Source organism: Phytomonospora endophytica (assembly GCF_014202425.1).
In the GTDB taxonomy this organism is placed as follows: domain Bacteria; phylum Actinomycetota; class Actinomycetes; order Mycobacteriales; family Micromonosporaceae; genus Phytomonospora; species Phytomonospora endophytica.
This window is the reverse complement of the sequence record NZ_JACHGT010000003.1, coordinates 57672-284123: the sequence shown is the minus strand read 5'-3', so window position 1 is coordinate 284123 and position 226452 is coordinate 57672. Positions and strand designations below refer to the sequence as shown.

The following is a 226452-nucleotide window of genomic DNA, read 5'->3' as shown; positions in this document are numbered from 1 at the left end:
GCCCGGCTGAGGGCACGTTCACGCTGACCACCGACGACGGTATCCACCTCGACGCGGTGCACCTGCATGCCCGCCACCCGTCGGAGCTGGTGATCGTCGTGGCGCACGGGTTCACCGGTACGTGGCGCAGCGCCCGCTTCGGCAACATCATGGAGATCCTGCGCGGCTACGGGGCCGTGCTGAGCTTCCAGTTCCGCGGGCACGGGCGTTCCGGCGGCGGCTCCACACTCGGCGACCGGGAGGTCCTCGACGTCGACGCGGCCGTCGCGCACGCCCGCGAGCTGGGCTACCGGCAGGTGGCGCTGCTCGGCTTCTCGATGGGTTCGGCCGTGGTGGTGCGCCACGCCGGCCTGTACGGGGACGTGTCGGCGGTCGCCGCGGTCAGCGGGCCGAGCCGCTGGTACTACAAGGGGACCGCGTCGATGCGCTGGGTCCACCGGGCGGTGGAGTGGCCGATGGGACGCCTGGTGAGCCGTTCACTGCTGCGCACCCGCATCGCCGACGGAGGCTGGACGGAGGAGCCGGTGCCGCCGTGGCGGGCGGCGGCGATGATCTCACCGATCCCGTTCCTGATCGTGCACGGCGACCGCGACAGGTACTTCCCACTGCGGCACGCCTACGAGCTGTACCACGCGGCGGGCGAGCCGAAGGAGCTGTGGATCGAGAAGGGCGTGGGGCACGCCGAGGCGGGCATGACGCCGCCGATCGTGCACCGGATCGGGCGCTGGCTGGGCGAGCACGCGAAAGGTTAGGCCGTGGGCCGCGTCACGCCCGCGGCCGTCGTCGCAGCGCGGCTCCCGGGAACGGTCGCGCACCACTCGTACACTCGGTTGCAATGGACACCACCGTCACCGACCCGCTGATCGGAGCAGCCCTCGAAGGGCGCTACCGAGTGACCGAACGCGTCGCCACCGGCGGCATGGCGACGGTGTACCGGGCCGTCGACGAGCGCCTCGACCGCGTCGTCGCCGTCAAGATCATCCAGCGTTCCCAGGCCGACGACCCGGGCTTCCTCGCGCGCTTCGAGCGCGAGGCGAAGATCATCGCGCGTCTGTCGCACGCCAACGTCGTCGGCGTGTACGACACCGGCAGCCACGACGGGCTGCCGTACCTGGTGATGGAGTTCGTGGCCGGGCGCACTCTGCGCGACGTCCTCAACGAGCACGAGCGGCTCCCGGTGCGGCACTCGGTGCGCATCGCCGCGAGGCTGCTGGAGGCCCTGTCGGCGGCGCACCGGATCGGGCTCGTCCACCGCGACGTGAAGCCGGAGAACGTGCTGCTCGCCGAGACCGGCGCGGTGAAGGTCGCCGACTTCGGGCTGGCCCGGATCGTGGAGGCCGAGAGCGACCCCGAGGAGGATGGCGGTCAGCTGCTGGCCACCGTCGCCTACGTTCCGCCGGAGCTGGTCGCCGACGGCCTCGCCGACGCGCGTTCCGACGTGTACTCCGCCGGGATCGTGCTCTTCGAGCTGCTGACCGGCGTGGTGCCCTTCGACGGGCCCGACGCCGCCGAGGTCGCCGGGCGGCACGTCCACGAGGACGTCCCCGCGCCGTCCACACTCGTCGACGGGATCCCGCCGGAGCTGGACGCGCTCGTGGTCGCCGCGACCCGCCGCGACCGCGCGGCCCGGCCCGCCGACGCCACCGAGTTCGCCGCGCGCCTGGCCGAACTGCCCGAGCCGGCGGCAGCGCCCGTCGCGCGCAAGCCCCAGCGCAAGACGACCATCCTGCCGACCGAGCCGGTGTTCCAGGGTCGCAGCGCCACACCCGCACCCCCGGCTCCCCGCGCCCCGTCGCGGGTGCTGACCAGGCTGCGCAACGTCCCGCGCCGGACCCTCCTGGCCCTCGGCGCGGTGGCGCTGGCCATGCTGCTCGTCGGCGTGACCGCCTGGTGGTTCTCCGCCGGCCGATACGAGCAGACACCGTCCCTGCTGTCCATGACCGCCGACGAGGCCGAGACCCTCGCCGCCGACAAGGGCTTCACGGTCCGCTTCGACGGCGGCGGCTTCTCCGAGAACATCCCGAAGGACACCGTCCTCGGCCAGAACCCGATGCCCGGGGAGAAGATCCTCGACGGCGAGCCCATCACCCTGACCCTCTCGCTGGGACCCGAGCGCTACGTCATCCCCGCGCTCGCCGGCACCGAGGGCGTGGCCGCGGTCGACCAGCTGTCCGGAATGCACCTCCAGGTGGGGGTGGTCAACGGGTACGACGACACGGTCCCGGAGGGACAGGTCGTGTCGGTGACGCCGGCGCCGGGCACCGAGGTCCGCCGCGACTCGAAGGTCGAACTCGTGGTGAGCATGGGTCCCGCCCCGGTGAAGGTGCCGAAGGTGCTCGGACTCAAGGCCGACGACGGGCGCGCCCAGATCGAGGCGCTCGGTCTGACGGTGACGATCGTCGAGACCTACGACGACCACGTCCAGCCCGGTGAGATCTTCGCCCAGGACCCCGCGCCGGACGCCGGTGTCGGCACGAACACGATGGTGACCTTGACGGTCAGCAAGGGACCGGAGCCGGTGGCGCTCCCGGACGTGACCGGAAAGCCCTTCGAGGAGGCCCGCAGCGAGCTCCAGCGGCTCGGTTTCGAGGTCGACCGCTTCGACCTGCCCCTGGGCGACGACACGGTGTGGGACATGAGCCCCGACGGGAACTCGACCCAGCCGAAGGGCGCGACCATCACGCTCTACACGTACTGACCGGCCGAGAGATCCGCCCGGATGTGATCCGTACCGATCTCGTGCCCACCGTACGCATATGGCACCGCATATCCGCGCTCGGGCTCATTGACTTCCCCTGGGGCAGATGCGAGATTCTCCCTTGTCGATCAAGGAATCCGATCCGACGAGGGGAACGTCATGATTCGTCTGGTGAGCAAACTCAGCGACCGTTTACTGAACCGTCTCGTTCCGGCCGGGGACGCGACGGCCTGCGCCGTCACCTGCGGGAAGGAACGCTGTTCGGGAGGACTGCGGACCGGCCGCTGTGAGAGAACCTGCTGCTACGACTGTCACGGCACGCAGCTCGGCTGCGACGAGTGCGTCTGCTGACGAACCGCCCCGCCACACCCAACCTCACAACGGAGGAAAGCCCGTGATCAAGGCCGTCAAGCGCGTCTCCGACCGGATGCTCGCCAAGTTCGTCCCCGCCACCGACGCGCACGCCTGCGCCACGGTGTGCGTGGAGAAGGTCATCGACGGGCGCTACTGCTACTGCGCCTCGCCGTGCCAGAAGACCTGCTCGTTCTGATCCGAGACGCTCAAGGGCCCCCGAAGCGATGCTTCGGGGGCCCTTGGCCGGTGCGCGTCTAGTCGCCCTTCGGCGGCTCGATCAGGGCCTGGAGGTAGAGCTGCTCACCGAGTTTCTCGATGAGGTCGAGCTGGGTCTCCAGGTAGTCGATGTGCTGCTCCTCGTCGGCCAGGATCGACTCGAAGAGCTTCGCGGAGGTCACGTCGCCGACCTCGCGCATGTGCACGATCCCCTTGCGCAGGCGGTCGACGGCCTCGGCCTCGATCTTCATGTCGCAGCGGAACTGCTCGCCGACGTTCTCGCCGATGCGCAGCGGGAAGAGCCGCTGGTAGTTCGGCATGCCCTCAAGGAAGAGGATCCGGTCGGTCAGGACCTCGGCGTGGCGCATCTCGTCGACCGACTCGGCCCGGGTGTGGGCGGCGAGTTTGGTGTAGCCCCAGTTCTCCTGCATCTTGGCGTGCAGGAAGTACTGGTTGATCGCGGTCAGCTCGGCGGTGAGCTGCTCGTTGAGGAACTCGATGACCTTCTTGTCACCTTGCATGTGCCTGCCTCCCGGGGTTTCAACTGGCGCTTGCTCCAGAGCGTATTACCGGGAGATATCGGACACTAAGCCAGGAACGCCTAATTTAGGTCAGGCTGTGCTCGCTAAGGCGACCCTGAGCCGGCGGTCAGACCAGCGCCCGGACCGGTGACTCGGCTTCGATCATCTCGCAGATCCGGTCGAGGCAGGTGCCGCATCCCGTACCGGCCTCGCAGGCGTCGCCGACGGCCTCCTCGGTGCGCGCGCCGGCCCGGATGGAGTCGCGAACCTCGCATTCGCGCACACGGTGGCAGATACAGACGTACAACGGTCCTCCAAGCAAGCCTCACCTAACGAAGGCTTGCCTAACATAACCGACCGTTCGGCGCACCGCCATAGTCCGTGCTGTCAGCTTTCGGCGGCGGCCGTACCCCCGCTGAGCAGCGAGGTGAGGACTTTCACCGCCTGCTCGGTGCCCGCGTCGTCGACGTCCATGTGCGTCACCAGACGCACCAGCCGCGGCCCGAGAACCGACACCAGGACGCCCTCTTCCCGTGCGGCCGCGCCGAGTGCGGCGGCGTCGGGGACCGTGAGGACCACGATGTTGGACTGGACGCCCCCGGCGTCGCACACACCGAAAGGCGCGAGCGCGGCGGCGAGGCGCTTGGCGTGGGCGTGGTCCTCGGCGAGCCGTGTGATGTGGTGGCGCAGGGCGTGGCGGCCGGCCTCGGCGAGGATGCCGGCCTGCCGCATGCCGCCGCCGAGACGCTTGCGGATGACGCGGGCGGCCGCGACGCGCTCGCGGGTCGAGATCATCAGGGAACCGACGGGCGCGCCGAGTCCTTTCGACAGGCACACCGAGACGGTGTCGAAGAGTTCGCCGTACTCGTGCAGTGGTACGCCGTCGGCGACGTGGGCGTTCCAGATGCGGGCGCCGTCGAGATGCAGGGCGACGGCCCGTTCGTCGGCGAGTTCCCGCAACCTGCGCAGCTTCGCGATCGGGATGACGCGGCCGCCGCCGAGGTTGTGGGTGTTCTCGACGGCCACGGCGACGGTGGGCACGGCGTAGCCGCCGCCGGGGCGGATGAACGCCGCGACGGTGTCGACGTCGAGGTGGCCGGCGCGGGTGGGCCAGGTGCGGGTGGAGACCCCGCCATAGGCCGCCGCGGCGCCGCCTTCGAAGGTCACGACGTGGGCGTCGGAGTCGCAGAGGAGTTCCCCGCCCGGGCCGGCGAGGGTCTGCACGGCGATCTGGTTGGCCATGCTGCCCGAGGGGCAGAAGAGCGCGGCCTCGTGGCCGAACAGCTCGGCGGCCTCGTGTTCGAGGGCGTTGACGGTGGGGTCCTCGCCGTAGACGTCGTCACCGACTTCGGCGCGCGCCATGGCCTCGCGCATCGCGGTGGTCGGCCTGGTGACGGTGTCGCTGCGCAGATCGACGGGCATGCGGCTCAGCTTAGTGAGCGGCGCATGCCCGTCGATGATCGGCTCGGTCGGTCTAGTGGCGTAGCATCTCCGCGACGAGGAAGGCCAGCTCCAGCGACTGCTGCGTGTTCAGCCGCGGGTCGCAGGCGGTCTCGTAGCGGGTCGACAGGTCGGAGTCCTCGATGGCCTGGGCGCCGCCCAGGCATTCGGTGACGTCCTCGCCGGTCAGCTCGATGTGGATGCCGCCCGGGTGCGTGCCGAGGCCGCGGTGGACCTCGAAGAAGCCGAGGACCTCGTCGACGACCCGGTCGAAGTGGCGGGTCTTGTAGCCGCTGGGCGACTCGTGGGTGTTGCCGTGCATCGGGTCGCACTGCCAGATGACCTTGTGCCCGGCGGCGTTGACCTTGTCCACGATGTCCGGGAGGACGTCGCGGATCTTCTGGTTGCCCATGCGGCTGATCAGCGTCAGGCGCCCGGGGACGTTGTCCGGGTTGAGCTTCTCGCACGCCTCGATGGCCCACTCCGGGCTCGTGCCCGGGCCGATCTTGATCCCGATCGGGTTGGCGATTCGGGAGATGAAGTCGATGTGGGCGCCGTCGAGACGGCGGGTGCGCTCGCCGATCCACAGGAAGTGGCCGGACAGGCCGTAGGCCTCCTCGCCGACGACGCGGGTCAGCGCCCGGTCGTATTCGAGGGCGAGCGCCTCGTGGCTGGCGTAGACGGTGACGGTGTGGAGGGCCTCGTCGTCGACGCCGCACGCGGCCATGAAGGCGAGCGCGCGGTCGATCTCGCGGCCGATGTCGTCGTAGCGCTCGCCGGCCGGGGACCGTTTGACGAAGTCCTTGTTCCAGTCGTGGACGGCGCGCAGGTCGGCGATGCCGCCGGTGAGGAACGCGCGGAGCATGTTCATCGCGGCGGCGGCGTTGGCGTAGGCGCGGACCATGCGCTGGGGGTCGGCGACGCGGGCCTCCGCGGTCGCCTCCAGCGAGTTGATCATGTCGCCGCGGTAGACGGGCAGGCCGAGGGCGTCGGTCGCGGCCGAGCGGGGCTTGGTGTACTGCCCGGCGACGCGGCCGACCTTGATGACGGGGACGCTGGCGCCGTAGGTGAGGACGACGGCCATCTGGAGCAGGGTCCGGGCGTTGGCCAGCAGGTGCGATTCGGTGTTGTCGTCGAAGGTCTCGGCGCAGTCGCCGCCCTGGAGGAGGAAGGCCTTGCCCTCACAGACGAGGGCGAGGCGCTCGCGGAGCTGGTCGACCTCGTGGGGGGCGACGATGGGCGGGACGTTGGCGAGCGTCGCGCAGACCGCGTCGACCTCGGCATAGTCGTTCCACGGTGGCATCTGGTCGCGCGGAAAGTCGCGCCAACGGTCCAGTCCGAGCGTGGTCGCGTCGACGACGGGGCCGTCGGTGGACTGGGCTGGGTTGCGGAGATGCTGCCACTGGAGTGTCACGGGGAAATCTTACGGTCGTCGCCGGACGTCTCAGATGGCAGGTGGCCGATCTCAACAGATGAAAGGGGTCACAGTCGTTTCGCGGCGTGCGGCGGCCCGGCCCCTCCCCCACCTCGCCCCCTTCGACCCCAAGCGCGAAAAGCGTCCCTTCTGGCAACTACACGACACTCACGCACCGCATCCACCCGTACGGTCGGCACAGGGAGTGAACAAACGACCATGCCATGAATTGGAGGTGCGGCATGCGGAGAGTTGCGTTGATTCTCGGCGCCGTCCTCACAGTCCTCGCCATCTCATCGCCCGCTCAGGCTTACGCCCATGACAGGGTGGCCAATCCGGCCCTGCACACTGTCCTGGACGTTCTCACCCTGGCGATCGTGACGGCGCCGCTGTGGACGGCTTATTTCTGGGGGAAGGAACGCAGGGCGCTCATGATCGCCCTGATCGGGGTCGTGCAGATCCCGGCGGCGGTTTTCGCGTTCGTGCCGATCCCCGACCCGGTATTGCACGTCGTGGCCCTCGTCGCCGGTCTCACCGTGACGGCGACCTCGCTCTGGTACGTCCGCGCGGCCGCGCGGTCGGCCGAAACGGTCGGCGCCGCGGAGCGTTGACCACCGACGGGGCGGCGTCGCCGACGACGTGACCCCTCCTAGACCCTGCCGAAGCGCTGCCGTCGGCCCCGGTGTGTGGTGGCACCCGGGCCGGCGGCAGTCGCACGTCCGGGCCGGTCTAGACCCCGGCGTGGGCGTAGCGGGCGGGGCCCGGTTCGCCGCCATCGCTGCCGTTGATCAGCAGGTAGCGGGGCTCGGCCTCGCCGACGCGCACCGAGAATCCGATGACGATCTGGCCGCGGCGGTGGACGCGGACCTCCGGGCAGTCGTGGTGGGGGCCTTCCCAGCCTCCGCCGGGGAGGTGGAGCGCGCTGGCGCGGCAGTGGCTCTCGCCGACGTAGCCCCAGGCGCGGAAGACCTCGCGGTCGTCGAACGTGTACACCCCTACCGAGGCGGTCCGGCCGTCCTCTTCCTCTTTGCGGTAGAACCAGCCGTCGAGCCCCGGGACCGCCACTCCTTCGAAGTCGATGTTCTCCACGACCTTGTTCAGGACGAAACCGGCCAGATCCGGCAAAGCGGTGTTCACACGACGTACAACGAGCCGGGCACGCTTTGGTCGCGTACCCGGCTCGTATAAAGCATCACCCGAGTGGATGTTCATCCATTCGGCTCAGCCGAAGAAGACCTCGGCCTCCTGGTAACGCTCCAGCGGGACGGTCTTGAGCTCGCGGGTGGCGTCTTCGAGCGGGACGCGCACGATGTCGGTGCCCTGGAGCGCGACCATCTTGCCCCAGTCGCCGTCGCTGACCGCGTCGATCGCGTGCAGGCCGAAGCGGGTCGCGAGGACCCGGTCGAAGGCCGTCGGGGTGCCGCCGCGCTGCACGTGCCCGAGCACGACCGCGCGGGCCTCCTTGCCGGTCTGCTTCTCGATCTGACCGGCGAGCCAGTTGCCGATCCCGCCGAGGCGGACGTGCCCGAAGGCGTCCAGTTCGCCGGTCTGGGTGACCATGTCGCCCTCGGCCGGCATGGCGCCCTCGGCGACGACGATGATCGGCGAGTAGTCGATCTCGAAGCGCGAGCGCACATGCGCGACGACCTCGTCGAGGTCGAAGCGGCGTTCGGGCAGCAGGATCACGTTCGCGCCGCCTGCCAGGCCGGAGTGCAGGGCGATCCAGCCCGCGTGGCGGCCCATGACCTCCACGACGACGGCCCGGTGGTGGCTCTCGGCGGTGGTGTGAAGGCGGTCGATGGCCTCCATGGCAATGTTCACCGAGGTGTCGAAGCCGAAGGTGTAGTCGGTGGCGCCGAGGTCGTTGTCGATCGTCTTCGGCACGCCGACGACGTGCACGTCGAGGTCGGCGAGCTTCTTGGCGACACCGAGGGTGTCCTCGCCGCCGATGGCGACCAGCGCGTCGATCCCGGTGGCGGCCAGGTTCTCCTTGATGCGCTCGACGCCGCCCTCGATCTTGAAGGGGTTCGTGCGCGACGACCGCAGGATGGTCCCGCCGCGAGGCAGGATTCCGCGGACCTCCTTGATGCCCAGGGGCATCGTGACGTTCTCCAGCGGCCCGCGCCAGCCGTCCCGGAAGCCGACGAACTCGTGGCCGTAGGTGGACACGCCCTTGCGGACGACGGCGCGGATGACCGCGTTGAGACCGGGGCAGTCGCCCCCGCCGGTGAGCACGCCAACGCGCATGTGCTCTCACTCCCTGTGTTTTGTGCGGGCCTGTCTGCCTCGGACACCGGTCATTCGCGACCTGCGGCCTCATTGCCGGTCCGGGCGTGCCGCCACGTGCTGCACTTTAGCCGCTCCGCCCCGCGGGGCTCGGCAGGACCGCCGCGATGATCAGGCCGTGGGATCGGGCCGCATCACGTTCCAGCGCGCCAGGTTGTGGCGGGCGTCGGCGAGCGCGTCGTGCTGGCTGCCCTCGATACTGGGCAGGGTGGGCCGGCCGAGGTCGTCCCACATCTGCTTGAGGTCCTTGGTCATGCGGGGCAACGCGCGCGGCAGCGCCGGCATGGCGCCCCACAGCTGGGCGAGCGCGACATGGTCGTAGGCGCCGTACCAGGCCCACAGTTCCATGCGCACCTGCGAGCGTCCGCGCAGGGGCGCGACGAGGAACTCGTAGAGGTCGTCGCGGATGCGGTCGCGGCCGCGCCAGGCGGGGTCGGCCGGTGAGGGGAGTTTGTCGAGGACGTTGCGGCGGACCCACGGGATCGCCTTGTCGGGGTCGAACTCGGTGGACACCGCATAGAACTCACGGCCGTTCTCGTCCACCACGCCGATCGACACCAGGTCGATGGTGACGCCGTCCTCGATGAATTCGCAGTCGTAGAAGTACCGGTAGGTCATCCGCGCCGTCGACCTTCCGCGCCTTGGCCGTTCAACAGGTGCCCGCCCTCTCTGCGGAGTCGACCGTCCGTTCTCGGACGGGGGTCTCCGCCCCAGACCGGTCGGTCCCACCCGCCCCCGGTCGCGGCCTCCACCCGTACCTGACGGTACGCGACCGCACCACCCGACTACCGGCCGACCGGCGGGGACCGAACAGGGTCTGGCGCCAATGCGGACACTAGGGTATAAAGCTCTCATGGATCCTTACCGAGCGTCGCCGGAAACGATCTCAGGCGTGCGCCGAACGCGTGCGGTGAGGACGTCGACAACACCGGACAGACGATTGCGGGGCTGTACAAGCGAGGTAATTCCAGCCATGATCGGGGGTGCCCGTGGAGACGGTCCTCCCGGTAGGGGGTGTGCAGGTGGACAACCGTTCGTCCGATGATCCGCTCGCCGGTGTGGCGATGTTCTCCGGCCTGGAGCCGGAGGCGCGCAAGCGCATCGCGTCGGTTTCCGTGCCGCGCCAGTACCGCCGCGGACAGCTCGTGTTCGTCGAGGGCGACCCCGGCGAGTCGCTCATCATGATCCGCTCCGGCGCGGTGTCGGTGTTCCGCACCGCCCCGACGGGCGAGCGCGCGATGCTCAACGTCATGCGTCCACCGGACGTGCTCGGCGAGGTGTCCCTCCTCGACGGTTCGCCGCGCTCGGCGTCCGCCGAGGCGATAGAGGACACCTCGGCGCTCGCGCTGTCCCGTGTGGCCTTCATCGACCTAGTCCACGCCAACCCGAGGATGGTCGACGTCGTGCTGCGCGCCATGGGCGTGCTCGTGCGGCGGCTCACCGACCAGAACGCCGACCACGTGTTCCTCGACCTGCCGGGGCGTGTCGCCAAGACGCTCGTACGGCTCGCCGGGAACTCCACGGCGGCGATGGTCACCATCGAGCTCAACCAGAGTCAGCTGGCCGAGATGGCCGGCGGTTCGCGGCAGAGCGTCAACCAGGCGATCGGTTCCTTCGCCGGACGCGGCTGGCTGCGCACCGAGGGGCGCCGCATCGTCGTGACCGACGTACCGGCGCTGCGACGACGGGCGGGGCTCGAAGACAAATAGTTCGGCGGCGGCGACCATCGGCGAATGCATGGGATCGGCACCGCGGCTCTGCCGCGGTGCCGAGGACCAGACGGTGCCGGGCCCCTCGACGAGGTCCGGCACCTCTTCACCCGCTCAAGCGGCCTTGACGAGGTCCGGCGCCGGAGCTCCGCGCCCGCAATGGCGGCAGACTCCACGCCTGCGCAGGTGGTAGGCCAGGGTCGCCGCGCCGAGGGCGAGGCCCCACAGGATCCAGAACATCGCCGGGCCGGTGGTCCCCCACAGCCCCTCCTGCGGCATCTGCTGCAGCGCCATGCGTCCGCCCGGGATCAGCGCGACCGCGACGACGCCGGCGGGAATGATCGCGGTCGCCGGGTGGATCCGCCGTCCGGCCTTGAACCAGACCCAGCGCGGCCACACCTCGCCCCAGCGGGCCACCAGACCGTGCGAGAGGACACTGCCGACGGCGGAGGCGACGCCCAGGCCGAGACCGACCTCCAGCATCCCGGGTGTCGCCCGCATCTCGGCGAGGAACTCCTCGGTGATGCCCAGCGGCCAGCCGAAGTACCAGGCGAGCCGGGTGATGTCGTAGGGCAGCGTCGCCGCGAAGGCGATCCACACCGCCCACTTCCCCCAGCGCCGGGCGGCCTCCGGGGAGGTCCAGCGCGCGGCGGGCCGGTCGTCGCGGCCGCAGCGCACGCAGGCGTGCCGGCTCCGGCGCTGGTAGGCGAGCGCGGCGAGGGTCCACAGCAGGCCGCCGACGAAGATGATGATCAGGTTTCCCCGGTGCCAGTAGATGATGTCGCCGACGCCACCCTGGTCCCCCGGCACGCCGGTGAAGGCGAAGATCAGCAGGGCCGGGGAGAACGCGACCAGCGCGATGATCGTGTAGTCGGGGATCAGCAGGGTGAAGGCGACCGCCTGCAGCCACCCGAGCCCGAGGAGCACCAGGCGGGAAACGCCGTGCCCACGGCGGCGGGCCATGAGGATCCCGGTGACGACTCCCAGCGCCCCTGTCGCCGCGATGAACGGCCCGACCACCTCGGCCCGGCTCGGTTCCAGGAACGACGACGCCGTCAGGTCCTCATCGACCTTCGCGAAGGGGTACGCGGCCCCGCCGAGTGTCCAGTACAGCCCGGCAAGGCCGTACAGCAGCGACCAGGCGGCCGCTGCGTAGGCCGACCAGTCCGGCCAGCGGTGCGGGAAACGCAGAACCATGACGGCTCCTTCTCACGAGACTCTGCACGAGACGACGTGCCTGTCGCCTCTCATCCTCGAAGGACGGCGGTCGTGAGCGAAGATGCCGAAAAGCACCGGTGGGGCCGCGCGGGCCCCACCGGATGTGCCGTTCGGCCTATGAGGCCGCCGGGGTCTCCTTCTGCGGGGACTCCGCGGCGGCGGCGTTGCGGAACTTGGCGGCGTAGGTGTCGATGTACTCCTGGCCGGACAGATCCATCAGCTCGTACATGATCTCGTCGGTGATGGCCCGCTCGACGAGCCGGTCGCCGGCCAGGCCCGAGTAGCGCGAGAAATCGATCGGTTCACCGATCTTGATGTGCACCCGGCCGATCTTCGGCAGCTTCTTCCCGATCGGCTGGAGCTCGCCGGTGTTCATCATCGCCGCCGGGATCACCCGCGCACCCGACTCCAGCGCCAGGCGCGCCACTCCGGTCTTGCCGCGGTAGAGCTTCCCGTCGGGCGAGCGCGTGCCCTCGGGGTAGATGCCGAACAGCTCCCCCTCGGCGAGGACCCGTTTGCCCGTCTCCAGTGCCCCGGCGGCCGCGCGGCCACCGCTCCGGTCGACCGGGATCGCGCCGACGCCGGTGAAGAAGAACCGGCTGAACAGGCCCTTCACGCCGCTGCCGGTGAAGTACTCGGCCTTGGCGATGAAGGTGATCTTTCGCGGGACGACCAGGGGCAGGAAGATCGAGTCGGAGAACGACAGGTGGTTGCTGGCCACGATCGCCGGTCCCGTCTTGGGGATGTTCGACAGGCCCTCCACCTTCGGGCGGTAGATCAGGCGCAGCCACCAACCGACGAAGACATACTTCAACCACCAGTAGAGCACCGGCACCTCCGCAGCATGAGCCCGGTCACGTTGTCGTCTAAGTATTGCGTCAAGGCGCAGGGCTTCGCATCTCGGCACCGGGCAGTCCGGGACCGCCGTGCCATTCCGTCCGGCGCGTGCCAGGATTACGGGGTATCGCTGTCCCCCTTTGGGAGGTGTCCGGTGCCCGTCCTTCCCGGTGCCCAACCTTTCCTTCTCGACGCCGGAGCCGACGCCCCGGCCACCGTGCTGCTCTCGCACGGCTTCACCGGTTCGCCGCAGACCGTGCGCCCATGGGGCGAGGCGATGCACGCCGCCGGCTACACCGCCATCGGTCCGAGGCTTCCCGGCCACGGCACGCGCTGGCAGGATCTCGCCGCCACCAGATGGCAGGACTGGTACGGCGAGCTCGAACGGGCCTTCGACGAGGCCCTCGGACGCGGGAAACCCGTCTTCGCGATGGGCATCTCCATGGGCGGGACGCTCGTGTTGCGCCTGGCTCAGCAGCGCGGGGCCGAACTCGCCGGGCTGGTGCTGTCGAACCCGTCGGTCCTGTCGCAGCGTTTCGCGGTCAACCATCTGCTGCCGTACCTGGCGCGGGTGAAGCGGACCGCGGCGGGCATCGCCAGCGACATCGCCAAGCCCGGCTCGACCGAGGTCGCCTACGACAAGGTGCCACTGGCGGCGCTGCGTTCGCTGACGGAGTTGTGGCGCCTCACTCGCGAGGACCTCGCCAGCGTGACCGTGCCGCTGCGGGTTTACCGTAGCGCCGTCGACCACGTGGTCGAACCGGCCAACGCGAAGGTGGTGCTGGCCGGGGTCGCCAGTACGGATGTCGCCGAATACGTGATGGAGAACAGCTACCACGTGATGACCCTCGACAACGACGCACCGGAGCTCTTCGAGGGCAGCGCGGCCTTCGTCGCCGAACGGCTGGCGGCGCTCGGCGCCGCCGGGGCGGGGCCGGTCCGATGACCACCGACCGCCCCGAAGAGGAACCGGACCACAAGTCCGAGGACGGTCTGTCCGACGCCGACCTGAGCGGCGACAACCTGGAGCGCCGCTTCTCCGAGCTCATCGCGGGTCTCGACTCGCCGAAGTGGCCCGAGGAGGAACCCGACCCCGCGCCGGCGCCGGTGGCCCCTAAGAAGGAGGAGCCGACGCTCCTCGAACTGTGGGACGCCGACCTCCCCGAGGACGAGGAGGAGGCCGCCGCCCAGTATGACCCGCCGCCTCCCCCGCCGGTGCCGAAGCCTTCGCGCCCGGCGATCTTCGGGCTCGTGCTGATCGTGGCCGGTGTCGTGCTGTTCCTGCAGCCGACGTTGCTGGGGCTCGGCTCCGACGTCGGGATCCTGCTCGGCGCCGCGACGGTCCTGGCCGGGGTGGGCGTGCTGATCTGGCGTCTGCGTCCCGGGGACGAGGAGGACCCGTACGACCCCGACGACGGGGCCGTGGTCTAGCCGGCGGCTCCCGGTGAGGCCTTCACGGTGTCCCCAACACCGCGTCGAGTACGGGACAGGTCGTCGCCTGAGAACCCAGGACACGCCGAAGGCCGCCCGCGGGCGGCCTTCGGCGTCGTACGCGTCTACTCCCCGACGACCGTGCCGTCGAGCCAGTCCAGGATCGCGTCGAGGGGTTCCCGCCAGGCGGCGGCCAGCATCATCTCGTGCCCCGCGCCCTGGAAGAACAGCGGCGCCACGCCGTAGTGGGCGGCGGCCTTCTCCAGCATCTGCCGGGGCGCGCGCTTGTCGTCGGGGTCGCCGACGACGAGGGTGGGCGGCGCTCCGGCGGGCGTCGGCGGCACCAGGCGACCCAGTCGGGGCGCGACGAAGACCGCCGCGCGTGCCGGGTAGCGCGCGAGGGCCTCGGCGAGGATCTGGGCGCCTTTGGAGTGCCCGATGATGACCGGCCGCGCCGGCAGCGAGGCGGCGGTCTGGGCGACGTCGCTGGCCCAGGCCCGCAGGTCGCCTTTGACCTCGGCGGCCCTGCCCTGGCCGCGCACGCTCAGCGCGTAGGCGGGGAAACCTCGCCCGGCGGCGTGCCCGAGCCAGTGTTCGGCGAAGATCCCGGCGCCGCGCCGGTCGCCGCCGACGAACAGCAGCGCGGGCTTGCCGGCCGGTTCGTCGGGCTCGCTGGTGATCACCTCGCGGGCCGCGTGCGGTACCGGTTCGCGCCGGTCGCCGAGGCGGAGCAGGTCGAGCCGACTCATTTCACACCGTCCAGTTCCTCGATCATCTGCCCGAGCGCCTTGAGGTACACCTCGTAGGAGACCTCCAGGCGGTGGCGGGGGGTGTCGTTGAGCTTCCCGTGCACGTACCGGCGCCCGGCCTCGGGCACCGCGTTCGCCCAGAACCGCGCGGCGGCCTCCGGGTCCTTCTGGCGCAGCCGGAGCCATTTCGCGATCGCGATCGTCTGCCAGTGCACCAGTGGGAAGATCCCGCCGTCGGCCTGGAGGAGACCGGCGACGGCCAGGGTCGGCGTGCGCGGGGTGAACATGTGCCCGATCAGCCTCGGCGAACCGTCGTCGCCGCCTTCCATGCCGAGCAGTTCGGGGTCGCAGAAGCCGAAGGTCGTGCGGTAGCCGGTGGCCATGATGACCAGCTGCGGTTTGACGCTGGTGCCGTCGGTGAAGTGGACCTCGTCGGCGGTGAAGTGGTCGATGTCGGGCTTCGGGGTGATCGTGCCGTGCCCGATGTGGTGCAGCAGGTGGCTGTTGACGATCGGGTGGGAGGCGAACAGCGCGTGCTCCGGGCGTTGCAGGCCGAATCGGCGGGGGTCGCCGACGACGCGGCGGATCGCGAACTGCGAGACCTTCTGCCGCAGCCCGAAGGGCATCCACGACATGCGCGCCATCGTCTGGTCCCCGGGACGCCCGAACATGTACTTGGGGACGAACCAGTACCCGCGGCGGGTCGAGTGCCAGCACTTGTCGGCGTTGACCGCGATCTCGCCGGCGATGTCGCAACCGGAGTTGCCCGCGCCGACGACCAGGACCTTGCGGCCACGGACCCGCGCGGGCTCCTTGTAGGCCGAGGAGTGCAGGATCTCGCCGCGGAACTCCTCCTGGCCCTTGTAGGAGGGCAGTCGCGGATCCCAGTTGTGGCCGTTGGCGATCACGACCGCCGAGTAGCGCAGGCGCCGGGCGGCGTTGCCGCTGACCGGCTTGACGATCACGTCCCAGCGACCGTCACCGGTCGGTTCGATGCGGGAGATCTCGCTGCCGAACCAGATGTGCTCGCGCAGGCCGAAGTGGTCGGTGTAGCGCTCCAGGTAGGCCAGGATCTGGCTGTGGTGCGGGTAGTCCGGCCAGTCGTCGGGCATCGGGAAGTCGGGGAACTCGGTGTGCGTCCGCGAGGAGACCAGGTGGGTGCTCGAATACACCGGGCTGCGGTCGTGTCTCCAGTTCCAGGAGCCGCCGACGGCGGTCTCCCGCTCGTAGCAGTCGACGGTGAACCCCTGCTCGCGCAGGTTCTTCACCGCCAGGAGCCCGGCCATGCCCGCGCCGATGACGCAGACGGCCTCCCCCCGGTCGTATGCGGCGTCCACGCCGTACGCGTCGAACTGGCCCTCGGACACGTGACTCTCCGTCCCTGCTGGCGGGTGCCCGTCGGACACTCGCCGTTTCAGTGATCCCGGCAGCGGTCATGCTATTGAAAGAACCGTGCACGATAAAGTCGTGGCGCCCGCCAGAGAGTGCGAGGATAGCGAGACCTCGCCGTGCGGTCTTCTTCGCCCACAACGGATCCCGGGAGACCCTCCGACATGATCAAACACCCGACCGCGACCGTGTACGTTCTGCATCGGTTCGATGACTCTGAATGGAAGGTCGGGCTCGTCGAACACCCGCTGTGGGGCAAATGGGTACCGGCGGGCGGGCATGTCGAGAACGACGAGAACGCCGCCGAGGCCGCCTTGCGGGAAGCCGCCGAGGAGACCGGCCTTCGAGGCTTGCGACTTCTCGCTCCGGAAGGCCCCGAAATCCCCGCCGACTACCCCTCAGTGGATCACGAGGACTATTCAGGTCATGTTCCACTCCCTTGGTGGGTGATCGAATTCGATGTCGCCCGCGGAGATCGCGCACTCGCCGAACGACATGTGCACGTCGACCATCAGTTCGTCGCGGTGACCGACGAACCGGAGCCCGCGACGAAAGGGGCTCACCCGTTCGGGTGGTACTCGGCCGCCGAACTGGCCACGATTCCGGTGTTCACGGACGTGGTGGCGACGGCGAGTCACCTGCTGGAGCGGGCCTCGCGGCTGGTCAGCGCACGGACACCCCCCGTATCCCCGGCCGTTCAATAGAATCCGCCGCAACACGCCGAAGAATTACCGACCCGCGCTCTTCCGTATCCAAGGACGGGGTCGTAAGCTTCGCTCACCTCGCCGATTCCGGCGGCTCTCATCTGCGCATTCTCTAGGAGCGTCGGTGTACGTCAATGTTCTTCCGGCCGAGCGTGCTGCTCACCTAAAGGCCGCTTACACGGTCCGACACGTGGACCTCAGCCAGGAGTACACACTCATCGAGGACGCGATCCCCGGACGGGGAGATCTCGTCGTCGCCAAGGTGACGGCCTTGGGGCATCACACGTGGGTCGAGCTGCCCAGCGGCCGCCGCGCGACGCTGTACGTCGGCGACGAGCTCCTGCTCGCGTACGGCGCCCGGTACGCGCCCGACCAGTTCGAGGCCGAACTGCCCGAGGATCTCGGGCCGGCCGATCTCGTCGCCGCCGGCGGCGTCCTGGGCAAGGTCCACAGTCGGCACACCGCGGTCGGCGCCCCGACCAGGCTCGACCCGGTCGGCCTCCTCGGCGACGCCGAGGGCCGCGTGCTGAACCTGCGCGACTTCCGCCTCCCGGAACCGCCGACCGCGCTGCGGCCGCCGACGACGATCGTGGTCGTCGGGACCTCCATGAACTCGGGCAAGACCACGACGGTCGCCGCGATCGTGCGCGGCCTGACCCTCGCCGGCCTGCGCGTGGGCACGGCGAAGCTCACCGGCACGGGCGCCGGAGGCGACCCGTGGCTGTTCCGCGACGCCGGCGCGGTCGCCGCCTACGACTTCACCGACGCGGGCTACCCGACCACCTTCCGCGTCCCGCTCGACGACCTCGTCGAAAGCTCCCAGCTCCTGCACGGGCACCTCGCCGCGCAGGCCGTCGACGCGGTGATCCTGGAGATCGCCGACGGCGTCCTCCAGGCCGAGACCGCCGCACTGCTCGACCGGCCCGAGATGCGCCGCCTCGTCGACGGCATGGTCTTCGCCTCGGGCGAGGCCGCCGGAGCACTGTTCGGCGTCGCGCGGCTCCAGTCGCTCGGCCTGCCCGTGCTCGCCGTCAGCGGTCTGCTCACCTGCTCGCCGCTGGCGATGCGAGAGGCCGCGGCCGGGCTGTCGGTTCCGGTGTACACACCGGCCGACCTGTGCTCGCCGATCCTGGCGACCTCGCTGCTCGACCGGGTCGGCGGGGCCCTGCCCGGCGCGACCGGCGACTCGATGCTCGCCTGACCGCCTCACCCGAACCGGTAGTCCCGGCTCTGTAATCACCTCGAAATGCCCCCACGGTGGCCGTCATCATCGGTGACGGCTACCGTCCTTTGAGTGTGGATCAGCGCCGATCCACGCGCATCACCGCAGCAGGAGGCATTTTCCGTGAAGCACACCGAGACAGTCGAGGTCCGGGGACACATCCTCGACTCCGGCGTTTTCGCCCGGATCCTCGACGACGTGCTCGAATACGGCGGGGACTACCGCATCGACAAGCTCGACGTCGGCCGGACCCACACCGACGAGAGCTACGCACAGCTCACCATCGGCGCCGAAGACGCCGAGCAGCTGGCGCGGATCCTGATGCGGCTCCAGACGCACGGCACGAACCAGCTCGACCCGGGCGAAGTGCTGCTGCGACCGGCCCCCGCGGACGGTGTGTTCCCCGACGACTTCTACTCCACCACAAACCTGCCGACGCAGGTGCGCCTCAACAGCGCCTGGATCGACGTCGCCAACCCCGAGATGGACTGCGGCATCATCATCGTCGACGGGCACGCGCGCACCATCGCCGTCTCCGACATCCGCCGCGACGACGAGGTCGTGTGCGGTGCCAGCGGCGTCAAGGTCAAGCCCCTCCCGGCGCCGGTGCGCGCCGACCCGGGCAGCTCGAACTTCGAGTTCATGTCCAGCGAGGTCTCCAGTGAGAAGCCGCAGGCGCTGCTGGTCCGGCGCATCGCCGAGCAGATGCGCGAGGTCAAGGCCGAAGGCGGCAAGATCCTCTGGGTCGGCGGTCCCGCGATCGTCCACACCGGCGCCGCGCCGGCGATGGTCGCCCTCGTCGAGGATGGTTACGTCGACGTCCTCTTCGCCGGCAACGCCCTGGCCACGCACGACATCGAGGCCTCCCTGTTCGGTACCTCCCTCGGTGTCGACCTCTCGCAGGGGCACGGCGTCCCGCACGGCCACGAACACCACATCCGCGCCATCAACACGATCCGCCGCTGCGGCTCGATCGGTGAGGCCGTCGAACAGGGCGTCCTGACCAGCGGCGTCATGCACTCGATGGTCACCAACGGCAAGGAGTTCGTCCTCGTCGGCTCGGTCCGCGACGACGGCCCCCTCCCCGACGTCTACACCGACGTGATCGCCGGGCAGCGCGCGATGCGCGCCGCCCTTCCCGGGGTCGGCTTCGCCATCATGGTCGCGACGATGCTGCACTCCATCGCGACCGGCAACCTCCTGCCCGCCACGACACCGCTGGTGTCGGTCGACATCAACCCGGCGACGGTCACCAAGCTCGCCGACCGCGGCAGCGCGCAGGCCACCGGCGTCATCACCGACATCGGGCTGTTCCTGGAGCAGCTGGCGACCGAACTGGTCGTCGGCTACAAGCGCGACTAGCCCACCACCGTCTCGACGGCCCCGGTCCCACGTGGACCGGGGCCGTCGGCCGTCAACCCGGCGAAGACCTCGCGGATGCGCTCGCGCAGCCACGCGTGCGCGGGATCGACGTCGAACCTCGCATGCCAGGCCTGGGCGATCTCCAGGCCGGGGAGCACCAGCGGCGTCTCGACCGTGGTCAGCCCGAGCCGCTCGACGAGCGGACGGTGCATACGCGCGGCGGCACGGCCGACGAGGTCGCTGCCGGCGACCATCAGCAGCGCGATCGTCGCCGTCGGGACCGAGGCGACGACCTCCCTGGTGAGGCCGCGCTCGCCGAGGAACGCGTCGATCGGGCCGTGCAGGATGCCCCGGCGCGAGACGGTGACGTGCTCGGCGGCCGCGTAGCGGGCCAGCGTCACCGGCCCGCCGGTGGTGAGCGGATGCCCGCGACGCACCACGACGACGCTCTCTTCGGCGGCGAGCGTCTCGACGCGGGTCTCCGGCGTCGGGGAGTCGACGACACCGATCTCCAGGTCAGCGGTGCCGTCGCGCAGGGGCGAGGTGTTGTCGCGCGGCCCCTCGCCGAGGAAGCGCAGGGAAACGCCGGGCGCCTCGGCCCTCATCCGTGTCAGGAGCCGCGCGCCGACCACGGCGAAGGTCGAGTCGTCGGCCTGGACGGTGAAGGTGCGCTCCAAGGTCGACAGGTCCAGCGGCCGCGGCCGTTCGAAGAGCGCGGTCGTGCGGGAGACGAGCTCGCGGACCTCCGCACGGATCGCCTCGGCGTGCGGGGTGCGGACCATCGCGCGACCGGAGCGCACCAGCACCGGGTCGCCGAGGGCCTTGCGGACGCGGCCGAGCGCGCGGCTCATCGCGGGACCCGACAGGTGCAGGCGCGCGGCGGCGCCGTTGACGCTGCCCTCATCGAGCAGCGCGTCCAGCGCGACGAGGAGATTCAGGTCGAGACTGGAGTGCATGGCGTGCACTCTACCTCTGCGGAACCTGCAGTTGCCGTTAGCTCCGAGGGCTTCTAGCGTTGGGCTCACGCACCGGCGCCGTGGCCCGGGTACCCCGCCGGTGCGATCCCGTTCCCCCACACAGAGGTTCTCCATGTCTGTTCACGCCGCCCTGAAACCGCCGGAGACGGGCCATCCCCGGCGCACCACGATCCTCGCGCTGATGTCGGCCTGCACGGTCGTGACCATCGCACTGGTCGCCGCGATCAACCTGGCGCTGCCGAGTCTGGCCGCCGACGCGCTCCGGCCGTCGAGCAGCGGACTGCTGTGGATCGTCGACGCCTACGTCATCGTCTTCGCGTGCCTGCTCATCCCCGCCGGGGCCTTCGGCGACCGCTTCGGCCGCAAAGGCACGCTGATCGGCGGGCTCGCCGTCTTCGCGCTCGGCTGCGTGCTCGCCGCCGTCGCACCGACCGTTCCGGTACTCATCGCCGGCCGCGCCCTCTCCGGCGCCGGAGCCGCGCTGATCATGCCGGCGACCTTGTCGATCGTCGTGCACGCCTTCCCGTCGGACCGTCGCGGGCAGGCCATCGCGACCTGGACGGCGGCGACCGGCGCGGCCGGCGTCGTCGGCAACGTCGGTGGCGGGCTGGTGCTCCAGTACCTGTCCTGGCGCGGGCTCTTCTGGCTCGTGGCGCCCGCCGCGATCGTCCTGCTGACGCTGACCGCGCGGCTCGCGCCGAGGATCGAGCGGCACGAAACGCCCCTCGACCTGCCGGGTTCGGGACTGCTGATCGCGGCCTTCCTCGGCCTGCTCTACGGAGTCATCGAAGGCCCCGAGAAGGGCTGGGCGTCGGCGGAGGTGCTCGCCGGGTTCGCCGTGGCAGCCGTGCTCACGGCCGTCTTCACCGTCTACGCCCTGCGCGCGAAGAACCCGGTGGTCGACCCGCGCTACTTCCGCGACCCCCGACTTCGCGCCGGAGCCCTCGGCGTGACCGCGACCTTCCTCGGGCTGTTCGGCGTCTTCTTCGTCAACGCGCAGTACCTCCAGTACGTCAAGGACTACTCCCCCGTCGTCACCGGCATCGCGATCGGGCCCATGGCGATCGCCATGATCGCGGTGTCGCGACGGGCCGGCGCGATCGCCGCCCGCGTCGGACAGGCCCGCGTCATCGTCGGCGGAATGCTCACCATCGCCGTCGGTCTCAGCCTGCTCTCCCTCGTCGACGCCACGACGCCGTATCCCCTCTACGCCGTCTACCTCGTCGTCATGGCCGTCGGACTGGGACTGTGTCTGCCCGCCCTCTCGACCGCCATCGTCGCCGCCGTCCCCCACCACCGCGCCGGCCTGGGGTCGGGACTCAACAGCGCCACCCGCGAAGTCGGCAGCGCCCTCGGCGTCGCCGTCGTCGGAACGATCATGACGACGACGTTCACCTCGGGACTCCCCACCGGCGTCCGCGACCAGGCGACCTCGGTGGCAGCGGCCCTCGCCGCCGGCGGCGACAAGAGGGCCGTGCTCGACGCCTTCACCGACGCGATGGCCTCGGGCTACCGCGTCACGGCGGTGGTCCTGGCTGCCTGCGCCCTCGCGGTGGGGCGCTGGCTGCGGCGGGGGTGAGACGAACTTCGGCGAGCCCGGGGCCGGGCTCGCCGAAGTGAAGCTCTCGCGGGCCTACTCCCCCGTACCCACCGGCCGGGACGGGTCGGCGACCCAGTTACTCCACGATCCGATGTAGACCGCGGGCGTGGGAAGACCGGCCGCGGTCATGGCCAGGGCCGTACGGGTCGCGGTGATGCCGGAGCCGCAGTAGGCACCGATGGGGAGGTCGGGGTCCTCGGCGCCCAGGGGGGTGTAGCGGGCGTGGAGTTCGGCGGTCGTGCGATAGCCGCCGTCCTCGGCGAGGTTGGGGCCGTCGGGGACGTTCACGGCTCCGGGGATGTGACCGGCGACCGGGTCGATCGGCTCGGTCTCGCCGCGGAAGCGCTCGGGGGCGCGCACGTCGATGAGCAACCCTTCCGAGGCGAGGCGGGCGGCGCCTTCGGCGTCGAGGAGCGGCATCCCGCCGGCCCGGACGGTGATGTCGCCAAGGGCGGGTTCGGGTGTCGCCGTCGACAGGGCTCCATCGGCGGCGAGCCATCGGGCCATGCCGCCGTCGAGGACCAGCACGTCGGCGTGCCCGGCCCAGCGCAGGGTCCACCAGGCGCGCGAGGCGGCGAGGTTGTCCCCTGCGTCGTAGACGACGACGGTCGAGTCCTCCCTGACTCCCGCCGAACGCAGGACTTCCTGCAGGGCGTCCGGTTCCGGGAGCGGGTGGCGGCCGGCGGACCCGGCGGGTCCGCAGAGGTCGGCGTCGATGTCGAGGTACACGGCGCCGGGCAGGTGTCCCAGCAGGTAGCCGTCGCGTCCGGGCGGGCCGTTGAGCGACCAGCGCACGTCGAGGATGACCGGGGGCGGTTCCTCCGACAGCGCCTGCGACAACTGAGCGGCGGTGATCAGCGGGTTCGACATGTGATCAGTTTCCCCTACTCGTCGAAGAGATGCACATTGGCCGCGCGCGCCTCGGCCTCCAGCCCGGCGAGCTTGACGACCTCGACGCCCGCCGCGCGCAGGACCTCGACGCCTTTGCCCGGCACGAACAGCGAGGGCTCGTCCCAGGCGTAGACGACGCGGCGGACGCCCGCGGCGATGATGAGCCGCGCGCAGGTCAGTGGCCGGGAGGCGCGTTCCCCGCAGGGTTCCAGCGAGCTGTAGACGGTGGCCCCGGCGAGGTCTCGCGGCGCGTGCCGGAGCGCGACCTCCTCGGCATGGTCGTGCGGCTCTTCCTGCCTGGAGTACCCACGGGACAGGACGGGCCCACCTGGTGTGGCGATGACGGCGCCGACACTGAACGCGGTCGCCGACGGCGGGCACGCGTAGGCGAGCCGGACGGCCTCACGCAGGTGGTCCTCGTCGCTCATGTCCCGTCCTCGCGGAGGTGGTATCGAAGGATCGCCATGTCGTCGAGCTGCCGGACCTCGCTGAGGCGCATCCGGCGGTCCTTGCCGAAAGGAAACTCGCCGGGCCCGACGAAGCGCGGTGCCGCGCCTCCGCCGACGAAGAAGGGCGCGACGGCGAGCTGGATCTCGTCGACGAGTCCGGCGGTCAGGAGCTGGGTGTGGACGGTCCCGCCGCCTTCGACCATCAGGCGCACGACTCCGCGCCGGCGCAGGTCGGCGAGGATTCCCGGCCAGGAGAGGGGTGTTCCGCCGTCGACGACGGAGGCCAGCCCGTCGAGGCGTCTGCGGGTCTCCGCCAGCGCGGGGGTGGCGGCGTACACGATCCGTTCGGCCGATCCGACGGTGAAGAAGCGCGCGCTCGGGTCGAGGTCGCCGGTGCCGGTCACGGTGACCTTCACGGGCTGGCGCCCGCCTTCTCCGGAGGTGAGCCCCGGGTCGTCGCGGCGGATGGTGGAGGCGCCGACGAGGATCGCGTCGCTTCCGGCCCGGACCTCGCGCACGCGGTCGAGGTCGGCGGGGGTCGACAGGATCAGCCGCTTCGGCGAGGCGTCGTCGAGGTACCCGTCCAAGGACACCGCCGCCGACAGCAGAACGTACGGGCGCTCGGTCGGCATGGGGTGATCATAAGCCGCGCCGGCCGTCGACGTACTGGGCCCAGGTCACGGTCCCGCCGGCGTGGGCGGGGGTGGTGCAGTGCCCGGCGGCGATCGCCGCGCCGACCTTGCCGGGGAACCAGGTCGACACGACCGGGCGGTGCGAACCGCGGCGGCGCATCTCGTCGCGTACGACGCGGGCCAGGCTGAAGATCTGCGGGCCGCCAAGGTCGTCGACGCGGCCGGCCGGGTCGGCGAGCGCGAGGGTGGCCAGGCGTGTGGCGACGTCGTCGACGTCGACGGGCTGGCAGGTGCCGCGTGGGACGGCGAGCAGTGGTACGGGCAGTTTGGCGACGCGGTCGACGAGGACGGGGATGAACTGGTGGAACTGCGTGGTGCGCAGGGTCGTCCAGGGCAGCCCCGATTCGCGGATCATGCGCTCGCAGCAGCGCTTGTCGCGGTAGTAGCGGTAGGGGATGTCGTCGATGCCGACGATGGAGATGTAGACGATGTGCGGGTTTCCCGCCTCGGCGGCGGCGTCGATGAGGGTGCGGGTCGATTCGACGTCGGCGCCGGGGATCTCGGGTTCGGAGGCGCAGTGGACGACGACGTCGGCGCCGTCGAGGGCTTCGGGGAGACCGACGCCGGTGTGCAGGTCACTGACGTGCCAGGTGACGCCGTCGGTGTTCTCCCGTGCCTGACGGCTCAGTGCGCGCAGTTCGGTTCCGGGCGCACTGAGCCGTTCCAGCAGGGAGCGGCCGAGCAGGCCGGTCGCGCCGGTCACCAGGATGGTGGTCATCGCAAGTGCCTCCGGGCACGTCGGGACGATGTGTCAACCCACTGTCCTACTCCTCCGCAAGCCCCGGCGGCAACAGTCGCGGGCGAGTCTGTGACAGGGGGAACTCAGTGGCTCTGCGTGACGCAGAATTCGTTGCCGTCGGGGTCGCGCAGAGTGGTCCAGCTGATACCGGGGGCTTCTCTTTCGGCGACGAGTTCGGCGCCGAGTTCGCGCATGCGGGCCACCTCGGCGGGGAGGTCTTCGGTGGCGAGGTCGAGGTGCAGCAGGGTGCCGCCGCCGGGGCGTTCGTCGACGCGCTGGAAGGCCAGGCCGATCGCGCCGGCGTCGGTGAAGATGAAGTCGCCGAAGTCCCGGGTGATCTTGCCGTCCACGATCTTCGTCCACCAGTCCGCGAGGGCGCGGGGGTCGGTGGTGTTGATGGTCAGGTTCACGATGCGCGCGGTCATGCGCGGGAGGGTAGCGAGGGGGTGCGACAGGTTCGCGGGGTTTGCCGGTCCGGCGCGTCCGGGTCTATGCTTAGCCAAGCTAAGTTAGTCAAGCTAAGTATCTGCCCCGGGAGTCCCGATGACCGCCGAAACGCCCGCCGTCCTCGCCGGCGCGGTCAACCAGCTCATGCGCGACATGGTGCTGCTGCTGCGCCGGGTGAGCTCCGAGCTGCCGGTCACCGCGCCCCAGCTGGCCGTACTCGGCTCGCTCCTGACCGGCAGCCGCCGGATGAGCGACCTGTCGGCCGAGCACGGCGTGCGGATGCCGACCATGACCGCGCAGGTCAACCGGCTCGAACGTGACGGCCTGGCCATCCGCGGCCGCGACTCCTCCGACGCGCGGGTGGTCACCGTCGCGCTCACCGACGCCGGCCGCGAGGCCCTCGCCACCGGGCGCGCCCACCGGCTCGACTACCTCACCGAGCGCCTCTCCGGCCTCACCCCGGAAGACCGCGAGGCCATCGCGGCCGCGATCCCGGCACTGTCCCGCATGACCAAAGGAGCCCCCTCCGATGAGTAGCCACGCCCCCGAAGGTGCGGCTGTGAGAACAGCACCCTCCATCCTGAAACAACCCGCCGCCGTGTGGGCCACCGCCTTCGCCGCGGTCATCGCCTTCATGGGCATCGGCCTGGTCGACCCGATCCTCCCCTCGATAGCCAAGGGCCTCGACGCCACACCCAGCCAGGTGTCGCTGCTGTTCACCAGCTACTTCCTGGTCACCGCGGTGGCGATGCTGCTGACCGGCTGGGTGTCGAGCCGGATCGGCCCGAAGAGGACCCTCCTGGCCGGCCTCGCGCTCGTCGTGCTCTTCGCGTCCCTGTCGGGGACCTCGGAATCGGTCGCGCAGCTCGTCGGCTTCCGCGCCGGCTGGGGCCTCGGCAACGCCATGTTCGTCGCCACCGCGCTCGCCGTCATCGTCGGCGCGGCCAGCGGCGGCGCCGAATCGGCGATCCTGCTCTACGAGGCCGCGCTCGGCCTCGGCATCTCCGCCGGGCCGCTGATCGGCGCGCTCCTCGGCGACTGGCACTGGCGCTATCCCTTCTTCGGCACGGCCGCGCTCATGGCCGTCGGGTTCGTCCTCATCGCGACGCTCCTGCGCGGGAACGGCAAGCCCAAGGTCAAGGCCCGGCTGAGCGACCCGCTGCGGGCACTGGCGCACAAGGGCCTGTCGACGACGGCGATCACCGCGCTGTTCTACAACTTCGCGTTCTTCACGGTCTTGTCCTTCACCCCCTTCATCCTCGGGATGAGCGCCTACGGCATCGGCGCGGTCTTCTTCGGCTGGGGCGTGCTCGTCGCGGTCAGCTCGGTCTTCGCCGCTCCCTTCCTGCAGCGCAGGCTCGGTTCGGTGCGGACGATGTACGTGTCACTGGCGTTCCTGATCGCCTGCCAGGTCGGCATCGCCCTGTCCGGGCACGGCGGGATCATCGTGTTCACGATCCTGACCGGCATCGGCATCGGCGTGAACAACACGGTGTTCACCGAGGCCGCGATGGAGGTCAGCGACTCCCCGCGCGCGATCGCCTCGGCCGGGTACAACTTCGTCCGGTGGCTCGGGGCTGCCCTCGCGCCCTACATCGCCAGCAAACTCGGCGAGGAGATCGACGTCAGCGTCCCCTACTACCTGGGCGCGCTCTGCTGCGCCGTGGCCATCGCCGTGCTGTACCTGCGCCGCCACCACCTCCAGAGCCTCGAAGCGGTCGACACCGACCACGAACGCCTCGACGCGGTGCCGGCCTGAGCGGCCCGGCCCCTTGGGTAGCCTCGGTCGGCATGAGCCCTGACCTCATCACGCGACTGCTCGACCGAGGCATCACCGACCGGGTCTTCCCCGGCGCGGTGTGGGGCGTCGGGGACGCCTCCGGGCTCATCGACGGCGGCACCCGAGGGGTCCTCGACCCCGACGAACCGGACGAACCGATGCTGCCCGACACGATCTTCGACATGGCCAGCCTGACCAAGGTCCTCGTCGTGTGGACCGCGGTCGGGCGGCTGTGGGAGCGGGGCCTGATCGCCCTCGACGACCGCGTCGACGCGCATCTGCCGGAGACCGCCGGGCGGCCGCTAGGGCCGGTGACCCTGCGCCAGCTGCTCGGCCACATCGCCGGCATGCCGCACCACGCCGGTTTCCGGGCCAACTACGGCACCGACCCGGCCGCGATCGTGGCCGGGGTCTTGAGCGCCGACCTGCACTGCCCGCCCGGGACGGTCGTGAAGTACACCGACCGGGCCTCCTTCATCCTCGGCGTCCTCGCCGAGCGCCTCACCGGCGAGTCCCTCACCGACATGAGCCGCCGGTGGGTGTGGGACGCGCTCGGTATGCGCGAGACCTGGTTCGGGCCCGTGCCCGAGGCCCTGCACCGGCGCTGCGCGCCCACCGAGTTCGACGAGGACAGCGGGATCCGCAGACGCGGCCTCGTCCACGACTTCTCCACCCGGCTGTTCGGCGGCGCCTGCGGCATCTCCGGCGTGTTCTCCACCCTCGGCGACCTCGGCCTCTTCCTCCGCCATCTCCTGCGTCCCGACGAGCGCACCGGCTTCGGCGCCGCCTGGATCACCGAGTCCCTCCAGGTCCACACCGGCGCGCTCGAACCCGCCCGGGGACTGTTCTGGTTCCCCGCGCCCGACACCGCGATCGAAGACGACGTGTGGATGCACCTCGGGTTCACCGGCACCGGGATGTGGATCTCGCCCAAGCGCCAGCGCTGGGCGGTGCTGCTGACCAACCGCGTCGTCCACGGCCGCGAGAAACCGCCGATCAAGGCCGTGCGCGACGAGTTCCGGGCGATCGTGTTCGACTAGCGCTCTAGAGTCGGCGGATGGATCTCAGCGAAACCTTCGACTGGAAGGGCCGCCGGATCGCCTGCGGCCGGAGCGGTTCGGGTCCCGCGGTCGTCTTCTGCCACGGGACGCCCTGGTCGTCGCACCTGTGGCGGCCGTTCGCCGAGGCCCTCGCCGCCGACTACACCGTCCACCTGTGGGACATGCCCGGCTACGGCCGCTCCTCCAAGGACGCGGGCCACGCCGTCGACTTCGGTGTCCAGGCCGAGGCCTTCACGGCGCTCCTGGAGCACTGGGGCCTCGACCGGCCGCACGTCGTCGCCCACGACTACGGCGGCGCGGTCTCCCTGCGCGCCCACCTCGTGCACGAGGTCGCGTTCGCGTCACTGCTGATGACCGACGTCGTGGCCGTCCCACCGGCCGGATCGCCGTTCTTCCGGCTCGTCGCCGAACATCCCGACGTCTTGACCCGCCTGCCCCCGTACATCCACGAAGCGGTCATGCGGGCCTACATCGGCGACGCCGCCCACCGCGAACTCCGCGAAGACGAACTCACCGCCCTCGTCGCCCCATGGCTCGGCGAGGAGGGCCAGGCGGCCTTCTACCGCCAGATCGCCGCCTACGACGAGGCCTACCTCGCCGAGAACGAGGCGCTGCTCGGCCGCGTCGCCGTCCCGGTCTCGATCCTGTGGGGCCGCGAGGACGGCTGGATCCCACCGGCCACCGGCGAGCGCCTGGCGGCGGGGATCCCCGGTGCGGCGTTCCGGCTCGTCGACGAGGCCGGTCATCTGATCCAGCTCGACGCGCCCGTCGCCCTCGCCACGGCGCTGCGAACCTGGCTCGACCGGGTCTCGGCGTGAAGAACGCCCCTCCGGCGGACCGGAGGGGCGTCGGCGGTGCCTAGATGTCGCGGAAGATCTCGATCTGCGCGCCCAGCTGGTTGAGCCGGTTGGCGAGGTCTTCGTATCCGCGGTTGATGACGTAGACGTTGCGCAGCACCGAGGTGCCCTTCGCCGCGAGCATCGCGATGAGGATGACCACGGCCGGGCGCAGCGCGGGCGGGCAGATGACCTCGGCGGCCGACCAGCGCGTCGGGCCTTCGACGTACACGCGGTGGGGGTCGGCGAGCTGGACGCGCGCGCCGAGCTTGGTGAGCTCGGTGAGGTAGATGGCGCGCTTGTCGTAGACCCAGTCGTGGATCATCGTGGCGCCTTGCGCGGAGGCCGCGATGGCCGCGAAGAACGGCAGGTTGTCGATGTTGAGGCCGGGGAACGGCATCGGGTGGATCTTGTCGATCGGCGAGTGCAGCACCGACGGGCGCACGGTGATGTCGACCAGGCGGGTGTGGCCGTTGGCGGCCGGGTACTCCTCGGTGCGGCTGTAGTCGAGGCCCATCTCCTCCAGCAGCGCCAGTTCGATCTCCAGGAACTCGATCGGGGCGCGGCGGACGGTGATCTCCGAGCCGGTCACGATCGCCGCGGTCAGCAGGCTCATGGCCTCGATCGGGTCCTCGGATGGCGCGTAGTCGACGTCGGCGGAGATGTCGGTGCGGCCGTGGACGGTCAGCGTGGTGGTGCCGATCCCGTCGATGCGCACGCCGAGGCGGGTGAGGAAGACGCAGAGGTCCTGGACCATGTAGTTGGGGCTGGCGTTGCGGATGACCGTGACGCCGTCGGCGCCGGCGGCGGCGAGCAGGGCGTTTTCGGTGACGGTGTCACCGCGTTCGGTGAGCACGAGGGGGCGGACCGGGGCGGTGCGGCTCTCGACGGTGGCGTGGTAGCTGCCGGCGGTCGCCTTGACGGCCAGACCGAAAGGCCGCAGGGCGATCATGTGCGGCTCGACGGTGCGGGCGCCGAGGTCGCAGCCGCCGGCGTAGGGCAGTTCGAACACGTCCTCGGAATGCATCAGCGGGCCGAGGAACATCAGCACGCTGCGAGTGCGGCGGGCGGCGACCTCATCGATGGACCCGAGGTCGAGGATCTCGGGGCGCAGGATCTCCAGGTCGTTGTCGGCGTTGAGCCAGCGGGTCTTGACGCCGATGCTGTTCAGGACTTCGAGGATGCGGTTGACCTCCTCGATGCGCGCGACCTTGCGCAGCACGGTCCGGCCCCGGTTGAGGAGGCTGGCACACAGGAGGGCGACACCGGCGTTCTTGCTGGACTTGACGTCGATGGAGCCGGAGAGGGGGTGGCCGCCGACGACGCGCAGGTGCATCGGCCCGGACGTGCCGAGGGAGACGATCTCACTGTCGAGGGCCTCGCCGATGCGGGCGAGCATCTCCAGGCTGAGATTCTGCTGCCCGCGTTCCATGCGGTTGACGGCGCTCTGGCTGGTGCCGAGCGCGTCGGCCAGCTGGGTCTGGGTCCAGCCTCGGTGCTGCCGGGAGTCCCGGATGAGTTTGCCGATCCGTCGGCGGTAATCGTCAGTCACGCGCCGACGCTATCTCACATGTGATGTACCGACAATCGACTTCGGGTGTGTTCATTGTCCGTCAACGAGTCCAGAGCGAGGTGCAACCGACTCCTTGTCGAGACCGTTTGGTGATGGACATTATCTTGAACGCCATGGTCTTATTGGGTGTCACAAGGCGGCTGGGAGGGTGGAATGCCAACGGGGACAACGGGTAACACCATGGCTCCGGTCAGTTCTCAGCAGTCAGGAACGTCCACTGTGGATATACCGCGGCAACGCGGCGGGTCACCGGTGGTCGCGCCGGGCGCGAAACGTGAACACCTGCTCGGCCGCGGACGCAACACTCCGGGCCGCCTCACCCTCCTCATGGCCGTCCTCGCCTTCCTCGCGCTCGCCTCCGGCGTCGCGGGTGTGGCCGACGTGGTCGGACGCGACGACCTCATCGACGGTGTCTCCGACGGCAGCGGCAGGCTCGGCGTGGCCGCCCTGGAGGTCTACCAGTCGCTCTCGGACGCCGACGCGACCGCCACGAGCGCCTTCCTGGCCGGCGGGGTCGAGTCGCCCGAGCTGCGCGACCGCTACGACGAGGACATCAACCACGCCTCGATCCAGCTGGCCACCGCCGCCGCGAGCATCTCCACGCAGGAAGGCGCCGACGCCGTCGCGCGCCTGTCGGCGGACCTGCCGGTCTACACCGGGCTGATCGAGAACGCGCGCACCTACAACCAGCAGGGACTCCCGGTCGGCGCGGCCTATCTCCGCGAAGCCTCGGGCCTGATGCAGGACCGGCTGCTCCCCGCGGCGCAGGAGCTCCAGGACAACGCGGGCGCACAGCTCGCCGAGACGCAGGACTCAGCGGCGACGCTCCCCTGGATCGCGCTCGCCTTCATCCTGCTGACCCTCGGCGTCCTCGCGTTCACGCAGATCGACCTGTCGAAGCGCACCAACCGGACCTTCAACGTCGGTCTGCTCGCCGGGACGATCGCGATGGTCCTCGTCCTGGGCTGGCTGGGCGTGGCCTCCTTCCTCGCCGCCGGGCACATCGACTCCGGCCGCGACCGCGGCAGCGCCCAGATCGAGCGCCTCGCCGAGGCCCGCATCGCCGCCCTCCAGGCGCGCTCGGCCGAGTCGGTCACGCTCATCGCCCGCGGCGGCAAGAGCGCCGCCGACTACGAGGCCTCCTTCGTGCAGCAGATGAACCTGCTCCTCGACACCGCCAACGGCCCACTCGCCAAGGCGAAGGCCGCCAACACCGACCCGGCGCTCACCCCGATCCTCGACCAGGCGCTTGCCACGGCGCAGGCATGGAACGAAACCCACGCGACCCTGCGCGGGGACGACCAGCGCGGCGAGTACACCAAGGCCGTGGAACTGGCCTTGAGCACCGAGGACGGCGGCGCGGCGAAACTGTCCCGCCAGCTCGACGACCTGCTCGCCCAGGCCATCGGGTCGGCCGGCGACCACTTCCGGTCCCAGACCAGCGCCGCGTCGAACTCCCTGACCGGCGCCGGGATCGGAGTCGGCCTCCTGGCCGTCGTCTGTCTCGCCGGTGCCGCCAACGGACTGCAGCGACGGATTGCGGAGTACCGATGAAGACCCCCCAGCGCGCTTTCCGGCGATCCAGTCGGCGCCTCCTCGCCGTCGCCGTGGCCTGCGGCGTGCTCGCCACGATGGCCGCGTGCGGCTCCGACATGGCTCCCAAACTCCCCGATGACGCGGCCTCGCCACCGATGCCGGTCGGCGTCCAGGACCCGGCCCAGCTGCCCGACGTCACCACCGACGACAGCTGCGGCGACGCCACGGCAAGCTACGCACCGAGCAACGGCCTCAACATCGGCTCAGGCTCGACGATGGCCCAGATCAAGGCCAACGGCGTGCTGAAGGTCGGCGTCGACCAGAACACCTACCTGTTCGGGTACCGCGACCCCAGCACCAACGACCTGTCCGGCTTCGACGTGGCCATCGCCCGCGAGATCGCCCGCGCGATCTTCGGGGACCCGTCGAAGATCCAGTACAAGGCCATCAGCTCCGACCAGCGCGTGCCGTTCGTACAGCAGGGCGAGGTGGACATGGTCGTGCGGACCATGACCATGAACTGCGCCCGCTGGAAGGACGTGGCGTTCTCCTCGGAGTACTTCCGGGCCCACCAGCAGATCGCCGTCTACGGCGCCCACAAGGTCGTCGAGACGCTCGAAGAGCTCAAGGGCGAGCGTGTCTGCGCGGCGACGGGCTCGACGTCGATCCGCAAGATCGCCGACTCCGCGGCCACGCCCGTCGCGGTCCCGGAGTGGACCGACTGCCTGGTGATGCTGCAGCAGGGCACGGTCGACGCGATCTCCACCGACAACGCGATCCTCGCCGGCTTCGCCGCGCAGGACGACCAGGTCAAGCTGAGCACGACCTCACTGAGCGAGGAGCCCTACGGGATCGCGATCAGCCTGGAGCACCGCGACCTCGTGGAGTACGTCAACGCGGTCCTCGAAGACCTCCGCGGCAACGGCACCTGGGCCGCGCTGTACGCCAAGGCCGACGACTCGGGCAACTCGCTGAAGAGCCTGCTGGGACCGGCCTCCCCGCCGGCCGCCGTGTACAAGTAACCGTGAACGGCGGCCCGGCCATGACGCCAGAGGAGATCGACACCGAACTGCGGCAGCACGACCTGACCCACCGCAGATTCGCCGAGGAGCTCTACGCCCTCGACAACGCCGGCGCGCACTCCTACCTCCGCGACGGCGAACTGACCGGCCTGACCGGGAAGGCCGCCGCCGAGAGCGGCACGCGCCTGTCCGCCCTGTGGTCACAGTTCGGCGCGCTCGGCACGGTCGTCGACCGCGCCAAGGAACTCCGGTCCCGGCGCACGCGCCTGGCCGAACCCGAGCACAGCGAACTGACCATGCTCCTGCGCGAGGACGTCGTGTCCCTCGGCGCCGACGGGCTGCGCCCCGGCGACTCCGGCGGCGAGGTCACCGAACGCGTCTCCCTGCCCGACCTCACCAAACGCATGAACGGCTCCGTGACGGCCCTCAAGGACCTCTACGCCGAGGTCGACGCCGCCTGCGCCCGCGTCGCCGAGCGCCTCTCCTCGCTGACCGCCGCCGTCGACGACGCCGAACGCCTCACCGAACTGCTCGACCTCACCACCGATACCACCGACCCCGACGGCCTCGCCGCCCTGGAACGCGAACTGACCGTCCTGCGCGGCGCCGCCCTCGCCGACCCGCTCGACCCGGCCGTCACCGGCCGCCTCGACGGCTTCGCCGCACGCGTCACCCCCGTCCTGGCGTCCCTCGCCGCGCTCGACACCCTCCGCACCGGCCTGCCCGAGCGGCTCCTGCTGCGACGCTCGGCCATCGCCGAACTCGCCGCCGCCGAGAAGGAGGCCGCCGAGATCACCGCCGTCGTCGAGGTCAAGATCGCCCAGGTTCGCATCCCCGCGCTCAGCCCGCAGGCCTCTCCCCTGCGCCAGCGCCTCGGCGACCTGCGCCGCCTCGCCGCCGCCGGACGCTGGCGGCTGCTCGCCGAACGGCTCGAACAGATCGACCGCGACGTGACCGCCGCCCGGGAGGCCGCCGCCACGGTCAACGAGACCGCCACGGCGCTGATGGACCGGCGCGCCGAACTGCGCGGCCGCCTCAAGGCGTACCAGATGAAGGCGGGCCGCACCGGCGCCGCCGAGAGCGCCGAGATCACCAGCCAGTACGAGATCGCCCGTGCCCTGTTGTGGACGGCGCCGTGTGACCTGCGCGCGGCGACCCGGGCGGTCCGGGACTTCCAGCAGGCGCTGCTCGCGACGGAGGAGTCGGGATGAACCCATGCGTCCACCCAGGTTGCCGTGGTGCCTATGAGGCCGACGGCTACTGCAACGAGTGCGGCCGGGCCAGACCCGGCGGTGGCGCGCCGTCCGCCGTTCCACAGAGCAGCTACGCGGCCGCGGCCGCCGAAGCCGCCGCGAACGCCCCCACCTCGGCCACCCCCGCGCCCGCGCGCACCGTCTCGCCGTTCAGCTCCGCCCTCACCGGTGCCATGACCGGCGCGATGACCGGGTCCATGAGCACCCGCACCCGCGGGACCCGCAGCACCCGCTCGGGCAGCCGCGAGATCGAGATCCCGTGGGTGGCCCCCCGCAACCCCTCCGACGTCATTCCCGACAGTCCGGTCGTGCCCGAGGCCCACCGCTACTGCCACCAATGCGAGAAACCCGTCGGCCGCACCCGCGACAACCGGCAGGGCCGCACCGAGGGCTTCTGCCCGAACTGCCGCACACCCTTCTCCTTCGTCCCGAGCCTGCGCTCCGGCGACGTCGTCAACGACCGCTACGAGGTCCTCGGCGCCCTCGCCCACGGCGGGCTCGGCTGGATCTACCTGGCCCGCGACCGGCACGTCAGTGACGACGTCTCCGACCGCTGGGTCGTGCTCAAAGGCCTCATCAACACCACCGACCCCGAAGCCATGGCCGTCGCCATCGCCGAGAAGCGCTTCCTCGTCGGCATCGACCACGCCGCCATCGTCGAGATCTTCGACTTCACCCGGCACGCCGACCCGGTCACCGGCGACCCCCTCAACTACATCGTCATGGAGTACGCCGCCGGGCAGTCCCTGCGCGACCTGCGCCGCGACTACCGCAACGAACACGGCCAGCACGTGCCGCTGCCCCTGTCACAGGTCCTCGCCTACGGCGCCGAGATCCTCCCCGCCCTGGGCTACCTCCACGACGCGGGACTGCTCTACTGCGACTTCAAACCCGACAACGTCATCCACGTCGGCCAGCAGCTCAAACTCATCGACCTCGGCGCCGTCCGCCGCATCGACGACGCCGACAGCCCCATCTACGGCACCCCCGGCTACCACGCGCCCGAGATCGGCGAACGCGGTCCCTCGATCGCCAGCGACCTCTACACCGTCGCGCGCTCCCTGGCCGTCCTCGCCTTCGACTTCCACGGGTTCACCAAGCACTTCCGGCACTCCCTGCCCGACGCGTCCGAGGTCCGCCTGTTCACCGAGCACGAGTCCTTCCACCGGCTCCTGCTGCGCGCCACCGCCGCCGACCCCTACGCGCGTTTCGCCTCCGCCGAGGACATGCGCGAACAGCTCCTCGGCGTCCTCCGCGAGACCAAGGCCGCCGAGACCCGCAACCCGCAGCCTTCACTGTCGACGTGGTTCACACCGACCCGACGGAGTTTCGGCGTCGAGATCGGCCGCGTCGCCAACGTGGAGTCCAGCGCGGTGACCCCCAGCGGGCCCGGCGCCCCCGTCGACTTCACGCAGGTCGTCCCGGCCCTGCCCATCCCGCAGGTCGACTCCACCGACCCCGGCGCGGGGTTCCTCGCCACGCTGACCGCCACCACCCCCGAGGAGCGCATCGCCGCACTCGGCGCGGCACCGGTCCGCAGCCCCGAGGTCCGCCTCCGCCTCATCCTCGAAATGATCGAGGCCGGCCGGGTCCAGTCCGCCCGCCAGGAACTCGACTCCTACGCCCGCGACGAACAAGACGACTGGCGCACCGACTGGTACCGCGGCATGAACGCCCTGCGCGACCGCAACCCCAACGCCGCCCGGGAGTCCTTCGACAAGGTCTACAGCGAACTCCCCGGCGAACTCTCCCCGAAACTCGCGCTGGCCGCCGCCGCCGAATGGGCCGGCGACCTCGGCACCGCCGAACGCCTCTACGGCACCGTCTGGCGCACCGACCACGCCTACGTCTCGGCCGCCTTCGGCCTCGCCCGGCTCCTCACCCGCCGCGACCAGCGCGACGCCGCCGTCACCGTCCTCGACGGCGTCCCCCACAGCTCCGCACAGCACACCACCGCCCAGGTCGCCGCGATCCGCATCCTCCTGTCGGCACCGGCCCACCAGCGCAACATCGAGAAACTCCGCGCCGCCGCCGGCCGGCTCGAAGGCCTCGACCTCGACGAACGACGCGCCGTCGTCGCCGCCGAGATCCTGCACAGCGCCCTCGAATACGTCAAGACCGCCGGGCAGCACGGCCCGGGCACGGAGTTGCTAGGTTGGCCCGTCGACGAACGCGGCCTGCGCTTCGGCCTGGAACACTCCTACCGAGACCAGGCGCGAACCTGCGCCGACCAGAACCAGCGCATCGCCCTGGTCGACCGTGCCAACCGAATCCGACCGAGGACCTGGACGTGACAGCGACGATGATGCACTGCCCGGCCTGCGACCTGACCGCCGAGGACGCCGCCCAGTGGTGCGAACGATGCGGCGAGGCACTCGAAGCCGTACCCGCCCGGGAAGCCGCGCTCGACGCCGCGCCGGCCCCGATGTGGCGTTCGACGGCCGCGCAGCTGACCGCCTGCCTCCAGTGCGGACGCCCCGAGCACACCGCCGACGGCTTCTGCGTCCACTGCGGACAGCGACGCTCCCCCAACTCCATCCGCTCGGCCATCGACCTCGGCCCCGTCGCCGGATGCACCGACCGCGGCCCACGCCGTAAACGCAACGAGGACGCCCTCGCCGTCGGCCGCTACGGCCTCACCACCGTCGCCGTCATCTGCGACGGCGTCGCCTCCGCCACCCAGTCCGACGACGCCGCCCTCGCCGCCGTCGAGACCGGCATCCGCGTCGTCCTCGACGAACTCGCCTCCGGCAAACCCGCCGGTTCCGCCGCCCACACCGGCCTCACCGAGGCCGCCGCGGCCGCCGCCGCCGTCGGCGTCAACTACGACTCCAACCCACCCGCCTGCACCTACGTCTCGGCCATCGTCACCGGCAACGAGGTCACCATCAGCTGGGTCGGCGACTCCCGCATCTACTGGTGGGGACCCGAATCCATCGGCTGCCTCACCGTCGACGACTGCCTCGCCGGACGACTCGCCGCCCAAGGCGTCCCCGCCGACGACCCCCGCTACCAGGCCAAACACGCCTACGCCCTCGATCACTGGCTCGGCGCCGACTCCCCCACCCTCGACGCCCACGTCGAGACCTTCACACCCCCCGGCCCCGGCCTCATCATCGTCTGCAGCGACGGCCTCTCCCGCTACCTCCCCCAGCCCGCCGACCTCGCCGCCACGCCCATGGGCACCCCCGCCGCCACCGCCCAAGCGCTCACCCAGCGCGCCATCGACGCCGGCGGCGTCGACAACGTCAGCGTCGCCGTACTGGCATATCCCCCCATCGAGGACGGAGCACGATGATGAACCAGGCACCGAACTTCCAGCTCGAAGTGGACTACAACCACTTCCTGGCGGCCGGTGCCCGCGTCGTCGACGCGATCGTCACCGTCTCCACCACCGAAGGCGAACCCGGAGCACCCGGCACACCGGCCACCCCACCCGCTACGAGCATGGCCCAGGTCATCATGCTCGACTGCTCCGGCTCCATGATCGGCCAGAAGATCATTGAAGCCCGCCGCGCCGTCGTCACCGCCATCGACACCCTCCGCGACGGAACGCCCTTCGCCGTCATCGCCGGAACCGACAAAGCCTGGATGGCCTACCCCCAGAACATCGGCACCGTCACCGCCTCGGCGCAGACCAGAGCCGCCGCCAAGGCCGCCGTCGGACGTCTCGAAGCCTTCGGCGGCACCGCCATCGGCTCCTGGCTCCGCCTCGCCAACCAGGTCCTCGACACCGTCGAAGCCGAGGTCAAACACGCCATCCTCCTCACCGACGGCGACGACCTCCACGAGACACCTCAGGAACTCACCGACATCCTCGCCGCCTGCGCCACCCGCTTCACCTGCGACTGCCGCGGCGTCGGCCGGGAATGGAAACACGAGGTCCTCCTCAAGATCTCCTCCGCCATGCTCGGCACCGTCGAAGGACTCGTCGACCCCACCGCACTCGCCACCGACTTCCGCGCCATGACCGAAAACGCCATGGGCAAGACCGTCGGCAACGCCTCCCTGCGCGTCTGGTCCCCCGCCGGATCCAAGGTCAAACTCGTCAAACAGGTCAACCCCACGATCGAAGACCTCACCGAACGCGCCACCGAGGTCAACGCCCGCACCGCCGACTACCCGATCGGCGCCTGGGGACCCGGCGAAAGCCGCGACTTCCACGTCTGCCTCGACATCCCCACCGGCGAGATCGGCGAAGCACCCCGGCTCGCCACCCGCATCAAGATCGTCACCGGCGACACCGACCTCGCCGAACACGCCGTCACCGTCGAATGGACCGAGGAGAGCACGCTCTTCACCGAGATCAACGCCCGTGTCGCGCACTACACCGGGCAGGAAGAGCTCGCCACCGCGATCCTCCAGGGCGTCGCCGCCTTCAAGAACGACGAACGCGAGCTCGCCACCGAGAAGCTCGGCCGCGCCGTCGCGCTGGCCACCGAGTCGGAGCACACGCAGGCCCTTTCGGCGCTGGGGGCGCTCGTCGAGATCGACGACGCGTCGACGGGTACCGTACGGCTCAAATCCGACGCCAAGAGCATCGACGCCGAGATCGCCGGTGTTCGTTCCACCACGACCGTCGCGCTGCGCAGGCGTGCCGAGGACGAGGGCGGGACGAAGACCGAGGCCTCGGCCGACCCCGACGTGTGACCGCAGCGAGCCGGGAGTATCCGCACATGCCGACCTGCCCCGCAGGACACAACTCGAACACCGTCGACTTCTGCGACGAGTGTGGCGCTCCCATGAACGCCACCACGCAGTTCTCGGTGCTGCCGCAGCCACCGGCCGGCGGACCCCCGCAGCAGCAGGCGGGCTGGTTCGCGCCGGAGGCGCAGCCGTGTCCCGAATGCGGGGAACCGCTGCTCGACCGCTTCTGCGAGGCGTGCGGGTGGGGTCCGGGAGTGGCGCCGGCGGTTCCGCCGAACGCCGCCGGAGCGCCGCATCAGCCCTTCGACCCCTTCGCGCAGGGCGGCGGGGCTCCGCCCCCGGCCCAGCCGGGGCCCGTGCCGGCGCCGTTCCCGCCGCCGGATGCGCAGCAGTACCCACCGCAGCCCTCGCAACAGTTCCCGCCGCCTCCGCAACCCGCCGAGGCCCCCGCGCCTTTCGCGACGCCGTCGGCCCAGCCCGCCGACCCTTTCGCCGCGGCCTTCCCCGCACCACAGCAGGCGCCGCAGCCCATGCACGCCCCGGCCCCTGCCCCGCAGCAGCCCGCGCCGCCGGTGTCGGCCCCCCCGATGCACGCCCCCGGGCCATGGCAACTGGTCGCCGACGCCGACCGCGCCTACTTCGAACGCATCTGCCGCCTCAACGACCTCGACCCGAACACCATGCAGTTCCCGGCCTACGTGCCCCAGCGCTTCTTCCGGCTGCACGGGCCGCAGCTCCTGCTCGGCCGCAGAAGCGCCTCGAAGGGCATCAACCCCGACATCGACCTGTCCGGCCCGCCGACCGACGCGGCCGTCTCCCACGCCCACGCCCTCTTCATCGCCCAGCCCGACGGGTCCTGGGCCCTGGTCGACGTCGGCTCGTCAAACGGGACTTTCGTCAACGAGTCACAGCAGGCGCTGGTCCGGCACCAGCCCTTGCAGCTCAACGTCGGCGACCGGGTGCACGTCGGCTTGTGGACGACGTTGACGGTCACCACGGGGATGTAGGGGCCGACGGCGCCGCTGCAAGACGGCTCAGAGGGTTTGTGCGCGCTCCGAGAGGAAACGGCTTCCCCGGGTGCCCGGACGGTCTCAGAGCATCCGCAACGGCAGCCGAGTTCAGCACCGGCGCTTACCTCGTCGGGCAGTGCCGATTCCCGGTCTTACACCTAGAGTGTCGTTGGAGTTCGCTGCGAAGTTGTCAGGAGCCCGGTGGTGCCGGGCCGACACAGGGGCTGGTGATGTGCGGATGGATTTCTTACGTGCTCGGATGGACGGGAAGTCCGCCGATCGGACCGCGAGAGCGGTGTGGGTGCTGTACGGGCTGATCGCCGCCGTCTCCTGCACGCTGGTGCTGCTGCGCACTGACCGCTTGTCCGACCTGCACATCTACTACGGCGCGGTGCGCACCGTCCAGTCAGGTGCGCCGCTGTACGACTACGTCGCCGCCAACGGCGGCCCCTTCACGTACCCGCCGTTCGCCGCGCTGGTGATGTGGCCGATGACCGGCCTGCCCGAACCGGTGCTGCGACTACTGTGGCTGGCACTGACCTGCGCCGCCGTGGCGGGGCTGGCGCTGTCGGTGGGCCGGGCGCTGCACGTGCCCCCGCACCGTCGCGCCCTGGCGGTCGCGGTCGTCGCCTGCGCCGTGCTGCTGTCCGCCCCGGCCCAGAGCAACATGCGCTTCGGTCAGGTCAGCGTGTTCATCGTGCTGCTGGCATTGGTCGACGCGGCGGGGCTGACTCCGGCCCGCTGGCGTGGAGTACTGGTGGGCGTCGCCGCCGCGATCAAGCTGACACCGCTGTTGTTCGTGGTGTTCTTCCTGCTCTCGCGCCGGTGGCGCGACGCCGCCCGGGCCGTCATCGCGTTCGCCGCGTGCGCCGTGGTCGGGGCGATTCTGCTACCCGCCGACAGCTGGACGTACTGGTCGGAAACGGTCATGCAGACCTCACGGATCGGCGATCTGTCGTCGCTGGGCAACCAGTCGGTGCACGGGATGCTGCTACGGATCGGGGTGCCGCTTCAAACGCTGCCGCTGGTGTGGATGGGTCTGGCCGCCCTCGTCTGCGGGACCGCGCTGGTGCGCGCCCGGCGCTTGCAGCTCGACGGCGAGCCGGTGCGCGCCACGGTGATCGTCGGCTGCGCGACGGTCGCGGCATCCCCGGTCTCGTGGACACACCACCAGCTGTGGACGGTGCTCGCGGCGATGCTGCTGGTCGCGGCCGAGGGCACTCTGCGGCGGGTCGCGGGGGTCGTGCTGGCGGTGGCGATGACGCTGTCGCTGGGAGTACTGCTCAGCGACGTTTCGGTGTATCCGGGAGTGCAGTTCCTGCTGGAGAACGCCCGCACCATCGGCGTGGTCGCCACGTGCCTGGCGGGGCTCGGAGGCGCTGCGACGCTCGCGGTGACCACCGCGCGACGCGGCGGGCGGGTGTGGCTGCGCGCGGCGACGGCGACGCTGGCGGTACTCGCTTGCTTCGCCGTGCTGCCCTTGCCGGCGGGCGCGGACCCGACGTTCAAGGCCTACGCCCAGAGCGACACCGCCAATCCGCGCTACTTCTACTTCTGCCGTACCGAGCCGGCCTGCTCCGACGCGGCCCAGGACATGGTGTCGCAGGGAGCGGTGATGCGCTTCGATGTGGTCTTCGAGGAGACGAAAGTACGCGTCAACGGCGTGGTCGACGCGTTGGTGGCCCGGCTGGAGTACCGCTCGGCCCCCGGCGGCGCCCCGCGCGGGGTGCCGATCGTGGCGATGTTCGGTGAGCGCGGCTTCTCGTTTCGCAGCGCGAACCTGACCGCGGGCGAGCTGACCGCCTACGCCGCCGACGGCACGCTGCTCGCCGCGTACTCCGCCGAACTCGACCCGGAGGCGTAGCCGAAAGAGCGGCGGGCCGCCGATCCGAGAGGATCGGCGGCCCGCCGTCGTTCAATGCGGCTAGCTGCAGCCGGAGGTCGAGCCGCAGCCCTCGCACACGTAGCAGCTACCGGCCGGACGCATCTTCGTCCCGCAGGTCATGCACAGCGGAGCGTCCGCGGCCTTGCCGAGCGACCTCTCCAGGACCTCCATGGAGGAACCGACCTGACGCTGCGGTGCGTCCTGGACGAGCTTCTCCACGACCTTCTCGATCGGCGCCGAAGCGGCCAGCGCGGCGAAGTCGACCTCGTCCTCTTCGGGACGCGAGACCGAGGCGGGATCTTCCCCGTTGACCTCGGCGATGCGCTCGGCCGAGGTCAGGATCCCCAGCTCCGCGCGGGTCTCGTAGGGCAGGAAGTCCAGCGCCAGGCGGCGGAACAGGTAGTCCACGACCGAGGTCGACATGCGGATGTCCGGGTCGTCGGTCATGCCGGCCGGCTCGAAGCGCATGTTGGTGAACTTCTCGACGTACTTCTCCAGTGGGACGCCGTACTGGAGCGCGATGGAGATCGCGACCGAGAAGGCGTCCATGATCCCGGCCAGGGTCGAGCCCTGCTTCGACATCTTGAAGAAGACCTCGCCCAGACCGTTGTCGGGGTAGCTCGACGCGGTCAGGTAACCCTCGGCACCGCCGACGGAGAAGGACACGGTCTCGCCGAGGCGCTTCTTCGGGAGCCGCTTGCGGACGGGCCGGTACTCGACGACCCGCTCGACCTCGGCCTTGGCCGTGGTGTCGGCCTCGGCGGTGTCCTTCTTCTTGGCCGAGAGGGGCTGGCCGACCTTCGAGTTCTCCCGGTAGACGGCGAGTGCCTTCAGTCCGAGCTTCCAGCCCTGGAAGTAGATCTGCTCGAAGTCGGCGACCGTGGCCGACTCGGGCACGTTCACGGTCTTCGAGATCGCGCCCGACAGGTGCGGCTGGACGGCGGCCATCATGCGGACGTGGCCCATGGGCGCGATGGAGCGGTCGCCCATGGCGCAGTCGAAGACCGCGTAGTGCTCGGGCTTGAGGCCGGGGGCGTCGACGACGTGGCCGTTCTCGGCGATGAACTCGACGATGGCCTCGATCTGCTCCTCCTGGTAACCCAGGTTGCGCAGGGCCCGCGACACGGTGCCGTTGACGATCTGCATGGAGCCGCCGCCGACGAGCTTCTTGAACTTGACCAGCGCCAGGTCCGGCTCGATGCCGGTGGTGTCGCAGTCCATCATGAAGCCGATGGTGCCGGTCGGCGCCAGCAGCGAGGCCTGCGCGTTGCGCCAGCCGTTCTTCTCACCGGTGGCGAGGGCCGACTTCCACTGCGCGACGGCCTCCTTGACGAGGGCCTTGTCGCTGAGGTGGTGCGTCTGGATCTCGTCGACGGCGGAGGCGTGCTTGCGCATGACCCGGGTGTGGGCGTCGGCGTTGCGCGCGTAGCCCTCGTACGGGCCGACGACTCCGGCGAGTTCGGCGGAGCGGCGGTAGGACACGGCGTTCATCAGCGCGGTGATGGCGGCGGCGTAGGCGCGGCCGTCCTCGGAGTCGTAGGCCATGCCGGAGGCCATGAGGAGGGCCCCGAGGTTGGCGTAGCCGATGCCGAGCTGGCGGTAGTCGCGGGTCGTCTCGCCGATCTTCTCGGTGGGGAAGTCGGCGAAGGAGATCGAGATCTCCATGGCGGTGATGACGAACTCGACGGCCTTGGTGAACTTCGCGACGTCGAAGGTGTCGTCGTCGCGGAGGAACTTCATGAGGTTCAGCGAGGCGAGGTTGCACGAGGAGTTGTCCAGCGACATGTACTCCGAGCAGGGGTTGGACGCGGTGATGCGGCCGGTCTCGGGGTTGGTGTGCCAGTCGTTGATGGTGCCGTCGTACTGGATGCCGGGGTCGGCGCACTCCCAGGCGGCGGTGGCCAGCTTCTCGAAGAGGTCCTTGGCGTCGATCCGCTCGATCTCGGCGCCGTCGAGGCGGCCGCGGAGGGCGAAGTCGGTGCCGTTCTCGACGGCGTTCATGAACTCGTCGCTGACGCGGACGGAGTTGTTGGCGTTCTGGTACTGGACGCTGACGATGTCGGCGCCGCCGAGGTCCATGTCGAAGCCGGCGTCGCGGAGGGCGCGGATCTTGTCCTCTTCGCGGGCCTTGGTCTCGATGAACTCGGCGATGTCGGGGTGGTCGACGTCGAGGACGACCATCTTGGCGGCGCGGCGGGTGGCGCCGCCCGACTTGATGGTTCCGGCGGAGGCGTCGGCGCCGCGCATGAAGCTGACGGGGCCGGAGGCGTTGCCGCCGGAGGAGAGCAGCTCCTTGGAGGCCCGGATGCGCGACAGGTTCACGCCGGCGCCGGAGCCGCCCTTGAAGATGAGGCCCTCTTCCTTGTACCAGTCGAGGATGGAGTCCATGGAGTCGTCGACGGCGAGGATGAAGCAGGCGCTGACCTGCTGCGGCGAGGCCGTGCCGACGTTGAACCAGACCGGCGAGTTGAAGCTGAAGTACTGGTGCAGGAGCAGCCAGGTGAGTTCTTCCTCGAAGACCTGGGCGTCGTGCTCGGTGGCGAAGTAGCCGTTGGCCTCGCCGCCGGCGCGGTAGGTCTTGGCGACGCGGTCGATGAGCTGGCGGAGGCTCCATTCGCGGGCGTCGGTGCCGACGGCGCCGCGGAAGTACTTGGAGGTGACGATGTTGGTGGCGTTGATGCTCCAGAACTCGGGGAACTCGACGCCGCGCTGCTCAAAGTTGATCGAACCGTCGCGCCAGTTCGTCATGACGACGTCGCGGCGCTCCCAGTTGACCTCGTCGTACGGGTGCGCACCCTCCGTCGTCCACACGCGTTCGACGGTCAGGCCCTTGCCCTTTTTCCTGCCGTTGACGGCGTTGCCACCGCGGCGGGCCTTCCCCGGGCCCGACGTGGTGCTGACTGCCTCGGTCATGGTTCTCCTTAGAGTGGTCCGCGCGGTGTGCGGCCGCGCCTTGTATAGCGACAAATGACACGTCGGTTATTTCCGGCATCGCCGGTTCGACCGTTTCCCGCTCGCGGCGGGCGCCGGGTCAGGCGTTGTCGGGCGCGGGCGTCCCGACGGGGAGCTTCTCGCCGGCGGGGGCGGGCTCGGCTTCGCCGGGCTCGTCCGGTGGACCGGCGTCGCGGAGGCCGTCGCGCAGCATGGAGATCTCGCGTTCGAAGTCCGCGAGGGACTCGAAGGAGCGGTAGACGCTCGCGAAGCGCAGGTAGGCGACCTCGTCGAGGTCCCGCAGCGGTTCGAGGATGGCGAGGCCGACCTCGTTGCTGGGCACCTCGGCGGCGCCCCGGGCGCGGATGGCGTCTTCCACCTTCTGCGCGAGGAGGGCGACGGCGTCGTCGTCGACGGGCCGTCCCTGGAGGGCCTTGCGGACTCCGGTGACGACCTTGTCGCGACTGAAGGGTTCGGTCACGCCGCTGCGTTTGACGACGGCGAGAATGGACTCCTCGACGGTGGTGAAGCGTTTCCCGCAGCTCTGACAGGAACGCCGGCGGCGGATGATGAGTCCGTCTTCGGCTTCCCGCGAATCGACCACGCGCGAGTCCGAGTGCCGACAGTATGGGCACCGCACGTCACTCGCCTCCTTCGTAGCCCCCGCTGGCAGTCAGTGACGGCCCCGGTGGGCGGGGCGTTGTGGACGGGCTGTGGATGGCCTGTGGAAGACCTACCCCAACCTGTGGACAACTCACATGACTGTAACCACTAGATGTTGTGCCTCCGACGGTATGCCTTTCGACGCGGCGATGCAAGTCGAACCGCCGAATCCCCCGGTGTCGCGTCAATCTCATCCGTTTCGGTGACCCCACCCGTCACGCAATGTGCGGCGCGGACTTCCGACACGGGCCGCCGGAATCGAACGGATGTTTGCCTTCCCCGACACAACCGACTAATGTCACCACCAGCGGCGATCACCCATGAGGAGGACCCAGGTGGCCATCAATCCGGCCAAGCCCGAACAGAGCGTCGATTCGGGCGATTCGGCAGCGGAGAAGGTCGTACTGACCGAACGGCAACGCCGCATTCTCGCCTACATCCGTGAATCGGTCGACGTCAGGGGGTATCCCCCGAGCGTTCGCGAGATCGGCGAGGCGGTCGGTCTGGCGTCGGCGTCGAGTGTGGCATACCAGCTCGGCGTGCTTCAGCGGAAGGGGTTCCTTCGCAAGGCGCCCAACCGTCCGCGCGCCGTCGACGTGCGCCCGATCGAGAACAACGAGCCCGTGCGGCGCCCGACGCCCACCTTCGTGCCGGTGCTCGGTGAGATCGCCGCGGGTACCCCGATCCTGGCCGAGCAGAACGCCGAGGAGGTGTTCCCGCTGCCCCGCGAACTGGTCGGCGAGGGCGCGCACTTCCTGCTGCGCGTCAAGGGCGACTCGATGATCAACGCCGCCATCCAGGACGGCGACTGGGTCGTGGTCCGTCAGCAGAACGACGCGACCAACGGCGACATCGTCGCCGCGCTGCTTGACGACGAGGCGACGGTCAAGACGCTGCGCCGCCAGGGCAACACCGTCGAGCTGGTGCCGCAGAACCCGCTCTACGACCCGATCCCCGCCGAGCACGCCAGCGTGCTGGGCCGCGTGGTGGCGGTCCTGCGCCGGATCTAGGCCGGCTCCCGAACATTTCGAAGAGCCCGGGCTCGGATCGATCCGAGCCCGGGCTCTCACCTGCGTTTGGCGTCAGTAGCCGCGCGGGTCGTCGCGCTGGATGCCGAAGTCGGGATGGGGATCCTCACGGCCGTACTCGTCGCGGCGGCCGCCACCGCCGTAGACGGCGCCGCCACCACGGTCGGGACGGGGAGCCGGGCCGCCGTCGTAACGCGCGCCGGAGTCGTCGCGGTATCCGGCGCCGGCGGAAGGGGGCGGGGCGTAGCGGTCGTCCTGAGCGGGCGCGTCCCGGTATTCGGGGCGGTAGGCACGGTCGTCGTACCCGGCGGGCCCGTCCGGCCGGTGGCCGCGGTCGTAGGGGTCTTCGCGGCGGCCGTAACGATCATCGCGGGGGTCACGGTCGTAACCGCGCGGGTCGTCGTAGCCGTCACGCGGGTCGTAGATCTCCTCGCGGCGGTCGTACCCGGACGGGGCGGGCGGCGACGCGTACCGCGAGCGCGGGTCGTCATCGTCGTCCGGGTCGTCGTCACCGGACTCGGCGTCGCCGTCGCCGTCGCCGTCGCCTTCGAGGCGCCGGCGTTTGCGTGCCTTGACGATCACGATGACGCCGACGGCGGCGAGGATGAGTCCGAGCGCGCCGACGCTGCCGCCGGCGAGGAGGATCAGCTGGTCGAGGGTGAGGTCGCTGAAGAGCCCGCCGCCGTCGGCTTCCTCGGTGGCGGTGTCCTCCGGGGCCGGGGGCACGGTCGGCGTGTAGGTATAGAGGGTCGCGCCGTCCTCACCGTTGGATTCGGTGCCGGTGACGTACTTGCCGTCGGCACCGAAGGTGATGGCCTCGCCCTGGGGCTCCTCGGGGAGGGCCGTGCGACGGGGGGCCGTGCCGCCGGTGATGGTCTTGGCGACGTCACCGTCGGCGACGTCCCACTCGTAGGCGTCGGTGTAGGAGCGGATGACGGCCTTGGCACCGTCGGAGGAGACGGCTCCGCCCGTGGCGACGAGCTGACCGGGCGGGCCGACGGGGCCGCCGGGGGTGTTGGTCTGCGCGAAGGCGAACTCGCCGACCTGTTCCAGCTCGGTGGTCTGCTCGTTTTCGAGTTCGCCCTTGGGTTTGAAGACGAGGGCGGTGGTGGCGTCCTTGGTGACGACGACGGGGGTGCCGTCGGGCTGGAGGAGGAGCGCCTCGGCGTCGTGGGGGCCGTCGGGGAAGGACAGGCGGTAGAGCTCGGCGCTGTTGGGCTCGCTCGGGTCGACCCGCCACAGCGCGATGGTGTCGCGGACCTTGTCGTTGTCGCCGAAGTCGGCGACCCACAGACGGCCCTTCTCGTCGATGCCGAGGTCTTCGGGGTCGTTGGCGTCGGCGGGCTGGCCGTCGGACTTCTTGTACGGCAGGACCGACTCAAGGATGTTGCACTCGGCGTCGAGTTTGAAGATCTCCAGTTGCGCGGTTTCGAGCGTTCCGTCGGGAACGGCCCAGTAGTCGTCGCCGTCGGCGACGAGGCCGGAGAGCTCGGCCAGACGCTCGTCGGAGACGGTGCAGAGCTCTTCGCCCTTGACCGGCTCCGCCGGGGGGTCGGAGGGATCGGCTACCGCGGGAGCCGTCACCGCCCCCACCAGCCCGCACACCAGCGCACCCACCGCCATGGCGCGCGGCGCCATCCCACCAGTTCGCAGCTTCAGTCGACGCACCGGGACAGTGTGCCAGAGCCATTCACGTTCAACGCGCTGGCCGGATCATAGTTCCGTAACGGATGCGAGTGCCGAACAGACGATAACCGTCGTCTCGTCCGATTCGACACGGGGTTAGGGGGTGGGGACGAAGGGGTGAACGGGACTGGAGATCGTGTGGTTCTCGCCCGGCCGCGTGCGGAACGGCGGCGGGCGCCGGCGTTGCCGGGCCGCACGTCCACCGCCGCCACCTCTCTTCCGATGTGGCCTGCGGGGTGGGGTCCCACCTTCAGCGGAAGTCCGCCGCGTGGTCCGCGGCCCACCTCCGGAAGGTTCTCGCAGGGGTGCCCGTGATGCGCTCGACCTCGTCGTTGACCGGTTCGGGGTCGGCCAGCAGCCGGGCCTGGGCCGGGACGACGGCGTCCACCAACTCCGGCGGGTAGCCCGCGGCCTTCATCTCCTCCATGGCCTCGTCCTGGGTGATCTCCTCGAAGCGGACCGGGCGGCCGATCGCCTCGGCGATCAGCGCGACCTGCCGCTCCTGGGTGACCGGTTCGGGGCCGGTGATCAGGGGGCGGGCGGCGAGGAGGGTGTCGGTCGTCAATGCCTTGAGGGCGACCGCGGCCATGTCGGCCTCGTGGATCAGCGGGCGTGCCAGGTTCGCCAGTGGTGCCCGGACGACTCCGGTGGTGCGGACCTCGTCGGCCCAGCCGAGCGTGTTGCTCGCGAAGCCGGTGGGGCGCAGCGCGGTCCATTCCAGGCCGGAGACCTCGATCAAGCGCTCCAGTTCGGCGTGGAAGGTGGTGATCGCCTCGCCGGGCTCATCCGTCGCGTCGGCCACCCCGGCGGAGGAGAGGTAGACCAGCCGGCGGGTGCGCTCGCCGATCATGTCGATCAGGTCCGGTGCGCCCTCGGCGCTCATGAACGGCCACACCAGGAAGACCGCGTCGATGCCGTCCAGGGCCGCGTCCAGCGTGGCGGGATCGCCCAGGTCGCCGCGCACCGTCTCCACGCCCGCAGGGAAGTCGGCCTCGCGGCGCACCAGTGCGCGCACGGGGACGCCCGCCGCGTGCAGCTGGGCGACCAGGGCGCCGCCGACCTTTCCGGTCGCTCCGGTCACCAGGATCTTGGGCTCGGTCATGGCCGTCTCCTCGTCTCGTGTTCCGATGAGATGACCCTCGTACATCAACAAAGGTTCAGGTCAAGTCCGGGCCAGGAGGAGATCCGGCGCCGGCAAGGGGTGTCCTCGGGGATGGACGCCCAACGGTGCCGTGACCTGGGGAGGACACCGCCCCTTCTCCTGCCTGTGCGCTGCGCGACAGCGTGCCGCGGCGGGCCGACGGGGGCCTCCCGGACCACGGCCGGCGCCGCCCCTGTCACAGGGTGGCGCCGGCCGGGTTCGATGTCAGGCGGTCTCGGCCGCCATCTCGAAGGGTCGCAGTTCGGCGGCGAGCGCCTCGTCGACCCGGGCGTGCAGGACGGTCCCGTCGCCGCGGTGTTCGGTGCTGAGCACCTCACCGCGCTGGCGGATCCGGGAGACGAGGTCTCCGCGGATGTAGGGCACGACCACGCGCATCTCGACGGCGGGCTGGGGCAGTTCCTGCTCGATGACGAGCCGGAGCTTGTCGATCCCGGCGCCGCTGTGGGCCGACACGAAGACCGCGTCGGGCCATTCGGCGCGCAGTTCGAGCACCATGTCGGCGTCGATGGCGTCCATCTTGTTGACGACGAGGATCTCGCGGACCTCGTCGGCTCCGATGTCGCCGAGCACTTCGCGGACGGCCTTGACCTGTCCCTGCGGGTCGGGGTGGGATCCGTCGATGACGTGCACGATGAGGTCGGACGCGGTGACCTCTTCGAGCGTCGAGCGGAAGGCCTCGACGAGCTGGTGGGGCAGGTGCCGGACGAACCCGACCGTGTCGGACAGCGTGTAGTGCCGTCCGTCGGAGGTCTGGGCCCGGCGGGTCGTCGGGTCGAGCGTGGCGAAGAGCGCGTCCTCGACGAGCACACCCGCGCCGGTGAGGCGGTTGAGCAGGCTCGACTTGCCGGCGTTGGTGTAGCCGGCGATGGCGACGCTCGGCACGAGGTGCCGGTGACGGTTGTGGCGTTTGGTGTCGCGGGCGGTGCTCATCTGCGCGATCTCCCGGCGGAGCCGGGCGATCTTGGTGCGGATGCGCCTGCGGTCGGTTTCGAGTTTGGTCTCACCGGGACCGCGCAGGCCGACGCCGCCGCCGCTGCCGCCCGCGCTGCCGCCGGCCTGGCGGGAGAGCGCCTCACCCCAGCCGCGCAGGCGCGGCATGAGGTACTGGAGCTGCGCGAGTTCGACCTGGGCCTTGCCCTCGCGGCTCTTGGCGTGCTGGGCGAAGATGTCGAGGATCAAGGCGGTCCGGTCGATGACCTTGACCTTGATCTCCTGTTCGAGGCTGCGCAACTGGCTCGGGGACAGTTCACCGTCGGCGATCACCGTGTCGGCGCCGGAGGTGACGACGGCGTCGCGGAGCTCGCCGACCTTGCCTCGCCCGATGAAGGTCGAGGGGTCGGGACGGGAGCGTCGCTGTACGAGGCCGTCGAGGACCTGGGACCCGGCCGTCTCGGCGAGCGCGGCGAGTTCGGCGAGGGAGTTCTCGGCGTCTTCCAGGGTTCCTTCGGTCCAGACACCGACGAGCACGACCCGCTCCAGCCGAAGCTGCCGGTACTCGACCTCGGTGATCTCGGTGAGTTCGGTGGACAGACCCGCCACGCGGCGCAGGGCGTTGCGCTCGGCGAGTTCGAGTTCGCCGTTGTCGTCGGTGAAGAGGTCGTCGAATTCTGGGTTCATGTTCGTCTCAGTCATTGGCTGAATCGTCGCACGGATGTGCGGAGAGTGCACGCGGGTTTGGGCGTGGGTGAGGTCGGATGGCGTGGGTGGAACGGTGGGAGGGGGCGGGGCATTCCCGTGCGCGGGGCAACACGTGCGCCCCACGCGCGTGGGTCGTGTGCGCAAACGAGTAAGAATGGTGAAGGTTGCATCCACCCAGCCGTCTCAAAGAGGAGCGTCGTGTCCATTCGCCAGCTGCCCAGCGCCGGTTTCTCCATCACCGTTCGTGTCTCGCTTCCCGCGGACGCCGGTGCGATCGGCCGTCTCACCACCGCCGTGGGTGAGGCCGGCGGGATTGTGACCGCCTTGGACGTCGTGAGCTCCGATCACAAGAACGTGGTCGTCGACATCACCTGCGACACGTCCGACTCGGGTCATGCCGAGCAGATCGCGCAGATCCTCGGCGAGTTGCCGGGGGTGTCGGTCCGGAAGGTGTCCGACCGGACCTTCCTGCTGCATCTGGGTGGGAAGGTCGAGGTCACGTCGAAGGTGTCGTTGCGCAACCGTGACGAGTTGTCGCGTGCGTACACGCCGGGTGTGGCGCGGGTGTGCATGGCCATCGCGGAGAACCCGGAGGACGCGCGGCGCTTGACGATCAAGCGGAACACGGTGGCCGTGGTGACCGACGGGTCGGCGGTGCTGGGGCTGGGCAACATCGGCCCGGCGGCGGCGTTGCCGGTCATGGAGGGCAAGGCGGCGCTGTTCAAGCGTTTCGGGGGTGTCGACGCGTGGCCGGTGTGCCTGGACACGCAGGACACCGACGAGATCGTCAACATCGTCGCGGCGATCGCGCCGGTGTACGGGGGCATCAACCTTGAGGACATCGCCGCTCCGCGCTGTTTCGAGATCGAGGAGCGGTTGCGGGAGCGTCTCGACATCCCGGTGTTCCACGATGATCAGCACGGTACGGCGATCGTGGTGCTGGCGGCACTGACGAACGCGCTGCGCGTGGTCGACAAGCGCATCGAGGACGTGCGGGTCGTGGTGTCGGGTGCGGGCGCGGCGGGTACGGCGATCATGAAGTTGCTGCTCAAGCAGGGTGTCGGCGACATCATCGCGTGCGACCGGGCGGGTGCGCTGCATCGCGGGATGGAGTTCAACGGCCGTGAGTCGTGGAAGTGGCTCGCCGAGAACACCAACCGGGACGACTTCAGCGGGTCGCTGAAAGGCGCGCTGGTCGGTTCGGACGTGTTCATCGGGGTGAGCGCGCCCAATCTCCTCGAAGGCGCCGACATCGCCAAGATGGCGCCCGATCCGATCGTGTTCGCGCTGGCCAACCCCGACCCGGAGATCAACCCGATGGAGGCCGCCGAGCACGCCGCGATCGTGGCGACGGGGCGTTCTGACCAGCCCAACCAGATCAACAACGTGCTGGCGTTCCCGGGCGTGTTCCGGGGAATGCTCGACGCGCAGGCCACCGAGTGGACCGACGCCGCCGCGCTCGCCGCGGCTCAGGCGATCGCCGACGTGGTCGGTGCCGACAAGGTCAACCCGAGCGTGATCGTGCCGAGCGTGTTCGACCCGCACGTCTCCCCCGCGGTCGCCGACGCGGTGAAGAAGGCGCTGCTCGCCGGGCGTGAGCAGACTCCGAGCCGGTAGTCGCCGGAGGACGACGTCGAAGCGCCCCGGGCGGTAGGGCCCGGGGCGCTTTCGTGTCGCCGGTCAGACGTAGGCGGAGACGTCCTCGTCGTAGCTGGAGTTCGCGTCCTCCCAGACGTCCTCCGCCTGCTGCTGGTCCTCGTAGGCCTCGGCCTCGTGGTACTGAGCCTCTTCGTACTCGGCCGCCTCGGCGTGGTCGCCGTCGCCGTTCCAGTCGTCGCCCATGGCGCGCTCCTCGTCTCCGGTGGTCCCGCCGCGCCCTGCGCGCGGCTCACATCCGGTGAAACGGAAGGCGGCGCCGTTCGGTTCACGCGACTTAGCGCCGGGGCGTCAGCGCAGGTGGAAGCGTCCTTCGGCGACCATGACGGCCGGTCCACTCAGCCAGAGGGTCCGTTCGTCGACGGTGACGGTGAGGCGGCCGCCGGGCACGTCAACGGTCGCGGTGCCCTGTCCGCCGCCGAGGCCGACGGCGCCCGCCGCGCACGCGCCGGTGCCGCAGGAGAGGGTCTCCCCGACGCCGCGTTCGTAGACGCGCATGCGCACGCCGGTCGGGGTCGGGCAGATGAACTCGATGTTGGCCTTGTTCGGGAACACCGCCGGGTCGACCTGGGGTTCGCGGAAGAGTTCGAGGGCGGCGAGTTCGTCTTCGGTGACGTGTACGACGAGGTGGGGGTTGCCCATGCTGACGTGGGTGCCCTCGTAGGCGCGACCGGCCAGGGTGGCGTGTTCGGTGCCGAGGAAACGCGCCGGGGACATGTCGACGCGGAGGTCGTCGCCGACGACGTCGACGGTGCGCAGCCCGGCGCGGGTCGCGACCGGGACGGCCGAACCGGACGAGAGTCCGGTTTCGAGGAGGTAGCGGGTGAAGACGCGGACGCCGTTGCCGCACATCTCGGCGATGCTGCCGTCGGCGTTGCGGTAGTCCATGAACCACTCGGCGCTGTCGGCCTGGTCGTGCGCTTCGGGGTGTTTGGCGGCGTGCACGACGCGCATGATGCCGTCGGCGCCTATCCCGTTGTGCCGGTCGCAGATGGCCGCGACCTGCGCGGCGGTGAGCTCGATCGAGGCGTCGAGGTCGGGGATGACGACGAAGTCGTTGCCCGTCCCGTGGCCTTTGGCGAACTGAATCCCTGCGGCGCCGATCACCGGGCGCGTTCCTGTTCCCACTGGTCAATGATGCCCGTGGCCGCTTCGGTGAGGTCGGGCCGGGCGGCGTCGAGCCAGACGACGCGCTTGTCGCGGCGGAACCAGGAGCGCTGGCGGCGCACGAAGCGGCGGGTGGCGCGCACGGTGTCGTCGCGGGCCTCGTCCTCGGTGCACTCCCCCGCGAGGAAGCGCAGGACCTGCCGGTACCCGATGGCCCGGGAGGCGGTGAGACCTTCGGCCAGGCCGTGCGGGAGCAGCCCGCGGACCTCGTCGACGAGCCCGGCCTCCCACATCTGGCCGACGCGTGCGGCGATGCGCTCGTCGAGTTCGGCGGTGTCGCGGTCCACCCCGATGCGCAGGCTCCGGTAGCGGGCGACCGGCTCGGGCGGGAGCTCCGCTCGGAAGCCCCCGGTGAGCTCGACGACCTCCAGGGCGCGCACGACGCGGCGGCCGTTGCTGGGCAGGATCGCCGCCGCGGCGGCCGGATCGCGCTCACTGAGGCGGGCGTGGAGGACCTCCGGGCCGTGTTCGGCGAGTTCGGCCTCCAGGGCGGCGCGCAGTTCGGGGTCGGTCCCGGGGAATTCGAACTCGTCGAGGACGGCGTCGACGTAGAGGCCCGATCCCCCGACCAGGACGGGCACGCGCCCGCGGGAAAGTATGTCGACAACGGTAGATCGCGTCGCCTGTTGGTACGACGCCACATCGGCCGTCTGGGTGACATCCCAGATGTCGAGCATGTGGTGCGGGACGCTCTCCCGTTCGGCGACGGTGACCTTCGCCGTGCCTATGTCCATGCCCCGGTACAGCTGCATCGAATCGGCGTTGACGACCTCGCCGCCCCCGCCGGAGCCCACCGCGCGGGCCACCGCCAGCGACAACGCGGACTTGCCCGCGGCCGTCGGGCCGACGAGCGCGATGACCGGTCCCGGGAGGGTTGCGTTTGCATGCACACCTCACCGTAACCACCTTCGCGCGATGCAATACGGTCACGGTTCGGCTTCGGGCGCTCGTCACGGCCCGGGCGGGACCTGTGACAATGCGGGGGAACTCCATCATCGGCAGTGGCGGACCGTACGGAATCACCGTAGGGTCGCAGCGAGGACAAGTCAGAGTTGGTAGAGGAATGAGCGTGATGAGCGCAGACGGGCACGACTGGACGGCGTTCGGTCGAGTCGACACCGACGGCACGGTCTATGTGAAGACCAGTGCCGGCGAACGTGTCGTTGGGTCATGGCAGGCCGGATCTCCCGAGGAGGGGCTGGCGCACTTCGCACGGCGCTTCGCCGATCTGGTCACCGAGGTCGACCTGCTCGCCGCACGCCTCAATTCCGGCACAGCGGACCCCCAGCACACGGTCTCGGCCATCAAGAAGATCCGCGAGAGCCTCGACGAGGCCCACGTGGTCGGTGACCTCGACGGGCTCGCCACGCGGCTCGACGAGCTCGCCTCCCGTGCCGGGAGCAAGGCCGACGAGGCCGCCGAGGCGAAGGCCAGCGCACGCGCCGAGGCCTTGACCCGCAAGGAGGCCCTGGTCGCCGAGGCGGAGCAGCTGGCGGAGTCGTCCACGCAGTGGAAGGCCACCGGTGACCGGTTCAAGACGATCGTCGACGAGTGGAAGAACATCCACGGCGTCGAGCGCAAGGCCGACACGGCGCTGTGGCGTCGCTTCGCCGCCGCGCGGGACGCGTTCACGCGTCGCCGGGGAGCGCACTTCGCGACCCTCGACGCCGAGCGCAAGACCGTCCAGTCGGCCAAGGAGGACCTGATCGCCCGGGCCGAGCAGCTGTCCCGCTCCGAGGAGTGGAACGAGACGGCCGCCGCGCTCAAGGGCCTGATGGACGAGTGGAAGGCCGCCGGCCGGGCTGGGAAGGACGTCGAGCAGAAGCTCTGGCAGCGTTTCCGGGCCGCGCAGGACGTGTTCTTCAACCGCCGCAGCGAGGTCTTCACCGCTCGCGACAACGAGTTCAAGGACAACCTCGCCAAAAAGCGCGAGCTGCTCGCCGAGGCCGAGGCCCTCGACGTCGAAGGCGACGCCAAGACCGCGCAGATCAAGTTGCGCGAGATCCAGGGCCAGTGGCACGACGTCGGCCGCGTCCCGCGCGAGAACACCGCCGGGCTGCAGAAGCGCCTGCGGGCGGTGGAGAACAAGGTCCGCGACGCCATCGACGTCGCGTGGCGCCGTACCTCCATCGAGGACAACCCCCTGCTGGCGCAGATGCGGCAGCAGGTCGAGGAGGCCGAGCAGAAGCTGGAGAAGGCCCGCCAGGCCGGCGACAGCAAGCGCATCAAGGAGGCCGAGGCCTCCCTGGCCGGCAAGCGCCAGTTCCTCGAACTGGCGCAGAAGTCGGCCTGATGACCGAGCGCCCCTCGAAAGACCACGACAACGCCGAGGCCGGGGCCAGTCCCCGGCCTCCGGCCGTGGAGGAGCCCCGCCGCGTCGTCCTTGGGGCCGTGCACAACATGCGCGACCTGGGTGGTCTTGAGACCGCCGACGGCCGTGTCGTGCGATCCGGTGTGCTGTTTCGTTCGGACATGCTCAAGCACGCGACCGGGTCGGACCTCGAACGCATCGGCGCACTGGGTCTGCGCACGGTCATCGACCTGCGCCGTCCCGACGAGATCGCCCTGCACGGGCACTTCGAGGCCGAAGGCGTCGACTACCGGCACCTGGAGCTGCGGCATCTGCGCTGGGAGCTGTTCGAGCAGGAGCCCGCGACGCACGACGAGCGGGTGCTGTTCCTGCGGCAGCGCTACAGCGGCTTCCTGGAGTCGGGTTCCGACGCGATCCGCGAGTCCCTCGACCTGATCACCAACCAGTCGCCGACGCTGGTGCACTGCATCGCCGGCAAGGACCGCACCGGGATCGTCGTGGCGGTGACACTCGGGCTGCTCGGCGTCGCCGAGGCCGACATCGCCGCCGACTTCGCGCTCACCGCCTCCGGGCAGCAGCGTTATCAGGCGTGGGCGGAGCGGGAGGGCCTTGAGGTCTTCCGCGGCCTCACGACGCCTGAGGAGGCGATGCTGGGCACCCTCCAGGAGCTGCGGTCACGCTACGGCTCCTTCGAGGGCTACGCCCGGATCATCGGCTTCGCCGACGTCGACAAACTGAAGGACGCGCTGCTCGACTGATGGCGCGAAAGCCTCCGAAATACCGTGTGGGACGCGCCCAGGCGGCCTGGTCACAGGTCACCGCCGGGCGCGTCCGCCCGTCCGCGCCGCTCATCGCGGCGGCCGCCGGCGTCGGGGTCGCGTTGCCGACCGATGTGCCGCTCCTGCGGATCCTGGGCGTGCTCGTCGCCGTCGTGGCCCTGGTACGGCTCGCCGTCCCCCGCAAGGTCCGCATCGAGATGGATCTGTACTCCGTGCGCGTCCGCTACGGGATGCTGCCCGGGGTGGTGCGCCTGCCGCTGCGGATGATCACCGAGACGCGTGTCGTCGACGTCGCCCGTTTCGACTGGTTCGGCGCCGGGCGCCGGATCCTGCCGCGCGGGACGGCGTTGCTCGCCCGGACCGGCCCGGCGGTGGAGTTCGCGCTGGTGTCCGGGCGGGTGCTGGTCGTCAGCCTCGACGAGCCCGAGCGGGCCCGCGAGGCCTTCGAACGGATCCGGGCGCGGCATCTGGGCGCCCGGGACCAGTCCGGTCAGTGACCGCCGCAGGCGCAGCCGCCGTCGTCGTCGCCGGTGGCTCCGCCGACGCCCAGTTGGATCAGCGGACGGGGCGCGCCGATCGTGGGCATGCCCAGGCTCACGCCCGGAAGCTTCGGCGTGTTCCCGGCCTCCCAGGCGTCACCGGCGGCGGTCTCGCGGTGTTCGAGCAGTTCCCCGTCGGCGACGAGGTGGTGCGGCGCGGCGTAGGTGACGACGGTCCGCACGATGTCGCCGGGGCGGACGTGCGGTTCGACGAAGTCGCCGTCCTCATCGACGAGCATGGTCGCGTCGAAGTGGACGAGACGGCCGTCGCGGGAGCGGCCGGACATGCGGCCCGTGGCCTCGTCCTTACGGCCCTCACCGGCGGCGACGAGGATCTCGATCTCCTGGCCTTCGAGCTTCTGGTTCTCCTCCCAGGCGATCGCGTTGACCAGCTCGACGAGCCGCTCGTAGCGTTCCTGGACGACGGCCTTGGGCAGCTGGCCGTCCATGTCGGCGGCGGGCGTGCCGGGCCGCTTGGAGTACTGGAAGGTGAAGGCACCGGCGAAACGTGCCTTGCGCACGACGTCGAGGGTGGCCTGGAAGTCCTCCTCGGTCTCACCGGGGAAGCCGACGATGATGTCGGTGGTGATGGCCGCGTCGGGCATCGCCGCGCGGACCTTGTCGAGGATCCCGAGGTACTTTTCCGAGCGGTACGAGCGCCGCATCGCCTTCAGGATCGCATCCGAGCCGGACTGGAGCGGCATGTGCAGCTGGTGGCATACGTTGGGCGTCTCGGCCATGGCGGCGATGACGTCGTCGGTGAAGTCGCGTGGGTGCGGACTGGTGAAGCGGACCCGGTCGAGACCCTCGATCTCGCCGCAGGCGCGCAGGAGCTTCGAGAAGGCCTCCCGGTCGCCGAACTCGGCGCCGTAGGAGTTCACGTTCTGACCCAGCAGGGTCACCTCGCTGACGCCCTCGGCGACCAGCGCGCGCACCTCGGCGAGGATGTCGCCGGGACGGCGGTCCTTCTCCGTGCCGCGCAGGGCGGGGACGATGCAGAAGGTGCAGGTGTTGTTGCACCCGACCGAGATCGACACCCAGCCGGAGTAGGTCGACTCGCGGCGGGTCGGCAGCGTCGAGGGGAACACCTCAAGCGATTCGAGGATCTCGACCTCGGCGGCGGCGTTGTGCCGGGCACGTTCCAGCAGCACCGGCAGGGAACCGATGTTGTGCGTGCCGAAGACGACGTCGACCCAGGGCGCGCGCTTGACGATCTCGCCACGGTCCTTCTGGGCGAGGCAGCCGCCGACGGCGATCTGCATGCCCGGGTGGGCGTCCTTGACCGGCCGCAGGTGCCCGAGGTTGCCGTAGAGGCGGTTGTCGGCGTTCTCGCGCACGGCACAGGTGTTGAACACGACGACGTCGGCCGACTCCCCCGTCTCGGCACGGGAGTAACCCGCGCCCTCCAGGAGACCGCCGATCCGCTCGGAGTCGTGCACGTTCATCTGACAGCCGTACGTGCGTACCTCGTAGGTCTTCACACCGATTTCCACAGACACCAGGCAAGAATAGTCGGGCGTCCCGGGAGGGAACGACGGGTCGTGTCGAAGGCCTCCCCGGACGCTCCGGCGCGCCTAGGCTCGCCGTCATGACGAGTGACGCCTTCGACCGTTTCGACCTTGAGACAGCGCGTGTCGACGCCTTCTACGCGGGCCTGGGCCCCGCGGGTTGGGCCTTCCCCACACGCTGCGACGGCTGGGACCGCAAAGACCTCCTCGCGCACCTGTGCGGCATCGAGGACTACGCCCGCGCCGGGCTCGACGGCTCCGTCGGCGAGCACGCCCGGCACGAGGACCGGCAGGTGGGCTACGAGGAGCTCAACGAGATCCGGGTGGCCGCGCTGCGGCCGCTGTCCGCCGGAGAGCTGCTGGCGAAGTGGCGGGCGCTGGTCGCCGAGGTGCACCCGGCGCTGCGGGAACGCGGTGGCGACGCGACCATCGACACCGCCGCCGGGCCCTATCCGCTGGGCCGGCAGGTCTGGTACTTCGCCAGTGAGCTGGCCGTGCACGCCGACGACGCGGGCGTGCCGGTCACCGCCGAAGAGCGCGACGAGCGGGAAGGCTGGCGGGTGTGGTTCGTGCTCGACGCGCTTCAGGAGGTCGCGCCGGCCGTCGAGGTCAACGGCTCGGAGGGGACGTTCACCGTCCGGCTGGGCGAGGAGTCGGTGGAGCTCACCGCCGTCGAACTCGTCGACGCCGCCGCGCGGAGGCTTCCTAAGGGCAGGCTGCCGCCGGACCTGGAGCGGGCCTTGGTCGTCTTGGCGTGAGGTGTGATCGACGCCCAGACGGCGGCGACACCGTCGAGGGCGGCGTAGGCCTCGCGGCGTTCGATGCCGTAGAGGACACCGAGGGTGAAGGCCTCCGACGGGTCGGTGACTCCGGTGAGCGCCTCGCGCAGGTCGGCCATCGCGATCTGGCCGTCCTGGAAGCCGCCGAGGGCCTCCTGCATCTTCTCGGCGTCGCGGGCCATGTCGGTGGCGGGGGCGCCCAGGACGGGACGGGCGGCCTCGGCGGCGTAGCGGGCCTGTTTGGCGAGCTTGCGGGCGTCGTGGCGGGCCTCGTCGGTCGACGCCGACTCGTAGGCCCCGGCGAACTTACGCCAGGCGCGGCGGGTGCGGCGGCGGAGTTCTCGGGCGTCGTCGTGTCCTGCGCGTTTGGTGAACGGCGGGACGGTGACGATGGCGTCGAGGCCGTTGAGGATGGTCAGGTAGCGGCGTCCGCTGAGGGTCGTGTTCAGGGCGCGGTAGGCCTCGGCCTCGCGGCGGTCGATGTCGGCGAGCCACGCGTTGGGGCGGGCGAGCCGGGCGTCGAGAGTGGCCAGGCGCGCGGTGAAGCGCATGCGCAGGACTTCGAGGTCGCGGACGGTGCCGAGTTCACCGGCGAGCCAGCGGAGTTCGGCGCGCAGTTCGGTGGTGCGTTCGCGGTCGATGACCGAGCGGTAGGACTTGAGTGTGGAGCGGATGCGGCGGACGGCGACGCGCATGCGGTGGACGGCGTCGAACTCGGCGCGGCGGGCGAGGGGGTCGTGGGTGAGGATGGCGGCCAGCTGGCGGGCGAGGTAGGCGGTGACGGCCGCGCCGGCGGTGCCTTCGTGGCCGCCTGGGCGCGTGGGTGCGGGGACGGCGTCGCCGAGGGCGCGGGCGAGTTTGGAGGCCGAGGAGGCGCGTTCGGCGCCCGCCGCGCGCAGGCGTTTCCCGACGGTCTTGAGGATCTCGGGCGGGCCGTGGACGAGTTCGACCTCGACCTCGCGCCAGTGCGCGGCCTGCCCGTCGGCGCGTTCGGCGCGGACGTCGTCGTCGGCGAGTTCGGCGAGGACGCGCCCGCCGCCGTCGAGGAGTGGGCGGACCGTGCGGACGGTGGTGAGGGTCGCGACGGGTTCGAGGGGGCGGCCACGGGTGTGGGCGAAGAGGAGTCCGGCGAGTTCGCCGGGCGGGGTCGCGGCGCTGTCGAGGGGTGCGTGGAGTTCGACGCGGGTGTCCTTGGCGGCGGGCAGTTTGAGGTGCCAGCCGGCGTCGGGGCCGCCTTCGCGGCGGCGGAAGGTGAGGCCGCCGGCTTGGAGCCGCAGGTCATGGGTGTCGTGGTAGACCGCGCGCAGGGTGAAGGTGCGCGGTTCGCCGACGGTGGCCACACCCGCGAGGTCGGGCGTGGCGAAGCCGGGGTCGACGTCGTATTTGCGTTCGGTCTCGACGGTCCTTGCGGTGTCCGCGTCGGCCACGGGTCGTCCCTTCGCCGGCTCCTCCCCCGACGGTACCGAAACCGGGGGTGCCCGCACCAGGGGCGGCGGTTCAGTCGACGAGTTCGCGTTCGGTCCGGGTGCGGAAGCGCGGGGTGACGCGGATGGTGCCGAGCCAGGCGGTGACGCGGGCGGTCTCGGTGGCGACGGCGGCCTCGGCCTCGGCTCCGATGTCGCGGAGGTAGCGGACGGCGATCTCGCCGTCGGGTCGCTGGGCCCAGGCGCCGATGATGTGGCCTGCCCACCAGATGGAGGCGCCGATGTTGCCGCTGCGGTCGAACATGGCGGCGCGGTCGTCGGGGTGGAGGAACCAGTCGCGGGCCTGGCGGCCCATCGGCGCGGGGTCGAGGGCGGGTAGTAGCGCCGCCCACGGTTCGGGGGTGGCGACGGGGTCGGTGTCGCCGGGGAGGACGAAGCCGGTGCCCTCGTCGAGGCGGACGGTTTCGGCGCCGACGGCGGCCAGTGCTTTGCGGACCTGGCCGAGTGGCCAGGCGGTCCACCATTTCAGGTCGGCCTCGGTGCCGGGTCCGTAGGCGGCGAGCCAGCGGCGGACGAGTTCCTCCTGGGCGTGTTCGCGGGTGAGTTCGGGGGATTCGGTGGCGAGTTCCCAGCTGAACTGGCCGCTGGTCCAGCTGCCGCGCGGGCGGCCGCGGACGATGCGGCCCTCCATCGCCAGGAGCGGGACGAGGCGCATGCCGAGGGTCTGCTTCGTCTCGTAGGACTTGCCGGCGCCGTAGACGAACTCGCGGCGAAGTTCGGGCAGGGCCGCGCTGAGCTGGAGGCCGGTGGCCGGGCCTTCGGCGAGGGCGGCGAGGACGGCGGCCTCGGCGTCGGCGAGTTCCTTCTCGGTGAGGCCCTGTCCGGTGACGAAGGAGACGAGGCCTTTGCGTTCGGTGCGGGCGACGGCGTCGGTGGAGGAGGCCTGGACGACGGGGACGAGCGCGCGCGGGAGCACGAAGACGGTGCGGCGCATGCCGTGCATGCGGACGAGGCCGCGTCGTTCGTAGAGGGCGTCTTCGACGGCGGTGGAATCGACGCCTTCGGTGCGGGCGGCGATGGAGAGGAAGACCGAGGCCGGGTCGGAGCCGTGGAGGCCGACGAGGGCTTCGGCGACGGCTTCGGGGGTGTCGGCGCGCAGGCCGGGGGCGAGCAGCTGGCGGACGCCGAGGCGGGCGCGGCGCTCCTCGCCCGGGATGTGGCGGGTCACTCCTCGGGCTCCAGTTCGAGTTCGGCGGCGGCTTCGGCGAGCATGTCGCGGACCACCGACATCGCCACACCCGGTGGGTAGCCCTTGCGGGCGAGCATGCCGACGAGGCGGCGCATCTTCGCGTCGGGCGCGACGGCGGCGCTCATGCCGCGCAGTTTGCGGGCGACGAGTTCGCGTGCGGAGGCGCGTTCGGTCTCGTCGTCGAGCTGCTCCAGGGCGAGGGTGGCCAGTTCCTTGTCGACGCCCTTGCGGCGCAGTTCCTCCCCCAGCGCGCGCCTGGCGAGGCCTTTGCCGCGATGGCGGCTGGTGACCCAGGCGGTGGCGAAGGCGGCGTCGTCGATCATGCCGACCTCGGCGTAGCGGTCGAGGACCTCGGTGATGACGTCTTCGCCGAACTCGCGCTTGGTCAGCGCCTCGGCGAGCTCGGCGTGGGTGCGAGGGCGGTGGGAGAGGAGGCGAAGGCAGACTTCGCGGGCGTGTTCGCCGTCGAGGGGCTTCTTCGGGCGGGTGTCCTCACCGGACTCCTCATCGCGCCCGCGGCGGCCTCCCCGGCGTCGGGGCGTGAAACCGGTGTTCCCGGCCATACGGCGACCTCCAAGCGTGACGGTGACGTGATCACGATTCCACCACGCGGGTGTGACATCGGCGCGCACGGCGCGGCGGGTACCGGAACCGCCGCGTTCCTCAGACGTCCACCGTTCCGGCGACGACGCCTCGTGCGAGATCGGACAGCCGAGTGTTTTGGCCGCGCGCACCGGCGCGCAGCCGGATGAAGGCCTCGTCCATGTTCAGCATGTACCGCTCGGCGAGCACTCCCTTGGCCTGCTCGATGATGACGCGGCTGTTGAGGGCGGTCTGCAGCTGCTCCGCGAGGACTTCGTGGTGGCGGATGCTGCGGGCCTGGAGCAGCCCGATCGTGGCGACGTCGGCGAGGGCCTGTCCGATCCGGAGGGTCTCGTCGGGCAGTCGCCCGGTCTGCCGCATGAACAGGTTCAGTGCACCGATGACGGTCGAGCGCAGGCGCATGGGAAGCGCGTGGGAGCCCTGGAAACCCGCGGCGAGGGCCTCGTCGCTGAACCGCGGCCAGCGTTCGGCCTCGGCGGCGATGTCGGGCACCGCGATCGCCCGGGCCGTCTGGAAGGACTCCGGGCAGGGTCCCTGGTTGGTCTGGAGCTGAAGGAGTTCCAGGATACGAGTCTGCTCGCTGGAGGCGGCCGCGACTTGAAGGGCTCCCCGCTGGTCGGCCAGCAGGATGCCGACCGCCGCCACCTCCAGGACCTCGGCGCACCTGATGGTCACCTGGTGCAGGAAGTCGATCACGTCGAACTCGTCAACGAGGGTATCGGCGAGCTCGACGAATACCTCGGCCAAACCCTGCTCACGCATTATCGTCCGCCTCACATTCATCTCGCCCGAAACTCCCTGGCTTTTACCCTTATGTACCCAATCGGAGGCGTTCTCAATCGTCGGCTACCACTTCCGGCCCGGTGTCGGGCCGGAACCGGAGTTTTCGGTCCACGACGTCACGTGCCACCTCGGCGAGGGGCCGGTTGTGGGCGAAGGCGTAAGCGCGCAACCGGGCCAAGGCGCTCTCGGCGCTGACGTTCAGCTGGACGAGGACCATCCCGGTGGCCTGGTGCACGTGGATCTGGCTCGTCGACTGGCCGTCGCGGTACCAGGTGAGGTCGGCGGCGCCGGTGCGTTCGCCTTCGGCGTCGGCGAGCAGCAGGACGCAGGCGGCATCGGCGAAGGCGAGGGCGTCGGCGATCTGGTCGCCGTCCAGCGGTCCCGGCGCGAGCCGGTAGAGGTTGAGCGCTCCCAGCCGGATCGCACCGACCTGCATGGGGAACGCGAACGCGGCCTTCACCCCCTCCCCGGACGCCTGTGTCGCGAACACCGGCCACCGCGTGATCGACTCCAGCGAGTCGAGGTCGGGCGCGAGCACCGGGCCTCCGCGCTGATAGGCGTCCACCGTCGGGCCCTCACCGAAGTCGAGCTGCCATCCCTCGATCCGTGCGGCGGGCTTGTCGGTCGCGTACAGGGTCTCCCAGACGGTCGCGGCGGACATCAGCGTGACCGCAGCGCCGTCCACATGGGCTTCGGCGACGGCCGCGTCGCAGATGTGCGCGACGGTGAAGGGCGCTCCCCGAGACTCCAGTCCGACCCGAGTCCAGATCCAGGCGCCACGGTCGTCACCGCGTTCCATGACCGGAACAGGAGTCGAGCCGTCGCGGCTGGAATCCACCGACGGCTCTGGAACAGAATGAGTCGATAGGTGTGCGCGGGTTCGCGTTGATCACGGCTCCTCCAGTTCTCGGGTGAGGACATGTTGCCTTGAGTCTGGAGCAACCGTCGTAGTCACTTTAGCGGTTCGGAGAGCGACCTTGCCGTGACAGCCGGGGTCGATGTTCGGGTGGCGCACCGGAGGCGGCGCGGCGGGCCTCGCGTGCGACGTCGCGTCCGCAGTGGACGATCCGCCGCGGCCCTTTCGGCGCCCCTCCTGAGCGCACGCCAACGCCCGGTGTCGTCGACACCGGGCGTTGGCGCTTATCTCTCACCGCATGGCCAATACCGGCCGGGAACACCCTCGCCCGCCTCGGCTGACCGCTTCGCCAGTGGCCAAAACCCCTGGCGGCAGCCGGGCGGCACGGGTTCTCCCCGCCGCGGGCGTCGTCGGTTCGGGCGCGGAAACCGGCCGGCCACCACCGCTGACCGGTTTCCGCGTCCGTCGACGCCGGTTCGTTCGATCGGCTAGAAGTCGACCGGTTCGGCTTCGACCACGGCTTCGTCGGCCGCCGGGGCCGAGCCGGTGATGCCGAGCTTCTCCAGGATCTTCTTCTCGATCTCGTTGGACAGGTCGGCGTTCTCCTTGAGGAAGGCGCGGACCTTCTCCTTGCCCTGGCCGAGCTGGTCGCCTTCGTAGGTGTACCAGGCACCCGACTTGCGGATGATGTTCTGTTCCACACCGACGTCGATGATCGAGCCCTCGCGGCTGATGCCCTGGCCGTAGACGATGTCGAACTCGGCGATCTTGAACGGCGAGCTGACCTTGTTCTTGACGACCTTGACCTTCGTGCGGTTACCGACGGCGTCGCCGCCGTCCTTGAGGGTCTCGATGCGGCGGACGTCGAGGCGGACCGAGGCGTAGAACTTCAGCGCCTTACCACCGGTGGTCGTCTCGGGGCTTCCGAAGAAGACACCGACCTTCTCGCGGAGCTGGTTGATGAACACCGCCGTGGTGCCGGAGTTGCTCAGGGCACCGGTCAGCTTCCGCAGCGCCTGGCTCATCAGGCGGGCCTGGAGACCGACGTGACTGTCGCCCATCTCGCCCTCGATCTCGGCGCGCGGCACGAGGGCCGCCACGGAGTCGATGACGATGATGTCGATCGCGCCGGAGCGGATCAGCATGTCGGTGATCTCGAGGGCCTGCTCACCGGTATCCGGCTGGGAGACCAGCAGGGCGTCGGTGTCGACACCGAGCGCGGCGGCGTACTCGGGGTCGAGCGCGTGCTCGGCGTCGACGATCGCGGCGATGCCGCCTTCGCGCTGGACGCTGGCGATCGCGTGCAGGGCGAGCGAGGTCTTACCGGAGGCCTCCGGACCGTAGATCTCCACGATCCGGCCGCGCGGGTAGCCGCCGATGCCGAGGGCGACGTCGAGCGCGATCGACCCGGTCGGGATCGCTCTGATGTCGGTCTTGGGGCGCTCGCCGAGGCGCATGACGGAGTTCTTGCCGAACTGCTTGTCGATCTGCGCCAGCGCCAAATCGAGCGCTTTGGTCTTGTCGATAGAACCAGCCATGCCCGACCCTCCTGAGACTGGGAACGAGTTTGTCTTCTTGGTCAGCGGTGGTTGTTTAGCCATGCCGGTCACGGTAGACCGCGGGTCTGACAAGACTGCGGCGGCGCGACCGAAGTGACCTTACCCGAACTAACGTTCGATAATCGCGGAGGTCGCGGGTTTCGGCGTGGCGAGTTCGACGGGGCGTCACCTGCGGATACGCGAGGGCACCCGGTCCCCGTACGTCGTGCAGACCGCCCGCCAGATCTCGCCGATGTCCTCCCCGGCGGCGATGGCCTGTTCGATGGTGCGGCCCCTCAGCTGCGGCAGCACCTGGTCGGCGGCGACGCTGGCGGCGTAGGCGGGCCCGAAAGTCTCGCCCATACGCTCCCAGAAGTCGGTCCGTCGCATCGTGTCTCCTCCGTCATCTCCTCCGCGCGCGCAACGCGGCCACGACCACCGGCACGGTCGTCACCGCCGCGCACAGGGCCAGTATCGGGTATCCGGCGGCGTCCATGACGACGCCCGACAGCGCGCCGGCCACGGCGCCCGCGACCCCCATGGTGACATCGGACAGCGCCTGCGCCGAAGCGCGCCGCGCGACGTCGACCGACTCGGTCAGCAGCGCCGACCCGGCGACCATCGTGCACGACCAGCCGAGACCCAGCAGGACCAGCCCGGCCGCGAGCTGCGGCGTGCCGTCGCCGGCGGTTCCGGCGGTCGCGCACGCGGCGATGAGCAGCACGATCCCCGACAGGATCACCGCGCGCCGCCCGAAGCGGTCGGCGGCCCAGCCCACGATCGGCGAGAACGCGTACATGCCCGCGATGTGCAGGCTGATGATGACGCCGACGACGCCCTCGACGGTCCATCCGGAACCGGTGTGCCCGGCGTGGGCGTGTCCCTCCATCGTGTCCTGGATGTGCACGGGAGTCATGACCATGACGCCGACCATGACCAGGTGGCCGAGGGCCACCGCCGTCAGGCCGAGCAGCGCGTCGCCGTTGCCGCGCACCGCACGCCATCCCGCGCCCAGGCCCCGCTCCGACTTGACCATCTCGGGGGCGTCGGCGACCCGGCGGGCCACCAGCAGCGGATCCGGGCGCAGCAGGAACCACAGCACGATCCCGGCGAGGAGGAAGCCGATGGCGCTGACCACGAACGGGCCGACGTACTGCGGCGCGTCGAGCACGCCGCGGATGAAACCGTCGGCCTTGGGCATCAGCAGCGGCCCCGCGACCGCGCCGACCGTCGTCGCCCACACGATCATCGACAGCTGCCGGCCGCGCCTCGCGGGTTCGGCGAGGTCGGTGGCGGCGTAGCGGGCCTGGAGGTTGGCTGCGGTCCCGCCGCCGAAGAAGAACATGCCGACGAAGGCCAGCGGGGCCGAACCGGCGACGATCGCCGCGACGAGCACGAGCGCGCCGACGATGCCGGTCGCGTAGGCCAGTGCCAGGCCGGGACGGCGGCCGTAGAGGTTGGTCACCCGTACGACGGGGATCGCCACGAGGGCGCCGCCGATCACCGACATGGCCTGGCCGAAGCCGGACAGTCCCGGCCCGCCGGTGAGGTGGTACAGCAGCAGGGATCCGACGGAGACGCCCATGGCGACGCCGACGCCGCCGAGGATCTGCGTCGTGGCGAGCAGGCGGATGGTGCGGCGTTGCAGTCGGGGGACGTCGACGCCGGGGGCTGTGGCGGTCACGCTGGTGACTCCTGGGTAAGGGGTGAGGTTGGGGTCGATCGTTTACCAATGGGGCGTGGGGCGCAAGGCGTCGATCATCACCGGAAGGCCGACGTGGAGGGATTCGCGAGTCCGGCGACGGTGTCGGCGATGAGCTCCAGGTCCTCCTCGCCGACGAGGGAGCCGACGGTGACGCGGATTCCGGGGGCGGAGCGGAGGCGGTTGACGGCGCCGGGGCTGACGGCGTAGCCGCGGTCGCGCAGCGCGGTGACGGCCGCCGTCTCGTCGGCGACGGGTATCCACACGTTGAGGCCGGTGTGGCCGGTGGCCCGCACGCCCCGGGCGGTGAGCGCGGCCAGAAGCGCCTCCCTGCGGGCGCGGTAGGTCTCTCGCGCGCGGGCGACGGCGTGCTCGGTGGCGGGGTCCTCCCACAGTCCGAGGACGACGTGCTGGAGGAGGGTGGAGACCCATCCGGCGCCGAGGCGCATGCGGCCTTCGACGCGGGCGATGGTGGCCTCGTCGCCGGTGGCGACGGCGAGGCGGAGGTCGGGACCGTAGGGCTTGGACACCGAGCGGACGAAGAGCCAGTGCCCGGTCCCGCCCACGACGGGGTGGAGCGGGTCGGTGGCGAGTTCGGCCCAGTGGTCGTCTTCGATGACGAAGGTGGCGGGGTGAGCGCTGAGGAGCTCGCGGAGGAGCGCGGCCCGTTCGCGGCTCACGACGGCGCCGGTGGGGTTCTGGGCGCGGCTGGTGACCACGACGGCGCGGGCGCCTTGGCGAAGGGCGGCGCGGAGGCCGTCGACGGTGGGGCCTTCGGCGTCGACGGGCATGGGAACGGCGTGCATGCCGAGGGCGGCGATGAGGTCGCGGAGGTTGCCCCAGCAGGGATCTTCGACGGCGACGGAGTCGCCGACGGACAGGTGCACCGACAGGCCGCGTTCGATGGCGTCGAGGGCGCCGGAGGTGAAGGTGACGGCGCCGGGCGGGAGTTCGTCGGCGGCGAGGCGTTCGCGGGCGAGGTCGGCGAGCTGCGGGCAGGGGCCGGCGTCGCGGTAGCCGGAGGGGCGGGCGGGTACCGCGCGCAGGGCGGTGGTGAGGTCGGGGAGGAGAGCGGGGTCGGGTTCGCCGCTGCTGAGGTCGATGACGCCGGGCGGCAGGGCGCGGGGTCCTCGATGGGTGAGGGGCGGACGGTGGCGGACGTGGCTGCCATGGCGTCCGGCGGTTTCGATGACGCCGCGCTGCCGAAGGGCGCGGTAGGCGGCGGCGACGGTGGCGACGGCGAGTCCGAGGTCGGCGGCGAGGCGCCGGACCGGGGGGAGGGGGGCTCCCGGTGGGAGTTTCCCGTCGCGGACGGCGGCTTCGATGTCGGCGGTTATCCCGGCGGCGGTGGACCCCGTCGGCTGGTATTGTTCTGCCACAACTCCAGGATTGTACTAGAACAAAGGAGTCGGCGGTGACCTACCCCCGGACCGACCGCACCACCTCCCTGCGCGCGCCCGAGAAACTCGCCTACGACGTCGCCTCGGTCAACGCCGTCCTCGACGAGGCGCTCGTCTGCCACGTCGGCTACATCGCCGACGACGGTCTCCCCCGTGTGCTCCCCACCGTCCACGCGCGCATCGGTGACGTCCTCTACGTCCACGGCTCGACCGGCAGCCGCGCGATGCTCGGCGCCCGGCAGGACGGCGTCGACGTGTGCGTCACCGTGACGCTCCTCGACGGCCTCGTCTACAGCCGCGCCTGGTTCCACCACTCGGCCAACTTCCGCTGCGTCATCGCCCACGGCAAGGCCCGGCTCGTCGCCGATCCCGACGAGAAGTGGGCGGCGCTGGAACGCATCGTCGACACCTTCGGCGAAGGCCGTGCCGCCGCCTCGCGGCCGCCGTCGGCCAGGGAACTCGCGCAGACCGCCGTGCTGGCACTGCCCCTGTCGGAGGTGTCGGTGAGAGTGCGGGCCGGCGGCCCCAAGGACGAGCCCGAGGACATGGGCCTCCCCTACTGGGCCGGGCACGTGCCGCTCGTGCTCACACCCGGGATCGCCGTCGAGGACGAGAATGTGACCGTCGCCGCTCCCGCGCACCTTGCCCGCGCGGACGCGAACGTGCAGGCTTGACCACCATGTGGGGTGTGACCAATATCTGGGCGTACGTGATCGGGACCGTGCTGATCATCCTCCTGCCCGGCCCGAACTCGCTGTACGTGCTCAGCGTCGCCGCCCGCCGCGGCGTGCGCGACGGGTACAAGGCGGCCTCGGCGGTGTTCATCGGCGACACCGTCCTCATGGTCGCCTCGGCCGCCGGCGCGGCCTCGCTGCTCAAGACCTCGCCGACCCTCTTCTCGATCGTCAAGTACGCCGGCGCCGCCTACCTGGTGTGGATGGGCTTCAACCTCGTCCGCGACGCCGTCCGCACCTGGCGTGCCCGCCACGCGCCCGCCGAAGAGGACGCCCCCGCGGTCACGGGCGGGAAACTGGAACGGCCCTTCCGGCGAGCGCTCTTCGCGAGCCTGCTCAACCCGAAGGCGATCTTGTTCTTCGTGTCCTTCTTCGCGCAGTTCGTGGATCCGGCCTACGCCTACCCGGCGCTGACCTTCCTGATCCTCGGCGTCATCGTGCAGATCTGCAGCCTGAGCTACCTGACCCTGCTGATCTTCGCCGGGACCGGGCTGGCCACCGCCTTCCGCCGCCGTAAGAAGCTCGCCTCCGCGGGCTCGGCGACGGTCGGTGCGGTGCTGATCGGGTTCGCGGCGAAGCTGGCGACGTCGAGTATGGGCTGAGCGGGCCTCACCGCATCCGCCGCGTCGCCAGTTCCGCCAGCAGCGCGGCGCCGTCGGCGACGACGGAGTCGTCGAAGGCCGCGCGGGGCGAATGGTTGCTCGGGGCCACCGAGAAGTCCTCGCCACGGCAGGCACCGAGGAAGACGTAGGCGCCCGGGATGCGCTCCAGGATCCGGGAGAAGTCCTCCGAGCCCATCAGCGGATCCTTCAGGTCGCTGAAGCGCTGCGGCCCGAAGACCTCCCGGACGGTCTCGGCCACGAAGAGGTGCTGGTCGCCGTCGTTGATCGTCGCCGGGTACTCGTCTTCGAAGCGGACCTCGGCGCGCAGCCCGTGCGACTCGGCGATGCCCTCGCACAGGCGCACGGCATGCTCCCGCACCTGCTTGCCGGCCTCGTCGGAGAAGGTGCGCACGGTCGCCTCGAAGACGGCCTCGTCGGGAATGATGTTGCGGCGGGTGCCCGCGTGGAAGGTCCCGACGGTCACCACGACCGGCTCGAACACGTCGATGCGCCTCGACACCATGGTCTGCAGCGCCGTCACCATCTCGCAGGCGGCGGGCACCGGGTCCAGCGCGTCGTGCGGACGTGAACCGTGGCCGCCGGCGCCGATGACGCGCACGAACAGGCCCGCGGAGGCCGCCATGAGCGGACCCGGCCGCGACGTGAACACACCACACGGCAGCAGCCCCGAGGTGACGTGGATGCCGTAGGCGAAGTCGGCGGGCCGTCCCGCGGCCTCGACGACGCCCTCGGCGATCATGTGCCCGGCCCCGTCGAAGCCCTCCTCACCGGGCTGGAACATGAACACGACGTCCCCCGCGAGTTCTTCACGATGGGCGGCCAGCAGGCGGGCGGCGCCGACGAGCCCGGCGGTGTGGAGGTCGTGCCCGCAGGCGTGCATGACGCCGTCGACGGTGGAGGCGAAGTCCTCGCCGGACAGCTCGGTGACCGGCAGGGCGTCCATGTCGCCGCGGAGGAGCACCACCGGGCCGGGACGGGATCCGCGAAGGACCGCCGTGACCGAGGACAGGGCCTCACCCGTGGTGATCTCCAGGTCGAGGGGCGCGAGCGCGGCGAGGACCTTCTCCTGCGTGCGGGGCAGGTCGAGCCCGATCTCGGGTTCGCGGTGGAGGGCCCTGCGCAGGGCGACCAGGTCCTCGGAGATCGCGGCGGCTTCGTCTCGCAGGCTCATGACGGCTCCTCACCTTCGTGCGGCACGGGTGCGGCGAGCCTATCCGCGCGAACCCCGGCGGGAAACCCCGCGATGTCGTACCCGCGGGGCATGATCGACCCATGGGCAACGATCCTCTCGCGGGCTTCACTCCGGCGACCAGGCGGTGGTTCGCCTCGGCGTTCACCGCGCCGACCGCGGCCCAGGCCGAGGCCTGGACGTCGATCTCGCGTGGGGACAACACCCTGGTCGTGGCGCCGACCGGCTCGGGCAAGACGCTCTCGGCGTTCCTGTGGGCCATCGACCGTCTGTCGGTCGCGCCCCCGCCGGAGAAGGCAACGCGCCGGTGCCGGGTGCTGTACATCAGCCCGCTCAAGGCCCTCGCCTACGACGTCGAGCGCAACCTCCGGCGCCCCCTCGACGGGATCCGCGCCGTCGCCGAAGCCCAGGGGCTCACGGTGCCGCAGGTCGCCGTCGGGATGCGCACCGGGGACACCCCGGCCAGTGAGCGCCGCGCCTTCGCGCGGACGCCGCCCGACATCCTCATCACCACTCCGGAGTCGCTGTTCCTGCTGCTCACCTCGGCCGCGCGGGAATCACTGCGCTCGGTCGAGACGGTGATCATCGACGAGGTGCACGCCGTCTCGGCGACCAAGCGCGGCACGCACCTGGCGCTGAGCCTCGAACGCCTCGACGCGCTGCTGGAGCGCCCGGCCCAGCGCATCGGCCTGTCGGCGACGGTCCGCCCGGTCGAGCAGGCCACGGAGTTCCTCGGCGGCGTCGCACCGGTGACGCTCGTCCGTCCCGCCTCGGCGAAGACCATCGAGGTCACCGTCGAGGTCCCGATGGAGGACCTCACCTCCCCCGAACCCGACCCCGACGGCCGCAAGGCCTCGGTGTGGCCCGCCGTCGAGCGCCGCCTCCTCGACCTGATCAGGGCGCACTCCTCGACCATCGTGTTCGTCAACGGCCGCGGGCTCGCCGAGCGCATGTGCGGGCGCCTCAACGAGCTCGCCACGGGAATGGTCCCGCCGACGGCGATCAAGGAGCAGATGACCGCCCAGTCGCACAAATCGGCGGGAGCGCCGCCGGTGGTGGCCAGGGCGCATCACGGCTCGATGTCACGCGAGGAGCGCAAGTACGTCGAGGAGGCGCTGAAGGGCGGGACGCTGCCTGCGGTCGTGGCGACGTCCAGCCTGGAGCTGGGCATCGACATGGGGGCCGTCGACCTGGTCGTGCAGATCGGCGCTCCCCCGTCGGTGGCCTCCGGGCTGCAGCGGGTCGGGCGCGCCGGCCACCAGGTCGGCGCGGTCTCAAGAGGCGTGGTGCTCCCGACCCATCCGGGCGACCTCCTGGTCAGCGCGGTCGTCGCCGAGCGGATGGGCGAGGGCGCGCTGGAGCGGACCCACGCTCCGAAGCATCCGCTCGACGTGCTCGCCCAGCAGATCGTGGCGATGGTGGCGATGGACCCGTGGCCGGTCCCCCGCCTCGCCGAGCTGGTCCGCCGCGCCTCGGCCTACCGGGCGCTGCCCGACGCGGCATTGACCGCGGTCCTCGACATGCTCGCCGGGCGGTATCCGTCGACCGGCTTCGCCGACCTCAAACCGCGCCTGGTGTGGGACCGCCGGACCGACGTGCTGACCGCGCGTCCGGGCGCTCAGCGGCTCGCGGTGACCTCGGGCGGCACGATCCCCGATCGCGGGCTGTACCCGGTGTCGCTGCTCGAAGGCGGAAAAGGTTCGCGCGTCGGCGAGCTGGACGAGGAGATGGTCTACGAGTCGCGGGTCGGCGACGTGTTCGTGCTGGGCGCCTCCACCTGGCGTATCGAGGACATCACCCCCGACCGCATCCTGGTCTCGCCCGCGCCGGGGCAGCCCGCGCGGATGCCGTTCTGGAAGGGTGAAGACATCGGCCGTCCCGCCGAGCTGGGCCTGGCCATCGGCCGGCGCCTGCGCGCGGCGGCGGCCGGGGACGGCGCCTGGCCGGAGCTCGACCGCTACGCCGTGTCCAACCTGGAGTCGTACCTCACCGGCCAGCAGCAGGCGACCGGCGCGATCCCCGACGACCGCACCGTCATCGTCGAGCGCTTCCGCGACGAACTCGGCGACTGGCGCCTGGCCGTGCACTCGCTGCTCGGTAAACCCGTCAACGGCCCCTGGTCACTGGCCATCGCGGCCCGGATCAGCGAGATGTACAAAGTGGACGCCCAGGCGCTGCCGACCGACGACGGCATCATGCTGCGCCTGCCTGACATGCCCGAGCCCCCCAGCGCCGAACTCGTCGCCTTCGACCCCGACGAGATCGCCGCGCTGGTCACCGGGCAGCTGGCGAACTCGACGCTGTTCTCCGCGCGCTTCCGGGAGTGCGCCGCCCGGTCGCTGCTCATGCCCCGCCGGGACCCGCGCCGCCGCCAGCCCCTGTGGCAGCAGCGTCAGCGGGCCGCCCAGCTGTTCGGCGTGGCCCGCGAGTTCGAGGACTTCCCCGTCACCGCCGAGGCCGCCCGCGAGTGCGTCGAGGACTTCTTCGACCTGCCCGCGCTCACCGGCCTCATGCGCGACCTGGCCGGGCGCGCCACCCGCCTCGTCGACATCGAGACGAAACGCCCTTCGCCTTTCGCGCGTTCGCTGCTGTTCGCCTACGTCGCGGGAAACCTCTACTCCGAGGACACGCCCATCGCCGAACGCCGGGCCAACGCGCTCGCCGTCGACTCGACGCTCCTCGCCGAACTGCTCGGCGAGGTGCGGCACACCGAGCTGCTCGATCCGGCCGTCGTCGCCGAGGCCGCCGGCTGGCTCCAGTGGACCGGCGCCGAACGGCTCCGCGACGCCGAGGACGTCATCGAGCTGCTCCGCGTCATCGGCGACCTGTCCGCCGAGGAGATCGGCGAACGCGGCGGCGAGGACGCCTGGACCGCCGAACTCGCCGACGCCGGCCGGATCACGCCCGTCGCGATCGCCGGTGAGGTGAGGTGGATCCTCGCCGAGGACGCCGGCCGCTACACCCAGGCGCTCGGCATCGCCGTCAAGGGCGTGCCGGAGGCCTTCCTCGCCCCGGTCGCCGACCCCTGGGGTGACCTGGTCTCCCGATACGCGCGCACGCACGTCCCCTTCGCCACCGCCGGGATCTCCGCCCGCTTCGGGGCCGAACCGACGACCGTCGAGCCGGTCCTGCGCCGCCTGGCCGCCGCGGGAAACCTCGCCCACGGCGAGTTCACCGCCGCGGAACCGCAGTGGTGCGACGTGGAGGTCCTGCGGCTCCTCAAGCGCCGGAGCCTCTCGGCGCTGCGGGCCGAGATCGCGCCCGTCCCCGCGCGCGCCTACGCGCGTTTCCTGCCCGCCTGGCAGGGCATCGGCGAGGAGGCCATGGGAGTCGACGCCGTGGCCGCCGCCGTCGAACAGCTCCAGGGCGCACCGATCCCGGCGTCGGCTCTGGAGCGACTGGTCCTGCCCGCGCGGGTCGGCGACTACACCCCGGTCTACCTCGACGAACTCACCTCCTCGGGCGAGCTGCTGTGGGCGGGTTCGGGTTCCCTGTCGGCCAACGACGGCTGGATCACCCTCGCCTACGCCGACGCCGCCGAGCTGCTGCTCCCCGAACCGAACCCGGAGGCGCTGTCCACCGAGCTCCACACCGCCGTCCTCGACGCGCTGGGACAGGCCAGGTTCTTCCGCGACCTCGCCGAGACGGTCGATGCCGAGGACGACGCCTCGCTGGTGTCGGTGCTGTGGGACCTGGTGTGGTCGGGCTGGGTCACCAACGACTCCCTCGCACCCCTGCGGACGCTGCTCTCGGGCGCCGGAGCGCATCGCTCCCGGCCGAGCCCGCCCAGGTCGAGACGCGCGCGACCGGGTTTCCCACTCTCCCGCCGCGCGGGCGGGGCACCGCGGACCTCCCCGCCGACCGCGACCGGCCGCTGGCAGCGGCTTCCCGAGCGCGACACCGACCCGACCCGCCGTCTTCACGCGCGGGCCGCCGCGGCGCTCGACCGGCACGGTGTTCTCGTCCGCGAGACCACCGTCGGTCTCTACCCGGTGCTCTCGGCGATGGAGGACCGCGGGGCCGTCCGGCGCGGGTACTTCGTCAGCGGGCTGGGCGCCGCGCAGTTCGCCGAGCCGGGAGCCGTCGACCGTCTGCGCGCGTGTGCCGCGCCCGGCGGCGAGGTCGTCGTGCTCGCCGCGACGGACCCGGCCAATCCCTTCGGGGCGGGCCTGTCCTGGCCTGATCCGCGCGAGACCGTCGCCGACGGCGGCGGGCACCGGGCGGGGCGCCGCGCCGGGGCGCTGGTCGTCCTGAGCGGCGGCGAACTCGTGCTCTACGTCGAGCGCGGTGGGCGGACCATGCTGTCCTACACCGTCGACGAGAAGGTCCTCACCGGTGCCGCCGAGGCGCTGGTCGACACCGTCCGGCGCGGCGGGCTGGGCTCACTGTCGGTCGAGCGCGGTGACGGTGAGCCGGTGTCGGGGACCGTTCTCGGTGCCGCGCTGACCGCGGCGGGGTTCCGGGAAACCCCGCGCGGTCTGCGGTTGGGTTAGCTCGCGGCGGCCAGTTCGTCGGCGAAGGTCGTCAGGTCCATGACGTTGGTGCCGTTGATGTGCACCGTCGGGACCGCGCCGGCGGTGAAGGCCGCGCTGCCCTCGGCGATCCAGTCGCGGTACTTGACCGTGCGGACGCAGTCGGCGAAGGCGTCGCCGGTGCCGACCGGTGGGCCTGCCTGTACGAGCTCCTCCTCACTGAGTCCGGGACCGCCTTCGGCGGGCTGGTTGTCGAAGAGGAAGCCCGCGTAGGCCTCGAACTTCCCGTCGTCACCGGCGCAGACGGCCGCCGTGGCCGCGCGGGTGGAGTACTCGTCGGGCGAGGTGCGGTCGAGGAAGTTCACCGGGTGGTAGACCACCGTGATGCGGTTGGTCGAGCTGAGCTGCATGAGCTTCTCGGCGTTCGTGTCGTGGAAGGTCTTGCAGGGCGGGCACCCGAAGTCGAGCCAGATGTCGACCTTCGTCGCACCGCTGCCGACGACCACGCCGTAGTCCTCCGTCGCCGCGGTCGGCGCCGTGGCGGTTCCGCCTCCGGCGGGTGTCTCATCGCTCGTCGGCCAGAAGACGACGGCGGCGAAGACGATCGCGCCGACCAGCAGAACGGCGCCGGCCAGGGAGCCGATGATCAGGCCGGTCCGCTTCTGCCGGGGCGGCTGGGGTGGGAAGCCCGGCGCGCCCGGCCAGCCGGGCGGACCGGGCGGGGGCGGGAAACCCTGCTGCGGCGGGTGACCGGGCTGGCCGTAGGGCTGCTGGGCACCGGGTGGGAAACCCTGCGGGCCGGGTGCCTGGCCCGGCCACCCTCCCGGGGCGGGCGGGTGACCGGGCTGGCCCTGCGGCGGGTAGCCGGGCTGCGCGGGCGGGTATCCCTGCGCCGGGGGGCCCTGTGGCGGTATGGGGCCTTGCCCATGCTGCTGGTACGGCTGGTTGCCCTGCTGCCACTGGGGTTCACTCATGAGCGCAGATGGTAGTTGCCGTCGTCGAGGGCGCCTTCGGCCGACCTCACCCGACCATGAGCTTCACCCCGAGACCGCAGAACACGGCGCCGGTCACGGTGTTCACGGCCCGGCCCACCTTCGGCCGCCGCAGGAGTCTTCCGCCGAGGCGTCCGGCGAGCAGGCCGAGGGAGGCGTCGACGGCGATCTGCAGGACGACGAAGGTCGCGCCGAGGACCAGCAGCTGACCGGTCACTCCCCCGGCGGCGGGGTCGACGAACTGCGGGAGGAACGCGATCGAGAACAGGATCATCTTGGGGTTGAGCAGGTTGGTGACGGCGCCGCGCGTGAAGGCGCGGGTGAGGCCGGGGCCTTCGGTGCCGTCGGCGCCGGGTTCGAGGGGTCGCTTGGACCTGCGCCAGGCCTGGACGCCCAGGAACAGCAGGTAGGCGGCACCGGCGTAGCGGATCCCCTGGTACAGCACCGGGTTGGCGGCGAACAGCGAGGCGAGGCCGAGGGCCGCGGCGGCCATGTGGACGGCTTCGCCGAAGGCGACGCCGAGCGCCGCGGCGATGCCGGCGCGGGCGCCCCAGCGTCCGGCGTTGGCGATCACGAACATCATGTCCGGTCCCGGCGTGATCATGAAGACCGCGATGGCGGCCAGGTAACCGAGGTAGGTCCCCCACTCAGGCATCGGCGGCTTCCCGGAGGGCGGCGCGGAGCGCGAGCCGGTGCGTGCGGCGGATCTCGGCCTCGCGGGATCGCCGGACGTCGGCGTCGGAGGTGATGACCAGTGGCGGCACTGGCCGGGGGTTTCCCGCCTCGTCGACGGCGACCATGACGAGGTGGGCGGTGGCGACGACGGTCGCGGGGACGGACTCGTCCCAGCGGTCGGCGGTGACCTTGACGGCGACCTCCATGGAGGTGCGGCCGGTCCAGGTGATCTGGGCGTCGACGTGGACGACGTCGCCGACGCGTACGGCGACCAGGAAGGCGGTCTCGTCCATGGACGCGGTGACGGCGGGGCCTTCACTGTGGCGGGCGGCGACGACCCCGGCGACGGAGTCGATGAGCTTGAGGACCACGCCGCCGTGGACGGTGCCCATCAGGTTGGTGTCCTGTGGGCCCATGATGCTCGACATGGTCACGCGTGAGGCCGACGGTGGCCGGGCGCTCCCGGGCTGATCCGTTCGGGGGGCGTGGGATCGGGCCGGTTCTTCCAGTGTGGTCATGCTTCGTTCCTTCCCTCGAGAACGGTCGCCGACCGTCGGCCGAGGGCAGGACAGGGCGCGGCGAGAGTCGCGCCCGTTCGGCCCACCCACGAGACCGGCGGTCACCGCGCGCGGTCGCGCGCGGGGCACGGGCAGGTATCGGGCTCACGGGCGGAACGCGCGTTGACCGTTGCGGGGCAGCCCCGGATTCCCACCGGGTTCCCTCTTGCGGCGTCCCCGGGCGGGAACGCACCAGCGCCATGATCAGACTAGCCACGGGAATGCGGTGGGAGCATCGTGCCGTTGCCCACTGTGAGGAGGCGCTCGTGCGAGTGGAACTGGTGCAAGGCGACATCACCGTGGAGCACGTCGACGCGATCGTCAACGCGGCGAACTCCTCGTTGCTCGGCGGCGGCGGCGTGGACGGCGCCATCCATCGCGCGGGCGGGCCGGAGATCCTCGCCGCGTGCGAGGATCTGCGCCGCTCGCACTACGGCAGGGGCCTGCCGACCGGTGAGGCCGTGGCCACGACCGCGGGCCGTCTCCACGCACACTGGGTGATCCATACCGTCGGCCCGCAATACTGGCCCGGCAAGGACCAGACCCACCTCCTGAGGTCGTGCTACGTCCGCAGTCTCGCCGTCGCCGACGAACTGGACGCGCGCACGGTCGCCTTCCCGCTGGTCTCGGCGGGTATCTACGGCTGGCCGATCGACGACGCGATCGGCGTCGCCCTCGGCGCCTTCGACTCGGCCGAGACGAGCGTCGAGGAGGCTCGGCTCGTGCTGTTCGACCGGGAGACCCACGACCTCGCCACGCGGATCCGTTCAGGCGGCTGAGGGGAAACACCCGGCGAAAGGGTCCTCCCCGGCCGTCCAGGCGTCCCTGCCCTGTGACAGCTCCATGTCGGTGAGCAGGCAGCCCTCCAGACGGAGGCGGAGCTCGTCGACGTCGAATCCCTCGCCGATGAAGGCGAGGGACGTACCGCGGTCCCCGTAGTACGGATCCCAGTCGAGCGCCGCCGCGACCCGACGGCCGGCACTGTGGGCGTCCCATCCCGACACCGGAAGCGCGTCCAGCCAAGGGCCGAGCGAGGCCATCGCGATGCCGCCCCCGGCGGCCTCGAAGGCGACGACGGTGTCGGGCTGCGTCGCCAGCCACAGATGGCCGCGGGCACGCAAGGCCGGGTAGGCGATCTCGTCGAGCCGGGCGTGCAGGCGCCCGGCGTGGAAGGGCCGGCGGGTCGCGAACAACATGGAGATCACGCCGCAGTCCTCGAAGGGCTCGTGCACGCCCAGGGTGAGCCCGGCCAGTGCTCGCGCCGGGCCGGGCGGACGTCCGGGGTCGTACCTGCCCGTGCGCAGGATCGCGGCGGCGAGGCCTTCGTCGTCAGGGGGCGACGGGTGCGCGGCCCAGGGCGCGAGACGGCGGGTGAGAACGCCGAGGCGCGCGGTCTCGTAGGGACCGCCGGACGCCTCACCGCGCAGCAGGACGGTGTCGGCGTACTCGATCTGCCGGACCAGGACCTCGGCCACGCCCCGGGTGTCCTCGACGGGTGTCCGGCGGCGGTGGGCGAGGTCGTCGACGCTGTTGAGGTCGCCGAGCAGGCTCAGGGCGTCGAGGACGGTGGTGCAGGAGTCGACGCGGAGGACCTCGGCCGCCGGCGCGTGTGCACAGGCCTCGGCGAGGTCCTGGGGCTCGACGGTCTCGGGCAGTTCGACGAGCAGCGGGCGGCCGGGATGGTCGTGGGCGAGGCGCACCAGCAGGGGCACGAGATCGTCGCGCACCGCGCAGGAGACGCAGCCGTGGGCGAGTGCGGCCTCGCCCTCTTCCAGGACGCCGGTGGCGTCGCGGACACGGCGGCGCACGTGGCCGTCGGCGAGGTCGGCGAGGTCGTGGGCGATGAGGATGAGGCCCGGTTCGGTGTGCAGGAGGCGGTCGGCCACGTCGGCGGTGGCGTGGGAGTGGAGGCCGGCGAGGACGGTGACAGGCGTGCGCGTGGCCGGGGCCGGCTCTGGACGGCGTGGTGGGGCGATCGGTCCGGTGGTGGTCATCGGGTCTCCCGGGAATAGAGGCTTAACGATAATGATTATCATTATGCATAACCTTTCCGAGGAGGACGCCCATGGCTTCCACTGACATCCGGCCCGTCGTCAAGCTCCGCAGCACGGCCGGGACCGGCTACACCTACGTGACCCGTAAGAACCGCCGCAACGATCCCGACCGCCTCGTACTGCGCAAGTACGACCCGGTCGCCGCACGGCACGTCGAGTTCCGCGAAGAGCGCTGACCCGGCGAGAGGGGCGTCACCTCGTGACGCTCCTCTTTCGCGGTGGGCAGCACGAACGAACGCCCGTTCGCCATCGTTACGATGCCCCGGTGGCATTACTGGAGGAAGACCGCGTCAGGCGGCTGCTGCGGCCGCTGCTGCGCACGAGGACGGTCCTGGAACCGGTGGCGAGCCGTCCGGCGGAGCGCGAACTCACCGGGACCCGCTTCGGCGGGCTTCCGGCCATGGAGGACGGCGAGTCCTGGCCGGTCTGCGACGGCTGCGCCGACGACCTGAGGTTCGTAGCGCAGGTGAACAACGAACGCGACGGGCTTCACGACCGGCTGCCCATCGCGTTCTTCACGTTCTTCTACTGCTGGAACTGCCATCCGTGGGGCCGAAGCGGCGAGCGGGGCGGCTGGCTCGTCCGGTCGTACACGTCGCTGACGGATCCGCATGTGGCCGACGCCGGCGACGGCCCCGCCTTCGAGGAACGCCATGCGCTTCCGCTTCCTGGGAAGTCACTGCCCGACGGCTGCGGAATGTCGCTGCACTGCCCCGAACTGTGGGATCTCGTGCCCGGCGACAGCGGTGGCCGCGACGCCTGGGCGAACTGGCGGGTCGTCGACAGCGCCTCCCTCGACCTGACACACGAGCGCGTCCGCGCCCCGCACCTCCGCAACGCCGGGGTCGCGATCGGCGGCTATCCGTACTGGGCCAACGGCGGCGACCAGACGCCGTTCTGCCCCGACTGCCCGGACCCGATGGAGCTGCTGCTCCAGATCCGGCCCACCGAGCTCACCGACGCGTCGTGGGGCGACGTCGGCACGCTGTACCTGTTCATGTGCCGTGAGCACACCCAGCGCACGGGACTGCGCATCCAGTGCACGTAGTCAGGACCCCGGCGTCCGCTGGGGCGAAGAACGCCGGGACCGAGGAGGAGAGGTCAATCGACGGCTATGCCGGCCGCCCTCTCCATAGAAGGCGACACGGCCGACCGCCGCGCTCGTCGTCTGGCAGTTGCGACTCGTCAGTCCGGCGGGCATTCGACGCGGAGCGGGCACGGAACACTCCCCCACCGGCAGGCGGCCGACCGGGCGCCCCCAGCCGAGGGCGCCCTGTCGGGTCCGTCTACTTCAGGCCATAGGACCTGATCGTGGTCACGGTCGCCGTGTTGCCCGCGTTGTCCACCAAGGACAGTCGCGTCGACACGAAGGTCGCTCCCGCCGGGTGCTTCAGCGAAGCCGTCGCGTGGTCGCCGGTCCGGTGCACGATGATCCTCTTCCACGTCACGCCGTCGTCGTACGACACCTCGAAGGTCAGCCGCCTGGTGCCCGCGTAGCCCTCGCCGTAGGCGAAGGCGTCCAGCGTCACGAACTGCATGGCCGTCGCCGGGGCGTAGCCGTTGACGACGCTCGCCGATCCGAGCGCCACCGAGTTCAGCGGCAGGTCCGCTCCCTCGTCGGCCGGGGGCGGCACGGTGGCGAAGGTCCACCGCGCGCTCGACGTCGTCCCGAGCGGGGACCAGTCGACCGACCGGGTCGCGGTGCAGGTGAGCGTCGCGGTTCCACTCGCCCCGGTGGCCAGCGCGGTGTTCACGTCGCACGGGTCCTCGTTGGCGACGAGCTCCTCACCGTTCAGCGACAACACCGACGTACCGGTCGCCACGAGGTAGGAGTCGGAGAGAACGCCCCGGCTCGCGTCGTCGAACAACGCCGCCCCGATGTGAATGTCGTCGGCGAAACGGGAACCGTACGAGGTGGCCCCCAGCGGAGCCTTGTTCCACACCGGATGCGCCGTCCTGCCCCTGATCTTCGTGGACAGGCTCGACGCCACCTCCGTCGCTCCCCCGTCGAAGTCGCCGACGTACAGCTCGCTCACCCACGCTCCCGGGGTGAAGTACACGGTCGCCTTGCCCGGCAGTACCTGCTCGACGGCCTCGGTAACGCCTCCGTCGTCGGCGCTGTAGTCCTGGCGGTATCCGGTGATCGCCGTGCCTTGGGAGTGGTACGTCTCGTCGTCTCGCTGCAGCGCCGAGTTCCTCACCGTGCGCACCGTGCCCGCCGGGATCTTGCCCGCGGTGGGATACGAGACGTTGTAGCGGTACGGGTTAGCCGACCCGTCCGGGCTGACGTACTGCGCCTGGAACTGGTAGGTGAAGTACTTGCCGAGCATCGTCGCGCTCGGCACCGTGTACGCCTTGACCGTGTCGTCGAGCCACCAGTTGAAGCTGTGGTACCAGTTCTCGGTGACGTTCATGGCGCTCAGTCTCAGTGTGCCGATGTCGAGCCGCTCGTCCTTGGGGTCGAGGTTCACATCGTCGCGCCTGCCCTTCCTGGCGTCCCAGACCACCGTCTGCCCGGCGTCGGTGATGATGACGTCGGTGGCGAACGCGGTGACCTCGCCCGTGGCCTCGGTGGCGACGTAGCCGAGCAGCTCGTAGCGCCCGGCGGGCAGGCGCACGGTGATGTCGTCCGCCTCGTGGAAGGACTCGCCCTCACCGCTGTCGAGGTCGAACCATCCGCCGAAGAGGGCGTCCACTGTGCCGCCTTCGCGGGCCGTGGCGTCGATGGTGATGTCGAACTTCTCGGCTTCGAGGTTGGCGCCGACGGCCGTGCGCACGGTGCCGCCACCGCCGGTGGCGGCGAGCACGGCGGACTGCGCGCCGACGGTCTGGTCCGCGGAGGGGTTCGCCGTGACGGTGACCTCTGCGGTTCCGCCGGCGGGAACCGTGACGGCGGTCTTATCCAATGTGAACAGTCCGCTGTTGCCGCCGGTCACGCTCATGGTCAGTGCCACGGCGGCACCGGAGGCGTTGGTGTAGGTGACGGTCTTTCCCACCGGCGTCTGGTCGTGCGGGTGGGCGAAGTTCCCGAAGGACAGGCTGCCCGTGCTCGGCGTGACGGCCGCGGAGATCGCGGTGGACACGTCGAGACGTCCCGCGCCCTGCTGGTAGACCGACAGCCCGTCGAGGCCCGTCGCCGAGCCCATCAGCGCGGCCTTGAGCCGCTCGGCCGTCCAGTCGGGATGCGCCTGCTTCAGGATCGCCACCGCGCCGGTGACGTGCGGCGTGGCCATCGACGTCCCGCTGGCGGTGGTGTAGAAGTCGCCTTCCGGCTCGCCGAGTGCGGTTCCGGTCGCCCTCGCGGCGGTGATGGCGCTGCCCGGGGCCGCGATGTCGGGTTTGACGGCGTAGTCGCCGACTCGGGGACCCTGGCTGGAGAAGCCGCTGAGGTCGTCGGACTTGGTCACGCTTCCCACCGACAGCGCCGCGTCGGCGGTGGACGGGCTCGTCACGCACGCGACGCACCCGTCGTTGCCCGCGGCGATCACGAACAGCGTGCCCGTCGCCTCGCTGATCTCGTTGACGGCCCGGTCCATCGGGCTCGTGCCGTCCGTGGGCCCGCTCCCGAGGGACATGTTGACCACCGCGGCGCCCTGTTCGGCGGCCCACTCCATGCCCGCGATGATCCCGCTCTGCGAACCGCTCCCGGAGTCGTTGAGCACCTTGCCGACGATCAGCGACGCGTCGGGGGCCACGCCCTTGTACCGCCCGTCCGAAGCGGCGCCGGAACCGGCCACGGTGGACGCCACGTGCGTGCCGTGTCCATGGCCGTCGATCGCGCCCGGCGAGGTCCGGGTGAAGTCGACGGCCTCGGCGACCTTGCCGGCGAGGTCGGGATGCGTCGGGTCGTAGCCGGTGTCCAGGATCGCGGTCGTGACACCGGATCCGGTGTAACCGGCGGCCCAGGCGTCCGGGGCGCCGACCTGCGGAACGGATTCGTCGAGGAGCACCTCGACCTTCCCGTCGAGCCACACGTGCGTGAGCCCGGGGCTCAGTGCCCCCGCTTTCGGGGTGAGGCCCGCCCAGAATCCGACGGCCTCCTCCGGGGGCACCTCCACCGCTTTCGCGTCGATGCTCTCCAGGTTCCGCACGACCGTCACACCGTCCAAAGAGGACGCCGACATCGATCCACCGTCGTCCTGCACGATCAGCGGCAGCGAGCCGCCGTCGCCGAAACCGTCACGCACGAGCCCGGTGACGTTGAACAGACTCTCGTCGAGCACGCCTCGGCGGAGCAGCGGCAAGGCGTCGCGCGGGATGACGTGCTGTTCGGCGTCCTCGGTGTAGGCGACGTAGCCGACGTCCTCGCGCCCTTCGCCGGGTAAGAAGGCGAACTTGCCGGTGGGTGAGACGAGGACCTTGTCCCCGGTGACGAGACCGACGGTGCCGGCCCGTGCGCGTTCGGCCGGGGTGAAGGCCGCGGAGCCGGGCAGGACCGGGTCGGCGTGCGCCGTTCCGGTGGTGAGGGTGGCCAAGAGGACGGATGCGATGCCCGCGGATGCGAGCCAAGGGCGGTGGTTCACGAAACGTTCCCCAATCGTCGAGCGTGGACGCCGGCGCGCCCGAGCCGAACGCACGGGGTGTCGTCACGGACCGGTCGCTCGACGGCGAACCACGAGGGCCGCCCACCGACGGTGACCGTCCTTTGTAGATCGTCCACTTCAGGCCGTTGGACCTTACCGTGGCCAGGGCTCCGTTTCGCACATTGAATCTACAAAGGACGGTCGGGTGCGAATGTGTTACGTAACTCATATTGCTTGATGGTCGCAAGACTTTAATATGAGTCTCGTACGATCCGAAACTCGAAGGAGCATGATCATGACACGGTACGTGCGATTCGCCGGGCTGCTGTTCAGCGGCCTGTTCGCCGGATTCCTCACCGGGGTCCTCGTCCTGGAACTGTCGCTGCGGAAATTCGACGCCACCGCCTACACCCAGGTCCGGCTCGTCGAACTCGACTCCCTGGACACACTCGCCACCGTGACCCTGATCCCCGCACTGCTCACCACGGCACTACTGGTCTACCTGACCCGCAAGACCAACGCACGCGGACTCACCGTCGCCGCGTTCGCCCTCCTGCTCTTCGTCTTCGGCCTCACGCTGGTGGTGAACCTCCCGATCAACTCCGACCAGCTCGGCTGGAGCGTCTCCGCACCGCCCGCGGACTGGACGGACACGCGGGACCGCTGGCAGATCGCGCACGCCGCCCGGACCGCGGCCGGCGTCCTCGCCTTCGCCGGCCTCGCCGTCGCGGCCCTGATGCCCGCACGGCGCGCGTAGCGAGGCCGTCGAGCCCCGCGCCGGGCGCGACTGGCTACTCTGCACCGCATGTCGGCATTTCATGAGGAACTTCCACTTGATCCCGCACGCACCGAAGGATGGCGACAGGTGTGGAGCAGTCTGCTGCCGAAGGGCGTCACGTCCTGCCCGCCTTTGGGGAACATCGGCGGCCACACCGGCTGGGTGTCGACGGTGGCGACCACCGTCCTCGATGGACGGGCGGTGGCGGTCACCGCGAGCGGCGACAAGACCGTCCGGGTGTGGGATCTGTCGACGGGCGAGCAGGTCGGCGCCCCCTGGACCGGTCACACCAACGGCGTGCGGACGGTGGCCCTGTCCGTTCTGGACGGCCGCGAGGTCGTGGTCAGCGGTGGTGACGACGAAACGATCCGGGTATGGGATCTCGCGTCGGGAAAGCCGGTGGGAGAACCTCTCCACCTTCACGCCGACAGCGTGCAGGCCCTCGCCGTCGGGGAGCGGCAGGGCCGCCGGGTGGTCGTCACCGGCTGCTATGACCACACCGTGCGCGTGTGGGACCTCGAAACCCGGGAAGAGGTGATGGCGCCGTTCCGCGAACACACCGGCCCGGTCTACACCGTGGCGACCGCCGTGCTGGACGGACGCTGGGTGGCCGTCACCGGTGGCGGCCCGGCCGTGCACGTATGGGATCTGGAGACCGGTGAGCCGGTGGGAAAGCCGTTCACCGCGCATACGGGCTACGTCGGCGCGATCGCCGTCGGCGAGCTGCCCGGCGGACAGGCCGTGGTGATCTCCGGCGGCTACCAGACGACGACGCGGGTGTCGGATCTCGCCACCGGGCTACCGGTCGGCACGTTCCCCCGGCCGGATCATCTGGAGGGCGCGGCCATCACGGTCGTCGACGGCCGGATCGTCGCGGTCCTCTGCGTCGACGAAGAACCGGCCGTCCAGCTGTGGGACCTGGCCACGATGGAACCGGTCGGCGAGCTGTTCCCCCAGCACACCTCCACGCCGAACACGTTGGCGACGGCGGTGCTGGACGGTCGGCAGGTGGTGGTGTCCACCTGTAGCTACGGGTCGATCCGGGTGTCGGAACTGGTCGTCAATGGGACGGTGGGGAAACCGGTCCGCCATGACGCCGCGATCACCGCCGTGGCGACCACGTCGGTCGCCGGGCGGCCGGTGGTGGTCACCGGGAGCGAAGACCGGACCGTCCGGGTCTGGGACCTCGACACCGGAGACGAGGTGTGCCCGCCGCTGACCGGCCACACCGGTGCCGTCACCGCCGTGGCGGCGACCGAGGTGGACGGGCGGGGCACGGCCGTCACCGGAGACACCGAAGGCGAGGTCCGGACCTGGGACCTCGCGATCGGGAAGCAGGTGAGGGAGGCGTCGACCGTCCACCGCCGCCCGATCACCGCGATCGGTGCCGACGGCGGAGGCGACATGCCCCGTGCCATCACCGCCGGCGACGACAAGACCATCCGGGTCTGGGATCTGCGCACGGGCGAGGAGACCGGCAAGCCCCGCAAGAGCGACCACCGGTGGGTGCAAGATCTCGCCGTCACCGCCCTCGACGAGCGGCCCGTCGCCGTGCTCGGGCGCTGGGGCGGCGGCTTCAAGGTCCGCGACCTCGCCTCCAACCGCGACACCGGCCTCCAGACCACCGGAGGCAACGGCAAGCCGGTGCGCCTCGTGGCCGCCACCGTCGCGGGCGGACGGTCCTTCGCTCTCACCGCCGACGACTCCTGGCCCGAGCCGTGGGTGAAGGTCTGGGACGTCGCCGCCGCCCGGCAGGTCGGACCGCTTCCCGTCAGTTCCGTCGAAGCACTGGCCGCGACCACGATCGACGGCCACCCCGTCGCGGTGACGACCAGTGGGAAGGGTGTCGAGATGTGGAACCTCACCACCCTGATCAGGATTCGGCCCGACATGCGGTTCCCCGAGCCGGTCAGGGCGCTCGCCGCCACGCCGGACGGCCGCCTCATCGTCTGCTTCGACCGTGACGTGGCCGTGTTCCCCCTGGTGCCCACGGGCTGACCGTACGAACATGCCTCCCCCATGACGTGGATCACCATTCCAATATACCCCCTAGGGGTATATGCTCGGCATGGTCAACGAGCAGAACGGCGCCACGGCGCACGTCCCACATGGAGGCATCATGAACGGCCACGGCGAGCACGACATGAACGGTCACGGCGGAGCCCGCCCCGGCGGCCTGTCGGTCTCCGAGGACGGGTACACCTTCGAACTCGACTCGCCGATCCTCACCGGCGGGGCGCGGCTGGTCACCTTCCGGATCACCGGCCCCGACGGGCGGCCGGTGACCGAGTTCGAGCCCGAGCATGAGAAGGAACTCCACTTCATCGCCGTCCGGCGCGACACCGCGAGGTTCCAGCATGTGCACCCGGTACGCGACGGGAACGGCACCTGGACCGCCGAGCTGACCCTCGCACCGGGCGCGTGGCGGTTCTTCGCCGACATCCACCCGACCGGCCACGGCCGGAGCCTGACCCTCGGCGTCGACGCCTCGGTCGGCGGGCTGTACGAGCCCAGGACGTTCACCGAGGACAACAGGACCGCGCGGATCGGCGAGTACACCGTGACCCTCGACGGCGAGCTCGCGCCCGGCGCGGCGACCCCGCTGACGCTCACGGTGAGCCGCGAAGGCGCACCCGTCACCGACCTTCAGCCCTACCTGGGCGCGTATGGGCACCTGGTGGCCCTGCGCGGTGGGGACCTGGGCTATTTGCACGTCCACCCGGAGAGCGGCGCGGACGTCACACCGGGGCCCGACATCACGTTCATGGTGGTCGCGCCCACCGGTGGCGTTTACCGGCTGTACCTCGACTTCCAGCACGGTGACGTCGTCCGCACGGCGGAGTTCACGCTGCACGCCACCGCCAAGGAGGCGGTCCACATGCGGCACGCCGAGCACGCGCACCACTGACCACAGACGGCCCATGACGGAGGAAACCCATGCCTCACCTCGACCTGTCCTGTCCCTGTCGCAGCGGACTCATCTCCACGCCAGTGCACGGCCTCACGGCAAGATCCGCTCGTGGGGCGCGGCCGTCACCTCGCGGCCGCGCCCCACCGCATGGGCACGAAAGGAAACCGCCATGCGACTCTTCGCCATCCGCGACTACCGCCACCTCTTCAGCGCTCAGCTCGTCGCCCTGTTCGGCACCGGGCTGACGACCGTCGCCCTCGGACTGCTCGCCTACGACCTCGCGGGACCCCGCGCCGGCACGGTCCTCGGCACCGCCCTCACCATCAAGATGGTCCTGTACGTCGTGATAGCGCCCCTCGCCGCCGCGTACGTCGACCGGCTCCCGCGCAGGGCCTTCCTCATCGCTCTCGACCTGGTCCGCGCCCTGGTCGTCCTGGCCCTGCCGTTCGTGACCGAGATCTGGCAGATATACCTGCTGGTCGGCGTGCTCCAGGCGGCGTCGGCGGCGTTCACGCCCACCTTCCAGGCCGTCATCCCCGACATCGTCACCGACAAGGCCGCCTACACACGCGCCCTGTCGGCCTCCCAGGTGGCGTCCACCATGGAGAGCCTGCTCAGTCCGGTACTGGCGGCGGTGGCCCTGGCCTTCATCGGTTTCGACGCACTGTTCGTGGGCACGTCGGCGGGATTCGTTCTCGCCTCCCTGCTCATCGGGTCGACGCGCGTTCCCGACGCCCGCCCCAGTGCCCACGCCCGGGCCTGGGACAAGGCGGCCGCCGGGATCAGGACCTTCCTCGCGACACCGCGGCTGCGCGGCGTCCTGGCCCTGAACCTGGTGGTCGCGGCGGCCGGTTCGATCGTCGTCGTCAGCACCGTCAACTTCGTCCGCGACGAACTCGGCGGCTCGCAGTCGGAGGTCGCGTGGATGCTCGCCGCCTCCGGCGCGGGGACGCTCACCGCCGCGCTCACCCTCCCCCGGCTCCTCGACCGGATCGCCGAACGCACCGTCATGGTGACCGGCGCCGCCGTCCTGGTCACCGGAACGATCACCGCGACGGTCCTCGTCGCGACGGGACTGGCCACCCGGACGAGCACGGCGATCGTCTGGAGCGTCATCGGCGTCGGCATGGCGCTGATCATCACGCCGACCGGCAGGGTCATCCGTGACTCGGTCGCACCGAACCGGATCCCGGAGGCCTTCGCCGCCCAGTTCTCCCTGTCGCACGCCGCATGGCTGATCACCTACCCCGTCGCGGGATGGCTCGGGGCGCACGCCGGTCTGGCGGTCACGTGGTCCGTGCTGGCGGCTCTGGCGGTCGGCGGAACGGCCGGAGCGCTGGCGCTGTGGCCGCGGCGCGGGGGTTCCGCCGCCGAGGAGGAGCCGGTGCCGGAGCGCGTCGAGAGGACACTGGCGGCCTGAGGCGCGCGGTAGCCGTTCGTGGTGACGAACGGCTACCGCGCCCGCGAAGTCCCCTCGGGGTCGATGGCCAGCTCGGCGGCGCGAAGCATCGCGTCGCGCTGCTCGGCCGGTGAGCGGCCGAGCCGGAGCGCGGCGAGCATGGCGGCGTTGACGGCGCCGACGACGGCTCCGACACGCGCGGCCGCCTCGACGGGGTCGAGGTCGTCGCCGTGTCCGGCGCACAGGGCGGCGGTGAGCTCGTCCTGGGCCGTGAGGGCGTGTTCGGCGACGCGGGCGCGCACGGCCGGGACGGTCGCGATGAGCTCGGCGCGCAGGGCGGCGAGGCCGTCGGCGGCGTCGGTCGAGTCGTTGTGGCCGATCATGCGGCGGACGGCGTCGAGCAGGGTCGCGCCGACCGTCGCGCCGGGCCGGGCGTCCGCGATGGCGGCGACGCCCACGGCGGTGCGTTCGGCGGCGTTGGCGAGAAGCACGTCCTCCTTGGTCGCGAAGTGCAGGAAGAAGGTGCGCGGCGACAGTTCGGCGGCCTCCGCGATCTGGGCCGCCGTGGTCTTGTCGAAACCCTGGGCGCGTATGAGGGTGACCGCCGCGGCCACCAACTGATCCCTCGTGCGCCTCTTCTTCAGCTCCCGCAACCCCGCCATGGCCAGATCCTACATTGAGCGCACTGCTACAGTGACTGCATTAATTCATTTACCGCATCCTTGAGGAGCTCGTCATGGGAAGTCTCGACGGACGCGTCGCACTCATCACCGGTGCCGGGCGGGGCATCGGAGCCGCGTTGGCGCGCTACTTCGCCCGCGAGGGCGCGAAGGTCGTCGTCAACGACCTCGGCACGGCACCGAACGGTTCGGGCGTCGACGCCTCGGTCGCCGAGGCCGTCGCACGATCGATCACCGACGCCGGTGGCGAGGCCGTGGCCGACACCGGGAGCGTCGCCGACTTCGGCGACGCCCGCCGCATGGTCGCCACGGCCGTCGAGGCGTTCGGCGAGCTGCACGTCGTCGTCAACAACGCCGCCGTGGAGGCCGGTCTCGGCCTCGTCGACCTTGACGAGGACACCTTCGATCGAGTCGTCGACGTCGGCCTCAAAGGGACCTACGCCGTCAGCCACTGGGCGGCGAGGTACTGGCGGGACAGCGCGCCGCCCGCCGTCGACCGGGCCATAGTCAACACCGCCTCGGGCTCCGGTCTGCTCAACCCCCTGCCGACCCAGACCAACTACGCCGCCGCGAAGGCCGGCGTCGCGGCGATGACGACGGTGCACGCACTGGAACTAGGGCGCATGGCTGTGCGGGTCAACTGCGTCTCGCCGTCGATGGTGCGCACGCGCCTCACCGAACACGTCCCCGGTATGCCCGCCCCGGTCGCCGACGGCTTCGACCCCACCGGGCCGGAGGTCACCGCACCCCTCACCGCCTACCTGGCCTCCGCCGGCTGCCCGCTGACCGGGCAGGTCCTGTCGGTGCGCGGGGGCACGATAACGCTGAACCGGCCCTGGCCCCACGGGCCTCACGTGGAGCGCCACGACCGGCCGTGGACCGTCGCCGAACTTGAGCGGGAACTGTCCACCCTCGACGTCGGCGACCCCTACGCCGATCTGGCGGCGAGCCTCCAAGGCGCGCTCGGCGGCAAAGGGGCATTCGCCTCACGGTCGGCGCTCCAGGACATGATCGAGGACGTCCTCGCTCGGGCGAGGGCCGCTCACGCGGGCTGAGGGCCCCTGCACGCGGCTCGCCGATGCCCGCCGCCCGTGCCTTCGTCCGCCTCGACGGCTGAGCGGCGAGCCGTCCTCCATGGAAATCGCGCGCGACCTCGGTCCACACCACATGGCTCGATGGGCGTGCCCCGGCCGGTGACGGAAGCGCACGCCTACGCCTGGTGGCGCGTCACGATGTCCACTTCGTTGCCTTCCGGGTCGACGATGGTCCGACGATCCGGTGCGTCCTCGGTGACGATCCGTCCTCCGGCGGCCACGGCCGCGTCGATGCGGGCTTGAGCCTGATCGTGCGGGACGAAGAGGTCGACATGGATGCGGTTGCGATGTTGCCGCCGCTCCGTGTCGGCTGCGTCCATCTGCTGGAAGAACAGGACCGGATTGAGCCGACGCGGATCGTAGATGTCGGTCACGAACGCCCGTGGGTCGTGCCGGTAGCCGAGTACCGATGTCCAGAAGGCTCGCACCGCACGAACGTCGACCGCGTCAAAGCCGAGCTGGACGAAACGCGGGCGCGCGAGGTCCGCTGAAAGCCCCAGGCCGCGCGCCGCGGTCTGGATCCGGCCGGCCAGGTCCACGAACCGGCTCGTGGCGGAGCCCTCCCCGTCTTCCCACTGATCCTTCCCACTGTCGATCGTGACGCCATCGGCCCGCAGGTCCACCATCAGCGGCAGCCCCGCGTCGTCGGCCAGGCCAGCGACAGCCGACACGAACCCATCCGCCTTTACCGGCGAATCGACGGGGTAATGCGCTATCGCGCCGAACAGGACTTGCCAGTCCTCGGTCTCCGGCTCCTTCGAGAGCCTGTCACCGGGGACCACGTCGACCACGTTGCCGTCGGCGTCGGCGAGTGCGACCCCGTACGCGCCGGACGGCTCTTGTCCGACCGCGGCCCTGGCCGCCTCCACCGCGTTCGGCGCGCGGACCACATCGACGTGGATCCGATCGCGCGGCGGCCGTGGCGGGCTCCGGTGAAACGACAGCGCGGGATCCCGTCGCGACGGATCCCCGAGCCCGTCGGTCCCGGCAGGCTCGTAGCCGAGCACGGTCCGCCAGAACGAGACCAGCGACGGCCGGTCGGTGGTGTCGATGACAAGCCGCACGGCTTGGAGTACAGCCGGGTCCGCGGTCAAGCCGAGTTCGTGGGCCGCCGCCGAGATCGAACGAGCGAGCTCGACGTCGACGGGGGTGAGGTCCCCCGCCGAGCCGATTCGCACGCGCACCCCGCCGGGTCGCAGGTCAACGTCCGGCAGACCGGTGGCGGCCGTCAGTTCGGCGATGCGGCCGACGAGCGCCGCCCCCGCGGTCAGCGACGGCGCGTCGAACCAGGCACTCGCGCCGGTGTCCAGGACGCGCCAGTCCCGGACGCCGTCCGCTTGCTGGAACCCGGTCACTGTGGCTCGGTCCATCAGATCCCTTTCAGCGTCCGGTCGGCACGACTGGGGCGGCCCTCGCTCGTTGACCCATGCGGCTGAAACGCGGCTCGTTGAGGAGGGGCCGTGCGAGGTGATGCTCCCACAGGGCTGATGCCGGTGCGTACCAGCCCGTGCCGGGCGGGCCGGACCATGCGTGCACATCCGCCGCACATCAAACGTCCATGATGGATGGCATCCTGCACGAACCTCCGGTACGGTGCCGCGCGGTTCTGAACGGAGAACGGTTCTAACCAACTCGGGGTGAGGCGTGCACTTTTCGAACGCCGCCAGGCCCGTACCGGATCCATATACCGCCGGCGAGGAAGTCGTCAGCATCTGGGACAGCCCGAAGGCGCCCGAAGAACTCCTCTACTCCACGAAGGTCAATGAGACCGGCGGCGGAGACGCGACCGGAATGCCGCAGGAGCGGTCACGCGACATCCGCAACTCGCCGGGCTACCGCGGGTGCCTACCGGGCGCCTCTCGTTCAGGAGGTTCCAGAGTGGATGGACACGACGGCCACATCGGTGAGCTGGTGCACCCGTCCATGGCTGCTGTCCTGCCGCGGATTGACAGTCGACGAGGAGGAAGTCCACGCACTGGTCTGAAGCAGAGAGGGGACGTACCGGGGATTTCTCCGTGGTCCGCGCTCGTCGTGATCACCGACTCCCACGCCGCTCATCCGGACAGGACTGCGAGTCACCGGCCGACGAAGTCGGCTTTCGCTCGCTCCGCTGACGACGCAGGCCGGGCCGGCGGCCACGTGCAGTGCGAGAGCGGTAAGGAAGACCGGCCCGGCGTCGGGGACCTCCAGATCGAGGATGACGATCGTCGGTTCGGGCACTGCTGCCCCGTTGCGCCTATTGCCCGGCGAGGATGCCGGAGAGTCCTTTGAGGACGTCGGTGACGGGCCGGTAGTAGACCCAGGTGCCTCGCCGTTCGCCGGTGATGAGTCCGGCTTCGCGCAGGATCTTCAGGTGGTGGGAGATGGTCGGCGGGGTGACTTGGAAGTCGCCGCCGGTCAGGTCGCAGACGCAGATCTCGCCGCCGGGTGCGGCGGTGATGCGCGACAGCAGGCGCAGCCGGATCGGGTCGCCGAGGGCCTTGAACTGCTGGGCGAGGGGCGCGGCCTGGACCGCGTCGAGGGCTTCCTCGGCGATCGGAGCGCAGCAGGACCCCGCGGTGGGACTCTCCAGAACCGGAAGCTGCTTCGACATGCTTCTATGTTGACAGTCTTCGAATCAAGATGCAAACTCGGTCTCGCCAGCTTGATTTGAGATTCATCGAAACAGGAACGAGGCTCGACATGAGCACCGAGACCACGAAGACCAGCGGCGGCTTCGACGGAAGCCCGCTTGAGGCCCTTCAGGCCCCGGCGGCGGGCGGCTGTTGCGGCAGCGCTCCGGCCGCGAAGGCCGAGCAGGCGAGCGGTTGCTGCGGGACGGCGGTCGCGCCGACGGAGGCGTCCGGTTGCTGTGGGACGTCTGCCGAGAAGGCGCCTGCGGCCAAGAGCTGCTGCGGGTGATGTCGGCCGACACCGTGCCGGCGCCGCTCGACGGCGGCGTCGGCCCTGACCTGACGCGGATGCGTGCCACCGTCGAGCGTCTGGCCGGCGACGACTTCACCGGTCGCCGGGTCGGTACGACCGGTGGCAGGGCGGCTGCCATGTGGCTTGCCGATGAGCTGCGCGGACACGGCGCCGAGGTGCACTTCGACGAGTTCACCCTTGAGGGCGCGGTCCGCGAGGTCTACGCCACCCCGCGCATGCGCTTCGACGACGGGAAGAGCGCCACCGATCTCGTCTTCCGTCGCGACTTCTGCGAGCACCTCGCCACCGCCGAACTCGCGCACCCGCGCGAAGCCCGGCTCGCGGAGGCCGACGGTAGCGTCGCGGGCGCTTGGGTCCTGATCGACGGCTGGTCGCCCGAGGCCGCCGCCGACGCGCACCATCGTGGTGCGACCGGGCTGCTGATCCCACGCGGGATCGACAGCGCCGGGTGGATGCCGAAGATGATCGCCGGGCCTCCTGTCGTCGGTATCCCGGCCCTGGCGGTGCGGACCGACCTGCACAAGCGGATGCGCCGCAGCATCGGCGCCGGGCGCGTGACGGCTACGGCGCCGGTGCGGGTGGTGGACGTGCCCGGCCAGAACGTCGTCGCCGAGTTCAGACCACCAGGTTCGGGCGTGAACGTGCTACTGACGGCGCACTTCGACGGTGTGGGCGACGATCCCGGTTACCGGTTCCCGGCGGCGTGCGACAACGCCTCTGGCGTGGCCGCGATCGTCGAGGCCGCCCGGCTTCTCCACGCGGGACTGCCGCCGGGCGTCGGACTGTCCGTGGCGCTGCTCGACGCCGAGGAAGCCGGAGCGCACGGTTCGGCTCACCACGCCCCGCAGGTCACCCCGGGCACCTACGTGGTGAACCTCGACGGTGCCGCGCAACTCGGCTCCGCCGCCATCGAAGCGGGAGGCGCGGCCGAACCTCTCCTGACCGCGCTAGACCGCGCCGGCCGGAAGCTCGGCGTGCCGCTGCGCGCCGAGACCATGCCCTCCGACAACCGCCGCTACGCCGCCGCAGGTCTGCCCAGCGTCGGCATCGGCATGGGCATGCCCGGCTACCAGACCCCCGCCGAGACCCCCGACCGCGTCGAGAACACCACGCTCATCGCCGCAGCCGCCCTCCTCCACGCCACCGTCATCGACCTCGTCTCGACAATCACGCTCACCGCCGACTAGCATCATCGTTGATCGCCGATGAACGATGGAGGTTGTCGTGGAACTGCTCGACCGCACGACGGCGACCGAGTACGCCGCCTGCTTCAAGGCCCTCGCCGACCCTTCACGCGTCCAGCTCGTTGAACTGCTCGCGCGTCACGGCGAACCGATGGGCGTCGGCGAAATCGTGACCGCGATGGGCCTGGCGCAGTCGACGGTCTCGCAGCACCTGAAGATCCTCCTCGACGTGCGCTTCCTGCTCGTCGAACGCGACGGCAACGCCCGCCGCTACCGCATCAACGCCAACTGCATCGAGTACTTCCCCAGCGCCGCCGACGTCATCATGGGCAAGCCCTCGCCGACCTCGGCCATGAGCTGCGAGTGAGCGAGACCACCCGACCACTGATTTGACGTTCATCTAAACAAGTGGCAGTCTCGGTCCTGCTGATTCGACCTTCTTCGAAACAAGGAGTTCCGTGATGAGTACTCTCCCCATCGCCGTCATCGGCGCAGGGCCGGTCGGCCTGGCCGCCGCGGCCGAACTCGCCGCACGCGGCCGCGACTTCGTGATCCTCGAAGCCGGCGGCACCATCGCGTCCTCCATCGCCGAATGGGGCCACGTGCGCCTCTTCTCCCCCTGGCGCTTCAACACCTCCCCGACCGCGCGTGCACTGCTGGAGCCGACCGGATGGATCGCGCCCGACCCCGACAAGCTGCCCACCGGCGCCGAGCTCATCGCCGACTACCTCGCTCCACTGGCCACCCACCCTGCGATCGCGGCGAACCTGCGCCACGGCGCCAAGGTCACCGCCATCGCCCGCGACGGCATCGACAAGGTCCGCACCACCGGCCGCGAGAACACGTCGTTCCTGCTGCGCCTGTCCGACGGATCGGAACTGCTCGCCTCGGCGGTCATCGACGCCTCAGGCACCTGGCGCAGCCCGAACCCCCTGGGCGGCAACGGACTGGCCGCACTTGGGGAGACCGAAGCGGCCGACCGAATCCATGTCGGGATGCCCGACGTTCTCGGCCGCCTGCGCGGTTCCTTCGCGGGCCGCTCGGTGGCCGTTGTCGGCGCCGGGCACTCGGCGACCGGAACCCTCCTGGCGCTGGCCGAGCTAGCGGAAAACGAGCCGGGCACGAGCGTGCACTGGCTGCTGCGGGCGCCGAATCCGGAGCGGGCGTATGGCGGCGGCGAGGCCGATGCGCTGCCGGCGCGGGGCGCGATCGGCACCCGCATCAAGGCACTGGTGGAGGCCGGGAAGGTCACCGTCCACTCTGGATTCCTCGTCCGTGAGGTCACCGCGGAGGGCGTGGTCTCGGCCGACGGCCGCAAGGTCGCCGCCGACGTCATCGTCAACTCCACCGGCGCCCGTCCCGACTACACGATCAGCACCGAACTGCGCCTCGACCTCGACCCGATCCTCGGCTCCACCAGGGCGCTGGCTCCACTCATCGACCCCAACCAGCACTCCTGCGGCACCGTTCCCCCGCATGGCGCCGACGAACTCGGCCACCCCGAGCCCGGCTTCTACGCCATCGGCGCCAAGTCCTACGGCCGCGCGCCGACCTTCCTCCTGGCCACCGGCTACGAGCAGGCGCGTTCGGTGGTCGCCGCTCTCGTCGGTGACTGGGAGGCCGCGCGGGATGTGCAGCTGGAGCTGCCCGAGACCGGCGTGTGCTCCTCGTCGGCCGCCCTCGGTGAGGACGAAGGCGACTCCTGCTGCGGCACGCCCGCCCCCGCCGCCGAACTGCCGGTGATCAAGCGCGGCCTGGCGACCGGCGTCGTCGGCGGACTGCTCACGCTCCCGCTGGTCGAGGAGAAGACCGAGACCGGCTGTTGCGGGTGACCACCGACGTCGCACCGAAGACCGCCGCCCACCCCCGGACCAGGGGGCTGGTGGCGGTCTTCGCCGTCACCCAGACCATCGGCTACGGCGTCCTCTTCTACACCTTCTCCGTCCTGCTCACCCCCATGACCGCGAGCCTGAGCGCGAGCCGCTTCGAGATCACCATCGCCCTGACGATCTCGGTCATGGCCGCCGCCGCGTCGGCGATCCCCGTCGGCCGGTGGCTCGACGCCCGTGGCGGGCGCGCTCTGATGACCACCGGCTCGATCCTCGGCGCCGCGGCCGTCGCCGCCTGGTCGCAGGTCACCGCCCTCTGGCAGCTCTACGCGGTATTCGCCGTCATCGGACTCGCCTCGGCAATGTCCCTCTACGAAGCGGCCTTCGCCGTCCTCATCGCCGTCAGCGCACCCGAACGCCGCGCCACGGCGATGCTGGCCGTCACCATCGTCGCCGGATTCGCCAGCAGCATCTTCTTCCCCCTGACCGGCTGGCTCGCCTCCACCTGGAACTGGCGCACCGCCCTTCTCGTCCTCGCCGGGCTCCTCGCCCTCACCGCCGTTCCCGGACACTTCCTCGCCGTTCCTGCCGCTCGCCCCGCACGCCAACATGCAACATCCGTCGGCGACGTGCGCCGCGCCCTCACCGACCGCGGTTTCTGGCTCCTGGCGGCGTCCTTCGTCACCCACTCCGCAGCAGTGGCCGCCATCGGGGTTCTGCTGGTGTCCTACCTCGCCGAAGCCGGACACGCCGCGACCCTGGCGGCATCGCTCGCCGGGCTCCTCGGGATTCTGTCGGTCACCGGGCGACTCACCACCACGGCCCTGGCCCGGCGCTTCGGCATGCCCGCCGTCACCGCCGCCATCTTCGCCGTGCAAGCGGCAGGGCTGGCCATGCTCCCGTTCTTCGCGACGAGCGTCGCCGGAGCCGCCGCCTGCGTCGTCGCGTTCGGTCTCGGGTTCGGCGTGGCCACCATCGCGCGGCCCACCATCCTCGCCGACCGCTACGGCCCCGCGCGCTACGCCACCATCGCCGGAACCATGGCACTGCCCATGACCATCGCCAAGGCCCTCGCACCCTTGGGCGCCGCGCTCTTGGCGGCGGATGCGTTCATCTGGATCTCGGCGGTGGTGTGCCTGGCCGCCGCGGGGCTTCTCGCGGTCGTCGGACACCGCAGTGGCAGCCACCAGTAAGCGAAGAGCAGGTGAACAAACCCGCCCCGCGTTGCCTACAGTTTCGACAGTCATCAAGATAGATCTATGTCAAAACCGCTGCTGCCCCTGCTTGCCGAGGCGTGCACCCCCGTCGCCCGCGCCGTCATGCCCGACGACGAGGCCGCCGAACTCGCCAGGATGTTCAAAGCGGTCGGCGACCCCGTTCGGCTGAAGCTGCTGAGCATGATCGCCTCCGACCCTCGCGGCGAGGCCTGCGTCTGCGACCTCACCGAAGCGTTCACGCTCACCGGCCCGACCATCTCCCACCACCTGAAGGTGCTGCGCGACGCCGGGCTCATCGCCAGTGAGCGCCGCGCCAGCTGGGTCTACTACCGCGCGGTGCCCGAGGCGACGGCCCGGCTGTCGGCCGTCCTCGCCCCGCTCCCGGCGGCGACCGCGTGACCCACACCGGGCACTCCCCCGCCGCCGCGCCCGTCGTCGCACGACTGTCGCGCCTCGACCGCTTCCTGCCTCTGTGGATCGCCCTGGCGATGGGTGTCGGGCTGCTCGCCGGACGCGGCATCCCGGGACTGGGTGACGTGCTCGACGCCGTCCACGTCGACGGGATCTCCCTGCCGATCGCGCTCGGGCTGCTGGTCATGATGTACCCGGTGCTCGCGAAAGTCCGCTACGACCGGCTCGACGAGGTCACCGGCGACCGGCGGCTGCTGTGGTCCTCGCTGGTGTTGAACTGGGTTCTCGGCCCGGCGCTGATGTTCGCCCTGGCCTGGCTCTTCCTGCCCGACCTGCCCGAGTACCGCACCGGCCTGATCATCGTCGGCCTCGCCCGCTGCATCGCCATGGTGATCATCTGGAACGACCTCGCGTGCGGCGACCGGGAAGCAGCGGCGGTGCTGGTCGCGCTGAACTCGATGTTCCAGGTCGTGGCCTTCGGCATCCTCGGCTGGTTCTACCTCCAGGTTCTGCCCGGATGGCTCGGCCTGGAACAGACCGGTCTCGACGTCAACGCCCTCCAGATCGCGAAGTCCGTGGTCATCTTCCTCGGGATCCCGCTGCTGGCCGGCTATCTGACCCGCCGCTTGGGCGAGAAGGCCAAGGGACGGGCCTGGTACGAGGGGAAGTTCCTCCCCCGCATCGGCCCGGCCGCGCTCTACGGCCTGCTGTTCACCATCGTCATCCTCTTCGCCCTCCAAGGCGACCAGATCACCTCACGACCGCTCGACGTCGCCCGCATCGCCCTGCCGCTCCTGGTCTACTTCGCGATCATGTGGGCCGGATCGTTCCTGCTCGGCCGAGGCCTGGGCATGAGCTACGAACGCACCACCACGCTCGCCTTCACCGCCGCCGGGAACAACTTCGAACTCGCCATCGCCGTCGCGATCGCCACCTTCGGGATCTCCTCGGGCCAGGCCCTCGCCGGCGTCGTCGGTCCCCTCATCGAGGTCCCCGTCCTCGTGGCGCTGGTCTACGCCGCCCTCTACGCACGCCGCCGGTTCAGGGCACCGACATGACCGCCGACGAAAACCCCTCACAGCGCATCGCCGAGAACCAAGGAGCCACCATGTCCACCGAGCAGCCCGAAGTGCTCTTCGTCTGCGTCCACAACGCCGGCCGCTCACAGATGGCCGCGGCACTCCTCGACCACCACGCCGCCGGCCGTGTGACCGTTCGCTCGGCCGGGTCGGCACCGGCGGACACGATCAACCCGGCTGTAGTCGAAGCGATGAACGAACTCGGTCTTGACCTGTCGAAGGAGTTCCCGAAACCGCTCACTGATGAGGCGGTGCGAGCCTCGGACGTGGTCATCACCATGGGCTGCGGCGACGCCTGCCCCGTCTACCCCGGCAAGCGCTACCTCAACTGGGAGCTCGACGACCCCGCCGGACAAGGCCTCGACGCCGTCCGTGCCATCCGAGACGACATTGACCGGCGCGTCCTGGGGCTCCTGCGTGACCTGGCCGTCTCCGGGCAGGAGCTCAGCGAGCATTGAGGCGCGTACGTCATGGCGGCGTCCGACGTTGCGGCCGGTGGTGAGCAGTCCTGTTTGGTGGGCTTGCCCGTCGTCGGGTGCAATGAGGGGCGAACCGTGGCCGGCTCGCCCCTCGTTGTGTTGGCCGTGTCTTACGCGACGGCCTTGATCTCGCCGATAAATCCGGACCAGGTGGAGGCATCGACGGCTAGGACCGGGTAGGTGGCACCTGAACGGTTCTTGGAGTCGCGGATGCCGACAACGGCGTCCTTGCAGGCAACCTCGACGCACTGCCCGTTTCCACCGCCGCTGCTTCGGGTGCTCTTGCGCCAGGACGCGACCCCCCGCAGGTCGGGGAGGGCGGGAGTTTCGGGGATGGTCATGTCGCTGCGTCCTTTGCTAGTTGCGCGATCAGTGCCTCGGTCTTGGAGGCGGACAGCGCGTCTGCCCAGATCGCGTTGTAGGAGTCTGTGAAGGAGTCTATGTCCGGACCCTCGACGTAGATCGCGCCTGCGGGTGTCTCGACGGCGACGACGTTCGGGAACGGCACTGGCAGCTCGAAGGCGGTGAACCCGCCGCCGACGGTGGCCGCAGTGTGGCTCCAAGCGCGAAGTGGAATGACCCGTATCTCAAGATTCGTGCGCTTCATAGCGGTGAGCAGGTACTCAAGCTGCCCCTTCATGACGCCAGGCTCGCCTACCTCTTGGTGGAGGGCACCCTCGTGAATCAAGAACCGAACATGCGGCGGGTGTGGCCTGGAAAGTTGCTCACGCCTCAGCAGCCTGGCTTCGATCAGCCGCCGCACCTGAAACTCATCGCCGCTCTGTGGGCCGCGACCGATCAGGGCTGCCGCATACGCGGGCACTTGAAGCAAGCCGGGGACGTTGTTGATGTCGAGCAGGTGCATGGCATCGGCACGACTCTCCATCCACACGTAGTCGGCGAAGTTCGAACCGAGCAGGCTGGCGTAGCCGTCCCACCAGCCGCGTTGAGCTACTTCCTCTGAGAGTTGAAGCAGCTCGTTGCGTTCCTTGAGGTCGTTGACACCGTAGAGATCCATGAGCTGCAGGATCGTATCGCCGGTGAGGGGGAACTCGCCGTTCTCCAACTTGCTGACGGTGCCCTGAGTCTTGCCGATGTAGTCGGCGACGTCCGAGCCCTTCAACCCGCGGCTGTCGCGCAGCGCCTTGAATCTGGCGGCGAGCCATCCGGCGCGCATCGTCGTGGTCGGCTTCGCGGGTGCCATGGCCGCTCCTCCTCAAGTGATGAGCCCAGCTCACCAGAGCACGATATTCCTGTCAACGTCAAAATTCTTGACAGAGAAACTTGATTCGATTCTGTGACGTATGCCATGCTACGACTAGTTCGTCAGCTACAGCCTGTGAGGAGTTGAGCCGCGCGCCGTAAGAGCCTGCTGCGTGCCACTTCCGGGCCCCAAGGGCATGGCCCGGAAGGGTGCGGGCGCCCGTTCTCCCGGACGGGTAACCCCCGCACAGGTACGCGGCTCCGGCGGGAGGCACGCCAGGTCGAGGGACCATTGGCGGTGTGTCTCCCGCGCAAGCCCCGCCCCGGTCGCCGCGTTGACCAGGAAAGGGGCGGGTCCCGCAAGGGAGTCGGGACCGTCGCGGTCGAGATGTAGGAGTCCAGCCGCGGCGGTCCCGATCGAAACAGCACGACTCGAACCAGAGGATCGAGACCGATGCCGAAGATGACCATACCCAGCCGGGCGCGAGCCTGGGCTGAAGACGACATGTGGGTCCACTCAGCGACCGTCCGCGCCTTCCGCGACCTGTGGCTGATCAAGCGGTGCCGCGCGTGCGGTGAGAAGACTCCGTGCCAGGCGGTCAAGCACGCCCGAGGCGTCCTCGACGGCGCCGACCCGCTCCCCCCGCCGGCCAAAGGCGACCTTCGCCCCTGGCCTCCCCTCCAAGCGCAGGCCGTTCCGCGCCGGCGTGAGGCGTAACCGCAGCATCCGCGAACCCGGAGACGCGGCGTCCGCCAGTCGAGATGCCGTCGGGTCACTGTCCACAATGGAGCCTTCGGCATGCCCGTTTACACATCGACCGCACCATGCCCGCCGCCAGTGGCGGCTCGCCCAGACCATGCACCTGACGCCATGAACGCCGTCGATACCCGTCCACCGTTCCGGCCGTTCGTTCTCTACCGGTGGCACGACGGGACGGGTGTGTCGGGGACCGGACCGGTCGCGTTCGGTATCGCCTGGCCAGACGGTCGGGCCGTGACCCGCTGGTCCGGCGCCACCACGGGGGTCCAGCAGATCAGCGTGTGGGACTCCGTCGAGGAGATCCGGCGCATCCACGGACACGGCGGGCGCACCGAACTGCGCTGGCTCGACCAGCCGGCGACTCCAGCCGAAGCCCTGAACGGAGACACGTCGTGACGACATCAAGCGGGTCGGCTTCGGCGCCTGCGGCGCCCGACCGAGCCGGTCCGATGCGGGCCGACGCCCGCCGCAACCGGGCACGCATCCTCCAAGCCGCCGTCGAAGTCTTCGGGGCCAAGGGCACCTCGGCGTCCACCGAAGAGGTCGCCCGCCTCGCCGGAGTCGGCATCGCGACCGTCTTCCGTCACTTCCCGACCAAGGAACACCTTCTCCGTGCGGTGACGGCACTCGACCTCGACGAGGTCGCCGAACAGGCCGCCGACGCCCTGGCGACCGAGGACGCCGCCGTCGCCTTCGTGGCCGTCTTCTCCGGCCTCGCCGAACACGTCTCGACGGCGCTGCTCGTCGACATCCTCACCGACGGCACCGAGTCCGGCACCGAGGAACCCGTCCGGGTCTGGTGGAGCGCCCTAGGCATGCTGCTCAGCCGCGCTCAGGCGACCGGCGCTATCCGCGCCGACGTCACAGGAGCCGAAACCATCGCGCTGCTCCTCGGTGTCTGCCGGGCGGCGACCTCGAACTCGTGGCCGCCCGAGACACGCCGAACCGCGCTGCGCGTCGTGTTCGACGGCCTGCGCACGTCCCCGAGCACACCGCACGACGAACGCGAACGCTCATGAAGCCGCTGGCCTGGCGTATCGAAGGAGCCGCCGTCGTGCGCGACATCGGCCTGAGCTCCCTGTCGGCGTCCCCGCGAAACGGCAACAGCGAAGGCGGCCACCGTGCAGACGCCTTACGCCGCGGTCGCCGCCGAACATGAGCACCCGTACGGCGTGATGCAGATGGTGTTCGCCGCGCATCCGACAGCGGTCGGCTGCTCGCGGACCTTCGCCCGCTACGCCGCCGGTCGCTGCTGGGGCCGGGAACATCTCCTCGACGACCTCGAAGTCCTCGTCTCGGAGCTGGTCACCAACGCCGTCAAGGCCACCGCAGCCAGCAGGGCGCCCGGCCTGTCCAAGGTCGCGGTCCGGTTCCTGCTGCTCCCGTCGAGCCTCGTGACGCAGGTGTGGGACCCGGTCCCGGCGCAGCCGGTCGTGCAGCCACTGGACCCGGCGGCCGACGGCGGACGCGGCCTGCACATCGTCGACGCCCTCGCCTCCCGCTGGGGAGCGTTCCCGGCCACGGGCGGCGGAAAAGTCGTGTGGTGCGAAACCCCCACCATCCACATAGGCCCACTGGAGGCGCCGTGATCCCGCACCTGACCACCCATCTCAACACCCACACGAAGATCGCCGCCGAGACCGACCGCGCCTACGCCAACCTCCTGCTCCACGTCCACGACCCGTGGACCGAGCACTGCTACCGCTGCGACGCCCCCGGTCCCTGCCCGCTGCTGAAGCACTGGCTGGACCGGCTCGCCGCCCTCGAAGCCGCCGGCCAAGCCCTGCACGAAGCGGAAGAACCCGAAGGCGAGGACACGCCATGAACACCAGCCTCGTGCCAGCAGCCCCGCCGGACTCATCCACTGACCCGACGGCCGCGAAGAAGCGGCGCCCGCGCTGCTACTGCTCGTCACCCTGATCGTTCGGGTCGGGTCCCAGCCGGGCGAGGAGTCCCTCGGACGGGCCGTCTTCGGGGAACACCACGACAGTCACCCGCTCGTCCCGGACAGCCTGTAAGGCTCGCTCATCGACGCGTGAACTCGTCAACCGCGACCAGCCCCCGCACCTCGATACCCTGCGCCTCAAGCCCCGCCCGAACCTCCGGCCGCAGACTGTCCACCAGGTACGACACACCGACCAGCTCGGCGCCCGTCCCGGCCACCAGCTCCGCCACCCCCCGCACCGTCGAGCCCGTCTCCGACCAGTCGTCGACCAGCAGGACCCGTGCTCCGTCGGACAGGGCGGCGCGGTGGGCGTGCAGTTCATCGGCGCCGGCCTGCGCTGAGGCGCGCTCGTGCGGGCCCTTGAAGAAGAACCTCCGGTCGCGGCAGACGGGGGCGAAGGGAACTTCCAGTTCGCGGGCGACGAGTGGTCCGAAGAGCACGCCGCCGGGGTCGGGGCCCAGCACGACGTCGACGGTGCCCATGAACGGTCGCGCGAGGCCGCGGACGACGTCGACGGTCGCGCGCGGGTCGGCGAGCAGTGGCCACAGGTCGGTCTCGCCGCCTTGCCAGCTGAGGAGGCGGGTGAGGGCGACGGCGGCTGCCTGTCCGGGCTCGTCGTAGGGGTTCTCGACGCCGTCGAGGCGCATTTCGAGGACGAGTTCGTCGCTGATGGCGTGGCCGTCGGCGTCGGTGAGGGCGATGCCGGGCTTGGCCTTGCGGGAGGCGGCCACGGCGCCGGTGCGGACGGCGACGAGGTGGAGGCCGTTGCGCTGGTAGAAGCGCAGGGCCTGGGAGTTGTTGTTGGTGGTGACCAGCCAGAGTCGTCGCAGGCCCAGGGAGACGGCGTGGTCGCGGGCGGCGGTGATCATGCCCGTGCCGGCGCCTCCGGCTCGGCTGTTGATCGTGAGCACTTCCAGGGCGTCGCCGTCGACGCGGTAGACGAGGACGCCGACGACCTCGTCGCCGAGCAGGGCGACGAGCGCGGGCTGCCCGGTGAGGACGACGCCGCGGCCGCCGACGGCGATGTAGGGGCGGCCCCAGGACTCGGTCAGGATCGCGTCGATGGCCGGCCGGTCGGCCTCGGTCGCCTCGCGGATGATCGTGTCTGCCATGCCCGGACCATATCCGCCGGGGTGGTGGGAGTCTGCGACGATCACCCGATGAGCGAGCGGTGGACGAGCGTCGAGGAGATCGACGCGGCGCGAGCGCGTTTCGAGGCGGCCATACCCGGCTGGGAACGACCGGCGGCGTACGGGATCGGCTGGTACGCCGACGGTTCCTTCGTGTTCGCCCGGATCGCCGCCGGGGAGTCGCACCTGCCGGGCGTGGTCCTGGCGACGGTGTGCGGGCACGTGTCCGGGGCCGGTTCGTACCTTGTGGACGGTCCGGGGCTCGACCGGGCGATCGCGTCGCTGTCCCCCGCGGAGGCGTGCACCCTGCTCGACCATCCGAACCTCGCGACGTGGCGTTCGCTGCGCGGCCAGCTCGGCCCCGGCGAGACCGTCACCGTCGTGTTCGCCGACTCCTTCGACACCGCCTCGGCCGACCCGCTGGTCCGCGCTCTGGTCACCGAGGCGCTCGCCGGGCGCGTCGAGAACCCCGACGGGACGACGACGCTGTGGCGTCCGACGGGACCGGCCGAGCTGCGGCTCGTCGAGGAGTCCGGTCGGCGCCGCTGGCCGCCGAGGCTCCCCGAGCAGCCGATCTTCTATCCGGTCCTCAACGAGGCCTACGCCGAGCGCATCGCCCGCGAGTGGAACGTGCCCGACGGCGGTCGCGGAATCATCACCCGCTTCCGGGTCGAGACCGCCTACGTCCGGCGCTTCCCGACCCGCCGCGCGGGCGGCGGTGACGTGCTGGAACTGTGGGTCCCGGCCGCCGAGCTCGACGAGTTCAACGACCACATCGTCGGCCGCATCGAGGTCGTCGGCGAGTTCTGAGGACGGTGCGGGGGTGCGCCGGGCCGCTACGGTTCCACTATGGACACCCAGGTGCGCTTCACGAGGCTCACGCCCGTCTTAGCGGTACTGGCCGCCGCCGCGCTCGCGGCGGCGCAGGTCGCGCTCGCCCAGGTGCTCGGACTGCTCGAACTGGGCGGCGGGTTCGAGGCGGGCGCCGAGCGCGGCGAGGGCATCGGCGTCACGCTGCTCATCTGGTTCTGCGCGCTGTCGGCGCCGGTCGCGATGCTGCTTGTCCGTGACGCGTCGGCGTGGACGCGTGCGATCACGGCGGTGCCGGCGGGTCTCGCGACGCTGGCGGCCCTGCCGGTGGCGCGGATGTACGTGGGCGACGTCCTCGCCGACGACGTGCCAAGGGCCGTCATCCTCGGGGCCGGGATGAGCGTGGTCGCCGCGCTTCTCGTCGCGCGGCTCACCTCGGCGGGGCTCGGCATCGCGCTGCACGCGGGATTGCTGTGGGCGGTGGCGGTGGTGGCGAGCCTGGTCGCGGCGACCGGGGTCCTGTGGGGCACACCGACGTTCTTCGCGGGCTTCGTGCTGGACACCTTCAGTGATGGCTTGGTTCTGGACGTCCCCCTGCCGGGGAGGACGTTCGGTTACTTCCCGCAGCGCTCGCTGGTGATGATCGCCCTGCTGCTGGCCTTCACCGTGGTCGCGCCCTCGATGGTCGTGAAGCGCGGTGGGCGGTGGTGGGAGGGTGTGGCCGTGGGCTTCACCGGGCCGTTCCTGGCGGTGGCGGCCTATCTCGCCGACGTCGATCAGCTGGTCATGTGGAACCTGGACTTCCTGCCGCTGCTGGCGGTGCTGAGCGTCCTGGGGCTCGTCCTGACGTGCGTGACGGTCGCGGTCGTTACGCGAAAGCACGGGTGGGGAAACGGCCACACGGCCTGACGCGACACGGTCCCCCTGGCATCGTGTTGGTTCCTGTCGTATCGTGATCGTCCATGACGCCTCCCCGCCGTCCGAACGTCGTCTGGATCGTCTCCGACGACCACGGTTACGCCGACCGCTCCCGTCTCGGGATCCATCCCGAGGTCAAGACACCGGCGCTCGACCGGCTGGCCGATGAGGGTGTGTCGTGCACCGAGGCCTACGTGTCGGCGCCGATCTGCTCGCCGTCGCGGGCGGGCATCGTGTCGGGCACGCACCAGCGGCGGTGGGGTGTTCGGTGGTTCGACGACGCGGCCTTCCCGCCGGACGACCTGCCGACGGTCGCCGAGCGCTTCCGCGACAACGGCTACGCGACCGGCTACCTCGGCAAGGTCCACTATGGACCCGAGCGGCCCGGCGACCGCGCCTGCCCCGAGAACCACGGGTTCGGCGAGTCCTTCTACGGCCTCGCCGGGATGCAGCAGGGCCGCCTCAACTACCTGCGCCACTCCGACGCCGCCGTCGCCGAGTACGGGCCCGAGGCCTCGTGGCGGATGGCCGTCCAGCCCATGTTCGACGACGGCGAGTCCACCGAGCTCGAAGGATTCCTGACCGGTGAACTCGGCGAACGCGCACGCGACTTCGTCGAGCGCAACGCCGAGGGCCCCTTCTTCCTCCAGCTCGCCTTCAACGCCGTGCACAACTTCTGCTGGCAGCTGCCCGCCGACGAGCTCGCCGCGCGCGGGCTGCCTCCCCACGAGGACTGGGATCCCGACGTCTCCACCTACCTCGACTGGTACGACGGCGCCATCTCCCCCGCGCTCGAACACGGCCGCGAGTACTACCTCGCGCAGCTCGAACTCATGGACACCGAGATCGGCCGCCTCCTCGACACCCTCGACGCCCTCGGCCTCGCCGAGGACACCCTGGTCGTCTACACCACCGACAACGGCGGATCCACCTGCAACTACGGAGACAACACGCCGCTGGCCGGCACGAAGTACACGCTCTGGGAGGGCGGCATCCGCGTGCCGCTCATCGTGCGGTGGCCCGGCGGGGGCCTACCCGCCGGGGTCGAGCGCGACGGACTGGTCAGCACCCTCGATCTGATGCCGACGTCCCTCGCCGCGGCCGAAGTGGACAGTGCACAGTGGTCGCACTGCGACGGCGTGGACCAGCTCGCCCACTGGCGCGGGGACGAGTCATCGCGGCATGAGGCGCTCCATTGGGACTGCGGCTTCCAGTGGGCGGTCCGCGACAGCCGCCACAAGCTCCGCTTCGCGGACGGCGAATCCGCCACCGCGAAGGCGATCGAGCAGGTCGAGCACGCCCGGCCCGGTGACGGCCTCGCCCTGTACGACCTGCGGGAGGATCCCGGCGAGACGAAGGACCTGGCCGCCGAGCTGCCCGAGGTGGTCGCACGGCTGCGGGCCGCCTGGGAGACATGGCCCGCCCTCCAGGGCTTGCGCGGCGAGACCGTCGGGGAGCGGTGCTAGTCTGCGCCCTCCACAAAGGACGGAGACGCGCGATGTCCGCGAAGCGGAACCCCACCGTGGTGCCGGGCGACCCCGGCCGCTACGCCTACGCCCGGGCCGAAAGGCTCGACATCACGCTCCCACCCGAGCGCACCGTGGAGACGCACCTGCGTTCGCTCACCGGAGTCGCCACCGGTGAGATCGGGCCGGAGGCGCTGGACGGTGTCACCGGATTCTGGCTGAAGTTCACCAGGGCACCCGACTTCACGCTGCTCGCCGGCCTGCGGAAGCTGGAGTGGCTCGCCGTCCGCACACCCGCCGACTTCGACCTCGCGCCCCTCGTCGACGCGCTCGCCGGAACGCCCGTGCGGAGCCTGCACGTCGAGGCTCCGCTGACCCGGATCGACTCCCTGTCAAGGCTCACCGGCCTCGACAGTCTCCGCCTGAGCCACACCGAGGTCACCGACCTCGCCCCGCTGTCCGGCCTGACCGGGCTGCTCGACATCTCCCTGTGCGACGGCCCGCTGAGCGACCTGTCGCCCCTCAGGGACCTGACGCCGTCACGGCTCTTCGTCTACCGCACCGCCGTCACCGATCTGCGGCCGCTCGCCGGCATGCACACCATCGGAGTGCTCGGCCTGGCCGGCTGTCCGGTCGCCGACCTCGCACCGCTCAAGGAGATGCGCGGTCTGCATCACGTCAACCTCCACGGAACACCCGGCACCGACCACACGACGCCACTGGAGCTCCTGATGGGCGGCGTGGGCGTCGACTTCCCCGACGACGACGACGAGAAACCAGCGGCCCAGGCCGGTGAGCCCGAGCCGGTCGGCGAACTTCTCACCCGGTTTCAGGACAGCGATGACTTCACCGAGCGCCACCGCCTGTACGGTCCGCTCCTCGCCTCCCGCGACCCGGCCGCCGTCAAGGCCGTCGTATCCGCGGGCATCACCCACGGCTCGCACAGCCGGCACTCCGTCGTAGGCCAACTGCTCCAGGGCGGACGCGGCGACGTGCCCTTCCCCGCGAACCCGTGGGGAATCCGGCCCGACGAGGGACTGGCCGCAGCCCTCGCGCGGCTCTGGGACCCGATCGCCGATCTCGCTCCGCAGTTCGTGGGCATCCTGCGCGCCCGCACGCTCGGCCTCGTTCTGCTGGCGGCCGAGGACGCCGAACCGGGACTCGGCTACCTCGTCTGGGGCTGCGATGAGAAACGCAGCGGCGACGACCGCGCCTGGCAGCTCAAGCGCGTCGCACCCGCGCTCGACGACCTGACCGGACTCGGCGAGGGCGAATACGTTCGCGTCATCACCGGATCCGCCCCGCGCGAGGTCGATCCCGACGCCGTCGTGCCGATCCTCGCCGGGCCGGTCCCCCGTCCCCTCCGCGACCTGTGGGCCGTCCACCCGTCGCTCACCCACTTCTGGCACGGGATCAGGGGCGAGCTCGACGAGAACGTCCTCGGCTTCGTCGAGAACGACTGGGACGAGGGGCTCAAACGCACCGGCGGCACCGCGCCCGACCGGCTCGTCCTCGACGTCGGCCGCGGTGACTTCGAGTCCTACGCCCTCGACCTCGACGTGCTCGACGCGGCGGGCAACCCGACGGTCGTCTGCTGGCACTGGAAGGAGTGGGGCACGGGCGTCAACCGGCAGTTCTGGGACTGGCTCGACGACGAGGGCACCCGTCTGGCGTGGCTGTGACCGCCGAGTCCCCGTCGTTTCGGCGGTCACGTCGCCTCTTCCCCGGCCACTGGGGCCCCGACGCCCGAGGGCGCTCGGCCTGGCGGCGCGGGCGGGCGCTCGCCGCCGTCGCCGTCCTGGTCGGCGGCCTGATCCTGTTCCACGCCGTCGTCCCCAACGTGGTGTGGCGGCTGGGCAGCCTGATGGAGAGCTTTCTGCCCTGGCTCGGCCTGGCCGTGCCCGTGCTGCTCGTCCTCGCGCTGGTGCGCCGGTCCGCGGCCGTCCTCGCGGCCGTGCTCGTGCCCGTCGCCGCGTGGCTCGCACAGTTCGGCGGGACCGCGCTGGCGACCGCGGAAGCCCACGACATCACCGTCGTCCAGCACAACGTGAGCGACGAGAACCCCGACCCGGCGGGAACCGCGCACACCCTCGTCGAGGCCGCGCCCGACCTCATCGCCCTCGAAGAACTGACGCCCGAGGCACTGCCCGCCTACGCCGGGGTCCTCACCCCCGGCTACCCGTACTACGCGGTCACCGGAAGCGTCGGGCTCTGGTCGAGGTACCCGCTCGCCGACGTGCGGCCGGTCGACATCCGGCCCGCCGCCTTCCCCGCGACGTGGAATCGCGGGCTGCGCGCGACCGCCGAGACCGGCCACGGAGACGTCGCCGTCTACGTCGCGCACCTGCCTTCGCTGCGGTTCGGTCTCTCCGGTTTCGGTTCGGGATCACGCGACGAGAGCGCCGTCCTGCTCGGCGACCTGATCGCCGCCGAGACCCTCCGGCCGCTCGTCCTGCTCGGCGACCTCAACGGCACCGTCGACGACCGGGGCCTCGACCCGATCCTCTCCCGCATGAGCGAACCGGGCCCCGGTCTCGCCTTCAGCTGGCCGGCGTCCCTGCCCCTGGCGCGCGTCGACCAGGTCCTCACCGCCGGGGCGGCCGTCACCGGTGTCCGGACGCTCCCCGCGACCGGCAGCGACCACCTTCCCGTCGCCGCCGGGATCGCGTTCTAACCGCCCGGCGCGACCAGCCCGGTCTCATAGGCCAGGACGACCGCCTGCGCCCGGTCGCGCAGGCCGAGCTTGCCGAAGATGCGCGCGACGTGCGTCTTCACCGTCGCCTCGCTCAAGGTCAGTTCGGCGGCCAGTTCGGTGTTCGACATGCCGCGGCCCATCAGCGCCAGGACCTCCAGCTCCCTCGGCGTCAGCGCCGACAGGTCGCCGTGGACCGAGGGCGATCCCGGCGCGAAGCGCTCGACGAGGCGGCGGGTGATCGACGGTGCCAGCAGCGCGTCGCCGGTGCCCACCAGGCGCACGGCGGCCGCCAGGTGCTCGGCGGTGACGTCTTTGAGCAGGAAACCGCTGGCACCGGCCGACAGCGCGGCATAGACGTAGCGGTCGAGGTCGAAGGTGGTGAGCATGATGACCCGGCACTCCGGCGAGGCGGCGAGGACCCGGCGGGCGGCTTCGAGCCCGTCCATCACCGGCATCCGGATGTCCATGAGGACCACGTCGGGCCGCAGGCGGCGTTCGGCCGCGACCGCCTCGGCGCCGTCGGCGGCCTCCCCGACCACGTCGATGCCGCGGGCGGTGAGGATCAGCCGGAAACCGGTGCGGACGAGTTCCTGGTCGTCGGCGATGAGCACCCGGGGCGCGGTCTCCTTCACCGGCGGTCCAGCGGAATGCGCGCGCGGACCCGGTAACCGCCACCGAGACGGCGGCGGGCGTCGAGATCCCCGCCGTAGACGGCCACGCGTTCGCGCAGCCCCACCAGCCCCCGGCCCGTCCCTTCCGGCCGGGACTCCGGCCGGTCCCCCGCCAGGACACTCGGCCCGCTGTTGAGGACCTCGACGCGCAGATGGCCTTCGGCGTAGCGGACGGTGACCTGCGCGGGTTTCCCGTCACCGTGCTTGAGTGCGTTGGTCAGGGCCTCCTGCACGATCCGGTAGGCCGTCAGGTCGACTCCCGCCGGAAGCCGCCGTGGCTCGCCGATGACGCGGACCTCGACGGGGAGCCCGGCGAAGGCGATCCGGTCGACGAGAGGGCTCAGCCTGCTCAGGCTCGGCTGCGGAGACAGGTTCTCGTCGTCGCCGCTCGCCGACGGTGCGAGCACGCCGAGCAGCGTGCGCAGTTCGGTGAGCGCGTCGCGCCCGGCTCCCTCGACCGCCGCCATCGCGGTGGCGGCCTCCTCGGGCATCGTCGCCAGGACCTCACGGGCGGCTGAGGTCTGCACGACCATGACGCTGACGTTGTGGCTGACGATGTCGTGCAGTTCGCGGGCGATCCGGGCGCGTTCGGCGTCGACGGCGGCCCGCGCGGTCCCTTCGCGTTCACGCTCGAAGAACCAGCGCTGGTGGGCGAGTGTCTCGCGGTGGAGGCGGCGTTCCCGGACGAAGGCGAGCGCGAGCCCGCCGACGGCGGCGAGGGCCGCGGCGGCGGCCGCGAGGGCCCACGGCGCCCAAGATCCGGTCACCCGACCACTGTGGCAGGCGGCGTGGCCGGTCGGCATCCTCCGCCGGTACCAGGGCCGTACATCCCCGGGATGACCCGGCCGCCGGCTTACCTCCGCGGGCCGATGCGCCGAACCTGATCAGCGTTCTAGTTTGGGGCCATGAGCAGTGCAGACAGCACCGGGCAGGTAGTCGTGCGACTCGACGGCGTGCGCAAGGAGTACGGCGAGACCGTCGCGCTGGACGGCGTGTCACTGGAGATCCGGGCCGGTGAGGCCGTGGCGGTGATGGGTCCGTCGGGTTGCGGGAAGTCGACGATGCTGAACATGGTCGCGGGCCTGGACCGGCCGACGGAGGGCTCGGTGTCCGTCAACGGCGAGGATCTGGGGCGTCTCGACGAGACCGGTCTCGCCTTGTTCCGCCGTCACCGCATCGGGATGATCTTCCAGTTCTTCAACCTCCTCGACGACCTGCCCGCCCTCGACAACGTCGCGCTCGCCGCACAGCTGACGGGCGTACGGGCTTCGCAGGCCCGTAAGCGAGCCCTCGAACTCCTCGACGAGCTGGGCATCGCCGGCCGGCGTGACATGTACCCTTCGGCCCTGTCGGGCGGCGAGCGGCAGCGGGTCGCGGTGGCGCGGGCGCTGATGAACCGGCCCGCGCTGCTGCTGGCCGACGAGCCGACCGGCGCATTGGACAGCGTCGCGGGTGAGCAGGTGATGGACCTGCTGCTCGATCTCAACCAGATCGGCCAGACCCTGCTGATCGTCACGCACGATCCGCAGCTGGCGGCCCGCTGCGCGAGCCGGCTCGTCGAGTTCGCCGACGGCCGCGTGGTCGGCGAGCGCAGCCTGGAGCGTGCGGCGTGAAGGCGGTGTGGCGGGCGGCGCGGGCGGCGGTGCGGCGCCGGAGGCTTCAGACGGTCGTGATCGGTCTGGTGCTGACGTTCACGACGGCGACGATCGTGCTCGCGCTGGCGCTGCTGGAGTCGTCGGTGGCGCCCTTCGACCGGGCCTTCGAGGCACAGCGGGGCGCGCACGCGGTGGTCGCGTTCGATCCGGCGGTGGTCTCGGCGGCCGAGCTGGCCGCGACGGCCGAGCTCCCGGGTGTGAAGGCGGTGGCGGGTCCGTTCGGTCAGACGGTCGTGGCGACACCGCCCGGCAATGAGCTGAGGGTGCCGGGCTTCGGCGGCGGGCGTGCGACGCTGGTCGGCCGACCGGCTCCGGACGGTTCGGTGGACGAGCCGGATCTGTGGTCGGGGCGCTGGGCGACGGCGCCCGGTGAGGTCGTCTTGAACGTTCTGCCGCCCTACGGGAACGGCCGGGCGCCCGAGGGTGATCCGCGGCCGATCGTCGTGCCGGGCGGCCCGACGCTCACGATCGTCGGATACGCCTCGTCGCTGAGCGCCACGGCCGACGGCTGGGTGTCGCCGGAGCAGATGGACGCGCTGGCTCCGACCGCGACGCAGATGCTGTACCGCTTCGACGACAGCGCCTCGCAGGCCGACGTCGACGCGGGGATGGCCGCGGTGGCCGGGGCCTTGCCCGGCGGCGCGGTGCTCGCCGAGCAGTCCTATCTGACCGTCAAGGACGCCGTGGTGTCGGGGACGGGTCAGTACATGCCCTTCCTGGTGGCCTTCGGGCTGCTCGGGCTGGCCGTGGCGATCCTGATCGTGGCCAATGTGATCAGTGGGGCGGTGGTCTCCGGGTTCCGGCACATCGGTGTTCTCAAGGCGATCGGGTTCACACCGAGACAGGTCGTGGCGGTCTACCTGGTGATGGTCTCGGTGCCGGCGGTCGCCGGCGCGGTGGTCGGGACCGTGATCGGTCACTTCGGTTCGCAGCCGCTGCTGACGACGGCTTTCCGCGGTGTCGGCCTCGGTGAGGTCGTCATCAACCCGTGGGTCGACGTGGTGGCTGTGGTGGGGATGCCGCTCCTGGTGCTGCTGGCGGCGCTGCTTCCGGCGCTGCGGGCGCACCGGCTCCCGGCGGCCCAGGCCATCAGTGCGGGCAGCGCGCCACGGCCCGGGCGTGGGCGGCGGGCGCAGTTGTGGCTGTCGGGCACGCGGCTGCCGCGGTCGGTCAGCCTGGGGCTGGGACTTCCGCTGGTGCGGCCCGCTCGCACGTCGCTGACGATGGCGGCGGTGGTGCTCGGCGTCATGACGGTCACCTTCGCCTCGGGTCTGGTCGCCAGTGTCACCGAGTACGCCAAGGTCGCCGACCGGAGCGAGGCCGTGCAGGTCTACGCCCATCCGGTCGACCCCGAGGCCGCCGAGCGGATGGATTCGGAGAGTGTCCGGGCGACGATGGCGGGCCTGCCGGGTGCCGCGAACGTGGTCGCCGAGGTCTTCATCCCGGTCTCGGCACTGGGTTACGCGCAAGGGGTCGACATCGAGTTCATCCAGGGTGAGACGGCCGGGATGGGTTACACCGAGCAGCTCGTCGGCGGGCGCTGGATCGAGGCGCCCGGGGAGGTCGTCTTCTCCTCGAAGCTGCTTCGGCAGCTGGGGAAGGACGTCGGCGAGCATGTGACGCTGACGTTGAACGGCGGGCGGAAGGACGTGCTCATCGTCGGCCGGATGATGGGCGGTGTGCTGGACAACGCCTACGCCGACTGGGATCTGCTCGCCGAGCTGGCGCCGGGGCACGAGGTGCGGCCCGACTGGATCACCTACCAGGTCCAGCTCGACGAGGGCACCGATGTCGAGGGCTATCTGGCGGCCGTGCGGGCGGCCGAGCCCGGGCTGCGCCCGGAGGCGAACGCGGGGCTGGGCCAGTACACGGTGACGGTCATCAGCCTCTCGACGACCTTGACGCTCGTGCTCGGCACGGTCGCGGCATTGGGGGTCTTCAACACCGTCGTGCTCAACGCCCGCGAGCGCCGCCGCGACCTGGGAATGCTCAAGTCGATCGGGATGACACCGCGGCAGGTCGTGGCGATGATGGTGACCTCGATGGCGGCGCTGGGCGTCGTCGGCGGGATCGCCGGGGTGCTGCTGGGGATCCTCGTGCACCGCCAGGTGGTGCCGATCATGGGCGAGGCGAGCCAGATCGAGCTGCCTCCGGTTCTGCTCGACGTGTGGCGGCCGCTGTCGCTGACGCTGCTGAGCACGGCGGGCGTCGCGATCGCGGTGTTCGGCGCCTACATTCCGGCGCGGTCGGCGGCGCGGCTGCCGATCGCCGAGGTGCTGCACAACGAGTAGCGGAGGGTGCCGGACGGGGCCGTTCGGTCCCGTCCGGCACGGTGTCCTCAAGGGATCAGCAGGACCTTCCCGCGGATCCCGCCGGCCTCGGCCGCGCGGTGGACCTCGGCGAGTTCGGCGAGTGGGCGGGTGTCGGAGATGTCGACGGTGACGACGCCCGCGTCGACGAGGGCGGCGAGTTCGGCGAGCTGTGCGGTGTCGTTGCGGGCCACGAAGTGGGTCGAGGTGACGCCCTCGGGTGCTTCGACGGGGGTGGCGGCCGAGACGATCCGGCCGCCGGGCCGGACGAGGGCGCCGAGTCCGGCGGCGGTCTCGGGCGGGATGCCGGCGAGGTTCAGCAGGACGTCGACGGGTTCGCCGACGTGTCCGGCGATGTCCCCGGTCGTGTAGTCGACGACGAGGTGGGCGCCGTGGCGGCGGACGGTCTCGGCGCTGCGCGGTCCGGCGGTCGCGATGACGGTCGCGCCGGTGTGGCGGGCGAGTTGGACGCCGAAGGATCCGACGCCGCCGCCCGCGCCGTTGATGAGGACGCGTTCCCCGGCGCGGATGCCGGCCTGTTCGAAGACGGCCTGCCAGGCGGTGAGTCCGGCCACGGGGATGGCGGCGGCGTGCGCGAGCGGGATCGAGATTGGGGCGGCGGTGAGGTTCGCCTCGGGCGCGGTGGTGTATTCGGCGGCGGTTCCGCCGGTGTCGAGGCGCCCCATGACGCGGTCGCCGACGGTGAGTGCCGTGCCTTCGCCGAGGGCGACGACGGTCCCGGAGACGTCGGCGCCGAGGGTCACGGGGAAGTCCGCCGGGAACATCTCGTGCAGGAGACCGGAGCGGAACCACACGTCGGAGGGGTTGTGCGCGGCGGCCGCGACCGCGATGAGGACTTCACCACGACCCGGGCGTGGGGTGGGCGCGTCTTCGACGCGGATCACGCCGGCGTCGCCGTAGGTGTGGATGCGGGCGGCCTTCATCGGGTCTCCTCGGGTGTGAAGTGGGCGGCGTGGGCGGCGGCCCAGTCGGCGAAGGCCCGGGCCGGGCGGCCGATGACCTCCTCGACCGTGCCGGTGACGGGGCGGGGGTCGGTGACCATCCGGTGCTGGGCGTCGAGGATCCCTTCGACGATCCGCGGTGCCCAGCCCATCGTGAGCATCGCCGCGGCCGCGTCCGCGCGGGAAGTCTCCACGAAGCGGACCGCGTGACCGGTCGCCTCGGCGATGGTCCGGACCTGCCGCCGCTTGGTGAGCGGCGCGGTGCCGGTGAGTTCGAGGACGCGACCGTGGAGACCTTCGCGGCTGAGCGCGCGGACGGCGACCGCGGCGATGTCCGCCTCGTCGATGAGGCTCATCGCGGCCTCGCCGTAGGCCTCCGTGACGACGCCCCTTCGGACCTGCTCGGCCCAGCGCAGGGTGTTGGCGGCGAAGGCGTGGGGGCGCAGGATCGTCCACCGCGGAGCGAGCGCCCGCACCGACCGTTCGACGGCCGCGTGCAGGCGGGCGTTCGGGTCGGTCTGCTCGGCGAGGGCGTCGTCGACCGTCGCCACCGACAGGTAGACCACCCGTGCGTTTCCGGCGTGGGCCAGCACCGCCTCGACGCCGTCGGGACGCTCGAAAGGCCACACCAGGAAAACCGCGCCCACACCGTCGAAGGCGGCCGCCAGGTTCGCGGGATCGGTCAGGTCACCGGCGGCGAGTTCGGCTCCCGCGAGCGCGGCACGGTCCGGGGCGCGAACCAGCGCCCGCGCCGGGATCCCGGCGGCGATGAGCTGCCGAACGACTTCGCGCCCGACGGTTCCGGTCGCGCCGGTGACGAGCACCGGCGCCGCTTTCTCGTTTGTCATGCCACGACGCTATGGCCGTGATCGTGGACGGCCAATGCGTCAGGCGCTCCCTTACATACGCGATCGTCTCCCACGATCGTCGACGGCGATACGCTCGGCGGGTGGATCCTCTCAGCGACGTCATCAGTGTCATGCGCACCGGCGAACCCCGTTCGGCGCGGGTGCGGTGGCGGGCGCCCTGGGGGCAGCGCTTCACGGGCGTTCCGGGCTCGGCCGGTTTCCAGGTGATCCTGCAGGGCTCGTGCTGGCTCATTCCGCGCGAAGGCGAACCCGTCGCCCTGCACACCGGCGACGTGCTCTTCCTTCCGCACGGCACCGGGCACGGGCTCGCCGACGATCCCGGCTCCGTCCTGGCCGAACCCGCCTGCGACCCGCGTGACGCGAGCCGCTTCGAGGAGCGGCACGCGGCTCCCCCGGCGGGCGTCGACCTCGGTGAGGACCCCGCCGGGACCGTGACCTTGTGCGGCGCCTACGAACTCCGCCGGGGCCGGACCCATCCGCTCCTCGGCACACTCCCCGAGATCGTCCACCTGCCCGCGCGCGTCGGCCGGCGGCCGGAACTGCGGGCGGCCGTCGACCTGCTCGGCGCCGAGATCGGGCGGGAGCGGCCCGGGTCGGCCGCCCTCGTCCCCGCGCTGCTCGACACGCTCCTGCTCTACATCCTGCGCGCCTGGTTCGACGAGCGGGCCGACGCCGGGGCCGGCTGGCCCGCCGCCCTCGCCGACCCGGCCACGACCGCCGCGCTCGGCGCGATCCACCATGAGCCCGGCCGGTCGTGGACGGTGGAGTCACTCGCGACGGTCGCCGGGCTGTCGCGAGCCGCCTTCGCGCGGCGGTTCACCGCGCTGACCGGACAGCCGCCACTGTCCTATGTGACCTGGTGGCGCATGACGACGGCCGCGCGGCTCCTGCGCGAGAGCGACGCGCCCTTGAGCGCCGTGGCGGGAAAGGTCGGCTACCGCTCGGAGTTCGCCTTCGCCGCCGCCTACAAACGCGAGTTCGGCACCCCGCCCGGTCGCCACCGCCGGCTCCCCGAAGGCGTCGCCGCCGGACGATAGGCTCGGCAGCGCGCATCAGGAGAGGAACGCGATGTCCCACCAGCACGCCGCCCACGGGCACGACCACGCCAAGACCGAGATCGACTGGCTCGCCGAGGCCGACCGGCTCGTCCGGGCCGCCGCCGACGACGCCGCCTGGTACGCCGAGGCCGCCCTCCTGCTCCTGCGCCCCGACGACAAACTCGCCGTCGACTTCGCCTGCGGCGGCGCCGGGATGGCCACCGCCCTGGCCGCCTCGTCGGACGCGCTGACCGTCGTCGGCCTGGACCGCGACGCCGCCATGTACGCCGCCGTCGCCGACCGGCTGCCCGGCGTCGCCTTCGCCACCGGCAGCTTCGAAGACGACCCCGAGGCCCTGCGCGAGGCCGTCGGCGGTGCCCCCGACCTGATCTGGTCCCGCAACGCCGTCCACCACGCCGACAACGGCCAGGACGCCGTCGCCACCCTGACCGCCATGCTCGCACCGGGCGGCCGTCTCGCACTCGCCGAAGGCGGGCTCAAACCCCGCTTCCTGCCCTACGACCTGGGGATCGGCGAGCCCGGCCTCGAAGACGCCCTGCACGCCGCGATCCACGCCGAGTACCGGAAGGTCTCCCACCACGTGCGCATGGAGTACGGCTGGCCCGTCGCCCTGCGCCGTGCCGGGCTCGTCGACGTGACCACCGTGCCGATCCTGACCGACCTGCCCGCGCCGCTCGCCCCCACCGACCGCGAGCGCGTGGTCCGCAAGCTCACGCTCGTCCTGTCCCACCATCGCGATCATCTCGACCCGGTCGACCGGGCCGCCTGGGACCGCCTGCTCGACCCCGCCGACGAGGCCTGGATCGGCGGGCGCGAGGACCTGCACCACCTGGAGGTCCGGACGATCCACATCGGACACAAACCGGCCTGATGGACTCGGCCGAGATCCTCGCCGCGGTCGCCCCCTCCCGGACGCTTCACCCGCACCAGACCGCCGCCCTCGACGGGCTCGCGGCGAACCTCGCCGGGGGTGCCCGCCGCGCGTGGGTGGTGCTTCCGCCGGGTGCGGGGAAGACCCTCGTCGGCATTGAGGCCGCGCGCAGGCTCGGCCGGCCCGTCGTCGCCTTCGGCCCCAACACCGCCATCCAGGGCCAGTGGCTCGCCGAGTGGAACCGGCTCGGGCCGGTTCCTCCGACGTCCTCGGACGGGCGCGACCTCAGGTCGGTCTTCACCGCCCTCACCTACCAGGCCCTGGCGACCTTCGACCCCGACGCCGAAGTCGATCCCGACGGCGGGCAACGGCTCTCGCACATCAGGCGGCTGCGCCCGCAGGGCCGCGAGCTGATCACCGCGCTCGCCGCGCGGCCGGTCACGCTGATCCTCGACGAGTGCCACCACCTCCTCGACGTGTGGGGCGAACTGCTCGCCGAGGTCCTCGACGAGCTGCCCGACGCGACCGTCATCGGCCTCACCGCCACTCCCCCGACGGCGCTCACACCGGCCGAGGCGACCCTGGTCGGCAAGCTGTTCGGTGAGGTCGTGCTCGGCCCCTCGATCCCCGCGGTGGTACGCGAGGGAAGGCTCGCGCCCTACGCCGAACTGGCCTGGTTCACCACCCCGACCGACCGCGAGCAAACGTGGCTGTCGGCGCAGGGCGAGCGCTTCGGCGAGCTGACCGGCGATCTCGTCGACCCGGCATTCGCCAGCATCGGGTTCCTGCCCTGGCTCGACTCCTATGTGGTGCGCCGCTCGCATCACGCGGGTGAAGGGGCGGTGGTGCCGTGGCACCGTTTCGCGCGGGAGCGTCCCGAGATCGCCGACGCCGCCCTGCGCTTCCACCATGCCGGTCTGCTGGCGCTGCCCGAGGGGGCGCGGCTGCACGAGACCCACCGGCGTGAGCCCGACGCCGACGACTGGATGCGGCTGCTGCATCCGTACACGCACCACTTCCTGCGCCACAGCGAGGATCTGCGCGACGAGCACGCTCACGAGGCGATCCGGCGGGCCCTGCCCGGCCTCGGCTATCAGCTGACCGCGCAGGGGATCCGCGGCGGGCGTTCGCCGGTGGACCGGGTCATCGCGCGCAGTGCGGCGAAGATGGGCGCGGTCGCCGACATCCTCGCCGCCGAACACGCCGTGCTCGGCGAGGGCCTGCGGGCGGTGGTCGTCTGCGATCACGAGCAGGCCCGGGCGACACTGCCCTCACGGCTTGTCGGCGTCCTCGACGAGGACGCGGGGTCGGCACGGCTCGCCCTGCGGGGCGTCGCCGACGCCGGGTGGGCACGGCCGATGCTGGTCACCGGCCGGACGGTCGCCGCGCCACCGGGGGTGGCCCGTGACTTCGCCGCGTTCGCCGCGCGGGTGGACCCGCGGCTGCGTCTCGACCCGATCGGGGACGAGGATGTCGTGACGATCACCGGGTCGTGGAGTTCGCGTCGGTGGATGCCCCTTGTCACGCGCTTCTTCGAGGAGGGCGGCGCGCGCGTGCTGGTCGGAACACGCGCGATGCTCGGCGAGGGCTGGGACGCCAGGGGCGTCAACACCCTGGTCGACCTGACGGAGGCGACGACCGGGACGGCCGTGGTGCAGCTGCGCGGCCGGGCGTTGCGCCTCGATCCTGAGCGGCCGGGGAAAGTCGCGCACACGTGGTCGGTGGTGTGCGTCGCCGACGGTCATCCGAAAGGGGCCGCCGACTACGAACGTTTCGTCCGCAAGCACGCCGGATACTTCGGTGTCACCGAGAACGGCGATGTCATGTCGGGTGTGTCCCATGTGGACGCGCGCCTGTCGCCGTACGCGCCCCCGCGCACCGAGGACTTCGCCGAGCTCAACGCGGTCATGGCCGCCCGTGCCGCCGACCGCGACCACACCCGCGCGCTGTGGCGGGTCGGGGAGCCTTTCGCCGACCGGGTCGCGCACGCGGTGCGGATCACCGGGCGCGCCCGGCCGCTCGTGCGCCCGGCCGGGCCGCCGCGCTTCGTCGTGGCGCACCAGGGCGCCACTTCACGGGCGAGGAGCCGGGGCGTCCTCGCTCCGATCCTCGCGCTGATCACGGCGATCCTGTTCGCGGCCGGGGCGATCCCGTTCGCCGTGGGACTGCTCTTCCCCGCGCTGCTGGCGGCCGGGGCCGACCTCACTCGCGCGCGCCGCCACGGCCGCGCCGCCCACGAGGCCGCGCTGGCTTCCGGCGATGTCGGCGCGATGGCCTACGCGACCGCGGAGGCGCTGCACAAGGCGGGGCTGATCCGGCGCGGCGCCGAGGCCGTCGACCTGGCACCGGACGAGGGTGGCGCCTGGCGCGCCGTGCTGCGGGAGGTGTCCACCGAGGACTCCGCGTTGTTCGCCACGGCCCTCGACGAGGTCCTCTCCCCCATGACCGACCCGCGCTACATCGTCGCGCGCTACGTGCTCGACGACCCCGGACCCGATCTCGTCGCCCAGCTCCGGCGGGGCTGGCCGCGCCCCCGCCGCTGGCTCCCCGAACTGCCGGCCGTCCACCACGCCGTTCCGGCGGCACTGGCCGACCACCGCCGCCGCGCCGACCTGTTCGCCGCCGCCTGGAGCCGCTGGGTCGCCGAGTCGCCCGCGATCTACACCAGGAGCCCCGAAGGCGCGCTGCTGCTGGCGGCTCGGCGGGGAGCGTCCCCTTTGGACGTCACCACGGCGTTGCGGCTCTCCTGGGGCTGAGGGGTAGCCCTCCCCATTGCCCCGCCCGCCCGGTTCTCACTAACCTCAGGCATCATGCTTCCACTACTTCATTAGTGAAAGGGTGGTGATGCATGATCGAGTTCCGGATCGACCGGCGCTCGGGAGTCAGCACCTACCTCCAGCTCGTCCACCAGGTGCGCCACGCGCTCCGGCTGGGCCTGCTGGCGCCCGGTGACCGGCTCCCGACCGCGAAAGAGGTCGTCGCGGCGACGGCCATCAACCCCAACACGGTGTTGAAGGCCTACCGCGAACTCGAACGCGAAGGACTCGTCGAGCCTCGGCCGGGGCTCGGAACCTTCGTACGCCGCTCCCTCGCCCAACCCGAGCTCGCCAGTGACGGGCCCCTGCGCACGACCCTCACCGAGTGGGTCGGCCAGGCCGTCGCCGCCGGACTCGAACGCGAAGACGTGGAGGCGCTCGTCAAGGCCGTCCTCGACGAGCGCTACTGACCACCCCGACCGAAGGATGACCGTGAGCACGATCGCTCTCGAAGCCCGCGCACTGGGCAAGAAGTACCGCCGGGCCTGGGGCCTGCGCGACTGCACCTTCCAGCTGCCCGAAGGGCGCATCGCCGCCCTCGTCGGCCCGAACGGTGCGGGAAAGAGCACCATCATGGGCCTCGCCACCGGGCTCCTGCGCCCGACCGAGGAGAGCATCGAGGTCTTCGGCCAGCGCCCCGGCGACCAGGGCAGCCCCGATGGGCTCGCCTTCCTCGGCCAGGACAAGCCGCTGTACAAGGGATTCACCGTCGCCGAGATGCTGCGCGCCGGACGCGAACTCAACGCCTCCTGGGAGCAGGAGTACGCCGAATCGCTGCTCGCCGACGCGAGGATCGACCCGGCCGCCAAGATCGGCGCGCTCTCCGGCGGGCAGCGCACCCGCGTCGCCCTCGCCGTGGCGCTGGGCCGGCGACCCCGGCTGCTGATGCTCGACGAGCCGCTCGCCGACCTCGATCCGCTCGCCCGCGAGGACGTCATGCGCTCTCTGATGGCCGAGGTCGCCGAGACCGGCATGACCGTCCTGCTGTCCTCGCACGTCATCGCCGACCTCGAAGAGGTCTGCGACCACCTCGTGCTCCTGATCGGCGGCAAAGTCGCGTTGACCGGGGACATCGACGACCTGTTGGCCGAGCACCGCCTGCTCATCGGCGCGCGCCCTGAAAGCGAACCCGACTTCGGTCCGCACACGGTGATCCAGCGCCGCGACACCCAGCGGCAGGCGACCGTGCTGCTGCGCACGACCGCGCCGGTGAACCTGCCCGACTGGGACAGCGACGAACCCAACCTGGAGGAGCTCGTCCTGTCCTATCTGCGCGTGGCCGGCGCCCAGGAGACGGGGGACTCGAAATGATCTGGCTCGCCTGGCGCCAGCAGCGCCCCATCGTAATGACCACCTTCGGCACGGTCGCCGTCGTCATGGCCGGAATGCTGATCCTGCGCCTCACGGGCGTGGCCTATATGGACGAACATGGGATCACGGGCTGCACGGTGCCCGGACCCGGCTGCGACGGCACGGCGATGAACATGTTCGCCGAGGCCTTCAGGGGACTGTGGCTGCCCCTGATCCTGATCATGTTCGCACTGCCGCCACTCGTGGGCGCCTTCACCGGCGGGCCCCTGTTCGCCCGCGAGATCGAACGGGGGACGCACGTCTTCGCGCTCACCCAGTCGGTCGGACGGACACGCTGGTGGGCGGCGAAGACCGTCGTCGGGCTTGTGCCTGTGCTGGCGGCGATGGTGCTCCTCGGCCTGGTGGCGAGCTGGTCGCTGGCCCCGCTCGCCTACGTGACGACGAGTCCCATCCGCACCCCCGGCTTCGAGACGCAAGGACTGGTCGTGGCCGCGTACACCCTGCTGGCCTTCGCCATCGGCTCGGTTGCCGGGATCCTGCTCCGCAACACGCTGGGGGCGATGGTGCTGGCGATCGCGTTCTACATCGCCCTGCTGGTCCCCGTCGGGAGCTTCCTGCGGCCCGCCTACGCCGAACCCGTGAAGGTGACGGTGAGCGTCGCCGACATGCTGGAACAGGAAGCGCCGGACGCCGACGGCTGGCAGGTCGCCTACGGATACCTCGACGCGGCCGGGAACGAGGTCGACCCCGCCATCACCCCGGACTGCGGACCGCCGGACAAGTGCATGGCCGACCAGGGGATCGTGGCGCTGTACACCCTGGGCCACCCCGCCACACGCTTCTGGCGTTTCCAGCTCACCGAGTCGGCGCTTTTCGCCGGTATCGCCGTGCTCGTCATCGCGGCCGGTTCCGCGGCCGTCCGTCGAGTACGGACCTGAGTGGACGCCGACGCCCCGGGATCCGTTCGGATCCCGGGGCGTCGGCACGTGTGCGCTCAGTCGTCGATCGGGTGCAGCACCCGGTGCAGGAAGGTGCGGGTCCGCTCGTGCTGCGGGTCTCCGATCACCTGCGCCGGGGCGCCCTCCTCGACGATCACACCGTCGTCCATGAACACGACCCGGTCGGCGACCTCGCGAGCGAAGCCCATCTCGTGGGTCACGACCAGCATCGTCATGCCCGACTCGGCGAGGTCCCGCATGACGGTCAGCACGTCGCCGACGAGCTCGGGGTCGAGCGCCGAGGTCGGCTCGTCGAAGAGCATCAGGTGCGGGCGCATGGCCAGCGCGCGGGCGATCGCCACACGCTGCTGCTGGCCGCCGGACAGACGGGCCGGGTACTCCCCGGCCTTGTCGCCGACACCGACCGACGCGAGCTGGCCGCGCGCGGTCTCCACGGCGGTCTTCTTGTCCACCTTGAGGACCTTGCGCATCGCCACGGTGACGTTCTCCAGCACCGTGAGGTGCGGGAAGAGGTTGAACTGCTGGAAGACCATGCCGATGCGGCGCCGGGCCTTGTCCAGGTCGCAGTCGCGGTGGGTGAGGACGACGCCGTCCACCTCGATCTCGCCGCGGGTCGGCCGCTCCAGCAGGTTCACGCAGCGCAGCAGCGTCGACTTGCCCGAGCCCGAGGGCCCGATCACGCACACGACCTCGCCGGGCTTGACGTCGATGTCGATGCCCTTGAGGACCTGCAGGTCACCGAAGCTCTTGTGCAGGCCGCGGATGCGGACCATGGGCCGTGCGTAGCCGTGTTCCACGACCTCTTCGGCCGTCGATTCCTCGCTCATCACCGCGTCACCTCGCCTTCGCCTGTCGGGCTTCGAGCCGCCGGACCACATAGCCCAGCGGGACCGTGATCAGCAGGTACGTCAGACCCGCGAGCACGAAGGGCGTCGAGTTGCTGTGCTCGGTGGCCAGGTCGTTGCCGATCTTGGAGAGGTCGGCGGTGCCGGCCGTGATCCCGATGGCGAACACCAGCGAGGAGTCCTTGAACAGCAGGATCAGCTCGTTGGTCAGCGGCGGGATGACGATCCGGATCGCCTGCGGCAGCACGATCGTGACCATCGCCCGCGGGGCCGACATGCCCAGCGAGCGCGCGGCCTCGATCTGCCCCTTCGGCACGGCCTGGATGCCGGCCCGGAAGGTCTCGGCCATGTAGGCCGCCGACACCAGCCCGAGTGCGAGCGCGACCGTTCCGTAGGGCGGGAACGGCAGTTCGCGATCGGGCATCGCGATCGGCAGGCCGAAGGCGAGGATGAGGAACACCAGCAGTGCCGGGACGCCGCGGAAGATCTCGATGTACCCGTGCGCGAGCAGGCGGTTCAGGCGCAGCGAGGACAGCCGCATGACGGCGATCAGCAGGCCGAGGAAGAACCCGAGCGCGTACCCGGAGACGGTGTAGATGACGGTGTTGACCAGGCCGATGGTGAACAGTTCCGGCCAGACCTTGCCGAGCATGTCAGGGTTGAAGAAGTTGTCCTGGATACGAGACCAGTCGACGACCGCGATCGCGATGACCACGACGGCGACGAGGGCCACGTACTGTCCGCCGACGCCGAAGTTGCGGCGCTGACGGGGCGTGAGCCCGGTCCGCGTGCGCGGACCGGGCTCAGCCTTGAGCGTGTCGGTCATGAGGTGGCCGGGTTCGGCGCGGTACCGATCCACTTCTGGTAGATCTCGTCGTACTTGCCGTTGGCGCGCGCCTCGGCGAGCGCGTCGTTGATCGCCTTGAGCAGGACCGGGTCGGCGGCCTTCTTGAGGCCGAAGCCGTACTGGGCGCCGGTGGTGATGCTGCCGCCGAGTTCGAAGGCGGAGCCGATCTCGGGCTTCTTCAGCCATTCGGAGATGACCGGGAGGTCCTGGAGGATCACGTCGACGGTGCCCGCCTTGAGGGCTTCGAGCTGCTTGCCGGCGTCGTTGAACTGCTTGGGGTCGAGACCGTTGTCCGTGGCGTACTGGAGGCTGGTGGTGGCGGTCTGCACGCCCAGCGTCAGGTCCTTCGACTTCACCTCGTCGATCGTCATGATCTTCTCGCCGGTCGGCGTCATGAAGGCGATGGCCTCGTCGAAGTACGGGTCGGAGAAGGTCAGGTGTTCTTTGCGCTCGTCGGTGATCGTCATGCCCGCGGCGGCCAGGTCGCAGGTGCCGGCCTCAAGGGCGGCGCCGCTCTTGATCTGGTCGAACTGCATGTCGACGATCGTCTGCGTCACGCCCAGCTTGGCGGCGGCGAGGTCGACGATGTCCACGTCGAAGCCCTGGACTTTGCCGTTGACGTCCTCCTGGAAGGGCGGGTAGGGCAGGCTCGTGCAGACCGTCAGCGCTCCCGCTTTGACCAGGGTCACCGATTCGCCCGCGGGCGTCTCGGTGGTCGACTGCTCCTTGGCGCACGCGCTCATCGCCAATGTCATGGCGAGCGCGAGCCCGCCGAATGCCGCCAGCCGGCGTCGGCGTCCAATAGCCACGGGGGCCTCCAGGTAAATAGTCATTCGGTCGAGGTTCGAGCAGTTTAGATGCGTGAATGGCTTCGCGGGGCCTCGCCGAACTGTTGTTATCAGTCTGTGCCCGAGCGCAATCGCAAGGGCAGGGCGTGGTGCCCGTGGGACTTCACGATGGGACTATGGTGGGTCCGGCGGGCGTTTCGGCGCATTGGCCGCTTTAGGGCCGTCTTGGCCGCTCAGGGCACTCGCGGGGGTGTTTCCGGCGGGCCGTTCGTCACTCTTCCGGGCGACGCCCGACGGGCCGGAAAGGGTCGGCCTTCCGTCCGCTTCGAGCGGTGTTTCGGTTCGCGTGCCGGGGATGATCCGCCGCTCGGGCCGCCATTACGCGACGACGGCGGCGATGATCGCCGTCACAGCCTGTCGGGTAGGTCGAGTGACAGTGGGACCCGGCCGCCGGAAGCTTGCGGGGTAGACCCCTGGGGGGAGCAAGCGATGGAGCCTTCGGTTCTCACCGGTCCGTCCTACATCATCTGGGACATCACCTACGCCTGTCCGTTACGGTGCGTGCACTGCTACTCGGAGTCGGGGCGCAGACCTTCCCGGCAACTTCCCTTCGACGACCTGCTGAAGATCGCCGACGCGCTGATCTCGCTGCGGCCGGCGCAGCTGGCGTTCTCCGGCGGGGAGCCGATGAGCGTGCCGGGGCTGACCCTGCTCGCCGCGCGGGTCCGCGCGGCGGGGATCGAGACGGCGCTGTACACCAGCGGCTGGGCGCTGACGGCGGACGCGGCCTGGCGGCTGATGGACGTCTTCAGCGAGATCCACGTGAGCGTCGACGGCGCCGACGCGGCCACGCATGACCGGATCCGGGGCAGGGCGGGCTCCTACGCGCGGGCGATGTCGGCGCTGGAGGCGCTGAACCGGGAGGCCGATCTGCGCTACTCGGCCGGTCAGCCGCCGTTCCGTTTCGGGATCGACAGTGTCGTCATGCGCGGCAACATCGACGGGCTCGAACGCTTCTGCCGTGAGGTGCTGCCGCGTTTCCCGATGCTGCACACGGTCCTGTTCGGTGCCGTGGTGCCGTCGGGTCTGGCCAGCCGGGCGGGTTTCGCGCGGCAGGAGCTGCTGAGCGAGGAGCAGGTCGAGCGGCTCACCGGCCAGTCCTTCCGGGCGCTGCTTCGTGGTGTGGCGCCGTCGACCGTCGACGTGCAGACCACCGGCAATCGCGAGCTCCAGATGCACCCGGATCTGATCGCCGACGGGATGGTGTTCCCGGCGATGCAGGTCGAACCGGACGGTGAGGTGCGCGCGATGCCCATCTACGAGGGCACGGTCGGCAACCTGCTGACCGAACCGGCCGCCGAGCTCTGGCGGCGCTCGGTCGAGCGCTGGAGCGATCCCTTCGTGACCTCGGTGCTGTCCGGCGCGCGGACCTGGCCGGAGTGGGCCGAGGCGACCCGCAAGATCGACGAACATTTCGGCGACGAACGGGTCCGGGCCAGAATCGCCGCACGGCCCGCCTACGCGAATCCCGGCCTCGACGGCTGAGGCGCGGTCATGGACACGACGGCGCGTCCCGGGGATCGCCTCCTCACCGACTGCGTGCGATCGGCGCTCGCCCGGCACGGCCTGGTGGACTGGCGCGTCGAACCGCGCGAGGAATGGTGCGTCGCCGAGCCTTTCGGCGGCGGTGGCCCGGTGCAGGGCTGGAAGCTGCACGTGTCGGCCACTCCCCTGTCGGCGCCGGTGGTGCTGGCCAGGGTCGCCGACATCCTCGCCCGCCGGCGCTGCCCCTTCAAGTTCGCCGCCGATCTCGACGCGGTCCGCGAGCTGGGCGCCGCGCACGCCGCCCGCGCCGGTGGCGGGAAGTTCATCACCGCCTATCCCGACGTCGACGGGGAACACTGGCGCGAGCTGGCCGCCGAGCTCGACGAGGCCACGCGTGGGCTGCCCGGTCCAGGGATCCTCTCCGACCGTCCGGTGCGGCCGGGTTCCCTCGTCCACTACCGCTTCGGCGTGTACAGCGGGGTCGAGGCCATGTCGGTGGACGGGACCTTCGAGGCGATGCTGGAGGCGCCCGACGGGACGCTCGTCCTCGATCGGCGCGAGGCGTGGTTCAGCACGCCCGACTGGGCGCCGGCCGACCCGCTGACCACTCCGCGGAAGCCGAAACCGTCCGGGGCCTCCGGTTCGGGCGGGCCGGTGCTGCTCAACGGCCGCTACCTGGTGACCGGGGCGGTGCGGCACTCCTTCACCGGTGGCGTCTTCCGCGCCACCGACCAGGGCGACGGCAACGCCGTCATCGTCAAGCAGGCGAGACGCCACAGCGGTGCCGACCTGTCCGGCGCCGATGCCCGCACGGCCCTGCGCCACGAGGCCGATCTCCTGTTGCGCTTCAACGGATCGGGACTGACCCCGGGCTTCGTGGAGACCTTCGCCCAGCAGGGCGACCAGTTCCTCGTCGAGAAGGCCATCGCCGGGCACAACCTGCGGCTGTGGATCGCTCGCAACGTGCGCGCCGACGAGGCCGACTGGGGGCCGCCTCCGGCGGTGGTCGCGCGGATAGCGCGCGGCCTGTGCGATGTCGTCGAGCGCATGCACGGCGACGGGTTCGTGCTGCGGGATCTCAACCCGGGCAACGTCATGGTCGACGCCCGTGCTCGCGTGCGGCTCATCGACCTGGAACTCGTGGCCGTTCCCGGCGAACCGGTCGTGCGGGCCTACACACCCGCCTACGGCGCCCCCGAGCAGGTCGCCGCCGAATGGCTCGCACCCGCCCCTCCCACCACCGCCGACCTCTACGGCCTCGGCGCGACGCTCTTCCACCTCGCGACCGGCATCGACCCGCAACTCGCCGACGACGAGCCCCCGGCCCGTGAACCCGCCGAGCGGATCGCGGGCTGGCTGGAACGACTCGCCGAGGGCAACGCGACCGCCGCCGCGCTGGCGCCGACGATCACCGCGCTGATGGACCCCGACCCGGCGCGCCGGCCGGACATCCCGGCCGTGCGCGCGGTCCTGTCCACACTGGACGATTCGGCGCCCGCGCCGGTCCGGCGGCGGACCGAACCGGAGCTTCCCGTCGACGGGATCGTCGGGCACCTGCTGGCGACCATGGACCTCGACGACCCCGAGCGACTGTGGCCGCAGGACGGCTTCGCCGCCCGCACCGACCCGCTCAACGTGCAGCACGGCGCCTCGGGCGTCCTCGCGGCCCTGCGGCTCGTCCGTCCCCGTGACGCCGTCCTGCGCGAGTCCCTCCGCGACATCGCCACCTGGATCGGCGCGCGCGCCGACACCGGCGGCCCCGCACTCCCCGGTGTCCACTTCGGACGCGCGGGCACCGCGTGGGCGCTGCTCGACGCCGCACTCGACCTCGACGAGCCCGAACTCGCCGACACCGCCGTCGCGCTGGCCCGCCGCCTGCCCGCCGACGCCGACAATCCCGACGTGGCGCACGGCCTCGCGGGCGCGGGACTGACCTGGCTCCACTTCGCCGCCGCCACCGGGGACGAGGACTTCACCCGCCGGGCCGTCGCCGCCGCCGAACTGCTCGCCGAACGGGCCGTGAACGACGGCGGCCTGCTCATCTGGCCGGTGCCGCGCACGTCCCCATCGCTGTTCGCGGGAACCGCGCACTACGGTTTCGCGCACGGCACCGCCGGGATCGGCGCCTTCCTGCTCTCGGTCAACCGCGCGACCGGCCGCGCCGACTTCGGCGAACTCGCCGTCGAGGCGGGCCGGAGCCTCGGCCAGCTCGCGCGGGTCGACGACGGGGCCGCGCGCTGGCCCGACGAGTCGGGCGGGCCGATCAAGAACCACTGGTGCGCCGGTTCCTCGGGCGTCGGGACCTTCCTGATCCAGCTCTGGCTGACCACGGGCGATCCACGCACCCGGAACCTCGCCGAGGCCGCCGCCTGCACAGTCCGGCGAGCGCGCCGCCACGCGGGCACCTCCCAGTGCCACGGCCTCGCCGGAGACGGGGAGTACCTGCTCGACCTGGCCGACGCCACCGGCGACGAGCGCTACCGGGAGTGGGCCGGCGAGATCGCCACCGCCCTGGCGATGCGGACCGTCGTCCGGCACGGCCGGCTCCTGGTGCCCGACGAGACCGGCGCGACGGTCCGCGCCGACTTCGGCACCGGCCTGGCCGGGGTGCTGGCCTTCCTGACGCGGCTGCGGTCCGGCGGACGCCGGCCCTGGCTGCCCGAATCGTTCACCGGAGACAGGTGAGCGCATGTCCGCCACACGTGGAAGAGAGGGGGTGAACACGATGGAATTCGATCTGGCGAAGCTCACGCCCGAAACGGACGTGGAGGCTCTTCAGGTCCTGCAGGACGAGGAGGCCGAGGTCGGCCTGTACCCGTGCAGCTACACCTGCGGCTACACCTGTCAGGTGACCTTCAAGCCCACCAAGTGATCCCCGGCCCTGTTCGGAGCACGAACCAGGTGCTCCGAACAGGGCTCCAACACCGGAGACGTTCCTGCGTCCGGCCGACGGTCCATCGTGGATGCTACGCCGTGCCGCCGGTCCGCGTGACCCCAGTGAGGAGGCCCGGGTGCCCACCGGAACCGCGTCCAGGACGGCCGCCGTCGTGCCCCGGCGGCTCAGTTTCCAGTTCTCCGCCGACGGCGAGTACGCCGCGTGCGTGCTGGCGGGCGCATCGGCGCGGCCGCTGGTCGAGGCCTGGTCGCTGGCCGGTCCGCGCGCGCGGTCGCGGCTGATGCCCGTCGACGGTGTGCCCGTGGACGGGACGCAACTGGTGCCCTGCGCCGACGGCCGTGTCCTGGCGCTCTTGAACGGTCACGCCGGCCACCGGCTGAACGTCTTGTCGCCGCACGGTTCGCGGCCCGTCGGGGAACTGCCGGGCGAGGCCCTGCGCGGTCTGCCCAGCCGGGACCCGGAGGTGCTGGCATGGCTGCTGTCGTGCGAGGACGGGGAACGCACGACCCTCTTCGCCGTCGAACCCACGGGGCTGGCCTGCCGTGAGGTGGCGGGCTTCGCCGGCCGAGTGGCCGGACCGGTGTGGTGGGACGCGGCGGGGTGTTCCCTGACCGCGACCGTCGTCAACGCCGGTGGACGACGGGTCGTGCGCGTCGACGCCCCGTCGGGCAACGCGAGAGTGGACCGCTGGCCCGTGGTGCCGCTGGCGGTGTCGCCGCACGGGACCGTGCTGGGCACGGCGACCGGCCCGCGCGGAACGGTCGTCGGCTGGTTCGATCCCGGCGGCACCAGCCTGCGCTGCCCGCCCGGCCTGAACGGGCTCGCGGGATGCCTGCGACCGCTGGCCTTCGATCCCACCGGGACCAGGCTCGCCCTTCGGGTCACCGAGGGCGCGCGTTCCCGGCTGCTGATCGGCGAGGCCGGATCCGACGATCTCCGCGAGGTCACGCTGCCACCGGGGGTGATCCGTGCCGCGGGATGGGGACGGCGCGGCCTGCACCTGGTGTTCACAACCCCGGCCGATCCGGCGACGGTGGCCACCGTGGACGGAGAGGGGCGCCTGGCGCCCCTCTCTCCGCGCGTCGGTGCGGGACCGACGGCGGCGCTCAAGAGCTTTCCCGGGCCGGCCGGCCCGATCGAGGCCGTCTGTTACGGCGACCACCGCACGGCCCGCACGGTGGTCCTGGCCCTGCACGGCGGACCGGAAGGCGCCTGGGAGTTCGCCTGGGAACCGGTGTTGCGCGCCTGCGCCGACGCCGGGATCGCCGTGGTGGCCCCGAACCAGCGCGGCAGCATCGGCTACGGCCCGGCGCACCGCCACGCCGCCGACGGCGCCTGGGGTGGTCCCGACCTCGAAGACGTGCTCCATCTCGGCCGCGCGATCGCCGGCGAGCGCGACGGACGCCCGGCCGCGCTGCTCGGGACGAGCTACGGCGCCTTCCTCGCGCTGCTCGCCGCCGCGGCCGAGCCGGGCGGCTGGACGCGCTGCGCGGCACTGGCGCCCTTCCTGTCGGCGGAGCGCCTGCACGCCGACGCCAACGAGCAGGTGCGGGCGATGATCGACCGGCTGAAAGGGCGGACCGCGATCACCGACGCGCTCGGAACACGCGACCTCGACATCCTCGCCGCACGTGTCGAGGTACCGGTCTTCTGCGCGCACGGCGGCCACGACGAGGTCATCCCGGCCGCGCACTCGCGGCGGATCGTCGAGCGCCTCCTCGGATCCGGGCGGCTGCGGCCCGCCGACGTGCGATACCGGGAACCCGCCGGAGCCGGTCACGACCCGCTCGACGGTCCCGGGGGCGCCGCCCTCACCGCCGAACTCGTCGCCTTCCTGGACGGGAGCGCGTGATGGCCGAGACCCTCCCCCCACGCGACCGCCTGCGCCTCGTCCGGCTGATCCGGCTGGCGCCGCTCGCGGCGGTGGCGTCCCTGCTGTGCGAGGTCGTCGTGCAGGCGACGTCCCTGCTGATCCCCGTGGTGTTGGCGGGAGTGGTCGACACGGTCGTGCGCGGGTCCACGCCCGGGCGCGCGCTGGCCCTGCTCGCGGCGCTGCTCACGGTACGGGTGCTGTGCGAGGCGGCGGGCGGACTGGCCGACGCCTCGGCGAGCACGGGGGTCACCGCCCGCCTGCGGGAGCGGCTCGTCCGGCACGTTCTCGCCTCGGGGATTCCGGGAATCCGGCGGCACCACACCGGTGACCTGGTGGCGCGGCTGACGGCCAACACGGCCGCGGCCGGTCACGCCGTCCCGGCCTTGGCGTACATGGTCCTGACGTCGCTGACCACGCTCGGCGGGCTGGTGGCGCTGTGGCTGCTCGACTGGCGGCTCGGTGTGGTGTTCCTGGCCGGGGCCGTCCCGTCGGTCTATCTACTGCGCAGGCTCACCCGGGACGTGACCGACCGCTACGCCGGCTACCTGGAAAAACTCGGCGACATCGCCGGACGGCTCACCGACGCGCTGACCGGGGCGCGCACCATCCGCGCCACCGGCACCGCCGGGCGCGAGATCGAGCGGGTCCTGGCGCCCCTGCCCGGCCTGCGCGCGGCGGGCGCCTCGACCTGGGACGCGCAGCGCGCGATCGCGTGGAAGATCGACACGGTCATCACGGTGTTCCGGCTCGGTGTCCTCGCCGTCGCGGGTGCGGGCCTGGCGGCCGGGCGGCTGACGCCGGGTGACTTCCTGGCCGCCGCGATGTACTTGACGATCGCGCTGGGCTTCCTCGATCAGGTCGACAATCTCGTCACCCTCGCCGAGGCCGACGCCAACGCCGAGCGGGTCACCGGCCTGCTCGCCGAACCCGTGCCCGCCGTGCCGACCGCCGACGGGCCGCCGCCCGGGCCGGGCGCGCTGTCCTTCCACGGTGTGCACGTGTCGCACGACGACCGGGTCGTGCTCGACGGCCTCGACCTCGCCGTTCCGGCCGGGGCGGCGGTGGCCGTCGTCGGCCGTTCGGGCGCCGGGAAGACGACCCTCGCGCTGCTCGCCGGCGGCCTCGTCCCGCCCGACGACGGCGAGGTCCGTCTCGACGGTGTACCGCTCACCCGGATCCCGGGCGCGCGGTTGCGGCGGGAGTTCGCCTACGCCTTCGACCGTCCGGTCCTGCTCGGGAGCACCGTCGCCGACGCGATCGCCTACGGCGACGGCGATCCCGGCCCCGAACGGATCCGGGCCGCCGCCCGGGCCGCGCGTGCCGAGGAGTTCGTCGACCGCCTCCCCGGTGGATTCGACACTCCACTGTCGACGGCACCGCTGTCCGGTGGGGAAACGCAACGCCTCGGTCTGGCGCGCGCGCTGGCCCGCGATGGGACCGTCCTGGTCCTCGACGACGCCACGTCCAGCCTCGACACCGCGACCGAGGCGCAGGTCGCCGACGCGCTCACCACCGCCGCAAGGGGACGCACACGGCTCATCGTCGCCCACCGCGCGGCCACCGCGGCACGCGCGGACCTGGTGGCGTGGCTGGAGAACGGACGTGTGCGATCCCTCGCGCCCCACCGTCGCCTGTGGACGGACGAGCCGGAGTACCGCGAGGTCTTCGCCGATGAGGGGACCGCGCGATGAGCCCCGGAACCGCCCTTCTCCTGGGCGCGATGCGCGAGCACCGGCCCGCACTCGCACGACTGGCCGCCTGGTCGGCGGTGGAGGCCGTGCCCGCACTGGTCTCGGGACTCCTCCTCGCCGCCGCGACCGACCACTTCATCGCCGGGCGCCTGTGGACCGGTCTCGGCGCACTCGGCCTGCTCCTCACCGCTTCGCTCGTCGGCGTGACCGCCACCCGGCGGTTGTTCCCCTACTTGACGGCGATCGTCGAACCCGTGCGCGACGCCCTGCTCACCGCCGCCGTCACCGGGGCAGTCGCCTCGGCGGCCCGGGCCGGTACCGGCGACGCCTCGGCGGTGGCGCGCCTGACCGGGCAGGTGCAGTCGGTCCGCAACCTGCTCTTCGCGCTCCTGCGGACCGTCCGGCAGATCGCGTTCACCGTCCTGGCCGCACTCGTCGGCCTCGCCCTGCTGGCCCCGTTGGCAGCCGCGATCAGCGCCGCCGCCGTCGCCCTCGCGCTCGGTCTCTTCGCGCTCGTGCTCCCCGGCCTGGCCCGCCGGCACCGAGCCGTGCTGCTCGCCGGAGAGGACGTCGCCGCCGAAGCCGGAACCGTCCTGCACGGCGCCCGCGACGTGATCGCCGGCGGCGCCACGGATCGAGCCGCTCGTGACGTCGACGTCCGCGTCCACGCCGAGGCGCGACTCACCCGTGTCCTCGCGCGCGTGTTCGCCTCCCGTCACCTGCTGGTCTTCCTCGGTGGGCAGCTGCCGGTGGTGGCCGTGCTGGCCGCTTCACCGTGGCTGCTGCGAGACGGGCGCCTGTCCCCCGGAGAGGTCGTCGGTGCCGTCGCCTACCTCTCGGTGAGCCTCGAACCGGCCCTGCGCGGCGTCATCGGTCTCCTCGGCGGCTGGGGACTCGATCTCTACGTCAACCTCACCAGGCTCGGAGAGACCTTCGCGCCCGAAGCGGCACCCTCCCAAGAGGACGGTCCGGCGGTGCGGGCGGCCACGGGCGGGCTCAGTGCCCGCGGTCTCACCTTCGCCTACGGCGAACGGGCCGCGCCCGTCGTCGACGGTCTCGACCTCGACGTCGGCGAAGGCGGCCACCTCGCGATCGTCGGCGCCAGCGGGATCGGCAAGTCCACCCTCGCCGACCTGCTCTGCGGCCTGCTCACACCCCGGCGTGGCCGGGTCCTGCTCGCCGGACGCGACCTGCGCACGATCCCGGACGCCGTGCTGCGCCGGACGATCGCGCTGATCCCGCAGGAGGCATACGTCTTCACCGGCACCCTCGCCGAGAACATCGGCCAGCTCGCGCCCGGCGCCGACGAGACGGCCCTGCGCCGGGCCGCGGAGGCGGTCGGGCTCGGCGCACTCCTCGACCGCGCCGACGGACTGTCCACGAGGGTCGGCACGGGCGGGCTCGAACTCTCGGCGGGCGAACGTCAGCTCGTCGCCCTCGCCCGTGTCCACGCCTCACCCGCCCGGATCGTGATCCTCGACGAGGCCACGTGCCACCTCGATCCGCGCGCCGAGGAGCGCGCCGAGAACGCCTTCGCCGAACGGCCCGGCGCGCTGGTCGTCATCGCCCACCGGATCAGTTCGGCGCGGCGGGCCGACCGCGTGCTCCTCCTCGACGGGACCCGCGCCCACGTCGGCACCGACGCCGAACTGGGCGCGAACTGCCCGCCCTACGCCACCCTCACCGGCTTCTGGGACGAAGGCGCCGGGATCACTCCCGTCCGCTCGACCAGCGGTCGATGACGCCGTCGAGGATGTCGAGCGGGACCGAACCGTGCGACAGGACCCGGTGGTGGAACTCGCGCAGGTCGAAGCCCGCACCCATCGCCGCCTCCGCGCGCTCCCGCGCCCGGCGGATGCTCAGCCGCCCCACCATGTAGGCGAGCGCCTGGCCGGGCCAGGCGATGTAGCGGTCGATCTCGTTGGTGATGTTCGCCTCCGACAGGGCGGTGTTGTCGCGCATGTACGCCAGCGCGCGCTCGCGGGACCAGCCGTAGTGGTGCATCCCGGTGTCGACGACGAGGCGGCAGGCGCGCCAGGCGTCGAAGGAGACCATGCCGAGGCGGGAGAGCTCGCTGGTGTAGAGGCCCATCTCCTCGGTGAGGCGTTCGCTGTAGAGGCCCCAGCCCTCGGAGTGGGCGGTGACGTAGGCGAAGCGGCGGAATTCGGGGAGGTCGCCGAGTGACTGGCTGAGGGCGAACTGGAGGTGGTGCCCGGGGACCGACTCGTGGAAGGCGAGGACCTCGTACTCGAAGCGGGTGCGCAGGTCGGGCCGGTGGGTGTTGACGACGTGGGCGCCCGGACGGCTCCCGTCGGCGGCGGGCGCGAGGTAGTAGCCGAGGACGTTGCCGGCGGCCTCGGCCGGGTCCATCTCGCGGACCACGCAGGGCGCGATGTCGTAGCGGCGGAACCAGTCGGGCAGGGCCTCTTCGGCGCGGCGGAGGGCGACGGTGACGGTCTCGACGATCTCGGCGGCCGCGGTGAAGCGCAGGGCGGGGTCTTCACGCAGCCGGTGCAGGACCTCGGCGGTGTCATCGACGCCGAGGGCGCGGCCACCGCGTTCGGCGAACTCCTCGCGGAGCCCGGCGACGAGGGCGAGGCCGGTCTCGTGCAGTTCCTCGGGGCTCAGGTCGGTGGTGGTGTGAGCGCGGGCGGCGTTGCGGTAGGCGACGTCGCCGCCGGGGACGTTGCCGACGCCGACCTCGCCGGAGCCGCGTCCGACGGGCAGCAGCTCCTCGGCGAGCGCGGTCCGGTGCCGGGCGATGGCGGGCCGGACCGCGGACTCGATGATCTCGGCGGCCCGCGCGCGCCAGGCGGCCGGGTCGGGGGCGCCGGTGGGGTCGGGCCGCAGGAAGGGGTCGGTGCCGAGGGGTCCGGTCAGGTAGCCGTCGAGCTGGGCGATGGTCTGGCGGACGCCGAGGGCTGTCGGGAAACGTCCGTCGGCCTTGGCGTCGAGGTGGCGGCGGGTGAGGGCGTCGAAGTATCCGCCGAGCCCGGAGAGGCGGGTCAGGTAGGCCTCGGCGCGTTCGGGGTCGGACACGTTGGCCATCGGCAGGCAGGCCACCATCTCGGAGAAGACGCCCGAGGTGGTGGCGCTGACGCCGACCTCGGTGATGCCGTCGTCGAGGGCGTCGCGCTTGTCGCGGATGAGGCGGGCGAGCATGTCACGGGTGATGCGGTCCTCGCCGGTGAGACCTTCGGCGTCGATGCCGTCGAGCCGTCCGCCGAGGCGGGCGAGGTCGTCGCGCTGGGCCCGCGCGGCGGCGCGGCTCGGGTCCGGGAGCTCGGCGTCGTAGCCGGGCACGCCGTCGGTGGAGGCGTAGACCGGTTCGGCGGCACAGTTCGCCTCGAAGTAGTCGCGGGCCAGATCGTCGAGTGCGCTTGTCATGAGCCGATCGCCTCCAATGCCTTACATCCGTCGCTGCTGTGGAAGGTTATCCGGCTCCGCCGCGGTCGCGGCCGACCCGTGCGGGAATATCCGCGTGCGCATGGGACCCCGCGTCTGCTTGGGTGACGAACGTGGACGCTTCCCAGATGACCGAGGTCGTGGACGACGTGGCCCGCGTGATCGGCGTGCGGGTCGCTCTTCTCGATCGCCTGGCCGGAGGCGCCAACGGCGGTGCCACCCGCGTCCGCCTGGCCGGACGGGCCAACGCGGTTCTCAAAGCCGTGCCCCGGGCACATCCCGGCCATCTGGACGAGCTGTCGCGAGCCCGGCGAGTCGTCGAGCACATGCGTGGGCGCGGCTATCCCACCCCGGCCTGGCTCGGCGTGGGGGCCACGGCCACTCATGTCTGGCATCTGATGGACTTCGTCGACGCGCCTCCCGCGCCGGAGCTGACCCCGTCCCTCATCGAACAGCTGATGGACGTCATCGAACTCCAGGCCGGCCAGGCCTCCGAGCCCTACGACCACTGGTCGTACGCCTGGCGCGTCGCCACCGGTCAGGGAACCGGACCGGCCGTCGACGAGACGCCGGAGCAGTCGCGTCTCCGCGAGGCCCTCGCCGGGCTCCCAAGCCACTCCACAGCGGTGTCGGCACTGGTCGAGCGCCTGCGGCTGGTGTGCGCCGACGTCCCGCCACCACCGGCGGCACCCGACATGGTCCACGCCGATCTCGCGACCCCCGGCAACGTCCTGGTCCGTGACGGGGCGGTGGTGGCGGTCGTGGACGTCGGCAACGCCGGCAGCGGAACGCGGGCGACCGATCTCACCACCCTCGTCTGGTACACCTTCCGCGATCCGCTGCTCGACGGGGTACGAAGGCGGCTGTGGGCGAAGGTCCTCGACCTGGTCGGCGCTGAGGGATCGGCGATGCTCGCGGCGACGCACATCCTCCACATGCTCGACATCCCCATCCGAGAGGGACGCCACGATGCCGTTCCAGGGGTGGTCGAGCGCGGCCATCGCACCCTCGACGAGCTGAACGCGCTTCGCTGACCGTCACCGGCGGGGACGGTGTGCGAGGTTCAGCCGACGGCCGCCGGATCCTGCGCGCCGAGCCGTCCGTCCCGCATGACGAGGGCGCGGTCGGTCAGCCCGAGGTGCCGCGGGTCATGGGTGACGAGGATCGTGGCCGTCTTCCGGTCGCGGGTGATGTCGCGCAGGAGACCGACGACGGCCCGGCCCCGTTCGGCGTCGAGCGCCGAGGTCGGCTCGTCGACGAGGAGCACGGCGGGACTGCCCATGAGGGAGCGTGCGACGGCGACGCGCTGCCGTTCCCCGCCGGACAGCTCGTGCGGGCGCTTCCCGCGCTTCGCCGACAGCCCCACGTAGTCGAGAAGCTCGGTCGCCCGTTCGCGGGCGGTGTCCCTGGAGGTCCCGGCGACGTGGGCGACGAGCAGCAACTGGTCGACGGCGGTGAGGGAGGCCAGGAGATTGGCCTGCTGGAAGACGAAACCGATCCGTTCGCGACGCAGCCGGTCGCGGCGCTTCTGGTCGAGACCGGACACGTCGACTCCGTCGACCTCGACGGTCCCGGCATCGGCCGTCACGAGGGTCCCGGCGACCGCGAGGAGACTCGACTTGCCCGAGCCGGAAGGGCCGGTGACGGCGACGATCTCGCCGGGCGCGACGGTCAGGGACACGTCGTCGAGGGCGGTCAGCCTGCGCTCGCCGTCGGGGTAGGTGAGGCGGACACCGGTCATGGTGAGGGTCATCGGGCTGCTCCCAGCGCGGTGAGGGGGTCGACGGTGGTGGTGCGGCGGACGCACACGGCCGCACCGAGGAGACCGACGGCGATCATCGACGCCACCGGCACTCCGACGGTCTGCGCGTCCAGAACGAAGGGCACCGCCCGCGCGGCGAGCGCTCCCAGTCCCGCGGCGACGGCGCCACCGACGGCCGAGCCGAGGACCAGCACGGCCAGCGCCTGCCCGAGGGCGTCGCGCAGGAGGTACCCGCGACCGGCGCCGATGGCGCGGACGACGGCGAGATCGCCGGAACGCTGCATGGTCCACACGGTGAAGAAGGCGCCGACGATGAGCACGGACACGCCGAGCAGCAGGCCGCGCATGAGGGTCAGGGACCCCTGCTCGGAGGAGTAGCCGCCCACGGCGCCGTAGGCGTCTTCGCGGGTCAGGGTGACCGCTCCCCGCGTCTCGCCCGGGTCGCCGGTGAGGGCGACGGCGGTGATGGTGTCGGTGCTGGCCAGTTCCTGCCAGGTGGCCAGGGGCAGGTAGACGACGGGCAGGTGGTTGAGGGTGGTGGTGTCGACGATCGCGGTGACGGTGAGGGACCGTCCGTTGAGGTCGACGGTCGAGCCGGGCGCGAGTCCATGGGTCTCGGCGAGTTCGGCGGTGACGGCGACCTCGCCGGCGCCGGGGTCGGTCCCATCCTCGCGGTCGGGGTAGAGGGACGGGTCGGTGCCGATGAGGTTCACCGCGGCGGAGCCGCCGCCGACGTTGAGGCGTGCCGTGGACACGCCCATGCCGTGCGCGGTGTCGACACCGGGCAGTGCGCCGAGTTCGGCGACGGACGTGCCGGGCAGCTCGCTGGTCGCGAAGGCGGGTTCCTGGCCCTCGGCGGGTTCCTGGAAGGCGATGTGATCGGCGGGCAGGGCCTCGACGGCCGAGACGCTGGCGGCGCCGAGACCGGCGGTGAGCCCGGTCAGCAGGACGACCATGAGGGTCATGAGCGCGATGACGCCGCCGAGCAGGGCGAAGCGGCCCTTGGCGAAGCGGAGGTCTCTCCAGGCGATGAACACTCCACAAGCCTTCGCGGGAAAAGGCGCGGGCGCATCGGTGACGGGATGGGACCGGGCACCCGTCGAAAGTTGCAGGCCGACGGGCGCCGACGCGGCTAGTGTCGAGTGGCCATGACCAGCACAGTTCCCGCCCGGCCGGTAGCCCTGGCGCTCCTGCGGCGCGCCCAGCACGTGCTCTTCGCCGCGCTTCTCCTCGTCGGTCTCGTCCGCACCCTTTCCGAGGGGCGCCATGAGCTCGCCGCGATCGCCGGGACGGCCACGCTCGTGGCCTGGTATCTCGGGGGCGTGCTCCTGTCGCGGCGCTCCACCGACCGCCGCCTCGCCGCCTGCTGGCTGTTCGGTCTCGCCGTGGGCTGGACCGGTCTGTCGATCCTGTCGGCGGACTTCGTGTGGGTGGCCTTCCCCTTGTTCCTGCTGTGCATGCAGATGCTGCCGATGCCGGTCGCGTTGTGGTCGGTCGCCGGGCTGACGGCCGTGACCGTCGCCGCCATCGCCTGGCATCGCGGCGGCTTCGACGTGGCTGCCGCGCTCGGGCCGGTGATCGGCGCGGTCGTCGCGGTCGTCATCACCGTCGTCTACCGAGACCTGCGCCGGCAGAACGAGACCCGCGACCGGCTGCTGGCCGAGCTGACGGCCGCGCGCGACCGGCTGGCGGTGACCGAGCGCCGCGCCGGGACCCTCGCCGAACGCGAACGCCTCGCCCGCGAGATCCACGACACCGTCGCGCAGAGCCTGGCCAGCATCATCCTCGTGCTGCGCTCGGCCCGCGAGGCCTACGCCGAGGCGCCCGAACCGGCGCGGCGGCAGGTCGACGCCGCCCTCGGTTCCGCGCGCGACGCCCTTGAGGACACCCGGCGGCTGGTGCGCGCACTGGCACCCGCCGAGCTCGACGGTGGTTCGCTGCCGGAAGCGCTGCGCCGCCTCGTCACCGAAACCGAGGCGCTGGGGCTCGACGCGAGTCTCGTCGTCGACGGTGACCCGGCGCTGCTGCCGACGCCGCTGGCGGTCGCGCTGCTCCGCACCGCGCAGGGCGCGCTGGCCAACGTCCGCGCCCACGCCGGTGCCACACGGGTCGCGGTGACCCTGACCTTCCAGCCGGGCTCGGTCGCCGTCGACGTGGCCGATGACGGCAAGGGCTTCGACCCGGCTCGTCCGTCGTCCGACCCGGCCACGGGGACCGGCATGGGCCTGGCGGCGATGCGCGACCGGCTCGCCGAGGTGGGCGGCCGGCTTCTCGTCGAGTCGGAGCCCGGCGGCGGCACGGCCGTCAACGCCACCGTGCCGAGGGAGGGACCGTGATCACCGTCCTGATCGTCGACGATCACCCGATCGTCCGCGGCGGCCTGCGCGCGGCCTTCGACGCCGACGAGGGCATCGAGGTCATGGGGGACGCCGGAACCGGCGAGGCAGCCGTCGATCTGGCCGCCCGTGCCCGGCCCGACGTGGTCTTGATGGACCTCCAGCTGGGCGCGGGCATCGACGGCGCCGAGACGACCCGCCGCCTGCGCGCGCTGCCCGAACCGCCGCGTGTGCTCATCCTGACCACCTACGACAGCGAGGCCGACATCCTGCGCGCCATCGAGGCGGGCGCGACCGGCTACCTGCTCAAAGACGCCGAACCCGCCGACCTGCGGGCCGCGATCCGCACGGCCGCGCGCGGTGAGACGGTCCTCGCGCCGTCGGTCGCCACCCGGCTGGTGTCGCGCGTCCGGCGACCGGAGCGCACCCTGACACCGCGGGAGACCGAGGTCTTGCAGATGGTCGCCGCGGGCAGCGGCAACCGGGCGATAGCCCGCGCGCTGTTCATCACCGAGGCCACCGTGAAGTCGCATCTCGTGCAGGTCTTCGCCAAGCTCGGCGTGGACAGCCGGACCGCCGCGACCGCCGAGGCGCGGCGCCGGGGCGTCATCCGCTGACCTAGGGTCTGGCGTGGAGGTGATCGCGTGCGGATCGGCGTCCTCGGCCCGCTGGAGGTGTTCGCCGACGACGGCGCGCCCCTCGCCGTCACCGGCGCCCGGCCCCGCGCGTTCGTCACGCTCCTCGCCGCCGCGTACCCGAAGGCCGTCGACGCCGCCCGGCTGACCGCGCTGCTGTGGCCCGGCGGTCCACCGGCCAACCCCGCCAACGCGCTCCAGGCACTCGTCTCGCGGCTGCGCAAGGTCATGGGGAGTGAACGGATCCGGCACACCGACGGCCGCTACCTGCTGACCGGCGTGGAGGTCGACGCGACCCGTTTCGCCGCACTGCTCACCGACGCCGCCCGGGCTCCCGCGGATGAACGCGTCGGAATCCTCCGCGCCGCCCTGGGCCTGTGGCGGGGTCTCCCGCTCGCCGACGCGCCCGTCCTCGGTGCTGAAGCGGCCCGGCTGACCGAGCTGCGGCGGGACGCCGTCGCCGCCCACGGCCACGCCTGCCTCGACACCGGTCGCGCGGCCGAGGCCCTCGCGCTGCTCACTCCCGCGACCGCGGCCGACCCGCGACACGAGGTGCTGCAAGCGCTGCGGATCAGAGCCCTGCACGCCACCGGACGCCAGGCCGAGGCGCTCGCCGCCTACGAGGAGGTCCGCGCGGCGATCAACGCGGACTTCGGCGCCGACCCCGGCCCCGAGCTGGCAGCGGCGTATCTGGCGGTACTGCGCGAACCCTCGCCTACCACCGACCCGCGCGGGAACCTGGCGCACCCGATCACCAGCTTCGTCGGCCGCGACACCGAGGTGGCCGAGCTGCGGGAGCTGCTGCTCGACCGGCGCCTGGTCACCCTCCTCGGGCCGGGCGGGGCGGGGAAGACCCGCCTGGCGGTCGAGACCGGGCGCCAGACCGCCGCCGACCGGCCCGACGGGGTCTGGATCGCCGAACTGGCACCGCTTTCCGACCCGGCCGAACTCCCCCGGACCGTCGCACGCGCCATCGGCGTCCGCGACCCACTCGGTGTGCCCCTCCCCTCCCACGACCCGCCGGAACGCCTCGACCGGATCGTCGCCGCCATCGGCGAACGCCGGATGCTGCTGATCCTCGACAACGGCGAGCACCTGCTCGACGCGGTGGCGGCCCTGACCGGCCGCCTGCTGTCGGACTGCCCGGAACTGACGATCCTGCTGACCAGCCGGGAACCGCTCGGCATCCCAGGGGAGGTGCCGCGTCCCGTGTCGCCGCTCCCGCTGCCGCCCACGACGGCACCGGCCGCGGAGATCCTGCGCAACCCGGCGATCCGCCTGCTGCGGGACCGGGCCGCCACATCGGCCCCATCGGTGATCCTCGGCGATGCCCAGGCGCCGGTCCTCGCGCAGATCGTGCGCCGGCTCGACGGGATGCCCCTGGCCATCGAACTGGCCGCCGCGCGGCTCCGCACGCTGGCGCCCGCCGACCTGGCCGCCCGGCTCGACGATCGTTTCGGTCTGCTCGTCGGCGGCAGCCGCGCCGCCCTCCCCCGCCACCAGACCCTGCGCGCGGTCGTCGAGTGGAGCTGGGACCTCCTCGGCGTCGCCGAACGCGAGCTCGCACGCCGCTTCGCGGTCTTCGCCGGACCGCCCGACCTCGCCGCCGTCGAAGCGACCTGCGCCGGGGCCTCCCCGGCGACCCTCGGGTCCCTTGTCGACAGGTCCTTCGTGGAGTTCACCGGCGACGGCCGCTACCGAATGCTGGAGACCATCCGCGCCTATGCCGCCGAAAGGCTCGCCGAAGCGGGCGAGTCCGCCTCCACCGCCGACGCGCACGCCGCGCATTTCCTCGCCGTCGCCGTCGCCGGGCAGCACGGCCTCCACCAGCCCGAACAGCTGGAATGGCTGCGGCGCTTCACCGTCCACAACGACAACCTGCTCGCCGCGCTGCGCAGGCTCATCGACCGCGGCGACACCGGGGACGCGCTGCGCATGTGCTCGGCGCTGTGCGAGCGCTGGTGGATCCTCAACGACCAGGGCGAGGCGGCGTTGTGGGCACGCCGGGTCCTGGCGATGGTGGGCGACGACGGTCCACCCCGAGGGACCGCCGGGGCCTACGCGATGTGTCATTTCAGCGCCGGTTTCGACGCCTGGGCGCCGACCATGTTCGGCGACCCCGCGGTCATGGACGCCATGACCACCGACTTCCTGCGCCTGGCCGACGCCGCCGAGGCCGAGGGGACGGCGTCGGTCACGGTCCTGGCCTTCGGCGCGACCTTGTGCATGCTCGCCGGCCGCCACGACGACGGCCGGGCCCGGCTGTCCCGGTACCTCACCGCCGACGACCCGTGGCTGGTCGCCACGGCTCACATGTCCCTCGCCTACTTCGCGCTCAACACCGGCGACAACGCCACGGCCGTCGCCGAGTTCGAGACGACGGTGGCCGCCTTCGGCGCGCTCGGGGACCGCTTCAACCTCGCCAACGTGTCCCTCGGCCTGGCCGACCTGTGCCTGCGCACCGGTGACCACGAGCGGGCCGCCGCCCTGCTGTCCTCGGTGGACGTGATCGCCGACGAACTGGCGGACTACGTCGAGGCCGTCGACATCCACCTGTGGCTCACGCGGATCCGGCTCGCCGGCGGCGATCTCGCCGGAGCCGAGGTCAGCGCGCGGAAGGCGCGGACCATGCTCGGGTCAGCCGCGGCGACCACGAGAACGCACGCGCGGCTGATCTTCTCCACCCTGCTGCGTGCCCAGGGGCACCTGGACGAGGCCGTCGAGGTGGCCGGGGAACTCGTCGGCGAGCTGCTCGCGGCCGGTGCCGTCCAGCCGCTGGTGTGCTGGGCCTACGCGCAGCTCGGCCGGGCACGCGTGGCGCGCGGTGAGACCGAGGAGGGCTTGCGCGACCACGCGCGGGCTTTGCGGCTCCTGCACGTCAACCCCACGACGCGGCTCCAGGCCGTTCCGCTGATCATCGACGGCGTTGGGCTGGCCGCGCTCGCGGGCGGCGACGCGCGCCGGGCGGCGACCCTGTTCGGGATGGCGGCGGCCTTCGACAACCACACCCACCACGACGCCGACGTGGCCGCCGTCCTGCCTTCCGTGCGCGCGATCCTCGGCGCCGAGGGCTTCGCGGAGGCCTGCGCCGAGGGACGCGACGCGACCCCGCCGGGTGCCCTGTCCCTCGGCGCGGAGGCGATCGCCTCCCTGCTCGGGCTAGATCTTTCGCTTGTAGGCGCGGACCGCAAGGGGCGCGAAGACGGCGACGAAGAGCAGCGCCCACAACCCGGTCCAGGCCAGTTCGGTGCCGAGGCCGTCGGCGTGGTCCCCGCCGAGGAGCAGGCCGCGGACGCTGGAGACCAGGTGTGACACCGGGTTGACCGCGATCCAGCCCTGCAGCCAGCCGGGCACGTGCTCGGGGACGATGTAGGCGTTGCTGCCCATCGACAGCGGCAGGAACAGGCCGAAGGCCATGAACTGGATGCTCGCGGCGTTCGTGGCGATCAGGCCGACGTAGGCCGACATGCACGCCACGGCCATGGCGAAGGCGACGACGAGCGCGAGCCCGGCGAGGGTCTCTGGGACCCCGGTCTGGATTCGGAAGCCGACGGCCCAGCCGATGAGGAGGGCCGCGAGCGCCGAGACGGCCACCCCGGCCGCGTCGGCGACGATCCGGCCCGTGAGCGGTGCCGAACGGGCGATGGGGAGGCTGCGGATCCGGTCGAAGACGCCGTTACCGAGGTCGGTGTGCAGGTTGAGGCCGGTCGCGGTGGTCCCGATGAGGGCGGACTGGACCAGTACGCCCGGCACGGCGTACATGATGACGGCGGCGCGGTCGCCCGCCGCGGCGGCGCCACCGAAGACGTACACGAAGACGAGGATCATGACCAGCGGCTGCATGACGAAGCCGAGGAGCTGGCCGGGTGCGTTCTTGAGCGGGACCAGGCCCCGCCAGGCGAGGGTGAGGCCCTGGCGGAAGGCCTGGCCGGGGGTGACCCGGAGGGGCGCGGTCATACCGTCACCTCTTCGTCCCGCTGTCCCGGTGCGGCGCCTCCGGCTCCGTGTCCCGTCAGGCTCAGGAACACCTCGTCGAGGCTGGGCCGCCGCAGGGTCAGCTCGGCGACGAGGATCCCGGCCTCGTCGAGGCGTCGCAGCACCGCCGGTGGGAGGTTCAAGTCGGGTACGCCGACCGCGAGCAGCCCGTCGTGTTCCTCCGGCGTCTCCCCCGTCACGTCAGCGAGGACCCGCGCTGCCTCGGCGACGCGGGACGGGTCGGCCGGGCGCACCTCCAGGCGTTCACCGCCCACGGTGGACTTCAGCTCGGCCGCCGTTCCGCTCGCGACCACCGCGCCCGCGTCGAAGACCGCGATCCGGTCGGCGAGCCGATCGGCCTCCTCCAGGTACTGGGTGGTGAGCAGGACGGTCACGCCGTCGGCGACGAGCTCGCCGACGGCGTGCCACAGGTCGTTGCGAGCATGGGGATCGAGGCCGGTCGTGGGTTCGTCGAGGAACAGGATCCGCGGGTCGCCGACGAGGCTGACGGCCAGGTCGAGGCGGCGGCGCATCCCGCCGGAGTAGCCCTTGACCTGCCTGGTGCCCGCCTCATCGAGGCCGAAGCGGCCGAGGAGCCGCGCGGCCTTGGCTCGGGCGTCGCTCTTGGGCATGCCGAGCAGGCGGCCGACGAGCATCAGGTTCTGGGTTCCGGTGAGGTTCTCGTCCACCGAGGCGTACTGGCCGGTGAGGCCGATGGCGCGGCGGACCTGGTGGGCCTGGCCGACCACGTCGAAGCCGCCGACGCGCGCGCTCCCCTCGTCGGGCCGGACGAGCGTGGCCAGTGTCCGCACGGCCGTGGTCTTGCCGGCCCCGTTGGGGCCGAGAACGCCGAGGACGCTCCCGGCGGGTACGGCGAGGTCCACCCCGGCGAGCGCGGTGGTCTCGCCGTACCGCTTCACCAGGCCCCTCGCTTCGATCGCATTGGTCATGTGGTGAGCCTCGCCGGGCGCGCTGACACGTCGCTGACGGACTTTTGTCAGTGCCGGAGGCGACAATGCGGTCATGGACACCGATCCGGTCGCGCGCCTGCGCGAGCTGTGCCTCGCCCTTCCCGAGGTGACCGAACGGCTCAGTCACGGCGAGCCCGCCTGGTTCGTGCGGGACAAGAAGCTGTTCGTGATGACCTCCGACCATCACCACGACGAGCGGCTCGGGTTCTGGTGCGCGGCGGCGCCCGGGGAGACCGCCGCGCTGGTCGCGGGCGCCCCGGAGCGCTTCTACGTGCCGCCGTACGTGGGGCACCGCGGGTGGCTCGGCGTCTACCTCGACGTCGACGGCGTCGACTGGGCGGAGATCGCCGAGCTCGTACGCGAGGCCTTCCGCTGTGTCGCCCCGAAAGGGCTGGTGGCGCGTCTCGACGAGGGTTGAGTCAGCCCGTGAAGTGGACCCGGGGGCCGTACGGCGACGCCCGGTCGACGCGGACGACGACCGTGCCGGCGAGTTTGTCGTGCAGCGTCTGCCGGTTCGGTTTGTCCCGGAACGCCCAGCCGAGGTCGAGGTGGCCGAGGACGGGAACGACGCTGAACAGCAGTGTCGCACCGGCGCGTCCGGCCGCCTGGCTCCAGCCGACGGCCCCACCGTCGGCCACGCGCACCACCCGGAGTCTCATGGCGCGCTTCCCGATCGTCGCGCCCCACATCGCCACGCAGAGGCCTTGGTAGACCGCGAGTAGCACGAGGACCATCCCGATCAGGACCAGATTCATCGCGAAGACCGGTCCGGGTGTATCGACCGTCTCACTCGCTTCGGCGTATTCGGGGAAGCGGACGGCGGTCACGATCCCGACGGGGACCGAGAGCAGGCAGGCCACCGCGCCGAAGATGAGGTGGTCGATGATGTACGCGCCGACCCGCTGACCGATCTCGGCCTGCGGTACCCCCGGGCGCGGTGGCCGGTGTGGGGGGCGCGGTCGCGGGGCAGGGCGCGGCGGGCATGTCGTGGACGCGCGTCACAACGCCTGTCCCCCGGCGACGCGCGTCCACCTTGCCACGACGCTATCGCGCGCGACCGTCCATTGCGGATGGTCGCGCGCGGATACGTACCTTCGGCCGGAATTCTCGGGCCGGCGGCCGGGCCGTCACCGGCTCAGGTTCGCCGCCAGTCGACCGGCGGGCCGTCGAGGTGGGCCGGTTCGCCGTAGACCGGGTCGTCGACGCGGATGACGACGGTGCGCACGCACTTGTCGTGCAGCGTCTGCCGGTTGGGCTTGTCCCACAGGCACCACAGTGGATCGAGGTAGCCGACGCACGGGATCAGCGACAGGACCCAGTGGGCCAGGGAGCGCAAGATCGACCTGCCCCAGCCGACGGGACCGCCGTCGGCGACGCGGACGACCCGGAGCTTCATCACGCGCTTGCCGAGGGTCGCGCCCCAGATCGCGGTCAGGACCGTCTCGTAGGCGAGTGGGGCCAGCAGGAGTGCGGCTACGAGGAACGCCACGACGGTGCGGCGGCCGGTGCCCTCCTCGACGCGGTCGACGAGGAAGAGCCCGGGGACGACGATGGCGGCGGTGATCACCACCGCGATCAACCCGTCGAGGATGCGGGCCAGGAGGCGCTTTCCGACGTCGGCGAGCGGCGGCGGGTAATGGGCGGTGGGGACGGTGAAGCCGTCTACGGGGGCTTGAGCGGACTGCTCGGCAGTCATGGGCGGACTTCCTCAACGGGCGGGTCCGGCGCGGGCGGCGCGGGACGGTGGGCGGAGGTACCGTATCGCACCGCCCGCGCGCTATCCGAGGACGCCGCGGAGGTGGCGTTCGAAGGCCTCGGGCGCCGAGAGCATGGGGAAGTGGTCGGCTTCGGGGAGGACCGTCAAGGTCGCGTCGGGCACCTGCGCGGCGAGCCGCCGTGCCCACAGACGAGTCGCCTCGAAGTCGCGTTCGCCGACCAGGACGCTGACGGGGACGGCGAGTTCGGCGAAGCGGTGTTTGACGGGCGGGTCGAGTTCGGTGCCGAGATACTCCTCCAGGAGCACCCAGTAGGTGTTGGCGAGCTGGAGGCCGACCATGCGCCGGCGCTGGTGGGCGTCGAGGGCAGGTGCCCAGCCGTCGATGTCGCCTTCGGCCCTGGCCTGGAGGCCGTCGGCGGCGTGGACCTTCTCCAGGCGCGCGAAGTGCTCGCGCATCACCCGCCGCGACGCCTCCTCCTCCGGTGTGGGATCGGGGAACTCACCGAAGGATCCGGCGACGGCGACGACGTGGGAGACCCGTTCGGGGTGGCGGTGGGCGAAGGCGAGCGCGCGCCGGGCTCCGTCGGAGACGCCGACCAGGACGGCGTCGCGCACGCCCGCGTCGGTGAGCACGGCGGCGATGTCGTCGAGTTCGCTGTACGGTTCCGTGGCCGTCGACGACAGGCCGGTGTCGCGGTAGTCGAAGGTCGTGACTCGCGCGATCCGCTCCAGCCAGGGCGTGACGGTGTCCCAGGTGCGCAGGTCGGCGGCGCCGGGGTTGAGGAGGACGACGTCGCGGCCTTCTCCTCCGATGCGGCGGTGGAGGTGGCCGCCGGGTACGTCGACGAACTTCTCGTTCTGTTCGGTCATGGCGACACGGTGGCCGCAGGCCGGGCGGGCGTCAAGCCGATTCCGTGCGCGGCGGCGGGCGCCCGTGTGCCCGCCGCCGCGCTCGTTCTATGCGGCTCTGGCCAGCAGCAGCGCGAAGGCGTCGGCGGGGTCGGTCCACGTGTGCTCGTGGGCGAAGCCCGCCGCGGCGAGTTCCTCGGCGAGACCGGTGACGGTGAACTTCGCCGAGATCTCGGTGCGCAGTTCCTCGCCCTCCTCGAAGGCGACGGTCATGTCGAGCTCGGGGATGGTCGCGGTCTGGGTCTTCGTGGAGCGCAGCAGCATCTCGATCCACGCGTTGCGCGGATCCCAGCGCGCGACGTGTTCGAAGGCGCCGGGGTCGAAGTCGGCGCCGAGGCGGGTGTTGAGGACGCTCAGGACGTTGCGGTTGAACTCGGCGGTGACGCCGGCGGCGTCGTCGTAGGCGGCGACGAGCGTGCCGGTGTCCTTGACGAGGTCGGCGCCGAGGAGCAGTCGTTCACCGTCGTGCAGGGCGGCCCTCAGTTCACCGAAGAACCGGGCGCGTTCGCCCGGTTCCAGGTTGCCGATCGTGCCGCCGAGGAAGGCGATGAGCCGCCCGTCTCCGTTGGGGATGCGGTCGAGGTGGCGGGTGAAGTCAGCGACGAGGCCGTGCACCTCCAGGCCGGGGTAGTCGGTGCCGATCCGCGTGGTCGCCTCGCGCAGCGCGGCCTCCGAGACGTCGAGCGGCACGAAGCGCGCGAGTGTGCCCTGCGCGCGCAGGGCGTCCAGTAGCAGGCGGGTCTTCTCCGAGGAGCCCGAGCCGAGTTCCACCAGGGTCTTTGCTCCGCTGATCTCGGCGACGCCGGCGGCGCCTTCGGCCAGGATCGCGCGTTCGGTGCGGGTCGGGTAGTACTCGGGCAGGCGGGTGATCCGTTCGAAGAGTTCGCTGCCGCGTGGGTCGTAGAACCATTTCGGCGGTAGCCGGCGCGGGCGCTTCGACAGCCCGGTGTGGACGTCGGAGCGGAGCTGTGCGGCCAGGTCCTCGCCGGTCAGATGGACGTCGATGCGCACGTCAACGGTCATACGATTGCCTCCACTGTGTACATGGACGGGTCGGCGGACACCAGGTGCCGGTCGGGTACCGGGATCCAGTCGGTGCAGCGGTCGTGCGGTTCGGAGGCGATCAGGACGACGCCTCCGCGGTGTTTGATCGACAGCGAGTGGCCGACGGTGGTCGCCCAGGCGCCGCACCCGTCGGTGAGCAGGAGGTTGAGCCGGGAGCCGGGTGCGGCGGCCTCGACCTCGGCGACCAGTTCGGGCAGGGCCCGGTCGGGGGCCGTGCCGTGCCGCAGCTTGTGGCGCAGCAGCGCCCACAGCAGCGCCGAGTCGGTGGGGGCGTCGAGGGTGTACAGGTCGACGGGCGGCAGAGCGGCGGCGAGCCCCGCGAGGCTGCCGGGCCAGCCGGTCACCACGCCGTTGTGACTGAACAGCCAGTTCCCTTCCCCGAAAGGGGCGCAGGCCGTCTCCACCACGGGCATACCGACCGTCCCGGAGCGGACCGCCGCCAGCAGGGCACCGGTGACGGTGACCTCGGCGAGCCCGGCCAGATCCGCGTCGGTCCACATGGGGCGGTCACGCCGGTACCGGACGGCGCGTCCCCCCGCGTACCAGCCGATCCCGAAACCGTCGGCGTTGATCGTCCCGCCCTCGCGCATGTCGCGCGGTGCCCAGCTCTGCGTGAGCAGGGAGAACTCGGGTGCGATCAGGACCGTCGCCAGCGGCACCCGCGGCCCGAGGTAGACCAGGTGCCGGCACATCAGCCCACCTCGCCGGGGCGCGGGTCGCGGGCGAGCCGGATGCCGCTGAAGATCTGCCGCCGGATCGGCAGGTCCCAGTTGCGGAAGGTGCCCCGGCAGGCCGAGGCGTCGGTGCCGAAGGAGCCGCCGCGCAGGACCTTGTAGGTCGGGCCGAAGAAGACCTCGGAGTACTCGCGGTAGGGGAAGGCCACGAAGCCCGGGTAGCCGGCGAAGTCGGTGGCGGTCCACTCCCACACGTCGCCGATGAGCTGGTGGACGCCGAGTGGTGAGGCGCCGTCGGGATACGCGCCGACCGGTGCGGGCCGCAGGTGCCGCTGGCCGAGGTTGGCGTGCGCTTCGCCGGGATCGGCATCGCCCCAGGGATAGCGGCGCGAACGGCCGCTCACCGGGTCGAAGCGGGCGGCCTTCTCCCACTCCGCCTCGGTGGGCAGGCGCTTACGCGACCAGCGCGCGAAGGCGTCGGCCTCGTGGTAGCCGACGTGCACGACGGGGGCGTCGGGCTCGACGGGCGCGCGGTGCCCGAAGTGCGTGCGGGTGCCGTCGCCGTGCCAGTGCATCGGCCCTTCCAGGCCCGCCTCGACCCGGTGGCGCCAGCCGGGCTCGCTCCACCAGCGACGGTCGAGATAGCCGCCGTCGTCGATGAACTCGGCGAAGCGGGCGTTGGTGACCGGGGCGGTCTCGATGAAGAAGGCGGGCACGTCGACGGTGTGGGCGGGGCGTTCGTTGTCGAGCGCCCAGCGCTCGGTGGACGTGCCCATCGTGAACGGCCCGCCGGGGACGAGAACCTCGCCGTAGACGCCGGCCTGTGCCGACGGCGGCGACGGAGCGGTGAGCACCGCCTCGCCCGCGCGCAACTGGTGGGTGGCGAGCATCGTCTCGCAGTGCTGCTGCTCGTGCTGCACGATCATCCCGAAGGCGAAACCCTGCTCGACCAGGCGGCGGCCCTCCAAGGGGACCGTGTCGAGGATGTCGAGGACCTTGTCGCGAACGGTGCCGACGTAGGACCGGGCCTCGCGCGGGCCGAGCAGCGGCAGGGAGGGGCGGTCGGCCCGGGGGTGCTTGAAGGCGTCATAGAACCTGTCGATGTCGACCCGCACCGGATCGCGCCCGCCGACATCGCGGACGAGCCACAGCTCCTCCTGATTGCCGATGTGCGCCAGATCCCAGACCAGCGGCGACATCAGCGGCGAATGCTGCCGGACCAGGTCGCCGTCGTCGACGGCGTCGGTCAAGGCGATGCTGCGTCTACGTGCGCGCAGCAGCTCAACGGCGGTACGGGCGCGCAGATCCGTTGTCACGGCACACCTCCGGGGTGGGTGATGGGTGGGAAGGCACGAGGCCGCACGCGGCTTCCCCATCCCCCGGGCGCGGTCCGTCGCCGCGACACGGTGGGCGCGGTGAAGCGCCGCGGGGTGCCGCGGTGGTCCGTGCGGGGGATCTCTCCGAAGCGAAGGCTGTCTCCACCGGTGCTTCGGGAGGGGAATCGGTACCGGCGGCGGACCCTGACGGGGTCGCACGCCCGGCCCGGCGCCGCGTCTGACGCGGCGGGAGAGGATGTCGTGGCGGGTGGACTCGGGGTACGGCCGAACCGCGGTGGTCCGGTCTTGAAGCAGATCCGGGCCACGTACCACTCGGGGTCCGGTGCGTGCCAGATCCGTCGTGCGGTCACACGGGCCATGGTTTCGTCACTCCTCGTGCCGTGCCGTAGACCGTACCGTGCCGGTGCGACGAAAAGGTGCCCGTCGGCGTACGCGGATCAATCCGTTCCGGCGTAATCGGACAAGCGGTCGGCGAGTTCGCGAACGGCCGTGCGGAGCTCCGCCGGGCGCCGGACGGTGAAGGACCAGCCGAGACCCGCCAGCATGCGCGCCATGCCGTCGAGCCGCTCCGCGCGGGAGCGCAGGAGCACACCCTCACCCGTCACCGACAATTCACCGATTGCCCGGGGCAGCGCCGCGCGGGCCTCGTCGAGGGAGGTCCGCAGGACGACCTCGCACTCCCAGCGGTACGGCACGGCCGCCAGGGAACCGACGATCTGGGCGACCGGGTCGAAGCCGCCGGGCGCCTCGAAACCCTCCTCGCCCAGGCGTGCCGAGGCGATCCGGTCGAGGCGGAAGGTGCGGCGTTCGCCGCTGCGGTGGTCGTGTCCGGTCACGTACCAGCGGCCGGAGTGGAAGACGACGCCGTAGGGGTCGAGGTCGCGTTCGCTGTCCTCGCCGCGCCAGGAGGTGTAGGCGAGGTGGACGCGTTTGCGGGAGGCGACGGCTTCGCTGAGGGTGAGCAGGACCGGAGTGCTCGGGCCGACCGCGGTCGTGGCGCGGGAGGTGAAGCCCAGTGTCGTCTCCAGCGCGCCCGCCTGGTCGCGGACGGCGTCGGGCAGGACCCGGCGCAGTTTGGCCAGCGCGAGGTCGGCGGAACTCTCCACGGTCGACAGGCCAAGATGCCGTGCGGCGAGCAGGCCGAGGGTTACCGCCACGGCCTCGGCGTCGGTGAACATCAGCGGCGGGAGCTTGTAGCCGGGCTGGAGCCGGTAGCCGCCGTAACGGCCGCGGGCGGCGGTGACCGGGATGCCCAGTTCGACAAGTCTCTCGGTGTAGCGGCGCAGGGTGCGGGGGTCGACGTCGAGTCGTTCGGCGAGCTCGGCGCCGGTGAGTCCGGGGTAGGTCTGGAGCAGTTCGAGCAGCGCCAGGATCCGGGTGCTGGGGTATGACATCTCGCACAGCTTAATGCGGGCGGATATCGCCCGCATTTGATCATAGGCTTCGGGCACAGCCGAAAACGAAGGAGCACAACGATGTCGACCTACATTCTCGTCCCCGGTGCCTGGCTCGGCGAGTGGGCGTGGCGCGAGACCGCCGAAGCGCTGCGGGCGCGCGGGCACGAGGTGCACCCGCTGAGCCTGACGGGCCTGGCCGAGCGCGCCGTCGAGGACGGCTCGGGAATCGACCTGGAGACCCACATCGCCGACGTCATCGGCTTCATCGAGGAACGCGACCTGCGCGACGTCGTCCTGGTCGGGCACAGCTACTCCGGGATCGTCGTCGGCGCGGTGGCGCACCGGATCGGCGACCGGCTCTCCGACGTCGTCTACGTCGACAGCGCACCGTTCGGCGACGGCCAGGGCATGCTCGACCTCATGCCGCCCGAGGGCGCCGACGAGATGCGGGCGCTGGTCGCGGCGGGCAACGGATGGGGCTTCCCGATGCCCGGCCGCGACGCGCTCGGCGAGGCCAGTTCGATCCTTGGCCTGACCGACGAGCACTTCAAACTCTTCGGCGAGCTCGCCACCCCGCACCCTTTCGGCACCTACGAGCAGCGCCTGAGCCTGCGCGGGGAACCGGCCGGCTCCCCGCGCCCGGTCCTGATCGCCTGCGAGGACTTCCGGATGATGCTCGACGCCGGGAACCCCTGGCTGACCGCGCTGATCGACCCGTCCTGGCTGCGTCTCGACATCGCCACCGGCCACTGGCCGATGCTGTCGGAGCCCGTCGCGCTCGCCGAGCTGCTCGACCGCGTGGCCGCAGACCGCTAGATTCGGGCGCATGGGCGCCGCATCGACTCCGCCCGGCCACGCGCTGACCCGCGTGGCCGGGGTACGTGAAGCCAACGACCTGACCGTGAGATGGCTCAAGGCCGTCGAGAGCCCGTCGCCGGTGCTGTCCGGCGCGGGCGCATGGCCGCTGCTGGCGGCTTTGGCCGCCGGAGCCGCCGGGAAGGCCCGCGACGAACTCGCCGAGGCCGTCGGGATCGACCCGGCGACGGCACTCGACGCCGTCCGCGACTACGCCGCGGCGCTGTCGGCATCGGCGGCGCTGCGCTTCTCCACCGGATTCTGGGCCTCACCGCGGATCACCCTGGATCCGGCCTGGACCGACCGGCTTCCCGCCGCGTGGGCGGGGGCCCTCACCGGCGACCTGGCCGCCGACAAGCGCACCCTCGACGCCTGGGCCGAGGAACGCACGATGGGACTCATCGGCCAGATGCCCATCGTGTTGACGCCGGAGACCACGCTGGTGCTGGCCACCGCGCTCGCGCTGCGCACCGAGTGGGCCCACCGCTTCAGCGACGCCCCGCTGATGCCGCGGACAGGGCCGTGGCGCACCGACCGGCCCTGGCTCGGCCTGACCCGCTCGACGTCCGATCTGACCACGCTCAGAACCGCCGACGGTGTCACGATCCTCCCCGTCACCGGGCGCGACGACATCGACGTGCACCTGGCCATCGGTGAGCCCGGCGCCGACCCGGCGGAGGTGCTCGCCACCGCCGTACACGCCGCCGACGGCCGCCTCGCCACCGCGGCAACCGAGGAGGGCCCGGGCATCACCGTCGGGACCGAACCCTCCCATGAGGCCGCGCCGGCGCCGCTGCTGCGGGTCACCACCGTCGGCTTCGACGTCACCGCCGAACACGACCTCCTCGGCCTGGCCGAGGTCTTCGGCCTGCGGATCGCGACCGGCCCGGGCGACCACTTCCCCGGCGTCAGCGCCGACCGGCTCACCGTCAGCGACGCCGCCCAGTCGGCCGTGGCCGTCTTCAGCGCCAAGGGCTTCGAGGCGGCCGCGGTGACGGTCGTCGGCCTTCGCTGCACCGGTGCCTTCTCCCCTCCGGAGGGCGCCGACCGCAAGGTCGTGTCCGTCGACTTCACCAGGCCTTTCGGGTACGTCGCCGTTCACCGGCCGACCGGTCTCGCGCTCGTAGCGGGCTGGGTCGACGAGCCGAAACGCTTCCAGGCCTAGGCGCTCAGGCTTTCGCGTGCTCGGCGAGACCGGCCCTGCGCAGGCCGCGAATCGCCGGGACGGCCAGCAGTGCCAGGCAGCAGGCCAGGCCCACCGCGCTCCCGAAGCCCATGACGACCTCGGCACCGACGAGCGCCGCCATCGGCCCGGCGAGCGCCTGCCCGATCGGGATCGAGCCGACCGAGCCGGCGACCTCGTAGGCCGTCACCCGGTTGAGGACCTCCGGCGCCACCTGGGTCTGCACGCTCGTCGACCACATGACCGACCAGAACGCCCAGGACGCGCCGCCCAGGACGTGCAGGGCGATCAGGCCGGCGAAGGGCGCGTGGACGGCGTAGCCCAGTGGCATCAGCGCGAAACCGATGAGCGCGACCGCTCCCGCCCGCAGCATGCGCACCGGCTTAAGGCGGATGGCGATGAGCCCGCCCAGGATCGTTCCGGCGCCCATCGCCGACATGACCCAGCCGTAGGCGGTCGGCCCGAGCCGCTCGGTCACCAGCGCCGACCCGAGCGGGTACAGCGGTGCGAAGGTCAGCATCGCCATGCTGGAGAAGATCGCGATCACACCCCACATCCAGGTGCGCGAGGAGAACTCGAACCACCCTTCGCGCAGCTTGCGCAGCATCGACGTGCCCTTCTCCACGACCGGCTCCGCGCCGAGGCGCAGGGCGAGCAGGCACACCGCGCTCACCGCGAAGGTGGCGGCGTTGACGGCGTAGACGACTCCGGCGTTGATCGCGGCGACGAGGATCGCCGAGAGCGCCGGCCCGGCGAGCTGGGCGATGGCGTCGGCGACGCGGAGGGTTCCGTTGGCGCGCTGAGGATCGGCGGCGACCCGGCGGACCATGCCGTTGACGCCCGGCTGGAACATCGCCGCCGCCGCGCCGGCGATCGCCGACATGGCGACGAGCAGCCACAGCGAGGGCTCGCCCGCGAAGAGTGCCACGGCGACGACGGACTGCGTGGCGACCCGGACCAGATCGGCACCGATCATCATCCGGCGGGCCGTGAAGCGGTCGGCGAAGACGCCACCGAACAGGATCAGCAGCGCGAAGGGGACCATGAAGGCGGCGAGCACGAGTCCGACGCCGGTGGGGCCGAAGCCGGCGCCGCCGACGGCGAGCGCGACGGCGACCGGGAGCATCCCGTCACCGAGGAGGGCGACGGAGCGGGCCGTGAAGTAGAGGCTGAAGTTTCGGGTCCAGAGGGCGCTGGAGGTCCGGGGAGGGGCGAGGGCGACCACGGCCGTTCCTTCCGAGGGTAAGGAGCTCTTCGGGAAGCATTCCTTACCATTGGATGGGCGGCAAGAGGATGTGGATCACAGTGGAGCGCGGGCGCCGGACATGTCCGGCATCCACGCGCCATCACGGCCGCGTCACTCCACCTTGGTCACCGCTCCCCCGGTCAGCGACGCGAGGACCGCGTTGATTCCCAGCGCGGTCGTGTAGGCCAGGTCGACGGAGTTCTGGTCGAGCAGCCACTGGATCTGGAGGCCGTCCATGAGCCCGATGATCACCGAGGCGGCGGCCCGGATCTCCTCCTCGTCGGGCATGGTGCCGGCTTCGCAGACCTCGCGCAGGGCGTCGGCCAGTATCACCCGCAGTCCCGCGAAGCGGGCCCGGAACCATTCCTGTGCCGGGTGGTCGTCGGTCACCGACTCGGCCGACAGCACCGCGTAGGACTGGACGATCCCGGGACGGGTCGCGTTGAGCCGCGCGGTCCGCACCAGGTGCGCGAAGAGCCCGAGGCCCTCCGGCAGGTGGTCGACGTCGAGTTCCTCGAAGTCGGCCTGGTCGCGGTAGCGCAGCACCTCGATGAGCAGCTCGTCCTTCGAGCCGAAGTGGTGCAGGATCCCCGCGTGGGTCATCCCGACCACCTCGGCGATCTCGATGAGGGAGCCGCGCTGGTAACCACGCCGACCGAAGATGCCCATGGCGGCCCGCAGAATGTCCAGGCGCCGCTGGACTGAGCGTTTCTGCCGCATGCTGACCTTACCGATCGGGGGTGGGTTCGCCAAGGACTCGCCGGCCTCTGTCATGCCGACAGACTACTGACCGGCGCGAAACTTACTGACAGGTCAGTAAGGTCCGTCACGAACTTTTCTCCCTCGGCTTCGGCGCGATCGCGAGGTGCCCGGGAACGGCCACCTCGTAGCCGTCGTGGAGGAAGCAGGCGACCTGCCGGTGCCCCTCCCCTTCACGTCCGGTGCCCTGCAGTTCGGGACGCTTGCCGTCGCAGGGATCGAAGGCGTGCGGGCAGCGCGGATGGAACGGGCAGCCCGCCGGCAACGCCGTCAGGTCGGGCGGTGAACCGGGGATGCCCGACAGTTCCCGGCGCGGCCCGTGCAACGGCGGGAAGGAGTTGAGCAGGCCGTAGGTGTAGGGGTGCCGCGGCCTGCGGTACAGGTCGTCGGCGGTCGCGTCCTCGATGATCTGCCCGGCGTACATGATGGCGATCCGGTCGGCCAGCTCGATCAGCAGCGACACGTCGTGGGTGATGAAGATGACCGAGAAGCCCAGTTCGTTGCGCAGCTTCACCAGCTGTTCGACGATCTGGCGCTGCATCACCACGTCGAGCGCCGTGGTCGGCTCGTCCATGATGACGACCTGCGGTTCGAGTGCCAGGGCCATCGCGATCATCACGCGCTGCCGCATCCCGCCGGACAGCTGGTGGGGGTAGGAGTTGATCCGGTCGGGCGAGATGCCCACCATCTCCAGCAACTCCTTGGCACGGGCCCTGTGCTGCCCGCGGGAGCGGTCGGGGCGGTGCGCGGTCATCACGTCGATGAGCTGCTTGCCGACCCGGTAGACCGGGTTGAGGGAGTTCATCGCGCCCTGGAACACGATCGCCATGTCGTCCCAGCGCGAAGCGCGCAACTGGTCGTCGGACATCGCGAACAGGTCGAGGCGGCGGTCGTCGCGGCTGCTGTGGAAGATCACGTCGCCGCCGGTGATGACGCCCGGCGGCGGCAACAGCCGCGTGGCCGCGTAGGCCAGCGTCGACTTGCCGCAGCCGCTCTCCCCGGCGAGGCCGAGGACCTCGCCGACGCCGAGGGTGAGGCTGACGTCCCGCAACGCGTGCACGGCGCTGTCGTCGTAGCCGTAGTCGACCGACAGGTTCCGGATCTCCAGCACGGGATCACCGACGGCGGCCCGGTGGCCGGTCGACGTCACGGCCGTGTCCACCTTGTTGACTCGCTGCCCCATCAGTCCTCTCCTCGCTTCTCGGCGGGCGCCCGGTACACCGGGGTGAAGCCCACGCGGGCCCGGATGCGCTTGGCGCGCTGGGCCTTGGCGCTGCCGCCGGTGGTCCGCAGCCGCGGGTTGACGAACTCGTCGATGCCGAAGTTGATCAGCGTCAGGGCAGTGCCGAGGGCCGCGATGCACAGGCCGGCCGGGACGAACCACCACCACGCGCCCTGGGCGAGCGCCTGGTTGCTCTGCGCCCAGAACAGGATCGTGCCCCAGTTCCAGGTGGACACGCTGGTCACGCCGATGAAGGCGAGGGTGATCTGGGAGAGTACGGCGAAGATGACCGTGCCGATGAAGCCGGAGGCGATGATCGCGGTGAGGTTCGGCAGGATCTCGAAGCAGACGATCCGCCACAGCGACTCACCGTTGGCGCGGGCGGCCTCGACGAAGTCGCGCCGCCGCAGGGAGAGGGTCTGGGCCCGCATGATGCGCGAACCCCAGGCCCAGCCGGTGAAGGCGATGACGAGGGCGACGGTCGTGCCGCCGGCCTCGGGGAGCTGGCTGGCGATGATGATGATCAGCGGCAGCGCGGGGATGACCAGGAAGACGTTGGCGAGCAGGGACAGGAACTCGTCGCCGACGCCGCCGATGAAGCCCGCGGTGACGCCGATGAGGACCGAGATCGCCGTGGCGATCGCCCCGGCGAGCAACCCGACGATGAGGACGCCGCGGGTGCCGACGATCAGCTGGGAGAGGATGTCCTGCCCGGTGTTCGTGGTGCCGAGCCAGTGCTCGCCGGAGGGGCCCGACATGAGGGTGGAGGAGACCTTGTTCGGGTCGTAGGGGGCGATGACGTCGCCGAGCGCGGCGATGATCGCGAAGAAGCCGAGGATGCTCAGCCCGACGATCGCCTTGCGGTTGCGGAAGATCGACCAGGCGCCGCGGCCGCCGCGGCCCTTCTTGGGCGAGATCCCGTGTTCGCCGGACGCGACCGGCAGGTCGACGGTGGTGGGGGTGGCCACTTCAGCCCTCCTGTCGGATGCGGGGGTCGAGGGCCGCGTAGCCCGGGTCGGCCGTGATGCTCGGCGCGACCGGGACCGGCGACGCGACACGACCCTGGACGGATCGGTTTCGGCACGACATGGCTCAGCCCTCCTGTCGGGTGCGGGGGTCGAGGGCGGCGTAGGCGAGGTCGGCGAGCATGTTGGCGACCAGGACCGACAGCGTGATGATCAGGAACACGCCCTGCATGAGCGGGTAGTCCTTCGAGCTGACGCCTTGGTAGAGCACGTATCCGATGCCGGGGTAGGAGAACACGATCTCGGTGACGAGGGTTCCGCCGACGATGAAGCCGAGGGACAGCGCGAAGCCGGAGATGTTCGGCAGGATCGCGTTGCGGGCGGCGTAGCCGAACATGACCGTGCGTTCCTTGAGTCCCTTGGCGTGCGCGACGGTCACGTAGTCCTCGGACGACACGGTGACGGTCATGTTGCGCATGCCGAGGGCCCATCCGGCGACCGAGCTGACCACGATCGTCACGGCCGGGAGCAGCCCGTGATAGACCGCCGACCAGATGAAGTCGGCGTCCCAGGAGGGGACGAACGCGCCGTCATAACCGCCGGAGGCGGGGAAGACGGGCCAGGCCACGGCGAACACGGCGATGGCGATCAGGCCGAGCCAGAAGTACGGGATGGCCGAGAAGAAACTGCCGACGGGCAGGAGGCTGTCGGTCCAGCGTCCGCGCCGCCAGCCGATGTAGACGCCGGCGAGGGTGCCGAGGACGAAGCTGATCAGCGTCGACACGCCGACGAGGATCAGCGTCCACGGGATGCTCTGTTCGATGACCTCGGCGACGGGCGTCGGGAAGTACGTGAACGACAGCCCGAAGTCGCCCTGGAACAGGTTGCCCCAGTAATCGAGGTACTGCTGCCAGACGCTGGTCTCCTTGTCGAGACCGAACATCGCGTAGAGCGCCTGTGTCGCGTCGGTGCTGAGCTGACCCTGGTAGCGGTTGATCAGCGACTGCACGGGGTTGCCGGGCAGCATGCGCGGGATGAAGAAGTTGAGGGTGATCGCCGCCCAGGCGGTGACCACGTAGAAGACGAAGCGCCGCAGCAGGAACGTCATGCCTTCACCTCCAGGCCGGCGGGCTTCTCGACGCCCTCGGCGTACAGCCAGCACGCGGCCACGCGCCCGTCGCCCGCGGGCAGCGACGGCGGCGATTCGGTCTTGCAGCGGTCCATCGCGAAAGGGCACCGCGGGTGGAAACGGCAGCCCGACGGCGGCTTGATCAGGCTCGGCGGTTCACCGCGGGCGGGCCTCTCGGCGGCGTCGGCGAGCTTGTCCGGGTCGGGGGCCGAGCTGACGAGCAGCTGCGTGTAGGGGTGCGCGGGGTTCTGCGTCACCGATTCGCTGTCGCCGCTCTCGACGACCTCGCCGGCGTACATGACGACCGTGCGGTCGGCGAAGTAGCGGGCCGAGGCGATGTCGTGGGTGATGTAGAGGATCGCCAGGTCGAGCTCTTCCTTGAGCTCTTTGAGCAGGTTGAGCACGCCGAGGCGGATCGAGACGTCCAGCATGGACACCGGCTCGTCGGCCAGGAGGACCGTCGGGCGGGCGCCGAGGGCGCGGGCGATGGCGATGCGCTGACGCTGTCCGCCGGACAGTTCGTGCGGGAACTTGTCGATGTAGCGCTCGGCGGGACGCAGGTGGACCTGCTCCAGCAGTCCCGCGAGGCGGGTTTCGAGTTCCTCTTTGGACAGTCCGCGGTGGTGGATCCGCAGTGAGCGGGTCAGCACGTAGCGGACGGTGTGGATCGGGTTGAGCGAGGCGAAGGGATCCTGGAAGATCATCTGCACCTGGCGGCAGTAGGCCCGGAACCGGCGCCCGAAGCGGACCTTGACCGGTTCGCCGCGCAGCAGGACCTGTCCGGAGGTGGCCGGGTAGAGCTGGGCGAGCAGGCGCGCCACGGTGGACTTGCCCGAGCCGGACTCACCGACGAGGGCGACCACCTGGCCGCGGCGGAGGGTCAGGTCGACCGACTCGACGGCGCGGACGGCCTTGCCGCGTCCGCGCAGGCCGCGGACCGGGAAGTGTTTGGTGAGTGCCCGGGCTTCGAGCATGATCGGGTCTTCGGTCGGGGTCGTCGCGGCGTCGGTCGCCGGACCTTCTCGCTGAGCCATGGCCTACCTATCCGGAAGGGCGTGGTGGTGGGAACCGGAGGGTGTGCCCGGCCGGGATCGGAGGTCCCGGCCGGGCGGTGCGTCACGATGCCGGGGTCAGCTTCATGACGATCATCGACGCGCTCGGCTGCGTCGGCTGCGGCATGGCGTAGGGGTCCTCCGCGGTCGGCCAGCCCTCCCAGAACTTCGTGGAGTACTCGGCGCCGATGGGCCCGGCGACCAGCGGGATCGCGGGGACCTGTTCGACCATGATGTCCTGGAGCAGGTCCATGGCGGTCTTGCGCGTGGCGTCGTCGGAGGCGTTGGCGTAGTCGTTGAGGGCCTTGGTGGCGTCCTCGTTGCGGTAGCGCCCGAAGTTCCACGACGCCTTCTTGCCCAGCGGCTCCAGGTGGGCGCCGTTCATGATGCAGTCGTAGATGTCGTAGGGGGTGTTGCCGGTGTTGGTCCAGTGCAGGCTGGCGTCGAAGTCGCCGACGGCCAGGGCCTCGGTCCAGGCGTCGACCGTCATGGTGTCGACGGTCGCGTCGATGCCGAGCTGCTTGACGCTGTCGGCGATGATCTGCAGGTCGGCGAGGTAGTCCGACCAGCCGGCCGGGTCGACGAGCTTGAAGGTGACCGGGTTGCCCTCGGGGTCCTTCAGGGTCTCGCCGTCGAGGGTGAAGCCGCCCTGCTGGAGGATCGTCTTCGCCTTCTCGACGTCGACGGCCTGCGCCTGGCCCTTGTACTTGTCGGAGATGAACGCCTCACCGGCCGGGCGCGGGATGCCCGTCGGGCTGTCGACCAGCGGGTACAGGCCGGCGTGGCCCTGCACGTGGATGGCCTGGCGGTCGATGACCAGGTTGATGGCCTGGCGCAGCGCGGCGTGCTTGAAGGCGCTCTTCTCCATGTTCAGGAACAGCGCGTGGATGCCGAGGCCGGAGGGGAACCACAGCTTGTGGTTGTCCTTGTCCTTGGCGACGAACACGTCCTGGTAGTTCGGCATGAACACGTAGGACCACTGGCAGGCACCGCTGGCCAGCGCGGTGGTCTGCGCGTTGTTGTCGTTGTAGGACGTGTAGCGGACCTCGGGGACCTTCGGCTGGCCACCCCAGTAGTCGGTGCGGGGCACCATCGTCACGACCTGGGCCGTCCACGACTTCAGCGTGTACGGGCCCGAGCCGATCGGGTTCTGGTTGGTGTCGGTCGTCGGGTCGGACATCGCCGACCAGATGTGCTTCGGGACGACCATGGTCTCCAGGACCCGGCCCTGGTTGACGAACTGCGAGGACGTGAAGGTCAGGCTGACGGTGTTGCCCTCGACGGTGATCGCGTCGAAGGGGATCGCGCTGCCGTTGAAGGCGTCGTTGTCCTTGATCAGGGTGAAGGTGAACCCGACGTCCTCGGCGGTCATGACCTGTCCGTCGGACCACTTGACGCCGTCGCGGATGGTGAACTTGACCGACTTGTAGTCGGCGGCCCACTCCCACGCGGTGGCCAGCCACGGCGTGGGCGCCTGGTCGGGGGCGATCTGGTTGACCTGGGCGAGGGGCTCGTAGACGAGCCAGCGGTAGCCCAGGGAGTTGCCCGACGACGTCGGCGTGAAGGGGTTGCTGTTGTTGGTCAGCGGCCCGTTCGGCATGCCGACGGTGAGGGCCTGCGGGGCTCCCCCGTCGCCGTCACCGGTCTTGCCGTCGCCGCACGCGGCGAGGGCGGGGGTGGCGAGCACACCGGCCATGAGTCCGAGCGTGGTGCGTCTCTTCATTGAGAATGTCTCCTTGCGTGGGGTGAATCTCAGGGGGCGGTCATCGGGTTCGGGTGACGTGCGCGTCGAGCCGCAGATCGGTGACGGATCGGCCGACGCGGACGCGGTAGCGCCCGGCGGGGGTGATCCAGGCGTGGCTGCCGGTGTCCCAGATCTGGAACGCGCGGGCGGCCAGCCTCAGCCGGGCGGTGGTGGACTCACCCGGAGCGGCCTCGGCGACGGCGAAGCCGCCGAGTGCGCGGACCGGTCGGTCCGCGTCGTCCTCGCAGGGTTCGAGGTACGCCTGGACGACCTCCCGGCCGGGCCGGGCGCCGGTGTTGCGTACCGTCACGTCGAGCAGGACCTCGCCTTCGGCGGTGTCCTCGACGTGCAGATCGGTGTATTCCCAGTCGGTCCAGCCGAGGCCGTGCCCGAAGGGAAGGGCGGGTTCGACGCCGTCGCGCAGCCAGCCGCGGTGTCCGATGTGGACGCCTTCGCGGTAGGCGATGAACTTCCCGTCCGGGATGGCGTCGGGAACGGGGACGTCTTCGAAGCGGGCAGGAAGCGTCCACGGCAGGCGTCCGGCGGGCTCGGTCCGCCCGAAGAGGACGTCGGCGAGGGCGTGGCCGCATTCCTGCCCGGGGAACCATGTCCACAGCACGGTTCCCGCGTCGGCCAGCCACGGGAGCAGCACCGGCGCCCCCGCGTTGACGACGACGATCGCGCGGTCGGTGACCTTCAGGACCCGGCGGACGAGTTCGTCCTGGCGGCCGGGGAGGTCGAGGTCGGGCCGGTCCCAGCCCTCGGACTCGACCTGACTGTTGGTGCCGACGACGAGGACGGTCAGGTCGGCGTCGCGCGCGGCCTCGACGGCGGCGGCGATCTCTTCCTCGTCGGTGCGGCCGGGAAGGCGGTGGCGCAGTTCGGCGCGGACGAAGCGGCCGTAGGCCTCGGCGTCGACGATCTGGAGGTCCACGTCGATGTCGACGGTGACCGGGGCGGCGACGGCGACCGCGCGGCCGCTGTCGGCGGGCGAGTTGACGCTGGAGTTGAGCAGGACCTCCGAACCGGCGCGGATGGTGGACTCGCCGGTGAGCACGCCGCCGATGCGGGTCCGGTGCGCGCCGACGGTGCCGACGCCGAGCCAGTGCTCGCCGGGTTCCTGGAGTTCGACGGTCGCGGTGAGGCGGGCGGTGGCGGCCTCGGGGGTGACGTACCACCAGCCGTTCTCGCCGTCGTGGACGCGGGAGTCGATGACGGTTCCGGTGGCGTCGCGGATCTCCAGGCGGATGCCGGGGAGGCCGGTCTCGGGGTCGATCGCGCGGCCCTTGACGTCGAGGCGGGGGGCGTGGGGGCGTGCGTAGCCGCCGCGTTCGACGCGGATCTCGACGTCGCCGCCGAGGGCGGCGCGCAGGCCGTCGAGCGGGGTGACCTGGAGGTCGGGCCAGACGTACGCGCTGCCGCCGCCCTGGGTGAAGGCGTCGGTGGCGTTGGGGCCGATGAGGGCGACGGTCCGCACGTCCTCGATTCCGCGCGGGATGCGACCGCCGTCGTCTTTGAGCACGACGGTGGAGCGGGCGGCCAGCTCGCGCAGGATCTCGCGGGTGCCGCCGAGGTCGGCGGTGTCGAGGACGTTCTCGGCGCCGTCGAGGCCGCCCACCCGTCCGGCGAGGCGGAGGATCCGGCGGACCTTGTCGTCGATGACGTCCTCGCCGACGAGCCCGTCGTGGACGGCCTGGACGAGCGCGTCCTCCCACGGGCCGCCGGGGCCGGGCATGACGAGGTCGAGTCCGCCGTTGGCGGTGGCGACGGTGCTGCGCGCGGCGAGCCAGTCGCTCATGACGACGCCGTCGAAGCCCCACTCGTTCTTGAGGACGTCGACGATCAGGTGGTGGTGCTCGGTCGAGGTGGCCTCTTCGACGCCGTCGTCGACGCCGTTGTAGGCGGCCATGATCGACCAGGCCCCGGCCTCCTTGACGGTCAGCTCGAAGGGCGCGAGGTAGACCTCGCGCAGGGTCCGCTCGTCGACCTGGGCGATGTACTCGGTGCGGGCGGTCTCGGAGTCGTTGGCGACGAAGTGCTTGACGCAGGCGGCGACACCGCGTTCCTGGAGCGCCTTGACGAGCGCGGCGGCCATGCGGCCGGTGAGCAGCGGGTCCTCCGAGAAGCACTCGAAGTGCCGTCCGCCGACGGGGGTGCGCTGGAGGTTGACCACGGGTGCGAGGACCACGTCGACGCCGTGGCGGCGGGCCTCCCGGGCGAAGAGGGCGCCGAGCCGCGCGGCGGCGTCGACGTCCCAGGTCGCGGCGAGCGCGGTCGGTGAGGGGAAGGATGCGGCGGTCTCGGCGGGGTCGCCGTTGGGGCCGCGGACGCCGGCGGGGCCGTCGGAGAGGACCAGGGAGCGCAGCCCGGCGGTGTCGGCCGCGTGGAGGGTGAAGGGCGTGGCGCCGGTCAGCAGCCGGACCTTGTCCGTGAGGGCGAGGGCGGCGAGCCGGTCGTCGAGGGTGGGACCGGCGGCGGGCTGCTGTGTGGCCAAGGCGTTCTCCAGGTGGGAGTGGGTAACGCGGCTCACGTTAGCAAACTTACTGACAGGTCAGTAAGTGACTTGGGTAACAATTAAGTCTCATGATTAACCTGCCAGAAATCAGTGATCGGGGGAAGTGTGCGACTTTGTGACGTGGGTCCCAACTTGCCCGCCGGGACCGCTCTGAACTGCGGATTCACATACGTGGGCGCGGGCGGGGACGGTTTTGGCACGTGGGCGGGGCGCGGGGTGCCGGAACCCGTGGGGCGGCAGGTGCGCGCCCGTCGGCGAGGCGGGCCTCCACGTGTCGATACCTGGGCCCCGACCACCACTCGCGCCATCCGGCGACGCTAGAGCCCACTCCGCCCGTCACCGGGACGGATAGCCTCCAACCGCATGAGCGCACCATGGAATCCGGGACGGCCCGTCGCCGTCCGATACGGACGCTTCGACACCCCGCGCTGGGTCTACACCGGCAACGTCATCGCCGACGGCACCGAGGAACTCGCGATCCTCCTGCGGCCGGGGAACCCGACGGTCGAGTCGCACGCCGCCGACGGGCGCGACGTCCGGGACCTGAGCCTTGCGGAACGGACGCGCGCGGAGCTGCGGGCTCAGACCGAGTCGAACTGGTACGGCGAGGCCGCCGTGCTCGTCTTCCCGGCCGGAGCCCCCTGGTCGGTGTGGATCTTCTACAACGCCGACGGCTCCGTGCACCGCGCGAAGGTCAACTACGAGAAGCCCTACGTCCGTTGGAGCGACGCCTCGGGCAACGCCTTCGTCGACACCGCCGACCGGGAACTCGACCTGGTCACCTACCCCGACGGGACCTGGCACTTCAAGGACGAGGCCGAGTTCGAGCACATCATCGGCCGCCCCGGTTACTGCACGCCCGAGCTCGCCGCCGAGGTCCGCGAGCACGCCGAACAGTCCCTCGCGCGGTTCACCGACGGCACCCTCGTGCGGGGAACCTATGAGAACACCGGGCCCGGCTCGTGGCCGACCCCGGTGCTCCCCGTCTCCTGGCGTGACCGTCACACGCACTGGCCCTAGACCAGCGCGGGCTCCGGAAGCCTGGCGCTCCTGCGGTCCATCGCGCCCGACACCAGCGCCAGGGCGAGTCCGGCGACACCCAGCAGCGCGGCGACCCACGCCGTCGCGGTGTAGCCGAGGCCCGCGTCGATGACGACGCCGCCGAGGAAGGGGCCGATGGCGTTGCCGAGGTTGAAGGCGCCGATGTTGACCGCCGAGGCCAGCGTCGGCGCACCCTCGGCCTTGTCGAGGACCCTCGTCTGGAGCGGCGGGACGGTCGCGAAGGCGGCCACACCGAAGGCCAGGATCGCGATGACGAAGGCGACCTGCGAGTGCGCGGCGAACAGGAAGGCCACCGAGATGACGATCAGGGCGACGAGGATCGCGTAGAGCGAGGGCATCAGGGCGCGGTCGGCGAGCCGCGCGCCGACGAGGTTCCCGGCGACCACGCCGACGCCGAAGAGCCCGACGAGGATCGGCACGGCACTCTCGGAGAAGCCGGCGACCTCGGTGGCCATGGGCGCGATGAAGGTCAGCACGGTGAAGGCCGGCGCGAAGCCCAGCACGGTCATGCCGAGCGCCATCCAGACCTGCGGGCGGCGGAAGACGCGGAACTCGGTGCGCAGGGCGGGCCGCTCGGCGTCGGGGCGGTCGGCGGGCACCAGGGCGGCCACGCCGATGAGGCCGACCACGCCGATGGCGACGACGGCCCAGAAGGCCGACTGCCACCCGAGGTTCTGCCCGAGGAGGGTGCCGACGGGCACACCGACGACATTGGCGACGGTGAGGCCGGTGAACATCATCGCGATCGCCTGTGCGCGCTTCTGTGGCGCGACGAGGTTGGCGGCGACGACCGATCCGACACCGAAGAAGGCACCGTGGGCGAAGGAGGACACGATCCGCCCGGCCATCAGTGCGCCGTAGGAGGTGGCGAGCGCCGAAAGCAGGTTCCCGGCGATGAAGACGACCATGAGCAGCAAAAGCATCTTCTTGCGGGAGAGCCGGTTGCCCAGGATGGTGAGCACGGGCGCGCCGACGAAGACGCCGAAGGCGTAGCCGGACACCAGCAGGCCTGCGGTCGGGATGGACACGCCGAACTCGGCCGAGAGGTCGGGCAGCAGGCCGTTGATGACGAATTCCGTCGTGCCGATGCCGAAGGCGCTGATCATCAGCGCGACCAAGGCGAGAGGCATGGTGGGCTCCTCGGATACAGTAGGACGCGTACGAGATAAGCCGCGCCCGAGACAGTTGCTCGGTAATTAGTTGCATACGCCGTTGTTTGCAGACGCTGCCTATCTCAGCACGCGATCGCTGGTCCCGCAAGCGGGGCCCGGAAAGGTGTGAGCCATGCCTCTGTCCGACGACGCCGTCGAAGCCCGGGCTCAGGGCTGGCGAACCCTCGCCGCGCTCCACGCCCGCATCGAGGACGCCCTGGAGCGCTCCCTCCAGGCCGCACACGACCTGAGCGTCACCGAGTACACGGTCCTCGACGTGCTCGCCAAGCAGGACGGCTGGCACATGCGCATGCAGCAGCTGGCACGGGCGGTCGTGCTCAGCCAGAGCGCGACCACGCGTCTGGTGACACGACTGGAGAAGCGCGGACTGCTGTCGCGCTATCTGTGCGAAGACGACCGCCGGGGCATCTACACCGAGGTCACCGGCCCCGGGCACGACCTGCTCACCAAGGCCCGCCCGACGCACGACGCGACACTCGCCACCGCGCTGGAGGAGGCCTCCGGAGTGCCCGAACTCGAACCGCTGGTGCGGTCGGTGCAAGGGCTCACCCACGTCTGACCGCTACCCCGGTAGCGGGTGTCGGCCTACTGTGGAGTGACGTGCCCGGCCGCCCGGGCCCCTAGCGTCGCGGGCATGGAACCCGGTTTCTGGAGACTGCCGTTCACCGCCGTCACCTGGCGGCGCTGGGCCTACGTCATCACCGGCGGGCTGCTCGCGCCCCTGCTGCTCCTGCCGATGCTCGCCGGGCTCGGCGCGGGTGTGGAACGCGCGCGTTCGCGATGGGTCCGCGACGACGAGCCGCTCCCCCGGCCCGGGTGGCGGCGAGGCGCCCTGTACGCGGTGGTGAACCTGCCGCTGTCGCTCGGCCTCGGGCTGTTCTTCGCCTACCTGACGACGCTGTGGTTCTACTGGGTCGCCTACCCGGTGCTCTTCTGGAACGCCGACCTGTCCGAGGGCACGTGGGGCGGCCCGACCTGGATCGGGGCGGTGTCACTCCACGTGGCACCCGCCCCGATCATGCTGTTCGCCGGGCCGTGGCTGCTGCGCCACGCCGCTCGCCTGCACGCCGCACTGGTCAGGCGCGTGCTGGGCTAGCGGTCGCCGTCACTTCATGTGCTTCAGCGCGTCCTCGATGGCGCGGTAGAAGGTCGGGTAGGCGTACATCATGTGCCGCAGGCTGGAGAACGGGACCTCGCCGTAGACCGCGACGGCCAGCGCGCCCATGGTCTCGCCGCCCGCGGGGGCCGCGACGGTCGCGCCGACGAGGATGTCGCGGTCGGTGTCGACGACGAGTTTGACGACGCCCTCGTTGCCGTCGCCGTAGATCCAGCCGCGTGCCGAGGTGGGGATCTGCGTCGTTCCGACGTGGACGTTGAGACCTGCCTCGCGGGCCTGAGCCTCGGTGAGACCGACCGCGCCGACCTCCGGGTCGGTGAAGGTGACACGCGGAAGGGCGCGGTAGTCGGCGGGCGGACCGGGCTGGTCGAGGATCGCGCGGACCGCGACGGCCGCCTGGTACATGGCGACGTGCGTGAACTGACCGTGCCCGGTGACGTCACCGACGGCCCACAGGTTCTCGCCGGCCCGCATGTGCCCGTCGACGGAGACGGCCTTGCCCTTCGGGTCGAGACCGACGGTGTCGAGCCCGAGATCGCCGAGTTCGGCGTGGCGGCCGACGGCGACGAGCAGGCGCTCGCCGCGCACGGTGGCGCCGTCGTCGAGGGTCACGGTGAACTCCTGGCCGTCGTGGGCGACCTTGACCGCCTTGCGGCCGACGACCATGGCGATGTCGTCTTCACCGAGGGCCTCGTGGACGACCTCGGACGCCTCGGGCTCCTCAGCGGGCAGGAGCCGGTCGGCGGCCTCGACGACCGAGACCTTGGTGCCGAAGCGCGCGAAGACCTGCGCCAGCTCGACACCGATGGCGCCACCGCCGAGGACGATGAGGGAACTCGGGGCCGACTCGGTCTCGATGGCCTCGCGGTTGGTCCAGTACGGGGTTCCGGCCAGGCCCTCGATCGGCGGGATCGTCGGCGCGCCGCCCGTCCCGAGCACGATCGCCCGGCGGGCGGTGTGGACCTCGCCGTCGACCTCGACCTTGCCCGGTCCGGCGAGTCGCGCGCGGCCGCGGACGAAGGTGCCGCCCTTGCCGGTGAAGCGGTCGACGGCGACCTTGTCGTCCCAGCCGTCGGTGGCCTCGGTGCGGATGCGCCGGGCGACCGGCGCCCAGTCCGGCGTGACCTGCACGAAGCCGCCGATGCCTTCGAGGCGGCGGGCGTCGGCGATCAGGTTCGCCGCGCGGATCATCATCTTGCTCGGGATGCAGCCCCAATAGGGACACTCGCCGCCGACCAGTCCACCGTCGATGCCGAGCACTTCGAGCCCCGCCTCGGCGAGCCGTCCGGCGACCTCCTCGCCCCCGACGCCCATTCCCACGACGATCGCGTCAACCTCGGTCATCTCGCACCCTCCGCATTCGGCCAGCGTCCACATGGCACGTTACCCGCCGGGCGGTGGCGGCAGACGGTGGTACCGCGAGACCACCGGGCTTTCGTCCCCGGCCTCGCGGTACCCGGACGAGCGGCTAGTCCTTGTCCCGGTCGGCCCAGTGGATCGGGTCCGAGCTGGGCAGTTCGCTCACGCCCGCCTCCCGCATCGCGCCGATCGCCAGGCTGCGGTGCAGTGCGCCGTAGGTCAGGACATGCGTGACGGCTCCGCCGTAGGTGAAGGTGCGCGGGGGCTCGCAGAGGGCGTCGATGAAGGTCTCACCGGAGCGGCCGTCGGCCAGGGCCGAGGTCACCGACCGGCTCCACCGGGCCCCCGCCGCGGCGTAACGCTCCCGCAGCGCCGACACCGAGTTCTCGGTCTCGTCGGGCGCGGCGCCGCCCTCCATCGCGGCGGTCCACCGCTCGCAGGAGAAGACCAGCTGCGCGAGCAGCTCACGGATCGAGGTCTCGTCGCTGCCGTAGTCCACGTTGTACGGGAAGGTCTCGTCGAGGACCTTCGGTGTCAGGGGCTGCGCCTTCGCGAGCAGCTCGCCGACGGTCCAGACGTGGTGCTCGATCATGTCGTTCAGGACGGTCATGGGGTCTCCTTCGGTGGCGGGCAGACGGATGCCGCCCGGCGGATGGAAGTGGATGCCGCTGTCGCAGGCGATCCGAAAGCGCGTGTCCCGGCGGAGCCGGTGCCTGCTCGGCGGCCCGCCGAATGCCCGGTAGAACGCGCGGCTGAAGGCTTCGAGCGAGCCGTAGCCCGCGTCGAAGGCGATCGTGGTCACCGGGCGGTCGGTGGTGGCGAGGCTGTAGGCGGCACGCTCCAGGAGAAGCCGGCGCCGGAAGGCGCCCGGCGGCTCGCCGAGGGCGGCGGCGGCGAGCCGGTCGAAGTGGAACCGGCTGAGGTGCGCGCGCCGGGCCAGGTCGCCGCCGCTGAGTCGCGGGTCGTCCAGGCAGCCGCTCACCGCGTCGAGCAGGGCGGCGAGCCGGTCGGGATCGGTGGCCTTCATGACTCGATCCTCGCGTCTCGCCCGGTGCGGCGCCTGATCGTGTTTGCGGAACCTCGATGTCAATCCAAGTTGACGCGATCGCTGTTGTCAATGTAAGTTGACAGCATGAGCGAAGCCACCGACCTCGCCACCGACGCCGGCCACACCGACCCCCGGGTCGGGCTGCGGGCGGTCGCGGCCCTGCGCAGGCTGCTCGAACACCTGGAGTCCGCCCAGGTCCGCAACGCCCGCGCGAAAGGCTGGCCCTGGCAGCAGATCGCCGACGAGCTGGGGGTTTCCCGCCAGGCCGTCCACAAGAAGCACGGAAAGGAGCGCTGATGTTCGAAAGATTCACCGAACCGGCCCGCCGGGTCGTCACAGCCGCCGTCGAGGAGTCCCAGACCGCCGGAGACGCGCTCGTCGACGAGGAGCACCTCGCCTACGCGCTCTTCCGCGACCCCGACGGCACCGCTTCGCGCCTCTGCGGCGGCGAAGTCACCCTCGACCGACTCAAGGCCGCCTTCACCGCCGCCAACCGGCGCGGAGGCCTCAGCGACGCCGACACCGCCGCGCTGCGGGAACTCGGGATCGACGTCGACGCGGTGGTCACGAGCTTCGAGTCCGGCCTCGACCCCGGCCGGCTGCTCCCGCCGCGCAAACCCGCCCGCCGCCACCGGCCGTTCTCCAAGGCCGCCAAACGGGTCCTGACCCTCGCGCTTCGCGAGGTCGTCTCCCGGAGTGAGCGCACCCTTGGCGAGCGCGACCTCCTGCTGGGGCTGCTGCGCAACCGGGCGCTGGCCGCCGGGGTGTTCGAGGGCCTGGGCGTTCGCTACGCCGACGTGCTGGCCCGCCCGGTGTGACGAACGGCGGGCCCGGATGCGCCCGGGCCCGCCGTTGGCCGTGGTCAGGCGATCAGGTGCACGTCGCCGAACTCGTGCCAGAGGTAGCGGCCTTCGACGGCCGCGGCGTAGGAGCGGGCGAGGAGGTCTTCACCGGCGATCGCGCGGAGCATCCACAGGTGGGTGGACTTCGGTTCGTGCAGTCCGGTGAGCAACCCGTCGACGAGCCGGACCCCGCCCTCGGGCGTCACGATGTGCTCGGTGAAGCCCGACGCCGCCCGGGCGCGGCCGTCCGGGTCCGCGGCGCTCTCCAGTGCGCGGACACCGGTCGTGCCGACGGCGATGACGCGTCCGCCGGAGCGCCTGGTGTCCTCGACACGGCGGGCGGTGCTGGCCGGGACGTTGAACCACTCGGCGTAGGGCGGTTCGTCCTTCTCGGTACTGGCCACACCCGTGTGCAGGGTGACCGGGGCGAAGGCGACGCCTTTCGCGACGAGCCGCGTCACCAGCGCGTCGGAGAAGGGACGTCCGGCGCTGGGCATCTCGGCGCTGCCGGGGTCGACGCCGAACACGGTCTGGTAGGCCGAGAGCGGCCACTCGCGGTCCACATAGGAGTACCGGATCGGGCGACCGTGCCCACGCAGGTAGGCGACGACGTCGCGGTCGAGCCGCGCCCGCCACAGGCGGGGCGTGTGCCGGTCGATGAGCCGCAGAGTCGCGCCGCCGGGCAGCGGGATCCACTCCCCCGCGAGGCCCCCGGCGTAGGGAACGGTCGCACGCCGGGTCAGCTCGCGCAGCTCGACGAGCCAGTCGCCGCCGTCGAGGCGGCCGCTGAAGTGCACGGCGATGCGCTCGGTGTGGACGGCCGCCGGAAGGGTACCGGAGGTGTTGACGACCAGCAGGTCGCCCGGCTTGAGCAGGTCGGGGAGATCGGTGAAGCGGTGGTGCGCGACGCCGCCGCTCGCCTTGTCGGTCACCAGCATGCGCACGCCGTCGCGGGTCAGACCGCGCGCCTCGGGCGGCTCGTGCGCCTCCAGGTCCGGCGGGAGCTCGGTGAACTGGTCGAGGGTGACGGTCATGCCGCACCTCCCGCGACGAGCTCGGCGGCGCGGTGGCGTCCGCTCGCGGGCCGGTGGAACACCAGGTCGGCGAGGGTTTCCCCGACGCCGTCGGGCTCGGGCGCCTCCTGCGACTCCACGCCGATCGCGTCGGCCAGCATCACCGTGCGCATCTCACCGGGGTCGACCCACCAGACGGCGACGTCGGGTTCCTCGGCGGCGAGGACGTTCGAGAGCTGTTCCAGGGCGGCCTTCGTCGCGCCGTAGCCTCCCCAGCCCTCGTAGCCTTCGACGGCGGCGTCGGAGGTGATGTTCAGGATCGCGCCGTGCCGTCGGCGTAGTCCGGGCAACGTCGCCTGTGCCAGCGCCAAGGGGGCAAGCACGTTGGTGTCGAACAGTTCCCGCAGCGTCCCCAGTGGATAGTCGGCGAGTTTGGGCAAGGGCGTCGCGCCGAGGCCCGAGGCGTTGTTGACCAGCAGGTCGAGGCCGCCCGCCTCGGCGGCGAGGTCGGCGAGGGCGGCACGGTGCTCCGGGTCGGCGACGTCTCCGGCCAGCGCCCGGGCGCCGAGTTCGGTGGCGACGGTCTCCAGCGGGCCCTCGCCCCGGGCGGTGAGGATGAGCCGCCAGCCCCGCTCGGCGAGGGAGGCGGCGATGGCGCGCCCGAGGCCGCGGGAGGCGCCGGTGATCAATGCGGTCTTCGTCGTCGTGTTCATGGCCTCGACGCTATGGCCGCGAGGGCCCGCCCGCCTCGGGCCGCGGACCGGACCACGCCTAGGTCTTTGGACCTAGGACCATCAGCGCAGGCGGTGAGCCCGGCTCGTGCCTAAGCTGATCACGTGGGCGAACCTCAGGGCAAGGACGCGATACTGCGGGCGGTCAGCGCCGCCGTTCTCGCCGTGACGCGGCACCTGTCGGCGCACGAGGTCCTCCAGGTCATCGTGCGCTCGGCGCGCGAGCTGCTCGGCGCGCGCTACGGCGCCCTGGGCATCCCCGACGAGGACGGCGCCTTCGCCGAGTTCGTCGCCGACGGCATCAGCGACGAGGAGTGGGACCGGATCGGGAAACTCCCCCGGCAACACGGGATGCTCGGCGTCCTGCTGCGCGAGGAGAAGGCCGTGCGCCTCGACGACATCCGGGCCGATCCCCGCTTCGGCTGGTGGCCGCGGGCGCATCCGGTGATGGCCGACTTCCTCGGCGTCCCCATCCGCGACGGCGATGCCGTGCTGGGCATCATCTTCCTGGCCAACAAGGAGACGCCCGGCGGTTTCACCGACGAGGACGAGCGGCTGCTGGAGCTGTTCGCCGGGCACGCCGCGATCGCGATCATCAACGCCCGCCTCTACGAGCGCGGCCAGGAACTGTCGGTGATGGCCGAACGCGGGCGGCTCGCCCGCGACCTGCACGACGCGGTCGCCCAGAAGCTGTTCTCACTGCGGCTGACGGCCAAGGCCGCGGGCACACTCGTGCCCACCTCACCCGAACGCGCGGTCGAGCAGATCGCGCAGGTCGAACGCCTCGCCGGGGAGGCCCTCGACGAACTGCGCTCGGTCATCGTGGAACTGACACCACCCGACCTCGCCGCCGACGGCCTCGTCCGCACCCTCGTCAAACAGGTCCGCCTCCTCGACCGGCTGCATCCGTCCGAGGTCACCTGCGAGGCGGGCCCGGACGCGTCCTGCCTCCCGGCCGCCGCCGAGACCGTCGTCTTCCGCATCGCCCAGGAGGCGCTGCACAACGCGATCCGCCACTCGGGCGCCGACCGGGTCCGGCTGAGCATGTCCTGCGGCGACGGCGCCTTCACCCTCGTCGTCGCCGACGACGGACGCGGCTTCGACACCCGAGCCGCCGCCAACCGCGGCCTCGGTCTCCAGTCGATGAACGTCCGCGCCGCCGAACTGGGCGGGAAACTACGGCTGCGCACCGGACCCGACGAGGGCACCACGGTCACACTGGTGGTGCCCAGTGACTGACACCGCGCCCGCGACGATCCGCGTCGTCATCGCCGACGACCACCCGGTCGTGCGACAGGGCCTGCGCACCTTCCTCGAACTCCACGACGACATCACCGTGGTCGGTGAGGCCGCCGACGGCCGCGAAGCCGTCGACCTGGTGCACGCCCTCGAACCCGACGTCCTCCTCCTCGACCGCAAGATGCCGGTCCTCGACGGCCACGGCGTCCTCGCCGAACTGCGCGACGCCGCAGAGCGCACCCGGGCGATCATGCTCACCTCGGTCACCGACCCCCGCGACGTCGCCCCCGCGATGGCCGCCGGCGCGGCGGGTTTCCTCTACAAGGACGTCGCCCCGGACGCACTCGTCGCCGCGATCCGCTCGGTACACAGTGGACAGTCGCTGTTCGCGCCGGAGGCCCTCGCCGCGATGACCACCGCACCGGCCCCGGAAACCTCCGCCGGGCCGCTGACCCCGCGCGAACGACAGGTGCTCGCCCTCATCGCCACCGGACGGTCGAACCGGGAGATCGCCAGGGAACTGGTGGTGGCGGAGAAGACGGTGAAGACGCACGTCTCGAACGTGCTCACGAAGCTCGGAGTCGCCGACCGCACCCAGGCGGCGCTGTACGCCGTCCGGCACGGCCTGGCCTGAGCCTTCGCGGGCCGGGACCGGTGGAAGGCCGATCCCGGCCCGGCGGTCAGGCGGTCGTCGGGGACAGGGGCGTCTTTCGCAGTCCGGTCTTGGCCTCGGCGGACCCCGTCAGGTCGCTCTCGATCTCATCGGGATCGACCTCGGTGTCCTCCAGCATGTCCTCCGGCATCGCGTCGGCCATCTTCTTCATGGCGATCACGGCGACGCCGGCGGCGACCACGGCGGCCACCGTCACGCCTCCGATCACCGCGAGAACATTCCGCACGATCATGCGGCAACACTCCTCGGCTGGGAGATATGGGGGCGGGCCGACCGGCACGGCCGTCTGCGGCCGCGACGCGACCCGCCTCTCACGGTAGACCTCAACGGCGCCGCGAGGGCCCGGCCGGGCGAACCCGGCACGACAAACACCCGATCAGGGCGCGGCGAGGGGCTCCAGCACCTCCGCGGCGGCGAGGAACTCCTTGGCGAAGTCGCTGTCGCCGGCACCGCTCACCGACATCCACAACACCGTGTCGACCGCTCGTACGAACGCCCAGCCGCACGCCCTGCCGCGACCCACGCCGAGGCCGTCGGCGACACGGGTCACGACCTCCCAGGCATAGGCGGTGTCGGGACGTTCGGCGACCTGCTGGGCGATCAGGAAACCGGCGTCGAAGGCCCGCTCTCCCAGCAGGGGCTTCGGATCGATCAGCAGCCACGGTTCCCGCCGCGCCGCCAGGAAGTTGCCCAGATGGGCGTCGCGGTTGACCAGCCCCACCGGCCCATCGGGGACGGCGAAGGCGTCCAGCAGCTCCACGGCCAGGAACACCGGCCTCTCCCCCAGCACGTCACCACCCGGCCGCGCCAGCCGTTCCGGGAAGGTCCGCCGCCACCGGGCGACCAGCGCCGACACCTCGGGCAACGCGGGAAACCCCGGCGGGATCTCGCCCGGGACGCGCCACAGACGACGCAGGACACCCGCGGCGACTTCGGCGGCGCCGAGCCTGTCGGTCTCGTCGACCAGGGCGTTCCCCGGTTCGGCCCGCTCGATCAGCAGCGCCGCCCGCTCCGTGTCGAACGCGTGGAGGCGCACCGCCCCGTCGCCCGCATAGCAGTGCAGAGCCGTGGGCTCGGGCGCGTTCTCCTCGTCGGCGAGAGTCACCTTCAAGACCGCGCGGGAGCCGTCGGCGCGTCGCACGACCGGCTCGGCGTAGGAGTGGGTGCCACCGCCCATCGCCGGCCCGTCGGGGTCGAGCCCCCAGTGCGCGCGAAGCTCCATGACCTTCGCGGGAAGAGCGGCGAGCCAGTCGGCGGCGCCGAAGAAGCGCAGGACGTTCTCGCGGAGACTCTCGGGAACCGACACGCCGTGATCACCCATCGGATCAACATATCCAGCCGCGCCCGCCTGTGCGACCGTGGAGGGCGTGACCTCGAACCTCGCGCGCGTCCCCATCGGACCGGTCGTCAGCCTCACCACCGATTACGGGCTCGCCGACGGCTTCGTCGCCGCCTGCCACGGAGCGATCCTGGACACCGCGCCCGCCGCCCGGATCGTGGACGTCACGCACCTGGTCCCGCCCGGCGACGTCCGCCGCGGCGCCCACGTCCTGGCCCAGACCCTCCCCCACCTGCCGGAAGGCTCGATCCACGTGGCCGTCGTCGATCCCGGCGTCGGGACCGTGCGCCACCCGCTCGCTTTGGCCACGCCTCGCGGAGTCCTCATCGGGCCGGACAACGGGCTTCTGGTGTGGGCGGCCGCCGAACTCGGCGGGGTCACGCAGGCCGTGGCGCTGACCAACGACCGCTACCACCGCCATCCGGTCTCGCGGACCTTCCACGGCCGCGACGTGTTCGCTCCGGCCGCCGCGCACGTGGCCACCGGGGTACCGCTCACGTCGCTGGGCGACCCGCTGGACGTCCACCGCCTGTGCGAACTGCCCGAACCGGTCCTGCGCGTCGGCGAGGACGGTTTCGAGGCCGAGGTCACCTCCGTCGACCGCTTCGGGAACGTCCAGCTCGCCGCCGGGCCGGAGACACTGGACGCGCTCGGCGAGGCCCTCGACGTCGACGGCCGGCCCGCGCTGCGCGCCGACGTCTTCGCCTCGGCCGAGCCGGGCGGCCTGATCGTGCTGGTGGACTCGGCCGAGTGCGCGGCACTCGCGATCAACGGCGGGAGCGCCGCCGAGGCCCTCGGCCTCGCCGCGGGCGACCTGGTGCAGGTGCGGTCGCGGGAGGACTAGACCCCGGGCGGGGTCGGGGGGTTCATGCCGCGGTGCAGGTCGCGCATCTCGCCGAGCCCGGCCGCGAAGCCCTTGAGCCGGTCGGCGGCGTCGGTGAGACGCCGCACGACCATGTCCTCGCCGTGAACGGCACCGGGGAGGGTCCCGTTCTCGGCCATGATCTGGGCCGCACCGGCCACCATGGACTCGTAGGCCCGGACCCCCGATTCGAGCCGCCCGGCAAGCTGCCGGTGACCTTCGGCGAGAGCCGCGCGCTGTTCACGGGGTGCCACGGCGAGCGAGCGCTCCAGCCCACGGACCTGGTGGCAGAGACCGCGCAGCTGCTCCTCGACGTCGCTGACGTCGTCGACGGCCTCACGCGCGGGACCGTCGAGGCGGGAGATGATCTCGCCGTACGCGCGGCTCGCCGCCTCCAGGCGCTCGTAAGGGCCACCGGCCGCCGAACCACGGAACTGGGACTGCGTCCTCTTGCGATGCAGCACCCCGGCCGCGGCGTCGGCGACGTTGCTCAGCTCCCCGGCCAGGGTGTAGTGACCGTGCTGGGTGAGGCGGGCCGCCTCATCGGGCAGCGAACGCGACAGGGCCTTGTAGTCGAACCAGCGCAGCGCGGCCATGCCGATCGACGCGCCCGTCAGCGCGGCCCAGATGGCGTCCAGGCCGCCCAGGCCGGCGTAGGGAACCAGGATGGCGGTGGCGCCGCCGAACAGTCCGGACAGGACCGTCCAGCGCCGCGCCGCCCGGAAACGGCGCCGCAGCTTCTTGTAGGGCTTGCCCATTCCACCGAACGCCTGCCGTCGAAACGACCGGTCCATGACCATCGGGGCACCTTCTCGTCAGGGGTGGGCGCGGGCCGTCAGCCCGATGCGGCGTCCTTGTCCTTGTTGAGGCTCGCGCGGATCTCGTCCAGGCGGGAAACCGTCGCGGAGTTCCCGGCGGGGGCCTGCTCGCCTTCGCCGCTGCCGACCGCGGGGGCCAGCTTGTCGCCGGAGAGGCTCGCGCGGATCTGCTCCAGACGCGCCGAACCGGCCATGTCGAGCGAGGATTTCTGCACTTCCAGCATGCGGCCCTCGACGGAGTTCTGCGCCAGCTCCGCCCGGCCCATGGCCGAGGCGTAGCGCTGCTCGATCTTGTCGCGGACCTCGTCGAGCGAAGGAACGTTCTTGGGCGCGGCCAGCGCGCTCATCGATTCCAGGGAGTTGGCGATGGTCTCCTGCATCTTGGCCTGTTCGAGCTGGCTCATGAGCTTGGTGCGCTCGGCGAGCTTCTGCTGGAGCATCATCGCGTTGTTCTCGACGGCCTTGCGGGCCTGCTGGGCGGCACCGATGGCCTGGTCGTGGAGGGCCTTGAGGTCCTCCATCGACTGCTCGGCCGAGACCAGCTGCGCGGCGAAGGCCTGCGCGGCGTTCTCGTACTCGGTGGCCTTGGCCTCGTCGCCGTCGGCGCGGGTCTTGTCGGCGAGGACGAGCGCCTGACGGGCCGAAGCCTGCAGCTTCTCCACGTCGGACATCGTGCGGGAGAGCTTCATCTCCAGCTGGCGCTGGTTGCCGATGACCGCGGCGGCCTGCTGCACGAGTGCCTGGTGCTGACGCTGCGATTCCTCGATCGCCTGCTGGATCTGCACCTTCGGATCGGCGTACTGGTCGATCTTCGCACCGAACAGCGCCATCAGGTACTTCCAGCCCTTAGCGAACGGATTCGCCATCTCGCGGTCCTCTCTGGCTACCCAACACGTCTACGTCTATGTTGTCAGGCGCTCGCCACACCTACAACATCGCCCCGGCGTCATTTCGATGCGCCGGTGATGCCACTGCTGTCACGCGGCGACGCGGGCCTCGGGCACGGTGTGCCTGACGCGACGCTGCGGCGGGTGGGTGAGGGGACGCACGCGCAGCGCCGTCACGGTGGCGTCGACGCGCGGCGCCGTGGCCACGCGGGCGCGGCGGGCCTCGCGCATCTTCTCAAGGCGCTGGGAGTCCTCCACGCCTGCGACGGTGCGGCTGACCTCGCCGAGCACGTCGGACAGGCGCGTGTCGAGGGCTTCGCAGATCGAGGCGAGCAGTTCGCTGGAGGCCTCTTTGTGGCCCCGCTCGATCTCGGAGAGGTAGCCGAGGCTGACGTTCGCGGCCGTGGACACGTCCCGCAGCGTGCGCTGCTGGGCGCGCCGGCGTTTCCGCAGCGCCTCGCCGATTATCCGACGCAGCAGCACCATCGCCTGCCCCCTTCACTGTTACCCCGAAGCCGGGGTTGACCGCCACGGTACCGCGCGTTCACGCGTTCAGCACGCACCCTTGCCTCCCGTCGCCGCGAGCTCTCCGATGAGCAGCCGCAACGCCGCGTCGACGGCGTGGCGGCGGACGTCTTCCCGGGAGCCGGTGAACACGAGTGTCTCGGTGCGCATCCGGTCACCGGGTCCGGCCACCGCGAGACAAACCGTACCGGGCTCGTGCCCGCCGTGCGGTTCCGGTCCGGCGACGCCGGTGGTGCCGACGCCCCAGTCGGTCCCGAGCAGGGAGCGGACGCCGGAGGCGAGCGCGGCGGCCGTCTCGGGCGAGACGACGCCGTGCTCCTCGATGGTCTCGGCGGGGACGCCGACGACGCGGATCTTGATGTCGGCGTCGTAGGCGACGACGCCGCCGCGGAAGACCTTGCTGGCTCCGGGGGTGGTCACGAACGCGGAGGCGACCAGTCCGCCGGTGAGGGACTCGGCGGCGGCCACGGTCTGGGCGCGCGCCAGCAGCGTCTCGACGACGGCGGTGGTGCTCACGCTCGGGCGTTCCCTTCCTCGGTGCGCCTGCCTTTGCGGCGAAGCGCGATGACCCTGACGACGTAGTCGGCTCCGGTGGCGACGGTGGCGAGGAACGCGGCGGCCATGAGCCAGGGTCCGACGGCCGCGAGCGGCTCGGGCCACGGCCACAGGTACCAGGCGATCGCCGCGATCTGCAGAACCGTCTTCACCTTGCCACCGCGGCTGGCCGCGATGACGCCGTAACGGATAACCCAGAAACGCATCAGGGTGATGCCGACTTCCCGCACGAGGATGACCAATGTCACCCACCACGGGACGCGGTCGTAGACCGAGAGCAGCACCAGGGCCGAGCCGGTGAGGGCCTTGTCGGCGATGGGGTCGGCGATCTTCCCGAAGGAGGTGACCCAGGCGTTGGCGCGGGCGAGGTAGCCGTCGAGCCAGTCGGTGATCGACGCGACGAGGAAGACGAGGCAGGCGGCCATGCGCCAGCCGTCGTGGGTGAAGTCGGAGATGGCGCCGAAGGCGACGAAGACGGGGACGAGCAGCAGGCGGAGCGCGGTGATCGCGTTGGCGGGGTTCACCAGTGGCGCGGCGTGCACCGCGCCTCCTTCCCGGTCACCCATGCCGGGCCGGGGGCGCGTCGACCTTGGCGATCAGATCGACGCCGACGCTGTCGACGACGGTCGCGGCGACCAGGTCGCCGGGGCGCAGGTCACCGGTGTCGCCGGTCAAGGTGGTGGTGCCGTCGACCTCGGGCGCCTGGTGGGCGGCTCGGCCCTCGACGAGGAGACCGTCCTCGGCCTCGTCGTCGTCTTCGACGGTGTCGACCAGGACGTACACGGTGTCGCCGACGCGGTCGGCGGCCCGCTGGGCCGAGACCTCGTCGACGAGGGTGCTGATGATCTCGTAGCGCTCGGCGATGGTGTCCTCGTCGAGCTTCCCGGGCAGGCCGGCGGCCTCGGTGCCGTCCTCGTCGCTGTAGCCGAAGACGCCGACGGCGTCGAGGCGGGCGTTGTTGAGGAACTCGACGAGTTCGCCGAACTCCTCCTCGGTCTCGCCGGGGAAACCGACGATGACGTTGGTGCGGATGCCGGCGTCGGGGGCGTACTCGCGGATCTGCGCGCAGAGCTGGAGGAAGGACTCCACGGAGCCGAAGCGGCGCATGCGGCGCAGCACGGTCTCGCTGGCGTGCTGGAAGGACAGGTCGAAGTAGGGGGCCACGCCGGGCGTGGTCGCGATGATCTTCACCAGGCTCGGCCGGAGTTCGGCGGGCTGGAGGTAGGAGGCGCGGACGCGGTCGATGCCGTCGACGAGCGCGAGATCGCGAACGAGTTTGTCGAGCAGTCCGGTCTCGCCGAGGTCCTTGCCGTAGGAGGTCGTGTTCTCACTGACGAGGCTGATCTCGCGTACGCCCTCCCCGGCGAGCCAGGCCGCCTCGGCCAGGATCTCGTCGGGATGCCGGGAGACGAAGGCGCCGCGGAAGGACGGGATCGCGCAGAAGGTGCACCGGCGGTCGCAGCCGCTGGCGATCTTCACGTGCGCGACGGGGCCGTCGGCCAGGCGTTTGCGGAGCACTTTGAGGTGGGCGGGGGTGCCCTCCTCGGAGCGGTCGCCGTGTCCGGGGACGACGGCGGCGACGGCCTGTCGCGCGACCGGGGCCAGCGGCAGGAGCGTCCGGCGGTCCTTGGGGGTGTGGGCCGCGGGGTTCTCGCCGTTGAGGATGGCGTTGAGGCGCGCGGCGATGTCGGGGTAGTCGTCGAAGCTCAGCACGGCGTCGGCCTCGGGGAGGCTGTCGGCGAGCTGGTTGCCGTAGCGCTCGGCCATGCAGCCGGCGGCGACGACCTTCGCGCCGGTGTCGGCGGCGGCGAGGAGGGTGTCCACGGAGTCCTGTTTGGCCTGTTCGACGAAGCCGCAGGTGTTGACCATCACGACGTCGGCCGTGTCACCGTCGTCGGTGAGTTCCCACCCGTCGGCGGCCAGGCGTGCGGCGAGTTCTTCGGAGTCGACCTCGTTGCGCGCACACCCAAGGGTCAGTAGCGCGACACGGCGAGTTGCTGGTACAGACACCCCACGAGCCTAGCCGTCGGTCCCGGCGCGGGAACGATCAGCCGAGGGGACGTGTGTAATACCTCTTCTCCTCGTCTGCGTGGGTGTACCCGAAACCGGCCTTGTCGAGCACTTTCCGGCTGGCGTGGTTGCCGTGGTCGGTGCTGGCGATCACGGTGGTGAACCCGGCCACCCCGGCGGTGGCGGCGAGGAGCCCGTTGAGGGCTTCGGTGGCCACGCCCTTGCCCTGGAAGACGGGGACGACGCCGTAACCGACCTCGGTGCACCCGTCGTCGTCGGGCGGGCCGAACAGGCCGATGCCGCCGATGGTCTGCCCGGTGGCGGTCCAGGTGATCTCCCAGGGACCGAAGCGGCGGGCGTGGTCGTCGGTGGCGGGGTGTCCCAGGTACATGCGGGCCACGTCGACGTCGTCGGCGGGCGGGTAGCCCTCGGCCCAGTCCCGGTCGCCGGCGACGCCGTCGACCATGGCCTGGGCGCTCGCGACGGTGAAGGGGCGCAGGGTGAGGCGCTCGGTGGTGATCTCGATCGGGGTGTCGTTCACGGCAGGATCATAAGGCCGGCCGGGGGCCACCGGGCTCGCCCACCCGCCGAACTCAAGCCGCGCGCATGGTTCGCCCACCCATGCCGGGAACCCGACACCGGCGGCAGGCCGAGCCCGATCCCATACCCGCAAGACGGCTTCGTTCGCGCCGCCCAAACCAGCACAGGCCCTTAAAACCTCACCCACCAGGCCAGGGAACCCCGGCCGCAGCAGTGTCACCAAGGCCGAGCCTCGCTTCGCTCGCCCGCCCAGGCCGGGGACCCGGCACCGGCGGCGGGCCGAGCCCGATCCCCTACCTCTCAGGCGGTTTCGTTCGCGCCGCCCAAACAAGCACAGGCCCTTAAAAGCTCACCCACCAACACCGGGAACCCAAGACGCCGGACCCGCGAGCGTGAGCCTCGCTTCGCTCGCCCACGCAGGCCGGGGACCCGGCCGCAGCGGCCCGTCAAGGGCGAGCCTCGCTTCGCTCACCCACCCCGGCCGGGAACCCGGCACCGGCGGCGGGCCGCACCCGATCCCATGCCCGGCAGGCGGTTTCGTTCGCGCCGCCCAAACCAACACAGCCTCATCCGCCGCGGATCGTGATGAGTGTCCCTTCGAGTTCTTCGGGTTTGATGAGCACGTCGCGGGCCTTGGAGCCCTCCGAGGGGCCGACCACGCCGTGCGTCTCCATGAGGTCCATCAGTCGCCCGGCCTTGGCGAAACCGACCCGCAGCTTGCGCTGGAGCATCGAGGTGGACCCGAACTGGCTGTTGACGACCAGCTCGGTGGCTTGGAGCAGGAGGTCCATGTCGTCGCCGATGTCGGGGTCGATGTCCTTCCTCGGTCCCTCGGTGGCGGCTGCGACGTCCTCGCGGAACTCCGGTTCGCGCTGCTTCTTGGCGAACTCGACCAGGCTGGCGATCTCGGCGTCGCCGACCCAGGAGCCCTGGATCCGCTGTGTCTTGCTGGCCCCCATGGGCAGGAACAGTCCGTCGCCGCGTCCGATGAGCTTCTCGGCGCCCGGCTGGTCGAGGATGACTCGCGAGTCGGCGAGCGAGGACGTGGAGAACGCCAGCCGGGACGGCACGTTCGCCTTGATGAGGCCGGTGACGACGTCGACGGAGGGACGCTGGGTGGCGAGGACCAGGTGGATGCCGGCGGCGCGGGCGAGCTGGGTGATGCGGACGACGGCGTCCTCGACGTCGCGGGGGGCGACCATCATCAGGTCGGCGAGCTCGTCGACGATGACCAGCAGGTACGGGTAGGGGCGGTAGACGCGTTCGCTGCCCGGGGGCGGCTTGATCTGGCCGTTGCGGACCTTGCGGTTGAAGTCGTCGATGTGGCGTACGCCGTTGGCCGACAGGTCGTCGTAGCGCATGTCCATCTCCTTGACGACCCACTGGAGGGCGTCGGAGGCTTTCTTCGGCTGCGTGACGATGGGTGTGACCAGGTGCGGGATGCCCTCGTAGGAGGTCAGTTCGACCCGCTTGGGGTCGATGAGCAGCAGGCGCACCTCGTCGGGGGTGGCGCGGGCGAGGATCGAGCCGAGGAGCGAGTTGATGCAGCTCGACTTTCCCGAGCCGGTGGCGCCGGCGATGAGCAGGTGCGGCATTTTGGCGAGGTTGGCCAGGACGTAGCCGCCCTCGATGTCCTTGCCGAGCGCGACGACCATCGGGTGCGTGTCGTTGCGGGCGGTGGCGCTGCGCAGTACGTCGCCGAGGGCGACGTCCTCGCGGTCCACGTTGGGGATCTCGACGCCGACGGCGCTCTTGCCCGGGATGGGGCTGATGATGCGCACGTCGGGGCTCTTGACGGCGTAGGCGATGTTGCGCGAGAGCTGGGTGATGCGCTCGACCTTCACTCCGGGGCCGAGTTCGACCTCGTAGCGGGTGACGGTCGGGCCGCGGGTGAAGCCGGTGACGGCGGCGTCGACGTTGAACTGCTCGAAGACCTCTTGGAGGGCGGAGATGACGACGTCGTTGGCCTTGCTCCGCGACTTCGGGGCCGCGCCTTTCTTGAGGATGTCGAGGGGCGGAAGCCGGTAGTCGCCTTCGGGCAGGGGAGGCTGGACGGCCTTCTTGGGCGGGGTGCCGTGGTCGGGCGGGCGCCTGGTGTCGGGGACCTTGTCGGCGGGCGCGACCGGGAGTATCGGGTCGGGGTCGTTGGGCGTGTCGTCCTCGGCGGCGGCGTTGAGGTCGACGGGCTCGACCTTGGTCATGGTGTGCTGGCGTTTGCGGGAGGAGCGGCGCAGCCTCGGCTTGGGTTCGTCGTCTTCGGTCTCGGTCTCCTCGGCGGGCGGCGCGGGGGCGCGTCCGGTGGCGAGGGCGAGGAGGGCGCGCAGACGGTCGGGGATCTGGTTGACCGGGGTGGCGGTGACCACGAGGATCCCGAACAGTCCGATCAGGATCAGCAGGGGCACGGCGACGTAGGCCGACAGGGCCTTGTCGAGCAGTCCGCCGACGACGCGGCCGACGGCTCCCCCGGCGTGCAGCTGACCGTCGAGTGTGGTGGGTTTCCCGCCGGCGAGGTGGAGCAGGCCGACGGTGCACAGCCACAGCGCGGTCCAGCCGACGACGGCCCGTCCTTTGGCCTCCTCGTCGATGGAGTGCCGGAAGACGCGCACGGCGAGGACGGCGAACACGACGGGCAGCGCCAGCGCGGCGCCCCCGACGAGCCAGCGGACGGCGAGGCTCATGGCCTCGCCGACGATCCCGGCGGTGTCGAACCAGACGCCGACGGCGAAGACGAGCGCGAGCCCGAGCAGCAGGAGCCCGACGCCGTCGCGGCGGTGGGCGTGGTCGAGGTCGCGGGCGCTGGCGGCGCCTTTGCCGATGGACCGGGCGGCCCAGCCGAAGGAGCGGGCGATGCCCGTCAGGAGCGCCCCGAGGCCTTTCACGAGCACCTCGAAGGGCCCGGGGATCTGTGCCCTGGGTTTCTTCGCGGCGGACTTCGCGGGCCGACGCCGTGCCGCGGTGGTTCCCGTGCGGCGGCGTGCGGGCGCGGTCCGCTTGGTCGCGGTCTTCTTCCGCGTCGTGCTGCTCCGGCCGGCCATGCCCTTACCGTACCGATGAATGACACGCGTGTGCTTCAAGCTGGCGGCCGCGGTCCCGCGCCGTTCATCCCGGCAGGCGGTAGGACCAGGTCCGCAGCTGTTCGGCGACGGCGGTGGCCTGCTGCGCCTCGGCGCCGGTCCGGTGGCCGCGCTCGATGGCGGCGGCGAGGGCGGCGAGTTCGTCGGGTGGGAGCCTGCTGCGCTGGGTCGCGAGCGCGAAGCGGAAGAGTTTCCCGTCGGGTCGGCGTGTGCACAGCAGTGGCAGGACGGCGCCGGTGCGGCCTTCCCTGCGCACCTGGTGCTCGTCGAACCACACGGTGGGGACGGTCGCGAGGTCGACGCTGGTGCTGGTGAAGGCTCGTTGCATGGTCACGACCGTGCCGTCGAGGCGTACTCCGCCGCGCAGGACGGAGAGGGCGAGCCAGATGAGCCCGGCGACGACGAGGAGGTAGACGGCGCCGACGGCGATGACGGCCACCGTGAGTTCGCCTCCCGTGCCGGTGTTCTGGGCCGTGAGCGCGATGAGCGGCGTGGCGGTGCAGCACATCGCGAAGAGAGTGAAGATGACGACGACGGCCTTGGCGGCCGTCGTCGATCCGAGGCTGAGTTTCACGGCTTTTCTCCCGTCGCGACCTTGGAGCGCATCGTAGTGGGCCGACGCACTCGGCCGCGATCACTCGGTGGCGGTCTTCATCAGCTCCCGGAGTGTCGCCACGCCGTTCGGGTCGCCGGTGACGGTGAGGACGTCGTCGCCCGCCCGTCGCCACAGCCAGTAGAGGAGGTCGGAGGGCTCGGCCTGGATGATGGTCGCGGCCTCTCCTTCGGCGTCGATGACGACGCCTTTGGTGGTGGGCCGCACGAACCAGGAGCGGCCGCCTGCGCGCAGTTCGATGGTGGGCAGGTCCTCGTCGCGGAACTCGCGGTACTTCACCGAGCCCCAGGCCAGCATGATGTCGAGGACCTCGTCGACGCCGTCGGCGGCGAGTTCGGCGCCGACGGACGTGACGGGGACGCCGGTGGCGAGTTCGGCGTCGGCGCGGTGGACGGCGGTTTCGAGGGCCATGCGGCGGATCCAGAAGCCGACGGTCTGGTCCGGGTCGTACCAGGTGTGGGTCTCGTCGGCGGGGTCTCGCGCGTCGAACTCGGCGCGGAGTTCACCGAAGGCGCGGTCGAGGAGGGCCGGGGTCTCCTCGTGGCCGAGCGGGGGCGGCCATTCGGTCGGCATGGCTCCGGCGCGCATCGCGGTGACCTTGTGCAGGTAGACGACGGCGACGTGGCGGAGCAGCTCGTCGAGGGTCCAGTCGGGGCAGGTCGGGACGCGCCGGTCGGGGCCGGATTCGGCGTGCGAGCGCAGGAGCGCGTAGTCGACGGCGAGGGCTGCCAGGTGCGCGGAAGACTGCATGCGGGCAGCCTAGGAGGGGGCTGTGACATGTTCGCGTGCTCGGCGGCGGCGCAGCACGAGGTGGAGCGTTCCGGCCCATGACACGGCGACGACGGCGACGACCAGCCAGCGGACGAGGACCGTGCTGTCCTCGGGGTAGACGACGTTCTCGATGTAGGTGTCGATGAAGCCGCCCGGGTTGAGGCCCGCCTCTCCGGCCTTCGCGCGGAACTCGTTCTCCAGGTGGGTCAGCGGGCACACGACGGGGAACGCGATGGCGAGCAGGCCCCAGCACGCCATGGCCAGGTGCGCGAACCATGCCTTCGGCCATCGCCAGGCGAGGAAGCCGCCGACGGCGAGGTAGATGAGCACGGCGAAGTGCACGACCATGACGGCCTGTCCCGCGATCCGGTAGCCCATGTGGTCATGGTGCCGCGCCGGGCCGGGGTTCGGGGTAACGGTTCGGGTGCGGGACGGTTCGGTGGTCTCTGGCTCCCAGCGGACCGAGCAGCCACTCCCCGGTCGAGCCGGGCGCCTCGTCGAAGTAGAACGCGCGGATCGCCTCCATGAGCTCCTCGCGGGTCACGTAACCGTCTCCGTCGGTGTCGAGGCGGTCGAAGACGCCCCCGGCGATGGGTTCGGGGAGGCCCATGAGGGTGCCGGTCCAGCGGATGTGCTCGTCGCGGACGAGGCGGCCGTCGCCGTCGACGTCGGCGATGTCCATGATCGCGTCGAGGAAGGGGATGTAGCCCTCGTCGAAGCTCGCCGGGGTCTCCAGGAGGCCTGCGGCGAAGGCGTCGCGGTACTCGGTGAGGCTGATCTGCCCGTCGGCGTCGGCGTCGGTCACGGTGACGAGGTAGTCCCACAGGTCGAGCAGCAGTTCCATGAGGCGGACGCGCGGCGGGGAGTCGGCGGCGTGCCCGAAGGCCGCGCCCATCGCCGCCCCGGCGAGGGCGAAGTCGGTGCGTTCGATGTAGCCGTCGCCGTCGGTGTCATAGGTCTCGAAGCGGCGGGTGAGCTTGCGGTCGAGGAAGAGCGAGTGCTCCACGGTGAGGTCCTCCAGGCTTGGCCGAACCTGCAAGCCTAGGGGTCTGGGAGGTCCGCTTCACGGCGAAACGCCGGGCGGGAGGACGTACACCTCGCTGGGGGCGTCGTGGCGGTCGACGAGCCGGTCGAAGACGAGCCCGGCGCGCTCGGCGACCTTGCGGGAGGCGTGGTTGCCGGGCCGGATCAGCGCGACGACGGGTGTCCCGGGGATGAGGGCGCGGGCGGCCTCGATGGCGGCGAGGGCCAGTTCGACGGCGTAGCCGCGGCCCCACGACGTCGGCCGGAACCGGTAGTAGAGGTTGAGGACCGGGTCGTCGAGGAAGGCCCGGCGCACTCCCCCGACGCCGATCACCTCGCCTTCGCAGTTCTCGCGGACCATCCAGTAGCCGAGTCCGTCGACGGTCCAGCTCGCGCGCCAGAGGTCCAGTTCGGCGGCGTTGGCCGCGGGGTCGGCCGATGGTCCCGCCGGGTTGTGCGCGTTGGTCGCGGGGTCGCTGTGGAGTTCGTGGTGGGCCCGGGCGTCGGTGGTCTCCGGCGCGCGCAGGCAGAGCCGTTCGGTGTGGGCGTGTCCGGCGGCGCCCGTCTCCGGCCAGGTGGTGGTCACGCGGCGACGCTACCCGGCGACCGTCCACTGTGCATCGACACCGGATCCTCCACAACGGAGGTCACTGTCCGCATTCGAGTGTTAACGTCCCGTTGTCGCAGCCTGTCGAGTTCGGGGGACGAGATGACGACGGCCACCGCCGCGCAACCGCAGGCACCGCCGGTGCTGACCCGCGGCCGGATCAACGTCATCTTCGTCACGATCATCCTGGGCATGCTGATGGCGGCCCTTGACCAGACGATCGTCGCCACGGCTCTGCCGACCATCGTCGCCGACCTCGGCGATCCCGGTCAGATGGCCTGGCTCGTCACCGCCTACCTGCTGGCCGAGACCATCTCCACGGCCGTCGTCGGCAAGTTCGGCGACATGTTCGGCCGCAAGGTCGTCTTCCAGATCAGCGCGGTCGTGTTCATCCTCGGCTCGGCCCTGTCCGGGCTGGCCTGGGACATGACGATCCTCATCATCGGCCGCGCGATCCAGGGCGTCGGCGCCGGCGGCCTCATGGTCACGGCGATGGCGCTCATCGCCGACGTGATCCCCTTGCGCGAACGCGGCAAGTACCAGGGCGCCATGGGCGCGGTCTTCGGCGTGACCACGGTCATCGGCCCGACCGTCGGCGGCCTGTTCACCGACCACCTGTCGTGGCACTGGTGCTTCTACATCAACGTTCCCATCGCGATCGTGATGATCGCGATGGCCGCCAAGACGATTCCGGTGGTCAAGAACGCCGAGAAGCCGGTCATCGACTACCTGGGCCTGCTCCTGGTCGCCGGCGGATCCTCGGCGCTGATCCTCGGCCTCGAATGGGGCGGGGACGAGTACGAGTGGGGCTCGCCGGTCATCTTCGGGCTCTTCGCGGCCGCCGTGGTGATGCTGACGGCCTTCGTCTTCGTCGAGCGGCGCGCCGTCGCGCCGATCCTGCCCATGCACCTGTTCCGCAACCCGGTGTTCACGGTCAGTTCGATCCTCAGCTTCATCGTCGGCTTCGCGATGCTGGGCGCGATGACCTACCTGCCCACCTATCTCCAGTACGTCGACGGCGTCACCGCGACCGCCTCGGGCATCCGGACGCTGCCGATGGTGGTCGGGCTGCTGGCGACGTCGATGCTGTCGGGCATCGTGGTCAGCCGCACCGGCCGGTACAAGTTCTTCCCCATCGTCGGCACGGCCGTGATGGCCGTCGGTCTCTATCTCATGTCGACGATGGGCGCCGACGCCACGGTGTGGCAGGAGTCGCTGTACATGCTGATCCTCGGTCTCGGGATCGGCCTGGCGATGCAGGTGCTGACCATCGCCGTGCAGAACACCGTGCCGTACCACGAGATGGGCGCGGCGACCTCCGGCGTGACCTTCTTCAGAACGCTCGGCAGCGCCTTCGGCACCGCCATCTTCGGGACCCTGTTCACCAACAAGCTCAACCCGAGTCTCGCCGAGGCCTACGCCCAGTCGCCGGGCATCGACCCGGCCGTCGTGGCCAGTCCGGCGGCGCTGCACGCCCTTCCCGACGAACAGATCGCGCACATCGTCAAGGCCTACGCCGACACCATCGACTACGTCTTCTTCTGGGTCGTGCCGGTCGCGATCGTCGGTTTCGTCGTGGCCTGGTTCCTCAAGGAGGTCCCGCTGCGCGACAGCGCCCGTGCCGGCGCCACCGACATGGGCGAGGGCTTCGCCGCGCCCGACACCCGCGACGAGAACGAGCATCTCGCGCGGGCGGTCTCGCAGGCCATCAGCAAGGACCGCGGGACCATCGCCGAACAGATCCTCGCCGACTCCGGCAGCGAGCTCGACAAAGGACAGGCCTGGCTGCTCGCGCAGGTCCACATCCGTTCGCGCTGGCAGGGCGGCGCGCGGATGTCGGAGATCGGCGCCGCGCACCATCTACCGCCGCAGGTGCTGGCCCCGGCCTTCGCGGTGGCCGCCGCCGAGGGCTACGTCCGCGTCGACGGCGACAGCCTGACGCTGACCACGGTGGGCCGGGGCGAGATGGATCTGCTGGTCAACTCCTGGCAGGACTGGATCCACCGGCGCCTTGCCGACTGGAACAGCGTCGACGTGCGGGAGCAGGCCCGCTTCACCGAGGCCACCCGGAAGCTCGCCGTGCGGTTGCTCAACGAGGACGAGGAGAGGTTCTCCACGGCCGAGACCAGTCCGCCTACCGCCGGGAGCGGATGAGCACCTCGATGCCGTCGAGGACGCGCGCCAGGCCGAACTCGAAGGCCTCCTTCGGCCCGTCGGCGTGCGATTCGGCCTCGCCGGTGCTCATCACCGTCGGGTAGCGCTCGTAGGCGATGTACTTGTCGAAGACCGGCGCGATCTGCTCCCACCACTGGTCGCGGGTGAGGCCGGTGCGGCGCTCCTCCTGGATGACCTGCACGGCACCGCGGACGGCTCCGCCGACGAATCCGGTCACGAGGCTGATCACCGAGACCATCTCGGTAGGGGTCAGCCCGATGCCGGCGATCGCCGACAGCTCCGATTCGTAGGCGTCCATCTGGCCCGGCCCGACGAGGTTGCGCTCGGATCCGACGTCGACCAGCCACATGTGGCGGTGGCAGAGGTCCCAGCCGTCGCGCGCGACGAGTTCGAGTCTGGCCCGCCAGTCCCCTTCGGCGTCGCGGCGGTCCGGGCGCTCGCTCATGACCGCGTCGATCATCAGGGCGATCAGTTCGTCCTTGCCGGGGACATAGGTGTAGAGCGTCATGGCACCGACGCCGAGCCGCTCGGCGACCTTGCGCATGGACAGCGCGGTCAGTCCTTCGGCGTCGGCGAGTTCGATCGCCGTGCGCACGATCGCCTCGATCGTCAGGCCCTGTTTCGGCCCCCGGCTGGACTGCTCCCGCACTCCCCACATCAGTTCGAAGGTTCGTACGGAGGTCGCCTTGGGGCTCTCATCGCTCTTCATCGCTGCCCATCCTAGATCTTGGTACGGTGTACGATATCATTTCGTACACCGTACGGAGAGAATGGAGCCGCACGTGACCTCCCCGACCCGCGCCGTCCACGCCGAAGGGCTGACCAAGCGCTACGGCGGCAAGACCGCCCTGGACTCTTTCGACCTCACCGTCCCCGCCGGAACCGTGCACGGCCTCCTTGGACCCAACGGCGCCGGGAAGACCACGGCCGTGCGCATCCTCGCCACGCTCCTGCGCTTCGACGCCGGGCGCGCCGAGATCGCCGGCGTCGACCTGCGCCGCGACGCCCCCGGCGTCCGCCGCCGCATCGGCCTCGTCGGCCAGTTCGCCGCCGTTGACGAGATCCTCAGCGCGCGGCAGAACCTCTTCCTGTTCGGCCGCCTCTACCACCTGTCCCGCCCGGCCGCCCGGAACCGCGCGGCCGAGCTGCTGGAGCGCTTCGCCCTCACCGAGGCCGCCGACCGGCCCGTCGGCCGCTTTTCCGGAGGCATGCGCCGCCGCCTCGACATGGCCTGCAGCCTCATCCTCGCGCCGCGCGTCCTCTTCCTCGACGAACCGACCACCGGCCTCGACCCGCGCGGACGCGGCGAGGTCTGGGACTGCGTCCGCGACCTCGTCGCCGGCGGCACCTCCGTCCTGCTGACCACGCAGTACCTCGACGAGGCCGACCAGCTCGCCGACCGGATCTCCGTCCTCGACGAGGGGAAGGTCGTCGCCGAGGGCACACCCGGCGAACTCAAGGCCAAACTCGGCGGCGACCGCCTCGACGTCACCGTCCACGACGCCGCCGCGCTCGACCGGACCGCCGCGATCATGGCGCGCGTGACCGGCGGCGAACCGCAGCGCCATGACGACGGGCGGACGGTGAGCGTCCCCGTCATCGACCGGGTCTCGGCGCTGACCGAGGTCGTACGCGAACTCGACGCCGAGGGCGTCACGGTCGAAGACCTCGCCCTGCGCCGCCCGACCCTCGACGAGGTCTTCCTCCACCTGACCCGCTGACCGCACCCCCGAACGAGAGGCCTTCGATGTCCACGCTCCTCCAGCCCACGCCCGACACCGGCGTGCCCTACCGCGTCCGGTGGGCGATCACCGACGCCTGGACCCTGACCACCCGCGAGACCTCGCACTGGCTGCGCCAGCCCTTCGAGATGGCCGTCGGGCTGCTGTTCCCGATCATGTTCTTCCTGATGTTCGGCTACCTCATCGGCGGGGACATCTCGGTCCCCGGCGGTGGCGACTACCGGGAGGCCCTCATCCCCGGGACCCTGGCGATGACGATGATGTTCGGCGTCGAGACGACCATGACCGCGATGGCCGCCGACACGCAGAAAGGCGTGACCGACCGCTTCCGCTCCATGCCGATGTCGGCCTCGGCGGTCGTGATGGGACGCGCCACCGCCGACCTGTTCCAGTCCGCGCTGAGCCTCGTGGCACTCGTCCTGTGCGGGCTGCTGACCGGCTGGACCTGGCACGACGGCCTGCCGTCGATGCTCCTCGCGCTGGTCCTGCTGCTGTGGCTGCGTTTCGCGATGCTGTGGATCGGCGTCTGGCTCGGCCTGGTCATCCGCAGCACCCAGGCGACCGCGTCGGTACAGATCCTGGTCTACCCGCTGGCGTTCCTCTCGAACGTCTTCGCCTCGCCGGAGTCGATGCCGGCGTGGCTGGGCGCGCTCGCCGAGTGGAACCCGGTGTCGGCGACGGCCGCAGCGTCCCGGGAACTGTTCGGCAACCCCGGCTGGGGCGGCGACTCGTGGGCGGCGGCGCACCCGGTCCTGCTGGCGGCGCTGTGGCCGCTGGTCATCACCGCGGTGTTCCTGCCGCTCTCGGTGCGCCGGTACCGGCGGCTCAGCCGCTGAAGCGGCCGACCGCCAGGGGGACCAGCCGCGCGGTCGCGGCGGCGAGCGGTTCGGGCAGGTCCCCGGCGGGCACCCACGCGAGGTCGAGCGACTCGTCGCTCACCCGCGGGGTCGCGCCGGGGGCGGCCCGGAAGGCGAAACGCACGTCGTGATGCCAGGCCTCACCGCCACCGCAGCGGGCCCGGTGCCGGTCGACGTCGATCGGTACCGGGTCGGCCTGGACGCCCGCGAGCCCCGACTCCTCGGCGACCTCGCGCAACGCGGCGGCCAGCAGGGTCGCATCGCCCGGCTCGATGTGCCCGCCGAGCTGCATCCACTTGCGGGCCTTGCCGTGCAGGCACAGCAGAACCTCGCTCAGGTCGTGCGAAACGACCAGGGCGGAGGCGGTCACGTGGGCTCCCGGATTGGCTTTGGCCAGCACCGCCGGGCCGTCGTCGAGGAGCACGACGGTGGCCTCGTAGGCCTCACGGGCCTCGGCATGCGGTGTCCAGCGGGACAGGCGGTCGCGTACGTCGTCGAACAGCACGCGACCGATCCTGCCCCACGGTGATCAGTTGTTCGGCGGTGCCCCGTACACGTCGTGGACGTAGGCGGTGAGGGCGTCGTCGTCGAGATGCGCGGCCAGGTCGGCCTCACTGATCATGCCGACGAGCTGACGGTTGTCGATGACGGGCACACGCCGGATCTTGCGGTCGCGCATGAGCGAGACGACCTCGCCCTGGTCGGCGTCGCCGCGGACCCACGCGAGGTCGCCGTTGGCGAGTTCGCCGGCCTTCATCTGCGCCGGGTCCCTGCCCTCGGCGATGCACTTCACGACGATGTCGCGATCGGTGATGATGCCCTTGAGCTTCTGGTCCGAACCACAGATCGGCAGCGAGCCGACCTGCCGGTCGGCCATCATCCGGGCCGCGTCGGCGAGGCTTTGTCCTTCGTCGACGCAGTCGGCGCCGGGATGCATGATGTCGCGAGCCGTGCTCATGTGCTTGACCTCCGGTTTCGGCGGCCACGCTGCGGGGACGGGGAGTCGCCCACACCAGGCTCCCACACCGTCGGCGGCGGCGGAGGGGGTTCGGTGCCCTCAGAGGTCGCGGTCGAGGCGCCCGCGGAGCTCCCGCAGGCCCTGTTCGGCGGCGACCCGCACGGCGGCCTCGCCGTCGTGCTCGGCGGCGCGCAGGGCCGGGGCGTGCTCGCCCTCGCCGACGGCGCCCAAGGCGCGAGCGGCGGCGGCGCGGACACGCGGAACCGGCTCCCGGTCCTCGCCCGTGAGGTCGGCCAGGAGTTCGGCGGCCTCACCGATCTCGCGCAGCCGGACGAGTTTCGCCGACATCTCGCGGACCCGCCAGGCCGGATCGTCCAGGCCCGCGACGACCGCCGCGGCGGCTTCGGGGATCCACACGTAGAGCAGTCCGCGCGCGCCCCAGACGCGCGGCCAGTAATGGTCCTCGCCGTCGGGCGCGGTACGGCCGAGTTCCCACGCCGCGACCCGGCCGCCAAGCCAGGCGAGCGGTGGGTGCTCCTCGTCGTCGCCTTCGACGCGGCCGGTCAGCAGGTCGCCGCACCAGGTCGCGACGACGGCCTCGCCGTAGTGGAGGGCGGCGCCAGCGAGCAGGTCGCGGGGGTGAGCGGCGGGATCCGGCGGCTCGGGTCGCGGCATCGTTTCCTCCCCATCGGGCCTCGCCGTGCCTTGACGGGCATGGCGAGTGCCATCACCTGTTGGTGAATTCCTCACCGTCGAGTCGTGACAGCACACACTATCGGCGCCACGGCCTCCGGAGACAGCATGGTCTCGACCCAGTGACGACCGGATAGGGGCGACATGGACGACAGATACGAAGCGTTCTCCATGGCGGATCCGCTGTTCTACGACGCCATGCACTCCGAGCAGACCGCCGGGGCCTCCTTCGCACTGGCGAGCCGGGAACTTCCCGAGGGCTGGCATCGCTACGAGCAGGACGACTGGTTCGTGTTCCACGCCGACGGGGCCCGCCCGACGCCGGCGCAGGGCTGGAAGATCCACGCCTCGGCGGCCGTCGAGAGCGCCGAGAAGGTCCTCGAAGGCGTGTGGGAGTACTGCATGCCGCGCGGGATCGGCTTCAAGTTCCTCCGGTCGAGCGGTGCGCTCGCCGCGCGCGTCTCGAAGTACGCGCCCCGCGGCTACTCCGGGAAACTCGTCACGATCTACCCCGCCGACGACGCCCAGTGCGAGGAGATCCTCAGCGAACTCGGCGCGGTGCTCGACGGGACGCCGAACCCGTACATCCTCAGCGATCTGCGCTGGGGCGAAGGGCCGCTGTTCGTACGCTACGGCGCCTTCACCAACCGCTACGGCGTCGACGACAAGGGCGAGGTCGTACCGGTCATCGAGAAGCCCGACGGCACGCTGGTCCCCGACCGCCGCGACCCGGTCTTCTACATCCCCGAGTGGGTGACGCTGCCCGACTTCCTCGCACCCGCCTTCGCCGCGCGCGGCGCGGTTACCGTCGCCGATCTGCCTTACACGATCGAGAGCGTCCTGCACTTCTCCAACGGCGGCGGCATCTACTCCGGGCGCGACACGCGCACCGGTGAGCGCGTGGTCCTCAAGGAAGGCCGTCCGCACGCCGGTCTCGACTCGGCCGGCCACGACGCGGTCCGGCGCGTGGAGCACGAGCACGCGATCCTGACGCGGCTCGCGGGGATCCCCGGTGTGCCGAAGGTGCACGACCTGTTCTGGCTGGGCGAGCACCGTTTCATGGTGATGGAGCACGTCGAGGGCGACGTCCTCAGCCGCGCGATCGTGCTGAAGTATCCGCTGATCGACGCGACGGCCACCGACGCCGAGTACCTCGGGTTCACCGAGTGGGCGACCTCGGTGCACGCGAAGGTGTCGGCGACGATCGAGGCGATCCACGAGCGCGGGATCGTCTACGGCGACCTGCACCTGTTCAACATCATGGTCGGCGAGGACGGCGCGGTGTCGCTGCTCGACTTCGAGGTGGCGTCCACCGTGGAGTCGGGCACCCGCGCGGGCCTGGGGAACCAGGGTTTCGCGGCGCCGCGGTCGATGAGCGGGCTGGAGGCCGACCGGTACGCGCTGGCGTGCCTGCGGCTGGCCCTGTTCCTGCCGATGACGAACCTGCTGTGGCTGCACCGCCCGAAGGCCCGGCACTTCGCCGAGATCATCACCGAGCACTTCCCGGTCGATCCCGCCTTCCTCGACGCGGGTGTCGCGGTCATCGCGCCTCCGTCGGCGCCGGCCGAGGAGACGCCGGTGTTCGATACCGACCCGGCGGCCTGGCCGCGGCTGCGCGACCAGCTCGCCAAGGGCGTCCTGGCCAGTGCCACGCCCGAGCGCGACGACCGCCTGTTCCCCGGGGACGTGCAGCAGTTCGCCGTCGGCGGGCTGGGGCTGGCCTACGGCGCCGCCGGTGTCCTCTACGCGCTGGCCGCGACGGGCGCCGGGCGTTTCCCGGAGCACGAGGAGTGGTTGCGTTCCCGGGCGCTGAACCCGCCCGGTGGGACCCGGCCTGGCCTCTACGACGGCCTGCACGGCGCGGCCTTCGCACTGGAACGTCTCGGCCGGCGCCAGGACGCGCTCGACGTGGTCGACATCTGTCTGCGCGAGGACTGGGAGTCGCTCGGTCCCGACCTGTCGGGCGGGCTGGCCGGCATCGGGCTCAACCTCCTCGACCTCGCCGACCGCACCGGCGAGTCCGCGCTGGCCGAGGCCGGCATGAAGGCCGCCGCGCTGGTCGCCGCCCACGCCGACTCCCACGACGCCGAGGCGACGATCAGCGGCGGATCGCAGCCCTGGGCGGGCCTCATGCGGGGCCGCTCAGGGCAGGCGATGCTCCTGCTGCGGGCCTTCGACCGAAGCGGCGACCGCGGTCTCCTCGACGCCGCCGCCCGCGCGCTGCGCGCCGACCTGGCGTGCTGCATGGAACGGCCGAACGGCTCGCTGGAGGTCAACGAGGGCTGGCGCACCATGCCCTACCTCGATGTCGGCAGCGTCGGTGTCGGTCTCGTCCTCGACGCCTACCTGGCGCGGGAGGCCGATGAGGAGTTCACCACGGCGCTGGCCAAGATCGACCTCGCGGCGTCCTCGGCCATGTACATCCTTCCGGGGCTGTTCAGCGGCCGCGCCGGAATCCTGGCCTACCTCACCGCGCGCTCGGCCGCGCCGCTCACCGACGAGCGCGTGCTTCTCCAACTGCGCGGACTGCCCTGGCACGCGCTGCCCTACGGCGGGGGACTCGCGTACCCCGGGACGGGTCTGATGCGCCTGTCGATGGATCTCGCGACCGGCACCGCCGGGATCCTCCTCGCCGCCGGCTCGGTACTGCACGGCGAACCGGCCGGACTGCCCCTTCTGGACCCTCGCCCGGTCCCACGAGCACCCGCGTCTCCCGACGCGGGCAGTAGGTAAGAAACCCCTAACAAAGGAGCACATCATGGCCCTCCTCGACCTCCAGGGAATGGAAACCCCGCTGAACGTCACCGTCACCGGTGGCTCCAGCTCCAGCGGCCACAGCTGCCCGAGCAACCTGTCCGCGCTGCTGTGCGGCGGCACCTCCAGCCTCAGCATCACCCTCTGCCACTAAGAGGAGCGGTAGGCCCAACCGGCTCCGGGTTCTTCACCCGGAGCCGGTCACGTTCGCACGAGGGAGGCGACATGTCCGTCCACGGTTCCATCGTCCGGCGCGGCGGCGCCTGGCTGCCGGTGCTCGCGGTGTCCTCCCTCGGTGGGGCGGCCGTCTCGCTGGCCCTTCCGGCCGCGCTCGGCCGCGCGGTCGACGCCATCGTGGCCGGGTCGGGCGCGCGGGGCGCGCTGCTGCTGGTCACCCTCCTCATCGCCGCGGGTGTCGCCGCCGACCTGCTCGACACCTTCGCCGGAACCCTGTGCGTGGCATCGACGACGGTGTGGCTGCGCCGCAAGGTCCTCGGACACCTTCTCGACCTGCCGCCCGCGACCGCCGCTCGTTTCGACACCGGCGACCTCGTCAGCCGCGTCAGCGGCAACGCGCCACAGGCCGCGCAGTCGGGGATCGCGCTGGTCACCGTCGTCGCCGCGGCCGCGCCCCCGGTCGGCAGTCTGGTCCTGCTGGCCCTCATCGACTGGTGGACCGCCGCGGCCTTCCTCGCCGGACTCGGCGTCATCGCCCTCATGCTGCGCACCTACACCCGCCGCACCACCCAGGCCGTCGCCGACTATCAGCGCGTCCAGGGCGAGCTCGCCGGACGCCTCACCGAGGCCCTCGACGGGGCTCGCACGATCGCGGCGGCCGGGACCGTCGCCGCCGAACGCGAGCGGATCCTGCGCGGGCTGCCCGAGCTGCACCGGTTCGGGCGGATGACCTGGCGGGTCCTCGCGGGGACCGGCGCGAAGGCCGCGATCGTCGGGCCGATGGTGCTGATGTCGGTGCTGGCGGTCGGCGGTCTCGCCCTGGCCGCGCACCGGATCACGGCGGGTGAGCTGTTCGCCGCCGGGCAGTACGCGATGCAGGGCGCCGGGCTGGGCGGCCTCACCGGCGTGCTGGGCGGTCTGGCGCGGGCGCGGGCCGGAGTGCGGCGGATGGACGAGGTGCTGTCCGAGGCGCCCATGTCCTATGGGGACCGCGCGCTCCCCGAAGGTCCCGGCAGGCTCGAACTGCGGGACGTGACGGTCGACGAAAGCGGACGCCGGGTACTCGACGGCGTCACCCTCGACCTGCCCGGCGGGACGGTCGTCGCCGTCGTGGGGCGTTCGGCCGCCGGGAAGTCGACTCTCGCGGCCGTCGCCGCGCGTCTGCGCGATCCCGACGCGGGCACGGTGTCGCTGGACGGGGTTCCGCTCGACCGGCTCGATCGCGGCGCCCTGCGCGAGGCCGTCGCCTGCGCGTTCGAGCGGCCGGTGCTGGTCGGCGAGACCGTCGGCGACGCCATCGGACTCGGCCGCGGCGAAGGCTACGTTCGCCGCGCGGCCGAGGCCGCGTACGCCCACGACTGGGCCGGAAGGCTCCCCGACGGCTACGCCACGGCGCTCGACGCGGCTCCGATGTCGGGCGGCGAGGCGCAGCGGCTCGGTCTGGCCCGGGCGTGGGGTGCGCGGCGGGTCCTCGTCCTCGACGACGCGATGTCGAGTGTGGACACCGCCACCGAGGCGCAGATCCGGGAGGCGCTGACCCGCGACCACGGGGGGCGCACCCGCCTGATCGTGACCCACCGGGCGTCGACGGCGGCACGCGCCGATCTCGTCGTCTGGCTCGACGGCGGCGAGGTCGCCGGTCTCGGATCGCACGAGGCGTTGTGGGCCGATCCCGGTTACCGCGCCATCTTCACCGTCGGGGAGGACCGGGGATGAGACGAGAGATCTCCTACGGGCTGCGCTCGCTGCGCAGGCGCCCGCTGTGGATGTTCGCGTTGTGGTCGGTGCCGGAGGCCCTGCCGACGGCGCTGTCCGGGCTGGCCGTGGCGCGTGCCGTCGACGACGGTTTCCTCGCCGGGCGGCCGCTGGTCGGTGTCGCCTGGCTCGCCTCGGTGCTGGTCGCCGCGTGCGCCGGGGCGCTCGGTGCGCGCCAGGTCTTCGCCCGGCTCGGTGACCTGGTCGAACCGTTCCGCGACGACCTGGTCCGCTCGACGGTGGACGGAGCGCTCGACCGGGCGGTGCGGGGCAGGTCCGACGACGGCGCCCTGGCCCGCCTGACCCATCAGGTCGAGATCGTCCGCGACACCTATGCCGGGCTGCTCGTCCTGGTCCGTGGCTTCTGTGTGACCAGCGTGGGCGCGATCGCGGGCCTCGCCTCGGTGTCGCCGCTGGTGCTGATCTGGACGCTGCCGCCCTTCGCGCTCGGGCTCGGGCTCTTCCTGGCGACTCTGGGGCTGGCCGCCCGGCGACAGCGCGAGTACGTGCGCAGCGACGAGGATCTGTCCACGGTCGCCGGGCGGGTCCTCGGCGGTGCCCGCGACCTCGCCGCGCACGGGGCCCGCGACTGGGCGCTCGCTCTCGCGGGCCGTTCGGTCGACGCCCAGGCTCGCGCCGAACGGGCGCTGGCCCGTGTCGCCGCGCTTCGCACGCTCTGCTTCGCCGTCGGGGGATGGCTGCCGCTGCTGGCGCTGCTGGCCGCGGGGCCGTGGCTGGCCGCGCGCGGGGTGACGGCCGGCGCGATCCTCGGCGGCCTGACCTACGTCCTCATCGGACTACAGCCGGCCCTCGGGTCGCTGGTACAGGGGCTCGGCGGCAGTGGTCTGCGCTTCGTGGTGACCCTGGGCAGGCTGCTCGACACCGCGGCTCCTCCTCCACGGCCCTCGCCCGCCTCGGGCCGCCCGCGAGGCGGAGCCGTCAGCGCGCGCGGCCTGACCTTCGCCTACGGCCCGCACGCCGAACCCGTCCTGCGCGACCTCGACCTGGACCTGCCCGCAGGTTCGCATCTGGCGGTCGTCGGCCCGAGCGGGATCGGCAAGTCCACCTTCGCGAGCCTGTGCGCCGGGCTGCTGACCCCGGGCGCGGGCACCGTGACCGTCGACGGATCCCCCGAGCCCGCACCGGATCTGCGCGTCCTCATTCCCCAGGAGGCCTATGTGTTCACCGGCACCGTCGCGGAGAACCTGAGCTACCACTCCGCCGACGCGTCCCGGGCCAGGCTGGACCGGGCCGCCGAGGCCGTCGGGGCCGCCGGGCTCATCGCCAGGCTCGGCGGTCTCGACGCCCCGATCCGCCCGGCCGGACTGTCGGCGGGTGAACGGCAGCTCATCGCCCTCACCCGCGCCTACCTCTCCCCCGCGCCGCTGGCGATCCTCGACGAGGCGACCTGCCACCTCGACCCCGCCGCCGAGGAACGAGCCGAGAAGGCCTTCGCCGAACGGCCCGGCACCCTCATCGTCATCGCCCACCGGATCAGCTCGGCCGAGCGCGCCGGAACCGTCCTCGTCCTCGACGGCACCGGCGCGGTCTTCGGCGACCGCGCGACAATGCCCGAGCGCTCGCCGATGTTCCGCGAGCTGCTCGGGCACTGGGACGCTCAGATCCAGCCGGCGTCCTGAGCGATCCGGACCGCCTCGATGCGCGTGCGCGCACCGGTCTTCGACAGAGCGCGCGACAGGTAGTTACGGACCGTCCCCGTGCTGAGGAAGAGCCGGGCCGCTATCTCCCTGGTCGGTGCACCCCGGGAGGCCATGAACAGCACCTCCCGTTCCCGCTCGGTGAGGGGATTGTCGCGTGCGGACAACATGGCCAGAACAAGGTCCGGGTCCATGACCGGCTGCCCGCTGGCGAGATCCCTGATCCCCGCGATGAGCCGTTCCGGTGAGGCGTCGATCCCGATGAGGCCGACGCGCGGGGCCAGTGCGGCGATGACCTTCGCCGCCGGCGCCTTCCGCTCCATCAGCAGCAGCACCCCGCAGGTGGGCGCCGTCTTCCGCAGCAGTTCGCACAGCTCGTCGACCGGCGGGCCGCCGGTGAGGCCGGCGTCGAGCACCACCACATGCGGACGCTCGGTGATCGTCGTGGGCAAGACCTCCTCTCCTTTCGATCTCTCCGCGACGACGTCGAGGTCGTCTTCCTGGGACAGGACGGTCGCCAGCGCCGTCCGCCACAATGTCCTCTTTTGACACAGTAAGATGCGAATCAACATGCTTCCCGACTAACGGCCCCAGCTATTCTCATGACCTTGGCCGCACTTACATACCCTTCGCGTCGCCATTCAAGCCTCGCGAGAGCATGGGCATTTCCCTCTGAGAGTATTTGGCCATCTCCGAACAGTCAATTGCCGAATGCGCATTGACACGGCGTTTGGAATGGCATTCTCCGGCAACGATTCACAAGGTTTTTGGTTACGGCCAACGACTATCGGATAGCTGACAGATGACCGTGGACCTGCCCGTTTCCCACCCCACCGGGATCCGAACCCGCCTCACATCACTCGTTCGAGTGAAGCCGAGACAATTCCGAGCTCGTCGACTACATGTTTTCACAGCGACGACCAGGTGAACCGAAGCTCTTTTTCCACCAGCCGGAACGGGCCACGCGGCGTGCCATTCAGCGGATTACCCACACCCTTTCGATAACTGCAACAAACCTCTGGCGCGCACTGTTTCCACTCTCGCAAAGGTCGCCGACGCCCGCTGTTCGGGCGAGATCGGCCCACGGGGAGCGCGGGCGGCGTACTTTCATGGGCATGTAGACGGGTCTCCCAGGGACGGTGACATGCCAGCCGAACGCCAGACCGAGACGATCGACGGCCACGAGGTCTCCCTGTCCAAACCGGACAAGGTCATGTACCCCGACGCCGCCTACACCAAGGCCGACGTCGTCGGCTTCTACCGGCGGATCGCCCCGGTCATCCTCCCCCACCTGCACGACCGCCCGGTCACGCGCATCCGCTATCCCAACGGGACCGGCACACGGCCCTTCTACGAGAAGAACGCGCCCGCCGGGACACCCGACTGGGTCCGGCTGGCGACCCTGTCCACACCGGGGTCGTCGAAAGGGCGAGACACCGCCGACTTCCCCGTCGTCGAGGAGACCGCGACCCTCGTGTGGCTGGCCAACCTCGCCGCGCTGGAGCTCCACACGACACAGTGGATGATCGGCGACGACGGCGACGAACGCCTCCCCGACCGCCTCGTGGCCGACCTCGACCCCGGCCCCGGGACGGGCCCCGAGGACACCGCCGAGGTCGCGTTGCTCCTGCGCGAGCGGCTCGGGCGCGACGGCCTGACCGCGTACGCCAAAAGCTCGGGGAAGAAGGGCGTGCACGTCTGCTGCCCGATCTCGGCGACCCAGACCGACCTCGACGTGTCCGCCTACGCCAAGGCGATCGCCAAGGAGCTGGAGGAGGAACGGCCCGACCTCGTCACGTCCAACATGCTCAAGAAGGAGCGCGACGGCCGCATCCTCATCGACTGGAGCCAGAACAACGCCGCCAAGACGACCGTGGCGCCCTACTCGCTGCGCGGGCTCGGCGTGCCCACCGTCTCGGCCCCGATGACCTGGGACGAGGTCGAGACGGCCCGCGAACTCAAGTTCACGCCCGAGGAGGTCTTCGAGCGCGTGGACAAGGACGGCGACCTCTGGGAACCGCTGCTGGAGCGCGGACCGAAGGTACCCGAGGTCGAAGGACCGAAGCCACGCCGGAGGGCCGCACGCCCGCGGACGTGACGGGACACCGAGGGCGCGCCGGACGCGGACCGGGGCCGCGAACGGCAGGTGAAATGCCGCGACCTCACCGGTGTGCGGGCTCGATCGCGCGGCGGATGGGGCTTTCGCGTGGTGGTGGGCCTGGGCCCCGGAAACACGAACCCGATCGGCGGGCCCCGGCCAGGTGGCCGGGGCCCGCCGTCTATCCGTTCCTATCCGTTCCCGTTGCCTTTCGCCCGCCGGGCCTCAGCGGTCGTCCCGGTCGTCGTGCCCCTTCTGCCGGACGTAGATCTTCGGCAGCGTCACGCCGTTGACCGAAACCTTCAGCGTCGGGAAACTCCCCGAGCGGAACACGACGGTCCGCGTGTACGTGCCGTCGGTGTTCACCGGCGGCGGCTGGTGCTCCTTGACGTGGGCGAACACGCCGCCGTCGCGCACGGCCCAGATGACGGTGTCGTCGAAGCCCGGGCCGAGCCGGTTCTTGAACTTGTCCAGCGGCGTGACCGTGACCTTCACGGCCTTCATTCCGGGAGGCGCGTCCTTCAAGGTCTCCTTGCGGATGATCGAGGTATGCGAGCTGACCCCGATCGTCGCCAGCGTCGACTGGTCGAGCCGCTGGCTGAAGACGTTCCCCGAGGTGTCGACGCCCTCGACGAACAGCGTCCAGTTGTAGACGCCGTCGGCGTTCACGCGCGCGAAGGTGTTGGTGTACGTCCCGTCACCGTCGACGTCGTGCAGGATGTCGGTGCCGTCGACGAACAGTCCTCCACTGTCACCGGGGTTGCAGCGCGGCAGGTGGTGCCAGTCGTGCTTGGCCAGCAGCGCCTCGATCAGCGCCGCGCGACCGCGCGAGCGGTCCTTCGGCGAGCGGATCTTGCGCTTGTTGCGGTCGATGTCGTCGGCGTCGAGATCGGCGAGCATGCCACCGAGGCCACCGTCGGGCGCGTCGAGCACGGCGCGGACGGTCGCGCCGGGCAGGCGCGCGAAGTCGTGCCGGATCCGCACGGCGAGGTTCATGTCGTCGCCGGTCCGGTAGTCCTTCTGGTCCAGCGTCAGCGCCGACTTCACGTGCAGGTCCTCGAAGGCGATCACGTCGGACGACGTGGGCGTCACCGCGAGCGGCTCGGGCACCCCGGCGTTGAGCCGGCGCACGCGCCAGGTCTGCGATCCCGCGCCGAAGGCGCTCGCGTTCGGCACGCCGATGTAGTGGTGTCCCTCGAAGGTCTGCACCGGGATCGGCTCCACCACGAAGGACGAGCCGTTCCAGCGCGCGATCTCGACCGTCGTCGGCGTCACCGGAGAAACGGTGATGTCGCGCAGCACGGCGACCCCGAACTTGTCGGCGCTGGTGGTCGTGAAGAACACCTCGTTCTGCGGCGACGGCGGCTGCACCGGGTTCGGGTCCTGGGTGTAGCGGGCCGTGAGCTTGTTGATCTCCTGGGAGATCTTCAGCATCGTGGTGAAGCGGTCGATGAGTTCGCCGACGGTCACCGCGGCGGCGAAGTGCCCCTTGGCGACCAGGCTGTTGAGCACGGTGTTGTTCGGCGCCGAGCCCAGCCCGATGGTGAACAGGTTGAGGTCCGGGTGCGTCGCGATCGGGTTGATGTCCGGGATCGCGGGCAGCGCCGAGGGCGCGATCCGCTGCGCCCAGGTCATCGGGTTGGCCGGGTCGGCCCCGGGCCCGATCTTGACGGTCCCGGCGTTCTCGTCGCCGTCGGTCAGCAGCACGACGGTGTAGCGGGCGTCGGCGGGCAGGCCGCCGTTCTGCAGGATCTGCAGCCCGAAGGCGAGTCCATCGCCGATCGGCGTGCAGCCGCCCGGGTTCCCGAAGATCGTCGAGCCGATGTTCGCCGCGACCTGCTCGGGTTTGTCGAGGCCCTCGACCGCGGTGATCAGCGGGTCGACGGTCCCGTTGACCGGCGGGCGCGGGTCGCGGAAGACACAGGCGCTGTCCTCGAAGACGGTGATGCCGATGGCGTCCTGCGGGTCGACGTTGTTGCGGAACTCGCCGAAGAGGTTGACGAAGATCCGCGCGGCCGTCTTGGCGTTGTCCCACCGGTGCTCGGCGGACATGCTGCCCGAACGGTCGAGCACCAGGACCGCGCGCTGCGGCCGGGCTTCCAGCGTGGTGTTGAAGGTCCCGCGCGCCGAGAGGAAGTCCGGAGCGTCGGGTGTGATCCCACCGTGGACCACGTCGACGGTCATCGGGACCGGCGTCGGACCATAGACGCCGGGCAGCGGCGCCGGGGCGAGGGATGCGTCGACGAGCTGGTAGGTCTGGCTCGGCAGCGGATCCGAAGGCAGGCCGATGATCGCGATCAGCCCGGTGTGCCCGAACTCGTAGGTCGGGCTCGGCGCCGGGAGGACGAGGTCGCCGCTCGTCGCCCGCACCACGGTCGGTGCGGCGAGCGGCCCGACGGCGTCGTCGGCGGTCAGCGTGAGCAGCTGCTGCTCCAGCAGGTTCGGCGTGAGCCCGTTGAACGTCGCCACCGGGTCGCAGACGAGCCGCACGACGGTGGAGTTGAAGGCGTTGTCGACCGAGAACGACCAGTTGATCGGGTTGGTCGCGCGCACGCGCAGCTCATAGTGCTCGTTGAGGATCCCGGCCTCGGACGGGTCCTGGATGTTGCAGGTGAGCTGGGTCGTGCCGCCGCCGGTGAAGCGGTTGACGCTGACGTCGCGTCCGCTGATCGTGGTGTTGTCGACGACGCCGTCGGTCATCGCGTCGAGGTCGATGCTCGCGGCCGGCGCGCTCACCCGGCGCAGCTCGATCGACAGCCCGGCAGGCGCCGGGTCGGGGTAGCTGACGGTGAAGGCGCGCGGGATGTTGTTGAAGTCGAGGATCGAGTTCACCACGAAGGCTTTCGACCCGGAGATGGAGTAGGCCGCTACACCTGGAGTGTTGGGGCTGATGGCGGGCATGATGGAGCCTTTCTGTGGGCTAGATGGCGGTGACGATCCGCTTGGCGAAGAGGTCGAAGTTCCCCGCGCCGGGGCGGTCGCTGCGCCACAGGACCCAGATGCCCTGTCCCGGCACGAGGACCGGGTGGGGGTTCTGGTCGTTCGCTGGATTGGAGATGACCTGCTGTGCGGCACCCCAGACCCCCGTCGCGGGGTCCCGCCGGCGCAGGAAGATCTCGTTGAGGGAACCGGTCACCGGACGCGTGGCCAGCAGGAAGCAGCTGCCCTGCGCGTCACGGACGGCCGCGGGAGTGAGATCGGTGTCGCTGTTGGGAATGGTGACGACGGCGCCGGTCGCCCAGGTGCCGCCGCCCGAACTGACGACCTTCAGCGCGGTGTCCTTGTACATCACCATCGCCTCGGTCCCGCTGATGCCGAGCACGAACGGGTCCGATCCGGCCAGGGGCGCGCCGACGACGTGGTCGACGGCGGTCCCGGCCGGTGCCGCGGGGTTGAAGCGCAGCAGGTTCATCGTGTTCCCGGCGGTGGTCACGTAGGCGACCCAGACCACCCCGCCGGCGGCGGCGGCGTGCAGGCCGCCGGCCACCCCCGCGGTGGCGTGCAGCACCACCGGGTTGGCGTCGACGAACGTGTTGTCGGTGTGCCGGTAGCGACGGAAGGACCACGTGCCCGTCGCGGCCTGCCGGGTGAAGACCGTGACGATGTCGGCGACGAGGACCGCGAAGGGCGTCTCGTCGGCGCTGCCCGCGGTCGCCGCGACCGGCTGCTCGACGGCACCGGGAAGCCCGGCGAGGTTGGCGCGCTTGAGGACCACGTCGGTGGCCGCACCGCCGATGGCGCCGTTCTGGTAGGCGACGACGAACTCGCCGTTGGGCAGCGCGACCGCGGTCGGCTCTATGTGCGTGACGCCGCTGGTCACCGCCGCGGCCGGCGCGAAGCCCAGTTCGGGCGCGGCCAGGTCGAGGCGGGCCGAGAAGATCTGGTTCGTGCTGGCCACGCGCGGGGAGATCCAGAACGCGGTCAGCCCGTTGAGGGTGTCGACGACGAAGGCGCGGCGGATGGTGTCCGAGCCCGGCGCCGGAGATACCGACAGGTCGGCGGTGGTGGGCAGCTGCCCGGCGAGCAGGGCGTTGATGGCGTCCCGGAAGCTGATCGGCGGGCGCCCGGTCCCGCGCCGGTATTCGTAGGGGTCGACGCCGAGCATGTCGCTGACCAGGTGCGAGGGCGGCGACAGCAGACGGCGCTGCCGGCGGTCGACGATGTGCCCGTCGGGGATCACGTCGACGCCGGTGAAACGGTTGATCTGGGCGAGCTGGCTGTAGGAGTGTCCGGGCAGGCGCGGGCCGATGGAACCTTCGGGGTAGGCGCGCACGACCCATTCGCGGCGGGTGCGGGCGCAGGTCTCGACGCCGAGCCCGGCGTGGACGAGGGACGGATCCTCGTCGGGCGTCACCAGGCGCTCCCACACGTCGAGCTCCACCAGGACGCGGTGGTCGGAAGCCGGTGTGGTGAGGGCGGCGATGACGGGAACGCCGAGCCGCGCGGCGAGCGCGGCCGAGCCGGGCTGGCTGGTGTGCAGCGGCTGGGCGGTGAAGGCGACGTCGGACTGGATGATGACGTCGAGTCCGTCCACTATGTAGCGTCCGACCTGGCGCAGCGCGGCCTCGACGGGCGGCAGCGAGCCGCCCGGTCCCTGTGTACCGGCGCGGATGGTGAAGCTGTTGGACAGCCCGCCGGTGATCAGGTAGCCGTCGTTGCCGTCGGGGACGCCGTCGCCGACGAACCACTTGAGGAAGGCCCGCAGTTCGAACTTGCGGATGTCGTCCAAGGTGTTCACGTCGGCGTCGACGATGGACACGCCCTGCTGGAGCCGGACGTTGACGTGGGCGAGCAGCGGATTGAAGGTGCTCGGCGTGATGGTGGCCATGGATCGGCTCCTCGCGGATCGTTAGAACACCAGCCAGATGGTCCGCTCCAGCGTGCTGGCGGGGTCCTTGGCGATGGCGGGGTGTGTGCGGTAGTTGATCAGGACCTGGACGTTGTTGAGGCGTGCGACGAGCCCGAACTCGCGCAGGGTGCTCGTGGCGTGGAAGCCGTCGGGCCAGGCTGGGATGCCGGGGCCGAGGGTCGCCTTGAGCTGGAGCGTCCCGGTGGGCTGTGCCGAGATGGTGCCGTTGGTGGGGTTGATGAACTCCAGCTGGAGTTGCGCGCGGGGCACGAGGTGCGGGTGGGCGTCGACGAGGCTCGCCTGGTTGGGCGAGGGCTGCGGCGGTCCGCTGGTGTCCCAGGCGGGGAGCCCGGCGCCGACGGCGAGGCCGAACACGCCTTCGGTGATGGTGGGCGCGCCGCGGACGAAGCCCGCGAGCAGGCGGCGGCAGTCGCCGACGATGGTGTTGCGCACCCAGCCGCGATCCCACACGCACCGCCCGGCGGCGTCGTAGAGCACGTCCCGGAACTGGCCGTAGAGGCCGTCGGTCGGGTGCTCGTACTGGTCGAGGTTCTGCATGGTTTCTCTCCCGGTCACTGCAGCGGTGGGTGGTGGGTGCGCCAGCGCAGGCTGGTCAGGTCGGCGGAGTCGGCGGTGACGCCGGTGGCGGCCGGGTCGGGCGGTGGCGGGGTCGACAGGACGGCGCTGCCGAGGACGGCCCAGCCGGGGAGGACGACGGCGCTGGTGTCTCCCATGGGACCGAGCCGGTCGATGTCCGGGTGGACGTCGGTGAAGGTGTCGATGAGGTCGGCGGCGGCGGTGTAGACGTATTCGACGTCGGCGCGGGGCGCGAGCCAGACGACGGCCCGGACGTTGAGGGGCAGGAAGCGGTGGAGGACGGCGCGGACGCGTTCGGCCATCTGCTCGTCGAGGAGTCCGGAGACGGGCTGGGTGAGGTAGAGGCCGACGGTGCCGCGCGTGTAGACCTCGTTGTCGGCGAGGGGCTGGCCGGTGAGTTCGCCCGCGGGCCGGTGGGGCGTGTAGGAGACGAGGTCGTCCCATGCCTGGAGGTTGCGGAGGCGGTCGAGGTCGCGCAGGACGATCGTGGTGCTTCCGGCGTAGCGGCGCAGGGTTCCGGTGTCGGCGGCCCGGCCTGTTCCGGCGCGGGAGTGGGGCACGGAACGGTCGCTGCGGTGGAGGAGCCACTGGGCTCCGCCGACGGTGACCGGGGTGGGCCAGGTGTCGGCGTTCGCGCCGGCGGTGACCTCGGCCGCGGCTCCGCCGACGGGGATCGACCAGATGTCGGCGCCGCCGGTGCGGTCGGATCGGAAGAACACCCGCGGTGGCAGGGCGGGCCGGGTGGTGATCGCCGGTTCGCGGTCCCCGGCGGTGCCCGCCGGGGGCGTCGGGGTCAGTTCGGTCTCGGCGCTCCAGGGCCCGGCCGAGGGCCGGTTGCGCTGGCGCAGCGACCATCCCTGCTGCGCGGGTCCGTCCTGGCGGGCCCAGACGGCCCAGACGCGGCCGTCGGGGTCGCGGGCGAGTGCCGGTTCGCGGCTGCTGACTCCGTTTCCGGTGCTGAGGGCCTCGTCGCCGGCCCAGACCGCGCCGTCGAAGCGGACGGTGCGGACCTGCCAGGCCGAGCCGTCGTGGCGGGCGTAGGCGAGACGGGCGCCGGTACCGTCGCCGACGGCGGCCAGGTCGGTGTAGAGGCTTTGCGGCAGGCCGGGTATGGGCTGCGGCTCGGTCCAGTCGATGCCGTCGCCGAAGTCTCCGGTGGCGCTGGCGTTGCCGGGTCCGAACCCGAGGGCCGCGGCGGCGCTGGAGTGGAGCAGGTCGATCTGCAGGCGGGCGTCGCCGCCGGTTCCGGGCGACTCCAGTCGCAGGGCGCCGCCGGGCGCGGCACTGGCGACGACGATCCCGGCGAGGCGGTCGTTGAGGACGGCGAGGACGTCGGTGATCGAGGGCGCGTCGGGGTTGGCGAAGTCGGTGCGCGCGAACTGGGCGGCGTGCCCGCGGCCGGCGGCGTCGCGCAGCATCAGGTAGGAGCCGTGCGTGATCGGGAAGGGCGTGCCGCGTACTCCGGTCAGCACGGCGGGGGTGGGCGTGCGCGGTGTGCCGATCGCGCTGTGGATCCGCGCGCCGGGCAGGCCCGGTCTGTCCACCCAGCTCAGCAGGATCCGTTGCGGCAGGCCGGGTCCGCTCGGCGGGAGTGCGGCGGCGGCCGGTTCGCCGCCGGCGAAGAGTTCGGCGGAATCGCCCCAGCGGCCGCCGCGGTAGGGCTTGTGGTGGATGCGCTGGAGCGGTTCGGCCGGGAGGTAGGGCGAGGCGTCCGGTGAGGCGACGGGAACGCCGAGCTCGCCCGGCACGGGCGGCCGTGGGAAGGCCATGCCGGCGACCGCGCGGCGGGCGGCCCGGTCGTCGGCCGGTCCGAGCGGGTCGGCGACGGTGTGGAAGACGCGGAAGGAACCGGCCGGGTCCGCGACGACGGACAGCCGTCCGCGCGGTGCACCGTCGAGGCTGACGAGGCTCGACTCGGCGGCCTCGACGCGCAGCGTGCCGCCGTGGGCGTCGAGGCGAAGGCGCCCGCTCGGCAGGGCGGTGGCGGTCAGGTCGCGGTACTGGCGGTTGAGCGCGGCGGCGACCTCTCCGGCCGTCGCGGCGGACAGGTTGAGGGCGTCGTCGCGGGTGAATCGGGCGGTGACAGGGCCTTCGCCGTCCGTGCTGACCGTGAGTTCCATGCCCGGCCGCAGCGCGAACGGCTGGGTGAGCGTGCCGGTGACCGTCGCCAGCCCGGCGCCGGTGTTGGGCGGGGCGAAGCCGAGCAGGTCGGCGGCGTCGTCGGCGGCGAGCCATCCCCCGGCGGTCTCGCGCAGCGCGAAGAGGTTGCTCTGGGCGGGCTGGTTGCTGCGGTTGATGTGCTGGGCGTACTCGGCGATCCTGATCTGCCACCCGGTGTACCGGGTGACGATGGTCCGCAGGTTCGGGACGGTGCCGACGGTCCGGTAGAGCACCGGCGCGGCCCGGACCTCGTTGCGCTGCGAGTAGACCGGCAGGGTCCGGTCGGTGCGCCAGTCGAGGAAGTCGGCCAGCAGCGGCAGGAACTCCGGCTGCACCCGGTCGATGTCGTGGAGCTGGCGGAGGGCCTCCGCCGTGGAGCGCATGAGCGCGACCGGCGCGGTCGCCGCGGCCAGGAACCGGCGCAGCTGTCCGGCCCCGCGCAAATCGGGCGGGAGGACCCGCAGGGCCTCCTGCACGGCGGGGTCGAGCAGGCGGATCTCGTCCGGCCGCAGTGGCACGTCATCACGTTGGTGGACGGCCGGCAGGAGCCGGTAGAGGCTTTCGGCCATGCCGTATCCGTCGGTGGCCAGCGCGCTGGCCCGGGCGCCGTCGCCGCTGTGGTACTCGGCGCCGTCGAAGGCGAAGACCGTGTAGTAGTACCGGGTCAGCGGCGTCAGTCCACTGTCGACGAGCCGGTCGACGACCGGGCGGCCGATCCCGTCATAGACCACGTCGCCGTCGTCGATGCCGCCCGGGAAGCTGCGCTCGCGCCGCACGACCCGCACCGCCGTGAGGAAGCCGCCGTCGAAGGCGGAGACCGGCGGGTTGGTCCAGCTCAGCTCGACCGCCGCGCCCAGCAGGTGCGGGCGGGCGCTCGCACCGGTGGGCGCGCGGGTCGGGGCCGCGACCGGGCTCATCGGGCCACGCCCCCTTCGATGACCAGCCGGATGATCTCGGGATACCCGGCGCGGGCCAGCTCGAAGGGCTCCAGCTCGATGACGCCGTCGGCGTCGACCGCCCCGTCCTCGGTACGGCTGAACTGCGTGACGGTCAGCGACGCCACCTGCGGCAGGCTCTGCAGCGCGTCGTAGAGGCGGCTGAGATAGATGGGCTGTCCGAAATCGACGGTGTCGAAGGCGATCAGCGCCGCGGCGGCCTCGGTGACGGCGTCCTGGACGTCGGTCTGGAGGTAGTAGGGCTCGGCGCGGACCGTCGCCGAGAGGTAGATGTCGGCCGGGTCGGGCCCGAGGACCCGCAGAACGCTGGTGGCCATGCGGGAGGACTCGAAGGCGGCGAGCAGGTCGCGGCGCAGCAGCTCGGGCGGCTGCTCGACGCGCCCGGCGGGGGCGACGTAGAGAAGCACGTCGTTCCAGTTGAGGGCGACGGCCCGGGCCTTGCCGACACCGGGCGTGCGCAGCGCGAGCTCGACGTAGTCGTCGGCGGTGACGGCCCGGTCCTGGGCGCGGTACAGGCGGGGCGCGAGGGTGCGGGCGGCGTCGATGCTCTCGGCCTCGGTGCCGCCGGTGCCTCCGGCGGGGGCGGTGATCGCGCGCAGTTCGCTGACCGAGGAGGTGAAGGGCGTCCCCGGTGGGACGTTGCCGAGGATCCCGCCGCCGACGCGGTAGGTGGCCGAGACGACGACCTGGTCGAGGCCGGACCCCCCGCGCGGCGGGATCGCGCCGTTGAGCCCGTCGCCGAACAGGAGCGAGACCGCCCCGTCGGCGTCCCGCTGGACCATGAAGCAGCGTTGCACCGGTGCGGCGGTGGCCAGTGTGCGGACCTCGCGCCACTCGGTGGCGCCGCCCGGTCCGGTGACCGTCACGACGATGCTCCCGGCGATCACCGGGCCTTCGCCGAGCCGGTACAGCTGGTTGGCGGAGCCGTCGGAGACCCCGAGGACCTCGGCGGTGACCGTGCGGCCCTCGACGACGCTCACCGGCAGGAACCAGCGCAGGTTGCCCTCCAGAACCGGGCCGAGGACGGCGTCGGTGAGGGTCGTCGCCCGCGTGGTCTCGAACTGGACGCGCTCGGCGGTGCTGGTCAGCGCCTGCACGGCGGTGCCGGCCGGGATCGTGAACGGCAGGGCCAGTCCGGCGTCGACGGCGACCGACAGCTCCACCGTCGCCGGGACCGCGCTGCGCAGCTCGAAGCCGAGCAGCCGCAGCAGCTGCACCAGCGACTCCGGCTCGTCGCTCGTCGACGGGAACAGCTGCGAGGCGATCCGCGACTGGTAGTAGAGCGTGATGTCGCTGGCGTAGGCGAACAGCTCGATGAGCAGGACGCCGAGGTCGTTCTCGGAGTGGTCGGTCCACTCGGGGAGGGTCTGCCGGGCGATGTCGAGCATCGACTCGCGCAGGGCCTCGTACCCGAGATTGGTGTAGTCGATGGGGAGCCCGCGTACCTCGCTCATGACGACCTCGGCAGGGTGAGCGCCACCTGTTGCGCCGGCTCGGCGGAGTCGAGGGCGTAGTCGAAGGTGACGGTGAGTTCGGATTCGTTGTGCGCCAGGCGGACCGGCGTGACCAGCCGGGCCTGCGGGAGGTGGTCGCGCAGGGCCTGCTCGATTTCGCGGCGGATGAGACTGCGCAGCGTGTGGTCGTTCGGCTGCTGGAGCCGCTGCTGCACACCGCCGCCGTAGCCGCGCCGCAGGACGCGCTCGCCGAGCCTGGTCGACAACAGGTGGCGCAGGTTCTCGGCGATCTTGTCCGGCCCGGAGGTCTGCCCGACCCGGCCGCCGACCACCCGGAACGGCACCGACATGCCTCGCAGCACGGTCATTGCACCCGCCCCCTCAGCACCGTGGGTGCCGCCGGGGTCGAACCCGGGACGGTCAGCGCGGCGATGGCGCCCTTCAGCGTCGTGCCGCTCGCCGGAACCAGCGGATCCCAGGCGGCGAAGGCCGCCTTCAGCCCCTGGTCGAAGGCGCGCAGCTGCTCGACCTCGCCACGCAACGCGGTGACGAAGGCCCAGAACACCGGGTCCTGGACGGCGGCGGTGATGGTCTCGGCGTCCGCGGTGAGGATGCGCCAGACCCCGTCACCGAGGGCGTCGAAGTTCGGTCTCACCTCGGGCTTGTCCACATTGGAGCCCACCGGCGGGTCGAGCGTGTCGAGATGCGCGCGCATCGCCTCGCGCAGTTCGGTGGCGCAGATCGTCTTGTCCGGCCCGAGACTCATGACCGCCCCCTCACGCCAGCACTTTGGTCTGGGTGGTGATGGTGATCGGCACGGGCGCGCCGAGGTTCCCGACGCCCATGTCGCCCAGGTGCAGCACGGGCATCGCGCCGGCGCCGAGCATCACGACCGGGCCGTCGACCTTGGCCATGGCGGCCCCGATCTCCAGGGTCGAGGCGCCGACCGCGGCCTTCACCGCCGAGGCCTCCAGGGTCACCTTCGCCATGCCGACGCCGTGCTTGATGTCGATCACGCTGGAGCTCATCTCGATCACGTGGGAGTTCTTCCCGTCGGTGATCTTGATCCCGGCGGAGCTCATCTCGATGACATGGGAGTTCTTCCCATCGGTGAGCTTCACCCCGTCCTTGTCGAACAGGAGCTTGTGGGCGTTCTTCCCGTCGGTGATGACGATCGACTCACTGCCCTCGGTGTCGTCGAAGATCAGCAGGTGCCCCGAGACGGTCTTGACCGCGCGGACCGTCGGCGGATCCTTCGCCGCCTCGGCCGCCCACGTCGACGGGGTGTGCTGGACACCGGTCCACAGCGGGAACTCCGAGTCGCCGCCCTCGAACTCCACCCACACGCGGGTCTCGTTCTCCGGCACGAAGAAGTACCCGAAGGGCAGGGCCGCCCGCGCCGGTACGAGCTCCTCCGGCGGGAACACCGTCGGCACCGAGACCAGCACGATCCCGTTCTTGTCGGCGTCCCGGTTGTCCTTGACGACCCCGGTGTACTTGGCGAAATACTCGTCGGCCATGGCCCACCCTCACCGCACTGCCTTGAACTCGGATTTGTATCCACCGGTGTCGATGGTGTGGGTGACGCCCGTGACGTACCAGTCCCCCGCGAAGCGCTCGTGCACCCCGAGGATCGACACGTTGCACTTCGCGCGCATCCAGATCGACCCGGCGGTCGTCCCGCTCGCCGACATGCCCAGCCGCCGCGACTCCAGCGACCCGGTCTTCTCGTCGAGCTGTTGCTGGCTTCCGGCGACCTTCCCGGTCGTCGGCTTCGGCTTCGCCAGCTCCGTCTGGAGCTTCTCGCGCGCCCGCAGGCCGACGTCGTAGAGCGCTTCGATCCGGTCGAGGTCGGCGCGGCTGGCGCGCGCGCCCAGATCGTCGGCGAGGGGCCAGATGAACACCTCGACCGGCGGCTGCGGCGGCGTGTTGACCGCCTGGCCGGAGTCGTCGATGTCGTTGACCTCGCGGACCCGGTCGATGAAGCTGGCGTCGAAGGCCGGGCTGAACGTCATGAGGTTGCTCGACGGCCCCATCCGGTAGCGCAGGACCAGCTTGTCGGCGCGGTTGATGCCGAGGATCTTGCGGTCGGCGATGAAGTAGAGGACCTCCTCCTCGTTCTCGTCGAGCTCCACGAAGCACTTCGCCTGGAACTTCTTGGCGAGATCCTGCAGGAAGGCCAGATCGGTCTTGCCGTCCTGGTTCTCCCGGGTGACCTTCGGGTCGGGCTTGAGGTCGGCGACGATGTCGGCGAAGTGATAGGGCTCGCCGATCTTGCGCACCACCGCGTTGACGGTGGTGTTCGTCCAGTTCTTCTTCTTCTCGGCGAGGCCCATCTCGATGGACTTGTCCTCGCCCTTGATCTTGACCTGCGGGACACCGTTCTCGGGATAGGTGACCTCGACCTTCGTGATCGTCGCCCGCAGCATCAGCGCGTGCTGGTCGGCCTCGGCGTACCCGATGTCGACCTCGGCGATGCAGCCCTCCATGAGCGCGTCGGCGTAGATCATCCGGGGGTCGTTGACCGTGATCGTCGTGTTGTCGGCGAGCCGGTCGTCCTCGACGACCTGCACCGAGGTCACCCAGGGCGTGATGTCCTGGCCCTCCACGACCACGGAGAAGTACGGGACGCGGGCGATCCGCGGGCCGGTCACCGGAAACTCCTGGCCCGGCTGGCGCGCGTGGCCTGGCCCGGTGCGGGCAGCCGCAGCTGCTCGCCGGGCGCGAGGTCGAGCGGGTAACGCAGCGGGTTGACGTCGAGGATGCGCCACCAGGAGCGCTCGTCGCCGAGGTGGCGGCGGGCGAGCAGGTCGAGCGCCTCGCCCTGCCGGACGCGGTGGACGCGGTCGCCGGGAGTGTCGGTCCCGGTCAGGCGCAGGCCGATGACGTGCCGGGGCCGGCCATCGGGGCCGGTGACCTCGAAGACGGGGAGGTCGGCGAAACGTGAACCTCGCGGGACGGGCATCGCGCGCTCCTAAACGGACGGATCGGGGTTGTAGGGGGTGATCTCCACGAGGGTCACCGAGACCTCGGCCCGCACGGGGTCGAGGCTGGCGTTGAACAGCTGCTCGGTGATGGAGACCTCGGTGACGATGCAGTCGATGACGCGCTCGCCGAAGCCGAAGGCGCAGACCGGTGGCGCGGCGAAGACCGAGTTCGGGTCGTCGTAGAGGCTGACGAAGCCGTCGACGGAGGTCTCGGCGTCCTGCCAGTTCTCGGTCTGCGGGTACATGAACGCCCGGTACTTGAGCAGTTCGGGGCCGATGCCGCCGCGGTCGTCGCGGGCGATGTCGATCTCGTCGTCGGCGGGTCCGGCGAACAGGCCGTCGACGAGGACCTTGAAGGACAGGGTCCGGTCGCCGCCCGCGCTGTACTGGCGGACGGGCATGAGCATGCCGGGGGCGTTGAGGCTGGCGTAGGAGATCGAGCGCTTGTCGTCGACCTTCTCGGGGTTGTACTGGAACTGGACCAGGATCTCGGGGTCGAGGCCGACGCTGACGAGGAAGCCGCGGACGGGGTTGCGCTGGTTGAGGTTGGCCATGTCCTCCGCTCCCTCCTATGCCGCCGCCGGGCGGGCGCCGGCCTGGAAGTCCTGGGTGGACCGCAGTGCGCCGAGCCGAGCCTGGAGCTGGGCGATGATGTCGTCGGTGAGCAGCGACGCGGAGTCGGCCTCTAGGCGCTCGGCGCTGATGCTGATGTTGATGCCGCCGGCGTTGACGGTCTGGTCGACGGCGGTGGATCCGCCCGCGGCGGGTGCGGCGAGCGCTCCCCCGGAGGCGAGGGCGCCGAGTCCGGCGGGTGCGGCCGTGGCGGCCGGTGGCGGGGGCGGTGGTGCGGCGGCCGACGGGAGCGCGTTGGTCAGGGGGACGCTGGGTTCGTCTTCTCCGAAGAGGAAGTCGCCGACTCCCCCGATGGCGTCGCCGATGCCGCCGATGGCGTCCCCGGCGAGGTCGACCATGCCGCTGGCGGCGTCGCCGACGAGTCCGGCCGCTCCGCTGATGACGTCGGTGACGCCGCCGATGACCGATCCGGCGACGTCGCCGATGAGGCCGCCGAGGGAGCCGATGGCGTCGCCGATGCCCCCGAGGACGTCGCCGACGATCCCGCCGAGTCCGCTGAGGACGCCGCCGAGCATGCTGCCGATGCTGGATACGACGCCCAGGACGCTGCCGAGGGATCCGAACAGCGAGGCGAGGGTGGCGAGGGGACCGGCCGCGTAGACGAGGGCGGCGGCGACGGCCCAGACGAACCCGGCGATCAGGGCGAGGCCGATGCCCATGGCGACCATGTCGCCAGCGGTCATGGCGCCGAGGGTGGCGGCGAGCTGGGACAGGGCGGCGATGAGGCCGGTGAGTCCGGGCAGCGCGCTGACGGCCTGGGCGGTGAGGGTGTTGAGGGCGAGGGCGAGCAGGTAGACGAACCCGGCGATGAGCAGGAACCCGGCGGCGATCTGGAACATCTGGCCGACGCTGAAGGCGGCGATGGCCTGCATCATCTGGGTGATGGCGGTGAAGAACTTGGCGAGGGGTTCGAGGGCGGAGATGGCCTGCTCGGTGAGCGTCGCCAGGGCCTTGCCGAGGAGCCAGACGAAGCCGGCGATCAGCAGGAACCCGACGGCGATCTTGGCCAGCTGGGTCCAGTCGAAGCCCGCGATGGCGGTCATCAGTTTGGTGATGCTGTCGAAGAACGTGTTCAGGTGCGGGATGACCTGGCCGAGGTCGGTGGTGAACTGGCGGAAGGCGATGCCCAGCAGCGCGACGAAGCCGGCGATCAACAGGAACCCGACGGCGATCTTCCCGAGCTGCGACCAGTCGAAACCGGCGATGGCGGTCATCAGTTTGGTGATGCTGTCGAAGAACGTGTTCAGGTGCGGGATGACCGTGCTCAGGTCGGTCGTGAACTGCTGGAACGCCTTGCCGAGCAGGGCGACGAACACCGCGATGGCCAGGAACCCGACCGCGATGCGCCCCAGCTGCGACCAGTCGAAACCGGCCAGGGCCGTCATCAGCTTGGTGATGCTCTCGAAGAACGTGTTCAGGTGCGGAATGACCGTGCCCAGGTCGGTCGTGAACTGCTGGAACGCCTTGCCCAGCGCGGCCACGAAGAGCGCGATCCCGGCGAACCCGGCGGCGATCTTGCCCAGCTGCTCCCAGTCGAAACCCGCGATCGCGGTCATGAGGGCCGTGATCGCCTCGAAGAACGTCTTGAGCTGCGGGACGATCACGGCCAGGTCCGAGGTGATCTGCTGGAAGGCCTTGCCCAGCAGTGCGACGAAGCCGGCGATGCCGAGGAACCCGGCGCCGATCTTGGCCAGCTGCTCCCAGTCGAAGTTCGCCAGGGCGTTCATCAGCGGGATCAGGCCGGCCACCAGCAGGCCGATCGCGATCGCCGCCGGGATCGCCGCCGCGGTGAAGGTCGCCAGGGCGGCGCCGACGCCGAAGAGGAACGCCACGATGATGGCCAGCCCCAGGGCGAGCAGGCCAAGGAGGCCGAGCAGCTTCAGCAGGTCGAGTTCGGCGAGCGGGTCGGCACCGGTCACGATGATCTGGATCGTGCCGTTGACGCCGATGCCCTCGTTGAGTTTGGCGAGGATCGCCTCCAGCAGCCCGATGATCTGTGCGCCGATGCCGCCCTGTTCGGTGGCGAAGATCGCCACGAGCGTCTCAAGGCTCACCAGGCGCCCGATGATGTCGTGCAGGTGGATGTGCGAGCGCCCGTCGAGCCAGCGCATGTAGGCGATGTGGTCGAGCAGTTCGAGGAACTTGTTGTAGCTGAGGTAGGCCACCGCCCATCTGGTGGCCTCGATGTGGTCGAGGAGATCCTCGTTCATGACCTCGACCCGGAGTCTGCTCTGGAATACCGACCCGAACGTGTCGACGAGGTTCAGCGTCATCAGCCGCAGGACCGTGCGGATCTCGTTGAGCTGCGCGTCGATCGAGTCGAGCGGGGGCCGGACGACGTCGATGAGCCCGCTGCGGACGTAGGCGCCGATGAGGCGCGCGCTGTCGTCGCTCAGCGACAGCGAGATCGGCAGTACACCCTCCACCGCGGGTCACCTCCCTTGGTCAGCGCCGTGCCTGGGCACGGGCCCGTTCCATGTCGGCCTTCTGTTCGGCGAGAACGTCGGCGAGGAGCCGCACGTAGGATCGCCGTTCGTCGATGTCGAGGCCCATCGCCTCCGAGTAGCTCCAGTGCAGGTGGTAGCCGAGCGCGAAGATCTCCTGGCGCAGCCGTTCGGTCTCGGTCAGCTCGGGGTAAAAAAACTGGTCAGGTCCAGTGAGGTCCGCATCGGGCGGCCGCAGGTCTGGCAGTCGATCTCGCGGGTCAGGTCGAGACCCGGCATCTCCTCGCGGAAGGCCTTCTCGATGCGGGCGCGGTCGCCCATCGTCAGGTCGGACAGGATCTTGGTGCCCAGCGCCTCACGGCGGTTGTCGGGCATCTCCTCCCCGTCGCAGCTGACGCTCACCAGGCACCGCGCCAGCAGCGCGTTGGTGCCCTTGGTGGCGTTCTCCCGGGCGACCATGGAGATCCGCTCCTCGTCCTGCCCGATCGGGATCCGGAAGCGCATCAGGTCGTACCAGGCGTCCTTGGCGCGGTCCTCGAACCCGTCTTCGAGCAGGACGATGATCTCCGGCGGGCCGGCCCCTTCGCACATGCGGACCGGGAAGGACTCCAGGTCCTCGATCGACAGGGTCGTCTCCCGGCACGACGGGCACGTGTAGCTGGCCTCCAGCTCGGTGCCGAAGGTGAGCTTGCGCAGTTCGAGGAGGAGGAAGTTCCGGTCGGGAGAGGTCAGCTCACCGACGACCTGGCGGTTGATCTGGGTGATGTCGCCGAGGCCGCGCAGGCAGCCGTTGAGGAGCTCGGTGACCAGCTTGCCGCCGTTGGCGCGCAGCTTGCGGTCGGCGAGCAGGGCCTCCTCGTGGCCGGTCATCTTGCGCAGCCGCGCGGTCTTGTGGAGCCGGCCGTCGGCGTCGAGGTATCCGACGGGCAGCTCCACGTCGTACTCGCGGGGCCGCCGCGGCCGGGACTCGACCTCGGTGATCGTCACGAGACACGCTCCAGGCCCTCGTGCTCGATCTCAAGGGTCTGCTTGAACAGGCCGGAGGAGCCGGCCTCCAGGTCGGAGAACTTCGAGGACTTGACCCAGGCGCCGTAGAACGCGAAGCGCAGGACCTCCTGGCCGTTCTCGGTCTTGATGATGGCGCCGTTGCGGCGGACCGAGGAGGTCTGGGTCTCGCCGTTGAGGGCGAACATCTCGCCGAACCAGTCCTTGAAGAACCCGTCGAAACGGCTGCCGTCCATGTTGCGCTCGATGACCATGGTGTCGAACTTGATGACGCCGCTGGCGATCTTGTGGATGGTCGGGGATCCGCCGTCGGGCTGCTCGATGACCTCGGTCATGCCCTCGTTGAGGCCGGTGACCTTGGTGACGGGGCACTGGGTGCCCTCGATCTCGACCAGGAAGCCGTGCGTGCGGTAGGACTCTGAGAAAGTCAGCTCAGCCATGTCGTCTCGCTCCTTTGCTCTCTACGCCTCGGCGGCGCTTGCTCCGCTGTCTTGCTGGCCGACGATGATGAGGATCGCCTCGACCGGTTTGGCCGGGTAGAAATAGACCTCGAGGGTGAAGATCCCGTTGGCCACGTCGGCCGGTGGGTTGTTCTCCGCGTCGCATTTGACGGTGAAAACCTGCTCGGCGGGGTCGGAGCCGAAGGCCCCCTGCCGCCACAGGCCCAGCAGGAACGGCGTGACGACGTTGAGCCGCACGGCCTTGCGGAGCTCCTCGCTGTGCGGTTCCTGCGGAACCCAGGTGAGGCCGTCGCGCAGTGAGGTCTTGAGGAAGTTGAACAGCCGCCGCACGTTGACGAAGAGCCAGCGCGTGTCGGTCGACAGGGTTCGGGAGGCGTCGACGACGATGCCGGCGCCGGGGAGGGCGCGGATCCCGTTGATGCCGCCGTTGCGGACGAGGTCGGTGTGGTCGGCGTCGGTCATGTCGTACTCGACGCCGAGGGCGTCGGACAGGCGTGCCTCGTCGCCGCCGGGGGCCTTCCACACGCCGCGCGCGTCGGCGATGCGTGCGTAGGTGCCCAGGACCTGCCCGACGGGCGGGATCCACACCAGCGGCTGCACCGCGGCGGCGACCGGGTCGGGGTTGACGACCTGGATCCACGGTCCGTACAGGGCTCCGAAGACCTTGCGGCCGCGCAGCCCGGCGGCGTAGGCCTTGGCGCCTTCGATGTCGAAGTCGTAGGGCACGGTCCCGACGAACATCGCGTCGCCGCGTCGTTCGCAGTAGGCGATGCATCCGGCGGCGACGCCCACCGAGGTGGTCTCGGGGCAGGCGAGCAGCTGGATCGAGGCGCCGTTGAGGGCTTCGAGACCGGTGCGGACGGCCGGGTCGCCGAGGAAGGCGGTGTCGGCGGGGTCGGCGCCGTCGGAGCCGGTCAGCAGCGGGTAGGTGCCCGCGGCGGGCGCGTCGAGGCCCGCTCCGGACGCGCTGTCGAGGTCCGTGGCGACGATGTAGGACGAGCCTCCGGCGGGGTCGTTGACGACGGCCTCGACATAGGACCCGTGCGAGTCGACCATGCTCAGCGAGGAGAAGCGTTCGACCTCGGCGCCGTCGCGGCGGACGACCAGGTCGAACTCGACGCTGGAGACTCGTGCGGCGACGGCCGGCAGGGCGGGGAACGCCGGAAGGGCGCCCCAGCCGATCAGGCGATGGGTCTCGGAGGCGGCGGTGAGCTCGCGGAAGGTCTGGGTCCCGGCGACGGGCGTGGCGCCGGTCATG

Annotated in this window: 208 protein-coding genes, 2 pseudogenes and 1 riboswitch (2 of these 211 running past the window's edge); of the genes and pseudogenes, 95 read left to right on the top strand and 115 right to left on the bottom strand. The window is 71.2% G+C overall.

Features of this window, described 5'->3' with window-relative positions; all coding sequences use genetic code 11:
* The 4 genes from HNR73_RS07590 to HNR73_RS07575 form a co-directional block, all read left to right on the top strand.
* Positions 1–752: the 3' portion of an alpha/beta hydrolase gene (locus tag HNR73_RS07590; RefSeq protein WP_239121968.1), read on the top strand. 13 nt of this gene lie to the left of the window's left edge; 752 of the gene's 765 nt are visible here — the last part of the coding sequence; the start codon falls outside the window, past its left edge; its stop codon occupies positions 750–752.
* Positions 753–835: 83 nt separating this feature from the next.
* Positions 836–2698 carry a Stk1 family PASTA domain-containing Ser/Thr kinase gene (locus HNR73_RS07585; protein WP_184786584.1) on the top strand — a complete coding sequence of 621 codons (1863 nt, stop codon included), beginning with the start codon at positions 836–838 and terminating at the stop codon, positions 2696–2698.
* 171 nt (positions 2699–2869) lie between these two features.
* Positions 2870–3049, top strand: a complete 180-nt coding sequence (locus tag HNR73_RS07580) for a hypothetical protein (RefSeq protein ID WP_184786583.1) — start codon at positions 2870–2872, stop codon at positions 3047–3049.
* Between the two features lie 43 nt (positions 3050–3092).
* Positions 3093–3248, top strand: coding sequence for a hypothetical protein (locus HNR73_RS07575; RefSeq protein ID WP_184786582.1), 156 nt, complete (start codon positions 3093–3095; stop codon positions 3246–3248).
* A 58-nt stretch (positions 3249–3306) separates the two neighbouring features.
* Here HNR73_RS07575 and bfr read toward each other — a convergent pair whose 3' ends face one another.
* The 4 genes from bfr to HNR73_RS07555 form a co-directional block, all read right to left on the bottom strand.
* Complete coding sequence (gene bfr / locus HNR73_RS07570) at positions 3307–3789, bottom strand: bacterioferritin (protein ID WP_184786581.1); 483 nt, start codon at positions 3787–3789, stop codon at positions 3307–3309.
* Between the two features lie 127 nt (positions 3790–3916).
* On the bottom strand, positions 3917–4096 hold the full coding sequence (locus HNR73_RS07565) for a (2Fe-2S)-binding protein (protein WP_184786580.1): 180 nt from the start codon (positions 4094–4096) through the stop codon (positions 3917–3919).
* A gap of 80 nt (positions 4097–4176) precedes the next feature.
* Positions 4177–5211, bottom strand: a complete 1035-nt coding sequence (locus HNR73_RS07560; protein WP_184786579.1) for a threonine aldolase family protein — start codon at positions 5209–5211, stop codon at positions 4177–4179.
* A 52-nt stretch (positions 5212–5263) separates the two neighbouring features.
* On the bottom strand, positions 5264–6643 hold the full coding sequence (locus tag HNR73_RS07555; RefSeq protein WP_184786578.1) for a class II 3-deoxy-7-phosphoheptulonate synthase: 1380 nt from the start codon (positions 6641–6643) through the stop codon (positions 5264–5266).
* A 242-nt stretch (positions 6644–6885) separates the two neighbouring features.
* On the opposite strand from HNR73_RS07555, the gene HNR73_RS07550 reads away from it, so the two are divergent.
* Positions 6886–7254 (top strand): hypothetical protein, encoded by a 369-nt coding sequence (locus tag HNR73_RS07550; RefSeq protein WP_184786577.1) that lies wholly within the window; start codon positions 6886–6888, stop codon positions 7252–7254.
* Between the two features lie 118 nt (positions 7255–7372).
* On the opposite strand, the gene HNR73_RS07545 is transcribed toward HNR73_RS07550, so the two are convergent.
* From HNR73_RS07545 to HNR73_RS07535, 3 genes are all read right to left on the bottom strand, one after another.
* On the bottom strand, positions 7373–7780 hold the full coding sequence (locus HNR73_RS07545; protein WP_184786576.1) for a hypothetical protein: 408 nt from the start codon (positions 7778–7780) through the stop codon (positions 7373–7375).
* An 84-nt stretch (positions 7781–7864) separates the two neighbouring features.
* Positions 7865–8890 (bottom strand): 6-phosphofructokinase, encoded by a 1026-nt coding sequence (locus HNR73_RS07540; RefSeq protein ID WP_184786575.1) that lies wholly within the window; start codon positions 8888–8890, stop codon positions 7865–7867.
* A 150-nt stretch (positions 8891–9040) separates the two neighbouring features.
* Positions 9041–9547: a polyadenylate-specific 3'-exoribonuclease AS gene (locus tag HNR73_RS07535; RefSeq protein WP_184786574.1), complete on the bottom strand. Its 507-nt coding sequence runs from the start codon at positions 9545–9547 to the stop codon at positions 9041–9043.
* Between the two features lie 446 nt (positions 9548–9993).
* Between HNR73_RS07535 and HNR73_RS07530 the strand changes: the two genes are divergently transcribed.
* Positions 9994–10638, top strand: coding sequence for a Crp/Fnr family transcriptional regulator (locus HNR73_RS07530; protein WP_184786907.1), 645 nt, complete (start codon positions 9994–9996; stop codon positions 10636–10638).
* Between the two features lie 114 nt (positions 10639–10752).
* Here the strand turns inward: HNR73_RS07530 and HNR73_RS07525 are convergent, their stop codons facing one another.
* Positions 10753–11835, bottom strand: a complete 1083-nt coding sequence (locus HNR73_RS07525; protein WP_184786573.1) for an NYN domain-containing protein — start codon at positions 11833–11835, stop codon at positions 10753–10755.
* Positions 11836–11971: 136 nt separating this feature from the next.
* The gene (locus HNR73_RS07520; protein WP_184786906.1) at positions 11972–12685 is read right to left on the bottom strand and encodes a lysophospholipid acyltransferase family protein; all 714 of its coding nucleotides are present in this window, start codon (positions 12683–12685) and stop codon (positions 11972–11974) included.
* 162 nt (positions 12686–12847) lie between these two features.
* Between HNR73_RS07520 and HNR73_RS07515 the strand changes: the two genes are divergently transcribed.
* Positions 12848–13639, top strand: coding sequence for an alpha/beta hydrolase (locus tag HNR73_RS07515; RefSeq protein ID WP_184786572.1), 792 nt, complete (start codon positions 12848–12850; stop codon positions 13637–13639).
* A complete protein-coding gene (locus tag HNR73_RS07510) occupies positions 13636–14124 on the top strand; it encodes a hypothetical protein (protein WP_184786571.1) in 489 nt (162 codons plus the stop codon). The genes HNR73_RS07515 and HNR73_RS07510 overlap by 4 nt, the downstream gene beginning before the upstream one ends.
* Before the next feature lie 125 nt (positions 14125–14249).
* Here HNR73_RS07510 and HNR73_RS07505 read toward each other — a convergent pair whose 3' ends face one another.
* Complete coding sequence (locus tag HNR73_RS07505; RefSeq protein WP_184786570.1) at positions 14250–14873, bottom strand: alpha/beta hydrolase; 624 nt, start codon at positions 14871–14873, stop codon at positions 14250–14252.
* A complete protein-coding gene (locus HNR73_RS07500; RefSeq protein ID WP_239121969.1) occupies positions 14870–16240 on the bottom strand; it encodes a flavin-containing monooxygenase in 1371 nt (456 codons plus the stop codon). The genes HNR73_RS07505 and HNR73_RS07500 overlap by 4 nt, the downstream gene beginning before the upstream one ends.
* 186 nt (positions 16241–16426) lie before the next feature.
* Between HNR73_RS07500 and HNR73_RS07495 the strand changes: the two genes are divergently transcribed.
* From HNR73_RS07495 to HNR73_RS07485, 3 genes are all read left to right on the top strand, one after another.
* On the top strand, positions 16427–16966 hold the full coding sequence (locus tag HNR73_RS07495; RefSeq protein WP_184786569.1) for an NUDIX domain-containing protein: 540 nt from the start codon (positions 16427–16429) through the stop codon (positions 16964–16966).
* A gap of 190 nt (positions 16967–17156) precedes the next feature.
* Positions 17157–18167, top strand: a complete 1011-nt coding sequence (locus HNR73_RS07490) for a DUF1611 domain-containing protein (protein ID WP_184786568.1) — start codon at positions 17157–17159, stop codon at positions 18165–18167.
* Between the two features lie 144 nt (positions 18168–18311).
* Positions 18312–19550: an ornithine cyclodeaminase, nickel-pincer nucleotide-dependent gene (locus HNR73_RS07485; RefSeq protein ID WP_184786567.1), complete on the top strand. Its 1239-nt coding sequence runs from the start codon at positions 18312–18314 to the stop codon at positions 19548–19550.
* Here the strand turns inward: HNR73_RS07485 and HNR73_RS07480 are convergent.
* Positions 19547–20506 (bottom strand): LysR family transcriptional regulator, encoded by a 960-nt coding sequence (locus tag HNR73_RS07480; protein WP_184786566.1) that lies wholly within the window; start codon positions 20504–20506, stop codon positions 19547–19549. The genes HNR73_RS07485 and HNR73_RS07480 overlap by 4 nt on opposite strands.
* A gap of 133 nt (positions 20507–20639) precedes the next feature.
* Here HNR73_RS07480 and HNR73_RS07475 point away from each other — a divergent pair, with 133 nt between their 5' ends.
* Entirely contained in the window at positions 20640–22106 is a 1467-nt protein-coding gene (locus HNR73_RS07475) for an MFS transporter (RefSeq protein ID WP_184786565.1), read from the top strand.
* Between the two features lie 54 nt (positions 22107–22160).
* Here the strand turns inward: HNR73_RS07475 and HNR73_RS07470 are convergent, their stop codons facing one another.
* From HNR73_RS07470 to HNR73_RS07450, 5 genes are all read right to left on the bottom strand, one after another.
* Positions 22161–22997 (bottom strand): sulfurtransferase, encoded by an 837-nt coding sequence (locus HNR73_RS07470; RefSeq protein WP_184786564.1) that lies wholly within the window; start codon positions 22995–22997, stop codon positions 22161–22163.
* Between the two features lie 14 nt (positions 22998–23011).
* Positions 23012–23446, bottom strand: coding sequence for a deaminase (locus tag HNR73_RS07465; RefSeq protein WP_184786563.1), 435 nt, complete (start codon positions 23444–23446; stop codon positions 23012–23014).
* Positions 23443–24099 carry a RibD family protein gene (locus tag HNR73_RS07460; RefSeq protein WP_184786562.1) on the bottom strand — a complete coding sequence of 219 codons (657 nt, stop codon included), beginning with the start codon at positions 24097–24099 and terminating at the stop codon, positions 23443–23445. The genes HNR73_RS07465 and HNR73_RS07460 overlap by 4 nt, the downstream gene beginning before the upstream one ends.
* 7 nt (positions 24100–24106) lie before the next feature.
* On the bottom strand, positions 24107–24877 hold the full coding sequence (locus HNR73_RS07455) for an SDR family oxidoreductase (protein ID WP_184786561.1): 771 nt from the start codon (positions 24875–24877) through the stop codon (positions 24107–24109).
* A gap of 104 nt (positions 24878–24981) precedes the next feature.
* Positions 24982–25323: a VOC family protein gene (locus HNR73_RS07450; RefSeq protein WP_184786560.1), complete on the bottom strand. Its 342-nt coding sequence runs from the start codon at positions 25321–25323 to the stop codon at positions 24982–24984.
* 118 nt (positions 25324–25441) lie between these two features.
* Between HNR73_RS07450 and HNR73_RS07445 the strand changes: the two genes are divergently transcribed.
* Genes HNR73_RS07445 through HNR73_RS07430 form a run of 4 tightly spaced genes read left to right on the top strand, consistent with a single transcriptional unit; the run spans position 25442 to position 29004 of the window.
* Positions 25442–25882, top strand: a complete 441-nt coding sequence (locus tag HNR73_RS07445; protein ID WP_184786559.1) for a MarR family winged helix-turn-helix transcriptional regulator — start codon at positions 25442–25444, stop codon at positions 25880–25882.
* Between the two features lie 22 nt (positions 25883–25904).
* Positions 25905–27104 (top strand): MFS transporter, encoded by a 1200-nt coding sequence (locus tag HNR73_RS07440; RefSeq protein WP_221330777.1) that lies wholly within the window; start codon positions 25905–25907, stop codon positions 27102–27104.
* 32 nt (positions 27105–27136) lie between these two features.
* Complete coding sequence (locus tag HNR73_RS07435) at positions 27137–28165, top strand: serine hydrolase domain-containing protein (protein WP_184786557.1); 1029 nt, start codon at positions 27137–27139, stop codon at positions 28163–28165.
* 17 nt (positions 28166–28182) lie between these two features.
* Positions 28183–29004 (top strand): alpha/beta fold hydrolase, encoded by an 822-nt coding sequence (locus tag HNR73_RS07430; RefSeq protein WP_184786556.1) that lies wholly within the window; start codon positions 28183–28185, stop codon positions 29002–29004.
* Between the two features lie 40 nt (positions 29005–29044).
* Here HNR73_RS07430 and HNR73_RS07425 read toward each other — a convergent pair whose 3' ends face one another.
* Positions 29045–30574, bottom strand: a complete 1530-nt coding sequence (locus HNR73_RS07425) for a helix-turn-helix domain-containing protein (RefSeq protein ID WP_184786555.1) — start codon at positions 30572–30574, stop codon at positions 29045–29047.
* 240 nt (positions 30575–30814) lie between these two features.
* Between HNR73_RS07425 and HNR73_RS07420 the strand changes: the two genes are divergently transcribed.
* The 8 genes from HNR73_RS07420 (at position 30815) to HNR73_RS07385 (ending at position 41927) form a co-directional block, all read left to right on the top strand.
* Positions 30815–32149, top strand: coding sequence for a GlnX family signal transduction membrane protein (locus tag HNR73_RS07420; RefSeq protein WP_184786554.1), 1335 nt, complete (start codon positions 30815–30817; stop codon positions 32147–32149).
* Positions 32146–33153, top strand: a complete 1008-nt coding sequence (locus HNR73_RS07415) for a glutamate ABC transporter substrate-binding protein (RefSeq protein WP_184786553.1) — start codon at positions 32146–32148, stop codon at positions 33151–33153. The genes HNR73_RS07420 and HNR73_RS07415 overlap by 4 nt, the downstream gene beginning before the upstream one ends.
* A 20-nt stretch (positions 33154–33173) precedes the next feature.
* The gene (locus HNR73_RS07410) at positions 33174–34364 is read left to right on the top strand and encodes a hypothetical protein (protein ID WP_184786552.1); all 1191 of its coding nucleotides are present in this window, start codon (positions 33174–33176) and stop codon (positions 34362–34364) included.
* On the top strand, positions 34361–36700 hold the full coding sequence (locus tag HNR73_RS07405) for a serine/threonine-protein kinase (protein ID WP_184786551.1): 2340 nt from the start codon (positions 34361–34363) through the stop codon (positions 36698–36700). Before HNR73_RS07410 ends, HNR73_RS07405 begins: the two co-directional genes overlap by 4 nt.
* The gene (locus HNR73_RS07400) at positions 36697–37704 is read left to right on the top strand and encodes a PP2C family protein-serine/threonine phosphatase (protein WP_184786550.1); all 1008 of its coding nucleotides are present in this window, start codon (positions 36697–36699) and stop codon (positions 37702–37704) included. The genes HNR73_RS07405 and HNR73_RS07400 overlap by 4 nt, the downstream gene beginning before the upstream one ends.
* A complete protein-coding gene (locus HNR73_RS07395) occupies positions 37704–39056 on the top strand; it encodes a VWA domain-containing protein (RefSeq protein ID WP_184786549.1) in 1353 nt (450 codons plus the stop codon). Before HNR73_RS07400 ends, HNR73_RS07395 begins: the two co-directional genes overlap by 1 nt.
* 92 nt (positions 39057–39148) lie before the next feature.
* On the top strand, positions 39149–40060 hold the full coding sequence (locus HNR73_RS40635) for an FHA domain-containing protein (RefSeq protein WP_184786548.1): 912 nt from the start codon (positions 39149–39151) through the stop codon (positions 40058–40060).
* 262 nt (positions 40061–40322) lie between these two features.
* Entirely contained in the window at positions 40323–41927 is a 1605-nt protein-coding gene (locus HNR73_RS07385; RefSeq protein WP_184786547.1) for a glycosyltransferase 87 family protein, read from the top strand.
* A gap of 60 nt (positions 41928–41987) precedes the next feature.
* Here the strand turns inward: HNR73_RS07385 and HNR73_RS07380 are convergent, their stop codons facing one another.
* Positions 41988–44861 (bottom strand): vitamin B12-dependent ribonucleotide reductase, encoded by a 2874-nt coding sequence (locus HNR73_RS07380; protein WP_184786546.1) that lies wholly within the window; start codon positions 44859–44861, stop codon positions 41988–41990.
* A gap of 118 nt (positions 44862–44979) precedes the next feature.
* Positions 44980–45519, bottom strand: coding sequence for a transcriptional regulator NrdR (nrdR, locus tag HNR73_RS07375; RefSeq protein ID WP_184786545.1), 540 nt, complete (start codon positions 45517–45519; stop codon positions 44980–44982).
* Between the two features lie 343 nt (positions 45520–45862).
* Between nrdR and lexA the strand changes: the two genes are divergently transcribed.
* Positions 45863–46552: a transcriptional repressor LexA gene (lexA, locus tag HNR73_RS07370; RefSeq protein ID WP_184786544.1), complete on the top strand. Its 690-nt coding sequence runs from the start codon at positions 45863–45865 to the stop codon at positions 46550–46552.
* A 72-nt stretch (positions 46553–46624) separates the two neighbouring features.
* On the opposite strand, the gene HNR73_RS07365 is transcribed toward lexA, so the two are convergent.
* From HNR73_RS07365 to hflX, 3 genes are all read right to left on the bottom strand, one after another.
* Entirely contained in the window at positions 46625–48238 is a 1614-nt protein-coding gene (locus tag HNR73_RS07365; protein WP_184786543.1) for an SdiA-regulated/phytase-like domain-containing protein, read from the bottom strand.
* 268 nt (positions 48239–48506) lie between these two features.
* Positions 48507–49358, bottom strand: a complete 852-nt coding sequence (locus HNR73_RS07360) for an NAD(P)H-binding protein (protein ID WP_184786542.1) — start codon at positions 49356–49358, stop codon at positions 48507–48509.
* A gap of 264 nt (positions 49359–49622) precedes the next feature.
* Complete coding sequence (gene hflX / locus HNR73_RS07355; RefSeq protein WP_184786541.1) at positions 49623–51050, bottom strand: GTPase HflX; 1428 nt, start codon at positions 51048–51050, stop codon at positions 49623–49625.
* Positions 51051–51254: 204 nt separating this feature from the next.
* On the opposite strand from hflX, the gene HNR73_RS07350 reads away from it, so the two are divergent.
* Positions 51255–52673, top strand: coding sequence for an NAD-dependent malic enzyme (locus HNR73_RS07350; protein WP_184786540.1), 1419 nt, complete (start codon positions 51255–51257; stop codon positions 52671–52673).
* 63 nt (positions 52674–52736) lie between these two features.
* Here the strand turns inward: HNR73_RS07350 and HNR73_RS07345 are convergent, their stop codons facing one another.
* The 3 genes from HNR73_RS07345 to miaA all read right to left on the bottom strand — a co-directional run bounded on the left by HNR73_RS07345 (position 52737) and on the right by miaA (position 54769).
* On the bottom strand, positions 52737–52898 hold the full coding sequence (locus HNR73_RS07345; protein WP_184786539.1) for a hypothetical protein: 162 nt from the start codon (positions 52896–52898) through the stop codon (positions 52737–52739).
* A 105-nt stretch (positions 52899–53003) separates the two neighbouring features.
* Complete coding sequence (gene dapF / locus HNR73_RS07340) at positions 53004–53801, bottom strand: diaminopimelate epimerase (protein WP_184786904.1); 798 nt, start codon at positions 53799–53801, stop codon at positions 53004–53006.
* Between the two features lie 14 nt (positions 53802–53815).
* On the bottom strand, positions 53816–54769 hold the full coding sequence (gene miaA / locus HNR73_RS07335; RefSeq protein WP_239121979.1) for a tRNA (adenosine(37)-N6)-dimethylallyltransferase MiaA: 954 nt from the start codon (positions 54767–54769) through the stop codon (positions 53816–53818).
* 182 nt (positions 54770–54951) lie between these two features.
* Between miaA and HNR73_RS07330 the strand changes: the two genes are divergently transcribed.
* From HNR73_RS07330 to HNR73_RS07320, 3 genes are read left to right on the top strand one after another with little or no spacing between them, the layout of a single operon-like run.
* Positions 54952–56172 (top strand): DUF349 domain-containing protein, encoded by a 1221-nt coding sequence (locus HNR73_RS07330; protein ID WP_184786538.1) that lies wholly within the window; start codon positions 54952–54954, stop codon positions 56170–56172.
* The gene (locus tag HNR73_RS07325; RefSeq protein WP_184786537.1) at positions 56172–56948 is read left to right on the top strand and encodes a tyrosine-protein phosphatase; all 777 of its coding nucleotides are present in this window, start codon (positions 56172–56174) and stop codon (positions 56946–56948) included. The genes HNR73_RS07330 and HNR73_RS07325 overlap by 1 nt, the downstream gene beginning before the upstream one ends.
* 26 nt (positions 56949–56974) lie before the next feature.
* Positions 56975–57466, top strand: a complete 492-nt coding sequence (locus HNR73_RS07320) for a hypothetical protein (RefSeq protein WP_221330776.1) — start codon at positions 56975–56977, stop codon at positions 57464–57466.
* Here HNR73_RS07320 and miaB read toward each other — a convergent pair.
* Positions 57460–59007, bottom strand: coding sequence for a tRNA (N6-isopentenyl adenosine(37)-C2)-methylthiotransferase MiaB (gene miaB / locus HNR73_RS07315; protein WP_275414551.1), 1548 nt, complete (start codon positions 59005–59007; stop codon positions 57460–57462). The two genes, HNR73_RS07320 and miaB, sit on opposite strands and share 7 nt — an antisense overlap.
* Before the next feature lie 89 nt (positions 59008–59096).
* Between miaB and HNR73_RS39555 the strand changes: the two genes are divergently transcribed.
* On the top strand, positions 59097–59774 hold the full coding sequence (locus HNR73_RS39555) for a maleylpyruvate isomerase N-terminal domain-containing protein (RefSeq protein ID WP_239121980.1): 678 nt from the start codon (positions 59097–59099) through the stop codon (positions 59772–59774).
* Between the two features lie 146 nt (positions 59775–59920).
* Here HNR73_RS39555 and HNR73_RS07310 read toward each other — a convergent pair.
* From HNR73_RS07310 to HNR73_RS07270, 9 genes and pseudogenes are all read right to left on the bottom strand, one after another.
* Positions 59921–61222, bottom strand: a pseudogene (locus tag HNR73_RS07310) (CYTH and CHAD domain-containing protein); the annotation flags it as partial.
* A 70-nt stretch (positions 61223–61292) separates the two neighbouring features.
* Positions 61293–62447, bottom strand: coding sequence for a winged helix DNA-binding domain-containing protein (locus tag HNR73_RS07305; protein ID WP_184786534.1), 1155 nt, complete (start codon positions 62445–62447; stop codon positions 61293–61295).
* Positions 62444–63031, bottom strand: coding sequence for a regulatory protein RecX (locus HNR73_RS07300; RefSeq protein WP_184786532.1), 588 nt, complete (start codon positions 63029–63031; stop codon positions 62444–62446). Before HNR73_RS07300 ends, HNR73_RS07305 begins: the two co-directional genes overlap by 4 nt.
* 100 nt (positions 63032–63131) lie before the next feature.
* Positions 63132–63833 carry a GAF and ANTAR domain-containing protein gene (locus tag HNR73_RS07295; RefSeq protein ID WP_184786531.1) on the bottom strand — a complete coding sequence of 234 codons (702 nt, stop codon included), beginning with the start codon at positions 63831–63833 and terminating at the stop codon, positions 63132–63134.
* A 73-nt stretch (positions 63834–63906) separates the two neighbouring features.
* Entirely contained in the window at positions 63907–64653 is a 747-nt protein-coding gene (locus HNR73_RS07290; RefSeq protein ID WP_184786530.1) for a GAF and ANTAR domain-containing protein, read from the bottom strand.
* 545 nt (positions 64654–65198) lie between these two features.
* Positions 65199–66248 (bottom strand): recombinase RecA, encoded by a 1050-nt coding sequence (gene recA, locus HNR73_RS07285; RefSeq protein ID WP_184786529.1) that lies wholly within the window; start codon positions 66246–66248, stop codon positions 65199–65201.
* 186 nt (positions 66249–66434) lie between these two features.
* Complete coding sequence (locus HNR73_RS07280) at positions 66435–66638, bottom strand: DUF3046 domain-containing protein (RefSeq protein WP_184786528.1); 204 nt, start codon at positions 66636–66638, stop codon at positions 66435–66437.
* Positions 66639–66651: 13 nt separating this feature from the next.
* Positions 66652–67932 (bottom strand): MFS transporter, encoded by a 1281-nt coding sequence (locus tag HNR73_RS07275; RefSeq protein WP_239121981.1) that lies wholly within the window; start codon positions 67930–67932, stop codon positions 66652–66654.
* 77 nt (positions 67933–68009) lie between these two features.
* The gene (locus HNR73_RS07270) at positions 68010–69329 is read right to left on the bottom strand and encodes an aminotransferase class I/II-fold pyridoxal phosphate-dependent enzyme (RefSeq protein WP_184786527.1); all 1320 of its coding nucleotides are present in this window, start codon (positions 69327–69329) and stop codon (positions 68010–68012) included.
* Between the two features lie 35 nt (positions 69330–69364).
* Here HNR73_RS07270 and HNR73_RS07265 point away from each other — a divergent pair, with 35 nt between their 5' ends.
* Complete coding sequence (locus HNR73_RS07265) at positions 69365–70024, top strand: pyridoxamine 5'-phosphate oxidase family protein (RefSeq protein WP_184786526.1); 660 nt, start codon at positions 69365–69367, stop codon at positions 70022–70024.
* 5 nt (positions 70025–70029) lie between these two features.
* Entirely contained in the window at positions 70030–70686 is a 657-nt protein-coding gene (gene leuE / locus HNR73_RS07260) for a leucine efflux protein LeuE (RefSeq protein WP_184786900.1), read from the top strand.
* A gap of 7 nt (positions 70687–70693) precedes the next feature.
* On the opposite strand, the gene HNR73_RS07255 is transcribed toward leuE, so the two are convergent.
* Positions 70694–71878 (bottom strand): M20 metallopeptidase family protein, encoded by a 1185-nt coding sequence (locus tag HNR73_RS07255; protein ID WP_184786525.1) that lies wholly within the window; start codon positions 71876–71878, stop codon positions 70694–70696.
* 101 nt (positions 71879–71979) lie between these two features.
* On the opposite strand from HNR73_RS07255, the gene HNR73_RS07250 reads away from it, so the two are divergent.
* A complete protein-coding gene (locus HNR73_RS07250) occupies positions 71980–76389 on the top strand; it encodes a DEAD/DEAH box helicase (RefSeq protein WP_184786524.1) in 4410 nt (1469 codons plus the stop codon).
* On the opposite strand, the gene HNR73_RS40630 is transcribed toward HNR73_RS07250, so the two are convergent.
* From HNR73_RS40630 to HNR73_RS07235, 3 genes are read right to left on the bottom strand one after another with little or no spacing between them, the layout of a single operon-like run.
* Positions 76386–77342 carry a DsbA family protein gene (locus HNR73_RS40630; protein ID WP_184786523.1) on the bottom strand — a complete coding sequence of 319 codons (957 nt, stop codon included), beginning with the start codon at positions 77340–77342 and terminating at the stop codon, positions 76386–76388. The genes HNR73_RS07250 and HNR73_RS40630 overlap by 4 nt on opposite strands.
* Positions 77343–77388: 46 nt before the next feature.
* Positions 77389–78015: a LysE family translocator gene (locus tag HNR73_RS07240; RefSeq protein WP_184786522.1), complete on the bottom strand. Its 627-nt coding sequence runs from the start codon at positions 78013–78015 to the stop codon at positions 77389–77391.
* Entirely contained in the window at positions 78008–78553 is a 546-nt protein-coding gene (locus HNR73_RS07235) for an acyl-CoA thioesterase (RefSeq protein ID WP_184786521.1), read from the bottom strand. Before HNR73_RS07235 ends, HNR73_RS07240 begins: the two co-directional genes overlap by 8 nt.
* Positions 78554–78666: 113 nt before the next feature.
* Positions 78667–78804: riboswitch (cobalamin riboswitch) on the bottom strand.
* 54 nt (positions 78805–78858) lie between these two features.
* Between HNR73_RS07235 and HNR73_RS07230 the strand changes: the two genes are divergently transcribed.
* Positions 78859–79371 carry an O-acetyl-ADP-ribose deacetylase gene (locus HNR73_RS07230; protein ID WP_203685873.1) on the top strand — a complete coding sequence of 171 codons (513 nt, stop codon included), beginning with the start codon at positions 78859–78861 and terminating at the stop codon, positions 79369–79371.
* Here the strand turns inward: HNR73_RS07230 and HNR73_RS07225 are convergent.
* The gene (locus HNR73_RS07225; RefSeq protein WP_184786520.1) at positions 79360–80586 is read right to left on the bottom strand and encodes a CobW family GTP-binding protein; all 1227 of its coding nucleotides are present in this window, start codon (positions 80584–80586) and stop codon (positions 79360–79362) included. The genes HNR73_RS07230 and HNR73_RS07225 overlap by 12 nt on opposite strands.
* 71 nt (positions 80587–80657) lie before the next feature.
* Here HNR73_RS07225 and rpmG point away from each other — a divergent pair, with 71 nt between their 5' ends.
* Both rpmG and HNR73_RS07215 read left to right on the top strand, forming a co-directional pair.
* Positions 80658–80822 (top strand): 50S ribosomal protein L33, encoded by a 165-nt coding sequence (rpmG, locus tag HNR73_RS07220; protein WP_184786519.1) that lies wholly within the window; start codon positions 80658–80660, stop codon positions 80820–80822.
* Positions 80823–80911: 89 nt separating this feature from the next.
* Positions 80912–81694 carry a DUF1963 domain-containing protein gene (locus HNR73_RS07215; RefSeq protein ID WP_184786518.1) on the top strand — a complete coding sequence of 261 codons (783 nt, stop codon included), beginning with the start codon at positions 80912–80914 and terminating at the stop codon, positions 81692–81694.
* Between the two features lie 238 nt (positions 81695–81932).
* Here the strand turns inward: HNR73_RS07215 and HNR73_RS07210 are convergent, their stop codons facing one another.
* On the bottom strand, positions 81933–85121 hold the full coding sequence (locus HNR73_RS07210) for a S8 family peptidase (RefSeq protein WP_184786517.1): 3189 nt from the start codon (positions 85119–85121) through the stop codon (positions 81933–81935).
* Positions 85122–85464: 343 nt separating this feature from the next.
* Here HNR73_RS07210 and HNR73_RS07205 point away from each other — a divergent pair, with 343 nt between their 5' ends.
* The 4 genes from HNR73_RS07205 to HNR73_RS07190 all read left to right on the top strand — a co-directional run bounded on the left by HNR73_RS07205 (position 85465) and on the right by HNR73_RS07190 (position 90278).
* The gene (locus tag HNR73_RS07205) at positions 85465–85926 is read left to right on the top strand and encodes an anthrone oxygenase family protein (RefSeq protein ID WP_203685877.1); all 462 of its coding nucleotides are present in this window, start codon (positions 85465–85467) and stop codon (positions 85924–85926) included.
* Positions 85927–86034: 108 nt separating this feature from the next.
* A complete protein-coding gene (locus HNR73_RS07200) occupies positions 86035–87945 on the top strand; it encodes a WD40 repeat domain-containing protein (protein WP_184786515.1) in 1911 nt (636 codons plus the stop codon).
* A 70-nt stretch (positions 87946–88015) separates the two neighbouring features.
* Positions 88016–88855, top strand: coding sequence for a DUF8832 domain-containing protein (locus HNR73_RS07195; RefSeq protein ID WP_203685879.1), 840 nt, complete (start codon positions 88016–88018; stop codon positions 88853–88855).
* 172 nt (positions 88856–89027) lie between these two features.
* A complete protein-coding gene (locus HNR73_RS07190; protein ID WP_184786514.1) occupies positions 89028–90278 on the top strand; it encodes an MFS transporter in 1251 nt (416 codons plus the stop codon).
* Between the two features lie 32 nt (positions 90279–90310).
* On the opposite strand, the gene HNR73_RS07185 is transcribed toward HNR73_RS07190, so the two are convergent.
* Positions 90311–90919 (bottom strand): TetR/AcrR family transcriptional regulator, encoded by a 609-nt coding sequence (locus HNR73_RS07185; protein WP_184786513.1) that lies wholly within the window; start codon positions 90917–90919, stop codon positions 90311–90313.
* A gap of 74 nt (positions 90920–90993) precedes the next feature.
* Between HNR73_RS07185 and HNR73_RS07180 the strand changes: the two genes are divergently transcribed.
* Complete coding sequence (locus tag HNR73_RS07180) at positions 90994–91992, top strand: SDR family NAD(P)-dependent oxidoreductase (RefSeq protein WP_184786512.1); 999 nt, start codon at positions 90994–90996, stop codon at positions 91990–91992.
* A gap of 155 nt (positions 91993–92147) precedes the next feature.
* On the opposite strand, the gene HNR73_RS07175 is transcribed toward HNR73_RS07180, so the two are convergent.
* Entirely contained in the window at positions 92148–93386 is a 1239-nt protein-coding gene (locus HNR73_RS07175) for a VOC family protein (RefSeq protein ID WP_239121982.1), read from the bottom strand.
* Between the two features lie 881 nt (positions 93387–94267).
* A complete protein-coding gene (locus HNR73_RS07170; protein ID WP_184786510.1) occupies positions 94268–94624 on the bottom strand; it encodes an ArsR/SmtB family transcription factor in 357 nt (118 codons plus the stop codon).
* A gap of 89 nt (positions 94625–94713) precedes the next feature.
* On the opposite strand from HNR73_RS07170, the gene HNR73_RS07165 reads away from it, so the two are divergent.
* The 8 genes from HNR73_RS07165 to HNR73_RS07130 all read left to right on the top strand — a co-directional run bounded on the left by HNR73_RS07165 (position 94714) and on the right by HNR73_RS07130 (position 101134).
* Entirely contained in the window at positions 94714–94932 is a 219-nt protein-coding gene (locus HNR73_RS07165; RefSeq protein WP_184786509.1) for a hypothetical protein, read from the top strand.
* Positions 94932–96143: a M28 family metallopeptidase gene (locus HNR73_RS07160; RefSeq protein WP_184786508.1), complete on the top strand. Its 1212-nt coding sequence runs from the start codon at positions 94932–94934 to the stop codon at positions 96141–96143. The genes HNR73_RS07165 and HNR73_RS07160 overlap by 1 nt, the downstream gene beginning before the upstream one ends.
* Positions 96144–96168: 25 nt before the next feature.
* Positions 96169–96507, top strand: coding sequence for an ArsR/SmtB family transcription factor (locus HNR73_RS07155; protein ID WP_184786507.1), 339 nt, complete (start codon positions 96169–96171; stop codon positions 96505–96507).
* Positions 96508–96601: 94 nt separating this feature from the next.
* Positions 96602–97972: an NAD(P)-binding domain-containing protein gene (locus HNR73_RS07150; protein WP_184786506.1), complete on the top strand. Its 1371-nt coding sequence runs from the start codon at positions 96602–96604 to the stop codon at positions 97970–97972.
* A complete protein-coding gene (locus HNR73_RS07145; RefSeq protein WP_239121983.1) occupies positions 97969–99162 on the top strand; it encodes an MFS transporter in 1194 nt (397 codons plus the stop codon). The genes HNR73_RS07150 and HNR73_RS07145 overlap by 4 nt, the downstream gene beginning before the upstream one ends.
* A 66-nt stretch (positions 99163–99228) precedes the next feature.
* Complete coding sequence (locus HNR73_RS07140; protein ID WP_184786505.1) at positions 99229–99585, top strand: ArsR/SmtB family transcription factor; 357 nt, start codon at positions 99229–99231, stop codon at positions 99583–99585.
* Positions 99582–100655 (top strand): ACR3 family arsenite efflux transporter, encoded by a 1074-nt coding sequence (gene arsB, locus HNR73_RS07135; protein ID WP_184786504.1) that lies wholly within the window; start codon positions 99582–99584, stop codon positions 100653–100655. Before HNR73_RS07140 ends, arsB begins: the two co-directional genes overlap by 4 nt.
* A gap of 50 nt (positions 100656–100705) precedes the next feature.
* Positions 100706–101134: an arsenate reductase ArsC gene (locus HNR73_RS07130; RefSeq protein ID WP_184786896.1), complete on the top strand. Its 429-nt coding sequence runs from the start codon at positions 100706–100708 to the stop codon at positions 101132–101134.
* 131 nt (positions 101135–101265) lie between these two features.
* Here the strand turns inward: HNR73_RS07130 and HNR73_RS07125 are convergent, their stop codons facing one another.
* Together HNR73_RS07125 and HNR73_RS07120 are read right to left on the bottom strand one after the other, a co-directional pair.
* Positions 101266–101496 (bottom strand): DUF397 domain-containing protein, encoded by a 231-nt coding sequence (locus HNR73_RS07125; protein WP_184786503.1) that lies wholly within the window; start codon positions 101494–101496, stop codon positions 101266–101268.
* Entirely contained in the window at positions 101493–102359 is an 867-nt protein-coding gene (locus tag HNR73_RS07120) for a helix-turn-helix domain-containing protein (RefSeq protein ID WP_184786502.1), read from the bottom strand. Before HNR73_RS07120 ends, HNR73_RS07125 begins: the two co-directional genes overlap by 4 nt.
* Before the next feature lie 798 nt (positions 102360–103157).
* On the opposite strand from HNR73_RS07120, the gene HNR73_RS41360 reads away from it, so the two are divergent.
* The 4 genes from HNR73_RS41360 (at position 103158) to HNR73_RS07100 (ending at position 104943) form a co-directional block, all read left to right on the top strand.
* Positions 103158–103514, top strand: a complete 357-nt coding sequence (locus HNR73_RS41360; protein WP_512699122.1) for a hypothetical protein — start codon at positions 103158–103160, stop codon at positions 103512–103514.
* Positions 103515–103567: 53 nt separating this feature from the next.
* Entirely contained in the window at positions 103568–104137 is a 570-nt protein-coding gene (locus HNR73_RS07110) for a TetR/AcrR family transcriptional regulator (RefSeq protein ID WP_184786500.1), read from the top strand.
* A gap of 102 nt (positions 104138–104239) precedes the next feature.
* Complete coding sequence (locus HNR73_RS07105) at positions 104240–104707, top strand: ATP-binding protein (protein WP_184786499.1); 468 nt, start codon at positions 104240–104242, stop codon at positions 104705–104707.
* On the top strand, positions 104704–104943 hold the full coding sequence (locus HNR73_RS07100) for a hypothetical protein (protein WP_184786498.1): 240 nt from the start codon (positions 104704–104706) through the stop codon (positions 104941–104943). Before HNR73_RS07105 ends, HNR73_RS07100 begins: the two co-directional genes overlap by 4 nt.
* A gap of 200 nt (positions 104944–105143) precedes the next feature.
* Here HNR73_RS07100 and HNR73_RS07095 read toward each other — a convergent pair whose 3' ends face one another.
* On the bottom strand, positions 105144–106175 hold the full coding sequence (locus HNR73_RS07095) for a GNAT family N-acetyltransferase (RefSeq protein WP_184786497.1): 1032 nt from the start codon (positions 106173–106175) through the stop codon (positions 105144–105146).
* 450 nt (positions 106176–106625) lie between these two features.
* On the opposite strand from HNR73_RS07095, the gene HNR73_RS07090 reads away from it, so the two are divergent.
* From HNR73_RS07090 to HNR73_RS07070, 5 genes are read left to right on the top strand one after another with little or no spacing between them, the layout of a single operon-like run.
* A complete protein-coding gene (locus HNR73_RS07090; protein ID WP_184786895.1) occupies positions 106626–107003 on the top strand; it encodes an ADP-ribosylation/crystallin J1 in 378 nt (125 codons plus the stop codon).
* A gap of 39 nt (positions 107004–107042) precedes the next feature.
* Positions 107043–107912: a hypothetical protein gene (locus HNR73_RS07085; RefSeq protein ID WP_184786496.1), complete on the top strand. Its 870-nt coding sequence runs from the start codon at positions 107043–107045 to the stop codon at positions 107910–107912.
* A gap of 53 nt (positions 107913–107965) precedes the next feature.
* Positions 107966–109387: a sulfatase family protein gene (locus HNR73_RS07080; RefSeq protein WP_184786495.1), complete on the top strand. Its 1422-nt coding sequence runs from the start codon at positions 107966–107968 to the stop codon at positions 109385–109387.
* Between the two features lie 32 nt (positions 109388–109419).
* Positions 109420–111069 carry a leucine-rich repeat domain-containing protein gene (locus HNR73_RS07075; protein WP_184786494.1) on the top strand — a complete coding sequence of 550 codons (1650 nt, stop codon included), beginning with the start codon at positions 109420–109422 and terminating at the stop codon, positions 111067–111069.
* Positions 111066–112061: an endonuclease/exonuclease/phosphatase family protein gene (locus HNR73_RS07070; protein ID WP_239121984.1), complete on the top strand. Its 996-nt coding sequence runs from the start codon at positions 111066–111068 to the stop codon at positions 112059–112061. The genes HNR73_RS07075 and HNR73_RS07070 overlap by 4 nt, the downstream gene beginning before the upstream one ends.
* Here the strand turns inward: HNR73_RS07070 and HNR73_RS07065 are convergent.
* Positions 112058–112714 (bottom strand): response regulator, encoded by a 657-nt coding sequence (locus tag HNR73_RS07065; protein WP_184786493.1) that lies wholly within the window; start codon positions 112712–112714, stop codon positions 112058–112060. The genes HNR73_RS07070 and HNR73_RS07065 overlap by 4 nt on opposite strands.
* Positions 112711–113520 (bottom strand): sensor histidine kinase, encoded by an 810-nt coding sequence (locus HNR73_RS07060; RefSeq protein WP_239121985.1) that lies wholly within the window; start codon positions 113518–113520, stop codon positions 112711–112713. The genes HNR73_RS07065 and HNR73_RS07060 overlap by 4 nt, the downstream gene beginning before the upstream one ends.
* A 138-nt stretch (positions 113521–113658) precedes the next feature.
* Here HNR73_RS07060 and HNR73_RS07055 point away from each other — a divergent pair, with 138 nt between their 5' ends.
* Both HNR73_RS07055 and HNR73_RS07050 read left to right on the top strand, forming a co-directional pair.
* Positions 113659–114366, top strand: a complete 708-nt coding sequence (locus HNR73_RS07055) for an ABC transporter ATP-binding protein (RefSeq protein ID WP_184786491.1) — start codon at positions 113659–113661, stop codon at positions 114364–114366.
* Complete coding sequence (locus HNR73_RS07050) at positions 114363–116699, top strand: ABC transporter permease (protein ID WP_184786490.1); 2337 nt, start codon at positions 114363–114365, stop codon at positions 116697–116699. Before HNR73_RS07055 ends, HNR73_RS07050 begins: the two co-directional genes overlap by 4 nt.
* A gap of 47 nt (positions 116700–116746) precedes the next feature.
* On the opposite strand, the gene HNR73_RS07045 is transcribed toward HNR73_RS07050, so the two are convergent.
* Positions 116747–117661 carry an NADP-dependent oxidoreductase gene (locus HNR73_RS07045; RefSeq protein WP_184786489.1) on the bottom strand — a complete coding sequence of 305 codons (915 nt, stop codon included), beginning with the start codon at positions 117659–117661 and terminating at the stop codon, positions 116747–116749.
* Positions 117658–118527 (bottom strand): NAD(P)H-binding protein, encoded by an 870-nt coding sequence (locus HNR73_RS07040; RefSeq protein WP_184786488.1) that lies wholly within the window; start codon positions 118525–118527, stop codon positions 117658–117660. The genes HNR73_RS07045 and HNR73_RS07040 overlap by 4 nt, the downstream gene beginning before the upstream one ends.
* Positions 118528–118628: 101 nt before the next feature.
* Between HNR73_RS07040 and HNR73_RS07035 the strand changes: the two genes are divergently transcribed.
* The 6 genes from HNR73_RS07035 (at position 118629) to HNR73_RS07010 (ending at position 125542) form a co-directional block, all read left to right on the top strand.
* Positions 118629–119585 (top strand): AraC family transcriptional regulator, encoded by a 957-nt coding sequence (locus HNR73_RS07035; protein WP_184786487.1) that lies wholly within the window; start codon positions 118629–118631, stop codon positions 119583–119585.
* 31 nt (positions 119586–119616) lie between these two features.
* The gene (locus tag HNR73_RS07030) at positions 119617–120477 is read left to right on the top strand and encodes a class I SAM-dependent methyltransferase (protein ID WP_184786486.1); all 861 of its coding nucleotides are present in this window, start codon (positions 119617–119619) and stop codon (positions 120475–120477) included.
* Positions 120477–123233, top strand: a complete 2757-nt coding sequence (locus tag HNR73_RS07025) for a DEAD/DEAH box helicase family protein (RefSeq protein ID WP_184786485.1) — start codon at positions 120477–120479, stop codon at positions 123231–123233. Before HNR73_RS07030 ends, HNR73_RS07025 begins: the two co-directional genes overlap by 1 nt.
* A 92-nt stretch (positions 123234–123325) precedes the next feature.
* Positions 123326–123703, top strand: coding sequence for a GntR family transcriptional regulator (locus HNR73_RS07020; RefSeq protein ID WP_184786484.1), 378 nt, complete (start codon positions 123326–123328; stop codon positions 123701–123703).
* A gap of 16 nt (positions 123704–123719) precedes the next feature.
* A complete protein-coding gene (locus HNR73_RS07015) occupies positions 123720–124604 on the top strand; it encodes an ABC transporter ATP-binding protein (RefSeq protein WP_184786483.1) in 885 nt (294 codons plus the stop codon).
* A gap of 35 nt (positions 124605–124639) precedes the next feature.
* The gene (locus HNR73_RS07010) at positions 124640–125542 is read left to right on the top strand and encodes an ABC transporter permease (protein WP_184786482.1); all 903 of its coding nucleotides are present in this window, start codon (positions 124640–124642) and stop codon (positions 125540–125542) included.
* 56 nt (positions 125543–125598) lie between these two features.
* Here the strand turns inward: HNR73_RS07010 and HNR73_RS07005 are convergent, their stop codons facing one another.
* Genes HNR73_RS07005 through HNR73_RS06995 form a run of 3 tightly spaced genes read right to left on the bottom strand, consistent with a single transcriptional unit; the run spans position 125599 to position 128088 of the window.
* On the bottom strand, positions 125599–126390 hold the full coding sequence (locus tag HNR73_RS07005) for an amino acid ABC transporter ATP-binding protein (RefSeq protein WP_275414552.1): 792 nt from the start codon (positions 126388–126390) through the stop codon (positions 125599–125601).
* Between the two features lie 7 nt (positions 126391–126397).
* Positions 126398–127267, bottom strand: a complete 870-nt coding sequence (locus HNR73_RS07000; RefSeq protein WP_239121986.1) for an amino acid ABC transporter permease — start codon at positions 127265–127267, stop codon at positions 126398–126400.
* Complete coding sequence (locus tag HNR73_RS06995; RefSeq protein ID WP_184786481.1) at positions 127231–128088, bottom strand: ABC transporter substrate-binding protein; 858 nt, start codon at positions 128086–128088, stop codon at positions 127231–127233. Before HNR73_RS06995 ends, HNR73_RS07000 begins: the two co-directional genes overlap by 37 nt.
* 444 nt (positions 128089–128532) lie before the next feature.
* Between HNR73_RS06995 and HNR73_RS06990 the strand changes: the two genes are divergently transcribed.
* From HNR73_RS06990 to HNR73_RS06965, 6 genes are all read left to right on the top strand, one after another.
* Positions 128533–129588, top strand: a complete 1056-nt coding sequence (locus HNR73_RS06990; protein ID WP_184786480.1) for a radical SAM protein — start codon at positions 128533–128535, stop codon at positions 129586–129588.
* Between the two features lie 9 nt (positions 129589–129597).
* Positions 129598–132273, top strand: a complete 2676-nt coding sequence (lanL, locus tag HNR73_RS06985; RefSeq protein ID WP_184786479.1) for a class IV lanthionine synthetase LanL — start codon at positions 129598–129600, stop codon at positions 132271–132273.
* Between the two features lie 40 nt (positions 132274–132313).
* On the top strand, positions 132314–132460 hold the full coding sequence (locus HNR73_RS06980) for a hypothetical protein (protein ID WP_184786478.1): 147 nt from the start codon (positions 132314–132316) through the stop codon (positions 132458–132460).
* A gap of 139 nt (positions 132461–132599) precedes the next feature.
* The gene (locus HNR73_RS06975; protein WP_184786477.1) at positions 132600–134336 is read left to right on the top strand and encodes an alpha/beta hydrolase family protein; all 1737 of its coding nucleotides are present in this window, start codon (positions 132600–132602) and stop codon (positions 134334–134336) included.
* A complete protein-coding gene (locus HNR73_RS06970) occupies positions 134336–136048 on the top strand; it encodes an ATP-binding cassette domain-containing protein (protein ID WP_184786476.1) in 1713 nt (570 codons plus the stop codon). The genes HNR73_RS06975 and HNR73_RS06970 overlap by 1 nt, the downstream gene beginning before the upstream one ends.
* A complete protein-coding gene (locus HNR73_RS06965; RefSeq protein ID WP_184786475.1) occupies positions 136045–137790 on the top strand; it encodes an ATP-binding cassette domain-containing protein in 1746 nt (581 codons plus the stop codon). Before HNR73_RS06970 ends, HNR73_RS06965 begins: the two co-directional genes overlap by 4 nt.
* On the opposite strand, the gene HNR73_RS06960 is transcribed toward HNR73_RS06965, so the two are convergent.
* On the bottom strand, positions 137759–139435 hold the full coding sequence (locus HNR73_RS06960; protein WP_184786474.1) for a DUF885 domain-containing protein: 1677 nt from the start codon (positions 139433–139435) through the stop codon (positions 137759–137761). The genes HNR73_RS06965 and HNR73_RS06960 overlap by 32 nt on opposite strands.
* Positions 139436–139581: 146 nt before the next feature.
* Here HNR73_RS06960 and HNR73_RS06955 point away from each other — a divergent pair, with 146 nt between their 5' ends.
* Entirely contained in the window at positions 139582–140487 is a 906-nt protein-coding gene (locus tag HNR73_RS06955) for a phosphotransferase (RefSeq protein ID WP_184786473.1), read from the top strand.
* A 29-nt stretch (positions 140488–140516) separates the two neighbouring features.
* Here HNR73_RS06955 and HNR73_RS06950 read toward each other — a convergent pair whose 3' ends face one another.
* Together HNR73_RS06950 and HNR73_RS06945 are read right to left on the bottom strand one after the other, a co-directional pair.
* Entirely contained in the window at positions 140517–141206 is a 690-nt protein-coding gene (locus HNR73_RS06950) for an ABC transporter ATP-binding protein (protein WP_184786472.1), read from the bottom strand.
* A complete protein-coding gene (locus HNR73_RS06945; RefSeq protein ID WP_184786471.1) occupies positions 141203–142252 on the bottom strand; it encodes an ABC transporter permease in 1050 nt (349 codons plus the stop codon). The genes HNR73_RS06950 and HNR73_RS06945 overlap by 4 nt, the downstream gene beginning before the upstream one ends.
* Positions 142253–142363: 111 nt before the next feature.
* On the opposite strand from HNR73_RS06945, the gene HNR73_RS06940 reads away from it, so the two are divergent.
* The 3 genes and pseudogenes from HNR73_RS06940 to HNR73_RS41355 all read left to right on the top strand — a co-directional run.
* Positions 142364–143551: a sensor histidine kinase gene (locus tag HNR73_RS06940; protein ID WP_184786470.1), complete on the top strand. Its 1188-nt coding sequence runs from the start codon at positions 142364–142366 to the stop codon at positions 143549–143551.
* Positions 143548–144168 carry a response regulator gene (locus HNR73_RS06935; protein ID WP_184786469.1) on the top strand — a complete coding sequence of 207 codons (621 nt, stop codon included), beginning with the start codon at positions 143548–143550 and terminating at the stop codon, positions 144166–144168. The genes HNR73_RS06940 and HNR73_RS06935 overlap by 4 nt, the downstream gene beginning before the upstream one ends.
* A 246-nt stretch (positions 144169–144414) precedes the next feature.
* Positions 144415–145917 (top strand): annotated as a pseudogene (locus HNR73_RS41355) (ATP-binding protein); the annotation flags it as partial.
* A 1428-nt stretch (positions 145918–147345) separates the two neighbouring features.
* Here HNR73_RS41355 and HNR73_RS39535 read toward each other — a convergent pair.
* Together HNR73_RS39535 and HNR73_RS06925 are read right to left on the bottom strand one after the other, a co-directional pair.
* Positions 147346–148143, bottom strand: a complete 798-nt coding sequence (locus HNR73_RS39535) for an ABC transporter permease (RefSeq protein WP_239121987.1) — start codon at positions 148141–148143, stop codon at positions 147346–147348.
* Entirely contained in the window at positions 148140–149111 is a 972-nt protein-coding gene (locus tag HNR73_RS06925; RefSeq protein ID WP_184786467.1) for an ATP-binding cassette domain-containing protein, read from the bottom strand. Before HNR73_RS06925 ends, HNR73_RS39535 begins: the two co-directional genes overlap by 4 nt.
* Before the next feature lie 73 nt (positions 149112–149184).
* Between HNR73_RS06925 and HNR73_RS06920 the strand changes: the two genes are divergently transcribed.
* Positions 149185–149550 carry an MmcQ/YjbR family DNA-binding protein gene (locus HNR73_RS06920; RefSeq protein ID WP_184786466.1) on the top strand — a complete coding sequence of 122 codons (366 nt, stop codon included), beginning with the start codon at positions 149185–149187 and terminating at the stop codon, positions 149548–149550.
* 1 nt (position 149551) lies between these two features.
* On the opposite strand, the gene HNR73_RS06915 is transcribed toward HNR73_RS06920, so the two are convergent.
* The 7 genes from HNR73_RS06915 to HNR73_RS06885 all read right to left on the bottom strand — a co-directional run bounded on the left by HNR73_RS06915 (position 149552) and on the right by HNR73_RS06885 (position 156228).
* Complete coding sequence (locus tag HNR73_RS06915; RefSeq protein ID WP_184786891.1) at positions 149552–150043, bottom strand: RDD family protein; 492 nt, start codon at positions 150041–150043, stop codon at positions 149552–149554.
* Between the two features lie 224 nt (positions 150044–150267).
* Positions 150268–150828, bottom strand: coding sequence for an RDD family protein (locus HNR73_RS06910; RefSeq protein WP_184786465.1), 561 nt, complete (start codon positions 150826–150828; stop codon positions 150268–150270).
* 81 nt (positions 150829–150909) lie between these two features.
* A complete protein-coding gene (locus HNR73_RS06905) occupies positions 150910–151719 on the bottom strand; it encodes an alpha/beta fold hydrolase (protein ID WP_184786464.1) in 810 nt (269 codons plus the stop codon).
* Positions 151720–151806: 87 nt separating this feature from the next.
* A complete protein-coding gene (egtD, locus tag HNR73_RS06900; protein ID WP_184786463.1) occupies positions 151807–152781 on the bottom strand; it encodes an L-histidine N(alpha)-methyltransferase in 975 nt (324 codons plus the stop codon).
* Positions 152778–153515, bottom strand: coding sequence for an ergothioneine biosynthesis protein EgtC (gene egtC, locus HNR73_RS06895; RefSeq protein WP_184786462.1), 738 nt, complete (start codon positions 153513–153515; stop codon positions 152778–152780). Before egtC ends, egtD begins: the two co-directional genes overlap by 4 nt.
* Positions 153515–154813 (bottom strand): ergothioneine biosynthesis protein EgtB, encoded by a 1299-nt coding sequence (egtB, locus tag HNR73_RS06890; RefSeq protein ID WP_239121989.1) that lies wholly within the window; start codon positions 154811–154813, stop codon positions 153515–153517. The genes egtC and egtB overlap by 1 nt, the downstream gene beginning before the upstream one ends.
* A 458-nt stretch (positions 154814–155271) precedes the next feature.
* Positions 155272–156228 (bottom strand): helix-turn-helix transcriptional regulator, encoded by a 957-nt coding sequence (locus tag HNR73_RS06885; RefSeq protein ID WP_184786460.1) that lies wholly within the window; start codon positions 156226–156228, stop codon positions 155272–155274.
* 81 nt (positions 156229–156309) lie between these two features.
* Between HNR73_RS06885 and HNR73_RS06880 the strand changes: the two genes are divergently transcribed.
* Both HNR73_RS06880 and HNR73_RS06875 read left to right on the top strand, forming a co-directional pair.
* Positions 156310–157047 carry an alpha/beta fold hydrolase gene (locus HNR73_RS06880; RefSeq protein WP_184786459.1) on the top strand — a complete coding sequence of 246 codons (738 nt, stop codon included), beginning with the start codon at positions 156310–156312 and terminating at the stop codon, positions 157045–157047.
* A 10-nt stretch (positions 157048–157057) separates the two neighbouring features.
* Positions 157058–158251, top strand: coding sequence for a serpin family protein (locus HNR73_RS06875; RefSeq protein ID WP_184786458.1), 1194 nt, complete (start codon positions 157058–157060; stop codon positions 158249–158251).
* 4 nt (positions 158252–158255) lie between these two features.
* Here HNR73_RS06875 and HNR73_RS06870 read toward each other — a convergent pair whose 3' ends face one another.
* From HNR73_RS06870 to HNR73_RS06835, 8 genes are all read right to left on the bottom strand, one after another.
* Complete coding sequence (locus HNR73_RS06870; protein ID WP_184786457.1) at positions 158256–159494, bottom strand: MFS transporter; 1239 nt, start codon at positions 159492–159494, stop codon at positions 158256–158258.
* A gap of 132 nt (positions 159495–159626) precedes the next feature.
* The gene (locus HNR73_RS06865) at positions 159627–160289 is read right to left on the bottom strand and encodes a TetR/AcrR family transcriptional regulator (RefSeq protein WP_203685883.1); all 663 of its coding nucleotides are present in this window, start codon (positions 160287–160289) and stop codon (positions 159627–159629) included.
* Between the two features lie 52 nt (positions 160290–160341).
* Positions 160342–161457 (bottom strand): ABC transporter ATP-binding protein, encoded by a 1116-nt coding sequence (locus HNR73_RS06860; protein ID WP_184786456.1) that lies wholly within the window; start codon positions 161455–161457, stop codon positions 160342–160344.
* Entirely contained in the window at positions 161457–162464 is a 1008-nt protein-coding gene (locus HNR73_RS06855) for an ABC transporter permease (RefSeq protein WP_203685885.1), read from the bottom strand. Before HNR73_RS06855 ends, HNR73_RS06860 begins: the two co-directional genes overlap by 1 nt.
* Before the next feature lie 124 nt (positions 162465–162588).
* Positions 162589–163569, bottom strand: a complete 981-nt coding sequence (locus tag HNR73_RS06850) for an ABC transporter permease (RefSeq protein ID WP_184786455.1) — start codon at positions 163567–163569, stop codon at positions 162589–162591.
* On the bottom strand, positions 163566–164624 hold the full coding sequence (locus HNR73_RS06845; RefSeq protein WP_184786454.1) for an ABC transporter ATP-binding protein: 1059 nt from the start codon (positions 164622–164624) through the stop codon (positions 163566–163568). The genes HNR73_RS06850 and HNR73_RS06845 overlap by 4 nt, the downstream gene beginning before the upstream one ends.
* Before the next feature lie 82 nt (positions 164625–164706).
* Positions 164707–166365: an ABC transporter substrate-binding protein gene (locus tag HNR73_RS06840; protein WP_184786453.1), complete on the bottom strand. Its 1659-nt coding sequence runs from the start codon at positions 166363–166365 to the stop codon at positions 164707–164709.
* Positions 166366–166405: 40 nt separating this feature from the next.
* Positions 166406–168916: a beta-glucosidase family protein gene (locus HNR73_RS06835; RefSeq protein WP_203685887.1), complete on the bottom strand. Its 2511-nt coding sequence runs from the start codon at positions 168914–168916 to the stop codon at positions 166406–166408.
* Between the two features lie 348 nt (positions 168917–169264).
* Here HNR73_RS06835 and HNR73_RS06830 point away from each other — a divergent pair, with 348 nt between their 5' ends.
* Positions 169265–169921: a ribonuclease FAU-1 family protein gene (locus HNR73_RS06830; protein WP_184786452.1), complete on the top strand. Its 657-nt coding sequence runs from the start codon at positions 169265–169267 to the stop codon at positions 169919–169921.
* Here the strand turns inward: HNR73_RS06830 and HNR73_RS06825 are convergent.
* Complete coding sequence (locus tag HNR73_RS06825) at positions 169918–171093, bottom strand: MFS transporter (protein WP_184786451.1); 1176 nt, start codon at positions 171091–171093, stop codon at positions 169918–169920. The two genes, HNR73_RS06830 and HNR73_RS06825, sit on opposite strands and share 4 nt — an antisense overlap.
* Before the next feature lie 154 nt (positions 171094–171247).
* On the opposite strand from HNR73_RS06825, the gene HNR73_RS06820 reads away from it, so the two are divergent.
* Both HNR73_RS06820 and HNR73_RS06815 read left to right on the top strand, forming a co-directional pair.
* Positions 171248–171694 carry a MarR family winged helix-turn-helix transcriptional regulator gene (locus HNR73_RS06820; RefSeq protein WP_184786450.1) on the top strand — a complete coding sequence of 149 codons (447 nt, stop codon included), beginning with the start codon at positions 171248–171250 and terminating at the stop codon, positions 171692–171694.
* A 75-nt stretch (positions 171695–171769) separates the two neighbouring features.
* Positions 171770–172231 (top strand): hypothetical protein, encoded by a 462-nt coding sequence (locus HNR73_RS06815; protein ID WP_184786449.1) that lies wholly within the window; start codon positions 171770–171772, stop codon positions 172229–172231.
* 9 nt (positions 172232–172240) lie between these two features.
* Here HNR73_RS06815 and HNR73_RS06810 read toward each other — a convergent pair whose 3' ends face one another.
* A complete protein-coding gene (locus HNR73_RS06810) occupies positions 172241–173596 on the bottom strand; it encodes a dihydrolipoyl dehydrogenase family protein (RefSeq protein WP_184786448.1) in 1356 nt (451 codons plus the stop codon).
* 124 nt (positions 173597–173720) lie between these two features.
* Complete coding sequence (locus HNR73_RS06805; RefSeq protein WP_184786447.1) at positions 173721–174638, bottom strand: DinB family protein; 918 nt, start codon at positions 174636–174638, stop codon at positions 173721–173723.
* A gap of 105 nt (positions 174639–174743) precedes the next feature.
* Here HNR73_RS06805 and HNR73_RS06800 point away from each other — a divergent pair, with 105 nt between their 5' ends.
* Positions 174744–174956, top strand: a complete 213-nt coding sequence (locus tag HNR73_RS06800) for an Lrp/AsnC family transcriptional regulator (protein ID WP_184786446.1) — start codon at positions 174744–174746, stop codon at positions 174954–174956.
* Entirely contained in the window at positions 174956–175477 is a 522-nt protein-coding gene (locus HNR73_RS06795) for a Clp protease N-terminal domain-containing protein (protein WP_184786445.1), read from the top strand. The genes HNR73_RS06800 and HNR73_RS06795 overlap by 1 nt, the downstream gene beginning before the upstream one ends.
* Before the next feature lie 44 nt (positions 175478–175521).
* Here the strand turns inward: HNR73_RS06795 and HNR73_RS06790 are convergent, their stop codons facing one another.
* Positions 175522–176535 carry an S-adenosylmethionine:tRNA ribosyltransferase-isomerase gene (locus HNR73_RS06790; RefSeq protein ID WP_184786444.1) on the bottom strand — a complete coding sequence of 338 codons (1014 nt, stop codon included), beginning with the start codon at positions 176533–176535 and terminating at the stop codon, positions 175522–175524.
* Positions 176532–177227: an SDR family NAD(P)-dependent oxidoreductase gene (locus tag HNR73_RS06785; protein ID WP_184786443.1), complete on the bottom strand. Its 696-nt coding sequence runs from the start codon at positions 177225–177227 to the stop codon at positions 176532–176534. Before HNR73_RS06785 ends, HNR73_RS06790 begins: the two co-directional genes overlap by 4 nt.
* A 123-nt stretch (positions 177228–177350) precedes the next feature.
* On the opposite strand from HNR73_RS06785, the gene HNR73_RS06780 reads away from it, so the two are divergent.
* A complete protein-coding gene (locus HNR73_RS06780) occupies positions 177351–178484 on the top strand; it encodes a GAF domain-containing sensor histidine kinase (RefSeq protein WP_184786442.1) in 1134 nt (377 codons plus the stop codon).
* Positions 178477–179118 carry a response regulator gene (locus HNR73_RS06775; protein WP_184786441.1) on the top strand — a complete coding sequence of 214 codons (642 nt, stop codon included), beginning with the start codon at positions 178477–178479 and terminating at the stop codon, positions 179116–179118. Before HNR73_RS06780 ends, HNR73_RS06775 begins: the two co-directional genes overlap by 8 nt.
* Positions 179119–179164: 46 nt before the next feature.
* Here the strand turns inward: HNR73_RS06775 and HNR73_RS06770 are convergent, their stop codons facing one another.
* Positions 179165–179389: a hypothetical protein gene (locus tag HNR73_RS06770; protein ID WP_184786440.1), complete on the bottom strand. Its 225-nt coding sequence runs from the start codon at positions 179387–179389 to the stop codon at positions 179165–179167.
* A 144-nt stretch (positions 179390–179533) separates the two neighbouring features.
* Positions 179534–180478, bottom strand: a complete 945-nt coding sequence (locus tag HNR73_RS06765) for an aminoglycoside phosphotransferase family protein (protein ID WP_184786439.1) — start codon at positions 180476–180478, stop codon at positions 179534–179536.
* Between the two features lie 46 nt (positions 180479–180524).
* Here HNR73_RS06765 and HNR73_RS06760 point away from each other — a divergent pair, with 46 nt between their 5' ends.
* Positions 180525–181340, top strand: a complete 816-nt coding sequence (locus HNR73_RS06760) for an SAM hydrolase/SAM-dependent halogenase family protein (protein WP_184786438.1) — start codon at positions 180525–180527, stop codon at positions 181338–181340.
* Here the strand turns inward: HNR73_RS06760 and pspM are convergent.
* The 13 genes from pspM to HNR73_RS06695 form a co-directional block, all read right to left on the bottom strand.
* Positions 181337–182152 (bottom strand): phage shock envelope stress response protein PspM, encoded by an 816-nt coding sequence (gene pspM, locus HNR73_RS06755; RefSeq protein WP_184786437.1) that lies wholly within the window; start codon positions 182150–182152, stop codon positions 181337–181339. The genes HNR73_RS06760 and pspM overlap by 4 nt on opposite strands.
* A gap of 41 nt (positions 182153–182193) precedes the next feature.
* A complete protein-coding gene (locus tag HNR73_RS06750; RefSeq protein WP_184786436.1) occupies positions 182194–183042 on the bottom strand; it encodes a PspA/IM30 family protein in 849 nt (282 codons plus the stop codon).
* Between the two features lie 111 nt (positions 183043–183153).
* Positions 183154–183549, bottom strand: coding sequence for a helix-turn-helix domain-containing protein (locus HNR73_RS40625; RefSeq protein WP_184786435.1), 396 nt, complete (start codon positions 183547–183549; stop codon positions 183154–183156).
* Positions 183550–183615: 66 nt separating this feature from the next.
* The gene (locus tag HNR73_RS06740) at positions 183616–184104 is read right to left on the bottom strand and encodes a CinA family protein (RefSeq protein ID WP_184786434.1); all 489 of its coding nucleotides are present in this window, start codon (positions 184102–184104) and stop codon (positions 183616–183618) included.
* Complete coding sequence (gene pgsA / locus HNR73_RS06735) at positions 184101–184709, bottom strand: CDP-diacylglycerol--glycerol-3-phosphate 3-phosphatidyltransferase (protein ID WP_184786433.1); 609 nt, start codon at positions 184707–184709, stop codon at positions 184101–184103. Before pgsA ends, HNR73_RS06740 begins: the two co-directional genes overlap by 4 nt.
* Complete coding sequence (rimO, locus tag HNR73_RS06730; RefSeq protein ID WP_184786432.1) at positions 184702–186153, bottom strand: 30S ribosomal protein S12 methylthiotransferase RimO; 1452 nt, start codon at positions 186151–186153, stop codon at positions 184702–184704. Before rimO ends, pgsA begins: the two co-directional genes overlap by 8 nt.
* Before the next feature lie 37 nt (positions 186154–186190).
* Entirely contained in the window at positions 186191–186694 is a 504-nt protein-coding gene (locus HNR73_RS06725; protein WP_184786431.1) for a GNAT family N-acetyltransferase, read from the bottom strand.
* Positions 186695–187259: 565 nt separating this feature from the next.
* Entirely contained in the window at positions 187260–189728 is a 2469-nt protein-coding gene (locus HNR73_RS06720) for a DNA translocase FtsK (protein ID WP_184786430.1), read from the bottom strand.
* Between the two features lie 64 nt (positions 189729–189792).
* Positions 189793–190341, bottom strand: coding sequence for a hypothetical protein (locus HNR73_RS06715; RefSeq protein ID WP_184786429.1), 549 nt, complete (start codon positions 190339–190341; stop codon positions 189793–189795).
* Positions 190342–190401: 60 nt separating this feature from the next.
* Positions 190402–191130, bottom strand: coding sequence for a maleylpyruvate isomerase family mycothiol-dependent enzyme (locus HNR73_RS06710; RefSeq protein ID WP_184786428.1), 729 nt, complete (start codon positions 191128–191130; stop codon positions 190402–190404).
* Positions 191131–191139: 9 nt separating this feature from the next.
* The gene (locus tag HNR73_RS06705) at positions 191140–191529 is read right to left on the bottom strand and encodes a DUF2784 domain-containing protein (protein WP_184786427.1); all 390 of its coding nucleotides are present in this window, start codon (positions 191527–191529) and stop codon (positions 191140–191142) included.
* 4 nt (positions 191530–191533) lie between these two features.
* Positions 191534–192157 (bottom strand): EF-hand domain-containing protein, encoded by a 624-nt coding sequence (locus tag HNR73_RS06700; protein WP_184786426.1) that lies wholly within the window; start codon positions 192155–192157, stop codon positions 191534–191536.
* Between the two features lie 57 nt (positions 192158–192214).
* Positions 192215–192760, bottom strand: coding sequence for a GNAT family N-acetyltransferase (locus HNR73_RS06695; RefSeq protein ID WP_203685896.1), 546 nt, complete (start codon positions 192758–192760; stop codon positions 192215–192217).
* A gap of 123 nt (positions 192761–192883) precedes the next feature.
* Between HNR73_RS06695 and HNR73_RS06690 the strand changes: the two genes are divergently transcribed.
* Positions 192884–194935, top strand: a complete 2052-nt coding sequence (locus tag HNR73_RS06690) for an MDR family MFS transporter (RefSeq protein WP_184786425.1) — start codon at positions 192884–192886, stop codon at positions 194933–194935.
* On the opposite strand, the gene HNR73_RS06685 is transcribed toward HNR73_RS06690, so the two are convergent.
* Positions 194916–195665, bottom strand: coding sequence for a TetR/AcrR family transcriptional regulator (locus HNR73_RS06685; RefSeq protein ID WP_184786424.1), 750 nt, complete (start codon positions 195663–195665; stop codon positions 194916–194918). The genes HNR73_RS06690 and HNR73_RS06685 overlap by 20 nt on opposite strands.
* 73 nt (positions 195666–195738) lie before the next feature.
* Between HNR73_RS06685 and HNR73_RS06680 the strand changes: the two genes are divergently transcribed.
* Both HNR73_RS06680 and HNR73_RS06675 read left to right on the top strand, forming a co-directional pair.
* Complete coding sequence (locus tag HNR73_RS06680) at positions 195739–196677, top strand: ATP-binding cassette domain-containing protein (protein WP_239121995.1); 939 nt, start codon at positions 195739–195741, stop codon at positions 196675–196677.
* 26 nt (positions 196678–196703) lie between these two features.
* Positions 196704–197534: an ABC transporter permease gene (locus HNR73_RS06675; RefSeq protein ID WP_184786422.1), complete on the top strand. Its 831-nt coding sequence runs from the start codon at positions 196704–196706 to the stop codon at positions 197532–197534.
* Here HNR73_RS06675 and HNR73_RS06670 read toward each other — a convergent pair.
* From HNR73_RS06670 to HNR73_RS06660, 3 genes are all read right to left on the bottom strand, one after another.
* Entirely contained in the window at positions 197524–198069 is a 546-nt protein-coding gene (locus tag HNR73_RS06670; protein ID WP_184786886.1) for an NUDIX hydrolase, read from the bottom strand. The two genes, HNR73_RS06675 and HNR73_RS06670, sit on opposite strands and share 11 nt — an antisense overlap.
* Positions 198070–198084: 15 nt before the next feature.
* Entirely contained in the window at positions 198085–198513 is a 429-nt protein-coding gene (locus HNR73_RS06665; protein ID WP_184786421.1) for a CBS domain-containing protein, read from the bottom strand.
* Positions 198514–198612: 99 nt separating this feature from the next.
* Positions 198613–199188 (bottom strand): HEAT repeat domain-containing protein, encoded by a 576-nt coding sequence (locus HNR73_RS06660; RefSeq protein WP_184786420.1) that lies wholly within the window; start codon positions 199186–199188, stop codon positions 198613–198615.
* 162 nt (positions 199189–199350) lie between these two features.
* On the opposite strand from HNR73_RS06660, the gene lanKC reads away from it, so the two are divergent.
* From lanKC to HNR73_RS06640, 4 genes are all read left to right on the top strand, one after another.
* Positions 199351–201939 carry a class III lanthionine synthetase LanKC gene (lanKC, locus tag HNR73_RS06655; protein WP_184786419.1) on the top strand — a complete coding sequence of 863 codons (2589 nt, stop codon included), beginning with the start codon at positions 199351–199353 and terminating at the stop codon, positions 201937–201939.
* A 25-nt stretch (positions 201940–201964) separates the two neighbouring features.
* Positions 201965–202114 (top strand): SapB/AmfS family lanthipeptide, encoded by a 150-nt coding sequence (locus HNR73_RS06650; RefSeq protein WP_184786418.1) that lies wholly within the window; start codon positions 201965–201967, stop codon positions 202112–202114.
* A gap of 71 nt (positions 202115–202185) precedes the next feature.
* Positions 202186–203853 (top strand): ABC transporter ATP-binding protein, encoded by a 1668-nt coding sequence (locus HNR73_RS06645; protein ID WP_184786417.1) that lies wholly within the window; start codon positions 202186–202188, stop codon positions 203851–203853.
* A complete protein-coding gene (locus HNR73_RS06640; RefSeq protein ID WP_184786416.1) occupies positions 203850–205532 on the top strand; it encodes an ATP-binding cassette domain-containing protein in 1683 nt (560 codons plus the stop codon). The genes HNR73_RS06645 and HNR73_RS06640 overlap by 4 nt, the downstream gene beginning before the upstream one ends.
* Here the strand turns inward: HNR73_RS06640 and HNR73_RS06635 are convergent.
* Positions 205511–206002 carry a response regulator transcription factor gene (locus HNR73_RS06635; RefSeq protein WP_239121997.1) on the bottom strand — a complete coding sequence of 164 codons (492 nt, stop codon included), beginning with the start codon at positions 206000–206002 and terminating at the stop codon, positions 205511–205513. The two genes, HNR73_RS06640 and HNR73_RS06635, sit on opposite strands and share 22 nt — an antisense overlap.
* Before the next feature lie 692 nt (positions 206003–206694).
* Between HNR73_RS06635 and ligD the strand changes: the two genes are divergently transcribed.
* On the top strand, positions 206695–207648 hold the full coding sequence (gene ligD / locus HNR73_RS06630; RefSeq protein ID WP_184786414.1) for a non-homologous end-joining DNA ligase: 954 nt from the start codon (positions 206695–206697) through the stop codon (positions 207646–207648).
* Positions 207649–207873: 225 nt separating this feature from the next.
* Here the strand turns inward: ligD and HNR73_RS06625 are convergent, their stop codons facing one another.
* From HNR73_RS06625 to HNR73_RS06555, 15 genes are all read right to left on the bottom strand, one after another.
* Positions 207874–210549, bottom strand: coding sequence for a VWA domain-containing protein (locus HNR73_RS06625; RefSeq protein ID WP_184786413.1), 2676 nt, complete (start codon positions 210547–210549; stop codon positions 207874–207876).
* Positions 210550–210568: 19 nt separating this feature from the next.
* Positions 210569–212476 carry a DUF6519 domain-containing protein gene (locus HNR73_RS06620; protein ID WP_184786412.1) on the bottom strand — a complete coding sequence of 636 codons (1908 nt, stop codon included), beginning with the start codon at positions 212474–212476 and terminating at the stop codon, positions 210569–210571.
* 21 nt (positions 212477–212497) lie between these two features.
* Positions 212498–213055 (bottom strand): hypothetical protein, encoded by a 558-nt coding sequence (locus HNR73_RS06615; protein ID WP_184786411.1) that lies wholly within the window; start codon positions 213053–213055, stop codon positions 212498–212500.
* A gap of 14 nt (positions 213056–213069) precedes the next feature.
* A complete protein-coding gene (locus HNR73_RS06610) occupies positions 213070–216171 on the bottom strand; it encodes a phage tail protein (RefSeq protein ID WP_184786410.1) in 3102 nt (1033 codons plus the stop codon).
* Complete coding sequence (locus HNR73_RS06605) at positions 216168–217664, bottom strand: baseplate J/gp47 family protein (RefSeq protein WP_184786409.1); 1497 nt, start codon at positions 217662–217664, stop codon at positions 216168–216170. The genes HNR73_RS06610 and HNR73_RS06605 overlap by 4 nt, the downstream gene beginning before the upstream one ends.
* Entirely contained in the window at positions 217661–218032 is a 372-nt protein-coding gene (locus HNR73_RS06600; protein WP_184786408.1) for a GPW/gp25 family protein, read from the bottom strand. The genes HNR73_RS06605 and HNR73_RS06600 overlap by 4 nt, the downstream gene beginning before the upstream one ends.
* Positions 218029–218430, bottom strand: coding sequence for a hypothetical protein (locus HNR73_RS06595; protein ID WP_184786407.1), 402 nt, complete (start codon positions 218428–218430; stop codon positions 218029–218031). The genes HNR73_RS06600 and HNR73_RS06595 overlap by 4 nt, the downstream gene beginning before the upstream one ends.
* Before the next feature lie 10 nt (positions 218431–218440).
* Positions 218441–219184, bottom strand: a complete 744-nt coding sequence (locus tag HNR73_RS06590) for a phage baseplate assembly protein V (RefSeq protein WP_184786406.1) — start codon at positions 219182–219184, stop codon at positions 218441–218443.
* A gap of 9 nt (positions 219185–219193) precedes the next feature.
* Positions 219194–220318 carry a phage late control D family protein gene (locus tag HNR73_RS06585; protein WP_184786405.1) on the bottom strand — a complete coding sequence of 375 codons (1125 nt, stop codon included), beginning with the start codon at positions 220316–220318 and terminating at the stop codon, positions 219194–219196.
* Positions 220315–220629 (bottom strand): LysM peptidoglycan-binding domain-containing protein, encoded by a 315-nt coding sequence (locus HNR73_RS06580; RefSeq protein WP_184786404.1) that lies wholly within the window; start codon positions 220627–220629, stop codon positions 220315–220317. The genes HNR73_RS06585 and HNR73_RS06580 overlap by 4 nt, the downstream gene beginning before the upstream one ends.
* 9 nt (positions 220630–220638) lie before the next feature.
* Positions 220639–221205: a CIS tube protein gene (locus HNR73_RS06575; RefSeq protein WP_184786403.1), complete on the bottom strand. Its 567-nt coding sequence runs from the start codon at positions 221203–221205 to the stop codon at positions 220639–220641.
* A 15-nt stretch (positions 221206–221220) separates the two neighbouring features.
* Complete coding sequence (locus HNR73_RS06570; protein ID WP_184786402.1) at positions 221221–223710, bottom strand: hypothetical protein; 2490 nt, start codon at positions 223708–223710, stop codon at positions 221221–221223.
* A gap of 198 nt (positions 223711–223908) precedes the next feature.
* On the bottom strand, positions 223909–224715 hold the full coding sequence (locus HNR73_RS06565) for a T4 family baseplate hub assembly chaperone (protein ID WP_184786401.1): 807 nt from the start codon (positions 224713–224715) through the stop codon (positions 223909–223911).
* Entirely contained in the window at positions 224712–225173 is a 462-nt protein-coding gene (locus HNR73_RS06560) for a phage tail protein (protein WP_184786400.1), read from the bottom strand. Before HNR73_RS06560 ends, HNR73_RS06565 begins: the two co-directional genes overlap by 4 nt.
* Before the next feature lie 21 nt (positions 225174–225194).
* Positions 225195–226452, bottom strand: partial view of a phage tail sheath family protein gene (locus HNR73_RS06555; RefSeq protein WP_184786399.1) — the 3' portion only. 1127 nt of this gene lie beyond the right edge of the window; the window shows 1258 of its 2385 coding nt (coding positions 1128–2385); its start codon lies beyond the right edge, outside the window; it ends in the stop codon at positions 225195–225197.

Bases quoted from the DNA above. Each gene is read 5' to 3' on its own strand.
- HNR73_RS07585 (WP_184786584.1), top strand. From the start codon at position 836: ATGGACACCACCGTCACCGACCCGCTGATCGGAGCAGCCCTCGAAGGG.
- bfr (WP_184786581.1), bottom strand. From the start codon at position 3,789: ATGCAAGGTGACAAGAAGGTCATCGAGTTCCTCAACGAGCAGCTCACC.
- HNR73_RS07560 (WP_184786579.1), bottom strand. From the start codon at position 5,211: ATGCCCGTCGATCTGCGCAGCGACACCGTCACCAGGCCGACCACCGCG.
- HNR73_RS07550 (WP_184786577.1), top strand. From the start codon at position 6,886: ATGCGGAGAGTTGCGTTGATTCTCGGCGCCGTCCTCACAGTCCTCGCC.
- HNR73_RS07540 (WP_184786575.1), bottom strand. From the start codon at position 8,890: ATGCGCGTTGGCGTGCTCACCGGCGGGGGCGACTGCCCCGGTCTCAAC.
- HNR73_RS07535 (WP_184786574.1), bottom strand. From the start codon at position 9,547: ATGACCTACCGGTACTTCTACGACTGCGAATTCATCGAGGACGGCGTC.
- HNR73_RS07530 (WP_184786907.1), top strand. From the start codon at position 9,994: ATGTTCTCCGGCCTGGAGCCGGAGGCGCGCAAGCGCATCGCGTCGGTT.
- HNR73_RS07525 (WP_184786573.1), bottom strand. From the start codon at position 11,835: ATGGTTCTGCGTTTCCCGCACCGCTGGCCGGACTGGTCGGCCTACGCA.
- HNR73_RS07510 (WP_184786571.1), top strand. From the start codon at position 13,636: ATGACCACCGACCGCCCCGAAGAGGAACCGGACCACAAGTCCGAGGAC.
- HNR73_RS07505 (WP_184786570.1), bottom strand. From the start codon at position 14,873: ATGAGTCGGCTCGACCTGCTCCGCCTCGGCGACCGGCGCGAACCGGTA.
- HNR73_RS07495 (WP_184786569.1), top strand. From the start codon at position 16,427: ATGATCAAACACCCGACCGCGACCGTGTACGTTCTGCATCGGTTCGAT.
- HNR73_RS07480 (WP_184786566.1), bottom strand. From the start codon at position 20,506: ATGCACTCCAGTCTCGACCTGAATCTCCTCGTCGCGCTGGACGCGCTG.
- HNR73_RS07475 (WP_184786565.1), top strand. From the start codon at position 20,640: ATGTCTGTTCACGCCGCCCTGAAACCGCCGGAGACGGGCCATCCCCGG.
- HNR73_RS07470 (WP_184786564.1), bottom strand. From the start codon at position 22,997: ATGTCGAACCCGCTGATCACCGCCGCTCAGTTGTCGCAGGCGCTGTCG.
- HNR73_RS07465 (WP_184786563.1), bottom strand. From the start codon at position 23,446: ATGAGCGACGAGGACCACCTGCGTGAGGCCGTCCGGCTCGCCTACGCG.
- HNR73_RS07460 (WP_184786562.1), bottom strand. From the start codon at position 24,099: ATGCCGACCGAGCGCCCGTACGTTCTGCTGTCGGCGGCGGTGTCCTTG.
- HNR73_RS07455 (WP_184786561.1), bottom strand. From the start codon at position 24,877: ATGACCACCATCCTGGTGACCGGCGCGACCGGCCTGCTCGGCCGCTCC.
- HNR73_RS07450 (WP_184786560.1), bottom strand. From the start codon at position 25,323: ATGACCGCGCGCATCGTGAACCTGACCATCAACACCACCGACCCCCGC.
- HNR73_RS07445 (WP_184786559.1), top strand. From the start codon at position 25,442: ATGACCGCCGAAACGCCCGCCGTCCTCGCCGGCGCGGTCAACCAGCTC.
- HNR73_RS07435 (WP_184786557.1), top strand. From the start codon at position 27,137: ATGAGCCCTGACCTCATCACGCGACTGCTCGACCGAGGCATCACCGAC.
- HNR73_RS07430 (WP_184786556.1), top strand. From the start codon at position 28,183: ATGGATCTCAGCGAAACCTTCGACTGGAAGGGCCGCCGGATCGCCTGC.
- HNR73_RS07415 (WP_184786553.1), top strand. From the start codon at position 32,146: ATGAAGACCCCCCAGCGCGCTTTCCGGCGATCCAGTCGGCGCCTCCTC.
- HNR73_RS07410 (WP_184786552.1), top strand. From the start codon at position 33,174: ATGACGCCAGAGGAGATCGACACCGAACTGCGGCAGCACGACCTGACC.
- HNR73_RS07405 (WP_184786551.1), top strand. From the start codon at position 34,361: ATGAACCCATGCGTCCACCCAGGTTGCCGTGGTGCCTATGAGGCCGAC.
- HNR73_RS07395 (WP_184786549.1), top strand. From the start codon at position 37,704: ATGAACCAGGCACCGAACTTCCAGCTCGAAGTGGACTACAACCACTTC.
- HNR73_RS40635 (WP_184786548.1), top strand. From the start codon at position 39,149: ATGAACGCCACCACGCAGTTCTCGGTGCTGCCGCAGCCACCGGCCGGC.
- HNR73_RS07385 (WP_184786547.1), top strand. From the start codon at position 40,323: ATGGACGGGAAGTCCGCCGATCGGACCGCGAGAGCGGTGTGGGTGCTG.
- HNR73_RS07380 (WP_184786546.1), bottom strand. From the start codon at position 44,861: ATGACCGAGGCAGTCAGCACCACGTCGGGCCCGGGGAAGGCCCGCCGC.
- lexA (WP_184786544.1), top strand. From the start codon at position 45,863: ATGAGGAGGACCCAGGTGGCCATCAATCCGGCCAAGCCCGAACAGAGC.
- HNR73_RS07360 (WP_184786542.1), bottom strand. From the start codon at position 49,358: ATGACCGAGCCCAAGATCCTGGTGACCGGAGCGACCGGAAAGGTCGGC.
- hflX (WP_184786541.1), bottom strand. From the start codon at position 51,050: ATGACTGAGACGAACATGAACCCAGAATTCGACGACCTCTTCACCGAC.
- HNR73_RS07345 (WP_184786539.1), bottom strand. From the start codon at position 52,898: ATGGGCGACGACTGGAACGGCGACGGCGACCACGCCGAGGCGGCCGAG.
- HNR73_RS07330 (WP_184786538.1), top strand. From the start codon at position 54,952: ATGAGCGCAGACGGGCACGACTGGACGGCGTTCGGTCGAGTCGACACC.
- HNR73_RS07325 (WP_184786537.1), top strand. From the start codon at position 56,172: ATGACCGAGCGCCCCTCGAAAGACCACGACAACGCCGAGGCCGGGGCC.
- HNR73_RS39555 (WP_239121980.1), top strand. From the start codon at position 59,097: ATGACGAGTGACGCCTTCGACCGTTTCGACCTTGAGACAGCGCGTGTC.
- HNR73_RS07300 (WP_184786532.1), bottom strand. From the start codon at position 63,031: ATGGCCGGGAACACCGGTTTCACGCCCCGACGCCGGGGAGGCCGCCGC.
- HNR73_RS07295 (WP_184786531.1), bottom strand. From the start codon at position 63,833: ATGCGTGAGCAGGGTTTGGCCGAGGTATTCGTCGAGCTCGCCGATACC.
- HNR73_RS07290 (WP_184786530.1), bottom strand. From the start codon at position 64,653: ATGGAACGCGGTGACGACCGTGGCGCCTGGATCTGGACTCGGGTCGGA.
- recA (WP_184786529.1), bottom strand. From the start codon at position 66,248: ATGGCTGGTTCTATCGACAAGACCAAAGCGCTCGATTTGGCGCTGGCG.
- HNR73_RS07280 (WP_184786528.1), bottom strand. From the start codon at position 66,638: ATGCGACGGACCGACTTCTGGGAGCGTATGGGCGAGACTTTCGGGCCC.
- leuE (WP_184786900.1), top strand. From the start codon at position 70,030: ATGTGGGGTGTGACCAATATCTGGGCGTACGTGATCGGGACCGTGCTG.
- HNR73_RS07255 (WP_184786525.1), bottom strand. From the start codon at position 71,878: ATGAGCCTGCGAGACGAAGCCGCCGCGATCTCCGAGGACCTGGTCGCC.
- HNR73_RS07250 (WP_184786524.1), top strand. From the start codon at position 71,980: ATGGGCAACGATCCTCTCGCGGGCTTCACTCCGGCGACCAGGCGGTGG.
- HNR73_RS40630 (WP_184786523.1), bottom strand. From the start codon at position 77,342: ATGAGTGAACCCCAGTGGCAGCAGGGCAACCAGCCGTACCAGCAGCAT.
- HNR73_RS07240 (WP_184786522.1), bottom strand. From the start codon at position 78,015: ATGCCTGAGTGGGGGACCTACCTCGGTTACCTGGCCGCCATCGCGGTC.
- HNR73_RS07235 (WP_184786521.1), bottom strand. From the start codon at position 78,553: ATGACCACACTGGAAGAACCGGCCCGATCCCACGCCCCCCGAACGGAT.
- HNR73_RS07225 (WP_184786520.1), bottom strand. From the start codon at position 80,586: ATGACCACCACCGGACCGATCGCCCCACCACGCCGTCCAGAGCCGGCC.
- rpmG (WP_184786519.1), top strand. From the start codon at position 80,658: ATGGCTTCCACTGACATCCGGCCCGTCGTCAAGCTCCGCAGCACGGCC.
- HNR73_RS07205 (WP_203685877.1), top strand. From the start codon at position 85,465: ATGACACGGTACGTGCGATTCGCCGGGCTGCTGTTCAGCGGCCTGTTC.
- HNR73_RS07195 (WP_203685879.1), top strand. From the start codon at position 88,016: ATGGTCAACGAGCAGAACGGCGCCACGGCGCACGTCCCACATGGAGGC.
- HNR73_RS07190 (WP_184786514.1), top strand. From the start codon at position 89,028: ATGCGACTCTTCGCCATCCGCGACTACCGCCACCTCTTCAGCGCTCAG.
- HNR73_RS07185 (WP_184786513.1), bottom strand. From the start codon at position 90,919: ATGGCGGGGTTGCGGGAGCTGAAGAAGAGGCGCACGAGGGATCAGTTG.
- HNR73_RS07180 (WP_184786512.1), top strand. From the start codon at position 90,994: ATGGGAAGTCTCGACGGACGCGTCGCACTCATCACCGGTGCCGGGCGG.
- HNR73_RS07170 (WP_184786510.1), bottom strand. From the start codon at position 94,624: ATGTCGAAGCAGCTTCCGGTTCTGGAGAGTCCCACCGCGGGGTCCTGC.
- HNR73_RS07165 (WP_184786509.1), top strand. From the start codon at position 94,714: ATGAGCACCGAGACCACGAAGACCAGCGGCGGCTTCGACGGAAGCCCG.
- HNR73_RS07160 (WP_184786508.1), top strand. From the start codon at position 94,932: ATGTCGGCCGACACCGTGCCGGCGCCGCTCGACGGCGGCGTCGGCCCT.
- HNR73_RS07155 (WP_184786507.1), top strand. From the start codon at position 96,169: ATGGAGGTTGTCGTGGAACTGCTCGACCGCACGACGGCGACCGAGTAC.
- HNR73_RS07150 (WP_184786506.1), top strand. From the start codon at position 96,602: ATGAGTACTCTCCCCATCGCCGTCATCGGCGCAGGGCCGGTCGGCCTG.
- HNR73_RS07140 (WP_184786505.1), top strand. From the start codon at position 99,229: ATGTCAAAACCGCTGCTGCCCCTGCTTGCCGAGGCGTGCACCCCCGTC.
- HNR73_RS07130 (WP_184786896.1), top strand. From the start codon at position 100,706: ATGTCCACCGAGCAGCCCGAAGTGCTCTTCGTCTGCGTCCACAACGCC.
- HNR73_RS07125 (WP_184786503.1), bottom strand. From the start codon at position 101,496: ATGACCATCCCCGAAACTCCCGCCCTCCCCGACCTGCGGGGGGTCGCG.
- HNR73_RS07120 (WP_184786502.1), bottom strand. From the start codon at position 102,359: ATGGCACCCGCGAAGCCGACCACGACGATGCGCGCCGGATGGCTCGCC.
- HNR73_RS41360 (WP_512699122.1), top strand. From the start codon at position 103,158: ATGCCCGTTTACACATCGACCGCACCATGCCCGCCGCCAGTGGCGGCT.
- HNR73_RS07110 (WP_184786500.1), top strand. From the start codon at position 103,568: ATGCGGGCCGACGCCCGCCGCAACCGGGCACGCATCCTCCAAGCCGCC.
- HNR73_RS07095 (WP_184786497.1), bottom strand. From the start codon at position 106,175: ATGGCAGACACGATCATCCGCGAGGCGACCGAGGCCGACCGGCCGGCC.
- HNR73_RS07085 (WP_184786496.1), top strand. From the start codon at position 107,043: ATGGACACCCAGGTGCGCTTCACGAGGCTCACGCCCGTCTTAGCGGTA.
- HNR73_RS07080 (WP_184786495.1), top strand. From the start codon at position 107,966: ATGACGCCTCCCCGCCGTCCGAACGTCGTCTGGATCGTCTCCGACGAC.
- HNR73_RS07075 (WP_184786494.1), top strand. From the start codon at position 109,420: ATGTCCGCGAAGCGGAACCCCACCGTGGTGCCGGGCGACCCCGGCCGC.
- HNR73_RS07055 (WP_184786491.1), top strand. From the start codon at position 113,659: ATGAGCAGTGCAGACAGCACCGGGCAGGTAGTCGTGCGACTCGACGGC.
- HNR73_RS07045 (WP_184786489.1), bottom strand. From the start codon at position 117,661: ATGAAGGCCGCCCGCATCCACACCTACGGCGACGCCGGCGTGATCCGC.
- HNR73_RS07040 (WP_184786488.1), bottom strand. From the start codon at position 118,527: ATGACAAACGAGAAAGCGGCGCCGGTGCTCGTCACCGGCGCGACCGGA.
- HNR73_RS07030 (WP_184786486.1), top strand. From the start codon at position 119,617: ATGTCCCACCAGCACGCCGCCCACGGGCACGACCACGCCAAGACCGAG.
- HNR73_RS07025 (WP_184786485.1), top strand. From the start codon at position 120,477: ATGGACTCGGCCGAGATCCTCGCCGCGGTCGCCCCCTCCCGGACGCTT.
- HNR73_RS07020 (WP_184786484.1), top strand. From the start codon at position 123,326: ATGATCGAGTTCCGGATCGACCGGCGCTCGGGAGTCAGCACCTACCTC.
- HNR73_RS07015 (WP_184786483.1), top strand. From the start codon at position 123,720: ATGACCGTGAGCACGATCGCTCTCGAAGCCCGCGCACTGGGCAAGAAG.
- HNR73_RS07010 (WP_184786482.1), top strand. From the start codon at position 124,640: ATGACCACCTTCGGCACGGTCGCCGTCGTCATGGCCGGAATGCTGATC.
- HNR73_RS07005 (WP_275414552.1), bottom strand. From the start codon at position 126,390: ATGAGCGAGGAATCGACGGCCGAAGAGGTCGTGGAACACGGCTACGCA.
- HNR73_RS06995 (WP_184786481.1), bottom strand. From the start codon at position 128,088: ATGACTATTTACCTGGAGGCCCCCGTGGCTATTGGACGCCGACGCCGG.
- HNR73_RS06990 (WP_184786480.1), top strand. From the start codon at position 128,533: ATGGAGCCTTCGGTTCTCACCGGTCCGTCCTACATCATCTGGGACATC.
- lanL (WP_184786479.1), top strand. From the start codon at position 129,598: ATGGACACGACGGCGCGTCCCGGGGATCGCCTCCTCACCGACTGCGTG.
- HNR73_RS06980 (WP_184786478.1), top strand. From the start codon at position 132,314: ATGGAATTCGATCTGGCGAAGCTCACGCCCGAAACGGACGTGGAGGCT.
- HNR73_RS06970 (WP_184786476.1), top strand. From the start codon at position 134,336: ATGGCCGAGACCCTCCCCCCACGCGACCGCCTGCGCCTCGTCCGGCTG.
- HNR73_RS06965 (WP_184786475.1), top strand. From the start codon at position 136,045: ATGAGCCCCGGAACCGCCCTTCTCCTGGGCGCGATGCGCGAGCACCGG.
- HNR73_RS06960 (WP_184786474.1), bottom strand. From the start codon at position 139,435: ATGACAAGCGCACTCGACGATCTGGCCCGCGACTACTTCGAGGCGAAC.
- HNR73_RS06955 (WP_184786473.1), top strand. From the start codon at position 139,582: ATGACCGAGGTCGTGGACGACGTGGCCCGCGTGATCGGCGTGCGGGTC.
- HNR73_RS06950 (WP_184786472.1), bottom strand. From the start codon at position 141,206: ATGACCCTCACCATGACCGGTGTCCGCCTCACCTACCCCGACGGCGAG.
- HNR73_RS06940 (WP_184786470.1), top strand. From the start codon at position 142,364: ATGACCAGCACAGTTCCCGCCCGGCCGGTAGCCCTGGCGCTCCTGCGG.
- HNR73_RS39535 (WP_239121987.1), bottom strand. From the start codon at position 148,143: ATGACCGCGCCCCTCCGGGTCACCCCCGGCCAGGCCTTCCGCCAGGGC.
- HNR73_RS06925 (WP_184786467.1), bottom strand. From the start codon at position 149,111: ATGACCAATGCGATCGAAGCGAGGGGCCTGGTGAAGCGGTACGGCGAG.
- HNR73_RS06920 (WP_184786466.1), top strand. From the start codon at position 149,185: ATGGACACCGATCCGGTCGCGCGCCTGCGCGAGCTGTGCCTCGCCCTT.
- HNR73_RS06910 (WP_184786465.1), bottom strand. From the start codon at position 150,828: ATGACTGCCGAGCAGTCCGCTCAAGCCCCCGTAGACGGCTTCACCGTC.
- HNR73_RS06905 (WP_184786464.1), bottom strand. From the start codon at position 151,719: ATGACCGAACAGAACGAGAAGTTCGTCGACGTACCCGGCGGCCACCTC.
- egtD (WP_184786463.1), bottom strand. From the start codon at position 152,781: ATGACCGTTGACGTGCGCATCGACGTCCATCTGACCGGCGAGGACCTG.
- egtC (WP_184786462.1), bottom strand. From the start codon at position 153,515: ATGTGCCGGCACCTGGTCTACCTCGGGCCGCGGGTGCCGCTGGCGACG.
- HNR73_RS06885 (WP_184786460.1), bottom strand. From the start codon at position 156,228: ATGTCATACCCCAGCACCCGGATCCTGGCGCTGCTCGAACTGCTCCAG.
- HNR73_RS06880 (WP_184786459.1), top strand. From the start codon at position 156,310: ATGTCGACCTACATTCTCGTCCCCGGTGCCTGGCTCGGCGAGTGGGCG.
- HNR73_RS06875 (WP_184786458.1), top strand. From the start codon at position 157,058: ATGGGCGCCGCATCGACTCCGCCCGGCCACGCGCTGACCCGCGTGGCC.
- HNR73_RS06865 (WP_203685883.1), bottom strand. From the start codon at position 160,289: ATGACAGAGGCCGGCGAGTCCTTGGCGAACCCACCCCCGATCGGTAAG.
- HNR73_RS06860 (WP_184786456.1), bottom strand. From the start codon at position 161,457: ATGGGGCAGCGAGTCAACAAGGTGGACACGGCCGTGACGTCGACCGGC.
- HNR73_RS06850 (WP_184786455.1), bottom strand. From the start codon at position 163,569: ATGACGTTCCTGCTGCGGCGCTTCGTCTTCTACGTGGTCACCGCCTGG.
- HNR73_RS06845 (WP_184786454.1), bottom strand. From the start codon at position 164,624: ATGGCTCAGCGAGAAGGTCCGGCGACCGACGCCGCGACGACCCCGACC.
- HNR73_RS06840 (WP_184786453.1), bottom strand. From the start codon at position 166,365: ATGAAGAGACGCACCACGCTCGGACTCATGGCCGGTGTGCTCGCCACC.
- HNR73_RS06830 (WP_184786452.1), top strand. From the start codon at position 169,265: ATGAGCGCACCATGGAATCCGGGACGGCCCGTCGCCGTCCGATACGGA.
- HNR73_RS06825 (WP_184786451.1), bottom strand. From the start codon at position 171,093: ATGCCTCTCGCCTTGGTCGCGCTGATGATCAGCGCCTTCGGCATCGGC.
- HNR73_RS06820 (WP_184786450.1), top strand. From the start codon at position 171,248: ATGCCTCTGTCCGACGACGCCGTCGAAGCCCGGGCTCAGGGCTGGCGA.
- HNR73_RS06815 (WP_184786449.1), top strand. From the start codon at position 171,770: ATGGAACCCGGTTTCTGGAGACTGCCGTTCACCGCCGTCACCTGGCGG.
- HNR73_RS06810 (WP_184786448.1), bottom strand. From the start codon at position 173,596: ATGACCGAGGTTGACGCGATCGTCGTGGGAATGGGCGTCGGGGGCGAG.
- HNR73_RS06805 (WP_184786447.1), bottom strand. From the start codon at position 174,638: ATGAAGGCCACCGATCCCGACCGGCTCGCCGCCCTGCTCGACGCGGTG.
- HNR73_RS06800 (WP_184786446.1), top strand. From the start codon at position 174,744: ATGAGCGAAGCCACCGACCTCGCCACCGACGCCGGCCACACCGACCCC.
- HNR73_RS06795 (WP_184786445.1), top strand. From the start codon at position 174,956: ATGTTCGAAAGATTCACCGAACCGGCCCGCCGGGTCGTCACAGCCGCC.
- HNR73_RS06790 (WP_184786444.1), bottom strand. From the start codon at position 176,535: ATGACCGTCACCCTCGACCAGTTCACCGAGCTCCCGCCGGACCTGGAG.
- HNR73_RS06785 (WP_184786443.1), bottom strand. From the start codon at position 177,227: ATGAACACGACGACGAAGACCGCATTGATCACCGGCGCCTCCCGCGGC.
- HNR73_RS06770 (WP_184786440.1), bottom strand. From the start codon at position 179,389: ATGATCGTGCGGAATGTTCTCGCGGTGATCGGAGGCGTGACGGTGGCC.
- HNR73_RS06765 (WP_184786439.1), bottom strand. From the start codon at position 180,478: ATGGGTGATCACGGCGTGTCGGTTCCCGAGAGTCTCCGCGAGAACGTC.
- pspM (WP_184786437.1), bottom strand. From the start codon at position 182,152: ATGGACCGGTCGTTTCGACGGCAGGCGTTCGGTGGAATGGGCAAGCCC.
- HNR73_RS06750 (WP_184786436.1), bottom strand. From the start codon at position 183,042: ATGGCGAATCCGTTCGCTAAGGGCTGGAAGTACCTGATGGCGCTGTTC.
- HNR73_RS40625 (WP_184786435.1), bottom strand. From the start codon at position 183,549: ATGGTGCTGCTGCGTCGGATAATCGGCGAGGCGCTGCGGAAACGCCGG.
- pgsA (WP_184786433.1), bottom strand. From the start codon at position 184,709: ATGGGTGACCGGGAAGGAGGCGCGGTGCACGCCGCGCCACTGGTGAAC.
- HNR73_RS06720 (WP_184786430.1), bottom strand. From the start codon at position 189,728: ATGGCCGGCCGGAGCAGCACGACGCGGAAGAAGACCGCGACCAAGCGG.
- HNR73_RS06710 (WP_184786428.1), bottom strand. From the start codon at position 191,130: ATGCAGTCTTCCGCGCACCTGGCAGCCCTCGCCGTCGACTACGCGCTC.
- HNR73_RS06705 (WP_184786427.1), bottom strand. From the start codon at position 191,529: ATGGGCTACCGGATCGCGGGACAGGCCGTCATGGTCGTGCACTTCGCC.
- HNR73_RS06690 (WP_184786425.1), top strand. From the start codon at position 192,884: ATGACGACGGCCACCGCCGCGCAACCGCAGGCACCGCCGGTGCTGACC.
- HNR73_RS06685 (WP_184786424.1), bottom strand. From the start codon at position 195,665: ATGAAGAGCGATGAGAGCCCCAAGGCGACCTCCGTACGAACCTTCGAA.
- HNR73_RS06675 (WP_184786422.1), top strand. From the start codon at position 196,704: ATGTCCACGCTCCTCCAGCCCACGCCCGACACCGGCGTGCCCTACCGC.
- HNR73_RS06665 (WP_184786421.1), bottom strand. From the start codon at position 198,513: ATGAGCACGGCTCGCGACATCATGCATCCCGGCGCCGACTGCGTCGAC.
- HNR73_RS06660 (WP_184786420.1), bottom strand. From the start codon at position 199,188: ATGCCGCGACCCGAGCCGCCGGATCCCGCCGCTCACCCCCGCGACCTG.
- lanKC (WP_184786419.1), top strand. From the start codon at position 199,351: ATGGACGACAGATACGAAGCGTTCTCCATGGCGGATCCGCTGTTCTAC.
- HNR73_RS06650 (WP_184786418.1), top strand. From the start codon at position 201,965: ATGGCCCTCCTCGACCTCCAGGGAATGGAAACCCCGCTGAACGTCACC.
- HNR73_RS06645 (WP_184786417.1), top strand. From the start codon at position 202,186: ATGTCCGTCCACGGTTCCATCGTCCGGCGCGGCGGCGCCTGGCTGCCG.
- HNR73_RS06640 (WP_184786416.1), top strand. From the start codon at position 203,850: ATGAGACGAGAGATCTCCTACGGGCTGCGCTCGCTGCGCAGGCGCCCG.
- ligD (WP_184786414.1), top strand. From the start codon at position 206,695: ATGCCAGCCGAACGCCAGACCGAGACGATCGACGGCCACGAGGTCTCC.
- HNR73_RS06625 (WP_184786413.1), bottom strand. From the start codon at position 210,549: ATGCCCGCCATCAGCCCCAACACTCCAGGTGTAGCGGCCTACTCCATC.
- HNR73_RS06620 (WP_184786412.1), bottom strand. From the start codon at position 212,476: ATGGCCACCATCACGCCGAGCACCTTCAATCCGCTGCTCGCCCACGTC.
- HNR73_RS06615 (WP_184786411.1), bottom strand. From the start codon at position 213,055: ATGCAGAACCTCGACCAGTACGAGCACCCGACCGACGGCCTCTACGGC.
- HNR73_RS06610 (WP_184786410.1), bottom strand. From the start codon at position 216,171: ATGAGCCCGGTCGCGGCCCCGACCCGCGCGCCCACCGGTGCGAGCGCC.
- HNR73_RS06605 (WP_184786409.1), bottom strand. From the start codon at position 217,664: ATGAGCGAGGTACGCGGGCTCCCCATCGACTACACCAATCTCGGGTAC.
- HNR73_RS06600 (WP_184786408.1), bottom strand. From the start codon at position 218,032: ATGACCGTGCTGCGAGGCATGTCGGTGCCGTTCCGGGTGGTCGGCGGC.
- HNR73_RS06595 (WP_184786407.1), bottom strand. From the start codon at position 218,430: ATGAGTCTCGGGCCGGACAAGACGATCTGCGCCACCGAACTGCGCGAG.
- HNR73_RS06590 (WP_184786406.1), bottom strand. From the start codon at position 219,184: ATGGCCGACGAGTATTTCGCCAAGTACACCGGGGTCGTCAAGGACAAC.
- HNR73_RS06580 (WP_184786404.1), bottom strand. From the start codon at position 220,629: ATGCCCGTCCCGCGAGGTTCACGTTTCGCCGACCTCCCCGTCTTCGAG.
- HNR73_RS06575 (WP_184786403.1), bottom strand. From the start codon at position 221,205: ATGGCCAACCTCAACCAGCGCAACCCCGTCCGCGGCTTCCTCGTCAGC.
- HNR73_RS06560 (WP_184786400.1), bottom strand. From the start codon at position 225,173: ATGGCTGAGCTGACTTTCTCAGAGTCCTACCGCACGCACGGCTTCCTG.